The 230,686-nt window shown below is 68.9% G+C and carries 199 protein-coding genes, 2 pseudogenes and 2 riboswitches (2 of these 203 only partly in view); of the genes and pseudogenes, 87 read left to right on the top strand and 114 right to left on the bottom strand.

Features of this window, described 5'->3' with window-relative positions; all coding sequences use genetic code 11:
* Nucleotides 1–759 carry the 3' end of an acetyl/propionyl/methylcrotonyl-CoA carboxylase subunit alpha gene (locus tag BKA24_RS05165; RefSeq protein WP_184215825.1) on the top strand. It extends 1,020 nt beyond the left edge of the window, so only the last 759 of its 1,779 coding nucleotides appear in the window; its start codon lies beyond the left edge, outside the window; the stop codon is at nt 757–759.
* A gap of 41 nt (nt 760–800) precedes the next feature.
* Nucleotides 801–1,274: a hypothetical protein gene (locus BKA24_RS05160; RefSeq protein WP_184215823.1), complete on the top strand. Its 474-nt coding sequence runs from the start codon at nt 801–803 to the stop codon at nt 1,272–1,274.
* A 4-nt stretch (nt 1,275–1,278) separates the two neighbouring features.
* Here the strand turns inward: BKA24_RS05160 and BKA24_RS05155 are convergent, their stop codons facing one another.
* Nucleotides 1,279–3,075, bottom strand: a complete 1,797-nt coding sequence (locus tag BKA24_RS05155) for an FG-GAP-like repeat-containing protein (protein ID WP_184215821.1) — start codon at nt 3,073–3,075, stop codon at nt 1,279–1,281.
* 1 nt (nt 3,076) lies between these two features.
* Here BKA24_RS05155 and BKA24_RS05150 point away from each other — a divergent pair, with 1 nt between their 5' ends.
* Entirely contained in the window at nt 3,077–3,502 is a 426-nt protein-coding gene (locus BKA24_RS05150; RefSeq protein ID WP_184215818.1) for a hypothetical protein, read from the top strand.
* A gap of 37 nt (nt 3,503–3,539) precedes the next feature.
* Here BKA24_RS05150 and BKA24_RS05145 read toward each other — a convergent pair whose 3' ends face one another.
* The gene (locus BKA24_RS05145) at nt 3,540–5,000 is read right to left on the bottom strand and encodes an NAD(P)H-quinone dehydrogenase (protein WP_184215816.1); all 1,461 of its coding nucleotides are present in this window, start codon (nt 4,998–5,000) and stop codon (nt 3,540–3,542) included.
* A gap of 68 nt (nt 5,001–5,068) precedes the next feature.
* On the opposite strand from BKA24_RS05145, the gene BKA24_RS05140 reads away from it, so the two are divergent.
* Genes BKA24_RS05140 through BKA24_RS05130 form a run of 3 tightly spaced genes read left to right on the top strand, consistent with a single transcriptional unit; the run spans nt 5,069 to nt 8,159 of the window.
* Nucleotides 5,069–5,899, top strand: coding sequence for a purine-nucleoside phosphorylase (locus tag BKA24_RS05140; RefSeq protein WP_184215814.1), 831 nt, complete (start codon nt 5,069–5,071; stop codon nt 5,897–5,899).
* Nucleotides 5,896–7,566, top strand: coding sequence for a phosphohexomutase domain-containing protein (locus BKA24_RS05135; RefSeq protein ID WP_184215812.1), 1,671 nt, complete (start codon nt 5,896–5,898; stop codon nt 7,564–7,566). The genes BKA24_RS05140 and BKA24_RS05135 overlap by 4 nt, the downstream gene beginning before the upstream one ends.
* Complete coding sequence (locus BKA24_RS05130; protein ID WP_184215810.1) at nt 7,563–8,159, top strand: GNAT family N-acetyltransferase; 597 nt, start codon at nt 7,563–7,565, stop codon at nt 8,157–8,159. The genes BKA24_RS05135 and BKA24_RS05130 overlap by 4 nt, the downstream gene beginning before the upstream one ends.
* A gap of 21 nt (nt 8,160–8,180) precedes the next feature.
* On the opposite strand, the gene BKA24_RS05125 is transcribed toward BKA24_RS05130, so the two are convergent.
* Nucleotides 8,181–10,103, bottom strand: coding sequence for a BglG family transcription antiterminator (locus tag BKA24_RS05125; protein ID WP_184215808.1), 1,923 nt, complete (start codon nt 10,101–10,103; stop codon nt 8,181–8,183).
* Nucleotides 10,104–10,217: 114 nt separating this feature from the next.
* Here BKA24_RS05125 and BKA24_RS05120 point away from each other — a divergent pair, with 114 nt between their 5' ends.
* The 8 genes from BKA24_RS05120 to BKA24_RS05085 all read left to right on the top strand — a co-directional run bounded on the left by BKA24_RS05120 (nt 10,218) and on the right by BKA24_RS05085 (nt 17,203).
* The gene (locus BKA24_RS05120; protein WP_184215806.1) at nt 10,218–10,550 is read left to right on the top strand and encodes a PTS sugar transporter subunit IIB; all 333 of its coding nucleotides are present in this window, start codon (nt 10,218–10,220) and stop codon (nt 10,548–10,550) included.
* A complete protein-coding gene (locus BKA24_RS05115) occupies nt 10,547–10,822 on the top strand; it encodes an HPr family phosphocarrier protein (protein ID WP_184215804.1) in 276 nt (91 codons plus the stop codon). Before BKA24_RS05120 ends, BKA24_RS05115 begins: the two co-directional genes overlap by 4 nt.
* Before the next feature lie 7 nt (nt 10,823–10,829).
* Nucleotides 10,830–12,497 carry a phosphoenolpyruvate--protein phosphotransferase gene (gene ptsP / locus BKA24_RS05110; RefSeq protein WP_184215802.1) on the top strand — a complete coding sequence of 556 codons (1,668 nt, stop codon included), beginning with the start codon at nt 10,830–10,832 and terminating at the stop codon, nt 12,495–12,497.
* Between the two features lie 4 nt (nt 12,498–12,501).
* Nucleotides 12,502–14,067 carry a PTS mannitol transporter subunit IIBC gene (locus BKA24_RS05105; protein WP_184215800.1) on the top strand — a complete coding sequence of 522 codons (1,566 nt, stop codon included), beginning with the start codon at nt 12,502–12,504 and terminating at the stop codon, nt 14,065–14,067.
* 82 nt (nt 14,068–14,149) lie between these two features.
* Nucleotides 14,150–14,590, top strand: a complete 441-nt coding sequence (locus BKA24_RS05100) for a PTS mannitol transporter subunit IIA (protein WP_184215798.1) — start codon at nt 14,150–14,152, stop codon at nt 14,588–14,590.
* Nucleotides 14,587–15,750 (top strand): mannitol-1-phosphate 5-dehydrogenase, encoded by a 1,164-nt coding sequence (locus BKA24_RS05095; protein WP_184215796.1) that lies wholly within the window; start codon nt 14,587–14,589, stop codon nt 15,748–15,750. Before BKA24_RS05100 ends, BKA24_RS05095 begins: the two co-directional genes overlap by 4 nt.
* The gene (locus tag BKA24_RS05090; RefSeq protein WP_184215794.1) at nt 15,747–16,187 is read left to right on the top strand and encodes an alpha/beta hydrolase; all 441 of its coding nucleotides are present in this window, start codon (nt 15,747–15,749) and stop codon (nt 16,185–16,187) included. The genes BKA24_RS05095 and BKA24_RS05090 overlap by 4 nt, the downstream gene beginning before the upstream one ends.
* 212 nt (nt 16,188–16,399) lie before the next feature.
* The gene (locus tag BKA24_RS05085) at nt 16,400–17,203 is read left to right on the top strand and encodes a hypothetical protein (protein WP_343065941.1); all 804 of its coding nucleotides are present in this window, start codon (nt 16,400–16,402) and stop codon (nt 17,201–17,203) included.
* A gap of 95 nt (nt 17,204–17,298) precedes the next feature.
* Here the strand turns inward: BKA24_RS05085 and BKA24_RS05080 are convergent, their stop codons facing one another.
* From BKA24_RS05080 to BKA24_RS05045, 8 genes are all read right to left on the bottom strand, one after another.
* Nucleotides 17,299–18,414, bottom strand: coding sequence for an adenosine deaminase (locus BKA24_RS05080; RefSeq protein ID WP_184215791.1), 1,116 nt, complete (start codon nt 18,412–18,414; stop codon nt 17,299–17,301).
* Between the two features lie 19 nt (nt 18,415–18,433).
* Nucleotides 18,434–19,726, bottom strand: coding sequence for a thymidine phosphorylase (locus tag BKA24_RS05075; RefSeq protein WP_184215789.1), 1,293 nt, complete (start codon nt 19,724–19,726; stop codon nt 18,434–18,436).
* Nucleotides 19,723–20,121 (bottom strand): cytidine deaminase, encoded by a 399-nt coding sequence (locus BKA24_RS05070; RefSeq protein WP_184215787.1) that lies wholly within the window; start codon nt 20,119–20,121, stop codon nt 19,723–19,725. Before BKA24_RS05070 ends, BKA24_RS05075 begins: the two co-directional genes overlap by 4 nt.
* Before the next feature lie 2 nt (nt 20,122–20,123).
* The gene (locus BKA24_RS05065) at nt 20,124–21,410 is read right to left on the bottom strand and encodes an ABC transporter permease subunit (RefSeq protein WP_184215785.1); all 1,287 of its coding nucleotides are present in this window, start codon (nt 21,408–21,410) and stop codon (nt 20,124–20,126) included.
* Nucleotides 21,407–22,720 carry an ABC transporter permease gene (locus BKA24_RS05060; protein WP_184215783.1) on the bottom strand — a complete coding sequence of 438 codons (1,314 nt, stop codon included), beginning with the start codon at nt 22,718–22,720 and terminating at the stop codon, nt 21,407–21,409. The genes BKA24_RS05065 and BKA24_RS05060 overlap by 4 nt, the downstream gene beginning before the upstream one ends.
* Nucleotides 22,717–24,231, bottom strand: a complete 1,515-nt coding sequence (locus tag BKA24_RS05055; RefSeq protein WP_184215781.1) for an ABC transporter ATP-binding protein — start codon at nt 24,229–24,231, stop codon at nt 22,717–22,719. Before BKA24_RS05055 ends, BKA24_RS05060 begins: the two co-directional genes overlap by 4 nt.
* 105 nt (nt 24,232–24,336) lie before the next feature.
* A complete protein-coding gene (locus BKA24_RS05050) occupies nt 24,337–25,461 on the bottom strand; it encodes a BMP family lipoprotein (RefSeq protein WP_184215779.1) in 1,125 nt (374 codons plus the stop codon).
* A 163-nt stretch (nt 25,462–25,624) separates the two neighbouring features.
* Complete coding sequence (locus tag BKA24_RS05045) at nt 25,625–26,740, bottom strand: mannose-1-phosphate guanylyltransferase (protein ID WP_184215777.1); 1,116 nt, start codon at nt 26,738–26,740, stop codon at nt 25,625–25,627.
* A 254-nt stretch (nt 26,741–26,994) separates the two neighbouring features.
* Here BKA24_RS05045 and sdhC point away from each other — a divergent pair, with 254 nt between their 5' ends.
* The 8 genes from sdhC to BKA24_RS05005 are packed head-to-tail and all read left to right on the top strand — an operon-like array spanning nt 26,995 to nt 34,063.
* Nucleotides 26,995–27,429: a succinate dehydrogenase, cytochrome b556 subunit gene (gene sdhC / locus BKA24_RS05040; protein ID WP_184215775.1), complete on the top strand. Its 435-nt coding sequence runs from the start codon at nt 26,995–26,997 to the stop codon at nt 27,427–27,429.
* Complete coding sequence (locus tag BKA24_RS05035) at nt 27,429–27,893, top strand: succinate dehydrogenase hydrophobic membrane anchor subunit (protein WP_184215773.1); 465 nt, start codon at nt 27,429–27,431, stop codon at nt 27,891–27,893. The genes sdhC and BKA24_RS05035 overlap by 1 nt, the downstream gene beginning before the upstream one ends.
* 49 nt (nt 27,894–27,942) lie before the next feature.
* A complete protein-coding gene (gene sdhA, locus BKA24_RS05030) occupies nt 27,943–29,769 on the top strand; it encodes a succinate dehydrogenase flavoprotein subunit (RefSeq protein ID WP_184215772.1) in 1,827 nt (608 codons plus the stop codon).
* Nucleotides 29,769–30,536: a succinate dehydrogenase iron-sulfur subunit gene (locus BKA24_RS05025; protein WP_184215770.1), complete on the top strand. Its 768-nt coding sequence runs from the start codon at nt 29,769–29,771 to the stop codon at nt 30,534–30,536. Before sdhA ends, BKA24_RS05025 begins: the two co-directional genes overlap by 1 nt.
* 19 nt (nt 30,537–30,555) lie before the next feature.
* Nucleotides 30,556–31,719, top strand: a complete 1,164-nt coding sequence (locus tag BKA24_RS05020; protein ID WP_184215768.1) for a YhjD/YihY/BrkB family envelope integrity protein — start codon at nt 30,556–30,558, stop codon at nt 31,717–31,719.
* A 10-nt stretch (nt 31,720–31,729) separates the two neighbouring features.
* Nucleotides 31,730–32,569: an exodeoxyribonuclease III gene (locus tag BKA24_RS05015; RefSeq protein ID WP_184215766.1), complete on the top strand. Its 840-nt coding sequence runs from the start codon at nt 31,730–31,732 to the stop codon at nt 32,567–32,569.
* Between the two features lie 47 nt (nt 32,570–32,616).
* Complete coding sequence (trpS, locus tag BKA24_RS05010; RefSeq protein ID WP_184215764.1) at nt 32,617–33,621, top strand: tryptophan--tRNA ligase; 1,005 nt, start codon at nt 32,617–32,619, stop codon at nt 33,619–33,621.
* Nucleotides 33,614–34,063, top strand: a complete 450-nt coding sequence (locus BKA24_RS05005) for a hypothetical protein (RefSeq protein ID WP_184215762.1) — start codon at nt 33,614–33,616, stop codon at nt 34,061–34,063. Before trpS ends, BKA24_RS05005 begins: the two co-directional genes overlap by 8 nt.
* A 153-nt stretch (nt 34,064–34,216) precedes the next feature.
* Here BKA24_RS05005 and BKA24_RS05000 read toward each other — a convergent pair whose 3' ends face one another.
* The gene (locus BKA24_RS05000; RefSeq protein ID WP_343065940.1) at nt 34,217–35,056 is read right to left on the bottom strand and encodes a DUF559 domain-containing protein; all 840 of its coding nucleotides are present in this window, start codon (nt 35,054–35,056) and stop codon (nt 34,217–34,219) included.
* 268 nt (nt 35,057–35,324) lie between these two features.
* On the opposite strand from BKA24_RS05000, the gene BKA24_RS04995 reads away from it, so the two are divergent.
* Both BKA24_RS04995 and BKA24_RS04990 read left to right on the top strand, forming a co-directional pair.
* Nucleotides 35,325–35,882, top strand: coding sequence for a GNAT family N-acetyltransferase (locus BKA24_RS04995; protein WP_184215758.1), 558 nt, complete (start codon nt 35,325–35,327; stop codon nt 35,880–35,882).
* Nucleotides 35,883–35,925: 43 nt separating this feature from the next.
* Nucleotides 35,926–36,789 carry an Fpg/Nei family DNA glycosylase gene (locus BKA24_RS04990; RefSeq protein ID WP_184215756.1) on the top strand — a complete coding sequence of 288 codons (864 nt, stop codon included), beginning with the start codon at nt 35,926–35,928 and terminating at the stop codon, nt 36,787–36,789.
* 67 nt (nt 36,790–36,856) lie between these two features.
* On the opposite strand, the gene glpK is transcribed toward BKA24_RS04990, so the two are convergent.
* From glpK to BKA24_RS04975, 3 genes are all read right to left on the bottom strand, one after another.
* Nucleotides 36,857–38,374: a glycerol kinase GlpK gene (gene glpK / locus BKA24_RS04985; RefSeq protein WP_184215754.1), complete on the bottom strand. Its 1,518-nt coding sequence runs from the start codon at nt 38,372–38,374 to the stop codon at nt 36,857–36,859.
* Nucleotides 38,375–38,422: 48 nt separating this feature from the next.
* On the bottom strand, nt 38,423–39,175 hold the full coding sequence (locus tag BKA24_RS04980) for an MIP/aquaporin family protein (RefSeq protein ID WP_184215752.1): 753 nt from the start codon (nt 39,173–39,175) through the stop codon (nt 38,423–38,425).
* Between the two features lie 103 nt (nt 39,176–39,278).
* A complete protein-coding gene (locus BKA24_RS04975) occupies nt 39,279–41,000 on the bottom strand; it encodes a glycerol-3-phosphate dehydrogenase/oxidase (RefSeq protein WP_184215750.1) in 1,722 nt (573 codons plus the stop codon).
* A gap of 159 nt (nt 41,001–41,159) precedes the next feature.
* Here BKA24_RS04975 and BKA24_RS04970 point away from each other — a divergent pair, with 159 nt between their 5' ends.
* From BKA24_RS04970 to BKA24_RS04940, 7 genes are all read left to right on the top strand, one after another.
* Nucleotides 41,160–42,140 (top strand): sugar-binding transcriptional regulator, encoded by a 981-nt coding sequence (locus BKA24_RS04970; RefSeq protein ID WP_246367028.1) that lies wholly within the window; start codon nt 41,160–41,162, stop codon nt 42,138–42,140.
* A gap of 37 nt (nt 42,141–42,177) precedes the next feature.
* Nucleotides 42,178–42,322: riboswitch (FMN riboswitch) on the top strand.
* Between the two features lie 70 nt (nt 42,323–42,392).
* Nucleotides 42,393–43,415: a bifunctional diaminohydroxyphosphoribosylaminopyrimidine deaminase/5-amino-6-(5-phosphoribosylamino)uracil reductase RibD gene (gene ribD / locus BKA24_RS04965; protein ID WP_184215748.1), complete on the top strand. Its 1,023-nt coding sequence runs from the start codon at nt 42,393–42,395 to the stop codon at nt 43,413–43,415.
* Nucleotides 43,415–44,062, top strand: coding sequence for a riboflavin synthase (locus BKA24_RS04960; protein ID WP_184215745.1), 648 nt, complete (start codon nt 43,415–43,417; stop codon nt 44,060–44,062). The genes ribD and BKA24_RS04960 overlap by 1 nt, the downstream gene beginning before the upstream one ends.
* Nucleotides 44,059–45,339, top strand: coding sequence for a GTP cyclohydrolase II (gene ribA, locus BKA24_RS04955; RefSeq protein WP_184215743.1), 1,281 nt, complete (start codon nt 44,059–44,061; stop codon nt 45,337–45,339). Before BKA24_RS04960 ends, ribA begins: the two co-directional genes overlap by 4 nt.
* Nucleotides 45,336–45,809: a 6,7-dimethyl-8-ribityllumazine synthase gene (ribH, locus tag BKA24_RS04950; RefSeq protein WP_184215741.1), complete on the top strand. Its 474-nt coding sequence runs from the start codon at nt 45,336–45,338 to the stop codon at nt 45,807–45,809. The genes ribA and ribH overlap by 4 nt, the downstream gene beginning before the upstream one ends.
* A gap of 36 nt (nt 45,810–45,845) precedes the next feature.
* The gene (locus BKA24_RS04945) at nt 45,846–46,193 is read left to right on the top strand and encodes a Fe-S protein (protein WP_184215739.1); all 348 of its coding nucleotides are present in this window, start codon (nt 45,846–45,848) and stop codon (nt 46,191–46,193) included.
* A gap of 193 nt (nt 46,194–46,386) precedes the next feature.
* The gene (locus BKA24_RS04940; RefSeq protein WP_184215737.1) at nt 46,387–47,841 is read left to right on the top strand and encodes an MFS transporter; all 1,455 of its coding nucleotides are present in this window, start codon (nt 46,387–46,389) and stop codon (nt 47,839–47,841) included.
* Between the two features lie 80 nt (nt 47,842–47,921).
* Here BKA24_RS04940 and BKA24_RS04935 read toward each other — a convergent pair whose 3' ends face one another.
* From BKA24_RS04935 to BKA24_RS04925, 3 genes are read right to left on the bottom strand one after another with little or no spacing between them, the layout of a single operon-like run.
* Nucleotides 47,922–48,740, bottom strand: coding sequence for an ABC transporter permease (locus BKA24_RS04935; RefSeq protein ID WP_184215735.1), 819 nt, complete (start codon nt 48,738–48,740; stop codon nt 47,922–47,924).
* Nucleotides 48,737–49,618 (bottom strand): ABC transporter permease, encoded by an 882-nt coding sequence (locus tag BKA24_RS04930; protein WP_184215734.1) that lies wholly within the window; start codon nt 49,616–49,618, stop codon nt 48,737–48,739. The genes BKA24_RS04935 and BKA24_RS04930 overlap by 4 nt, the downstream gene beginning before the upstream one ends.
* Nucleotides 49,615–50,556 carry an ATP-binding cassette domain-containing protein gene (locus BKA24_RS04925; RefSeq protein WP_184215732.1) on the bottom strand — a complete coding sequence of 314 codons (942 nt, stop codon included), beginning with the start codon at nt 50,554–50,556 and terminating at the stop codon, nt 49,615–49,617. The genes BKA24_RS04930 and BKA24_RS04925 overlap by 4 nt, the downstream gene beginning before the upstream one ends.
* 55 nt (nt 50,557–50,611) lie before the next feature.
* Between BKA24_RS04925 and BKA24_RS04920 the strand changes: the two genes are divergently transcribed.
* Nucleotides 50,612–52,498, top strand: coding sequence for an ABC transporter ATP-binding protein (locus BKA24_RS04920; RefSeq protein ID WP_184215729.1), 1,887 nt, complete (start codon nt 50,612–50,614; stop codon nt 52,496–52,498).
* A 120-nt stretch (nt 52,499–52,618) separates the two neighbouring features.
* Here BKA24_RS04920 and BKA24_RS04915 read toward each other — a convergent pair whose 3' ends face one another.
* A complete protein-coding gene (locus BKA24_RS04915) occupies nt 52,619–54,499 on the bottom strand; it encodes a phosphoenolpyruvate carboxykinase (GTP) (RefSeq protein WP_184215727.1) in 1,881 nt (626 codons plus the stop codon).
* 109 nt (nt 54,500–54,608) lie between these two features.
* On the opposite strand from BKA24_RS04915, the gene BKA24_RS04910 reads away from it, so the two are divergent.
* Nucleotides 54,609–56,042: an XRE family transcriptional regulator gene (locus BKA24_RS04910; RefSeq protein ID WP_184215725.1), complete on the top strand. Its 1,434-nt coding sequence runs from the start codon at nt 54,609–54,611 to the stop codon at nt 56,040–56,042.
* 193 nt (nt 56,043–56,235) lie between these two features.
* Here the strand turns inward: BKA24_RS04910 and BKA24_RS04905 are convergent, their stop codons facing one another.
* Both BKA24_RS04905 and BKA24_RS04900 read right to left on the bottom strand, forming a co-directional pair.
* Nucleotides 56,236–57,204, bottom strand: coding sequence for a squalene cyclase (locus tag BKA24_RS04905; RefSeq protein ID WP_184215723.1), 969 nt, complete (start codon nt 57,202–57,204; stop codon nt 56,236–56,238).
* 37 nt (nt 57,205–57,241) lie between these two features.
* Nucleotides 57,242–58,042 (bottom strand): NAD(P)H-binding protein, encoded by an 801-nt coding sequence (locus BKA24_RS04900; protein ID WP_184215721.1) that lies wholly within the window; start codon nt 58,040–58,042, stop codon nt 57,242–57,244.
* A 176-nt stretch (nt 58,043–58,218) separates the two neighbouring features.
* On the opposite strand from BKA24_RS04900, the gene BKA24_RS04895 reads away from it, so the two are divergent.
* Genes BKA24_RS04895 through BKA24_RS04885 form a run of 3 tightly spaced genes read left to right on the top strand, consistent with a single transcriptional unit; the run spans nt 58,219 to nt 60,697 of the window.
* Complete coding sequence (locus BKA24_RS04895) at nt 58,219–59,085, top strand: ABC transporter substrate-binding protein (RefSeq protein ID WP_184215719.1); 867 nt, start codon at nt 58,219–58,221, stop codon at nt 59,083–59,085.
* Nucleotides 59,086–59,105: 20 nt separating this feature from the next.
* Entirely contained in the window at nt 59,106–59,951 is an 846-nt protein-coding gene (locus tag BKA24_RS04890) for an ABC transporter permease subunit (RefSeq protein WP_184215717.1), read from the top strand.
* Nucleotides 59,939–60,697, top strand: a complete 759-nt coding sequence (locus BKA24_RS04885; protein ID WP_184220439.1) for an ATP-binding cassette domain-containing protein — start codon at nt 59,939–59,941, stop codon at nt 60,695–60,697. Before BKA24_RS04890 ends, BKA24_RS04885 begins: the two co-directional genes overlap by 13 nt.
* Nucleotides 60,698–60,715: 18 nt before the next feature.
* Here the strand turns inward: BKA24_RS04885 and BKA24_RS04880 are convergent, their stop codons facing one another.
* Nucleotides 60,716–61,606: a bifunctional methylenetetrahydrofolate dehydrogenase/methenyltetrahydrofolate cyclohydrolase gene (locus BKA24_RS04880; protein WP_184215715.1), complete on the bottom strand. Its 891-nt coding sequence runs from the start codon at nt 61,604–61,606 to the stop codon at nt 60,716–60,718.
* The gene (gene glyA, locus BKA24_RS04875) at nt 61,603–62,892 is read right to left on the bottom strand and encodes a serine hydroxymethyltransferase (RefSeq protein ID WP_184215713.1); all 1,290 of its coding nucleotides are present in this window, start codon (nt 62,890–62,892) and stop codon (nt 61,603–61,605) included. The genes BKA24_RS04880 and glyA overlap by 4 nt, the downstream gene beginning before the upstream one ends.
* Nucleotides 62,893–62,930: 38 nt before the next feature.
* Nucleotides 62,931–63,014: riboswitch (ZMP/ZTP riboswitch) on the bottom strand.
* Nucleotides 63,015–63,086: 72 nt separating this feature from the next.
* Here glyA and BKA24_RS04870 point away from each other — a divergent pair.
* A complete protein-coding gene (locus tag BKA24_RS04870; RefSeq protein WP_184215711.1) occupies nt 63,087–64,583 on the top strand; it encodes a family 20 glycosylhydrolase in 1,497 nt (498 codons plus the stop codon).
* Nucleotides 64,571–65,719, top strand: a complete 1,149-nt coding sequence (locus tag BKA24_RS04865) for an amidohydrolase family protein (RefSeq protein WP_184215709.1) — start codon at nt 64,571–64,573, stop codon at nt 65,717–65,719. Before BKA24_RS04870 ends, BKA24_RS04865 begins: the two co-directional genes overlap by 13 nt.
* A gap of 27 nt (nt 65,720–65,746) precedes the next feature.
* Here BKA24_RS04865 and BKA24_RS04860 read toward each other — a convergent pair whose 3' ends face one another.
* The 5 genes from BKA24_RS04860 to BKA24_RS04840 form a co-directional block, all read right to left on the bottom strand.
* Complete coding sequence (locus tag BKA24_RS04860) at nt 65,747–66,655, bottom strand: ROK family protein (RefSeq protein ID WP_184220436.1); 909 nt, start codon at nt 66,653–66,655, stop codon at nt 65,747–65,749.
* A 2-nt stretch (nt 66,656–66,657) separates the two neighbouring features.
* Complete coding sequence (locus BKA24_RS04855) at nt 66,658–67,623, bottom strand: ABC transporter permease subunit (RefSeq protein WP_184215707.1); 966 nt, start codon at nt 67,621–67,623, stop codon at nt 66,658–66,660.
* Nucleotides 67,620–68,594, bottom strand: coding sequence for a carbohydrate ABC transporter permease (locus BKA24_RS04850; protein ID WP_184215705.1), 975 nt, complete (start codon nt 68,592–68,594; stop codon nt 67,620–67,622). Before BKA24_RS04850 ends, BKA24_RS04855 begins: the two co-directional genes overlap by 4 nt.
* Before the next feature lie 88 nt (nt 68,595–68,682).
* Nucleotides 68,683–69,948 carry a sugar ABC transporter substrate-binding protein gene (locus BKA24_RS04845; RefSeq protein WP_184215703.1) on the bottom strand — a complete coding sequence of 422 codons (1,266 nt, stop codon included), beginning with the start codon at nt 69,946–69,948 and terminating at the stop codon, nt 68,683–68,685.
* Nucleotides 69,949–70,025: 77 nt separating this feature from the next.
* A complete protein-coding gene (locus BKA24_RS04840; RefSeq protein WP_184215701.1) occupies nt 70,026–71,162 on the bottom strand; it encodes an ROK family transcriptional regulator in 1,137 nt (378 codons plus the stop codon).
* Nucleotides 71,163–71,268: 106 nt separating this feature from the next.
* Between BKA24_RS04840 and BKA24_RS04835 the strand changes: the two genes are divergently transcribed.
* Together BKA24_RS04835 and BKA24_RS04830 are read left to right on the top strand one after the other, a co-directional pair.
* On the top strand, nt 71,269–71,664 hold the full coding sequence (locus tag BKA24_RS04835; RefSeq protein ID WP_184215699.1) for a YrdB family protein: 396 nt from the start codon (nt 71,269–71,271) through the stop codon (nt 71,662–71,664).
* On the top strand, nt 71,661–73,028 hold the full coding sequence (locus tag BKA24_RS04830) for an FAD-linked oxidase C-terminal domain-containing protein (protein WP_184215696.1): 1,368 nt from the start codon (nt 71,661–71,663) through the stop codon (nt 73,026–73,028). Before BKA24_RS04835 ends, BKA24_RS04830 begins: the two co-directional genes overlap by 4 nt.
* On the opposite strand, the gene BKA24_RS04825 is transcribed toward BKA24_RS04830, so the two are convergent.
* Complete coding sequence (locus tag BKA24_RS04825) at nt 73,019–73,642, bottom strand: hypothetical protein (protein ID WP_184215694.1); 624 nt, start codon at nt 73,640–73,642, stop codon at nt 73,019–73,021. The two genes, BKA24_RS04830 and BKA24_RS04825, sit on opposite strands and share 10 nt — an antisense overlap.
* A gap of 112 nt (nt 73,643–73,754) precedes the next feature.
* The gene (locus tag BKA24_RS04820; RefSeq protein ID WP_184215692.1) at nt 73,755–74,534 is read right to left on the bottom strand and encodes a glucosamine-6-phosphate deaminase; all 780 of its coding nucleotides are present in this window, start codon (nt 74,532–74,534) and stop codon (nt 73,755–73,757) included.
* A 106-nt stretch (nt 74,535–74,640) separates the two neighbouring features.
* Between BKA24_RS04820 and BKA24_RS04815 the strand changes: the two genes are divergently transcribed.
* The gene (locus tag BKA24_RS04815; RefSeq protein ID WP_184215690.1) at nt 74,641–75,072 is read left to right on the top strand and encodes a hypothetical protein; all 432 of its coding nucleotides are present in this window, start codon (nt 74,641–74,643) and stop codon (nt 75,070–75,072) included.
* Nucleotides 75,073–75,156: 84 nt separating this feature from the next.
* Complete coding sequence (locus BKA24_RS04810; protein ID WP_184215688.1) at nt 75,157–76,578, top strand: L,D-transpeptidase; 1,422 nt, start codon at nt 75,157–75,159, stop codon at nt 76,576–76,578.
* 178 nt (nt 76,579–76,756) lie between these two features.
* Here the strand turns inward: BKA24_RS04810 and BKA24_RS04805 are convergent, their stop codons facing one another.
* Entirely contained in the window at nt 76,757–78,973 is a 2,217-nt protein-coding gene (locus BKA24_RS04805; protein ID WP_184215686.1) for an NADP-dependent isocitrate dehydrogenase, read from the bottom strand.
* Nucleotides 78,974–79,140: 167 nt separating this feature from the next.
* On the opposite strand from BKA24_RS04805, the gene BKA24_RS04800 reads away from it, so the two are divergent.
* From BKA24_RS04800 to yicI, 6 genes are all read left to right on the top strand, one after another.
* Entirely contained in the window at nt 79,141–79,593 is a 453-nt protein-coding gene (locus BKA24_RS04800) for a GNAT family N-acetyltransferase (protein WP_184215684.1), read from the top strand.
* Nucleotides 79,594–79,824: 231 nt separating this feature from the next.
* The gene (locus BKA24_RS04795; protein ID WP_184215682.1) at nt 79,825–80,835 is read left to right on the top strand and encodes a LacI family DNA-binding transcriptional regulator; all 1,011 of its coding nucleotides are present in this window, start codon (nt 79,825–79,827) and stop codon (nt 80,833–80,835) included.
* A gap of 185 nt (nt 80,836–81,020) precedes the next feature.
* Complete coding sequence (locus tag BKA24_RS04790) at nt 81,021–82,325, top strand: ABC transporter substrate-binding protein (RefSeq protein WP_184215680.1); 1,305 nt, start codon at nt 81,021–81,023, stop codon at nt 82,323–82,325.
* A 63-nt stretch (nt 82,326–82,388) separates the two neighbouring features.
* Entirely contained in the window at nt 82,389–83,354 is a 966-nt protein-coding gene (locus BKA24_RS04785) for a carbohydrate ABC transporter permease (protein ID WP_184215678.1), read from the top strand.
* Nucleotides 83,354–84,238 (top strand): carbohydrate ABC transporter permease, encoded by an 885-nt coding sequence (locus BKA24_RS04780; RefSeq protein ID WP_221417276.1) that lies wholly within the window; start codon nt 83,354–83,356, stop codon nt 84,236–84,238. Before BKA24_RS04785 ends, BKA24_RS04780 begins: the two co-directional genes overlap by 1 nt.
* Nucleotides 84,238–86,475 carry an alpha-xylosidase gene (gene yicI / locus BKA24_RS04775; RefSeq protein ID WP_184215676.1) on the top strand — a complete coding sequence of 746 codons (2,238 nt, stop codon included), beginning with the start codon at nt 84,238–84,240 and terminating at the stop codon, nt 86,473–86,475. Before BKA24_RS04780 ends, yicI begins: the two co-directional genes overlap by 1 nt.
* A 59-nt stretch (nt 86,476–86,534) precedes the next feature.
* Here the strand turns inward: yicI and BKA24_RS04770 are convergent, their stop codons facing one another.
* From BKA24_RS04770 to BKA24_RS04665, 22 genes are all read right to left on the bottom strand, one after another.
* Entirely contained in the window at nt 86,535–88,346 is a 1,812-nt protein-coding gene (locus BKA24_RS04770; RefSeq protein WP_184215674.1) for an ABC transporter transmembrane domain-containing protein, read from the bottom strand.
* Entirely contained in the window at nt 88,343–90,163 is a 1,821-nt protein-coding gene (locus BKA24_RS04765) for an ABC transporter ATP-binding protein (RefSeq protein WP_184215672.1), read from the bottom strand. The genes BKA24_RS04770 and BKA24_RS04765 overlap by 4 nt, the downstream gene beginning before the upstream one ends.
* Nucleotides 90,164–90,461: 298 nt before the next feature.
* On the bottom strand, nt 90,462–90,959 hold the full coding sequence (locus BKA24_RS04760; RefSeq protein ID WP_184215670.1) for a methylated-DNA--[protein]-cysteine S-methyltransferase: 498 nt from the start codon (nt 90,957–90,959) through the stop codon (nt 90,462–90,464).
* Nucleotides 90,956–92,461, bottom strand: a complete 1,506-nt coding sequence (locus BKA24_RS04755) for an AlkA N-terminal domain-containing protein (protein WP_184215669.1) — start codon at nt 92,459–92,461, stop codon at nt 90,956–90,958. The genes BKA24_RS04760 and BKA24_RS04755 overlap by 4 nt, the downstream gene beginning before the upstream one ends.
* 70 nt (nt 92,462–92,531) lie before the next feature.
* Complete coding sequence (locus BKA24_RS04750) at nt 92,532–93,191, bottom strand: protein TPRXL (RefSeq protein ID WP_184215667.1); 660 nt, start codon at nt 93,189–93,191, stop codon at nt 92,532–92,534.
* The gene (locus tag BKA24_RS04745; protein ID WP_184215664.1) at nt 93,188–94,009 is read right to left on the bottom strand and encodes a hypothetical protein; all 822 of its coding nucleotides are present in this window, start codon (nt 94,007–94,009) and stop codon (nt 93,188–93,190) included. The genes BKA24_RS04750 and BKA24_RS04745 overlap by 4 nt, the downstream gene beginning before the upstream one ends.
* Complete coding sequence (locus tag BKA24_RS04740) at nt 94,006–94,689, bottom strand: hypothetical protein (RefSeq protein WP_184215662.1); 684 nt, start codon at nt 94,687–94,689, stop codon at nt 94,006–94,008. The genes BKA24_RS04745 and BKA24_RS04740 overlap by 4 nt, the downstream gene beginning before the upstream one ends.
* The gene (locus BKA24_RS04735; protein ID WP_184215660.1) at nt 94,686–95,912 is read right to left on the bottom strand and encodes a hypothetical protein; all 1,227 of its coding nucleotides are present in this window, start codon (nt 95,910–95,912) and stop codon (nt 94,686–94,688) included. Before BKA24_RS04735 ends, BKA24_RS04740 begins: the two co-directional genes overlap by 4 nt.
* Nucleotides 95,913–95,926: 14 nt before the next feature.
* Nucleotides 95,927–96,265: a flagellar protein FlgN gene (locus BKA24_RS04730; RefSeq protein WP_184215658.1), complete on the bottom strand. Its 339-nt coding sequence runs from the start codon at nt 96,263–96,265 to the stop codon at nt 95,927–95,929.
* A gap of 127 nt (nt 96,266–96,392) precedes the next feature.
* Nucleotides 96,393–96,935, bottom strand: a complete 543-nt coding sequence (locus BKA24_RS04725) for a hypothetical protein (RefSeq protein ID WP_184215655.1) — start codon at nt 96,933–96,935, stop codon at nt 96,393–96,395.
* 80 nt (nt 96,936–97,015) lie between these two features.
* Nucleotides 97,016–98,704, bottom strand: a complete 1,689-nt coding sequence (locus BKA24_RS04720) for an alpha/beta hydrolase (protein ID WP_184215654.1) — start codon at nt 98,702–98,704, stop codon at nt 97,016–97,018.
* On the bottom strand, nt 98,685–99,002 hold the full coding sequence (locus BKA24_RS04715; RefSeq protein WP_184215651.1) for a hypothetical protein: 318 nt from the start codon (nt 99,000–99,002) through the stop codon (nt 98,685–98,687). Before BKA24_RS04715 ends, BKA24_RS04720 begins: the two co-directional genes overlap by 20 nt.
* Nucleotides 99,003–99,079: 77 nt before the next feature.
* Nucleotides 99,080–99,367 carry a WXG100 family type VII secretion target gene (locus tag BKA24_RS04710; RefSeq protein ID WP_184215649.1) on the bottom strand — a complete coding sequence of 96 codons (288 nt, stop codon included), beginning with the start codon at nt 99,365–99,367 and terminating at the stop codon, nt 99,080–99,082.
* 200 nt (nt 99,368–99,567) lie between these two features.
* Nucleotides 99,568–99,855, bottom strand: a complete 288-nt coding sequence (locus BKA24_RS04705) for a WXG100 family type VII secretion target (protein WP_184215649.1) — start codon at nt 99,853–99,855, stop codon at nt 99,568–99,570.
* 246 nt (nt 99,856–100,101) lie between these two features.
* A complete protein-coding gene (locus BKA24_RS04700; protein WP_184215648.1) occupies nt 100,102–100,968 on the bottom strand; it encodes a hypothetical protein in 867 nt (288 codons plus the stop codon).
* Between the two features lie 13 nt (nt 100,969–100,981).
* Nucleotides 100,982–105,505 (bottom strand): type VII secretion EssC family protein, encoded by a 4,524-nt coding sequence (locus tag BKA24_RS04695; protein WP_184215646.1) that lies wholly within the window; start codon nt 105,503–105,505, stop codon nt 100,982–100,984.
* Between the two features lie 24 nt (nt 105,506–105,529).
* Nucleotides 105,530–106,987, bottom strand: a complete 1,458-nt coding sequence (locus BKA24_RS04690; RefSeq protein ID WP_184215643.1) for an RDD family protein — start codon at nt 106,985–106,987, stop codon at nt 105,530–105,532.
* 136 nt (nt 106,988–107,123) lie between these two features.
* Entirely contained in the window at nt 107,124–108,242 is a 1,119-nt protein-coding gene (locus BKA24_RS04685) for a hypothetical protein (protein WP_184215641.1), read from the bottom strand.
* A gap of 10 nt (nt 108,243–108,252) precedes the next feature.
* Entirely contained in the window at nt 108,253–109,860 is a 1,608-nt protein-coding gene (purH, locus tag BKA24_RS04680) for a bifunctional phosphoribosylaminoimidazolecarboxamide formyltransferase/IMP cyclohydrolase (protein WP_184215639.1), read from the bottom strand.
* Between the two features lie 16 nt (nt 109,861–109,876).
* Nucleotides 109,877–110,464 (bottom strand): phosphoribosylglycinamide formyltransferase, encoded by a 588-nt coding sequence (gene purN, locus BKA24_RS04675; RefSeq protein ID WP_184215637.1) that lies wholly within the window; start codon nt 110,462–110,464, stop codon nt 109,877–109,879.
* 9 nt (nt 110,465–110,473) lie between these two features.
* Nucleotides 110,474–111,895, bottom strand: coding sequence for a cell division protein PerM (locus tag BKA24_RS04670; RefSeq protein ID WP_184215635.1), 1,422 nt, complete (start codon nt 111,893–111,895; stop codon nt 110,474–110,476).
* A 67-nt stretch (nt 111,896–111,962) separates the two neighbouring features.
* Nucleotides 111,963–112,307, bottom strand: a complete 345-nt coding sequence (locus BKA24_RS04665) for a DUF2200 domain-containing protein (protein ID WP_184215633.1) — start codon at nt 112,305–112,307, stop codon at nt 111,963–111,965.
* 89 nt (nt 112,308–112,396) lie between these two features.
* Here BKA24_RS04665 and BKA24_RS04660 point away from each other — a divergent pair, with 89 nt between their 5' ends.
* Nucleotides 112,397–113,806 carry a solute carrier family 23 protein gene (locus BKA24_RS04660; protein WP_184215631.1) on the top strand — a complete coding sequence of 470 codons (1,410 nt, stop codon included), beginning with the start codon at nt 112,397–112,399 and terminating at the stop codon, nt 113,804–113,806.
* A gap of 206 nt (nt 113,807–114,012) precedes the next feature.
* Here BKA24_RS04660 and sucD read toward each other — a convergent pair whose 3' ends face one another.
* The 4 genes from sucD to BKA24_RS15895 form a co-directional block, all read right to left on the bottom strand.
* Nucleotides 114,013–114,915: a succinate--CoA ligase subunit alpha gene (gene sucD, locus BKA24_RS04655; RefSeq protein ID WP_018188891.1), complete on the bottom strand. Its 903-nt coding sequence runs from the start codon at nt 114,913–114,915 to the stop codon at nt 114,013–114,015.
* Nucleotides 114,916–114,952: 37 nt separating this feature from the next.
* Nucleotides 114,953–116,119 (bottom strand): ADP-forming succinate--CoA ligase subunit beta, encoded by a 1,167-nt coding sequence (gene sucC, locus BKA24_RS04650; protein ID WP_184215629.1) that lies wholly within the window; start codon nt 116,117–116,119, stop codon nt 114,953–114,955.
* Between the two features lie 138 nt (nt 116,120–116,257).
* The gene (locus BKA24_RS04645) at nt 116,258–116,860 is read right to left on the bottom strand and encodes a response regulator transcription factor (RefSeq protein ID WP_184215627.1); all 603 of its coding nucleotides are present in this window, start codon (nt 116,858–116,860) and stop codon (nt 116,258–116,260) included.
* On the bottom strand, nt 116,857–118,053 hold the full coding sequence (locus tag BKA24_RS15895) for a histidine kinase (RefSeq protein ID WP_184215625.1): 1,197 nt from the start codon (nt 118,051–118,053) through the stop codon (nt 116,857–116,859). Before BKA24_RS15895 ends, BKA24_RS04645 begins: the two co-directional genes overlap by 4 nt.
* A gap of 154 nt (nt 118,054–118,207) precedes the next feature.
* Between BKA24_RS15895 and BKA24_RS04635 the strand changes: the two genes are divergently transcribed.
* Both BKA24_RS04635 and BKA24_RS04630 read left to right on the top strand, forming a co-directional pair.
* Nucleotides 118,208–118,708, top strand: a complete 501-nt coding sequence (locus BKA24_RS04635; RefSeq protein WP_184215623.1) for a small multidrug efflux protein — start codon at nt 118,208–118,210, stop codon at nt 118,706–118,708.
* 62 nt (nt 118,709–118,770) lie between these two features.
* Entirely contained in the window at nt 118,771–119,433 is a 663-nt protein-coding gene (locus BKA24_RS04630) for a TetR/AcrR family transcriptional regulator (RefSeq protein ID WP_184215621.1), read from the top strand.
* 34 nt (nt 119,434–119,467) lie between these two features.
* Here the strand turns inward: BKA24_RS04630 and BKA24_RS04625 are convergent, their stop codons facing one another.
* Entirely contained in the window at nt 119,468–120,619 is a 1,152-nt protein-coding gene (locus BKA24_RS04625; protein ID WP_184215619.1) for an aminotransferase class I/II-fold pyridoxal phosphate-dependent enzyme, read from the bottom strand.
* 85 nt (nt 120,620–120,704) lie between these two features.
* Between BKA24_RS04625 and BKA24_RS04620 the strand changes: the two genes are divergently transcribed.
* From BKA24_RS04620 to BKA24_RS04610, 3 genes are read left to right on the top strand one after another with little or no spacing between them, the layout of a single operon-like run.
* Complete coding sequence (locus tag BKA24_RS04620) at nt 120,705–121,931, top strand: acyl-CoA dehydrogenase family protein (RefSeq protein WP_184215617.1); 1,227 nt, start codon at nt 120,705–120,707, stop codon at nt 121,929–121,931.
* A gap of 43 nt (nt 121,932–121,974) precedes the next feature.
* Complete coding sequence (locus BKA24_RS04615; protein WP_343065934.1) at nt 121,975–123,018, top strand: ATP-dependent DNA ligase; 1,044 nt, start codon at nt 121,975–121,977, stop codon at nt 123,016–123,018.
* A gap of 46 nt (nt 123,019–123,064) precedes the next feature.
* Complete coding sequence (locus BKA24_RS04610; protein WP_184215615.1) at nt 123,065–124,249, top strand: AI-2E family transporter; 1,185 nt, start codon at nt 123,065–123,067, stop codon at nt 124,247–124,249.
* A gap of 8 nt (nt 124,250–124,257) precedes the next feature.
* On the opposite strand, the gene ligD is transcribed toward BKA24_RS04610, so the two are convergent.
* From ligD to BKA24_RS04580, 6 genes are all read right to left on the bottom strand, one after another.
* A complete protein-coding gene (ligD, locus tag BKA24_RS04605; RefSeq protein WP_184215613.1) occupies nt 124,258–125,271 on the bottom strand; it encodes a non-homologous end-joining DNA ligase in 1,014 nt (337 codons plus the stop codon).
* A 39-nt stretch (nt 125,272–125,310) separates the two neighbouring features.
* Nucleotides 125,311–126,399, bottom strand: a complete 1,089-nt coding sequence (locus tag BKA24_RS04600) for an SseB family protein (RefSeq protein WP_184215611.1) — start codon at nt 126,397–126,399, stop codon at nt 125,311–125,313.
* A gap of 102 nt (nt 126,400–126,501) precedes the next feature.
* Entirely contained in the window at nt 126,502–128,121 is a 1,620-nt protein-coding gene (locus tag BKA24_RS04595; protein ID WP_184215609.1) for a hypothetical protein, read from the bottom strand.
* A gap of 658 nt (nt 128,122–128,779) precedes the next feature.
* Nucleotides 128,780–131,230 carry an ATP-dependent helicase gene (locus BKA24_RS04590; protein ID WP_184215607.1) on the bottom strand — a complete coding sequence of 817 codons (2,451 nt, stop codon included), beginning with the start codon at nt 131,228–131,230 and terminating at the stop codon, nt 128,780–128,782.
* Nucleotides 131,231–131,270: 40 nt separating this feature from the next.
* The gene (locus tag BKA24_RS04585) at nt 131,271–132,443 is read right to left on the bottom strand and encodes a PP2C family protein-serine/threonine phosphatase (protein ID WP_184215605.1); all 1,173 of its coding nucleotides are present in this window, start codon (nt 132,441–132,443) and stop codon (nt 131,271–131,273) included.
* A gap of 39 nt (nt 132,444–132,482) precedes the next feature.
* On the bottom strand, nt 132,483–133,589 hold the full coding sequence (locus BKA24_RS04580; RefSeq protein ID WP_184215603.1) for an FUSC family protein: 1,107 nt from the start codon (nt 133,587–133,589) through the stop codon (nt 132,483–132,485).
* A 104-nt stretch (nt 133,590–133,693) separates the two neighbouring features.
* Here BKA24_RS04580 and BKA24_RS04575 point away from each other — a divergent pair, with 104 nt between their 5' ends.
* A complete protein-coding gene (locus BKA24_RS04575) occupies nt 133,694–135,229 on the top strand; it encodes a serine/threonine-protein kinase (protein WP_184215601.1) in 1,536 nt (511 codons plus the stop codon).
* 219 nt (nt 135,230–135,448) lie between these two features.
* Here the strand turns inward: BKA24_RS04575 and BKA24_RS04570 are convergent.
* Nucleotides 135,449–135,730: pseudogene (locus tag BKA24_RS04570) on the bottom strand (tyrosine-type recombinase/integrase); the annotation flags it as partial.
* A gap of 515 nt (nt 135,731–136,245) precedes the next feature.
* Here BKA24_RS04570 and BKA24_RS04565 point away from each other — a divergent pair.
* Complete coding sequence (locus BKA24_RS04565; protein WP_184215599.1) at nt 136,246–137,160, top strand: NINE protein; 915 nt, start codon at nt 136,246–136,248, stop codon at nt 137,158–137,160.
* Here BKA24_RS04565 and BKA24_RS04560 read toward each other — a convergent pair.
* Entirely contained in the window at nt 137,157–138,233 is a 1,077-nt protein-coding gene (locus BKA24_RS04560; protein ID WP_184215597.1) for a DUF2510 domain-containing protein, read from the bottom strand. The genes BKA24_RS04565 and BKA24_RS04560 overlap by 4 nt on opposite strands.
* 101 nt (nt 138,234–138,334) lie before the next feature.
* On the opposite strand from BKA24_RS04560, the gene BKA24_RS04555 reads away from it, so the two are divergent.
* From BKA24_RS04555 to BKA24_RS04545, 3 genes are all read left to right on the top strand, one after another.
* Nucleotides 138,335–138,595 (top strand): hypothetical protein, encoded by a 261-nt coding sequence (locus tag BKA24_RS04555; RefSeq protein WP_246367022.1) that lies wholly within the window; start codon nt 138,335–138,337, stop codon nt 138,593–138,595.
* Nucleotides 138,596–138,676: 81 nt separating this feature from the next.
* Nucleotides 138,677–139,843 (top strand): DUF262 domain-containing protein, encoded by a 1,167-nt coding sequence (locus BKA24_RS04550; protein WP_184215595.1) that lies wholly within the window; start codon nt 138,677–138,679, stop codon nt 139,841–139,843.
* A gap of 104 nt (nt 139,844–139,947) precedes the next feature.
* On the top strand, nt 139,948–141,303 hold the full coding sequence (locus tag BKA24_RS04545; protein WP_184215593.1) for an AAA family ATPase: 1,356 nt from the start codon (nt 139,948–139,950) through the stop codon (nt 141,301–141,303).
* A gap of 353 nt (nt 141,304–141,656) precedes the next feature.
* Here the strand turns inward: BKA24_RS04545 and BKA24_RS04540 are convergent, their stop codons facing one another.
* Nucleotides 141,657–141,956: a biopolymer transporter Tol gene (locus BKA24_RS04540; RefSeq protein ID WP_184215591.1), complete on the bottom strand. Its 300-nt coding sequence runs from the start codon at nt 141,954–141,956 to the stop codon at nt 141,657–141,659.
* Between the two features lie 75 nt (nt 141,957–142,031).
* Between BKA24_RS04540 and BKA24_RS04535 the strand changes: the two genes are divergently transcribed.
* Complete coding sequence (locus BKA24_RS04535) at nt 142,032–142,445, top strand: hypothetical protein (RefSeq protein WP_184215589.1); 414 nt, start codon at nt 142,032–142,034, stop codon at nt 142,443–142,445.
* Between the two features lie 60 nt (nt 142,446–142,505).
* Here BKA24_RS04535 and BKA24_RS04530 read toward each other — a convergent pair whose 3' ends face one another.
* The 5 genes from BKA24_RS04530 to BKA24_RS04510 all read right to left on the bottom strand — a co-directional run bounded on the left by BKA24_RS04530 (nt 142,506) and on the right by BKA24_RS04510 (nt 150,169).
* Complete coding sequence (locus tag BKA24_RS04530; RefSeq protein ID WP_184215587.1) at nt 142,506–145,619, bottom strand: S8 family peptidase; 3,114 nt, start codon at nt 145,617–145,619, stop codon at nt 142,506–142,508.
* A gap of 163 nt (nt 145,620–145,782) precedes the next feature.
* Entirely contained in the window at nt 145,783–146,865 is a 1,083-nt protein-coding gene (locus BKA24_RS04525; RefSeq protein WP_184215585.1) for an ABC transporter permease, read from the bottom strand.
* A complete protein-coding gene (locus BKA24_RS04520) occupies nt 146,862–147,794 on the bottom strand; it encodes an ABC transporter ATP-binding protein (protein ID WP_184215582.1) in 933 nt (310 codons plus the stop codon). The genes BKA24_RS04525 and BKA24_RS04520 overlap by 4 nt, the downstream gene beginning before the upstream one ends.
* A 10-nt stretch (nt 147,795–147,804) precedes the next feature.
* Nucleotides 147,805–149,034: an MFS transporter gene (locus tag BKA24_RS04515; protein WP_184215580.1), complete on the bottom strand. Its 1,230-nt coding sequence runs from the start codon at nt 149,032–149,034 to the stop codon at nt 147,805–147,807.
* A 127-nt stretch (nt 149,035–149,161) separates the two neighbouring features.
* Nucleotides 149,162–150,169 (bottom strand): glycerophosphodiester phosphodiesterase family protein, encoded by a 1,008-nt coding sequence (locus BKA24_RS04510; protein ID WP_184215578.1) that lies wholly within the window; start codon nt 150,167–150,169, stop codon nt 149,162–149,164.
* A 135-nt stretch (nt 150,170–150,304) separates the two neighbouring features.
* Here BKA24_RS04510 and BKA24_RS04505 point away from each other — a divergent pair, with 135 nt between their 5' ends.
* A complete protein-coding gene (locus tag BKA24_RS04505) occupies nt 150,305–151,207 on the top strand; it encodes a Bax inhibitor-1/YccA family protein (protein WP_184215576.1) in 903 nt (300 codons plus the stop codon).
* 103 nt (nt 151,208–151,310) lie between these two features.
* On the opposite strand, the gene BKA24_RS04500 is transcribed toward BKA24_RS04505, so the two are convergent.
* The 5 genes from BKA24_RS04500 to BKA24_RS04480 all read right to left on the bottom strand — a co-directional run bounded on the left by BKA24_RS04500 (nt 151,311) and on the right by BKA24_RS04480 (nt 157,281).
* Nucleotides 151,311–152,903, bottom strand: coding sequence for an ATP-binding protein (locus BKA24_RS04500; protein ID WP_184215574.1), 1,593 nt, complete (start codon nt 152,901–152,903; stop codon nt 151,311–151,313).
* Nucleotides 152,904–153,202: 299 nt separating this feature from the next.
* Nucleotides 153,203–154,783, bottom strand: coding sequence for a glutamine-hydrolyzing GMP synthase (gene guaA / locus BKA24_RS04495; RefSeq protein WP_184215572.1), 1,581 nt, complete (start codon nt 154,781–154,783; stop codon nt 153,203–153,205).
* Entirely contained in the window at nt 154,780–155,301 is a 522-nt protein-coding gene (locus tag BKA24_RS04490; RefSeq protein WP_184215570.1) for a DUF3817 domain-containing protein, read from the bottom strand. The genes guaA and BKA24_RS04490 overlap by 4 nt, the downstream gene beginning before the upstream one ends.
* 10 nt (nt 155,302–155,311) lie before the next feature.
* Nucleotides 155,312–156,160 carry an SURF1 family protein gene (locus BKA24_RS04485; protein WP_246367019.1) on the bottom strand — a complete coding sequence of 283 codons (849 nt, stop codon included), beginning with the start codon at nt 156,158–156,160 and terminating at the stop codon, nt 155,312–155,314.
* Nucleotides 156,160–157,281 carry a GuaB3 family IMP dehydrogenase-related protein gene (locus BKA24_RS04480; RefSeq protein WP_184220424.1) on the bottom strand — a complete coding sequence of 374 codons (1,122 nt, stop codon included), beginning with the start codon at nt 157,279–157,281 and terminating at the stop codon, nt 156,160–156,162. The genes BKA24_RS04485 and BKA24_RS04480 overlap by 1 nt, the downstream gene beginning before the upstream one ends.
* 275 nt (nt 157,282–157,556) lie before the next feature.
* On the opposite strand from BKA24_RS04480, the gene BKA24_RS04475 reads away from it, so the two are divergent.
* The gene (locus BKA24_RS04475) at nt 157,557–158,390 is read left to right on the top strand and encodes a type IV toxin-antitoxin system AbiEi family antitoxin domain-containing protein (protein ID WP_184215568.1); all 834 of its coding nucleotides are present in this window, start codon (nt 157,557–157,559) and stop codon (nt 158,388–158,390) included.
* A gap of 196 nt (nt 158,391–158,586) precedes the next feature.
* Here the strand turns inward: BKA24_RS04475 and guaB are convergent, their stop codons facing one another.
* Nucleotides 158,587–160,089: an IMP dehydrogenase gene (guaB, locus tag BKA24_RS04470; RefSeq protein ID WP_184215566.1), complete on the bottom strand. Its 1,503-nt coding sequence runs from the start codon at nt 160,087–160,089 to the stop codon at nt 158,587–158,589.
* Nucleotides 160,090–160,355: 266 nt separating this feature from the next.
* On the opposite strand from guaB, the gene BKA24_RS04465 reads away from it, so the two are divergent.
* The 5 genes from BKA24_RS04465 to BKA24_RS04445 all read left to right on the top strand — a co-directional run bounded on the left by BKA24_RS04465 (nt 160,356) and on the right by BKA24_RS04445 (nt 165,992).
* Nucleotides 160,356–161,669, top strand: a complete 1,314-nt coding sequence (locus BKA24_RS04465) for a branched-chain amino acid ABC transporter permease (RefSeq protein WP_343065930.1) — start codon at nt 160,356–160,358, stop codon at nt 161,667–161,669.
* Nucleotides 161,670–161,675: 6 nt separating this feature from the next.
* Complete coding sequence (locus BKA24_RS04460; RefSeq protein WP_184215564.1) at nt 161,676–162,656, top strand: branched-chain amino acid ABC transporter permease; 981 nt, start codon at nt 161,676–161,678, stop codon at nt 162,654–162,656.
* Nucleotides 162,646–163,791, top strand: coding sequence for an ABC transporter ATP-binding protein (locus tag BKA24_RS04455; RefSeq protein WP_246367016.1), 1,146 nt, complete (start codon nt 162,646–162,648; stop codon nt 163,789–163,791). Before BKA24_RS04460 ends, BKA24_RS04455 begins: the two co-directional genes overlap by 11 nt.
* Nucleotides 163,788–164,555, top strand: coding sequence for an ATP-binding cassette domain-containing protein (locus BKA24_RS04450; protein ID WP_184215562.1), 768 nt, complete (start codon nt 163,788–163,790; stop codon nt 164,553–164,555). Before BKA24_RS04455 ends, BKA24_RS04450 begins: the two co-directional genes overlap by 4 nt.
* 471 nt (nt 164,556–165,026) lie before the next feature.
* Nucleotides 165,027–165,992, top strand: coding sequence for a DUF559 domain-containing protein (locus BKA24_RS04445; RefSeq protein ID WP_184215560.1), 966 nt, complete (start codon nt 165,027–165,029; stop codon nt 165,990–165,992).
* A gap of 206 nt (nt 165,993–166,198) precedes the next feature.
* On the opposite strand, the gene BKA24_RS04440 is transcribed toward BKA24_RS04445, so the two are convergent.
* From BKA24_RS04440 to groES, 3 genes are all read right to left on the bottom strand, one after another.
* Nucleotides 166,199–167,563 (bottom strand): ABC transporter substrate-binding protein, encoded by a 1,365-nt coding sequence (locus BKA24_RS04440; protein ID WP_184215558.1) that lies wholly within the window; start codon nt 167,561–167,563, stop codon nt 166,199–166,201.
* 217 nt (nt 167,564–167,780) lie between these two features.
* Complete coding sequence (rarD, locus tag BKA24_RS04435) at nt 167,781–168,719, bottom strand: EamA family transporter RarD (RefSeq protein ID WP_184215556.1); 939 nt, start codon at nt 168,717–168,719, stop codon at nt 167,781–167,783.
* Nucleotides 168,720–168,884: 165 nt separating this feature from the next.
* Nucleotides 168,885–169,181, bottom strand: coding sequence for a co-chaperone GroES (gene groES / locus BKA24_RS04430; protein WP_184215554.1), 297 nt, complete (start codon nt 169,179–169,181; stop codon nt 168,885–168,887).
* Between the two features lie 163 nt (nt 169,182–169,344).
* Between groES and BKA24_RS04425 the strand changes: the two genes are divergently transcribed.
* Nucleotides 169,345–170,544, top strand: a complete 1,200-nt coding sequence (locus BKA24_RS04425; protein WP_184215552.1) for a THUMP-like domain-containing protein — start codon at nt 169,345–169,347, stop codon at nt 170,542–170,544.
* An 18-nt stretch (nt 170,545–170,562) separates the two neighbouring features.
* On the opposite strand, the gene BKA24_RS04420 is transcribed toward BKA24_RS04425, so the two are convergent.
* The 8 genes from BKA24_RS04420 to BKA24_RS04385 all read right to left on the bottom strand — a co-directional run bounded on the left by BKA24_RS04420 (nt 170,563) and on the right by BKA24_RS04385 (nt 176,142).
* Nucleotides 170,563–171,117, bottom strand: a complete 555-nt coding sequence (locus BKA24_RS04420; RefSeq protein ID WP_246367014.1) for a hypothetical protein — start codon at nt 171,115–171,117, stop codon at nt 170,563–170,565.
* Nucleotides 171,114–172,178, bottom strand: coding sequence for a tRNA (adenosine(37)-N6)-threonylcarbamoyltransferase complex transferase subunit TsaD (tsaD, locus tag BKA24_RS04415; protein ID WP_184215550.1), 1,065 nt, complete (start codon nt 172,176–172,178; stop codon nt 171,114–171,116). Before tsaD ends, BKA24_RS04420 begins: the two co-directional genes overlap by 4 nt.
* A gap of 1 nt (nt 172,179) precedes the next feature.
* Entirely contained in the window at nt 172,180–172,713 is a 534-nt protein-coding gene (rimI, locus tag BKA24_RS15545; RefSeq protein ID WP_184215548.1) for a ribosomal protein S18-alanine N-acetyltransferase, read from the bottom strand.
* Nucleotides 172,710–173,378, bottom strand: coding sequence for a tRNA (adenosine(37)-N6)-threonylcarbamoyltransferase complex dimerization subunit type 1 TsaB (gene tsaB / locus BKA24_RS04405; protein ID WP_184220415.1), 669 nt, complete (start codon nt 173,376–173,378; stop codon nt 172,710–172,712). Before tsaB ends, rimI begins: the two co-directional genes overlap by 4 nt.
* Before the next feature lie 66 nt (nt 173,379–173,444).
* Entirely contained in the window at nt 173,445–173,909 is a 465-nt protein-coding gene (gene tsaE / locus BKA24_RS04400) for a tRNA (adenosine(37)-N6)-threonylcarbamoyltransferase complex ATPase subunit type 1 TsaE (RefSeq protein WP_343065928.1), read from the bottom strand.
* Nucleotides 173,906–175,030, bottom strand: coding sequence for an alanine racemase (alr, locus tag BKA24_RS04395; RefSeq protein WP_184215546.1), 1,125 nt, complete (start codon nt 175,028–175,030; stop codon nt 173,906–173,908). Before alr ends, tsaE begins: the two co-directional genes overlap by 4 nt.
* A complete protein-coding gene (locus BKA24_RS04390) occupies nt 175,027–175,410 on the bottom strand; it encodes a holo-ACP synthase (RefSeq protein WP_184215544.1) in 384 nt (127 codons plus the stop codon). Before BKA24_RS04390 ends, alr begins: the two co-directional genes overlap by 4 nt.
* A gap of 78 nt (nt 175,411–175,488) precedes the next feature.
* Entirely contained in the window at nt 175,489–176,142 is a 654-nt protein-coding gene (locus BKA24_RS04385; RefSeq protein WP_343065927.1) for an arsenate reductase/protein-tyrosine-phosphatase family protein, read from the bottom strand.
* Nucleotides 176,143–176,159: 17 nt separating this feature from the next.
* Here BKA24_RS04385 and BKA24_RS04380 point away from each other — a divergent pair, with 17 nt between their 5' ends.
* Together BKA24_RS04380 and BKA24_RS15540 are read left to right on the top strand one after the other, a co-directional pair.
* Nucleotides 176,160–176,984 (top strand): CPBP family glutamic-type intramembrane protease, encoded by an 825-nt coding sequence (locus BKA24_RS04380; protein ID WP_184215541.1) that lies wholly within the window; start codon nt 176,160–176,162, stop codon nt 176,982–176,984.
* A gap of 102 nt (nt 176,985–177,086) precedes the next feature.
* Nucleotides 177,087–178,187, top strand: a complete 1,101-nt coding sequence (locus BKA24_RS15540; protein ID WP_184220909.1) for a hypothetical protein — start codon at nt 177,087–177,089, stop codon at nt 178,185–178,187.
* 55 nt (nt 178,188–178,242) lie between these two features.
* Here the strand turns inward: BKA24_RS15540 and glmS are convergent, their stop codons facing one another.
* Nucleotides 178,243–180,093, bottom strand: a complete 1,851-nt coding sequence (gene glmS, locus BKA24_RS04370; protein ID WP_184215539.1) for a glutamine--fructose-6-phosphate transaminase (isomerizing) — start codon at nt 180,091–180,093, stop codon at nt 178,243–178,245.
* Nucleotides 180,094–180,216: 123 nt separating this feature from the next.
* Here glmS and BKA24_RS04365 point away from each other — a divergent pair, with 123 nt between their 5' ends.
* A complete protein-coding gene (locus BKA24_RS04365) occupies nt 180,217–180,690 on the top strand; it encodes a CAP domain-containing protein (RefSeq protein ID WP_184215537.1) in 474 nt (157 codons plus the stop codon).
* Nucleotides 180,691–180,693: 3 nt separating this feature from the next.
* Here BKA24_RS04365 and coaA read toward each other — a convergent pair whose 3' ends face one another.
* Nucleotides 180,694–181,641 (bottom strand): type I pantothenate kinase, encoded by a 948-nt coding sequence (gene coaA / locus BKA24_RS04360; protein WP_184215535.1) that lies wholly within the window; start codon nt 181,639–181,641, stop codon nt 180,694–180,696.
* 88 nt (nt 181,642–181,729) lie between these two features.
* Here coaA and BKA24_RS04355 point away from each other — a divergent pair, with 88 nt between their 5' ends.
* The gene (locus BKA24_RS04355) at nt 181,730–183,355 is read left to right on the top strand and encodes a cellulase family glycosylhydrolase (protein ID WP_246367012.1); all 1,626 of its coding nucleotides are present in this window, start codon (nt 181,730–181,732) and stop codon (nt 183,353–183,355) included.
* A 117-nt stretch (nt 183,356–183,472) separates the two neighbouring features.
* Here BKA24_RS04355 and BKA24_RS04350 read toward each other — a convergent pair whose 3' ends face one another.
* The 6 genes from BKA24_RS04350 to BKA24_RS04325 all read right to left on the bottom strand — a co-directional run bounded on the left by BKA24_RS04350 (nt 183,473) and on the right by BKA24_RS04325 (nt 200,561).
* Nucleotides 183,473–189,391 (bottom strand): carboxypeptidase regulatory-like domain-containing protein, encoded by a 5,919-nt coding sequence (locus tag BKA24_RS04350; protein WP_184215533.1) that lies wholly within the window; start codon nt 189,389–189,391, stop codon nt 183,473–183,475.
* Nucleotides 189,392–189,825: 434 nt separating this feature from the next.
* On the bottom strand, nt 189,826–194,394 hold the full coding sequence (locus BKA24_RS04345; RefSeq protein WP_184215531.1) for a carboxypeptidase regulatory-like domain-containing protein: 4,569 nt from the start codon (nt 194,392–194,394) through the stop codon (nt 189,826–189,828).
* Nucleotides 194,395–194,886: 492 nt separating this feature from the next.
* On the bottom strand, nt 194,887–196,722 hold the full coding sequence (locus tag BKA24_RS04340; RefSeq protein ID WP_184215529.1) for a hypothetical protein: 1,836 nt from the start codon (nt 196,720–196,722) through the stop codon (nt 194,887–194,889).
* 194 nt (nt 196,723–196,916) lie between these two features.
* Nucleotides 196,917–197,087 carry a CsbD family protein gene (locus BKA24_RS04335; RefSeq protein ID WP_184215527.1) on the bottom strand — a complete coding sequence of 57 codons (171 nt, stop codon included), beginning with the start codon at nt 197,085–197,087 and terminating at the stop codon, nt 196,917–196,919.
* A 111-nt stretch (nt 197,088–197,198) separates the two neighbouring features.
* Nucleotides 197,199–199,016 carry a sensor histidine kinase gene (locus tag BKA24_RS04330; protein ID WP_184215525.1) on the bottom strand — a complete coding sequence of 606 codons (1,818 nt, stop codon included), beginning with the start codon at nt 199,014–199,016 and terminating at the stop codon, nt 197,199–197,201.
* Nucleotides 199,017–199,085: 69 nt separating this feature from the next.
* Nucleotides 199,086–200,561 carry an HNH endonuclease signature motif containing protein gene (locus BKA24_RS04325; RefSeq protein WP_184215523.1) on the bottom strand — a complete coding sequence of 492 codons (1,476 nt, stop codon included), beginning with the start codon at nt 200,559–200,561 and terminating at the stop codon, nt 199,086–199,088.
* 135 nt (nt 200,562–200,696) lie between these two features.
* Between BKA24_RS04325 and BKA24_RS04320 the strand changes: the two genes are divergently transcribed.
* Nucleotides 200,697–202,160, top strand: a complete 1,464-nt coding sequence (locus BKA24_RS04320) for a glutamate-cysteine ligase family protein (RefSeq protein WP_184215521.1) — start codon at nt 200,697–200,699, stop codon at nt 202,158–202,160.
* A gap of 36 nt (nt 202,161–202,196) precedes the next feature.
* Here the strand turns inward: BKA24_RS04320 and BKA24_RS04315 are convergent, their stop codons facing one another.
* Nucleotides 202,197–202,976 (bottom strand): hypothetical protein, encoded by a 780-nt coding sequence (locus tag BKA24_RS04315; RefSeq protein ID WP_184215518.1) that lies wholly within the window; start codon nt 202,974–202,976, stop codon nt 202,197–202,199.
* A complete protein-coding gene (locus BKA24_RS04310; protein WP_184215516.1) occupies nt 202,976–204,997 on the bottom strand; it encodes a hypothetical protein in 2,022 nt (673 codons plus the stop codon). Before BKA24_RS04310 ends, BKA24_RS04315 begins: the two co-directional genes overlap by 1 nt.
* Before the next feature lie 93 nt (nt 204,998–205,090).
* Here BKA24_RS04310 and BKA24_RS04305 point away from each other — a divergent pair, with 93 nt between their 5' ends.
* Nucleotides 205,091–205,255: a hypothetical protein gene (locus tag BKA24_RS04305; RefSeq protein ID WP_184215514.1), complete on the top strand. Its 165-nt coding sequence runs from the start codon at nt 205,091–205,093 to the stop codon at nt 205,253–205,255.
* 87 nt (nt 205,256–205,342) lie between these two features.
* A complete protein-coding gene (locus tag BKA24_RS04300) occupies nt 205,343–205,777 on the top strand; it encodes a VanZ family protein (RefSeq protein ID WP_184215512.1) in 435 nt (144 codons plus the stop codon).
* Between the two features lie 51 nt (nt 205,778–205,828).
* On the opposite strand, the gene BKA24_RS04295 is transcribed toward BKA24_RS04300, so the two are convergent.
* Nucleotides 205,829–206,356, bottom strand: a complete 528-nt coding sequence (locus BKA24_RS04295; RefSeq protein WP_184215510.1) for an alpha/beta hydrolase fold domain-containing protein — start codon at nt 206,354–206,356, stop codon at nt 205,829–205,831.
* Between the two features lie 64 nt (nt 206,357–206,420).
* On the opposite strand from BKA24_RS04295, the gene BKA24_RS04290 reads away from it, so the two are divergent.
* Entirely contained in the window at nt 206,421–206,672 is a 252-nt protein-coding gene (locus tag BKA24_RS04290; protein ID WP_184215508.1) for a hypothetical protein, read from the top strand.
* A gap of 95 nt (nt 206,673–206,767) precedes the next feature.
* On the opposite strand, the gene BKA24_RS04285 is transcribed toward BKA24_RS04290, so the two are convergent.
* From BKA24_RS04285 to BKA24_RS04255, 7 genes are all read right to left on the bottom strand, one after another.
* Entirely contained in the window at nt 206,768–208,930 is a 2,163-nt protein-coding gene (locus tag BKA24_RS04285; protein WP_184215506.1) for a right-handed parallel beta-helix repeat-containing protein, read from the bottom strand.
* A complete protein-coding gene (locus tag BKA24_RS04280) occupies nt 208,927–210,174 on the bottom strand; it encodes a glycosyltransferase (RefSeq protein ID WP_184215504.1) in 1,248 nt (415 codons plus the stop codon). Before BKA24_RS04280 ends, BKA24_RS04285 begins: the two co-directional genes overlap by 4 nt.
* A 57-nt stretch (nt 210,175–210,231) precedes the next feature.
* On the bottom strand, nt 210,232–211,299 hold the full coding sequence (locus BKA24_RS04275) for a right-handed parallel beta-helix repeat-containing protein (RefSeq protein ID WP_184215502.1): 1,068 nt from the start codon (nt 211,297–211,299) through the stop codon (nt 210,232–210,234).
* A gap of 121 nt (nt 211,300–211,420) precedes the next feature.
* The gene (gene glmM, locus BKA24_RS04270; protein WP_184215500.1) at nt 211,421–212,764 is read right to left on the bottom strand and encodes a phosphoglucosamine mutase; all 1,344 of its coding nucleotides are present in this window, start codon (nt 212,762–212,764) and stop codon (nt 211,421–211,423) included.
* Between the two features lie 7 nt (nt 212,765–212,771).
* The gene (gene rpsI / locus BKA24_RS04265) at nt 212,772–213,254 is read right to left on the bottom strand and encodes a 30S ribosomal protein S9 (RefSeq protein WP_184215498.1); all 483 of its coding nucleotides are present in this window, start codon (nt 213,252–213,254) and stop codon (nt 212,772–212,774) included.
* Nucleotides 213,255–213,283: 29 nt separating this feature from the next.
* Nucleotides 213,284–213,730 (bottom strand): 50S ribosomal protein L13, encoded by a 447-nt coding sequence (gene rplM, locus BKA24_RS04260; RefSeq protein ID WP_184215496.1) that lies wholly within the window; start codon nt 213,728–213,730, stop codon nt 213,284–213,286.
* Between the two features lie 145 nt (nt 213,731–213,875).
* Complete coding sequence (locus BKA24_RS04255) at nt 213,876–214,223, bottom strand: sensor histidine kinase (protein ID WP_184215494.1); 348 nt, start codon at nt 214,221–214,223, stop codon at nt 213,876–213,878.
* A 94-nt stretch (nt 214,224–214,317) separates the two neighbouring features.
* Here BKA24_RS04255 and BKA24_RS04250 point away from each other — a divergent pair, with 94 nt between their 5' ends.
* The 8 genes from BKA24_RS04250 (at nt 214,318) to BKA24_RS04215 (ending at nt 222,908) form a co-directional block, all read left to right on the top strand.
* The gene (locus tag BKA24_RS04250) at nt 214,318–214,644 is read left to right on the top strand and encodes a hypothetical protein (RefSeq protein WP_184215492.1); all 327 of its coding nucleotides are present in this window, start codon (nt 214,318–214,320) and stop codon (nt 214,642–214,644) included.
* A gap of 109 nt (nt 214,645–214,753) precedes the next feature.
* Nucleotides 214,754–216,352, top strand: coding sequence for an exopolysaccharide biosynthesis polyprenyl glycosylphosphotransferase (locus BKA24_RS04245; RefSeq protein WP_184215490.1), 1,599 nt, complete (start codon nt 214,754–214,756; stop codon nt 216,350–216,352).
* A 56-nt stretch (nt 216,353–216,408) separates the two neighbouring features.
* The gene (locus BKA24_RS04240) at nt 216,409–217,278 is read left to right on the top strand and encodes a glycosyltransferase family 2 protein (RefSeq protein WP_184215488.1); all 870 of its coding nucleotides are present in this window, start codon (nt 216,409–216,411) and stop codon (nt 217,276–217,278) included.
* A 65-nt stretch (nt 217,279–217,343) separates the two neighbouring features.
* Nucleotides 217,344–218,570 (top strand): glycosyltransferase family 4 protein, encoded by a 1,227-nt coding sequence (locus BKA24_RS04235; RefSeq protein ID WP_184215486.1) that lies wholly within the window; start codon nt 217,344–217,346, stop codon nt 218,568–218,570.
* Nucleotides 218,563–219,138: a DapH/DapD/GlmU-related protein gene (locus BKA24_RS15890; RefSeq protein ID WP_184215484.1), complete on the top strand. Its 576-nt coding sequence runs from the start codon at nt 218,563–218,565 to the stop codon at nt 219,136–219,138. Before BKA24_RS04235 ends, BKA24_RS15890 begins: the two co-directional genes overlap by 8 nt.
* Nucleotides 219,139–219,345: 207 nt before the next feature.
* On the top strand, nt 219,346–220,563 hold the full coding sequence (locus BKA24_RS04225) for a hypothetical protein (protein WP_184215482.1): 1,218 nt from the start codon (nt 219,346–219,348) through the stop codon (nt 220,561–220,563).
* A 29-nt stretch (nt 220,564–220,592) separates the two neighbouring features.
* Nucleotides 220,593–221,534 (top strand): glycosyltransferase family 2 protein, encoded by a 942-nt coding sequence (locus BKA24_RS04220; RefSeq protein WP_343066148.1) that lies wholly within the window; start codon nt 220,593–220,595, stop codon nt 221,532–221,534.
* Between the two features lie 99 nt (nt 221,535–221,633).
* Nucleotides 221,634–222,908, top strand: coding sequence for a polysaccharide biosynthesis protein (locus BKA24_RS04215; protein ID WP_184215478.1), 1,275 nt, complete (start codon nt 221,634–221,636; stop codon nt 222,906–222,908).
* Between the two features lie 46 nt (nt 222,909–222,954).
* On the opposite strand, the gene BKA24_RS04210 is transcribed toward BKA24_RS04215, so the two are convergent.
* A complete protein-coding gene (locus BKA24_RS04210) occupies nt 222,955–223,362 on the bottom strand; it encodes an integrase core domain-containing protein (RefSeq protein WP_184215476.1) in 408 nt (135 codons plus the stop codon).
* Nucleotides 223,363–223,419: 57 nt separating this feature from the next.
* On the opposite strand from BKA24_RS04210, the pseudogene BKA24_RS04205 reads away from it, so the two are divergent.
* Nucleotides 223,420–224,576 (top strand): annotated as a pseudogene (locus BKA24_RS04205) (IS3 family transposase).
* Between the two features lie 288 nt (nt 224,577–224,864).
* Here the strand turns inward: BKA24_RS04205 and BKA24_RS04200 are convergent.
* The 4 genes from BKA24_RS04200 to BKA24_RS15995 form a co-directional block, all read right to left on the bottom strand.
* A complete protein-coding gene (locus tag BKA24_RS04200) occupies nt 224,865–225,188 on the bottom strand; it encodes a transposase (protein ID WP_184215474.1) in 324 nt (107 codons plus the stop codon).
* 129 nt (nt 225,189–225,317) lie between these two features.
* Nucleotides 225,318–226,508 carry a glycosyltransferase gene (locus BKA24_RS04195; protein ID WP_184215472.1) on the bottom strand — a complete coding sequence of 397 codons (1,191 nt, stop codon included), beginning with the start codon at nt 226,506–226,508 and terminating at the stop codon, nt 225,318–225,320.
* Nucleotides 226,505–227,419, bottom strand: coding sequence for an aldo/keto reductase (locus tag BKA24_RS04190; protein WP_343065921.1), 915 nt, complete (start codon nt 227,417–227,419; stop codon nt 226,505–226,507). Before BKA24_RS04190 ends, BKA24_RS04195 begins: the two co-directional genes overlap by 4 nt.
* A complete protein-coding gene (locus BKA24_RS15995; protein WP_425488717.1) occupies nt 227,412–227,906 on the bottom strand; it encodes a GMC family oxidoreductase in 495 nt (164 codons plus the stop codon). Before BKA24_RS15995 ends, BKA24_RS04190 begins: the two co-directional genes overlap by 8 nt.
* Before the next feature lie 246 nt (nt 227,907–228,152).
* On the opposite strand from BKA24_RS15995, the gene BKA24_RS04180 reads away from it, so the two are divergent.
* On the top strand, nt 228,153–228,473 hold the full coding sequence (locus tag BKA24_RS04180) for a hypothetical protein (protein ID WP_184215466.1): 321 nt from the start codon (nt 228,153–228,155) through the stop codon (nt 228,471–228,473).
* Nucleotides 228,474–228,835: 362 nt separating this feature from the next.
* On the opposite strand, the gene BKA24_RS04175 is transcribed toward BKA24_RS04180, so the two are convergent.
* Both BKA24_RS04175 and BKA24_RS04170 read right to left on the bottom strand, forming a co-directional pair.
* The gene (locus BKA24_RS04175) at nt 228,836–229,681 is read right to left on the bottom strand and encodes a glycosyltransferase family 2 protein (RefSeq protein WP_184215464.1); all 846 of its coding nucleotides are present in this window, start codon (nt 229,679–229,681) and stop codon (nt 228,836–228,838) included.
* A complete protein-coding gene (locus BKA24_RS04170; RefSeq protein ID WP_246367010.1) occupies nt 229,678–230,247 on the bottom strand; it encodes an LbetaH domain-containing protein in 570 nt (189 codons plus the stop codon). Before BKA24_RS04170 ends, BKA24_RS04175 begins: the two co-directional genes overlap by 4 nt.
* A 46-nt stretch (nt 230,248–230,293) precedes the next feature.
* On the opposite strand from BKA24_RS04170, the gene BKA24_RS04165 reads away from it, so the two are divergent.
* Nucleotides 230,294–230,686, top strand: the 5' portion of a protein-coding gene (locus tag BKA24_RS04165; RefSeq protein WP_343065919.1) for a glycosyltransferase. It continues 879 nt past the right edge of the window; only the first 393 of its 1,272 coding nucleotides appear in the window; its start codon is at nt 230,294–230,296; its stop codon lies beyond the right edge, outside the window.

Raw genomic sequence — 230,686 nt, 5'->3', positions numbered from 1 at the left:
GAGTTCCGCATCAACGGCGAGGACGCCGGTCGCGGCTTCCTCCCCGCCCCCGGGAGCATCCACGTCTTCAAGACCTTCGGCGGGCCGGGCGTCCGCCTCGACTCGGGCGTCACCGCAGGCGACAGCGTCTCGGGCGCGTTCGACTCGCTCCTCGGCAAGCTCATCGTCACCGGACGCACCCGCGAGGAGGCGCTCGAGCGCTCCCGTCGCGCGCTCGACGAGTTCGAGGTCGCGGGGATGCCGACCGTCCTCCCCTTCCACCGCAAGGTCGTCCGCGATGAGGCGTTCACCGCCCCGGACGGGGTCTTCGGTGTGTTCACGCGCTGGATCGAGACGGAGTTCGACAACGACATCCCCGCGTGGGACGGCGAAGCGGGTCCGCTCAGCGAGCCCGAGTCGCGTCACACCGTGGTCGTCGAGGTCTCCGGCAAGCGACTCGAGGTAAGCCTCCCCGACCGCATCGCTCAGCCGGTCGCTGCCGGGCGTCCCGCGGCGGTCCCGCCGTCTCGCCGGTCGCACGCGACCACGGCGATGGCCGGCGCGAGCGGTGACGCCGTGGCATCCCCGATGCAGGCCACCGTCGTCAAACTCGCCGTCGAGGACGGGCAGCAGGTCGTCAAGGGAGACCTCGTCGTCGTGCTCGAGGCGATGAAGATGGAGCAGCCGATCCAGGCGCACAAGGACGGCGTCGTCGGCTCGATCGACGCGACACCGGGATCGACGGTGTCGGCAGGTCACCGCCTGCTCACGATCTCCTGAGGTCTGCTGACGGCCGACCCCCTCGCACCTATCGTGTGAGCATGAGGTTGTCGCGTGCGCTGATCGCCGCTGCCGTCGCGGGGGTGTTCACTCTCAGCGGGTGCGCAAGCGGGCCGACCGTGGATCTCGATGAGGCCAAAGAGTGGGTCGACGAGGTCGTCGCGGCCGAATCCGACGGCCCGGGTGCCGCCGGAACCGGGATGATGAAGATCGGCCCCGGCGGCGAAGCCGGTGTCCGGTTCGACGTCGAGGACGGCGTCGTTCTCGTGCGCGTGGACGTGCGCTGCTTCGGCGGCGACGACGACGACGACCTCATCGCAGACGTGACGCTCGCGGTCACCTCCGAAGACGGCGTCACCCGAAAGACCGACGCCGCCATCCCCTGCGACCGCGGCGTACACGAGATCGATGCGGATGCCGCAGCCACCACGGCCGTCGAGATTCAGGCGACGGCCAGCACGGAGACCTACCTTCACGCGACCGTGATCCAGGAGCTCGTCATCGAGCGGGAGTAGGCGCTCAGAGCGCGATGGAGCGCTGGTGCCCCTGCACCCGCCACCCCTTCTCCCAGCCGTACGCGGTCCCCGCGTGCGTCGGCGCACCGAATCGCGATCCGCTGCTCAGTGCGACCTGCACACCGTCACGCGCGAAGCCGACGACATCGGCGCGGCCGTCACCGTTGACGTCGACCACGGCCCGCGGCATCCACGCCGTCGTCCACTCGGTCGAGGAGAAGCTCGTCGTCCATCGAGCCGCCGGCGCGAACGAGGTCCCCCGATTGAGCGACACCACAGTGCCGCCGGTCCCGAATCCGACGATGTCGAGTCGGCCGTCGCCGTTCACGTCGGCCAAGGTGCGAGGGTGCCGGTCACCCCGCCAGGCGTCGGACCCCGACCGGAAAGAGGTGGTCCACCGTACCGACGCCGCGAACGTCGACCCGGTGTTCCGGGCGACCCAGACACCGGACGACCCGAACCCGACCACATCCGGACGGCCGTCCCCGGTGACGTCGACCAGGTGGCGCGGAGTGGGCTCGCGCTTCCACCCGTTGTCGAACCCGAATCCCGTCGACCAGCGGACCGGGTCAGCGAAGCCACTCCCGGTGTTCCGTGCGACGTATACGCCCTGGTTCCGGAACCCGACGAGGTCTGCGCGTCCATCCCCGTCCATATCCAGGACGTGACGCGGATGCCGCGACTCGACCCAGCCGCCGGCGGCAGCCGAGGTCCCCATGGCGGTGCTCCACTGCTCAGGTGCCGCGAACGACGACCCCGTGTTGCGTGAGACGTAGACCCCAGCACCGCCGAAGGCGACGATATCGGGACGCCTGTCGCCCGTCACGTCGGCGAGCACGCGCTGCTCGACTCCGACCCGCCAGGAGCTGCCGCTGCGGTAATGGGTCGTCCACAGCCGGGTCGTCCCATACCCCTGGCTCGAGCCGATCGCGACGTGGACGCCCGCAGAACCGAAGCCGACGGCATCAGGCCTGCCGTCGTTGTTGACGTCGATCGAATGCCGCGGCGTCGACCGCGTCCAGCTACTCCCACCGAATGAGCCGCTCGCGAGTCGCGCAGCCGTGAATGCGCGGCCACTGCCCTGCGAGGTGTAGACGCCGCTGCCGCCGAACGCGACGATATCGGGGAGCCCGTCGCTGTTGAGGTCGGTATCGTGTGCGGTCGCTTCGGAGTAATCGTCAACGCCGTTCCCGTCCGTGTCGAGGAGCGGCGACCATGTCGGGTCGGGTCCGACGCGGGACGACGCGCGCAGACAGCAGGTCACCCCGCGCGAAGTCAGTACCTTCGTTCCCGCGAGGTTGCGCCAGGCACCGTCATAGGCGCCGCTCGCGTCTTCGAGGGTGTAGTTATCGAATTGAACCCCGTTGACTGCGACGTACTTCCGCTTGCCGCTGGGTACGTCCACCGCCGAGTTGAGGATCGACAGGTGCACGTGAGGGTGAGCGCCGGGAGTGCCTCCGCACGGCAGGGTCTGTCCGGCGTAGCCGAGGCGGGTTCCCGCCTCCACCCAGGTGCCGACGAGGCTCGAGCGGGCGCTGGTGAGGTGGTAGTACTCCGACATCCATCCGCCACCGTGGTCGACGCCCAGGAACCAGCCGTCCCCGCATCGCACCCGGTAGACCATGCCTGCCGCGACGGTGAGTACGCGTTTGTCCGAGGAACTCAGCGGTGCGAAATCGACGGCACCGCGGTGGATGCCGTCGCTGTCGGCGTGCGAGCCGCTCGCACCCCAGCGCAGGCCCGGCGCATAGGGCAGACGAAAGACGGGCTGCGGTCCGTACGCCGGGACGGACAGTCGCATCGTGGACATCCCCGACGATGCCGCCTGGTCCACGACCGACGGCGAGTTCAGCGGCAGCTCCCGCGTGAGCGGCTCGGTCGGGCCGTCGGTCGCGTGGTCGTGGCCGAGGGACGGCTCGGTCGGCGTGGGCCCGGGAGTCGGTGTGATGGACGGCGTCGGTGTGATGGACGGCGTCGGTGTGACGGACGGCGTCGGCGTGACCGAATCGGGCGCCTCAGGCGTCGGGGAGGGCGTCTGCGACGGCGATGCCGTGGCGGTCGGGGACGGCGTGGCATCCGGTGTCGGCGCGACGGCCGCGACAGCCGACTGCTCCACCGGTCCGGCGCTGAGCGCGGCCACCAGCACCGCGACGAGCCCGGTCACGACGATCCTGCGACTCGCTCTGGGCACCACATTCCTCCGGTCTCCCCAGACGAGACCACCCTAACCCGGGCTGGATGCCGCGCTGACGGGGCTTGCGCGACCTACGCGAATGTGTCCTCGTCGCGACCCACCTGATGCATGGCCCGCGTGGCATCCGTGATGCTCCCCGACAGCGACGGGAAGACGGCGAACACCCGAGACAGCTGATCCACGGTGAGGCGCCGCTCCACCGCGATCGCGATCGGGTAGATCAGCTCGGAAGCGCGCGGGGCGACGATCACGCCGCCGATCACGGTGCCGGAGCCCTCGCGGGCGATGATCTTCACGAACCCGTCCTTGACGCCCATCATCTTCGCGCGGGCGTTGGCGGCGAGCGGGAGCTTGTGCACAGTGCCGTTGACGGCGCCCGACTCGATGTCGCGCTCCTGCCGCCCGACCGTCGCGATCTCGGGAGCGGTGAAGATGTTGGCCGTCACGCGGTGTCGCTCGAGCGGGATGACGGTGTCGCCGAGGGCGTGGAAAACGGCCATCCGCCCCTGCATGGATGCCACGGACGCCAGCGGCAGGAACGTGGTGCAGTCGCCGGCGGCGTAGATATTGGGCACCGACGTCCGTGCGACGCGGTTGACCTGGATGTGGCCCGAATCGGTCAGCTGGACACCGGCGTCCTCGAGCCCGATGCCCGCGGTGTTGGGGATGGAGCCGACGGCCATGAGACAGTGGCTGCCCTCGACTGTCCGACCGTCCGAGAGCGTGGCCACGACGCCGTCCGCCGTCCGCTCGACCTTCTCGGCGCGCGACTTCGACAGCACCTCCATGCCACCGCGGGTGAAGACCTTCTCGATCACCGCGGCCGCGTCCGAGTCCTCACCCGGCAGGACCTGGTCGCGACTGGAGATCAGGGTGACCCGAGACCCGAGGTTCATGTACGCACCCGCGAACTCCGCCCCCGTCACGCCGGAACCGACGACGATCAGGTGCTCGGGCAGGGTCTTCATGTTGTACAGCTGCGTCCAGGTGAGGATGCGCTCCCCGTCGGGCTTCGCGCTGTCCAGCTCACGCGGGGAGGCGCCGACCGAGACGACGAGGGTGTCCGCCTCCACTCGGTCGAAGTCGGTGCCGCCGGGACCGGTGGACACCACGACGCCGTGCGCGCCGTCGAGGCGACCATGACCGGAGATGATGCGGACCCCAGCGTCGACGAGCTGCGCACGCATGTCGTCCGACTGCTGGCGGGCGAGGGAGAGCAGCCGCTTGTTGACCGCGGCCAGGTTGATCGCGATCTCGGGCTTCAGCGGCTTGCCGCTGTCGCCCCGGGCGAACAGCTGGACGCCGAGGTCGGACGCCCCTCGGATCGCGACGGCGGCATCGGCCGTGGCGATGAGCGTCTTCGAGGGCACCACGTCGGTGATCACAGCGGACCCGCCGACACCCGCCCGCTCGACGAGGGTCACCTCCGCACCCAGCTGCGCGGCGGCGAGGGCCGCCTCGTACCCGCCGGGGCCGCCCCCGAGGATGGCGACGGTCTGGGTGGTCTCGAAGCTCACAGACATGGTCACCATTCTTCCAGCACGAGCACCGACCGCGCGGCCATCTGGCTCCGGGATGCCGACCTTCCTAAAGTGGACTCATGTCCGATCTCCGCAATCCCCTCGACGACCCCTCGACAGACCCGTTCGAGGTGGCCGCCACCGCCGCCGCCGACATCGCACGCCTGACCGGCGTGGAGCGGCACGACATCGCCCTCACGCTCGGCAGCGGGTGGGGGAAGGCGGCCGAACTCATCGGCGAGACGACGGCGACGATCGACGCCACCGAGGTCACGGGATTCAGCAAGCCGGCGCTCGCCGGACACGTCGGGTCGATCCGCAGCATCCTGACGGCGGAGGATCGCCGGGTCCTGGTCATCGGGGCCCGCACCCACTACTACGAGGGCCATGGTGCGCGCCGCGTCGTGCACAGCGTGCGCACCGCCGCAGCGACCGGCGCGACCACGATGGTGCTCACCAACGGTGCGGGCGGCATCAAGCCGACCTGGAAGCCCGGGCAACCGGTGCTGATCAGCGACCACATCAATCTCACGGGCGACTCACCCCTCGAAGGCGCCACGTTCATCGACCTCACCGACCTGTATTCGACCCGTCTGCGCGACGTCGCCCGCGGGGTCGACCCGACGCTCGACGAGGGCGTCTACTGTCAGTTCCGCGGCCCGCAGTACGAGACGCCGGCCGAGGTGCGGATGGCGAAGACCATCGGCGGCCACATCGTGGGGATGTCCACCGCCCTCGAGGCGATCGCCGCGCGCCAGGCGGGTATGGAGATCCTCGGGTTCTCCCTGATCACCAACATGGCGGCGGGCATACAGACGACCCCGCTCAGCCATCAGGAGGTCATCGACGCCGGACGCGAAGCCGAACCGGTGATCTCCGACCTCCTCGCCCGTGTGATCGGCGCCCTGTGAGCGCCCCGGCCGACGAGGGCGTCCTCGCCGCCGCAGCGGCCTGGCTCGCGCAGGACCCCGACGAGTCGACCCGGACCGAGCTGGCCGAGCTCCTCGACCGCGCCCGCTCCGGCGACGCCGTCGCCGTGGCCGAACTGCACGACCGGTTCGACACCCGGCTGGCTTTCGGCACTGCGGGTCTTCGCGGCGCCCTCGGTGCCGGGTCGAACCGCATGAACCGCGTCCTCGTCGGACAGGCTGCGGCCGGGTTCGCCGCCTACCTCAGGGCAGCGACTCCCGGAGGGACGCCCTCGGTGGTGATCGGCTACGACGGCCGACGCAACTCCGACGTGTTCGCCCGTGACAGCGCGGAGATCTTCGCCGGCGCTGGCCTCCGCGCGATCCTCCTCCCCCGACTGCTGCCCACTCCGGTCCTCGCCTTCGCGGTGCGGCACTTCGGCGCCTCGGCGGGCGTCATGGTCACGGCATCCCACAACCCGCCCGATGACAACGGATACAAGGTGTACCTCGGCGGAGCCGATGAGGGCTCCCAGATCGTGTCTCCCGCCGACGCCGAGATCGCGGCCCACATCCTCGCCGTCGCCGAAGCGGCAGACCTCGGTGCCGTCCCCCGGTCGGACGACTACGAGATCGCCGATGAGTCCGTCGTCGACGCCTACGTCGCCGCCACCGCACTCGTCGCCCCGGCACCGGCGGGCGCTGCCGGCATGCCGTGGGTGTACACCGCGATGCACGGCGTCGGCTACGAGACCCTCCAGCGGATCCTCGAAACGGCCGGCTACCCCCTGCCCACGGTCGTGGCCGAGCAGATCGAACCGGACGGCCGGTTCCCGACCGTGGCCTTCCCGAACCCCGAGGAACCGGGCGCGATGGATCTTTCCTACGCGACCGCGCGACGGGTGGGGGCGGAATTCATCCTCGCGAACGATCCCGACGCCGATCGTCTGGCCGTCGCGATCCCGGATGCCGCGGCGCCCGAGGGGTGGCGGCGGCTCACCGGCAACGAGGTCGGCCTCCTCCTCGGCTGGCGCGCGGCGCGGACGGCGCGCGGCGGCGCACTCGCGTGCTCGCTCGTCTCGTCGCCGGGGCTCCAGACCGTCGCGGAACACTACGGACTCGACTTCCACGCGACCCTGACGGGCTTCAAGTGGATCTCCCGCGCACCCGGGCTCGTCTTCGGTTTCGAGGAGGCACTCGGCTACCTCGTGAACCCCGAGACGGTCCGGGACAAGGACGGCATCTCCGCGGCGGTCGCCATCCTGGGTCTCATCGCCGAGGCGCGGGAGTCGGGCGAGACCCTCGCCGATCTCCTCGCCCGATTCAGCGAGACGTTCGGGTTCTTCGCGAGCGGCCAGGTCTCGATCCGCGTCGACGACGTATCGATCATCGGCCGCATCATGGCGACGCTCCGCGCGGCTCCGCCCACCCGGGTCGGCGATGTCGCCGTGGACCGCATCGACGATCTGCTCGCCGCCGCTCCCGGCGAACCGTCGGGCGACGTGCTCCGCCTGTGGCTCGCCGACGGATCGCGGGTGATCGTGCGCCCGAGCGGCACGGAGCCCAAACTGAAGGCGTACCTCGACGTGCGCGGTGACTCCGCTACGGATGCCGCGGCACGCCTGGCCGCGCTCGACGCCGGCGCGCGCGTCCTCGTCACCGCCCCATGACCCTCGCGAAGGCCCGCCGCGTGCTGCTCACCGACACGATCGTCCTCGAGAACTCCCACGTCCGGCTCGAGCCGCTGGCGAACGCGCATGCCGCCGATCTCGCCGACGCACGCGAGGGCCTGGACTATGCCTGGTACACCGCGATCCCGGCATCCGTTCCAGAGGAGATCGAGCGCCGTCTCGCCGAGCACCGCGCCGGCCGCATGAATCCGTGGGCGGTGGTCGCGGACGGTCGCGCCGTCGGCATGACGACGTTCTGCAACATCGACCAGGCCAACCGCCACGTCGAGATCGGATACACGTGGCTGGCGCCCGCCGTGCAGCGCACCGGGGTGAACACCGCAGCGAAGCGCCTGCTGCTCGAGCACGCGTTCGAGGCGTGCGACGCGATCGCGGTCGAGTTCCGCACGTCGTGGCACAACCGCCAGTCGCAGGCCGCGATCGAGCGTTTGGGCGCCCGGCGCGACGGCGTCCTGCGGAACGACCGCATCAGTTCCGATGGCACGCTCCGCGACACCGTCGTGTATTCAATCCTCCCCCACGAGTGGCCTGGAGTCCGGAACGGACTTGACGCGGCGCTGCGCCGCCGCTGAGGCCGATCGCGCGGCGCGGGCTCAGCCGTCGACGACCGCCACGAGCTCGTCCAGGAACGCCGCGAACGTCGTTCCCCGCCGCACGATCCGCTGGACGCTGTCGCGCTCGCTGAACACCTCGACGAGCTGCTCGAAGACCGTCTGGAACGCCTCCCGGTCGGACTCGGAGAAGGCGACCATCGCGACGACCTGGACCCGCCCCTCGCCCCAGCGCACCGACGGATCAGCGAGCCCGACGGCAATCGCGGTGCGGGTCGCCGTCATTCCGAGGGCGTGCGGGACGGCGAGCGCGTCGGTGAACGCGGTCGACGACATCTCCTCGCGGACGAGGGTCCGTTCGACGTAGTCCTCGCCGATCACCCCCTGTCGCACGAGGAGCTCCCCCAGCTGACGGATCGTGGAATGCTCGTCCGACCCCGGATCGAGCCTCGCGACGAACGCGTCCGCGGAGAAGTAGCGCTCGAGCTCGGCCCGGAGCCCCGCGAGGCGACGTGCCCGCCGGGCGCGGGAGGCGGCCGTCTGCACGCGTTCGACGTCGTTCTCGGTCAGGAACGGCTGGATACGGACGATGCGATCGGCCGGCGCCGGTGGGTCGATCGTCGTCAGGACGAGGTCGGTGTCGATCGCCGGCCAGTCCGGGTCGGCTCTCGTCTCCACCGCTACCACCTCGATCTCGCGCCCGAGTGCGCGGTCGATGCTCGCGTGGAGGAGCTCGTGCATCTCGTAGTAGCCGGGGCAGACGAGTGTCGCCGTGAGCAGCCGACCGGCTCTGCGGGAGCGTTCCAGGCGGCCGCCGACGTGCATCGCGATGTAGGCGATCTCATCCTCGTACAGCGGCGCCCCGATCAGCTCCCGCAGCTGCTCGGCGATGTACACGGCGACCTCGAAGATCATCGGGTAGCTGGACTTCAGCGAGCGGGTGAGAGCGTTGCGCGACCACGCCTGCTCTTGCGCCCGGTGTCGCAGGTTCTGGACGTGGAGCGCGAGACGGAGCACGAAATCGTCGTGATCGATGTCGACGAGGAACTCGGATGCCGCGCGGCCGACGACCGTTCGCACAGCGCCCTCGACGTCGTCGTCGAGACGATCGCGGATGACGGCATCGGGTTCGGCTGCCCCGGGGGCGACGACCCGTGTCTGCACGAGGGCTGCCAGGTGGTCTCGGTCTCCCGCGCCGAGTCGCACGCCCAGGTGGGCGGCGGCTTGGCGCTCGACGAGGTCTCCGATCCGTGACCGGGTGTCGGAGGCGTCGGCGGGCGCATCGTCGAGCCGATGACCCCGGCTCGCCCGGTCGGCCGTGATCGCGATGTGCATCATCACGTCGCCGATCCCGAACTCGTTGACGAGGTAGCCGAGCTCGCCGAGGCCGGCGACGAGGTCGGCCTTGAAGGCGACGAGCGCCGTCGTGTCGAAGGTCTTCTCGCCCAGGACGCGACGGAGCGTGCGGATGTCGAAGGACCCCTGTTCCATCTCCTCGTGCGCGAGCCGGCTCAGCAGACGGCGCTGCGCCGTCTCGGTTCCCGACAGGCGCACGCGCGCCGCCGATCGCTCGAGGGTGAGCTGCGTGCCGCCCAGCAGAGCGCGGACCCGACCGAGGTCGCCGTCCAGGGTCGCCTCGCTGACGTGGAAGCGCTGAGCGGTCTCGTACACGTCGATCCCGTCGTCGGCATCGAGGATCTCGCGCACGAGCCGGTGGAGGCGTTCACGGGGGGTCTCGTCGGCCGAGGCGGCCTGGAGGGCGCCGGGCGCGCCAGGACCCACCCGATAACCGGAGGGACCGGACTCCACGGCATCCCCGCCCGGCACGCGCGCATTCAGCGCGGCGACATACGAACGGATGCTGCGCGGGGTCACGCCGACCAGATCGGCGAGCTCGCCCGCGGTGCGCCAGACCGGGTCGCGCGACAGCAGCGCGATGACGCGGTCCTGTCTCGTCCGGCTCATGGAATCCAGTCTTCCACGGGCACGGACGGGGGTTTCCTCCCCTGCGGAAGAAGGACTGGTTGTCCCGTTCCTGGGAGCCGGATGAGAATGGCACGGAGACAAGGAGGCGGATCGATGAAGATCCTCGTCGTCTGCGGCGCTGGCGCGTCGAGCACGTTCGTCGCCCAACGGGTGCGCACTGCCGCACAGCGGGAGTCACGGGACGTGGTCGTCATGGCAGGGACTCCCGGCATGGTTGCCGCGGAGGTCGGCACGGGCGACGTGGTGCTGGTCGGTCCGCATCTGGGTCTCGCACTCGCCGGAGTGCAGCACGACGCCGCCGCCCGAGGCGCCCACGCCGTACTGATGCCGGACGACATCTTCGACGACCGGGACGGTTCCCGGGCCCTCTCCCTTGCGGACGAGGCCGTCACCCCCGCTGCCACGACGCAAAGGTCCCCCCGATGAGCTCCCAGGCCACCCGCACCGTCAGGATCGGATCGTCGAACGGTCTCCACGCCCGCCCCGCGAAGCTCTTCGCTCAGGCGGCGAAGGAATCCGGCGCTGCCGTGACCGTGGCGAAGGGTTCCGGCGCCGCGGTCAACGCCGCGAGCATCCTGAGCGTGATCTCCCTCGGCGCCGAGCACGGGGACTACGTCACCCTCACCGCAGAGGGCGACAACGCCGAGCACGTCCTCGACGCACTGACCGAGCTTCTGACCACCGACCACGACGCCTGAGGGATACATGACTGAGCTTCGAGGAGTAGGAATCGGCCTGGGCATCGCCCACGGCCCCATCGCGCGGATGGCCGAGCCGCTGCCGGCACCGGAGGACGTGCCCAGCACGCTCGGCGCCGACGAGGAGACGACCCGCGTGAAAGAGGCGATCGCCGCCGTCGCCCGCGAGCTGGAACAGCGCGGCGAGACCGCCGGCGGCGCCGCGCAGGAAGTGCTCGAGGCGCAGGCCATGATGGCCGAGGACCCGGCGCTCGAGCACGAGATGGCCTCGCGACTGGCCGCCGGCAAGACCGGCGAGTTCGCCGTCCACGACGCGTTCGCGTCGTTCCGTGACTCCCTGGCCGCCATGGGCGGATACCTCGGCGAGCGCGCAGCGGATCTCGACGACGTCGCCCAGCGCGTCATCGCCCGTCTGCGCGGTGTCGCGGCGCCCGGCGTTCCCGACCCCGGCCACCCGTTCGTCCTGGTCGCGAAGGATCTCGCTCCCGCCGACACCGCGCTCCTCGACCTCGACAAGGTGCTCGCACTGGTCACCACGGAGGGCGGACCCACCTCGCACACGGCGATCCTCGCCCGCGAGAAGTCCATCGTCGCCGTGGTCGGCGTGACCGCGGCATCCGGCCTCACCGACGGCGACGCCGTCATCGTCGACGCCGCCGCCGGCATCGTCACGACCGAGCCGACCGCCGACGAGGTCGCGCAGGCCGAGCGCCGCGAGGCCGACCGCGCTGCCGCCGCCGACGCGCCCATCACCCCCGGGGCTCTTGCGGACGGCACCGCCGTCCCGCTGCTGGCCAACCTCGGCAAGCCCGCCGACGCCGCGAAGGCCGTCGAGCTCGGAGCGGAGGGCGTCGGCCTGTTCCGCACCGAGTTCCTGTTCCTGAGCTCGTCGCAGGCGCCCACGGTCGAGGAGCAGACGACGGCGTACACCGAACTGCTTGCCGCCTTCCCCGGCAAGAAGGTCGTGGTCCGGGCGCTGGATGCCGGTGCCGACAAGCCGCTCGCGTTCCTCAACGACGCTCACGAGGAAAACCCCGCGCTGGGCCTCCGCGGCCTCCGCGCCCTCCGCGCCAGCGAGGACATCCTCCGCGAGCAGCTCACCGCGCTCGCCAATGCGGATGCCGCGACCGACGCCGACCTCTGGGTCATGGCACCCATGGTCTCGACCGTCGAGGAGACCGAGTACTTCGTGACGATCGCGAAGGAGTACGGCATCAAGACCGCCGGCGTCATGGTCGAGGTCCCCTCCTCGGCCCTGCTGGCCGACAAGGTGCTCGCGCACGCCGACTTCGCCTCGATCGGCACGAACGACCTGACCCAGTACACGCTCGCCGCCGACCGCCTGCTCGGTTCGGTCGCCTCGTTCCAGGACCCGTGGCACCCCGCGGTCCTGCAGCTGGTGAAGGCGACCGCCGACGGCGGCGCCCGCAACAGCAAGCCGGTCGGCATCTGCGGTGAGGCCGCAGCCGACCCGCTGCTGGCCGTCGTGCTCATCGGCCTCGGCGCCACCACCCTCTCCATGGCCCCGACGGCGCTGGCCGACGTCCGGGCGACCCTGCTGAACCACAGCCTCGACGACGCCCAGCGCATCGCCGAAGCAGCCCTCGCCGCATCCGATGCGGCATCCGCCCGCGCCGCAGCACAAGACGCTGCGGCACACCCGAAGGAGAACTGATCACATGACAACGACGTCTGCACCCGCCCGAGGAGGTGCCCGCGTCGCCGTTCAGCGATTCGGCACGTTCCTCTCCGGCATGGTCATGCCGAACATCGCGGCGTTCATCGCCTGGGGTCTCATCACCGCCCTGTTCATCGACACCGGATGGGTCGGCCAGAACGGCCCCGTCGAAGCGTGGCGCTGGGCCGACTCCCGCATGCTCGGCGGCGGCGAGACCGCCGACGGCACCCTCTGGGTCGGTCTCGTCGGCCCGATCATCACGTACCTGCTCCCCTCCCTCATCGCATACACCGGCGGCCGCATGGTCCACGGTGTCCGTGGCGGCGTCGTCGGCGCCGTCGCCGCGATGGGCGTCATCGTCGGCGCGAACGGAACGATCATGTTCCTCGGCGCGATGATCATCGGTCCGCTCGCCGCCCTCGCGCTGAAGTACGTGGAGAAGCTCTGGGAGGGCAAGATCCGCGCCGGGTTCGAGATGCTGGTCGACAACTTCAGCGCCGGGTTCGTCGGCTTCTTCGCCGCCCTCGCCGCGTTCTTCTGGCTCGCGCCGATCATGAAGGCCGTCACGAACGCCCTCGGTGGCGCGGTCGGGTTCCTCATCGACAACGGCCTGCTGCCACTCGCGAGCATCCTCGTCGAGCCGGCGAAGGTGCTGTTCCTCAACAACGCCATCAACCACGGCGTGTTCACGCCGCTCGGCAGCCAGCAGTCGCTCGAGACCGGTCGCAGCCTGCTGTTCCTCGTCGAGGCGAACCCCGGCCCCGGTGCCGGTCTCCTGCTCGCGATCACGTTCTTCGGTGTGGGTGCCGCACGTGCCACCGCGCCCGGTGCGCTGATCATCCAGTTCCTGGGTGGCATCCACGAGGTGTACTTCCCGTACGTGCTCGCCAAGCCGGCCCTGATCCTCGCCCTCATCGCCGGTGGCGCGTCGGGCGTCGCGACGAACGCGATCTTCCAGTCCGGCCTCGTCGCCGCGGCATCCCCCGGATCGATCTTCGCGGTGCTCATCCAGACCGCCCCGGGCAGCCACCTCGGCGTCATCCTGTCGGTCATCATCTCGGCCGGTGTCACCTTCGCCGTCGCTGCTGTCATCCTCCTGGCCGGTCGCAAGCGCGACCTCGCCCGCGAGGAAGCCGGCCAGAGCGGCTTCGCCGACGCGATCGCCCGCAACGAGGCGAACAAGGGCAAGGCGTCCGCCGCGACCAGCGTGCTCGGCGGTGCCGGCACGGCTGCCGCTGCGGCATCCACCGAGGGCGCCGTCGCGACCGACGCGAAGGAGATCCGCTCGATCGTCTTCGCCTGCGACGCCGGCATGGGATCCTCCGCGATGGGCGCCAGCGTCCTGCGCAACAAGATCAAGAAGGCAGGCATCGAGGACGTCACGGTCGTCAACAAGGCGATCGCGAACCTCGACGGCACCGCCGACCTGGTCATCACCCAGCAGCAGTTGACCGACCGCGCGAAGCGGCAGAACCCGGACGCCGTGCACATCTCGGTCGACAACTTCATGAACTCGCCGAAGTACGACGAGGTCGTGGAGATGGTGCGCCGCCAGCACGACAACTGATGCGGACCGCTGCGGGGTCGGAGACAATGGTCCCGGCCCCGCAGCCCGTTTTCTCACACGCACGACACGGAAGAAGGACACCATGGCTCGCGAAGTTCTCACCCTCGGTCAGATCCGCATCCACTCCGGCTCAGTGAGCCAAGAGCAGGCGATGAAGGAGGCCGCCGACATCCTCGAGGCGTCGGGAGCCGTCACCAGCGCCTACTTCGACGCGATGCAGCAGCGCGAGGTCGCGGTGTCCACCTACATGGGCAACGAGCTCGCCATCCCCCACGGCACCAACGAGACGAAGGATGCGATCCTCGACTCGGCCCTGTCCTTCGTCCGCTACGACGGCGGCGTCGACTGGGGCGGCGAGCCGGTCACGTTCGTCGTCGGCATCGCCGGCAAGGGCGACGAGCACCTCGAGATCCTGTCGCAGATCGCCCTCCTCTTCTCCGAGGACGAGGAAGTCGCGAAGCTCAAGGCCGCGCAGACCCCCGAAGACCTCTACCGCCTGCTCGCGACGGTGAACGAGGCATGAAAGCCGTTCACTTCGGCGCCGGCAACATCGGGCGCGGCTTCGTCGGCCTTCTGCTGCACGAGGGCGGATACGACCTCGTCTTCTCCGACGTCGCCCCCACCCTCGTCGACACCATCAACGGAGTCTCCGAGTACACCGTCCACGAAGTGGGGGCCGGTGGCTCCGACAAGGTGGTCACGGGCTTCCGCGCCATCAACAGCCAGGCCGACCCCGACGGCGTCGCCGACGAGATCGCCGGCGCCGACGTCGTGACGACCGCCGTCGGTCCCACAATCCTCCCCTTCGTCGCACCGCACATCCTCGAAGGGCTCACCCGCCGCGGCGCCGACGCGAAGCCGCTTCAGGTGATGGCGTGCGAGAACGCGATCGGCGCGACCGACACGCTGCGCGGCGAGATCGAGAAGCTCGCCGGCGACGCGTGGGGTGACCTCTCCGCTCGCGCCGTGTTCGCCAACACCGCTGTCGACCGCATCGTCCCCGGGCAGCCCGCCGGTGCCGGCGTCGACGTGACGGTCGAGCCGTTCTTCGAATGGGCCATCGAGCAGGGCCCCTTCGGCGACGACCGACCGAATATCCCCGGCGCGCACTTCGTCGACGACCTCGCCCCGTACATCGAACGCAAGCTCTTCACGGTCAACACCGGTCACGCGGCCACCGCCTATCTCGGTTACGTCGCCGGGATCACCCGCATCTCCGACGCACTCGCCGACACCGGCATCCGCGCGAAGGTCGAGCAGGCGCTTGAAGAGACGTCCGGGCTACTGACGGCCGTGCACGGCCTCGACGCCGCCGAGCTTGCCGAGTACCGGTCCACGATCCTCGACCGCTTCTCGAACGATGCACTCCCCGACACGGTGCAGCGGGTGGGTCGCCAGCCGCTTCGCAAACTCTCCCGCCATGAGCGCTTCATCGGCCCGGCTGCCGGCGCGGCCGAGCGAGGGCTTCCGGTGGAAGGTCTCGTCGGCGCGATCGCGGCCGCGCTGCGGTTCGAGGACGCTGCGGACCCGCAGGCGGTCGAGTTGCAGGAGCGGATCCGGACGGACGATGCCGCGGCCTTCACGGCATCCGTCACCGGGCTCGACGCATCGCACCCGCTCTTCGCGCGCGTGCAGGAGGCGGTCGCCCAGCGGCAGACCGACCTCGGCGTGTATCGCGCGTGACCGCCGAGCGGAGGCGGCCTCGGTCGCGCGCCCGCCGTGTCGTCTCGCTCGCGGTCCTGACGGTGGTCGGGCTGCTGGTCGCCGCCGTCGTCGGGATCGTCATCTGGAGTCAGGTCGGTGTGATGGATGCCGAGGCGGGCGCGTGGGACGAGGTTCGTCAGGACGACCGCATCGCCACATCCGACACGGGCGGCAACGTCGTGCTGCCGGTGCTCAGCATCTCAGGCTCCGAGGACGGCCTGTCGACCCCTGAGAAGATCCGCGATGCCGCGCCGCTCCTGCCCTCCGAAGCACAGTTCGTCGAGGTGGCCGGTGCCGCGCACGCCTCGTTCGGGGACTACGGCCCCCAGGCCGGCGACGGCACACCCTCGATCGAGGACGCCGACATGACGGCCGAGATCACGGCATCCGTCGCGGGGCTCCTCCCCCGCCTCTAGCGCGCCGGTGGGCGGCAGCAACTCCTCAGATCTGGTCGTCAGGACGCCGACAGGGCGCAACGCGCGAGCTGAGACACCGCTTCTGAGGAGTTGCTGCGCGGTGACGACCACGACCCGGCGCCGGCTTCTCCACACGACTGCAAGCGAACCGCAACTCCCCCGTCATCCCACTTTGAACGACGAGCCGTCGCCCGGGCACGGATGCTCTCCGTGTGAACGCTCACGAATGGATGACCGCCGAGCAGCTGGGTCTCAGTCGGGCTCGGCTCGAGTCGGCCGTCAGCCGCGGCAGCATTGTGCGCGTCCGGCGCGGGCGATACGTCCTGGGATCCGCTGATCCGGCGCTCCTCGCCGCCGCTCGGCTGGGATGCCAGCTGGACTGCGTGTCCCTTCTTCGACTGCTGGGCGTGTTCGTGCTCACCTCCGCACGGCTGCACATCCATGCGCCAGTCGGGTCGAGTCGACTCCCCCGCCCACCGGACGACGTCGTCCGTCATTGGCGGTCGAGCGACACCTCGTCACGGAGCCTTGTGGTGAACCCCGTCGAGGCGCTCGCGCAGGCCTGTCGATGTCAGGAACCGAGGTCGGCGATCGCCACTCTCGACAGCGCCCTTCACCTCGGGATCCTCGATGAGGCGGGCCTCGATGCCGTCTTCCGGCGCCTGCCACGACGTTTCGGCCACCTCCGTCGGTTGCTCGACGGCCGCTCGGAGTCCGGCGCGGAGAGCCTCATGCGCCTCGTGCTCCGCACCCTCGACTGCACGATCGAGGTCCAGGTGCCGATCGATGGGGTCGGAAGGGTCGACTTCGTCGTCGACGGCTGGCTGATCGTCGAATGCGACAGCCGCGCTCATCATGAAGGCTGGGATCAGCAGCGCCGCGGCAGACGTCGCGACCTGGCCGCAGCAGCGCAGGGCTACACGACGGTGCGTCCGCTCGCCGAGGACATCTTCCACCGTCGCGACGAGGTGCGTCAGTTCCTGGCGGGCACCCTCTCGCACGGGCCCCGGCGCTAACTCCTCAAGGTCAGCCGGTTCGCTCTGGGGAGGCCAGGAAGCAAGCCGGTGCCGAGATGTAACTGAGGAGTTGGCGCAGCGCCGAGCCCGCCGCGTCAGCCGGCGAAGCCCTCGGCGATCAGCTCGATGAGCTCCTCGCGCTCCTCGACCGTCAGGAACGCGGCGGCCGCCGCGTTCAGCTGGAACGCCTCGAGGTCGTCCAGCGTGTACTCGAAGGTGTCCGCCAACAGGCTCAGCTCCCGCGTCAGAGACGTGCGGCTCATCGTCCGGTTGTCGACGTTCACGGTCACCGCGAAGCCGAGCTGGTACAGCAGGTCGAACGGGTGGTCCTCGAGCTTCGTGCCCCACGCGGCCACGGCGCCGGTCTGCAGGTTCGACGAGGGCGACAGCTCGAGCGGGATCTCGCGGTCGCGCACCCACCGCGCCAGGCTGCCGAAGCGCACCTGCACCTCGTCGCCCTTCTCCTCGATGACGTCGAGGTCTTCCGCGATGCGGACGCCGTGCCCCAACCGGAGCGCGCGACCGTCGATGAGCGCGGAGCGAATCGAGTCGAGCCCGGCCGCCTCCCCCGCGTGGACGGTGACGGGGAAGAACTCCGAAGCCAGATACTCGAACGCCTCCCGGTGCTTCGACGCGGGGAATCCGTCCTCGGCGCCGGCGATGTCGAATCCGACGGCACCGCGACCACGGTGGGCGATGGCGAGCTTCGCGATCTCGAGCGACCGGTCGGCATGACGCATCGCGGTGATCAGCTGGCCGACGCGGATGTCGTGGCCGCCGGCCTCAGCGGCATCCTCACCCTCTTCGATACCCTCCTGCACGGCGTCGACGACCTCATCGAGGCTGAGCCCGCCTGCGAGGTGCTGCTCGGGCGCCCAGCGCACCTCGCCGTAGATCACGCCGTCTGCGGCGAGATCCTCGACGAATTCGCGGGCCACGCGACGGAGCCCGTCGCGGGTCTGCATGACGGCGATCGTCAGGTCGAACGTCTTGAGGTATTCGACGAGCGAGCCGGAGTCGGCCTGGTCCTCGAACCAGTCGGCGAGGTCGTCCGCCGCCGCGGCGGGGACCTCGATCCCGGCCTCCTCGGCGAGCTCGATGATCGTCTGCGGGCGCAGCGCGCCGTCGAGGTGGTCGTGCAGCGACACCTTGGGCAGCGAGCGGATCGAGACGCCCTGGAGCTTCGCGTCGCCGTGCTGATCGATAGCCATGTGGGGTTCCCTCGGTTGGTCAGGCGGTGATGCGCTCGAGGACGAGCGGGGTGGATGCCGGTGCCTCGGCGCCGATCTCCCAGGCACCCTCGAGCGCCTCCGCGGCCCGGGCGAACCGGTTCTCATCGTCGGCGAGAAGGGTGAACAGGGGCTGTCCGGCGGAGACGATGTCGCCCGGCTTCACGTGCAGGTCGATTCCTGCCGCGTGGATGACGGGGTCCTGGGCGCGGGCACGCCCGGCGCCGAGTCGCCAGGCGGCGACGCCGAAGGGCAGCGCTTCGAGGCGGGTGACGACACCGGCGGCGTCCGCGGTGACGGTGTGCGTCTCGCGCGGGGTCGGCAGCGCCGCATGGGGGTCGCCGTCTTGCGCGGCGATCATCCGTCGCCACGAATCCATCGCGCGACCGTCCCGGAGTGCTTCTTCGACGTCTGCGTCGGGCTGGCCGGCCAGAGCGAGCATCTCGCGTGCGAGTGCGACGGTCAGTTCGACGACGTCGGCGGGGCCACCGCCGGCGAGCACCTCCACCGATTCGCGCACCTCGTTCGCGTTGCCGATGGCGAGGCCGAGCGGCGTGATCATGTCGGTGAGCAGCGCAGTGGTCGCAACGCCGGAGTCGGTGCCGAGGGCGACCATCGTGCGCGCGAGCTCACGCGCCTTGTCGACATCACGCATGAAGGCGCCAGACCCGAACTTCACGTCGAGAACGAGCGAGTCGGTGCCCTCGGCGATCTTCTTCGACATGATGCTCGATGCGATGAGCGGGATCGCCTCGACGGTTCCCGTCACGTCGCGGAGCGCGTAGAGCCGCTTGTCGGCCGGGGCGAGGCCGGAACCTGCGGCGCAGATGACGGCGCCGACGTCGCGCATCTGCGCGATCATCTCGTCGTTGGAGAGGGCGGCCCGCCACCCGGGGATGGCTTCGAGCTTGTCGAGGGTGCCGCCGGTGTGGCCGAGCCCACGACCGGAGAGCTGCGGCACGGCGACGCCGAAGGACGCCACGAGGGGCGCCAACGGGAGGGTGATCTTGTCGCCCACGCCGCCGGTGGAGTGCTTGTCGACGGTGGGCTTGCCGAGGCCGGCGAAGCTCATCCGCTCACCGGATGCGATCATCGCGTCGGTCATCACACGGATCTCGTCGCGGGACATGCCGTTGAGCAGCACCGCCATCGCGAAGGCCGCCATCTGCGAGTCGGCCACGTACTCGCGCGTGTAGGCGTCGATCATCCAGCGGAGCGCGTCCTCGGCGACCGCGCCCCCGTCGCGCTTGGTGCGGATGACGTCGACGGCGTCGAACGGCTCTACGGCGGTCATCGGGCAGCCTCCAGGTCGCGCGGCCCGAAGGCGTCGGGCAGCACCTCGTCGATCGTGCGGATGCCGGAGACGGTCTCCAGCAGCATCCCCGGCAGGGCGAACTCGTTCAGGAGCTGGCGGCAGCGACCGCACGGCATGATCGTCTCACCGTCGTTGTTGACGCACACGAAGGCGACGAGCTCTCCCCCGCCGGTCATGTGCAGGTTTCCCACCAGCCCGCACTCGGCGCACAGGCCCACGCCGTAGGAGGCGTTCTCCACGTTGCATCCGGTCACGATGCGGCCGTCGCTGACGAGCGCGGCGGCGCCCACGCGGTATCGCGAATATGGCGCGTAGGCCTTCTCCATGGCGTCGACGGCTGCGGCTCGCAGCTCGTCCCAGTCGATGTCGGTCACGGTCATCCCTTGATGTACGGCTTGCCGGAGGCGGCGGGCCCGCGGATCTGACCGGCGAAGCCGGCCACCGCGAGGATCGTCACCACATACGGCAGCATGAGCATGAATTCGCTGGGGATCGGCGTCTTCAGGACCGTGAGGAGGTTCTGAAGGTTCGTCGCGAACCCGAACAGCAGCGCGGCGAGGGCCGCGCGGATGGGGTCCCAGCGTCCGAAGATGACGGCCGCGAGGGCGATGAAGCCGAGGCCGGCGGTCATCTCCTTGCCGAACTGCGGGACGGAGACCAGGGTGAAGTACGCCCCGCCGATTCCGGCGATCGCGCCGGCGAGCGACACGTTCCAGAAGCGGAGACGGTTGACGTTGATGCCCACCGTGTCCGCCGCCTGCGGGTGCTCACCGACGGCGCGCAGGCGCAGGCCCCACCGGGTGCGATAGAGCCCCCACGCCACCACGGCGACGGTGACGAACATGAGGTAGACGATGAAGGTCTGGTTGAACAGCACCGGTCCGATGATCGGGATCTCACTGAGGAGCGGGATCTCGAGTCGCGTGAAGCGGATGGGCGAGTTCAGCTCGTTCTCGTTCGGGACGAGGAGCGCGCCGTAGAGGAATCCGGTGAGGCCGGTCACGAGCACGTTCAGCACGACACCGACGATGACCTGCTCGACGAGGTACTTGATCGCGAATGCCGCGAGCACGAAGGCGACCAGCACCCCGCCGATCATCGCGCCGATGAGGCCGACGAAGGGGTTGCCGGTGATGCTCGACAGGAGCGCCGCCGAGAACGCGCCGAGCAGCAGCTGCCCCTCGATCGCGACGTTGACGACACCGACCCGCTCACCGATGACCCCACCGAGGGCACCGAAGACCAGGGGCACGGACAGCGAGATCGCACCGGCGAGCAGACCGGTCACGGGCACTCGGCCGCCGGCCGCCGCCCACACGAGGAACGCGAACACGGCGAGCACGCTGAACACGACGGGCAGCCACAGCTGCACACGGCGGTACGACCAGGCGTCCCAGAACGCCCAGGCGGCCAGTGCCGCCACGAACAGCAGCACGATCCACGAGGTCGGGCCGGTGGGGATGCCCACGTCGGGCAGCGCGATGGAGGATGCCGGGTCGCCGAGGCGGAAGGTGCTCGTGCCCGAGCGCGGCGCGGTGAGGAACAGCAGCGCAAGGAGCGCCGTCATCGCGACGAGCACGATCGGCAGCTTGAGGCGCCGCTGCTTGACGGTCGCGAGGTGGATCGTCCCGTCGGACGTGGTTGTCGGGGCGAGGGAGCTCACGCGGTCACCGCCTTCTTCGCGGCCTTGGCTCGGGCCTTGGCCGCCTTCTCGGCGTCCGTCTTCGGCAGGAAGAACACGGTGCGCAGCAGCGGCGGGGCCGCGATGAAGAGCACGATGAGCGACTGCACCACGAGGACGATGTCGACCGGGATTCCCTGCGCCTGCATCGCGAACGAGCCCGCTTTGAGGGCGCCGAACAGGATGCCGGCGGCGAAGACGCCCCATGGACGGCTGCGGCCCAGGAGAGCGACGGTGATCGCGTCGAAGCCGATGCCGGCGTCGATCGTTCCGCTGAAGCCGGTGGTCACCGATCCCTGGATCTGGTTCATCGCTGCGAGGCCGGCGAGGCCGCCCGCGAACAGCATCGCGTAGATGTAGATGCGCTCGACGCTGATGCCGGCGGCGCGCGCGGCGTGCGGGTTCTCCCCCACCGCGCGCATTCGAAGGCCCAGGCTGGAGCGCTCGATCACCCACCAGATGAGCAGGGTGGCGAGGACCACGATGATGAACCCCCAGTCGAGCAGGGGGAACTGCGGGCCGAGGAGCTGCGGGAACTGCGCGGACTCGGGGGTCGCGGCCGAGATCGGCTGATTCGTGCCGGGCTTCTGCAGCAGGCCTGGTGTCCGGATCATCCACACCAGCAGGTAGTACGCGATGTAGTTGAGCATGATCGTGAGGATCACCTCGTGTGCGCCCGTGCGCGCCTTGAGGAGCCCGACGATTCCGCCCCAGAGGGCTCCTCCCAGGATGCCGGCTGCCAGGGTGAGCGGCAGGTGGAGCGCCATCGGCAGGTCGACGTTGAAGGTGACGAGCGCGGCGAATCCGGCGGCGACGAGCATCTGGCCGCGGGCGCCGATGTTGAACAGGCCCGCACGGAAGGCGAGGGCGACACCGAGGCCGGCAGCGATCAGCGGAGCCGCGAACCCGAGGGAGTTCGTGAGCGGGCGGATCTGCGTCAGGAAGTCGGCGGCGTTCGGGTTGAACACCGCGCCGCGGAACAATGCGGCGTATCCCCCGACGACCGAGTTCCAGATGGCGACGAGGGTGTCGGTGGGACGGGCGAAGAAGTAGCCGGCGGCAGCCTGCACGTCGTCGTTCGTGGCGGCGATGAGCACGCCGCCCGCGAGGAGGGCGAGGACGATGGCCAGCGCCGTCGTCACCGCGCTCCCGCGCAGCAGTTCCTTGATGAACACGTTGGTGCGGGGCGCGGCGGGCACCTCGCCACCGGTGAGGGGGCCGGACGCGTGCGGCAGCTGCTCGCTGGGCAGGCTGCGCGCGGTGTCGTCTGCCCCGGGTGTCGTTCCGCTCATGCGGCAACCTCCGGGTCGGTCGCGCCGGCCATCATGAGGCCGAGCGTGTCGCGGGGTGTGTCGGCGGGGACGATTCCGACGATCGCACCGCGGTACATGACCGCGATCCGATCGGCGAGGGCCGTCACCTCGTCGAGCTCGGTCGAGACGACGACGACGGGCACGCCGGCATCCCGTGTCTCGATGATCCGCTTGTGGATGAATTCGATGGAGCCGACGTCGACGCCGCGGGTGGGCTGGGCGGCGATGAACAGCCGCAGTTCACGGCTCATCTCCCGCGCGATGACGACCTTCTGCTGGTTTCCGCCCGACAGGGTGCCGGCCGGCGTGTCCGGACCCTGGGTGCGGATGTCGTACTCGCGGATCCGCTCCCGCGCGAACTCGTCGAGCACGTTGCGTCGGATGGTCCCCACGCTCACGAAGGCGGGGTCTGCCGAGCGGTCGAGGATCAGGTTCTCGGCGACCGAGAAGGAGCCGACGAGGCCGTCTTCCTTCCGGTCCTCGGGCACGAATCCGACGCCCTCGTCGAGGATCGCACGAACGCTCTTGCCGACGAGCTCCACCCCGTTGAGACGGATGGAGCCCTCGGTGCGACCGGCGAGGCCGACCATCGCGTCGACGATCTCGGTCTGGCCGTTGCCCTGCACGCCCGCGATCGCGAGCACCTCGCCGGGGCGCACGTCGAAACTCACGTCGTTCACGACGACGTGACCCGACGGGGTGAGCACCCGCAGATCGCGCACCTCGAGTCCGCCGCTCTGCGGCGAGGCCGGGGTCTTCTGCACGGTGAGTTCGACGGCACGGCCCACCATGAGGGAGGCGAGCTCGGCGTTCGTGGCCGTGGGCGAGGCCTCGCCGACGACCTTGCCGAGGCGGATGACGGTGATGCGGTCCGCGACCTCGCGGACCTCCCGGAGCTTGTGGGTGATGAAGACGATCGCGGTGCCCTCGTCCTTGAGCTGGCGCATGATGGCCATCAGCTCGTCGGTCTCCTGCGGGGTGAGGACGGCGGTCGGCTCGTCGAAGACGAGGACCTTGGCGTCCCGGGAGAGGGCCTTGATGATCTCGACGCGCTGCTGCACGCCGACGGGGAGGTCGCCCACGAGCGCGTCGGGGTCGATCTCGAAGCCGAACCGGTCCGCGACGTCGCGGACGTGCCGACGGGCTGCGGCGAGGTCGAGGCGGCCGAGCCCCTTGGTCTCCTCGTTGCCGAGCATGACGTTCTCGGCGACGGTGAAGACGGGGATGAGCATGAAGTGCTGGTGCACCATGCCGATTCCGGATGCCATAGCGTCGCCGGGCCCCCGGAAGTGCTGGACGGCGTCGTCCAGGAGGATCTCTCCCTCGTCGGCCTGGTACAGGCCGTAGAGGACGTTCATCAACGTCGACTTGCCGGCACCGTTCTCGCCGAGCAGAGCGTGGATCTCACCAGGCTGCACGACGAGGTCGATGCTGTCGTTCGCGACGAGGCTTCCGAATCTTTTTGTGATTCCCCGGAGCTCGAGCTTCATAGTTGAACCTTATCTTCGACCGCCCATGGACAGGGAGGGCGGAACGGACCGCACACGGCGATCGGGGCGAGCAGCACACGCTGCCCGCCCCGATCGTGAGTGGGATTACTGCTTGGGCGAGTTCTTCGACTCGACCGTGATGTCACCCGCGATGATGGCGTCCTGGAGAGCGGTGAGCTCGTCCGCGAGGCCCTCGGGGAGCTCGGACTCGAAGGCGCCGAAGCCGGAGAGCTTGACGCCCTCGTTCTCGAGCGTTCCGATGTAGGGCGCGACCTCGAACTCGCCGCCGGCGGCCTCGACGGTGGCGTCGTGGACGGCGACGTCGATGGCCTTCATGATCGACACCAGCGTGATGTCGGCGACGGAGTCGTCCTTGGCAGCGAGGTCGGAGTCGACACCGAGCATCTTCACGTCGGAGCCGCCGTCGGCGATCGCCGCTGCAGCGCTCTCGTAGATCGGGCCGCCCACGGGGAGGATGACGTCGACACCCTGGTCGAGCACGCTCTGAGCGGTCTGCTTCGCCGTGTCGTTGGCGGCGAAGCCACCGGTGAAGGCGCCCTCCTGGCCTGCGACATCCCAGCCGAAGAGCTCGACCGAAGCGCCCTTGTCCTCGTTGTACTTGTCGACGCCGAGCGCGTAGCCGTCCATGAAGACCGCGACGGACGGGATCTGCATGCCGCCGAAGGTGCCGACCTTGTTCACGCCGGTCTCCGCAGACCATGCCGCCGCGGCGTAGCCGCCGAGGTAGGCCGCTTCCGCCGTGTTGAACACGAGCGGCTTGATGTTGGGCGCGTCGGTGGTGCCGTCGAAGTCGTTGTCGGCGAGGTCGTCGATGATCGCGTAGTCGATCTCGGGGTTCGCGTTGGCGGACTCGACCGTCGCGGCCGACAAGTTGAAGCCGACCGAGACGATGAACGTGCAGCCCTCGGAGACGAGCTGCTCGAGGTTCGGCGCGTAGTCGTTCGGGGTGGTCGACTCGAGCTCGATGCCCTCCACGCCCAGCTCCTCGAGGGCGGAGTCCATGCCTTCCTTGGCGGACTGGTTGAACGACTTGTCGTTCCAGCCGCCCTCGTCGGAGATCAGGCAGGGCTTGAAGCCGTCGACGACGTCCACGTCGGGTGCGGCGTCAGTCGGAGCAGCCTGGGGCGCGGTGCCGCAGCCGGCGAGCGCGACGAGCAGCGCGGCGGCGCCGGCGACGCCGAGGAGCTTGTTGGTGGTCGAGATGGTCAATGCAGCCTCCACATTGATGTGCCCCGCGGATCTCGCGGGGGCATTGTGAAAAGTTACCTCCCGTTACGCCCCCCGCGTAGCCCCAGCGCACGGCGCGCGGCCAATGGTTACAAAGCCGCAATGTAGGCGACACGCGCGGGCGCATGGCACGCCCCGCGGAGGGTCAGAGCACGTCGCCGCGACCGGTCACCTTCAGCGCATCGACGACGCTCTTCACGCGCTGAGCGTGCTCCGCCGTCGTGACCAGGAGCGCGTCGTCGGTGTCGACGACGACGATGTCCTTGACCCCGATGATGCTGATGACGCGGCTGGTCTGCGACACGACGATCCCGCTCGCCGCGTCGGAGAGGACACGGGCGTTCTCTCCGAGGATCGCGAGGTCGTTGCCTCGGGCGTTCGAGTTGAGCTTGGCGAGGCTCGCGAAATCACCGACGTCGTCCCAGTCGAAGTGGCCGGGAACGACGGCGAGTTTGCCCTTCTCGGCCGCGGGTTCAGCGACGACGTAGTCGATGGCGATCTTCTCGAGCCGCGGCCAGATGCGGTCGACGGCGGGGCCGCGCCGCTCACGGTCGTCCCAGGCCTCGGCGAGTTCGAGCAGCCCGGCGTGCAGGGCGGGGTTGTTGGCCTCGATCTCGGCGAGCAGGACGTCGGCGCGGGCGATGAACATGCCGGCGTTCCAGAGGTAGGAGCGGTCGGCCACGTACTCCTTGGCCGTCTCGAGGTCGGGCTTCTCGACGAAGCGCTCGACGAGCGAGGCGTCACGGGCACCGTCGACGATGAGCTCGCCGCCGCGCTTGATGTACCCGAAGCCGACCGCGGGCTCGGTCGGCGCGATCCCGATCGTGACGATGTACCCCTCGCGGGCAACCTCGACGGCGTCACGCACCGCGAACTCGAACACCCGCGTGCCGCGGATGACGTGGTCAGCCGCGAACGATCCGATGATCACGTCGGGATGCCGCCGGTGCAGGATGGCCGCGGCAAGGCCGATGGCCGCGGCGGAATCGCGCGGCTCGGACTCGAGGATCACGTTCTTGTCGGCGATGCCGGGGAGCTGGTCCTCGACGGCGGCGCGATGCGCCCGACCGGTGACGACGGCGATCCGGTCGGGACCGGTGAGCGCCTCCAGACGGTTCCAGGTCTCCCGCAGGAGCGAGTGACCCGCGCCGGTCAGGTCGTGGAGGAACTTCGGGGCGTCGGCGCGCGAGAGCGGCCAGAGACGGGAACCGACCCCGCCTGCGGGGATGACGGCGTAGAAGTCCGGGATGTCGTCGACCATGGTCGAACCCTACCGGGGACGTGTGTCGGGGACGTCTCGCGGGCGGGTCGGGGCGGCGCGGTCGGCGGTGTGTCGGCGGCGGCTCCCGTTCACCGACCCGGCCCCCTCCGTTGTAAGGGTGACCTTCGTCGCCCACCCCCTGATCCGGCCATAGGATGGAGGGTGCGCCCGCGTGCGACGAGGGCGACATTCCCCGGGATGCCGCAGTCTTCGCCGCACCGAGAGCGTCCAATCTCACCCAAGGGAGGACGACCGTGTCTGCACCAGCACGCGTCACACCGTCGGTAGCTGAGACCACGTCCAAAACCCCGCGCGGAACGCTGTACCGCGGCAACGAGGGTATGTGGTCGTGGGTGCTGCACCGCATCACCGGCGTCGCCATCTTCTTCTTCCTGCTCGTCCACGTGCTCGACACGGCACTGATCCGTGTCGCGCCCGACGCATACGACGCGGTGATCGGCACGTACAAGAATCCGATCATGGGCATCGGCGAGGTCGCCCTCGTCGGCGCGATCGTCTACCACGCGTTCAATGGGCTCCGCATCATCGCCGTCGACCTGTGGCCGTGGGCAACCCGCCACCAGCGCCAGCTGTGGTGGGGCGTCCTCGCCGTGTGGGCGGTCACCCTCATCGGGTTCTCGGCCCGTCACCTTCCGAACGTCTTCTCTCACATGGGAGGTGGCCGCTGATGACCGCCGACACCCTCGTCCCGCCGCGCACCCCGCAGGGCAAGGCCTCCATCCGCAAGAAGGGTCCGAACCTCGAGAAGTGGGGTTGGGTCTTCATGCGCGTCTCTGGCGTGCTGCTCATCGTGCTGATCTTCGGCCACCTCTTCTCCAACCTCATGGTCGGCGACGGCATCTCGGGCCTCGATTTCGCCTTCGTCGCCGGCAAGCTGGCCAACCCGCTGTGGCAGTGGTGGGACGTCGCCATGCTGTGGCTCGCGTTCATCCACGGCACCAACGGCATGCGCACCATCGTGAACGACTACGTCAGCAACGCGAAGGTCCGACGGATCCTCGTCGTCGCCCTCTGGGCGGTCGCCGCGTTCATGATCCTGCTCGGCACGCTCGTCGTCTTCACCTTCGACCCCTGCATCCCCAACCTCAGCGACGCCAGCATCCTCTCCGAGGCCTGCAAGGCACAGGGCTGAGCCGGTCACGCCCCGGCACGCACACGGACAGAACAGAGGCAATCCCCACGTGAGCACGCAGACTGCGGACACCGTCGTCAAGGACGGCGTCCATTACCACCAGTTCGACATCGTCATCGTCGGCGCCGGCGGCGCGGGCATGCGCGCTGCGATCGAGGCCGGCCCCGGCGCGAAGACGGCCGTCATCACCAAGCTCTACCCCACCCGCAGCCACACCGGTGCGGCGCAGGGCGGCATGGCGGCGGCGCTCGCCAACGTCGAAGAGGACTCCTGGGAGTGGCACACTTTCGACACCGTCAAGGGCGGCGACTACCTCGTCGACCAGGACGCGGCGGAGATCCTCGCGAAGGAAGCCATCGACGCGGTCATCGACCTCGAGAACATGGGCCTCCCCTTCAACCGCACCCCGGACGGCAAGATCGACCAGCGTCGCTTCGGCGGCCACACGGCCGACCACGGCAAGAGCCCGGTGCGCCGCGCCTGCTACGCCGCAGACCGCACCGGCCACATGATCCTGCAGACGCTCTTCCAGAACTGCGTCAAGCTCGGCATCAACTTCTTCAACGAGTTCTACGCCCTCGACCTCATCACGGTGAAGGACGCGCTCGGTCAGACGCAGATCGCCGGCGTCGTCGCGTACGAGCTCGCCACCGGCGACCTGCACGTCTTCCACTCGAAGGCCGTCATCTTCGCCACGGGCGGATTCGGCAAGATCTTCAAGACGACCTCCAACGCGCACACCCTCACCGGCGACGGCGTCGGCATCGTGTGGCGCAAGGGACTGCCGCTGGAGGACATCGAGTTCTTCCAGTTCCACCCGACAGGCCTGGCGGGCCTCGGCATCCTTCTCACCGAAGGCGCCCGCGGCGAGGGTGCGATCCTCCGCAACGCCTCGGGCGAGCGGTTCATGGAGCGCTACGCCCCCACCATCAAGGACCTCGCCCCGCGCGACATCGTCGCCCGCTGCATGGTGAAAGAGGTGCTCGAAGGTCGCGGCGCCGGTCCCAACAAGGACTACGTCTACCTCGACTGCACCCACCTGGGCGCGGAGGTCCTCGAGACCAAGCTCCCCGACATCACCGAGTTCGCCCGCACCTACCTCGGCGTCGACCCGGTCGTCGAGCCGGTGCCGGTCATGCCGACCGCGCACTACGCGATGGGCGGCATCCCGACCAACAACAACGGTGAAGTCCTCGCCGACAACACCACGGTCGTCCCCGGGCTGTACGCCGCCGGCGAATGCGCCTGCGTGTCCGTGCACGGCGCCAACCGCCTCGGCACCAACTCGCTGCTCGACATCAACGTCTTCGGCAAGCGCTCGGGTCGCCAGGCCGTCGAGTACGTGAAGACCGCCGACTTCGTGCCGCTTCCCGAAGACCCGGCGAAGGAGGTCCGAGACATGATCGAAGGACTCCGCAACAACGCCGGCACCGAGCGGATCTCCACCCTCCGCAAGAAGCTCCAGGACGAGATGGACGCGAACGCCCAGGTGTTCCGCACCGAGGAGACCCTGACCAACGTCATGGGGACCATCAACGACCTGCGCGAGCGCTACAAGAACGTCCACGTCGACGACAAGGGCAAGCGGTACAACACCGACCTCCTCGAGGCCGTCGAACTCGGCTTCCTGCTCGACATCGCCGAGATCGTCGCCTACGCCGCACGCAACCGCAAGGAGAGCCGCGGCGGCCACATGCGCGAGGACTACCCCGACCGCGACGACGAGAAGTACATGCAGCACACGATGGCCTACCTCACGGGCGACCCGCACTCGGCGAACCCCGAGGACCACATCCGTCTGGACTGGAAGCCCGTCGTGTTCACCAAGAACGACAAGGGCGAGTTCAACTACCCGCCGATGGAGAGGAAGTACTGATGACCCTCGTCGCCCCCGACGCACCTGCCGCTCCGCAGGAGTCGAACGACTCCGGCATCCAGTCGTACCTGGTCACCTTCATCATCCGTCGCTTCGACCCCGAGACCGACACCGAGCCGCGGTGGGTCGACTACGACGTGGAGATGTACCCGACCGACCGTGTGCTCGACGCGCTGCACCGCATCAAGTGGGACGTCGACGGCACGCTGAGCTTCCGCCGCTCGTGCGCGCACGGCATCTGCGGCTCCGACGCGATGCGCATCAATGGCCGCAACCGCCTCGCCTGCAAGACGCTGATCAAGGACCTCGACATCTCGAAGCCGATCTACGTCGAGGCGATCAAGGGCCTGCCGCTGGAGAAGGACCTCATCGTCGACATGGACCCGTTCTTCGAGTCCTTCCGCGACGTGCAGCCGTTCCTCCAGGCGAACTCCACCCCCGAGCCGGGCAAGGAGCGCATCCAGTCGATCACCGACCGCGCCGTCTACGACGACACCACCAAGTGCATCCTGTGCGCGGCGTGCACGTCCTCGTGCCCCGTGTTCTGGACCGACGGCCAGTACTTCGGCCCCGCCGCGATCGTCAACGCGCACCGCTTCATCTTCGACTCGCGCGACGACGCCGGCGACGTGCGCCTCGACATCCTCAACGACAAAGAGGGCGTCTGGCGCTGCCGCACGACCTTCAACTGCACCGAGGCGTGCCCCCGCGGCATCGAGATCACCAAGGCCATCGCCGAGGTGAAGCAGGCGGTCCTGCGCGGCTGACCCCCGATAGCCTCGAGGCGTGACCTCGGACGACCAGACGCCTCCCCTGCGCGAGCGGTGGGAGGCGTCTCGTCTGCGCGAGCGCCTCGACCAGCCCATCGAGCGTGCCGGCGCGGTCACCCGACGGACCCTCCGCTGGTTCCCGGTGCGGGTCTGGCGTCACTTCCTGCGGCACAACGGCTTCCTGCTGGCGGCATCCATCAGCTACCAGTCCCTGTTCGCGCTTTTCGCGACGCTGTACTCGGCGTTCGCCGTGGTCGGCCTGTGGCTCGGCGGGTCGCAGGCGGCGATCGACGGCCTCATCCGGGTCGTCAACTCCTACATCCCGGGCTTCATCGGTGAGGCGGGGCCCGTGGATCCCGACGATGTGGCGTCGATCGCCCGCGACAGCGGCAGCCTGCTCGCCGTCACCGGAACGATCGCCCTCGGTGTCGCCGTGTGGACCGCCATCGGGTTCGTCACCTTCACCCGACGGGCCGTCCGCGACATCTTCGGGCTGCCGTTCGACACCCGTAGCTTCGTGCTGCTGAAACTCGGCGACCTCGTCGCGGCGATCCTGTTCGGCGCCGCGCTCGTCCTCGGCGCCGGCCTGGGGCTGGTCGCCGGCGGTGTTCTGACGCAGGCGTTGCGGTGGCTGGAGGTCGACGTGCCCTCATCGGCCGCCGAACTCGCCAGCCGGATCGGGTCGGTCGTCGTCAGCGTCGCGCTCAACTCCGCCGCTCTGACGCTGCTGATCCGCTTCCTCACCGGGACTTCGCTGCCGTGGCGCTCCATCATCCCCGGGGCGACCGCCGGCGGCGCGGCGCTCGCGCTCCTGCAGCTGGGCTTCGGTTTTCTCGCCGCCTACTCCCCCACCAACCCCCTGCTCGCCACCTTCTCCGTCGTCGTCGGTCTGCTGCTGTGGCTGCGTCTGGCCGGGATCGTGATGCTCGTCGCGGCATCCTGGATCGGGGTCGCGGCTCGGGATGCCGACATCCCCCTCGCGCCCCCGACCGCCGAGCAGCAGCGCGCTGCCGAGCGCGAAGCGCTACGGGTGGTCGTCGAGGCGGGCGTGCGCGAGGCCCGGTCGGCGCTCGCCCGCGCGCGCTGGTGGGAACGCCCCGGCGCGCGCCGGGACCTGCGCCGCGCCGAGGACCTGCTCGCGCAGACCCGCGGCACGACCGGTGTCGGCGGCCCCGCTTAGGCTGAAAGGCGTGCCTCGAACCGTCCGCATCGCCTCCGTCAACGTCAACGGCATCCGCGCCGCCGCCCGGAAGGGCATGCACGGCTGGCTCGAAACGGCGGAGGTCGACATCCTCACGCTGCAGGAGGTGCGGGCCGAGGCATCCGATCTCGCCGCCGCCCTGCCCGGCTGGCACGTCGTGAACGACGAAGCCCTCGCGAAGGGGCGCGCCGGCGTCGCCATCGCCGCCCGCGAGCCGCTGGACGTCTGGCGCATCGAGCTCGGCGACGACACACTCGACTCGAAGGGGCGCTGGGTCGAGGCCGACGTCGAGGTCGAGGGCGAGACCCTCACCGTCGTCAGCGCTTACGTCTTCACGGGTGAGGCGGGTACCGAGAAGCAGGCCGCGAAATACGCGTTCCTCGACGCGATGGAAGAGCGGATGCCGCACCTCGGCGACCTCGCGCTCATCACCGGCGACCTCAACGTCGGCCATCGCGAGCTCGACATCCGCAATTGGAAGGGCAACGTCAAGAAGGCCGGGTTCCTGCCCCGCGAGCGGGCGTACTTCGATCGGTTCACCGCGCCCGCGGGCGAGACCGTCACCACCGTGGACGGCGAGAGCGGTCGCGGCCTCGGCTGGGTCGACGTCGGGCGCTCGTTCGCCGGAGAGATCGACGGGCCGTACACGTGGTGGTCGAACCGCGGCAAGGCGTTCGACAACGACACCGGCTGGCGCATCGACTACCACCTCGCGACCGCCGAACTCGCCACCCGCGCGACCGATTACCACGTCGTCCGGGCGCCCTCCTGGGACACGCGCTGGAGCGACCACGCGCCCGTCGTGGCCGACTACACGCTCGGCGGCTGAAGCCGGCGGCGAGGGGCGCGGCATCCGTTCGCGCGTAGGATCGTAGGGTGAGCAAACCCCGCCTGTACTCCGGAATGCAGCCCTCCGCCGACTCCCTCCAGATCGGCAACTACATCGGGGCGCTCATGCAGTGGCGGGACCTGCAGGAGTCGTACGAGGCGTTCTTCTCGGTCGTGGATCTGCACGCCCTCACCCAGCCGAACGACCCCGCCGAACTGCGCGAGAAGACCCGGCGGACGGCGGCGCAGTACATCGCCGCGGGCATCGAGCCGTCCAAGTCCACGCTGTACGTGCAGTCGCACGTGCGCGCGCACGCCGAGCTCGCCTGGGTTCTGTCGACCGTCACCGGCTTCGGCGAGGCGAACCGGATGACCCAGTTCAAGGACAAGTCGGCCCGCTACGGCACCGACGCCACGAACGTCGGTCTGTTCACGTATCCGATCCTCATGGCCGCCGACATCCTGCTGTACCAGACCGACATCGTGCCCGTCGGCGACGACCAGAAGCAGCACGTCGAACTGACCCGCACGCTGGCGGAGCGCTTCAACGGACGCTACGGCGAGGCGTTCCGCGTGCCGATGCCGGTGATCCAGAAGGACACCGCCCGCATCTACGACCTGCAGAACCCGACGTCCAAGATGTCGAAGTCCGCCGAATCGGATGCCGGTGTGCTCTGGCTCCTGGACGACCCGTCGAAGTCGGCGAAGAAGGTCATGCGCGCCGTCACGGACTCGGAGGGTGTCGTCCGGTACGACCGCGAGGCCAAGCCCGGGGTGTCGAACCTGCTCGTGATCTACGCCGCCCTGACGGGGCGGCAGATCCCCTCGATCGAGGACGAGTACGCCGGCCGCGGCTACGGCGACTTCAAGAAGGGCCTCGCCGAGGTCGTGGTGTCGGAGTTCGGTCCCGTGCGCGAGCGGGCGCTCGAACTGCTCGACGACCCGGCGGAGCTCGACCGGGTGCTCGCCGCCAACGCGGCGCGCGCCGACGAGGTCGCCGACCGCACCCTCAACGACGTGTACGACAAGCTCGGACTGCTGCGACGTGTCTGAGGAACCGAGGCTCAGCCCCGCGCCGGAGATCGTCGCCGCGATCGACGCGGCGGCCGGCCCGTCCATGGCCGCGCCCGACGACCGCGCCGCGCAGGAACGCCTGTGGCGGGCGGTGTTCGCGCTCGAGAAGTGGATCTTCATCGCCCGCGGCACCGACCAGGAGCCCACGCCGTTCGCCGCCTCGACCGAGCAGGGTCCGGCGATCTTCGCCTTCTCGACACCGGAGCGTGCACAGGCCGCTGCGGCGGGCTTCGGCATCCCGCCCGAGGAGACCGGCAGGCTGCTGGCCGTGCCGTTGCCGGATGCCGCCGGATGGGTGGCCTCCTACGCCGAAGCCGGCGTCGCCTCGATGGTATTCGACGCCCCCGCGATCGGCGCCATGGCCCCGCTGGCGAACCTGGCCGCGATGGCCGTCTGGATCCAGCAGCACCCCGAGGGCTGACGCCGGGGGCGCTCTGCCTCGACGAGCGTTCCGTATTCAGTCTCGTCGCCGCGCGCCGCTGCGTCCTTCCGCCGATCGGCGGCGGCGGGTGGCCCCAAGCCAGCCGCCCGGACTGAATTCGGAACGCCGGGCGTCCCCCCGCCTGCGAGGCTGTCAGGAGGTCGGCCGACGGCTCGATCCCAGCACGCCTCGCAGTGCGGCGATCACGAGGTCGGGACGGTAGAGGATCTCGTCCGCGGTGAGCCGCAGCACGCTGTATCCGAGCGCAGCAAGCTGTCGGTCGCGCCGCAGGTCCATGCGTCGCTGCTCCCACGAGGCATGGAACTCACGGCTGTCGCATTCGACGACCAACCAACCGTCGACGAGCAGGTCTACTCGACCGACTCCTGCGATCGTCACCTGAGGCTCGACGGAGTGGCCGAGGCTTCGCACCATCAGACGAACGAGCGTCTCTGTGCCCGATTCGGCCCGACCGTCGAGCAGCGGTCGGAGAGAAAGGAACCTCTGGGGCAACGCGGCGAAGACATCACCGAGGTCGGCAGCGCAGATGAAGCGGAGATGAAGCGCACTGTCGAGTGTGGCTACGGCGTGACGAGGGCTCTGGCATCGGACGGCGCTGAGCAGCGCGTCCCGCACATGCACGGCGCCGGATGCCGGTGGCTCGACGAATCGCCGCCAATGCAGGACCACGCTGCGCCGCTCCGGCGATTCGAGCCGCCGACTGCTGATCCCCCGCATCCGGCTGTCGCCACGTTCCATGTGCACGTGGACCTGAGAGCTGTCGAAGACGAACACCCCGAGGGCTGCCAGCAAGGACGTGCATCCCAGTCGTCCACCGACGCGCGCGGCAACACGCAGAGCCACGGGCGCTTCGCCGGCCACGTAATGACCCCTCCGAGTCCGGATGAGCCGGCCGCTCGCGAGCGCGACGCGGATGTCTCGGGCGGACAGCCCCGCGGCTCGCAGGTCGGCAGTCGTCCACACGTCGAACACCCCGCCACTGTCCGGCATCCTTCTCCGGGGCGGGACGAGACGGTGGCGCGGTGTGGATGGCGAGCTGATTCGACGGGCCAGGGAGGAAAGGTTGGCGGCGCCGCGTTCCGTATTCAGTCCCATCGGCGACCGAAGGCGCGAGCTGTGCCGCGTCGTCGGCGCTCGGTGAAGAGTCGCGCTGCCTGCGGACTGATTACGGAACGGGGGCCAGCCTCTGCGCGGGACGCGGAGATCCGGAGGACGGCACGTGCGTGGATAGGGTCGGAGGATGGAACCGGTGACCCTGCGGACGGAGCGTCTCGAACTGTCGGTGCCGACCGACGCCGACGTCGACGCGATCACGGCAGCGGCGCAGGACCCGGAGGTGCCGCGGTGGACGACGCTCCCTGCGCCGTACGAGCGTCGCGACGCCGAGGAGTTCATCGCCAAGGCGGCCGCCTGGTGGGACGAGGAGAGCGAGCTCACCTGGGGCATCCGCACCGAGGGCCGCTGGATCGGCATGATCGGGCTGCACCGGTTCGAGAGGCAGGGGTCCGCCGAGATCGGGTTCTGGATGGATGCCGCGGCCCGCGGCCACGGCTACCTCACCGAGGCGGCGACCGCCGTGATCGACGCGGGCTTCGCCGAACCGCTCCGGCTCGCGCGCATCCAGTGGCGCGCGATCGTCGGCAACGTCCCGTCGGCGCGCGTCGCTCAGAAGCTCGGCTTCCGGTACGAGGGCCTCCTCCGGCAGGGTCTGAACGACCCCCGCGGACGCCACGACGGCTGGATCGCAGGGCTCCTGCCGACCGACGACCGCACCCCGGTGCCCTGGCCGGTGATCTGACAACCCCCTCACCGCCGTCGGACCGGGGTGGCAGGATGACCGCATGCCTGAGATGCCCGAGGTGCAGGGACTGGTCGACTTCCTCCGCGAGCGCGCGACGGGACTGACCGTCACGAAGGTGTCGGTCGCGAACATCGCCGCGCTGAAGACGTACGACCCCCCGATCGACGCGATGACGGGCGCGACGGTGACGGGGGCGCAGCGGCACGGCAAGTTCGTCGACCTCGAGACGGATGCCGGTGCCCACCTCATCTTCCACCTCGCGAAGGCGGGCTGGCTGCGCTGGTACGACCAACTGCCGTCGACGATCATCCGCCCGGGCAAGACCCCGATCGCGCTCCGTGTCGCGTTCGACGACGGGTCGGGGTTCGATCTCACCGAGGCAGGGACGAAGAAGTCACTCGCGTATTACGCTGCCCGATCCCCCGCCGACGTCCCCGGCATCGCCAGGCTCGGGCCTGATCCGCTCGACGCCGCGTTCACACGCGACACCCTCGCGGCACTCCTCGCCGGGCGGCGCACGCAGATCAAGGGCGTGCTGCGCGACCAGTCCATCGTGGCGGGCATCGGCAACGCCTACTCCGACGAAATCCTCCACGCGGCGAAGATGTCGCCGTACGCCCTCGCCGCCACGCTGAGCGACGAGGACGTCGATCGGCTCTACGCCGCGACCCGTGACACGCTGACGGAGGCCGTGACCGCGGCATCCGGAAAGCCGCCCGCAGACCTCAAGGACGCGAAGCGACGCGGCATGGCTGTCCATGGCAGACGCGGGCAGGCGTGCCCCGTGTGCGGCGACGAAGTGCGCTCGGTCTTCTTCGCCGACAACAGCCTCGAGTACTGCGCAACGTGTCAGACGGGTGGCAAGGTGCTCGCTGATCGCCGGTTGTCGCGACTGCTCAAGTAGCGGCGGACGCTGCGACGCCCCACCGCCGGTCGAAACCGGGCGGCGGGGCGTTCGCTCGCGGGTGGGCTCAGTTGACGTCGTCGTCGACCCAGTCGAACGACTTGGTGACGGCCTTCTTCCACAGCCGCAGCTGACGCTCGCGCTCAGCGACGTCGTCGCTGGGCTCCCAGCGAGCGTCCTCCTGCCAGTTGGCGCGCAACTCATCGAGGTCAGACCAGAAGCCGACGGCGAGACCGGCAGCGTACGCGGCGCCGAGTGCCGTCGTCTCCGCGACGACCGGGCGGACGACGGGCACACCGAGCATGTCGGCCTGGAACTGCATGAGCGTGTCGTTGGCCGTCATGCCGCCGTCGACCTTGAGCTCTTCGAGGTCGACGCCGGAGTCCGCGTTGACGGCGTCGAGAACCTCACGCGTCTGGAACGCGGTCGCCTCGAGCGCGGCGCGGGCGATGTGCCCGCGGTTCGCGAACCGGGTGAGGCCGACGATCGCGCCGCGCGCCTCGGGGCGCCAGTACGGCGCGAACAGCCCCGAGAACGCGGGAACGACGTAGACGCCGCCGTTGTCTTCGACGGATGCCGCGAGCTTCTCAACCTCGGGCGCCGATGAGATCAAGCCGACCTGGTCGCGCAACCACTGGATGAGCGATCCGGTCACGGCGATCGATCCTTCCAGTGCGTACCGAGCGGGCTGGTCGCCGAGCTTGTAGCCGACGGTCGTCAGCAGTCCGTTGCGGGAGTGAACGATCTCTTCACCGGTCTGGAAGATCAGGAAGTTGCCGGTGCCGTAGGTGTTCTTGCTCTCGCCCTTCTCGAACGCGGCCTGGCCGAATGTCGCGGCCTGCTGATCGCCGAGGATGCCAGCGATAGGGGTCTCGCGCAGCAGCGACGAGTCCTCCGCGGTGCCGTACACCTCGGACGAGGAGCGGATCTCGGGCATCATCGACAGCGGCACGCCGAAGTCCGCGAGGATGTCCTCACGCCACTGCAGTGTCTCGAGGTCCATGAAGAGGGTGCGCGATGCGTTGGTCACGTCGGTGACGTGGACGCCGCCGTCGGTGCCGCCGGTCAGGTTCCACAACACCCAGGTGTCGGTGGTGCCGAAGATGAGGTCGCCGGCTTCCGCGCGCTCGCGGGCGCCGTCGACGTTCTCGAGGATCCAAGCGATCTTCGTGCCCGAGAAATAGGTCGCCAGCGGCAGCCCGACGATGCCCTTGTACCGCTCGGTGCCGAGGCCCTCGGTGGCGAGCCGGTCGACGATTGCCTGCGTGCGAGTGTCCTGCCAGACGATCGCGTTGTACACGGGCTGGCCGGTGCGCTTGTCCCAGACGACAGCCGTCTCGCGCTGATTGGTGATGCCGACGGCGGCGATGTCGTGGCGGGTGAGATCGGCCTTGGCGAGCGCGATGCCGATCACTTCCTGGACGTTGCGCCAGATCTCGAGGGCGTCGTGCTCGACCCAGCCGGCGCGCGGCAGGATCTGCTCGTGCTCCTTCTGGCCGGTGGCGATGATCGAGCCGCCGTGGTCGAAGATGATCGCGCGGCTGGATGTGGTGCCCTGATCGATTGCGATGATGTAGTCAGCCATGGGACTTCCTTGTCTTTCGTGAGTGGTTGAGAGCGCGGATGCTGGTGGTCAGACCATCGAGAGCAGTGCGGGTGCCGCGACGGCGGCGATGGCGCCACCGATAAGAGGACCGACGACGGGAACCCATGCGTACGACCAGTCGCTCGAGCCCTTGCCCTTGATCGGGAGCACCGCGTGCGCGATACGCGGACCGAGGTCACGGGCAGGGTTGATGGCGTAACCGGTGGGGCCACCGAGCGAGGCGCCGATACCGACCACGAGCAGTGCGACCGGCAGCGCGGTGAGCGGGCCGAGGCCGCCGGGGGTGCCGACCTGGATGTCGCCGTAGTCGGCGAACGCGAAGATCGTGAAGACGAGGACGAACGTCCCGATGATCTCGGTGACGAGGTTCCAGCCGTACGAGCGGATCGCCGGGCCCGTGGAGAACACGCCGAGCTTGGTGGCCGCGTCGGCCTCACCGTCGAAGTGCTGCTTGTAGGTGAGCCAGCAGAGCACGGCACCGAGGAAGGCGCCCACGAACTGACCCGCCACGGCGACGAAAAACAGGGTCACCTCGAGGTCGCCGGCAAGCAGCAGCCCGAGCGACACGGCGGGGTTGAGCTGCGCTCCCGAGTAGGCGGAGCCGAGCACACCGATGAACACCGCCAGACCCCAGCCCCAGTTGATCATCAGCGTGCCGCCGCCGAAGCCCTTGGACTTCGCGAGGAGCACATTGGCGACCACACCGCAGCCGAGCAGGGTCAGCAGCCCAGTGCCGACCGTCTCGGAGACGAAGTAGAGCCACAAGTTGATGTCGTTCATGTGTCGTCATTGACCTTTCGATACATGCTCGATGACGACCGTCGTCATCGACTCGTTGGTGCCCGGTGCATGTGCGTGCTTCGACGCCGGGCGCGCCGAAGTGTCAGACCAGCGCGGCGTGCCGGTCCTCGTCGACCGCGATCCGGTGATGCTCGCGGAGCACGCGGACGGCCTCATCGACCTGGGCCGCCTGCGCGTCGTCGTCCCAGCCGAGCGCGTCTGCGGCGGCGGCGGCGAGCTGACGGAGGCCGTCGATCGTCGCGCCGCCGACGAAGGCGACGGAGGTGCGCCGCAGCAGCACGTCGGTGAGCGTCACGACGTCCTCGGTGCGGGCGAGGTGGGCGATCTCCTCGGCGAAGTAGCCGGGCACGGCGGCCAGCTCCTCGGCGCCCTCCGGGACGGCGGCGAGCACGTCGCCTGCGCGCGTGCCGTAGCGCTCCAGCATCCGGTCGGCCAGTGCAGCGGTGTGCACGCCCCGGTGCTGCTCGATCCACCGGGCGCGGTCACGGGGTGTGCGCGGGTAGTCGGCGCCGCCGCCGATCGCGAGATCGGCGGTGGAGACGGTGCGGGCGCGGCCGAGCAGCGCGAGGGTGTCGGAGGCGACGTGCTCGGCGACCGCGCGGAAGGTGGTCCACTTGCCGCCGACGAGGCTGAGCACGGGCGTGCCCGCGGCGTCGCCGCGCTCGATGCGGTAGTCGCGGGAGACGAAGCCCGGCGCCATGTCGTCGTGGCGCGGCAGCGGGCGGATGCCGGAGAACGTGTAGCGGATCTGCGCGCGATCGACGGTGATGTCGGGGAAGACATGACCGATGAGGTCGAAGAAGTAGTCGATCTCGTCGTCGGTGCACACCGTGCGCTCGCGCGGGTCGGCGTCGATGTCGGTGGTGCCGACCATGACACGGCCCTTGAGCGGGTAGATGAGCACGATGCGGCCGTCGGAGTGCTCGAAGAAGATCTCGTTGCCGCCGGTGGCGGCCAGGAGATCGTCGTTCTCGAGCACGATGTGCGAGCCCTTGGTGCCGCCCATGAAGGTGGTCGGCTGGCCGAGCGCGTCGTTCGTGAGGTCGGTCCAGGGGCCGCTGGTGTTGACGATGACGTCTGCCGTGAAGCCGAAGCGCTCGCCCGTGGTCTCATCCAGCAGGGTGACCTGGTCTCCGTCGACGCCGTCGACGGAGAGGTAGTTGGCGGGGCGGGCCTGCTCGCCGCCGGCACGGACGCCGTCGAAGAGCACGTCGAGCGCGAGGCGCTCCGGGTCGTGCATCGAGGCGTCGTAGTAGCTCGCGGTGTAGGCGACGTCCTTGTTCATCTGCGGGAAGGCCTGGAGCGAGCGCTTGGCGCGGCGGAAGACGTGGCGCGGCACCGAGCCGCCATCGCGCGAGAAGGTGTCGTAGATCATGAGGCCGACCTTGATCAGCAGCGCCCCGCGCTCGTTGGGCTTGCCGGTGCCGTGCGTGAACAGCAAGCGGAAGGGCGCCGTGAGGATGCCGGAGAAGGTCTTGAAGATCGGGATGGTGGTCTCGAGCGGACGGACGTAGTGCGGCGCCGTGCGCAGCAGCGCGTTGCGCTCGGTGACGGCCTCCTGCACGAGTCGGAACTCGCCATTCTCGAGGTATCGCACACCGCCGTGGACCATGTGGCTCGATGCCGACGACGCGCCGGAGACGTAGTCGCCGCGCTCGACGAGGGCCACGTCGACGCCCTGCAGCGCGAGGTCTCGGAAGGTGGCGATGCCGTTGATGCCGCCGCCGATCACGAGCACCTGGGCATGCGGACGTGCGCGCAATGCCTCGACCTGCGGACGGGTGTGCTGCTGCCGTGTGCTCATGGTGACGAGGGTCCTTCCTTGGAACGTGCGCCCATGCTCACGCGCGAACGCACGCATGCGCAACCCGCTTGCACATATGTGCACGATTCGACGAGAATCGGTGCGAAAACCACAGCGGCGACGTCGCGCCGCCCACCCGGACTGAACGGATGCGTACGCATGGACAAAGCCGCCGAGGCGCTGCGAGCCGCACAGCTCTACTACGTGCAGGGCGCCGGCATGGCCGCGATCGCCGACGAGATGCGCATCTCACGCTCCTCCGTGTCGCGGCTGCTCGCGTATGCGCGCGACAGCGGGCTCGTCGAGATCACCGTCCATTCACCGCAGGAGGACCGCGACCAGGTGGCCGGCCGCATCGCCCACACCTACGGCGTGCGCGTGCACATCGTCCCGACGCCGAGTCACGTCAACGCCGCCGAGCGCCTGGACCGCACGGCGCGGAGCGCTGCCCGGCTGGTGGCGCTCCACACCGAAACCAACACGGTGATCGGGATCGCGTGGGGCGCGACACTCTCGGCGGTGTCACGGCACCTGCCGAAGAAGCCACTCCACGGCACCCGTGTCGTGCAGCTGAACGGGGCCGCGAACGAATCGACGTCGGGCGTGCCGTACTCATCCAGCATCCTGCAAGCGTTCGCCGAAGCGTTCGGCGCGACTACCGACCTCTTCCCGGTGCCCGCACTGTTCGACGACCCGCAGACCAAGCGCGCGATGTGGCGCGAGCGAGCCGTGCGATCCGTGCTGGACGTGCAAGCACGCGCAAGCGTCATCATTTTCGGGCTCGGCTCGCCCCGCGCCGAAGTGCCCTCACACGTCTACTCCGGCGAGTACCTGTCACCGCGCGACCTGGCGGAGCTCAGCACACACGGCGTCGTGGGCGACTGCGCCACAGTGTTCTTCCGCGCCGACGGCTCCACCGACGACATCCCGCTCAACGAGCGTTCGAGCGGTCCCTCGTTCGACACGCTGCGTGCGGCCGCGCACCGCATCTGCGTGATCTCGAGCGGCTCGAAGCTCGCGGCGCTCCGCGGCGCCCTCGCGGCCGATCTCATCACCGATCTCGTCATCGAGGAGTCCGCCGCACGGATGCTGGTGCGCTCAGCAGCCGGCGCTGCGCCCGGTACCGATCCGTGGGAATGAAACCACGATCCGCCGGTTGACTACACTCGAGAGCAAGAAACGTGCTCCGGGGTCGGTGTGAATCCGAACCGGCGGTGACAGTCCGCGAGCGGCCTCCTCTGGGAGGTCGTTGACCCGGTGGAAATCCGGGACCGACGGTGATGCGACGAGAGTCGCGAGTCCGGATGGGAGGCAGCACGAGAGGCCCGCGGCGACGCCGCGAGCCCTTCGACACCTGCATCCTGCCCCGGAGACCCCGATGTGAGGATCCGGATGAGTGTCATCGACGCCGAGCGCGACGCGATGCGTCGCGCGTTCGAGCTCGCCCTGGGCGGTCCGCGCGGCGAGAACCCGCAGGTGGGCGCGGTGCTCCTTTCGGCCACCGGCGAAGTCCTCGCGGAGGGCTGGCACCGCGGCGCCGGAACCGCGCACGCGGAGGTCGACGCACTGTCGAAGCTCCCGGCCGGGGCCGCTCGCGGCGCGACCGCGGTCGTGACCCTCGAGCCCTGCAACCACACCGGCCGGACCGGACCGTGCGCCGTGGCGCTTATCGAGGCCGGCATCGCCCGCGTCGTCTACGCGGTCGCCGACCCCGGCGATGCCTCCTCCGGGGGCGGTGAGCGCCTGCGCGCGGCGGGCGTCGACGTCGTCGGAGGCGTTCTCGAGGAAGACGGCATCCGCCTACTGGAGTCATGGCTGACCGTGCAGCGCCTCCAGCGGCCCCATGTGACCGTGAAGTGGGCGCAGTCACTCGACGGACGCGCCGCGGCATCCGACGGCACGAGTCAGTGGATCACTGGACCCGAAGCGCGAGCGGACGTGCACCTCCGTCGTGCGGATGCGGACGCGATCATCGCCGGCACCGGCACGGTGCTGGCGGACGACCCCGCCCTGACCGCCCGTCGCCCTGACGGCACGCTGTACGAGCACCAGCCCCGCCCCGTGGTGCTCGGCACGCGCGCGGTCCCCCAGGAGGCCGCACTCCGGCGGCATCCTCGTCCGTTCATGCAGGACGAGGGCGAGGACCTGCCCGACCTGCTCGACCGACTCCGCCAGCTCGGCGCGCATCGGGTCTTCGTCGAGGGCGGACCGACGATCGCGAGCGCGTTCCTGCGCGCCGGCCTCGTCGACGAGGTGCTCGTGTACCTCGCCCCCACCCTCCTCGGCGGAGACCGACTGGCCGTCGGCGACCTCGGCATCCCCACCATCTCCGCGCAACGCCGACTCGACGTGCGCGCCATCGAACGACTCGGCGACGACCTCCTCGTCGTCGCGACCCCGAAGGAGGCCCCCTGATGTTCACCGGGATCATCGAAGAGCAGGGAACGATCACCGCCGTCGACCCCTCCGGGGATGGCGTGCGCCTCACCGTCCGCGCGCCCCTCGCCGTCTCGGACGCCGCGCGGGGTGACTCGATCTCCATCAGCGGTGTGTGCCTGACCGTCACCGACCAGACCGCTGACGGCTTCACGGCCGATGTCATGAGGCAGACCCTCGACATGTCGACGCTCGGCACCCTCGGGGTCGACTCTCGAGTCAACGTCGAGCGTGCCCTCGCCGCGCACACGCGCCTCGGCGGACACATCGTGCAGGGACACGTCGACGGCACGGGCGAGGTCCTCGAGGTCCGCCCCGGCGAGCAGTGGCGCGTCATCCGCGTCTCGCTGCCGGGCCACCTCGCCCCGCTCGTCGTCGACAAGGGGTCCATCACGGTCCAGGGCGTCTCGCTCACCGTCTCGGACGTGTCCGAGCCCGACGCCGCGTCGCACTGGTTCGAGATCTCCCTCATCCCCGAGACGCTCGAGGTGACCACCCTCGGCACGCTCGCCCCCGGCGACCGCGTCAACCTCGAAACCGACATCCTGGCGCGGCACGTACAGCGCCTGCTCCGATTCGCCTCACCCGACGGCATCCCGTCCGCAGAAGAAGGAGGCTCCCGATGAGCCTTTCCCCCATCCCCGACGCGCTCGCGGCCCTCAAGGAAGGTCGGCCGATCCTGGTCGCCGACGACGAGAACCGCGAGAACGAGGGTGACATCATCCTGTCCGCGCAGCTCGCCTCGCCGGAGTGGCTGGCATGGACCATCCGCTGGTCGAGCGGATTCCTGTGCGCGCCGATGCCCGCCGACTGGGCGGATCGCCTCGACCTCCCGCCGATGGTGGAGGTCAATCAGGACAGCAGGGGCACGGCGTACACCGTCAGCGTCGACGCCGCGGACGGCGTGACGACGGGCATCAGCGCCTCCGACCGCGCGCGCACCGTGAACGTGCTCGCCGACCCCGACTCCACCCCCGCGTCGCTCATCCGGCCGGGACACGTCCTGCCGCTCCGGGCCGTCGACGGCGGTGTGCGCGAGCGCGCCGGACACACCGAAGCCGCCGTCGAGCTCATGCAGCTGGCCGGGCTCGCGCCGGTCGGCGTCATCGGCGAGGTCGTCGCCGACGACGGCAGCATGATGCGGATGCCAGGTCTGCTGGAGATGGGCGAGCGGGAGGGCATCCCGGTGATCACGATCGAGCAGCTCATCGCGTACCTCGACGGCGCAGAGGGCAGCAGCACCGCGGCGCACGGCGAGCACTCCTCCAGGCGGCGCGTCAGCCTTCGCGCCGAGGCGAACGTGCCCACCTCCCACGGCGAGTTCCGCTTCCTGGCGTACAAAGACCGCATCACGGGCACCGACCACATCGCGGTCGTCTCGGGCGACCTCACGGAGGACGCACCGCTCGTCCGCGTCCACTCGGAGTGCCTCACGGGCGAGGCGTTCGGATCCCTCAAGTGCGAGTGCGGTCCGCAGCTGGAGGCCGCCCTCGACGTCATCGAGCAGGACGGCGGGATCGTCATCTACATGCGCGGCCACGAGGGCCGGGGTATCGGGCTGATCAACAAGCTCCGGGCCTACAGCCTCCAGGAGCGCGGGATGGACACCGTCGACGCGAATCTCGCCCTCGGGCTCCCCGCGGACGCCCGCGACTACGCCGCCGCCGCCGGCATCCTCCAGGATCTCGGCGTGCGTCAGATCCGTCTCCTCACCAACAACACCGACAAGGTCGCGCAGCTGAAGAACCTGGGACTGTCGATCGTCGAGCAGGTGCCACTGCTCGTGGGCGTCGGCGCGAACAACCACCAGTACCTGGCGACGAAGGCCGAGCGCATGGGCCACATCATCGACGCCGACGACCTGCGCGACGCGCTCGCGCACAGCGAGGAGCACACAGCATGAGCGGTCACGGAGCACCGAAGACGGAGCGGGTCGACGGCACGGGACTGGAGATCGTGGTCGTCGCCGGACAGTGGCACGACGTCATCACGGATGGCCTCATCGCCGGCGCCGCGCGCGTGCTCGACGCCTCCGGCGCGTCATGGCGGCTCGTGCGCGTCGCCGGGTCGTTCGAGCTTCCCGTCGTGGCCAAGGCCGCATTGGACGCGGGGGCGGATGCGGCCGTGGCCCTCGGCGTCATCATCCGCGGCGGGACCCCGCACTTCGACTTCGTGTCGGCGGCGGCGACCGACGGGCTCACGCGGGTCGCGTTGGATACGGGCAAGCCGGTCGGGTTCGGGGTCCTGACCCTGGACGACGAGCAGCAGGGCATCGACCGTGCCGGCCTCGCGGGGTCGAAGGAGGACAAGGGCGCCGAGGCGGCGGATGCCGCGCTCCGCACCGCTCTCACCCTCCGCGACCTCCGCGGCTGAACCGCGGCATCCGCGACCTTCAGGTAGCCTGATGGCATGGAGATCCTGCGCAGCATCGTCATCGTCATCCACCTCGTGGGCTTCGCCACGCTCTTCGGAGCCTGGCTCGTCGAGGCACTCGGCAAGAAGCGGGTCACCCGGCTGATGCACTGGGGCCTCGCCATCGCCCTCGTCGCGGGGCTGGCGCTGTCCGCGCCGTGGGGTCTCACCCACGACCTCAACTACATGAAGATCGGCATCAAGCTCGTGATCCTCGTGATCATCGGCGGCCTCCTCGGGGCCGGCGCCGCGCGCGAGCGGAAGAGCGGCAGCGTCCCCGCCGGGATCTTCTGGCCGATCGGGATCCTCACCCTCACCAACGCCGCCCTCGCCGTCATCTGGTGACGGCCGCTCCGGGCGTCTACGGGGCGCCCGGAGCCCCTCCTGTCGCTGGGAGTAGACTGTGAGAGCGCGCCGGCCACTCCGCCGGCGCTTTCGGTTTCCCGCGCAGTACGTCCCCGACACCACCCCCGTCCCGGACGCACCGCCGCCGTCGCGTCCCACGAGGACCCTTCCGCTCTCCCCGAAGGTCTCCTGCATGTCCTCTGCTTCTGCAGCCCCGGCGGCTCCCGCCGCCCCCGCCAATCCCCGCTCCCGCGTCATCACCGCGAGCCTCGTCGGCACGACGATCGAGTTCTACGACTTCTACGTCTACGCGACCGCCGCCGTCCTCGTCTTCCCGATCCTCTTCTTCCCGAGCGACAACGAGACCGCCTCCCTCCTCTCGTCGTTCGCGGTCTTCGGTGCCGCCATGGTCGCGCGCCCCATCGGCGCCGTCATCTTCGGCCACTTCGGCGACAAGTTCGGCCGCAAGGCCACGCTCGTGGCATCCCTGCTCACGATGGGTATCGCGACGATCCTCATCGGCTGCCTGCCGACCTTCAACGACATCGGCGCGTGGGCAGCCCTCCTGCTCCTGATCCTTCGCCTCTTCCAGGGCTTCGCCCTCGGCGGCGAGTGGTCGGGCGCTGCGCTCGTGGCCACCGAGAACGCCCCGAAGGGCAAGCGCGCCTGGTACGGCACGTTCCCGCAGCTGGGTGCGCCCATCGGGTTCATCATCGCGAACACGGTCTTCCTGCTGATCTACTTCGCGCTGCCGCACCCCGAAGGCGCGGGCCTGCGCTCCGAGGAGTTCCTCGCGTGGGGCTGGCGCGTGCCGTTCCTGTTCTCGGCCGTCATGGTCATCGTCGGTCTGTGGGTGCGCCTGAAGCTCGTCGAGTCGTCGACGTTCTCGCGCGCTGAGAAGAGCGGCTCGCTGTCGAAGTTCCCGCTGGGAACCGTCTTCCGCCGTCACTGGTGGCAGATGATCCTCGGCACGTTCATCATGCTCGCGACCTACGTGCTCTTCTACCTGATGACGAGCTTCACGCTCTCGTACGGCACGAAGGCCACCCACGAAGGCGCCGAGGCGGCAGCCGCCGCCGGCGGACCTGCCTATGACGCCGCCACCTACGTCCCCGGTCTCGGATTCGGCTACACCGACTTCGTCATCATGCAGATCATCGGCGTCGTCTTCTTCGGCATCTTCACCCTTCTGTCCGGCCCCGTCGCCGACGCCATCGGTCGCCGCAAGCTCCTCATGTGGGTGACGGGCGCGATCGTCGTTTTCGGTCTCCTGTTCAACGTGTTCCTGCTGCCGCAGGCCGACCCGAAGTTCTCGGGCGCTCTGGTGCAGGCATTCCTCATCCTCGGGTTCCTCCTCATGGGGTCGACCTTCGGACCGATGGGCGCCCTGCTGCCCGAGTTGTTCCCGACGAACGTCCGCTACACCGGCTCGGCCGTGTCGTACAACGTGTCGTCGATCCTCGGAGCGGCCCTTGCCCCGATCGTCGCCGTCGCCCTCTGGGCCGCCGCCGACGGTTCGCCGTGGCTGGTGGGCGTCTACCTCTCGGTGATGGGTCTTCTCACCTTCCTCGCGCTCTGGCTCTCGAAGGAGACGAAGGACGTCGAGTACGAGGAGAACCTCGGCGAGATGCAGTTCAAGAAGATCTGACGATCGCACGCACGCGGATGCCGCGTTCCGCCGTTTCGGCAGGGCGCGGCATCCGTCGTTTCGGGTGAGCTCCGTCGCGGTCAGTCGAGGAACAGCGCGCGCAGGCGCTTGGTCGTGAAGACCAGCCCGACAGCGATCATCACGACGTAGTACAGGACGTGCCACAGCATGCCGATGTGCAGGATGCCGGTGGTCAGCCCCCGGATGAGCTCGACTCCGTGCCACAGCGGCAGCGCCATGACGACCGACTGCACCCACTCCGGGTAGACGGAGATCGGGTAGAACGTCGCCGAGAAGAGGAACATCGGCAGGAGGACGAAATTGATCCAGTCCATGTGCTGGAACGTCTTCATATAGCTCGTGATCGCCATGCCGAGGCTCGCGAACCCGAAGGCGATGAGAAGCACCGCGGGGATCGCGAGGATCGCCGTCCACGACAGGTTCAGCCCGAGCACCTGCATGACGATCATGAAACCGGTCGCGTACAGCAGTCCGCGCAGGAGCGCGTACAGGATCTCTCCGAGGGCGACGTCAAGCGGCCCGAGCGAGGTCGCGAGCATGCCTTCGTAGAGCTTGCCGTAGTTGAGCTTGAAGAAGACGTTCCAGGTGGAGTCGTAGATGGCGCCGTTCATCGCCGACACGGCCAGCAGCGCCGGGGCGATGAACGCCATGTACGGCACCTCCGTGCCCTGGGAGGTCTGCACCTCGCCGATCAGCGCGCCGAGCCCGAGCCCCATCGACAGCAGGTAGAACACCGGCTCGAAGAACCCCGACAGGACGACGACCCAGCTCGACGACCGCGCGGCGAGGAAGCCGCGCTGGACGACGGCGCCGGGGTTGCCGGCCCAGAGCGCCCGCACGCCCCCGCGGCGAGCGGTGTCGACGGTCGTGGCGCTCACTTCGCGAGCCTCTCGACGAAGATCCGGCGCCCCCACAGGTAGCCGAGCCCCGACAGCACGACCAGGTAGGCGAGGTGGACCGCGATCATGACGGGCGGGACCGCGGCGCCGTAGGTCGCGAGGCGGCCGAGCTCCGCACCGTGCCACAGGGGCGAGATCCATCCGATCCACTGCAGCCATCCGGGCAGGGTGTCGAGCGGGTAGAACGTGCCCGAGAAGAGGAACATCGGCATGAACACGAAGCGCTGCACGAGCGCGAACTGGCCCTTGTCGTCCTCGATCGACCCGGCGTACGCCATGAGCGGGATTCCGAACGCGATCCCTGCGAGGATGCCGGCGGGAACGGCCAGCCACCCGGTCTCGGGGTTCGGGACGGTCGTCCAGCCGATGCCGAGTGCTCCCAGCAGCCAGATGAAGAGGTAGTACGCCGCGACGGCGAACGCCATTCGCGCGGTCGCGCCGATGATGACGCCGTGGGCGATCTGCGGGCTCGACAGGGCCGAGGCGTTGAAACCGTAGAAGTAGCGGCGCCACTTGAAGCCGGCCATCACGGGGTAGGTCATCTCCTCGGAGGCGACCGACAGGGCCGCCGTGACGAGGAGGGCCGGAGCCACGAAGGTGAGGTAGTCGACCTCCATGCCGCGATCGAGGATCGGCGCCTGGATCAAGGCGGCCAGGCCCGCCGCGAGTCCCAGCAGGTAGAGGACGGGCTGGCCGAGCGCGCCCACGACGATCGTCCACCCGTACGCGCGCATCGCGCGGATCATGTGCTCGGTGACGTACCAGCTGCCGAAGCGACGAGGCTTCCTGCCCCACTCCATCGCCTCGGCGCGCAGCTCATCGAGCGAGGGCTGCGCGGACTGCGCCGTGTCGCTCATTCGATCAGCGACCGTCCGGTCAGCCGGAGGAACACATCCTCCAGGCTCGAACGCCGCACGAGGCTGGTCATCGGCTGCAGGCCCGAGGCGGTCACCCGCTCGAGCGCCGCCTCGCCATCGTGCGCGTAGACGAGAATCCGGTCGGGCAGCACCTCGATCCGGTCGCCGATCCCCTGCAGCTGCGCGGCCGCAGCGGCGTTGCGATCGGAGCCGAAGCGCACCTCGAGCACCTCGCGGCTGGAGTGCTCTCGGATGAGGGAGGCAGGGCTCCCCTCCGCCATGATGCGTCCCTTGTCGACGACGATCAGGCGGTCGCACAGCTGTTCCGCCTCGTCCATGTAGTGCGTCGTCAGCACGAGGGTGGTGCCCCGCTCCTTGAGACGGAACAAGCGATCCCAGAGGACGTGACGCGCCTGCGGGTCGAGTCCGGTGGTCGGCTCGTCGAGCAGCAGGATGCGCGGATCGTTGATCAGGCCGCGGGCGATCGTCAGGCGACGCTTCATCCCTCCCGAGAGCTGGTCGACCTTGTTGTTCGCCTTGTCCTCGAGCTGCGCGAAGGCGAGGAGCTCGTCGGCCTTCGCGGCGCAGACCTTGCCCGGCAGACCGAAGTAACGGCCGTAGATGTAGAGGTTCTCGCGGGCGTTGAGCTCGCCGTCGAGGTTGTCCTGCTGCGGCACGACGCCCAGTCGTGACCGGATCTCGGGGCCGTATCGGTCGGGGTCGAGGCCGAGGATCGACAGGTCGCCGCTCGTCCGCGTCGACACGGCGCCGATCATCTTCATCGTGGTCGACTTGCCGGCGCCGTTCGGCCCCAGGAGGCCGAAGGACTCCCCCGGCGCCACCTCGAACGACAGCCCGTCGACGGCGAGGAAGTCGGGCTTCCCCTTGGCGGTGTAGGCCTTGACGAGGTTGTCGGCGCGGATCACGGCTTCTGGCACCGGACCACCCTACTGACTGCGACGGACATCGCCTCGCACAGAGGAAGATGGAGGGATGTCGACGCCTCGTCGCGGCCTGCGCCGCTCACCGAAGAACGACGGCCCCCGGGCCAGCCTGCGCCAGCTCGTCCCCTTCCTCCTTGAGCACAAGCGCGTCCTGGTCGTGGTCGCCGTGCTCAGCGTGCTCGAGGCGGCGGCGACCCTCGTGCAACCGCTCCTCGTCGGCGACGTCATCGGACGCGTGCAGGCGGGCGAGGCTCTCGGCATCCTGATCTGGATTCTCGTCGGACTCGTCGTGCTGTCCTCCCTCGTCGGCGGATTCCAGCACTACCTGCTGCAGCGCACCGGAACGGCGGTCGTCTACTCGAGCCGGCGCCGGCTCATCGCGAAGCTGCTGCACCTGCCGGTGAAGGAGTACGACGCGCGGCGCACGGGCGATCTCGTCTCGCGCGTGGGAACGGACACGACACTCCTCTACGCCGTCCTCACGCAGGGCTTCGCAGACTCCCTCGGCAATGCACTCATCTTCGTCGGCGCGATCGTCGCGATGCTCGTCATCGACCCCGTCCTGCTGCTCCTGATCGTGGTCGTCATCGGCGCCTCGGCCGCCGTCGTCGGAGTCCTCAGCGGACGCATCCGTCGGGCGACGACGGAACAGCAGGAGAAGGTCGGCGCACTCGCGTCCGGCGTCGAGAGGGCGATCGGGTCGATCCGCACGATCCGCGCCGCGGGCGCGGAGGCACGCGAACGCGACACCATCTCGGCCACCGCGGGAGAAGCGTACGAAGCGGGCGTCAAGGTCGCGAAAGCGTCGGCCGTCGTCGTGCCCGTCGCCGGGATCGCGCTGCAGGTCTCGCTCCTGGTCGTCCTCGGCGTCGGCGGATTCCGGGTGGCGTCGGGGGCGATCGACGTGGCCCAGCTCGTCGTCTTCGTGATGTTCCTCTTCTTCCTCATCCAGCCGCTCGCCTCGTTCTTCGGCGCGATCACCTCGGTGAACCAGGCGCTGGGCGCGCTCGGCCGCATCCAGGAGGTCCTCGACCTCGACGATGAGACCGCGCGGGATGCCGAGCTCGCGGCATCCGTCCCCTCGACGGCGACACAGGATGCCGCGGCGATCGAGTTCCGCGACGTGCACTTCTCCTACCCGGAGGCCGTCGTCGCGGCGCGCCGGACCGCGCAGGACGAAGCGCTGAAAACGCTCGCCGACGCGCACGCGCCGATGCCGGCGGACGCCGACGACGAGCCCGAGGCGGATGCCGGGGGCACGGTGCTGCGCGGCGTCTCCTTCCGTGTGCCGCGCGGCTCCCGTGTGGCGCTCGTCGGACCCTCCGGCGCCGGCAAGTCGACGACGCTCTCACTGATCGAGCGCTTCTACGATCCGTCGTCGGGAGCGGTGCTGGTCGACGGCGTCGACGCGCGGGCGCTGGACCGGCTCGCCCTGCGAGCCCGGCTCGGCTACGTCGAGCAGGACGCGCCGACGCTCGCCGGCACGATCGCCGACAACCTGCGCCTGGCCTCGCCGGGGGCCACCGACGAGGAGTGCGAGCGCGTGCTCGACGCGGTGAACCTCACCGAGGTGCTCCGGCGGAGTCCGCTGGGTCTCGACGCGCAGGTCGGCGAAGCCGGGGTCATGCTCTCCGGCGGCGAGCGCCAGCGGCTCGCGATCGCCCGGGCGCTCCTCGCCGCGCCGCCGATCCTGCTGCTCGACGAATCCACGTCGTCGCTCGACGGCCTCAACGAGCAACGCATGCGGGAGGCGATCGACGCCGTGGCATCCGGCCGCACCCTCGTCGTCATCGCGCACCGACTGTCGACCGTGGTCGACAGCGATCTGATCGTCGTCCTCGACCACGGCCGCGTCGTGGGGCAGGGCACCCACGACGAGCTGATCCGCGACGTGCCGCTGTACCGCGACCTGGCGGCCCGTCAGCTCCTCGCCTGACTCTGGGTGCACGGCGGCACCGGGGCACCCGGGCACCGCAGCACCGCGACCCGACGCAATCTGCGGCTCCCGGCATCCGGGAACGACAACCTGCGTCGGGTCGGCGGTCGATCCGGGAGGTCAGACCTCGGCGCGGTGCAGGCGGTAGCGCAGCGCCGCGAGCTCGGAGTAGAGGGCCGGGGGCACCTTGCCGCCGAAGGTCCGGTAGAACTCCTCCGTGAGGTCGGCCTCGACCAGCCAGGATGCCGCGTCCACCGCGAACAGCTCCTCGAGGTCGTCCTGCGGGACGTCGATCCCATCGAGGTTGAGGTCGCTCGTCCTCGGCAGTCGGCCCACGGGACTGTCGACCGCCCCGACGGAGCCGTCGACGCGGCGGATGATCCAGTCGATGACGCGCGCGTTGTCGCCGAATCCCGGCCACAGGAAGCGCCCGTCCGCTCCCTTCCGGAACCAGTTCACCTGGAAGACGCGCGGCGCGCGGTCGAACCGGAGGCTCTGCCCGACCTTCAGCCAGTGAGCGAAGTAGTCGGCCATGTTGTATCCGCAGAAGGGCAGCATCGCGAACGGGTCGCGCCGCAGTTCGCCGACGGTCCCCTCCGCCGCGGCGGTGCGCTCGGACGAGATGTTCGACCCCATGAACACGCCGTGCGTCCAGTCGGTCGCCTCCACGACGAGCGGGACGTTCGTCGCCCGGCGACCGCCGAACAGGATCGCGTCGAGCGGCACACCCTCGGGAGCCTCCCAGTCCTCAGCGATCTGAGGGCACTGCCCCGCGCTCACGGTGAAGCGCGAATTGGGGTGCGCGGCGGGCCGTCCCGACGCCGGCGTCCACGGGTTCCCCTCCCAATCGGTGAGGTCTGCGGGAGCCTCATCGGTGAGGCCCTCCCACCAGACGTCGCCATCAGGACGCAGCGCGACGTTCGTGAAAATCGTGTTGCCCCACAGCGTCTCGACGGCGGTGACATTCGTGGACTCGCCCGTGCCCGGGGCGACACCGAAGAACCCTGCCTCGGGGTTGATCGCCCAGAGCCGACCGTCCTCGCCCGGGCGCAGCCAGGCGATGTCGTCGCCCAGCGTCTCCACGCGCCAGCCGGGGATGGTCGGTCGCAGCATCGCCAGGTTCGTCTTCCCGCAGGCCGAGGGGAAGGCCGCCGCCACGTGGTACCTCTTCCCCTCCGGGTCGATGACGCGGATGAGGAGCATGTGCTCGGCGAGCCAGCCCTCGTCCCGACCGATGACCGACGCGATGCGCAGCGCGAAGCACTTCTTCGCGAGGATCGCGTTGCCGCCGTAGCCCGACCCGAACGACCACACCTCGAGGGTGTCGGGGAAGTGGACGATGTACTTCTCGTCGTTGCAGGGCCACGCGGCATCCTTCTCCCCCGGTGCCAGAGGAGCCCCGACGGAGTGGACGGTCTTGACCCACGGCTTGCCGTCCGCGATCTGCTGCAGCACCGACGCTCCCACGCGGGTCATGATCCCGATCGACGCGACCGCGTAGGCGCTGTCGGTGATCTGCACGCCGATGTGCGACAGCGGGCCGCCGACGGCCCCCATCGAGAACGGCACGACGTACATCGTGCGCCCACGCATGCTGCCCTCGAAGAGCGGGTCGATCGTCGCGCGGATCTCCGCCGGGGCGACCCAATTGTTGGTGGGGCCGGCGTCCTCCTCGCGCTCCGAGGCGATGTAGGTACGCGCCTCGGTGCGGGCGACGTCGCTCGGGTGCGACCGGGCCAGGTAGGACCCGGGACGCCACTCCGGGTTCAGCTTGATGAGCTTGCCCTCGTCGACCTGCTGCCGCAGCAGCGCCTCGTTCTCGGCCTGCGAGCCGTCGACCCAGTGGATGCGGTCAGGCTGCGTGCGCTGTGCGATCTCGTCGACCCATGCGACGAGTGCGTCGATGGCGTCCCCCGTGAGGGCGGGACGTATGCCGCCGCGCGTGGCGGTCGGGGTCGTCCCCGTGGCAGTGGGGCGGGTGAACAGGTCTGCGATGGCCATCCGGCGCTCCTTCGGTGGTGGGCGTGCTTCCACGATCCCCCGGATGCGACGACTCTTTCACGAGGATGCCGCGTCAAGAATCGAGAATCTTTCCTCTATGCTCAAGATCATGGCGACCGCGCTTCAGCTCTCCACCCTCGGCCACCGGATCCGGCACCACCGACTCGCGCACGGCTACACGCTCGACGAGCTCGGCGCGGTGGTCGGCGTCGCGGGCAGTCAGCTCAGCCTCATCGAGAACGGCAAGCGCGAACCGAAGCTGTCCCTCCTCCAGGCGATCGCCCTCGCCACCGGCACCGATGTGTCCGACCTGCTCTCCGCAGAGCCCCCCAACCGCCGGGCGGCGCTCGAGCTCGAGCTCGAGCGCGCGCAGCACAGCCCCGTGTTCCGGCGGCTCGGCGTGCCTCCGGTCAAGGTCACCAAGACGATGACCGACGAGACGATCGAGGGGGTGCTCGCCCTCCACCGCGAGCTCCAGCGGCGTGAACGCGAAGCCATTGCGACGCCGGAGGAGGCGCGACGCGCCAACACCGAGCTCCGACTGCGCATGCGGGAGCAGGGGAACTACCTGCCGGAGATCGAGAAGCTCGCGGAGAAGCAGCTGAAGGCCGCCGGGCACAGCAGCGGTGCCCTCACCCACCGCACGGTGAGCATCATGGCCGAGCAGCTGGGCTTCGAGCTCATCTACGCGAGCGACCTGCCGCACTCGGCCCGCTCCGTCACCGACCTCGAGAACGGGCGCATCTACCTGCCGCCCGCCTCGATCCCCGGCGGGCATGGGCTCCGGTCGATGGCGCTGCAGGCGATGGCGCACCGCCTGCTCGGTCACACCCCACCCACCGACTACGCCGACTTCCTCCAGCAGCGGCTGGAGATCAACTACTACGCCGCGTGCTGCCTCATGCCCGAGACCGCCTCGGTGGCCTTCCTCGCGCAAGCCAAAAAGGACCGCAATCTCGCCGTGGAGGACTTCCGCGACGCGTTCGGGGTGACCCACGAAGCGGCCGGGATGCGGCTCACCAATCTGATGACCGAGCATCTCGGCATCCGTCTGCATTTCCTGCGCGTGGACGGCAGCGGGGCGATCAGCCGCGTCTACGAGAACGACGACCTCCCCCTGCCGATGGACGTGACCGGATCGGTCGAAGGCCAGATGGTCTGCCGGCGCTTCGCGGCCCGCTCCGCGTTCGCAGAGCAGAACCGCACCACCGAGCACTACCAGTACACCGACACCCCCAGTGGGACCTTCTGGTGCTCGAGCCAGACCGGCACCACCAGCGCCGGGGAGTTCTCCATCACCGTGGGCGTTCCCTTCGACGACGCCCGATGGTTCCGGGGACGCGAGACCCAGAAGCGGGCGACTTCGACCTGCCCCGACGAGGCATGCTGCCGCCGCCCCGACGCCGACCTGACCCGCCGCTGGGAGGGCAAGGCCTGGCCCAGCGCTCGCGTGCACATGCAGATGTTCTCGCCGCTGCCTCGCGGGATGTTCCCCGGTGTCGACGATGGCGAGGTCTACGCATTCCTCGACCGGCACGCGTGAGCGCCGAGCGGAAGCGGGGTCAGCCGGACACGAAGGCGGCGTAGGCGTCGAGTGCCGCGGCGGCCTCCGCGGCGGCCGACGCAGATTGTCGCAATCGCGGCCGAAGACGCGCGGATCGCGTCGGGTCGGAGGGCCAGGGCTCAGGCGCGCGGCTGCCGGCCAGCCGGACCGGGCGGACCGCGCTCACGGGGCGTCAGCGCGCGGCATCCCACCACTGCAGGACGCGGAGGGCGAGGAACGTCAGCCAGGGCGACGGGTGACCCTCCGGCACGTCGATGTCGAACCACCGACGGCCCTCGAGGGGGCGGCCCTGATGCCAACTGCCGTCCGGATGCCGCGCCGCACGGACCATCGCGATCGCGTCGGCGAGCCGTGGGTCCGGGCCGGTGCGATCGAGCAGGGAGGCGTCGCGGAAGTGATCGAGCGCGGCGAGTGCGCTGTAGCGATGCCGGTTGGGGTAGACGAACTCGGTCACGAACGGGGCGACCTGCTTCCCCGTCGAGAGCCGATACGCCAGTCGCCGTTCGAGCAGGTACTCCTCGCCGCGGTGCCTGCTCGCGCGGAGCGACGTATCGCCGGTGAACGTCTCGTACGCGAGCATGCCGCGGAGGGCGTTCAGCGTGGAGTGGAACGACGCCCGCACCGAATCACCTTCCTCTGCCTCGCAGTTCCAGCCGCCGTCGGCGAGCTGGTGCTCGGGGAACCACCGTGCGAGGGCCGAGACGTCCGCGCCGAGCCAGGCTCCCGTCCCGAGGGTGAACGCGTTGATGCAGACGTCCACTTCGCCACCCCAGTAGGGCAGGTCGTCGTACTCCCAGCGACTGTTGCGATCGAGCTTCTCCGCCGTCCCGGCGAGGACGGATGCCGGAACGCCCCACTCCCGCAGATCCTTGAGCGTCCATGTCGTCGCCGTCCACGGCTGGCCGGGCATCTCGGACTCCGGGCTGCCGAAGAACCCCGCCGGGAAGTACGCGCCACCCTCCCACTGCCCGTCCTCGCCCTGCTGCGCGATGAGGGCGGCGCCGTTCCCCTCCGTCGCCACGCGCCGGCGCGTCTGTTCCCAGACCTCCGCCGGTTCGCCGGCGAGATCGCGTTCGACCTGCCAGCGAAGGGAGGGGTCGGAGTCGAGCATCCAGGTGAGCAGGTCGGCGCTGACGGTCATGCCGACATTGTGGCGCGCTCCCCCGACACCCACCAGGTCATCGCATCGCGGCGACGATCTCTCCGTACCCGTCGCGGAAGGTGGGATACGTCAGGGTTTCCAGGAGCGCGTGGAGCCGGTCACCGGCGAGCACCGTGCCGGCGCGCTCCCCGCGTTCGCTCCGAGGCGGAACCGGCACGCCCAGCCGCGCGGCGAGGAAGGAGACGACCTCGCCGAGGGTCGCCGGCTGGGTGTCGGTCGCGTGGATCAGGCGCGGCGGATCGTCGGCCGTGACGAGGGCGACGATGGCCCGGACGACGTCGGTCTCATGGATGCGGTTGGTGCGGCGGTCGTGGTCGACCGGGGTGCCCGCGAGCACCTGCCGGATGAGACGATCACGGCCGGGCCCGTAGATGCCGGCCGGTCGCAGGATGGTCGCGTCGAAGAGCTCCGCCGCTCGCGCCTCGCCGTCGACGAGCTGCTGCGCCCGCTCGCCGCGAGGTCGCGGCGCGTCCTGCTCGGTGAGCGGACGGCCGTCCGTGTAGCCCTCCAGCACGCGGGTCGACGACACGAAGACGCAACGACGCGGTGTCGCCGGCAGCGCCCGGGCGATGTTCGCCACGGCATCCGGGAGGAAGTCGGGTGTCTCGCCGGGAGGCAGGGTGAAGACGACCGCGTCGACGTCCGGCAACGGGACCTCGAGGGGCCGGGCGACGTCGGCTTGGATATGCGGCCCCGCGGCCTCTGCCGCCGGCGACCGCCGCAGGGTGACGACCTCGCCGCCGCTCGCGCTCAGCGCCGACGCGACGCGCGTGCCGATACGACCCGAGCCGACCAGGAGGGTGCGTCGGGGTGTCATCCCGCCATCCTGCCAGTCTCAAGGCCGCCGTCTCCGATGACGGCCGTGTAACAAAGCGACCCGACGGAGCCCCGGGGGCGGGCCGGCGCGCGAGAATGATCGACGGAGCCCGGCGACCACGAACCCGGCCCCACCCGACCCCGTCCCGAGCACCCTCGGCTGTCCCCGGAGGCACCATGTCCCGTCTCGTCCTGCGTTCCGCCGCCGTCGCGTCCGCCGCCGCGCTCGCCCTCCTGGTCGCCGGCTGCGCCACCTCCGGATCCGATGACGCCCCCGCGCCCGGCGCATCCGCCGATGCGGCCCCGTCCCCCGAGGACTACGTCACGCCCGGCACGTTCACGATCGCGACCGGCGAGACGGCGTACGAGCCCTACGTGATCGACGACGACCCCGCCTCCGGCGAGGGCTTCGAGGCGGCGGTCGCCTACGCCGTGGCCGACAAGCTGGGCTTCGCCGAAGACGAGGTGGAGTGGGTGCGGACGAGCTTCGAGTCGGCGATCGCCCCGGGGCCGAAGAGCTTCGACATCAACATCCAGCAGTACACGATCACCGACGAGCGCAAGCAGGGCGTCGACTTCTCGTCGCCCTACTACGCCGCCAGCCAGTCGATCGTCGCCGTCAAGGGCGGCGCCGCCGACGGCGTCGACGATCTCGACGGTCTGAAGGATCTCACCATCGGCGCGATGGCGAACTCGACGAGCGCCCTCACCCTCGAGGCACTCGACGCCGGTATCGAGCCCAAGCTGTACAACTCGAACGAGGACGCCACGGCGGCTCTCGGGGCCGGTCAGATCGACGCCGTCGTCCTCGACACCCCGACCGCGTACGTCGCCGTCAACTTCTACATCGACGACTCCTTCTTCGTGGGTGAGCTGCCCAAGGCCGGGATCGAGGACGAGTGGGGTCTGCTGCTGGCGAAGGATTCGCCCCTGACGGATGCCGTGAGCGCGGCCGTCGACGAGCTGCGCGAGGACGGCACGCTCGCCGCTCTCGAGGAGGAGTGGCTGTCGGGTCTGACCGAGGGCGTGACGCAGCTGAAGTGACGGCGCGCTAGCGTCGATCCGTGACCACGCACACTCCGAGCACGCTCGAGCGCGAACGGCGCGCCTACCGGCGCGGCCGGGAGCGCCGGTCGGTGCTGATCGCAATCGCCTCGACCCTCGCCTTCGCGGCGATCGTCTGGGTGACGATCGTGAACACCGAGGGCTGGGCGAACGTCCAGCAGAGCTTCTTCGACCCGGCGGTCGCCGCCGAAGCCCTTCCGAAGGTCTGGGACGGCTTCCTGCTGAACCTGCAGGTCCTCGCGATCTCTGTGTTCACCGTCGGCGCCGCCGCACTCGTGCTGGCCCTGCTGCGCACCCTTCGCGGACCGGTGTTCTTCCCCGTCCGCATGCTCGCCGCCGGGTACACCGACCTCTTCCGCGGTCTGCCGTTCATCATCGTGCTCTACCTCATCGGGTTCGGCCTCCCGACGATCCTGAACGAGCGCATCAACGAGGTCGTGCTCGGCGTGCTCGCGATCACCCTCACCTACTCGGCGTACGTCGCCGAGGTGATCCGCGCGGGCATCGAGTCGGTGCACCCCTCGCAGCGGCTCGCGGCTCGCGCGCTCGGCCTGAACCACGTGCAGACGCTCCGCCGCGTCGTGCTCCCGCAGGCGCTGCGCAAGATGACCCCCGCGCTGATGAACGACTTCATCTCGATGCAGAAGGACGTCGGGCTCATCTCGATCCTCGCCGCCTTCGACGCCATCGCCCGCGCCCGGGGCGTCGTCGCGACGACCTACAACTTCACCCCCTACGTCGTGGCCGGCATCCTCTTCGTGCTCCTCGCGATCCCCACGATCCGCCTGACCGATTGGTACACCGCCCGCCTTCGCGAACGCGAGCAGACGGGATCGATCCTGTGAGCACGTCTCCCTCCCCCGCCGTCCTCCGCGCCACCGGCATCCGCAAGTCCTTCGGGGACCGCGAGGTCTTGGGCGGTGTCGACCTGTCGCTCGCGCCACACGAGGTCGTCGCCCTCATCGGTGCGAGCGGCTCGGGCAAGTCGACGCTGCTGCGCTGCCTCGGCCTGCTCGACCCCATCGACGACGGTCAGATCTTCCTCGGCGACGAAGACATCTCCGACCCGCGCGTCGACGGCAATCGCGTCCGCGCACGCCTGGGCGCGGTGTTCCAGAGCTTCAACCTCTTCCCGCACCTGTCCGTGCTCGACAACGTCACGCTCGCGTCACGGGTCGTGCACCGGATGCCGCGTCGCGACGCCGAGGCCCGCGCCGTCGACCTGCTGGCCCGAGTCGGACTCGCCGACAAGGCGAAGGACCACCCCGACCGGCTCTCGGGAGGTCAGCAGCAGCGGGTCGCGATCGCGCGCGCGATCGCGACCGACCCCGAGGTGCTGCTGCTCGACGAGATCACCTCAGCCCTCGACCCGGAGCTCGTCGGCGAGGTGCTGGAACTCGTGCGCGACCTAGCGAGCGAAGGTGCGACGATCCTCATGGCGACGCACGAGATGGCGTTCGCCCGCGACGTCGCCGACCGGGTGGTGTTCCTCGATGCCGGGACGATCGTGGAGGAGGGGCCGCCGTCGGCCGTGCTGCGGCATCCTCGCGAGGAGCGCACGCGCGCCTTCCTCGCCCGATTCACCGCCTGACGCGCGCGACGCGGCGGCTCAGGCCCGCAGGCCCGCCTGGCGCTCGGCGACCTCGACCACGTTGGTCATGAGGAGCGCCACCGTCATCGGGCCGACGCCGCCGGGGTTGGGCGACACCCAGCCGGCGACCTCCACGACGTCCGGGTGGACGTCACCGTAGACGCGACTCTTGCCGGTCTCAGGATCGTCCTCACGGGTCACGCCGACGTCGAGGACGGCGGCTCCCGGCTTCACGTGCTCGGGCCGCACGATGTGCTTCACGCCCGCCGCCGCGACGATGACGTCGGCCTCGCGCAGGTGCGCGCCGAGGTCGGTCGTGCCGGTGTGGGTGAGGGTGACGGTCGCGTTGTACTCGCGGCGGGTGAGCAGCAGGCCGATCGAGCGGCCGATCGTGACGCCGCGGCCCACGACGACCACGTGCTTGCCATTCAGGTCGTAGCCGTTGCGGAGCAGCAGCTCGATCACGCCGCGCGGTGTGCACGGCAGCGGCGACGAGATCGGCGTGTTGACGTTCAGCACCAGGCGACCGAGGTTCGTCGGGTGGAGGCCGTCGGCATCCTTCTCCGGATCGATCCGCTCGAGGATGCGGTCGGTGTCGAGGTGCTTCGGCAGCGGAAGCTGCACGATGTACCCGTGGCACGTCGGGTCGGCGTTGAGCTCGTCGATCAGCGCCTCGACCTGCTCCTGCGTGGCGTCTGCGGGGAGCTCCCGCTGGATCGAGTTCATCCCGATCGCTTCGGACTGCCGGTGCTTCATTCCGACGTAGAGCTGGGATGCCGGGTCGGCACCGACGAGCACCGTGGCGATGCCCGGAGTGACGCCGTGCTCCTTCAGGACGGCGACCCGCTCGGCGAGCTCCGTCTTGATGGCGGCCGAGGCGGCCTTGCCGTCGAGGACCTGCGCGGTCACTGCTGCAGGCCCGGGTACAGCGGGAACGCGTCGGCCAGCGCCGCGACGCGTGCGCGGAGCGCCTCGAGGTCGGCGCTCGGCTTTTCAGGAGAGTGCTGCAGCGCGAGGGCGATGACGTCAGCGACCTCGGTGAACTCGGCATCGCCGAAGCCGCGGGTCGCGAGCGCCGGCGTTCCGATGCGCAGACCCGAGGTGACCATCGGCGGGCGCGGGTCGTTCGGGACCGCGTTGCGGTTGACCGTGATCCGGATCTCGTGCAGCAGGTCTTCGGCCTGCTTGCCGTCGATCGCGGCGTCACGCAGGTCGACGAGGACGAGGTGCACGTCCGTTCCGCCCGAGCGCACCGAGATGCCGGCATCCTTCACGTCCTGCTGCGACAGCCGGTCGGCGAGGATCGCCGCGCCCGACACGGTGCGCTGCTGGCGCTCCTTGAAGGCGTCGGATGCCGCGAGCTTGAACGCGGTCGCCTTCGCGGCGATCACGTGCATGAGCGGCCCGCCCTGCTGGCCCGGGAAGACCGCCGTGTTGATCTTCTTCGCGATGTCGGCGTCGTTGGTGAGGATGAAGCCCGAGCGGGGGCCGCCGATGGTCTTGTGCACCGTCGAGCTGACGACGTGCGCGTGGGGCACGGGCGAGGGGTGCAGCCCCGCGGCGACGAGACCGGCGAAGTGGGCCATGTCGACCCAGAGGAGAGCGCCGACCTCGTCGGCGATCGCGCGGAAGGCGGCGAAGTCGAGCTGACGGGGGTAGGCCGACCAGCCGGCGATGATCACCTTCGGCTTGTGCTCGAGGGCGAGGCGGCGGACCTCGTCCATGTCGACCAGAGAGGTCTCGGCGTCCACGCCGTACGCGACGATGTCGTAGAGGCGGCCCGAGAAGTTGATCTTCATGCCGTGGGTGAGGTGACCGCCGTGGTCGAGGGACAGCCCGAGGAGCGTGTCGCCGGGGCGGGCGATCGCGTGGAGCACGGCGGCATTGGCCGAGGCACCGGAGTGGGGCTGGACGTTGGCGAACTCCGACCCGAACAGTGCCTTGGCGCGCTCGATTGCGAGCTCTTCGGCGACGTCGACGACCTCGCAGCCGCCGTAGTACCGGCGACCCGGGTAGCCCTCGGCGTACTTGTTGGTGAGGACGGAGCCCTGCGACTGCAGCACCGAGACGGGGACGAAGTTCTCGGAGGCGATCATCTCGAGGAATCCGCGCTGACGGTCGAGCTCGCGCTCGAGCACATCGGCGATCTCGGGATCGACCTCGGAGAGAGGGGCGTTGAACAGCGAATCGGTCATGACGATCTCCTGACGACGGCTTTCGGGATGAGGAATCTCGCATCGGCCCAGGCGCGCGGTCGAATGCCGTGTCAATCGCTCCCCGGTGGTGACCCACCTCAACGCCAGTCGCGACACTGCGAGCATATCGGAAGGCCCGCTGATACGCTGGCGGGATCGGTTTTGTTAGGAAGCCTTACAGATCGGCGGCTCCGGTGCCCACACTCCCCCTGGTCCCCCTTCCCCGCCGTGTCGCGCCCACCGAGGCCGCATCGCCCTTCCCGATCACGTCCGCCACGACCGTCAGCGGTGACACGGATGCCGCAGGCACCCTCGCCGCGCTGCTGCGCACCCGCACCGGCCTCGAGCTCGCCGCGACCGACGACGGCGACATCGTCCTCTCGGTCGGCGGCGGAGGCGAGCCCGAGTCCTACCGCCTCCGCGTCGGCGCCGACGGCATCCGGATCGACGGAGCCGACGCCGCCGGCCTCTTCTACGGCATCCACACCCTCGTCCAGCTGATCCACGGCACCGATGCCGGGTGGATCGTCCCGGCAGTGGAGATCGAGGACGCCCCTCGCTTCGCCTACCGCGGCGTCATGCTCGACGTCGCGAGACACTTCCACGACGTCGACACCGTCCGCGCCTACATCGACCGGGCGGCGGCCCTGAAGTTCAACCACCTCCATCTGCACCTCTCCGACGATCAGGGCTGGCGGCTGGAGATCCGGTCCCGGCCGGAGCTGACCCGCGCGGCGTCGGCCACCTCCGTCGGCGGCGGCCCGGGCGGCTACTACACGCAGGACGACTACCGCGCGATCGTCGCGTACGCGGCATCCCGCCACATGACCGTCGTCCCCGAGCTCGACATGCCCGGTCACACCCACGCCGTGGGCGTCGCCCACCCCGAGCTCGCCGAAAACCCCGTCCTGGATGCCGTGGTTTCCAGCGGCGGCCCGGCCCCCCGGGCCGGCGAGCCCTATACGGGGATCGACGTGGGCTTCTCTTCGCTGCGGATCGGCGAGGACGCCACCTACGACTTCGTCGCCGACGTGTTCGGCGAACTCGCCGAGCTGACCCCGGGCCCTTACCTCCACTTCGGCGGCGACGAAGCGCTCGGCACCTCCCCGGAGGACTTCGCGACGTTCGTCGCGCGGGCATCCGAGATCGTGCGCCGCACGGGCAAGACCCCCGTCGCCTGGCACGAGGCGGGTGCTGCGCCGGGCCTCGCGCGGGGCACGATCGGACAGTACTGGAGCTTCGTCACCCCGGTGGACGGCGCCGACGAACGCGCCCGAGCGTTCACGCGAGGCGGCGGCCGGCTGATCCTCTCGCCGGCCGACGCGATCTACCTCGACATGAAGCCGCACGAGGACTTCCCGCTCGGCCTCACCTGGGCGCGGGGCGCGACGAGTGTCGAGCGCGCCTACCGGTGGGAGCCGAGCGCCGTCGTCGACGGTCTCGCCGAGGAGGACATCCTCGGCGTGGAGGCGCCCCTGTGGACGGAGACGGTCGCGACGCTGGAGGACATCGACGCGTTGGCCTTCCCGCGGATCGCCGCCGCCGCGGAAGCCGCCTGGTCGCCGGCGACGTCTGACGCGGGGGATCGCACCTGGGAGTCCTTCCGCGTGCGAACAGGCGGGCTCGGCCCCCTCTGGACGACGCTCGGCATCCGCTTCCCCGCCTCGCCGGAGATCCCGTGGACGACCTGACTCGCATCATCCACTCCGTGCGGCTCGTCGACGACGGCGCCTCGACCGAAGACGCCTGGGTACGCATCGCGGGCGGACGCGTGGCGGCATCCGGCACCGGCGGAAGCTGGCGCGATCAGGGCGCCGACGAGGTCATCGATGCCGTCGAGGTCGCCGGCGACGGCGCCGTCCTCACCCCCGGGTTCGTGGACATCCACGGGCACGGCGGCGGCGGATTCGCCTACGACGACGGGGCCGACGCGATCCGCGCCGCCCGCGCCGTGCATCTCGGCCACGGCACGACACGCGCGGTGGTGTCCCTCGTCACCGCCCGCCTCGACCTGCTCGCGCGACGCGCGGCGACGGTCGCCGCGGTCGCGCGCACCGATGCCGGCGTGCTCGGCATCCACCTGGAGGGGCCTTTCCTCGACCCGGGCCACCGCGGCGCCCACGACCCGGCCCTCCTCGTCCCACCGAGCCCCGATGCCCTCGACCGCCTCGTCGAGGCGTGCGGCGGCGCCCTCACCCAGATCACGCTGGCGCCCGAACTCCCCGGCGGCCTCGCCGCCGTCGAGCGGCTCGCCCGCGCGGGCGTGACCGTCGCAATCGGGCACACCGCGGCCGACGCGGAGACCGCGCGCCGCGCGTTCGATGCCGGCGCGCGGATCCTCACCCACGCGTTCAACGCGATGCCGGGGCTCCATCACCGGGCGCCGGGGCCTGTCGGCGCCGCGACGGGCGACCCCCGGGTCACGCTCGAGGTCATCGCCGACGGCATCCACCTGCACCCCGACGTCATCCGCATCGCCTTCGCCGCCGCGCCCGGGCGGATCGCCCTCGTGACCGACGCCATGGCGGCCGCCGGCGCGGCCGAGGGCGACTATCTGCTGGGCGCCCTCGCCGTCCGTGTGGAGGGCGGCACCGCGCGCCTGGCCGACGGCACGATCGCCGGTTCCACACTCACGCAGGATGCCGCGCTCCGCCTCACCGTCGCGGCCGGGATCCCCCTCCCCGCGGCGGTCGCGGCGCTCACGCGCACCCCGGCGCAGGCCATCGGACGCCCCGAGTTCGGCTCGCTCGCCGTCGGGGCGGTCGCCGACGCGGTGCTGCTGGATGCCGCGCTGACGGTGCGCCGCGTCTGGAGCGGCACGGCCTGAGCGGCCCCGACTCGGACGCCCGCCGCTTCAGACGCCCGCCGCGACGCGGCCCGGAGCGGGCACCGCGAGCAGCGCGGCCCCGACAGCTCCGACCGGGTCGCCGTCCGGCACGGCCACGACCCGGCGCGCCAAGTCGAGCGAGGTGAGGAACGTCGAACCGGATGCCGCCTGCCGCAGCGCCGCACGCACGGGGGCGTGCAGTCGCTCGCCCAGGTGCGACACCCCGCCGCCGAGCACGACGACGTCGACGTCGGCGGTGAGGACGAGCAGCTGCGCGGCAGCGGCAACCCCCCAGACGACGTCGCTCCGGATCGCCTCGGCCTCGGGGTCGCCGGCGTCGGCCGCATCGAAGACGGCGGCGACGGGCAGGTCGGCCGGGCGCCGCCATCGCGCCGCGACGTTCGCACCGCCCGCCAGCGCCTCGATGCAGCCGCGCTGACCGCACGGGCAGAGCGGCCCCGCGGGATCGACGCTGACATGCCCGATCTCCCCGGCCGCCCCGCGCGCGCCGCGCCACGGCATCCCGCCCACGACGATCCCGGCGGCCACCCCCGTCCCGAGGTTCAGGTACGCGAGGGCGCCCGCGTCCGGCATCCGTGCCGCGGCTCCCACCGCCGCGGCCCGCACGTCGTTGTCGACGGTGGGACGGATGCCGGTGCGCCGGGCGACCGCCGCGGCGAGATCGAGCTGCTCGATGCCGAGGTTCAGGGCGTGACGGACGACACCGCCGGCGGGCGCGATCTGCCCGGGAACGCCGATGCCGACGGCATCCGGCTGTGCACCGCCGGCGACCGCGGCGATCGCGGCGACGATGCCGTCGACCACCGCGTCGGCACCCCACCCGGTGGGCCGGCGTTCGCTCGCGAGGACGCGGCTCTCCCCGTCCACCGCGACGGCGAGGATCTTCGTGCCGCCGACGTCGAGTCCGATCCGCACGCTCATCCCTTCACCGCGCCGGCCACGAGCCCGCCCGACATCCGCCCCTGGACGATGAGGAAGAAGATCACGACCGGGATGGAGATGAGGGTGGATGCCGCCATGACGGCGCCCCAGTTGGTGGCCTCGGTGGCGGACTGGAAGGAGAGCAGCCACGGCGGGAGCGTCAGGTTGTAGCCCTTCATCAGGAGGAGGGCCATCGTGAACTCGTTCCAAGACTGGATGAACGCGAAGATCCCGGTGGCGACCAGGCCCGGTGCGAGGAGGGGGAAGGTGACCCGCCAGAACGCCTGCGACCGGGTGCAGCCGTCGATCATGGCGGCCTCCTCGAGGTCGACGGGGACACCTGCGACGAACCCGCGGAGGGTCCAGATGGTGAAGGGGATGACGGCGGCGACGTAGACGATCCCGAGCCCGAGGAGGGTGTTCATGAGGCGCCAGTCGTCGACCATCCCGTAGATGGTGAACATCATCGCCTCGCCGGGGATCATCTGGACGATGAGGACGGCGACGATGAAGGAGCGCCGCCCGCGGAATCGGATGCGCGAGACCGCGATGGAGGCGAGGAAGGCGAAGAGCAGGGTCGCGACGAGCACACCGACCGTCACGAGCGTCGAGCTCAGCAGACCGTGGGTGAAGTCGGTCTGACCGGGAGCCGCCTCGCGCGTCCACGCGGTCTGGAAGTTCCGCAGCGTGAAATCGAGCGGCAGGAAGCTGGGGGTGCGGCTGATGATGCTCTCGCCGCGGGTGAACGACATGTTCAGCATCCAGTAGACGGGGAAGACCGAGCACACGAAGACGATGAGCGCCGCCAGATTCAGGGCGGCGCGGGTCGCGAGCCGGCCGCGCGGGGGGCGCCGGGCGGCGAGCGACCTCGGGCGTGGCGTCTTCGCGTCGCCGACGGGGCCGGCGATCTCGTCGACGCCCACCGTCGCGAGCTGGGTGGCCGGGGTGACCTGGGTGCTCACAGCTCCTCCTCCTTGAGGGTGGTGCGGACGTATCCCCACGACAGTGCGAGGAGCAGGATGACCATCAGCACGCCGATGGCGCTCGTGACGCCGAACTCCCCCACCCCCTGCCGGAAGATGTAGGTGCCGAGCACGTTGGTCTCGGACACGAGGCCGCCGCGCTGCTGCAGCGTGTAGACCTGGGTGAAGATCCGCAGATTCCAGATGACCTGCAGCACGACGACGACGGTGAAGACGTTGCGCAGGTAGGGGAAGACGACCAGGCGGAAGCGCTGGAGTCCGGTGGCGCCGTCGAGGGATGCCGCTTCCAGGACCTCTCCGGGCACCTGGCCGAGCGCGGCGTAAAGGGTGAACGCCGCGAACGGGACGCCCTGCCAGACGACGATGATCGTCAGCACCAGGAAGAACGACCACGGGTTCAGCAGCCAGGAGTGGTTCGTGAACTCGGTGGAGCCGGTCACGGTGTTCAGCGCCCAGTTGACGAGGCCGTACTGGGTGTCGAAGATCCACCCCCAGACGGTCGTGGCGGCCAGCGGCGGCATCGCCCATGCCAGGAGGAGCCCGATCGAGACGAGGACGCGCCATCCCCGCGAGAGACGGGTCATGAGGACGGCGACGAGAGAACCGAGACCGACGATCAGCACGGTCATCACGATCATGAGGCCGAGGCTGCGCCCGAGCACGGCCGGGAAGTCGGACTGGGTGAAGACGGCGATGTAGTTCTCGAACCCGACGACGCCCGGCAACGTGCCCTGGATCTTGTTGCGGATCGAGTAGTCGGTGAAGGACTGCACGACCATGAGCACGGCCGGGTAGCCCACCATCACGCCCAGGATCACGAGCGAGGGGGCGAGCAGGGTCAGGGCGGAGGCGGCATCCCTCCGACGCCGGGAACGGTCGCGCGCGTTCTCGGCGAGCGCGTCGCGCGGGGGGCGTGCGCGGCGGGGTGGTGCGGTCGGGGCGCCGGTCATCGCCGCCTCCTCTCGATCGGGTCGGGTGGGTCACTCCGAGCGGTGCCGGTGCGGATGCCGCGAAGCGTCCGCACCGGCACGCAGGGTGTCACTTGTTGAGGATCGCCTCGATCTGGCCATCGAGCTCGGTCGCGATCGCGGTGACGTCGCCGCCCTGGGCGATCTTCACGAGCGCGTCCTTGATGACGCCCGAGGACTCCACCTCAGCCCAGTTCGGGCTGGCGGGGACGGCCTTCGAGGAGGCGGCGGCCTTCGCGGCTTCCGCGGTGATCTCGTCGTCGGGGAGGTACTGCGCGAACGAGGCGAGCGCGGGGATCAGGCCGTTCTCGGCGAGGATCTTCTGGTAGCCCTCCGAGAGGATGATCGACAGCGCAGCCTGCGCCTTGTCCTGCGCGTCCGACTTCGCCGCGACGGCGATGTTCGACCCGCCCGCGAAGACGGGTGCGACCTCGCCTGCGGAGGTGCCCGGAAGCGCGAAGGCCTTGAGGTCCTTCCCTGCCTCGTCGGGGCAGCCGGGGGCCGTCTCGGCGTCGGCGGGGGCGAGGATCGACCACTTCACCCACGCGGGTGCGGAGAGGAAGCCGATCTCGCCCGCGCAGAACGGGACCTGCGGATCTGCTTCGTCGCCGTCGGCGGGGGCGATCGTCGCGTTCTCGTAGACCTCCTGGAGCATCTCGAGTCCGGCGATGCCGCCCTCGCTCGAGAACCCGCCCGTCCACTGGTCGCCGTCGAGCGTCGCGATCTCGCCGCCGTTCGCCCACACGTAGGGAAGAGCGTTGTACCAGTCCTTCCCCGGCGCGTAGATGCCGGACTTGCTGTCCGTCGTCGCGTCCACGCCCGCCTGGACGTACTCCTCGAGCGTGGTGGGAACGGCGCCGTCGTAAGTGGCCGGCGAGTAGAAGACGACGCGCGAGCCGGCGTAGTACGGCGCCGCGTACAGGGTGCCGTCCTCGGAGCCGAGCTCCACGAAGCTCTGCAGGAGGTCGTCGCCGCCGAGGTCCTCCTGAAGTCCGGAGATGTCGGAGAACAGACCCTGCGCGATGAAGCCGGGCGCCTGCGTGTTGCCCACCTCGACGAGGTCGGGCGCGTCGTTCGACGACAGCGCGGCCACGTAGTTGTCGGCGGTGTCGGCCCAGGTCTTCTCTTCGATCGTGAGCGTCCAGCCCTCGTTCTCATCCTCGAAGGTCTTCTTGAGGTAGTCGCGGGCGTCCTGCGGGGTGTCGGTGCCGACCAGCCACACGGTCAGATCGCCGGTCTCGGCGCTCTCCGCGGCGGGAGTCCCCCCACCGGAGCATCCGGCGAGGACCAGGGCGGAGGCGCCGAGGAGCGACAGTGCTCCGAGGGTCTTCTTCATAGCGGTTCCTTCATTCTCTTGATGACGACGGGCCGGGCGGACCGTCCGGGTGATGCGGGTGGAGCGGTGGAGCGGTGTCAGGACACCCCGAGGCGGCCGGACAGGACCATGACGGCCGCACCGCGCAGGACGATGTCCTCGCTGTGCTCCGTCATCCGCACCTGCAGCTCGTCATGGAACGTGGCGAGCGTGCGGGTGCGCACCGTCTCGGCGGCGGACCGTGCCAGGACGCCGTCGAGCAGGTCGGTGGGGCCGGAGAGCGCGATCTCCGACAGGTCGAGCGCGCCGACGATCGGAGCGAGCGCGATGCCGAGCCGTTCGCCGGCGTCGCGCAAGACGCCCGTGGGATCGTCGCTCGCCGCGACGCGCGCGGTGAGAGCGGGAACGGCGAGCCACGCTTCCAGGCAGCCGATCTTGCCGCACGCGCAGGCCGGACCGCCGTCGGTCCCGACGGTGACGTGACCGATCTCCCCGGCGGCGAACCGCGCGCCGGCGAGCGGCTGCCCGCCGGTGAGCAGGCCCGCACCGACACCGCGTCCGATGCGCACGAGGATCACGTCGTCGCCGGCTCCGCCGAAGGTGTGCTCGGCGAGGACGGCGGCGTTCGCGTCGTTGGCGACGAGGACCGGGAGGTCGAGCGCATCGGTCAGGATGCCGGCGAGGTCGAGGTCCGACCAGCCGAAGCCGGGGGCGGCGAGGACGACACCGCGGTCGTCCACGACGCCGGGGGTGCCGACGCCGAGCCCCAGGACGGGAGCGTGCGCGTCGGCCACGACAGCGCGGGCGAGCTCGATGATCGCCGGAAGGAGGTCGTCGGCGGCGCTCGGGACGGCGACCTCGTGACGGGCGACGATCTCGCCGTCGAGGGTGAGCGCGGCGCCCACGAACCGGTCTGTGCCCGAGAGGTCGAGACCGGCGATGCGGTGTCCGTCGCGCGCGAGGTCGACGAGGATCGCCGGCTTGCCCGGGCCCGACGCCTCGCGCACGCCGCGTTCGACGATGTAGCCATCATCGATGAGGGCGGCGACCAGGTCGGAGATGGTGACCCGCGTCAAACCGGTCTCGCGTGAGAGGTCGGCGCGACTCATCGCGCCGTCGGAGAAGAGCGCCTGGAGGACGAGGGCGCGGTTGTGGGCGCGTGCATGCTCGGGAAGGATCTTTCCCGTCGTTCCGCGGACGCGGGCGGGTCGGGGAACTCGAGAGGCGGCGGGCATGTTTGTTAGTAGACCTTACGAACTCGATCGCCACAAGGGTTCCGCTCCAGTTTGCAAGCAGTCTTAACAAACTCGTTACACTCCCGCCCCGCCGTAGGATCGAGGCATGACAGACCTCCCCACGGTGCGCCCCGAGAAGCCCGCGGAACCCCTCCCCGCAGGAACCCGCGAGCCGCTGTCCGCGATTGACGTCCTGAGCTTCCTCTCGGCACTGTTCGCCGTCGGCACCCTCGCCTTCTGGGGATTCACCGCCTGGGACGCGCCGTGGAACATCGTGGTGGGCATCGCCGCGCCCCTCGGCGCGCTCGTCCTGTGGGGACTCGTCGTCTCCCCCCGCGCCGTGCTGCGCGTGCACCCCTTCATCCGCGGACTCGTCGAACTGCTCATCGCCCTCTCGGCGACGATCGCGTGGTGGAGTGCCGGTCAGGCGTGGATCGGCCTCGGATACGGCGTCGTCGCCGTCATCATCGGCGTCATCGCGGGGCGTAAGCGCCTGTCGTGAGCGACGTCCTCGGCCTCCTCCGCGCAGAGCTCGGCGAGCGCGTCGACACCGATCCCGGCAGCCTCGACGAGGCCCGCGCAGACAAATCCGGCCACCGGTCCCCCGAGCGGGGCATCGCGGTGGTCCACGCGGCATCCGTCGCCGATGTCCAGGCCACGATGCGCATCGCGCATCGCACCGGGACCCCCGTCGTGGTGCGCGGTGCCGGTACCGGTCTCGCAGGCGGCGCGAATACCGGACGGGGCGAGATCGCACTCTCGCTGCGGAGCATGGACCGCATCGTCGAGGTGCGCGCCGACGACCTGCTGGCCGTGGTCGAACCCGGGATCCTCAACGCGGCGCTCAACGAGCGCCTTGCCGCGCACGGGCTCTGGTGGGCACCCGACCCTGCGAGCCGGGACATCTCCACGGTGGGCGGCAACATCGCGACAGGCGCGGGAGGCCTCCTCTGCGCGAAGTACGGCGTGGTCCGTGACGCCGTCCTCGGCCTCGACGTGGTGCTCGCCGACGGCCGCCTCATCTCGGTCGGTCACCGGAGCGTCAAGGGCGTCACCGGCTACGACCTGACAGCCCTCATGATCGGATCGGAGGGCACGCTGGGCGTCGTCGTCGGTGCGACGCTGAAGCTCCGCCGACTCGTCCCGGGCACGACGCGCACCCTGACCGCCACCTTCCCCGATGTGCGCGCGGCGGCGGTGGCGTCTGCGGCCGTGACCGCGTCGGGAGCACAGCCGGCGATCATGGAGCTGATGGACGCGGAGAGCCTCGCCGCCTCGCACGCCCTCCTGGGCCTGCCATCCCCGCTGACGGGTGCCGCGCAACTCACCGTGCAGACCGATGGGATCGCCGCCGCCGACGAACAGGCCGCCATCGCCGCAGTCCTCACCGCCGCCGGCGGCGCTGTCCGACTCGCGACGGACGACGCCGAGGCCGCCCAGCTGTGGCAGGTGCGCCGGTCCATGCATCCCGCGATGGAGCGCCTCGGGACCACCCTCATCGAGGACGTCTCCGTGCCGCGCAGCGCGCTCCCGGCGATGTTCGACGAGATCGCCCGGATCGAAACGGAGTTCGGCGTGACGATCCCCACGGTGTGCCATGCAGGCGACGGCAACCTCCATCCCAACTTCGTGTTCGAGGGCGCGGTCGTCCCCGGTCACATCTGGGATGCCGCCGACGCCCTCTTCCGCGCGGCGCTCGCCCTCGGCGGGACGCTCACCGGCGAGCACGGCATCGGCGTCCTGAAGAGCAGGTGGCTCGCCGATGAGCTCGGCGCCGACCAGGATGCGCTGCAGCGCGGCATCAAGGCGGTGTTCGACCCCACCGGCATCCTGAATCCGGGGAAGGTCTTCGCCTCTCAGCCCTGAGGGAGCGCGCGCACCGTCGACACCCGCCGCCGCGGGGCGGCGGGCGACGTCGTGACGGAGAGGACGATCGAGACCACCCCGACCAGCGCCGGGATCGTCGCGGGGAGGACGCCTGCGCCGCCGGCGGCGTTGCTCGATACGACGGGGACCACGAGAGCGAAGAACGCGGCGAGCCCGAGGCCGAGGGTCACGGCGGCGAGCGGGATCCAGCTCCACGGCGCGGGGATGACGCCCACCCGCACGATGTAGACCGCCGCGGCGAAGGCGAGGACGTACGCGACGACGCCTCCCGCGGCCGCAGTCAGCGCCGCCTCGATGCCACTCCCGTACCCGCGGGGCCCTGCCCACCACGCGGCCTGGAAGACGCTCAGAGCGCCGAGTCCCAGCAGGAGCGCGACCCCCGCCGGTCGACCGGCCACAGCGCTCTCGCCTGCGCGCAGACCGAAGGCGTACACGAGACAGGCCGACAGCGTGCACAGCGCAGCACCGAGGCCTGCCAGCGGCGCGCCGGCGTCACCGTCCGAGGCGATGCCGAACCCGGCGAGAGAGAAGCCCGTCTGCGCGACGAGCAGCACCCCGCCCACCAGCCACGACCACACCGTTGTGCGCTGCATGGCCACACCCTAGGAGAGCGGACGCGCCCACCGCGAGAGCGGCGACCTTCGGTGAGGGAACTCTCACGAAACGCGGTCGGAAGCCCCGAGGGGGTCAGATCCTCGGCGCCCCTCAGATGCCCTGCCAGGCGGGCTTGTTGGCGTAGGCATAGCGGTAGTAGTCGCCGTTCTCGAGTCGCGATGCGGCCGCGTCGTCGACGATGACGGTCACGTGGGGATGGAGCTGGATCGCCGACCCGGGGAGAGACGAGGTCACCGGCCCTTCCACCGCGCGGGCGACGGCGTCGGCCTTGCCTGCACCGAAGGCGAGCAGGACGAGGTGCCGGGCCTCGAGGATGGTCCCGAGACCCTGCGTGATGCAGTGCATCGGCACGTCGTCGATGGAAGCGAAGAAGCGCGCGTTGTCGCGGCGGGTCTGCTCGACCAGGGTCTTCACCCGGGTCCGCGACGCGAACGAGGATCCCGGTTCGTTGAAGCCGATGTGGCCCGACGTGCCGATCCCGAGGATCTGCAGATCGATGCCGCCCGCGTCGGCGATGGCGCGCTCGTAGTCCTCCCCCGCGTGCTCGATGGTCGCGAGGTCGCCGTTTGGCGTCTGCACCCGAGCAGCGTCGAGGCCGAGCGGCTCGACGACCTCGCGGGTGATGACGGCCCGATAGCTCTCGGGATGGGCGGGGTCGATGCCGACGTACTCGTCGAGGGCGAAGCCGCGCACCTGCGACACGTCCAGCCCTGCGAGCCGGTCGCGGAGGGCGTCGTAGACGGGCAGCGGCGTCGAGCCGGTCGCCAGTCCCAGCACCGTGTCGGGGCGATGGATGATGAGTCGCGCGATCTCATCGGCGGCCAATGCGCCCGCCTCCGCAGGGGACTCGACGATGACGACCTCGGCCATGACAGCACTCCTCCCGCCGCGGCGGCGCCGCGCGCCTGGCCAGTGTACGGCTCCGGTTCAGGTCGACCCGTGACACCCTGGAAGGCCCCGCATCCAGGAGCTCACCGTGTCGCCGTCCCCTCGCCTCCCCGGCATCCGCCCCGCCCTCGTCGCCCTCGCGCTGACCGTCGCCCTCACCGGATGCTCGGCGTCGTCGGACGACGCGGAGGGGTCGCAGCCGATCGCGGAGGCCTGCGCCGGCGTGAGCACGCGCGTCGACGCGGCGATGACCGCCTTCGCCGACGTGGATGCCGCGGATCCGGCGGCGGCGGCCGACGCGCTGGCCGCGGTCGTCGATGGGCTCGGCGACGCCTCGCGCTCGATCGACAACGCCGAGCTCGAGAAGACGGTGACGAAGCTGCATGACGGCTTCGCGACCCTGAGCGATGCGGTGGACGCTGCGGCCTCCGGCGACATCACCGGCGTCGCAGGCCTCGCGACGGCCACGGAGGACATCCGGGCGGCGGGGGCCGAGTTCGCCCGACTGTGCAGCGACTGAGGCGACTTCCCAGGCCGGTCGCGTACCATTTCGAGTGCGCGACGGATCACCCGAACGCGTCTGGACGCTACTCGGGGGAGAACGATGTCCGAAGTGATCACGCGGCAGGGTGCCGATGACCAGCCCGCAGCCGACGCACCTGATGTCCGTTGGGCACCGGCCGAGCCCGCGCCGCGCCGTCGCCACCTGGGCTTGAAGATCGGCATTCCCGTCGCGGTCGTCACCGCCGGTGCCGTCGCCGCGTCGCTCGTCCTGATCGCGCCCGGCACCGCTGTCGCCGGCGCGTCCGTCGGTTTCCAGACGCCCGGCATGGCCGCCGACAGCATTTCCTCGCATCTGGCGGGTCTGACGATCTCCCTCGGCGATGGTGGACCGACCGTCACCGGCGCCGACCTCGGCGCCTCGGTCGATTCCGCGGCCCTCGCCGACGCGGCGTTCGGCCAGAGCCCGATGTGGAACGTGGGCGCGTGGTTCTCCCAGCTGCCCGGCGGCACCGTCACGCTCGACGAGGGCAAGGCCACCGCCGCCCTCCGGGACGCGCTTCCCGAGCTCTACTCGGAGCCGACGGCTGCCGCCGTCTCGTTCGACGGCGGCGCCTACACGGTGACCCCCGCCGCCGACGGCAGCGGCATCGACCTCGCGGCCGTGCAGACCGCGATCGACGCGGCTCTCGCCGAGGGTGAGTCCGCCGTGACGGTCCCCGCCGAGGCGGTCGCGGTGCCCTCCGCCACCACGACCGAGATGGCCGAAGCCACCGTCGCCACGCTCGCCGACATGATCGACACCGCGGGCTTCTACGCCGGCGAGGAGCGGGTCGTGCCCGTCTCGGCCGAGCGCCTCGCGTCGTGGCTCACCATCGGCACCGACGAGTCGGGCGCCTTCACGATCACCGCCGACGCGGCCGCCATCCAGACGACCGTCGACGGGCTCGCCGACAAGGTGAACCAGGACCCCGTCACCGCCGAGATCCTCACCAGCGAGGCCGGCACCGAGCTCGTCACCGTCGTCGAGGGGCAGGACGGACGCGTTCTCGGCGACACCGCCGGCGTCGCCCGCGACTACGCCGACCAGCTGGCCACCGGCGATGCGGCCTATGCGCTGCCGATCGACGTCACGCCGCGCGAGACGGTCACGACGACCCGCCTGGCCGAAGTCGACCTCGGCGAGCAGCGCCTCTACCTGAAGGAGAACGGCAAGGTCATCGACACCTGGCTCATCTCCAGCGGTCGCGACGGCGCCGTGACCTTCCCCGGTCGCTACTCGATCGGCTGGCGGACCCCGCTCCAGGACATGACGGGCACCTCGCGCGACACCGGCACGAAGTACACCCAGCCCGACGTGCCCTGGGTCATGTACTTCAACGGCAACCAAGCGTTCCACGGCGCCTACTGGCACAACAACTTCGGCAACCAGATGAGCGCCGGGTGCGTCAACATGCCGCCGAATCTGGCCAAGAAGCTCTACGACTGGCTGCCCAACGGCGCCGACGTCTGGATCCACGCCTGACGCGCTGATCCCTCCTACGGCGAAGGCCGGATGCCACGCGGCATCCGGCCTTCATCGTGTCCGAGTCGATCCCCTCCCCTGACCGCGAGACAGCAGTGGGAGCCCGAGACGTTGGTCTGATGTCAACGTTTCGGGCCGTGGCTGCTGTCTCGCGGACTGCGAAGGGCGGGAGGGACGGTCAGATCCCGTTGACGATCGCGTTCAGGGTCTGCGAGGGGCGCATCACGGCTTCGACGAGCTTCGCGTCGGGGCGGTAGTAGCCGCCGATCTCGGCGGGCGAACCCTGCACGGCGAGCAGCTCCGCGACGATCGTGTCCTCGTTCGAGGCGAGCGCCTCGGCGACCGGCGCGAACGCCGCCGCCAGCTCGGCGTCCGCGGTCTGGCCGGCCAGCTCCTGCGCCCAGTAGGTGGCGAGGTAGAAGTGGCTGCCGCGGTTGTCGATCGTCCCGAGGGCGCGCCCCGGCGACTTGTCGTTCTCGAGGAACGTGCCCGTGGCGGCATCCAGCGTGTCAGCCAGGACCTTCGCCTTGGCGTTGCCGGTGACCTCAGCGAGGTGCTCGAAGGATGCCGCGAGTGCGAAGAACTCGCCGAGCGAGTCCCACCGCAGGTAGTTCTCTGAGGTGAGCTGCTGCACGTGCTTCGGCGCGGAACCGCCCGCGCCGGTCTCGAACAGTCCGCCGCCGGCGAGCAGCGGAACGATCGAGAGCATCTTGGCGCTCGTGCCGACCTCGAGGATCGGGAAGAGGTCGGTGAGGTAGTCGCGCAGCACGTTGCCGGTGACGGAGATCGTGTCCTCACCCTTGCGGATGCGGTCGAGCGAGTACTGCGTCGCCTCGGCGGGCGCGAGGATCTCGATCGTGAGTCCGTCGGTGTCGTGATCGGCGAGGTACGCGTGCACCTTCTCGATGAGCTGCGCGTCGTGCGCGCGGTTCGCGTCGAGCCAGAACACGGCAGGCGAACCGGTCGCGCGTGCGCGCGTGACGGCGAGCTTCACCCAGTCGCGGATCGCGACGTCCTTGGTCTGCGTCGCGCGCCAGATGTCGCCGGCGGCCACCGTGTGCTCGATGAGCACGGTGCCGGCCTGGTCGACGATCTGCACCGTGCCGGGGGAAGCGATCTCGAACGTCTTGTCGTGGCTGCCGTACTCCTCGGCGGCCTGCGCCATGAGGCCCACGTTCGGGACGGTGCCGATCGTGGCGGGGTCGAGCGGGCCGTGCGCGATGACGTCCTCGATCACCGTCTGGTAGACGCCGGCGTACGACGAGTCGGGGATCACCGCGATGGTGTCGGCTTCGCCGCCGTCTGCGCCCCACAGCTTGCCGCCGTTGCGGACGAGGGCCGGCATCGACGCGTCGACGATGACATCGGAGGGCACGTGCAGGTTGGTGATGCCCTTGTCGCTGTTGACGTACGAGAGGCGGGGACCGCTCTGCAGTGCGGCATCGAAGGCGGCGGCGATCTCGGCGCCGCCCGCGACCGACCCGAGGCCGGCGAGGATCGAGCCGAGGCCGTCGTTCGGCGTGAGGCCTGCGGCGGCGAGCGCGGCGCCGTGCTGCGCGAAGACGTCGGCGAAGAAGGCCTTCACGACGTGGCCGAAGATGATCGGGTCGGAGACCTTCATCATCGTCGCCTTGAGGTGCACGGAGTACAGCACGTCATCGGCCTTCGCGGCGTCGATCGTCTCGGCCAGGAAGGCGTCGAGGGCTGCGGCCGAGAGGAACGTGGCATCCACGATCTCGCCGGGAAGCACCTTCAGGCCGCTCTTGAGGGTCGACACCGTGCCGTCCTCGGCCACGTGCTGGATCGTGAGGACGTCGTCGGCGGCGAGGACGGTCGAGCGCTCGTTGCTCTTGAAGTCGTCGTGCCCCATGGTCGCGACGCGGGTCTTCGACCCCTCGGCGAACGGCTTGTTGCGGTGCGGGTGCTTCCGCGCGTAGTTCTTCACCGACAGGGGCGCGCGCCGGTCGCTGTTGCCCTCACGGAGGACCGGGTTCACGGCGGAGCCCTTGATGCGGTCGTACCGCGCGCGGACGTCTTTCTCCTCGACCGTGGTCGCCTCGTCCGGGTAGTTCGGGATGTCGTAACCCTGCGACTGGAGTTCGGCGATGGCGGCCTTCAGCTGGGGGATGGATGCCGAGATGTTCGGCAGCTTGATGATGTTCGCCTCGGGCAGGGTGGCGAGGCCGCCGAGCTCGGCGAGGGCGTCGCCGACCTGCTGCTCGGGCGTGAGCTCCTGTGGGAATGCCGCGAGGATGCGACCGCCGAGCGAGATGTCGCGGGTCTCGATCTCGATCCCCGCCTGGCTGGCGACGGCCGTGACGATGGGAAGGAACGAGGCGGTGGCGAGCGCCGGGGCCTCGTCGGTGTGGGTGTAGATGATGGTCGACTCGGACACGTCTCGTCTCTCCGTTTGAACGTCGGGGGAATCCCGTTCAGACTATCGCACCACCCTGAAGTCTCTCGATGTCGAGATACTTCTTCGGGTACCCGGCGCGGACGGGTCGAATCGGTCCTTCGCGAAATGACGTGCGCCCCCGTCGCCGCGCCGGGTACCCTGGCGGCATGACGGAGCTGCGATTGGTCGAACTGTCCGCGAACACGATCGTGGCGGTCAACACGATGTCTCTGAAGCCGGGGCAGGAGCAGTTCCTCGCTCCGACGAGCTACGCGGTCGCTGGCGCCGTCGTCAATCCGGCGACAGCGTGGCAGCGCGTCGTCCTCGACGGCGACGAGGTCGTCGGGTTCGTCAGCGCGAATTTCGATGAGGATGCCGCGCAGGAGCACTTCCGCTCCGTCCTGTGGCGCATCAACGTCGACGCCGACGATCAGGGCCGCGGTGTAGGCCGATTCGCCGTCGCGCGGCTCCTCGATGAAGCACGCGACCGTGGCTTCGACCACGTCAACGTCATCTACGAAGCGGGCGACGGCGGACCCGAGGCCTTCTTCCGGCGTGTCGGATTCACGCCCGTGGACGAGACGGAGTACGGCGAGGTCGTCGCCGAGCTGCGCCTCTGAGCCGACCCGCACCCGTCCTCGAACTCCCGACGGCGACACGATGCCCTGGCGTCGTGCCGCCGTCGTTCGTTCTCGCCGCGCCTGTTCGTTCCGTCGCGTATGAGAGCGCTCTCGGATTTGTTGATCTCGACGACAAAAGTCTTGCGCTGAGGACGTGATGATGCATATGCTCACCGTCGAAGCGCTTCGAGATCGAGTTCGGAGACGCGCACATTCGATGGAGAAGGTGTCATGGCACGGATCGACGAGGTGGCGGCGGCGGCCGGCGTGTCGATCAGCACCGTCTCGTACGCACTCAGCGGCAAGCGCGCCATCTCCCCCGACACCCGCCGTCGCGTCCTCGACGCGGCCGCGACCCTGGGTTACCAGCCTCACGCGGGTGCGCGGGCGCTCGCGGGCCGACGAACGCAGATCTTCGCCCTCACCGAGCCGCTGCGGGCCGACACGCACGCACCCACCCACATGGCGTTCGTCCTCGCGGCATCGATCGCTGCCCGCCGTCGCGATTACGACCTCCTTCTCCTCACCGACGAGCAGGCCTCGGCCGGGATGCAGCGGGTCGCCGCCAGCGATCTGGTCGACGCGGTCCTCGTCCTCGACGTCGCCCCCGACGACGCGCGGGTCGAGATCGCGCGGTCGCTGCGGATCCCGACGGTGTTCATCGGCATCCCCGACGATCACGAAGGCCTCGACTGCGTCGACCTCGATTTCGAGGGCGCGGCTGCACTCGCCGTCGACACCCTGGCGGACGCGGGCGTCACGACGATGGCGCTGATCGGTCAGACCGACGTCGCGTACGAGGCATCCAACTTCCCGCCGCGCCTGCGATCGGCGGCGCTGGCTCGCGCCGAGGCGCGGGGCTCGACACTCCGCTTCGCCACGAGCGGTGTCACGACGACCGACCCTTCGAGCGTCCGGGCGGCCACCGCCGCAGCCCTCGACGCCGGCGTCACCGGCATCCTGATCCACGCCGCCGAAGACGCGCACGATGCCGTTCTGTCCGTCCTCGCCGAACGCGACCTCGAGATCGGGCGGGACATCTCGCTCATCTCCGTCGCCACCGTCTTCGACACCTCACGGCTGTCGTCTCCCGTCGACACCATCCCGCTCGTGCCCTCGGCATCGTGCGATGTGGCCGTCGAGCTCGCCATCGCGCGGCTGGAAGAACCCGGCCGCGCCCCGGTGATGCACCTCATCTCACCCGACTACCGATCCGTCGGCTCCGTCGCCCGCCCGGGGTGACCGCCGCGGCGGACGCGCCGGACGCCTCCGCCTCCCTCCCGCTCGGCCCAGGACCGAGCGGCCTGTTCTTATCCGCATCATCGAAGCGCTTCGACACCTCGCGTGAAGAGGCGTCGAAGCGCCCCGGACGCACCACCACCCGAAACACCACGACCGTCCTGGTCACCACGAAAGGAGTGCCGACGATGGCACGCATGACACGACGGACCGCGGCCCTCGCCGCGGTCGCCACCCTCTCCGTCGCAGGGCTCGCCCTGAGCGGCTGCGCCGGCGGAGACACCTCCGGAGGCGACGGCGACACCCTGCGCCTGTGGCACTACGAGGGAGCCGACAGCGCAATGGGCAAGGCCTGGGCCGAAGCGATCAAGGTCTTCGAAGAGGAGACCGGCGCCACCGTCGAGTTCGAGGAGAAGTCCTTCGAGCAGATCCAGAAGACAGCGAGCCAGGTGCTCGACACCGATGCCGCCCCCGACCTGATGGAGTTCAACAAGGGCAACGCGACGGCAGGCTTCCTCGCCAGCACCGGACTCATCGCCGACATCTCCGACGCCGTCGACGAGTACGGGTGGGACGACAAGCTCGCTCCGTCACTGCAGACCACGGCGAAGTACACCGAGGACGGCGTCATGGGTGGCGACACCTGGTACGGCATCCCGAACTACGGCGAATTCGTCGGCGTCTACTACAACCTCGACGCCTTCGAGGAGGCCGGCCTCGAGATCCCGACCACCTACGACGAGTTCGTCGACGTTCTCGACGCGTTCGTCGAGCAGGGCGTCACCCCGCTCGCCGAGGCGGGAGCGGAGTACCCCCTCGGGCAGCTCTGGTACCAGCTCGCCCTGTCGCAGGCCGACCGCTCGTTCGTCGACGATTACCAGCTGTACGAGAACCCCGTCGACTGGAGTGGCCCCGAGGTCACCTACGCGACCGAGACCCTCGCGGACTACGTGGACAAGGGCTACATCGCGAAGGACGTCTCGTCTGTGAAGGCGGAGGATGCCGGCGTCTCCTTCATCAACGGCACCTCCCCGATCTTCGTGTCGGGCTCGTGGTGGTACGGACGCTTCGTCGCCGAGGCGACCGACTTCGAATGGACGATGGGCGCGTTCCCGGAATCCACGCTCTCCCTCGGATCGTCGGGCAACCTGTGGGTCGTCCCGGCGAACGCCGCCAACGCGGAACTCGCCTACGAGTTCATCGACATCACCATGCGCCCTGAGATCCAGGCGATCATCGGCAACAACGGCGGCGTGCCAGTCGCGGCCGACGCCGCCGACATCACCGACGAGAAGAGCGCGGCGCTGATCGAGACCTTCAACGGGATCCTCGACGACGACGGTCTCTCCTTCTACCCGGACTGGCCCGCCCCCGGCTTCTACGACGTCCTCGTCCAGGAGCTGCAGGGCCTCGTGACGGGTGCGCAGGATGCCGCGGCCACCGCGACCAACCTCGGCGAGCAGTACGACGAGGGCACCGCGGACTACCGCTGACCCCACCGCACATCCGATCGGAGGGGCGGCGCGACGCCGCCCCTCCCCCACTCTGGAGTCCCTATGAGCGCTACCGCCACGCGCACTCTGCGCACGGCTCTCCCCCCGGAGGAGCCCTCGATCCCGCAGTGCGGAACGAGCCGGGCCGGCTACTGGCTGTACCTGCTGCCGGGTTTCGTGCTGCTGCTGGTCATCGTCGTCATCCCCCTGGTGTGGAACCTGTTCCTCACCTTCACCGACTGGCGGGGTGTCGGCAGCCCCGAGATCGTCGGGGCGGAGAACTGGATCGCCATCCTCGGCGACGACGACTTCTGGACGTCGTTCGCGAACTCGGTGTGGATGGTGCTCGCCATGGTCGTCGTCCCGACGATCATCGGCCTCTTCGTCGCCGCGGCGCTCTTCGACGTCATCGGGCGAAAGTTCGGCGGCCGCGTCGCGAGCTTCCTGCGTGCCACCTACTACCTGCCCCAGATCCTCCCCGTCGCCGTCGCCGGCATCGTGATCGGCTGGATCGTCCGGCCCGGCGGAGACGGCGCCCTCAACCAGATCCTCGGCTCGTTCGGCATCGGACCGGTCGACTGGCTCGGGCAGATGCCGTCCGCCCTCATCGTCCTCATGGTCGTCCTCGTGTGGGTGCAGATCGGCTACCCCGTCGTCGTCTTCATGGCGGCGCTGCAGCGCGTCGACCCCGAGCTCTACGAGGCTGCCGAGCTCGACGGCGCGAACTGGGGCCAGCGGTTCACCGCCATCACGATGAGCATCATCCGGCCCGAGATCTTCGTCGTCACCCTGACGTGCACGATCGCGGCGCTGAAGGTGTTCGGCCCCGTGTACGTGATCACGAGGGGCGGCCCTGCAGGCGCGACCCTCGTCCCCGCGTACTACGCGTACCAGGAGTTCTTCACGAAGCGGAACGTGGGTTACGGCGCGACCATCGCCACCGTCCTCACGATCGTCGTAGTGATCGTCTCGATCGTCTTCGTCCGCGTGCAGAACACGCTCGAGCGCAAGGAAAGGGCGGGACTGTGATGGCCACCGCGATGATCCCCCCGGCATCCGCCCGCAAGACCCGCCCCCGCGGCGGCATGACACGACGGCGCGGACGCGACTGGGTCGTGATCGGCCTCGTCGCCCTCGGCGCGCTCGCCATCGTGGCGCCGTTCTACCTCGTGCTCGTCAACTCCTTCAAGTCGCCGGTCGACTACGCGACCTCCGGACCCCTCGCGCTCCCCCAGGCGTTGGACTTCACCGGCATCGGGAAGTTCTGGGAGCGGGTGAACTTCCCCGAGAAGGTCTGGAACTCCGTCTTCATCTCCGGGATCGTGGCGGTCCTGGCCGTTTTGATCTCGATGCTCAACGCGTTCGCGATCGGCATCGGGCGTGTGAAGGGCCGCACGTCGATCGTGCTGCTCTTCCTCCTCGCGAACCTGCTGCCGCAGGAGGCGCTGCTCTACCCGCTGTACTACATGTTCAAATCGGTGGGCCTGTACGACAGCGTCTGGGCGGTGATCATCATCTTCGTCGTCATCCAGGCGGCCTTCGGCACCTATCTCCTGTCGTCGGTGTACGGCACCTTCCCCAAGGAAGTGCTCGAAGCGGCATCCCTCGACGGGGCCAGCAGGTGGCAGATCCTCTGGCGGGTGGTGTTCCCCATCAGCCGTCCGACCCTGTCGGTGCTGCTCATCTTCTTCTTCATCTGGACGTGGAACGAGTTCCTCATCCCTCTGACTTTCCTCGCCTCCAACGCGAACCAGACCGTGCCCGTCGCGATCAGCGTGCTGCAGGGCGACCGCCTCATGGATGTGACCACCACCAGCGCGTCCGCGCTGCTGGGCATCATCCCGACCCTCATCTTCTTCCTCATCTTCCAGCGCACCCTCACGCGCGGCATCACCGCAGGAGCAGTCAAGTAATGAAGTTCACCGATGGTTTCTGGCAGCTGCGTCCCGGCGTCAGCCCGCTGTACGCCCAGGAGGCGTACGACCTCGATACCGGCATCCACCCCACCGACGGGGAGAGCGTCGTCGTCTCGGCGACGACCGCCGTGATCGCCACGCGCGGCGACACCCTCAACCGCGCCCTCCTCACCGTCACCCTCTCCTCCCCGCTCGAAGGGGTGGTCCGGGTCCGCATCGAACGCCACGCCGGCTCCCGTCGCCACAGCGGATTCGAGCTGCCCGGCGCCGTCGCGGGAGGAGCCGGGCACGCGACGGCGTCCTCCGACACGGCAGAGCTGCGCACCGGCTCCCTCGTGGCACGGGTGCGCCACGGGGCCCCGTGGTCCCTCGATTTCGAAGTCGACGGCACACGGATCACCGGCAGCGGATTCCGCGCTCCCGCGTGGCTCGGGGTCGATCCGGACGCGCAGGTGGATGCCGGGGTCGTCGGCGACCGCGTGAGCGGAATGGACCTGCCCGTGGCATCCGCCTACGTCCGCGAGCAGCTGGACCTCGGCGTCGGGGAGCTCGTCTACGGGCTCGGCGAGCGCTTCGGCCCGCTGGTCAAGAACGGCCAGAGCGTCGAGATCTGGAACGCCGACGGTGGCACCTCGAGCGAGCAGGCATACAAAAATATCCCGTTCTACCTCACCAGCCGCGGCTACGGCGTGCTCGTGAACGACCCGGGTCACGTGTCGTTCGAGGTCGGGTCCGAAGCGGTCGAGCGGGTGCAGTTCTCCGCGTCGGGCGAGGCCCTGGAGTACTTCGTCTTCGCAGGCCCCACCCCGAAGGACGTGCTCTCGCGCTACACGGCGCTCACGGGGCGCCCGCCCGTCGTCCCGGCCTGGTCGTACGGGCTCTGGCTGTCGACGTCGTTCACGACCGACTACGACGAGGCGACGGTGACCTCGTTCATCGACGAGATGGCACGGCGCGAGCTGCCCGTGTCGGTCTTCCACTTCGACTGCTTCTGGATGCGCGAGTTCAACTGGTGCGACTTCGAGTGGGATCCCCGGGTCTTCCCCGACCCCGACGGCATGCTCGAGCGCCTGCACGCGAAAGACCTGCGGGTGAGCGTCTGGATCAACCCCTACATCGGCCAGCGCTCCGCCCTGTTCGCCGAGGCCGCCGAAGCCGGCTTCCTCGTCCGGCGCCCCGACGGCACCATCTGGCAGTGGGACAAGTGGCAGGCGGGCATGGGACTCGTCGACTTCACCAACCCCGATGCGACCGCCTGGTACCAGGGCAAGCTACGCGCCCTGGTCGACCAGGGCGTCGACTGCTTCAAGACCGACTTCGGCGAGCGGATCCCGGTCGACGTCGAGTGGGCCGACGGCTCCGACCCCGAACGCATGCACAACCTGTACACGCAGCTCTACAACGCGGCCGTCCACGACGTCCTCGTGAGCGAGCGCGGCGAGGGCGAGGCCGTGCTCTTCGCCCGCTCCGCCACGACCGGCGGACAGCGGATGCCGGTGCACTGGGGCGGCGACAACACCTCAACGTTCCCATCGATGGCCGAGACCCTCCGCGGCGGGCTGTCCCTCGCCTTCAGCGGCTTCGCGCACTGGAGCCACGACATCGGCGGATTCGAAGGCACGCCCGACCCGACCGTCTTCAAACGCTGGACCGCGTTCGGGCTCCTCAGCACGCACAGCCGCTTCCACGGGTCGAGCTCGTACCGCGTGCCGTGGAACTTCGACGAGGAGGCGGTCGAGGTCACCCGCCGCTTCACCCACCTGAAGATGCGGCTGATGCCCTACCTGTTCCAGCTCGGTGTGGATGCCGCCGCCACCGGCATCCCCGTCTTCCGACCGATGCAACTGGAGTTCCCCGAGGACCCCACCGTAGGGCACCTGGACCGACAGTTCATGCTCGGCGGCGACCTGCTCGTCGCACCCGTGCTGTCGGCCGACGGCGAGGTCGAGTTCTATCTGCCGGAGGGCACGTGGACCCATCTGCTGAGCGGCGAGCAGGTCGAGGGCGGCCGCTGGCGCCGGGAGCGCCACGACGTCTTCTCCCTGCCGCTGTACGCGCGTGCGGGTGCCGTCATCCCCTGGGGAGCCCGCACGGACCGCCCCGACTACGACTACCTCGACGGGCTTCAGCTGCGCGTGTTCGCCGGCGGAACGGGGCAGCGCGACGTCGCCGTCACCACGCCCGACGGACGCCGCGAGGTCTTCACCGTCTCGCTCGACGAGGTCACCGGCTGAAACGAGCGGATGCCGCGGCCCGGGCTGTCACCCAGGGCCGCGGCATCCGCTCTTGGTCTTCAGACCAGCGACTCCCGCCAGGCGCTGTGCAGCTGCGCGAACTTGCCGGTGCCGGCGATGAGGGCGGCGGGGGTGTCGTCCTCGATGATCCGGCCGTGCTCCATCACGAGCACACGGTCGGCGATCGCCACCGTCGACAACCGGTGCGCGATGATGATCGCGGTGCGGTCGGCCAGCAGGGTCCCGAGGGCCTCCTGGATCTGCCGTTCGCTCGGGATGTCGAGCGACGCCGTCGCCTCGTCGAGGATCAGCACCGCCGGGTCGGCGAGGAAAGCCCGCGCGAACGAGATCAGCTGACGCTGCCCCGCCGACACGCGGCCACCACGCTTGTTCACGTCCGTCGCATACCCGTCGGGCAGTCGCTCGATGAAGGCGTGGGCGCCGACGGCGCGAGCGGCCGCCTGGATCTCGTCGAGGGTCGCGTCGGGCTTTCCGAGGGCGATGTTGTCCGCGACGGTGCCGCTGAAGAGGTAGGCCTCCTGCGTGACCATCACGATCGCCCGGCGGAGATCCTTCGGGTGCAGCTGCCGCAGGTCCACCCCGTCGAGGGTGAGGCGGCCCCGGGTGGGGTCGTAGAACCGTGCGATCAGCTTCGCGAGCGTCGACTTGCCCGCGCCGGTGGTGCCGACGAGCGCGATCGTCTGCCCCGCCGGGATGTCGAGAGCGAAGTCGGGCAGGATCGTCCGGTCGTCGGAGTACCCGAACGTGACGTCCTCGAACCGGAGGTGTCCGCGCGCCTCCCACAGATCGACCGGCTTCGCGGGGTCGGGAACGGTGGGCGACTCCTCGAGCACGCCCGACACCTTCTCGAGCGCAGCCGTCGCCGACTGGTACGAGTTGAGAAAGAAGGCCACCTCCTGCATCGGTGCGAAGAAGTTCCGCACGTACAGGACCGCCGAGAGCAGGAAGCCGAGTTCGAGCGCGCCGCTGGTGACGCGGAATCCGCCCCAGAAGACGACGAGCGCCAGCGACACCGACGCGAGCGCCATCATCCCGGGCTCGAAGGTGCCGAACAGGCGGATCGACCGCATGTTCACGTCGCGGTAGTCGCTGGAGAGGCCGCCGAACTCGCGATCGTTGGCCGGCTCCTTGCGGAACGCCTTGACGGCGCGGATGCCGGTCATCGATTCGACGAACTTGACGATCACCTTCGCGCTGATGACGCGGGACTCCCGGTAGACGACCTGCGAGCGGAGGTAGAACCAGCGCATGAGGAAGTAAAGCGGGATGCCCATCGCGGCGAGGATGAGGCCGGACTGCCAGTCGAGCAGCAGCAGGGCGACGAGGGTGAACCCGCCGTACAGCAGACCCGAGACGAGCTCGTTGAGCCCGCCGTCGAGCAGCTCGCGGATCGTGTCCAGGTCGCTGGTCTGACGCGAGATGATCCGGCCCGACGTGTACGACTCGTGGAACTCGAGGCTCAGCCGCTGCGTGTGCAGGAAGATCCGCTTGCGGAGGTCGAGCATCACCGCCTGCGTCAGTCGCGCCGCGACGACGGCGTACCAGCCGATGAGCGCGGCGCCGCCGACAGCGGTGATGAGGAAGATGATCACGACGAGGATCGTCGGCATCCAGTCCGCTTCGGCACGCACCGCGGGCAGCGCGTTCGCGATGCCCCAGCCGACGAGGGCGGGCCCCGCGACGCGGAGCGCGGTGGAGATGACGAGGACGATCGCGGCGAGCACCAGCTGCAGGCGCAGCGGGGTGACCAGCGAACCGAGCAGGCGAAGCGAGCGGCGCCGGATCTCACGGCTCTCGGCGCGGGTGTAGTCGGAGCGGTCTTCGCCGCTGGTCCCGGTGACGGTGCTCACAGGGACACCTCCCTCTCGTGCTGACGTTCCTGCTCGTCCTCGAGGCTCGAGATGACGTGCCGGTAGTGCTCGCTGCTGCGCAGGAGCTCGGAGTGCGTGCCGACCGCGGTGATCCGCCCCTCCTGGAGGAGCGCGACCCGGTCGGCCAGCATGACCGTCGACGGTCGGTGGGCGACGACGAGCGCCGTCGTCTCGGCGAGGACTTCGCGGAGGGCATCCTCGACGAGCGCCTCGGTGTCGACGTCGAGGGCGGACAGCGGGTCGTCGAGGACGAGGACCGCGGGCCGGGCGGCGACCGCGCGCGCGAGCGCGAGACGCTGACGCTGACCGCCGGAGAGGCTGAGGCCCTCTTCGCCGATGATCGTGTCCACGCCGTTCGGGAGGTCGTCGACGAACGACGCCTGCGCCACGTCGAGCGCCTCGCGCATCACGCGCTCGGCTTCGGCGCTTCCGCGCTCGAGGTCTTCGCGGCCCAGTAGCACGTTCTCGCGGACGGACTGCGAGAACAGCGTCGCGTCTTCGAAGGCCATGCCGACGTGGCGGCGCAGTTCGCTGAGCGTCAGGTCGCGCACGTCGACACCGTCGAGGGTCACACGACCACCCGTCACGTCGTACAGACGTCCCGGCAGGGTCGTCAGGGTGGTCTTCCCCGACCCCGTCAGCCCTACGAGGGCCATGGTCTCCCCCGGCCGGAGCGACAGGTCGATCCCGTCGAGGAGGTCGCGCTCCGCGCTCCCGGCATCCTGATACCGGAACCGCGCGCCCTCGAAGACGAGCTCGCCACGCGGGCGGTCGATCGTGGTGGGGTTCTCGGGGTCGACGATGGTGTTCTCCTCGTCGAAGACCTCGAAGATGCGGTCGGTCGCGGTGCGCGCGTCGACGAGGAAGGAGAACAGGAAGCCGATCGACTCGACCGGCCACCGCAGGATGGTCGCCATCGCGAAGAACGCGATGAGTGCACCCTGGTCGATCTCGCCGGATGCCGCGAGGTAGATCCCCGCGCCCAGGCACAGCGCGAAGGCGATGTCGGGCAGCAGCACGAGCCAGAACCAGATCCATCCCACGGCCCGGGCCTTGTTGATCTCGGTCTGGCGGAGCGTCTCGGCCTGGCGGGTGAACTTCTTCAGGGCGTGCGAGCCGCGTCCGAAGGCCTTCAGCACGCGGATGCCGTGGACGGATTCCTCGACCGCGGTGGCGAGGTCACCGGCCTGGTCCTGGCTCTGGCGCGAGAGGGCGCCGTATCGGTTCTCGAAGATGTAGCCCGCGACCCACAGCGGCGCCGACACCACGACGAAGATCGTGCCGAGCAGCCAGTGCCACCGGAAGAGGATGATCGAGCCGACCACGATCGTGATGACGTTGACGACGAGCAGGACGACGCCGAAGGCGAGCCACCGGCGGATGAGGCTGATGTCCTGCATCATGCGGCTGAGCAGCTGCCCCGACTGCCACCGGTCGTGGAAGGCGACGGGGAGTCGCTGCAGCCGCGAGTAGAAGTCGGTGCGGAGCTCGTATTCGACGGCGGTCGCCGGGGCGAGGACGAACCACCGGCGCGCCCACACCATGAGCGCTTCGAGGAGGCCGAGCAGCAGCACGACGGCCGCGCCGACGGCGATGAGGCCGGGCTCGCCGGAGGCGATGGGGCCGTCCGTGCCCACGATCTGTTCAAGGACGAGAGGGATGCCGAGGCCGAGCAGGCTCGCCAGCAGCGCGCTGGCGGCGCCGAGGCCGAGTCGCGGCAGAACGGGGCGCGCGAAGGGGATGAGGCGCGCGAGAGAGCGGGCGGTGGACAGACGGGGAGGCGTCGAAGAAGTCATGTTCCTGCAGAGGTGAGAGAGGATGCCGGGGCGGCGAGGCGCGCCACAGGGCGCAGACGATCAGGGCCGAATCGGCCCGTCGAGGGAGAACATCGGGAGGCGCGGAGAACTTCCGCGCGGAGTCATCCCTGTCGGGCGGGGCGTCCGGCGGCGAGGAAGGCGACGGACTTCGTGTAGACGATCTCCGGGAACATGGCTTCCTCCTCGATAGGGCCGGTCGTGGCGCCCGCATCGTGCGCGGGAGCCCTCCAGGATATCGCTGAGTATTCGCTGAAAGCAAGCGCTTTCTGGCGCCGGGTCAGATCGCCTCGCGTGCGAGCAGGCTCTCCTTCACGGAGAGTCCCCACGCGAATCCGCCGAGCGCTCCCCCGGTGCGCAGCACCCGGTGGCAGGGCACGAACAGCGCGGGTGCGTTCTTCGCGCAGATGGATGCCGCGGCGCGGACGGCCGACGGGGATCCGAGGACCGCGGCGAATCCGGCGTAGGTGAGCGGGCGCCCGGGTTCGATGGTGCGGAGCGCCTGCCAGCCGGCCAGCTGCATCGCGGTCCCGTGCTGGCGGACGCGGACGGCGTCGATGGCGGCGAGCTCGCCGGCGTAGTACGCGGTGACGGCTTCGGTGGCCGCGGTGATGACGGGTGCCGCAGGAGCTACCGGGACGGGGCGGTCCGCGGGGCGCAGTCGGTTCACGATCTCTTGCGGGTCCGCCGTCCATCCGGAGGCGAGCACGACGCCGTCGTCTTCGAGGATCGTGAACGGGCCGTCGGCGGTCTCGACGGTCTGCAGGAGGACGGTCATCGGGTTGCCTTTCCAGAGGGGAGGGTCTCAGCCGGGTGACGCCAGGCCTGCGTCACGGGTGCGGCGTACCAGAGGTGGGCCATGAGGTAGCTTCGCCAGGGCGCCGTCCGAGTGGCCCATGCGGTGAGGCCGGCGGCGTCGGACGGGATCCCTGCGGCGGCGGCGCCCGCGCGCGCGGCGACATCGCCGGGCAGCAGGATGTCGGGGTCGCCGAGCACCCGCATCCGTACATAGTCGGCGGTCCACGGGCCGATGCCGGGGAGGGCCAGGAGTGAGGCGCGCTGCTCGGAGGAGTCGTCCCCCGGACCGAGTCGCAGCTCTCCTGTGGAAAGAGCGGTCGCCGCCCCCACGATGGCGCGCACGCGCGCGGCCGGTCCCCGCAGCACCTCGGCGCCGTGCTCGGCGATCGCGTGCGGGGTGGGGAACAGCGCCATCGGCCCGCGGGACGTCTCTACGGGCTCCCCGAGTTCGGCGACCAGCCGCCCCATCACGGTGCGCGCCGCGGCGACACTGATCTGCTGTCCGATCATGGCGCGGATGAGCATCTCTCCCGCGTCGACGGCGGCGGGCAGGCGCACCCCGGGGACGGCGGCCACCAGGGGACGGACCTCCGGGTGCCGGGAGAGCGCCTCGTCGACGGCTTCCGGGTCGGCATCCAGATCGAAGAGTCGGCGCACGCGGGAGATCAGCGCGGAAAGATCTCGCAGCGAGGCGAGCTCGACGTGAAGCCGCAGGCGTCCGGCGGAAGCAAGGCTGACCTCGAACCACGCAGGGCCGCCCGGCAGAAGAAGCACGCGAGAGAACCGATCGGGCTCCCCGATCTCGGCGCCCGGTACGGCGTGAGCTCTCATCCAGCCGAAGAGGCCCGTCGCGTCGAAAGGCTCGCGGAACGGGAGGAAGAGCTCGATCCGACCCGGCGGACGCGCGCCGGCGGTCCGCCGGGCGCGCAACTGGGTCGGCGTGAGCGCGAAGACCTCGGCCATCGTCTCGTTGAACTGGCGCACGCTGGCGAATCCCGCGGCGAATGCGACATCGGCGACGGGCAGGTCGGTGTCGACGAGGAGGGTGCGCGCGGTGTGCGCGCGGTGCGCGCGCGCGAGGGCGAGGGGGCCTGCTCCCAGCTCGCCGGCGAGGAGTCGCGTGAGGTGCCGTGTCGAGTATCCGAGCTGCGCGGCGAGCCCCGTCACGCCGTCACGATCGACGACGCCGTCGGCGATGAGGCGCATGGCGCGCCCGGCGACGTCCCCACGGAGGTTCCATTCCGGCGACCCCGGGGTGGCTTCGGGCAGGCATCTCTTGCAGGCGCGGAAGCCGGCCTCGTGCGCGGCGGCACTGGTGGGGTAAAACGTGACGTTGGCCGGCTTCGGAGTGCGCGCCGGGCAGCTGGGCCGGCAGTAGATCCCCGTCGTGCGGACGGCGGTGACGAATTGACCGTCGAAGCGCGCGTCCCTCGCGTCGATCGCGCGATAACGCTCATCGAAGGTGGCGGCGTTCGAGGTCATGCGTCCAGCCTGGCACGACCCTCCCCCACCGGCTGGCGGAAATCGGACGCGGCGGTGAGCCGCGTCCGGGTCACACCGTCGCCGGTTCCACGCTCCACGACAGCGACGATACGCATGCGTCCAGCAGCGCCTTGACGAGCACGTTGGGCCGGTCGTCGGCGGGAGCGTCGTCGGGTCGGATCACGGATGCCGTGAGCTGCAGCCCGCGGCGGCGGCCCGTCCCGGGGATCGGCGTGAGGTAGACGACCTGGGTGACGCGCACCGGCGCGTCCTCGAACACCTGGCGGGTCTCGCGCTCGAACCGCAGGAAACGCTTGTCTCCGAGGAGCGGAGTCGCCCCCTCCTGGCGGATCAGCGCCTGCACGAGGGAGTCGAGCGTGTCGCCCGGTGTCGTCGGCGTGCGCAGGGATGCCACGAGCGAGGCGGGCAGCGCGAGCGCGGTGTCGTCGCCGGTCGCCGGGGCGAAGAACGCGATGACATCGGCATCCGCCATCTGGGCGAACGCGTCCGCGAGCAGAGGTCGGATCCGCGCGAAGAGGTCGGGCCGGTGGGCGTCCAGCAGGCGCCGGCGGACGTCGCGCGTCATCTCCTCCTGCGTCTGCTCCGACGCCTCACGGCGGACCCATCCGGTCGGGAGGGCGAGGGCGAACGCAGGGTCGGCTCGGACGCCGAGCTGCTCGCGCAGGCTGATGCGCTCGGGGGTGGACTGCAGGCCGTGGGGATCGGTCATCGCGTGCCTCCGGAGGGAGAGTCATCGAGCAGGAAGAGGGTGCCGAGGTCGTGCCCGAGGGCGCGTTCGAGGGTCGCTTCGTCGAGGATGCCGCGACTGTGCAAAATCTCGAGGGCGTTGTCGCGGTCGGAGAGGATCGCCGCGCGCTCCGCGGCGGGAAGCGCGGCGATCGCCGCGCCCGCCGCGCTCACGGCGTCGACCGCGGGGGGCGCGGCCGGCTCATCGGCGACCGCCTCGGGCGCGCGCACCCGGAAGCGCGCGAACATCGCGATCGCCGACACCAGCGAGATGACGAACGACGCGATGACGGCGGGGTACCAGGGCTCCCACCCGGTGAAGTCGTCGTAGGCCGCGCTGTTCGGCATGGCGAACAGACCGAAGCCCGAGAAGATGACGGCGACGACGACGATCCCGGTGACAAGGGCGTCCCAGCGCGCGCCGCGCACGATCCACAGGACGAGCACGACGAGCTGGGTCAGCGCCGCGATGATGAACAGCACACCTGCGAGGGGCACCGAGTTCTCGGCATCCATGCGGAAGAAGTTGAATCGGTCGCCGCCCAGGGCCGCCACCGCACCGACGGGCGCGACGATCCCGATGATCGCGATGACCGCCGTCAGCCAGACGAGCGCCCGGCCGGACGCCGAGGGCGCGGGCCGCGACGCGCGCTCCGCGGCGGAGGAACCATCCACTCCGAACCAGCGGTAGATCTCCGGATGCCGCTGGAAGGCGATCGACTCGAGGCGGCCGAACCGGACGTCTGCGGCGAGGGAGTGGTCCTCGGCCCACTCCTGGGCACTGGCGTGGAGGAAGCTCATCGTGTCGGCACGCTATCAGCCCAGTCGGCGTCGGACCGAGCGGCGAGCATTCCCTCGGGAGCGACCCCGCGGACCGGCGTGCCGTCGGGGCCGAGGAACTCGAGCGTGTGCACGAAGGCGTGGAACTGGCCGATCAGCATGGCATGCAGTTCGGGAAGGGTCGGCTCGAGCCGGACGAGGACGACGGCCTCTGCCGAAGCGAAGAGGATGTCGGTGCCGATGAGGGTGATCCCGGTGACGGGGTCGGGCAACTCCCGCACCAGGAGCACACCGTCCCCCAGCTGCTCGGTGGGGTACAGGTCGCCCTCTCGCACCGCGTCGGGAAGCGCCGCCGGCCGGGCGCCGAACGAGGCGCTGACCTGCGCGACGAGCGGTGCGGGCACAGGCCACAGCTCGAACGCGAGCGCCGCCTCGTCGGGGCGGGCATCGAGCGCCGCACCCAGGAGAGCGGCGACCGGCTCTGCCCACTCGTCCCGCCAGTGCTCGGCCCACGCCGTGCGGATTTCGGCCAGCTGCGCCTGCACCCACGCGTCGCGGTCGTCGACCTCGGCGGGCAGGAGGAGCCACCCGGGGACCTCACTGTGTCCCGTGAGCCGCCACATGCCGGCGGCCCAGCCCTGCGGCATCCGCTCGTCGTCGTTCTCGCTGGTCGCGGGCGGAACCTCGGCGATGTCGGTCACAGGACGGCTCCGACCCACGGGAACAGCGAACTCGGCTTCCGGCCGGGATTGCCCGTCCAGGTAGCGATCTTGTCGCCGATTCCCCACGCGCCCGACGCCATCATGTACGTCCCCTCCCAGGCCGCCGACAGCACGGTCGAGTTGCACCATCCGTTCGCCGAGCCGGCGACCGACTCTGCCAGATTCGTGAGCTGGGTCGTGTTCTTGCCGAACATGAAGCGCGTCATCGCATCGGCGAAACCGACGGGGTTGTTCATCGTGTAGAGCCCGCGGCCCGCGTTCAGGAGCCCTCGGATGCCACCGCCGCTGAGCGTCATGACGCTCGAGAGCGAGCGCAGCTGGCCCGCCGCCGCCGACCAGGCCGAGGGCCGGAAGGCGGTGACCATCTCGGCGCCGAACGAGAGCAGACCGGGCTTGCCCTGGAACAGCAGGCCGATCTTGCCGATCGGGATCACGCCGATGAGAGCGATGATCAGCTTCTCCGCACCGGCATCCTGTCGGAGCACCTGATAAGCCGTAAGCAGGAGTGTCGCGACGCCGACCACCGCGCCGATGAGGGCGAAGATCGGGCCGCCGATGATGATGCCCGCGATGGCCACGACGATCGCGACAACGCTCAGCACCTGGAGCACGACGGCGACGACGCCGTCGAGGTCGTCCCAGAAGCCGTCCTCGATCGATCCGTCGAGCACCTCGCCGATGCCGTCCACGGCGGCGTCGAACGCGTCCTCCCAGGTGTCGTACTCGCGATCGAACGCGCGGGCCTCCACGAGCCAGTCGTCGTACAGCTCGCGCTTCTGCTGGTCGTCCTCAGCCTGCTGCTCGGCGACTTCCTCGACGAGCGGGGCCGGCCCGAACCGTTCGAAACGCTGTCCGGGAGCCGACGCGTAGCGGGTCCACGCCTCCTGTGCGTTGTCGACGGCCGTTCGGATGCGCGGCTTGCAATCCTCGACGGCCTGGCCGTACGCGAGGATGACGGGCCCCGTCGGCTCGTACATACGCCCGGCTCGGCGGAGCTCCTGATGCGTGTCGCCCACGATCTCGCGGATCTTCTCGATCGCCTTGCCGCGCTGGTCGTCGCCCTCGCTGACGAGCTGCTCGAGCACATCGGCGCTGGAGATCATCTGGCGACCGATCGACTCGATGCGACGTCCGCGCCGCTTGATCGTGGACGCCTCTCCCTCGAGGGTCTTGATGGTGCGTCCTGCCGGTGACTGTTCCATGGTCTCCCCCGTTGTCAGACCGCGCTCGGGCGGGTCGCATCGGTCGTGCCCGACGCGTCGATGTCCATCTCGGCTGCCGTCTCTGCGTCCCAGTCCTTGAATCCGTCGAGGACGCCCTGCACGTGCTCCTGGATCTTCGTGATGTCGCGCACAAGATCGCCGCGGCGGTCGTTCCAGCGACCCTCGAAGTCGCTCACCTTGTCAGAGAGAGCACCCTTGCCGTACGGCTTGCCGATCGCGTCGGCCAGTTCATCGGCGAGGTCGCCCGCATCCTCGAGCTCGGTGATGATGTTCTTGAGCCTGGTGCTGGTGCGATCCAGCGTCGAGAAGTTGATCCATACGGCATCGGTCATCGCGACTCTCCCCCGTCGGGCTGCTCTGTCCGCAGCGTCTGATGCGTTGTCTGAGGACACGCTATCGACGGCCGACGCGCATGGCGATGGAGAGTACTCCCCTCTTGACAGGGGCCGCCGCGATCTGTCAGGGAGCGGGCGCGAACTGCGGGTCGCCCGGGGCGATCCCGAAGAACAGGGGGTCGGAGGGAGACTCCTCGCTCGGGAGATATCCTTCCGCCAGCCGCGCATCGCCGAACAGCGCCTTGCCCAGCTCGCGGGCGTCGCCGTGCTGACATGCCGTGGTGGCCTTGACGAGAACGTTGCCGTTGTCGACGAAGGTCACAACCAGCAGAGAGAACACACCCTGCTGACGCACGATGACGTCTCCCGAGCCCTCCCCCTCCGCGCCCAGCTCCATCCCCTCCACGGTGAAACCCGCATCGTCGAGGTGAGCGGCAACCTTCTCTCGGAGACCGTCCACAGACGCGGGATCGATCGTGGTCGACCGCGTCAGATCGAACTTCCAGCCGTCGTCGCAGCCCGACGATGACGGAACCATTCCGTACTCCGCACTCCCACCGACCACCCAAGGCCCCTCGTCGATGATCGCGAGCACGAGATTGGTCTGCTCGCGGTAGTCGAAGTACACCGCTTCGGCTCGCTCACGCACGTCTGCCGTCGGCTCCATGTCGGGTTCCCCTCCACATCCGGTCAGCAGAGCAAGCATCGTCGCCGCGCCGAGAAGGGCCACCGCCGTCCGTTTCGCTTTCACTGCAGCACCTCACCGTTCGCCACGATGTTGGCAATATTACGGAACGACTCAGAGTCCCGTGCCAGGTAGCCGTTGTCCTGCTCCCACCATCCCCAGATCGAATTGCCGCCGTCGTGTGAGGCGTGCCCCGGGGTCGACAGCACCGATTCATCGCCGCCACCCAGAGCCGGCGCCGTCCCGCCGTCACTCTCGAACGTCGTCGCGCCGGGGATGTCTGCGGGATCTGTACCGTGACCGAAGGAACTGACCTCTCCGTACCGGGCGACGAAATCCCACGGTGCCCGCGTGGCGTATATCTCGGTGCCCGTGTAGTCCATCTGCGCATCTCCGGTCCAGCCCGCGTGATACCCATCCGGCACACCCGCAGAGCCGACTGCGATCAACCGATCGACACCGAGCTCCTCCGGGGAGCCACCCACAGCCAGGAACGCGGTCGTACTGCCGTAAGAGTGGCCGATGACCGAGGTGGTGATCTGCGACGACACTTCGGCATCCAGCCCGCGGAGGGTCGCCGCGAGGCGCGCCGCCCCCTCGGTGGCACTCCCCATGGTGTGCTCTGTCGCCAGATTCGGCGAGTCGTATCCGTACCACGCGATGCTCACGGAGCCCGTTGGCTGGGCGCCATAGGCCTCGGCGTAGTCGTTGAGGTCGCGGGCGCTCTGTCCCCAATCCTCGAGATCACCGAGGCCCGAGAACATCCCCCCGACGAGCACGTTCACGTTCGTCACGCCCGCGAACGGGTCGATCACCTGACCTCGTTCGTCTCGGCGCACGTCGTAGACCACCGCTGCCGTCGCCTGCGGCTGCTCGAAGGGGTGGAACATCAAGAGCTCCCCGTCGTTCCAGTCCAGCTCGATCCCCAGCTGCTCGAACTGGCTGTCGAGGGGGTCTCCATAGGGGCCGGCCGCGATCGTCTCGTCGTAGACGGCGCGGTTGGCCTCGAATCTCGTGGCATACGGCACGCCCTCGAGGTTGCCGACGAACTCCGGCCGCCGGGAGGTCACGTCGTCGCGCTGCGCGTCGGTCAGGCCCGCCCAGATCTCGGCGACCTCGGCGGGCGAGTCCGCGTTCGCCAGGGCATCGATCGCCGCACGCATCGCGGTCGATCCCCCGGCCGACTCGACATTCACGATCGCCGCGAGCGCCTGGCCGTACGCGTCGTCCCAGAAGCCGTACGCGGCTTCCCACGCCGCCCACAGGTCCGCGAGCGCCCTCCGACGGGCGGCGAGATCTTCCTCGGCAATCTCGACGGCGGATGCCGCCTGCGCGGTCTGTGCATCGGAGGCGTCCGACGACAGCGCGCCCTCCCGGGTCTGCGCGGTCGCGGCAGCCGACTCCGCGTCGCCGACGGCGCGATGAGCCGCTTCGATCTCCGGCACGAGATCGTTGGCGGCGCGGGCGTGCTGAGCGACGGCCTCCCCGTAGCCGCGCACCGCCACGGAGATCCGCCGGAGCATGCCGACGGTCGGCCGGATGCGGTGGGCGATCTCTCCGGCATCCGCCGTCGCATCGCGGATCGCGGCGCCGCGCCCCTCGAGCCCGCCCTCGATGTTGCCGAGCACGAGGCGGGCATCTCCGGCGTGCTCGAGCACGTTCACGATCGCGCCGTGCAGCGCCTCGATCGAGCCCGAATCGAAGTCGATGTGCTCGAGGAGGTAACCGCGGTCAGGAGAGGTCAGCGACATAGTCCGCATCCCATCCGTCGCCGAGCGATGCATCGAGCGACGCGAAGGAGTCGACGATGGCGCGGAGCTGTTCGCCCAGCAGCAGCCCGTCGTCGGTCTCGGTGCGCGCGCGCACCAGCGCCGCGCCGATCGCGTTCTCGAGCATGACACGCAGCAGTGTGCGCCCGCACGGGTCGCCCACGCCGGTGTCACGCCGCCAGGTGTCCTCGATGTGCGCGCGGTATCCCCCCAGCGCGCCGTCGAGGATCAACGCGGCCTGCTCGAGCTGTGCCCGGTCGATGTCGACGTCACGTGCCACAGCGGTCCCCCTCTACGGCGAATGGGCCGGGGCCGATGCAGCCCCGGCCCATTCGACGGTCAGATCCTCGACGCGGTTCAACCGCCGGCGAGCTGCTGGTCCAGGTCCTGGATCGCGCGCATCATGCCCAGCAGAGCTTCGGACATGTCGTTGATGCCGTCGACGGCACTCTTCAGACCCGTCGTCAGCTCCCCGTAGCCCTCACCGAACTTGCCCGACGCGTGCTGCGTCTTGAAGTCATCACCCAGAAGAGTGTCGACCTGCGACTTCAGCGTGTCCAGCTGACCCTGAATGTCATCACGAGCCTGCGACAGCGACGACGCAACCTGCTCCATCTCTCCATAAGACGCACCGAAATCGGCCATCGTCCACACCTCCAGTAATCGGAAACCCGACCCACCCCGGGCCGATGAGAACAGTCAACCCGACCCCACCCCATCCGCCAATGGGGAGACCTCCCCACTTGACGCTCGCTGGTCGGATGCCGTATATGCCCCCTACCGCGGAGACACGAAGAAGGGGCCGGCCTGACGGCCGACCCCTTCTCGGAGCAATCCAGCGGAACTCAGCCGCCGGCGAGCTGCTGGTCCAGGTCCTGGATCGCGCGCATCATGCCCAGTAGCGCCTCGGACATGTCGTTGATGCCGTCGACGGCACTCTTCAGACCCGTCGTCAGCTCCCCGTAGCCCTCACCGAACTTGCCCGACGCGTGCTGCGTCTTGAAGTCATCACCCAGAAGAGTGTCGACCTGCGACTTCAGCGTGTCCAGCTGACCCTGAATGTCATCACGAGCCTGCGACAGCGACGACGCAACCTGCTCCATCTCTCCATAAGACGCACCGAAATCGGCCATCGTCCACACCTCCAGTAATCGGAAACCCGACCCACCCCGGGCCGATGAGAACAGTCAACCCGACCCCACCCCATCCGCCAATGGGGAGACCTCCCCACTTCTCGGACCGCTGTCCCCACCCGTGTCAGGCGGAAGCGCTCACCGGAGCCCAGTCCAGGCTGAGAGCCATCGCGTCGTACAGTGCGCGAGCGGCAGCGCGGGCGGGGGCGTCGATGGGGACTCCTCCCCCACTCCACGCCGACCCGGTCACCGTCGGTCGGCGACGTCGATCTCGCCATCGAAATGGGCCCAGACGAGCCACGGCACCGGGCCGAGTCGCCGACCCTGCGCGCGGGTCTCGTCGGAGACGTCCGCGGCGCTGAGCGCCGCATTCCATCGCGATGACAGGGCGGCGGCGTCTGCGGCATCCGGACGGAAAGCGGCCAGCCGCACTGCTTCCTTCCGGAGCGCCTGATCGTCGCGGCTGCGGTCGGCGCGCGCGTCGGCGCCGCGCGCGGGGCTGGTCGCGCTGCCGCGCCGGCGGGCGAAGATCACCGCCAGGGCGACCAGTTCGACCAGCAGGATGCCCCCGGCCACGAACCACAATCCCAGCTGCTCCTGCGTGAAGGGCACGCCGCGGGATGCCGTGCCGACGATCATCCGGTATCCGATGAGCAGCGCGAGGACGACGGCGACGATCACCGTCATCACCATCCCCACGTATGCGGGGTAGGGCGAGGCCCGCCGTGCGAGGAGCCCGACGACCACCAGCAGCACGGCGGCGATCGGCGTCGCGACGATGACGAGCGGCAGCGCGATCTCGATGTCGACGACGACGCCGCGAACGGGCGGCAGGAACATCGACGCCGCCGTCACGACCGCCAGCAGCGCAAAGGTGAGCACGGTGCCCCAGACACGGTCGTGGGAGCCTGTTCCGAGGTCCGAACGGCGCGGGACAGGGATCGCGTCGCGCGGCCCGGATACGAAGTCGCGGCGCTCCCGCGACAGGCGCATCACGGCGGGGAGCAGGCGATTGGAAAGCCCGCGGTCCGCGGCGATGGCTTCGGGAGCGGCACGCGCGACCGCGATGATCTCCTCGTCGCTGCCCACCAGCTGAACGGTACGGGTGCTCATGCAGAACCTCCCCTCACGACCGTGCGGGGACGGGGAGTGCAGCCCCCTCCACGAGCGGCACCTGGACGGTGACCGCGCGCCCGGCCTGCACGAAGATGCCTCGTCCGGCGGGGAAGTCGGAGCGCTTGACCTTCGGGAACGGCACCTTGAACACGGCATCGCCGTCGAATGCGTCGGGCTTGAGGATGATGCCCTTGCGGCCGCCCTTGAAGTCGCCGATGAGGCCGAAGCCGCTGGTGACCTGATTGACGTCCACGTCGCCGACCAGCAGGTGGTCGCTGCGGTTGATCGCCTGGAACAGCGCCTTCATCGGGCGCTCGGCCGGCGAATCGGCGAACTGCGGCACATCCTCGATGACGATCATGAGGCGCTGACCGAGAGACTCGTCGGCGACGAGCTCGGCGAGCTCGGTCGCGAGCTCCTTCGCGTCGTCGGGAGTCGTCGCCGTGCGCATCCACGGAGCGAACTCCTTCAGCTGCGAACGCCGACCGCCGAAGTGGAAGAGCTTCACGTCGGGGTCGAATCTGGTCATCGCGAGGATCATCGACTTGAGGGTCGTCGTCTTGCCCGACTGCGGCGGTCCTGCGACCACGAAGCTGCCGACCGGATCGAAGTCGCGCGCCGCGAGGGTGTCCTCGGCCACACCCAGAACGGGGAACTCGCCGATGCGATCGGGGAGGTCGCCCGCGTCGAGGCGGGTCGGGAGGGACCCGATCTCGGGCACCTCGCGCGCCCCGCGGGCACGGAGCTCGTCGGCGAGCTGCTGGAGGAGTTTCGTCTGCTCGGCGACGTTGGGGGTGCCGCCGAGGACCGCGATCTGCATCTCGAGCCCATCGACGATCGCACGCCCGGGTTCGGACCGCTCGTCGAGCACGTCCTTGGGAGCGTTGAGGAGCGAGTAGGCGTTCGCGTCGGACAACCGCAGGATGACGCGCCGCGAGACGTTGGAGCTGACGGCGGTGGGCACCGAGCCCGAGCGGTCGGCCGTCGCCACGACGTGGACGCCGAGCGGGCGACCCTCGCCGAGGATCCGCATGAAGGCCTGATAGAACGGCATCCGCGCCGTCGTCGACTCCCAGTCCGCACGGAACTGGGGCAGGCCGTCCAGGAGCAGGATGATGCGCGCCTCGTCGCGTCCGGTCAACTCGCGGTATTCGGCGATGCTGGCGGCGTTCGCCGCACTGAACCGCTTGCCGCGGTCGTCGAGCACGGCGCCGAGAGAGCGCATGATGCGCTGCACTCGCTCGCTGTCGTCGCCCGGGATGATCGAGCCGACGTGCGGCAGCGCCTCGAGGCTCTTGAGCGATCCCGATCCGAAGTCCAGACCGTAGACCTCGACGTTCTCGGTGCGTCGTCCCATCGCGGCCGAGATGGCGATCGTGCGCAGGACGGTGGACTTGCCCGACCCGCTCGTTCCGTACACGAGGAGCGATCCATCGCGGTCCGGTTCGAAGTAGACCGGCTCCTGCAGCTGACGCTCGGGGATGTCGGCTTTGCCGAGGAGGATCGCGCCGGCGGCGCCACCCGCCAGCTCACGGATGTCGACGGTCGTCGGCAGGTCGTCGAGCCACGGACGACGCGGCGCCGGGATGCGCGCCTGCTTCGCGGCCTCGATGAGCGTCGCCACGATCCGCTTCTGGTCGTTGGGACCGGGATCGGCGTCGTGGGAGTCGCTCTCCCCCGCATCGTCGAGCTCCCACTTCTGGATCGAACCGAAGCGCAGCTCGGCGACCGACACGTCGGCGGCCACGACCTCGTCGGAGCTCCACCCACCCGCGTAGGCGGACTGGAACGGGACCAACCGCCCCGGGCCCGTCTTCGCGATACCGCGCCCGGGGATCGAGGGCGGGAAGCTCGCCGCGACCGGATCGTCGACGACGTCTTTCGAGTCGGATTCGTCAGCCATGCGCAGCGCGACCCGGAGGTTGGTGTTGGCGCGGAGGTTGTCCTTGATGACACCGGCGGGACGCTGCGTGGCCATGATCAGGTGGATGCCGAGGGAGCGGCCGCGCTGGGCGATGTCGACGACGCCGTCGACGAACTCGGGCACCTCGCCGGCGAGCGCCGCGAACTCGTCGATGACGAGGACGAGGGCGGGCGGGGTGTCGGGGTCGCGGCGCTTCTCGAGCTCGAGCAAGTCTTTCGCCTTCTTGCGGTTGAAGAGGTGCTCGCGGTGGTGGAGCTCGGCGCGCAGGCTCGTGAGGGCCCGCCGGACGAGATGAGGGCTGAGGTCGGTGACGAGGCCAACGGTGTGCGGGAGCTCGACACAGTCCGCGAAGGCAGATCCGCCCTTGTAGTCGACGAACAGGAAGGTGACGCGGTCGGGGCTGTGGGCGGCGGCCATGCCGAGGACCCATGCCTGCAGGAACTCGGACTTTCCGGCACCGGTGGTGCCGCCGACGAGGGCGTGCGGTCCCTGCGTGCGCAGGTCGAGGGTCATGGCGTCTGTCGCGCCCTGGCCGACGATCGCGCGGAGGTTGCCGGCCTTCTTCAGCCGCGGCAGGGTGGCACCGGAGCGGTCGATGATCGTGTTGTTCTCACGCCAGCGCTCCACCGCGAACCCGGCGTCGGATGCCGTCTCGTTGCCGACGAGGGACAGGAACATCACCGAGTTGGGGATGTCGGACGAGTCCTCGATGACGGTGCTGGAGTCGACGACGGGCGCGAGCCGCTTCGCGAGGACGGTCATGAGCTCGTTCGAGACGCCTTCGACCTGCGCGTCGGTGTAGTCGACGCCGCTGCGGACGACGCCGACGCGCGCCTTGTCGAGTCCGGCGCTCACGTCGACGAAGCTGCGGCAGACGGCAGGCAGGGCTTCGACGACGGGCGCGACGAAGAGTCCGTAGACGCCGACGTCGGCGCCGCGCTCGAGCACCTGCGTGAGCCGCGCGCGATCGACCGGTGCATCGGCCGTCACGATGACGACGACGGCGGTCTGACCGGGGAACGTGGCATCCTCCGCCGCGCGACGGACATCGGTGCCGTAACGCATCGTGTCCCAGTCGTTGTCGTAGGGCAGCCGAGGCGCGCTCGACGCTTTCGAACGGCGCATGACGAGCTCTTCGAGTCCCGACAGGAGAGCGGTGCCGGTGGAGGCGGAGTCGGACAGCGGCATGTCGCGGAACGGGCTCCGCTCGCTCGAGGTGTGCGGGAGCCAGGTCAGCCAGTCGAGCTGCTTGGCCCAGTCGGGCTCGGTGAGAGCCACGGCGACGAGCTCGTTGGGCGAGTGGAGGCCGAACAGCTGGGTGCAGATGCCCCGCAGCGCATCGGCGGCTTCCCGCTCGGGCCCGGCGACGCCGATGACCCCGACGCTCTGCAACGACTCGAGAACCGGGACGCCGTCGATCATCCTGTACCGGTCGCGGAGGCGATCGACGCGCTCGACGTACTCGGGCAGCGCGTCGGGGTTGTCGGCGCGCTTGACCGAGGTGCGCGACGGCGCCTCGCACGTGCCCAGGCGGACGGCGAGGAAGTTCCAGTGCTCGGGACGGCGCGTCCAGAGCATCCCCCCGAGGCGCATCGCCTCCTCGAACACGCTCGCGACCGGCGGCACCTCGGCGTTGCGTACCTCACGCTCGCGCGGGCGCTCGCGGTAGAGGGTCTCCTCGAGCTCCTCGAAGGTGCGCTCGAAGACCTCTGCCTCCTTCTTCACCCGCTGGCCGATCTGGGTCTTCTGCGAGATGAAGTTGCCGAAGAGCATCATCGGCGTCATGAAGATGATGAACAGGGATCGCGGGTTGTTCGTGATCGAGAACATCGCGACGCCGAGGATGACGGGGGCGACGAGCATCGGCCACGGGAAGATGCGGGATGCCGGTTCCTTCGGCATCCGTGGTTCTTCCAGCTCCTCACCGACGTAGCGGGGCTCCACGCGCGGGCTGCGGTTGAACAGCAGCGCGCCGCCGCGCTCGAGGACGGGGTCCTGCTCGACGGGGGCGAAGTCGGGGACCAGCTGCACGACGATCTCGGTGTCGCCGAGAACGAAGCGCTGACCGGGGATGACGCGAAGGCGGGGCACGAGTCCGCCGTCGACCACGATGCCGTTGGCGGAGTTGAGGTCGACCAGCTCGATGCTGCCGGAGCCGACCTCGATGCGGGCGTGCCGCTTGGAGACGAGCGGATCCTCGATGACGATGTCGCTGCCGGCGACGCGCCCGATCGTGAAGTGCCCCTTGGGAAGCGGGATCTCCCGACCCGTGAGGGGGCCGCCGACGATGTGGAGCACCGCGGCGGCTGGGCCTCCCCCGCCGCGGGTGGCGACGTAGTCGGGCCCCAGGTTCACGACGGTGGCGAGGAATCCGGATCCGACGGGCGCGTCGCTGATGAGCATCGACGGGTCGAGCATGACGTGGTCGTTCGAGGTCGGCGGGGCGACGGTCAGCGTGAGCACGTCGGCGGGCGTCGCCAGCACCTCGCGGGCGGGGTCCGTCTCGACGATGCGGCGCGCGACGTCCTGCACCGTCGCGGTGGTGTCGGAGGTGACGACGACGTCGGTCGTCCGCGCATCGCGACGCTGGAGGGTGAGTTTCAGTCTCATCGGAGTGTCCTCGTCGTGCGCGGATCAGGCGATGCTGATGGTCGCGTGTCGGTCGCCGAAGCGAAGCGTGTCACCGGAGCGCAGCGGCATGGCCACTCCGGGAGTGAGTTCGGATTCGGCGCCGCCGCGGAGCACCGCGCTGCCGTTGGTGGATCCCAGGTCGACCGCGACGAGCGAGCCGTCCCGCCAGCGGAGGGCCACGTGGGTCTTGGAGACCGACATGGTCGTGTCGGGGACGGCGATGGGCGCCGCGGCGGCATCTTCGCCCGTTGTACGGGGCGACCGTCCGATCACCGCTCCCTCGGTCCCGAGCGTGACTGTCTCGCCGGTGTCGATGACGAGGGATGCCGCGACCGGGGCGGGCGCGCTCCGGAGAGACGCCTCGCGCTCCCCCTCCATGAGACTCGGCGGAGACCACGTCTCCCCCTGCGGAAGCAGGGTCTCCGATGCGACCGAGAAGGTCTCGGAGACCGGGTGTCCCGCGGGGACGGGCGCCGAGGCAGACGCGGCGGAGGGGGCCGCCGCGGGAGGCGGGGACGCCGGCAGCACCGAAGCGGCCGGCTCGGGCGCGGGACGAGCGGGCTCGACGGGCACGACCGGTGCCTGCGGGCCCCGACTGGGCAGCGGCGCCGGCTGGGCGTACGGGTCGGCGGGTCCGGCGAAGGGCGACGCCTGGATGGGCGCGGGCGGACCCGCGTACTCCACGTCTCCGGCGGACGCCGCGCCGGTTCGCTCGCGGGGTGCCCCCACGACACCGCCGCGGTTGCGTGCGACAGGGATGTAGACGTCGAAGGTGGGCGCCGAGACGGGGGTGGCAAGGGACGGCAGCGAGGCCTTCTCGTCCTTGAGGTCGGTCGCGACCGTCTTGCGCGCGATGCGCATGCGTTTGGCGTCGTAGGGGTTCAGCCCCTTCTTGATGTCGACGATCCACATGGCGGCGGCGAGGTCGGGCCACCCGCGGCGTCGGCGCTGCGGGTCGAACAGGGGCGAGAGGGCGATCACGAGGAGGGGACCGATCAGCGGGAGCAGGAAGCTCGCGCTGAGCACCAGGTAGCGGACCACGGCGCCGCGCCAGAACTTCGGTCGCTCGAGGGTCGCGACGTTCACGGCGCGGAGCCCGGTGAGCGCCTTGCCGAGGGTGACGCCGCGGCGCCCCAGCAGCACGAGCTGCACGATGATGAAGACGGTCGTCAGCGCGTATGGCACCCCCGCGAAGACGATGATCCACACGGCATCGCCGCGACCGAAGAGGTCGTCGATCGGGGTAGCGGACCCGGCGAGCGAGATCAGGGCGGGCAGCGCGCCGATCAGCAGCGGAAGCTGGAGGATCGTCACGAACAGCACTTCGGCGAACGTGGCGAGCACGCGCCGTCCGATCGGCGCCGAGACGAGCCCCAGCGCAGCGGCGTACTCGGGCCGCGGACGGCCACGCTCATCGAGCCCCTCGACGGCACGCGGGCCGTCCTCGATCTCCCAGATCACCGAACCTCCTCGGGATGTTCCGCCTCGACCCTAGCCGGTCCCCCACCCGGTGCCCCGGTCAGAACTCCCCCTTGACGTCCCCTGCGCGACGTGCCGCATCGCCGCGAGGGCGGCGATCTATGGGACCGCAGGAGCGTCAGCGACTCAGGTCGCCGATCGACCACGTGAGCGTCGTCCGCTCGCCAGTGCTATGGGCCCGACGGTCCGAGACCCAGGACAGCGGCACGACGTGGAGGGCGAGAGCGAGGTCGCCGGTGTGCGCGTCGCCGGTCGTGACGAGGACGACTCCTGCGGATCCGATGCCCCACCACACAGCGGATACCGCACCGGCGGCGCGCAGCGACGTCGCGTACGCGGCGAGCGTGTCGGACCCGCGCAGCGTGAGGTCGACGGGGATCTGCGCGCCGTGATGATGTTCGAACGCCCCGCGGATGCGACCGGCGAACCGGGCGATGCGCCGACGGTCTTCGCCCGGATCGCGACCCTGTGCGGCCCCGTCGCCACCCTGCGCCGCGAGCGGGATGATTCTGACCGGTCCGCGGTCGAGGACGACGACGCCCTGCCCGAGCGCCCGTCCGTCGAGGATCGCCGTCGCCGCTTCGAAGGTGCCGCGGTCATCGAAAGGCACACGCCATGCCACCCCCGGGTCGGCCGGCCGCCCCTGCGCGATGCAGCGATCGAGGAAAGCGCGCGAGGTGTCGAGCGTGTCGATTCCGAACCGCTCTTCGTCGGTCGGGACGGATGCCGCCACGACAGCAGCCCAGTCACCGAAGCCCGGCACGGGGACGCGGAGCGCGGCATCCTCCGCATCGACGATCTCGACCGTCGTCTCGTCCCCGAGGGGCGATGACAGCGTGACCTGCCGCACGCCGTCGACGGCGAAGGTCTGCTCCACCGTGATCACGTGGGCGAACGGCACCCGCCCGCCGGGATCGCCGTCCGGGTAGAACACGTCGATCGAGTCCCGGCATACCAGCGCGTCACCGAGGGTCTCCCATGTGACCTGCCGGAGCGGGGTCCGGCGGGGCGTGTACCAGGTGAGCGAGAACCGATGCGTGTCGGCGAAGGGGAAGGTGTTCGCCGCGACGCTCATGCTCCAGGGAGTCGCGTCCCCGCCGGGAAGCACCGTCAGCAGTCGCCCGTCGGCGAAGCGCTCTCGAGCCTCGTCGAGCCCGTAATACGGATCGTCACCGAGCGCTTCGAGCCGGTGGATCTCGAACTTCTTCGGATAACGGTTCTCGTGGTCGACGGTCACGTCGGTTGCGTCAGTGGAAGAAGTGACGCTCGCCCGTGAAGTACATCGTCACGCCCGCGGCCTGCGCAGCGTCGATGACCTCCTGGTCGCGCACCGATCCGCCGGGCTGGATGATCGTTGTGATCCCGGCGTCCAGGAGCACCTGGGGACCGTCGGCGAACGGGAAGAACGCGTCGGACGCGGCGACCGATCCGGCTGCGCGGTCGCCCGCCCGCTCCACCGCGAGACGGCAGGAGTCGACGCGATTGACCTGCCCCATGCCGATGCCGACCGTGGCGGAGTTCTTGGCCAGCACGATGGCGTTCGACTTCACGGCACGGCAGCTCTTCCACGCGAACGACAGGTTCTCGAGCTGGTCGTCTGCGGGCCGCTCACCCGAGACGAGCTGCCAGCTGTCCACGAGCGATTCGATCTCGTTCGGGAACCGGTCGGCGTCCTGGAGCAGCAGGCCGCCCGAGACGAGGCGCACGTCCATGGGCTCCTGGCGCCAGTCGTCGGGAAGCTGCAGCACGCGCAGGTTCTTCTTGAGCTTGAACACCTCGAGGGCTTCGGGCTCGAAGGCCGGGGCGACGATGACCTCGGTGAAGATGTCGCGGAGGTTCTCGGCCATCTTGAGCGTGACGGTCCGGTTCGCGGCGATTACGCCGCCGAACGCCGACACCGGGTCGCACTCGTGGGCGCGAAGGTGGGCAGATGCGATCGGGTCGAGCGCCTGGGGCGCGCCGATCGCGATGCCGCAGGGGTTCGCGTGCTTGATGATCGCGACAGCGGGCTTGACGAGGTCGAAGGCCGCTCGCAGCGCGGCATCCGCGTCGACGTAGTTGTTGTAGGACATCTCCTTGCCCTGGAGCTGCGTCGCCTGGGCGATGCCGTGGCCGCCGATGCGGCTGTAGATCGCGGCCCGCTGGTGCGAGTTCTCGCCGTAGCGGAGAGTCGCGAGGCGCTCGGCTTTGATCGTGAGGTGCTGCGGCAGATCGCCCTCGGCGTCGAGCGTCTCCTCGGCGAACCAGGTCGCGACGGCGCGGTCGTACGCCGCGGTGTGTGCGAACGCACGGGCGGCGAGCTCGCGACGCTGCACCAGGGTCGTTCCGCCCTGGCCGAGGGCGTCGACGATCGCCGGGTAGGACTCGGGCGATACGGCGATGGCGACGTTCGCGTAGTTCTTCGCCGAGGCACGGACCATCGCCGGCCCGCCGATGTCGATCTGCTCGACGACGGCGTCACCCTGGGCACCCGAGGCGACCGTCTCGACGAACGGGTAGAGGTTCACAACCACGAGTTCGAAGGGGAGGATGCCGAGATCGCCGAGCTGGGTCTCGTGGTCCTCGAGGCGCAGGTCGGCGAGCAGACCTGCGTGGACGCTCGGATGCAGGGTCTTCACCCGGCCGCCGAGCGACTCGGGGAAACCGGTGATCTCCGCCACGTCCTTCACGGCGATGCCTGCGTCGCGCAGGAGCGCCGCTGAGCCGCCCGTGGACACGATCTCCACGCCGCCGGCGACGAGCGCCTGAGCGAGCTCGAGGAGGCCCGTCTTGTCGCTCACCGAGACGAGGGCGCGGCGCACCGGCACGACGTCGCGGGGACGGTAGAGGGCGGGGTCGATCTGCGGTCCGGCCATGAGGGTCTCCTCCGGGTCAGGCGGTGGCGGTGAGGTCGAGGTCGCCGGTGGCGACGCGGCGCACCACGTCGATCAGCAGGCGTCGCTCGACGGGCTTGATGCGGTCGTGAAGGGTGTGCTCGGTGTCGCCGGGCAGCACGGGCACGCGCTCCTGCGCGAGGATCGGCCCCGTGTCGACCCCGCTGTCGACGACGATGACGCTCGCCCCGGTCTCGGACACCCCCGCAGCGAGGGCGTCGCGCACACCGTGCGCTCCGGGGAACTCGGGAAGGTAGGCCGGGTGGGTGTTGAGGAGGCGGGGCGCCCAGGCGTCGACCACCGCAGCGGGCAGCAGACGCATCAGTCCGCTCAGCACCACGAGGTCGGGCTCCCACACGTCGAGGTGGGCGAGCAGCTCCTCACCCCACGCCTCGCGGCTGTCGAACTCCTGGTACGGGACCATGAAGGTCGGGATGCCGTAGTGCTCGGCGTGCGCGAAACCGTCGGCCTGCCGGTCTGCTCCCACGACGATCACGCGGGCGGGGAACTCGGGGTCGCTGACGGCGTCGAGCAGGGCGCGCAGATTGGAACCCGTGCCCGAGATGAGGACGGCGACCGTGAGCACCGGCTCAGTCTAGCGGGGCGACGCTCCGGGCCCGTCCGGGTCTCCGGCGCCCTCGGCATCCCGACCGGACAGGTCGAACGGCCGCTCGAACGCCTCAGTCTCCTCGTCAGCGAGGTCCACGTGCTCGCGCTCGTCCACCGCCGGTGGCGACGCGGCCTCGCGCTCCTCCGACGACGCGAAGCCCAGGTAGTCGAGGCGGTCGGTCTCCTGAGCGTCCGCGACGGCCCCGGCAGCGATCGCGGGCTCGCCCCGGGGAGCGAAGAGCGTGATGGCCGCGCCGATCGCGATCTCGAGGCCCACCGCGAGCGCGACGCCCGCCGGCGAAGGCCCCACGTCGGTCAAGCGGTCGGGGCCCAGGGCCCCGTGCGCGGCCCACACCAGGATCGCCGCGCCGACTGCCGATCCCACCGCCGCCGTCGCGAGCGCGGTCACGCGCGGGCGGAGCGGCTCTGCGGAGCCGACGGGCAGCATCCCGCGCATCATCCAGCCCGCAAAGGCGCCGACGGCGACCACCAGCAGGGCGAGCAGCAGCATCCACGTCGAGGTGGTCTCGGGGACGACGCCCAGTACGGGGATGCCGGGGATCACGCCGAGACTCGTCCCCGCCGGGGATACCGCGGTGCCCGCTCCCACGGCGAAGCCGGGGCCCGCGACGAACGACCCGAACCACACCACCAGGGTGGGCAGGTAGACGAGCGCCCCGAGGGAGAGCACGACAACACCCAGCAGGTCGGCGTGCGAGGCCTGGGTGAGCGCGACGATCTCGCCGCCGCGGATGACGAACATCACCGCCAGGAGCAGTGCGCCGAGCCCGACGAAGCCGGCCAGGCTCACGGCGAGACCGCGCGCACCGGCATCCACCCCGTCCTGGATCTCGTCGCTGAACCGTTCCGAGATCGCATCGACCAGACCGTCGTCCCCCTCGTCCCACGCCCGGACCACCGCTCCGAGGAGCGCCGGGAGGACGAAGACCAGGGTGGGCGAGGCGATCGCGGCGACCAGGTCGACCTCGGTCACCGGCGTGGCGGTGGTGAGGGCGATCACGGTCGACAGCGCGGCGACCACGAGTGTTCCCGAGCCGACACCGGTCAGCCAGGCACCCGCCCCCGCGGCGCGCCCCCCGGATCGGTAGGCGAATGCCGCGGTGAAGACCGCGAGCGCGAGAGGGGCCAGCGAAACCGAGAAGCTCGCCGCATCCTCCGACAACCCGGTCAGCACCAGGAAGTCCGTCGGCAGCGAAATCGTCACCGGGACGAAGTGGCCCAGCTGCCAGATCGTGCCGCTCGCCGGCCACAGCGCCGCCCAGTCCGCCTCTCCCCCGATCCCGAAGACCCAGACGAGGGTCACCGGAGCGAGCACGATGGCGAGGCCGACGGCGACGACGATCAGGGCGTCGAAGGCGGAGAGCAGGGAGACGAGCAGGCGGTTCATGCCGAACCGACCCTACCGGCGCGCGAGCCGCCAGCCCGGCGGCCACTCCGACGAGCCGGGCGGCACCTCAGTCGCGAAGCACCTTCGCCAACGCCTTGCCCCGCGCCAACTCGTCCACGAGCTTGTCGAGGTAGCGGATCTTCTGCATGAGCGGGTCCTCGATGTCCTCCACGCGCACGCCGCAGATGACTCCCGTGATTCGCTCGGCTGCGGGGTTCAGGCGCGCGGCGGCGAAGAACTCCTCGATGGTCGCGTCCGTCTCGACCTGCGCCCGGAGCTGCGCGTCGTCGAACCCGGTGAGCCACCGGATCACCTCGTCGAGCTCCGCACGGGTGCGCCCCTTGCGCTCCACCTTCGTGATGTACAGGGGGTACACCGCCGAGAACGCCGTGCCGAAGATCCGATGCGCCATGCCGCGAGGGTACCGCGCACTCCGGCGGTGCCGGGAGGGCACCGCGATCGGCAGCGCACGCATCGCGGCATCCCCGGTAATCTTCCAGAGTGAACAGCACCACCCGAACCGCCCCCGCAGCCCCCACGGGAGCACTCGCCCGCCTCGACCGCTTCTTCGAGATCACCGGCCGCGGGTCGACCCTCGGCACCGAGGTGCGCGGCGGCGTCGTCACCTTCGTGACGATGGCCTACATCGTCATCCTCAACCCGGCGATCCTCTCGACGCCCGACGTCGACGGCGTGACCCTCGCGAACTCGGCCGTCGCGACGGCGACCGCGCTGACCGCCGGCGTGATGACCATCCTCTTCGGCCTCGTCACGCGGCTCCCCTTCGCGTTCGCGGCCGGACTCGGCATCAACGCGTTCGTCGCGTTCTCGATCGTCGGCCAGGTCACGTGGGGCGAGGCCATGGCCCTCGTCGTCATCAACGGCCTGATCATCCTCCTGCTCGCCGCGACGGGACTCCGGAAGCTGATCTTCGACGCCGTGCCGGTGCAGCTCAAGCTCGCCATCACGGTCGGCATCGGCCTGTTCATCGCCTTCATCGGGTTCGTGAACGCGGGCTTCGTGAACCCCGCCGAAGGCACGCCCCTCGAGCTCGGCGTCGGCGGCTCGATCACCTCCCCCTCGACCCTCCTGTTCATCGCGACGCTCCTCATCGGCGGCGTCCTGATGGCACTCCGTGTGAAGGGCGCGATCCTCATCGCCCTCGTCGCCGGCACGGCCTTGGCGGCGATCGTGAACCTCTTCACCCCGATCGCCGACTTCGGGCTCGCCGCGGGCGTCTTCGCAGCACCGGACCTGAGCCTCGTGGGCGCCGTGGACTTCGGCTTCGACCTCGGCCGCGTCGGCATCGTCGCCCTGATCATGTTCGTCTTCACGCTGGTGTTCACGAACTTCTTCGACGCCATGGGCACGATGACGGGCCTCGCACGCGAAGCCGGCCTCGCCGACGAGCGCGGCAACTTCCCCCGCATCAAGTCGGCGCTCATCGTCGAGGGCGTCGGCGCCGTCGTCGGCGGTGGCACATCGTCGTCGTCCGCGACCGTCTTCGTCGAGTCGGGTTCCGGCATCGGCGAGGGTGCGCGCACGGGTCTCGCGAACGTCGTCACCGGTGCGCTCTTCCTGCTCGCGATGTTCATCACCCCGGTCACGGGTCTCGTGCCGGGCTTCGTCGCGGCTGCAGCGCTGGTCCTCGTCGGTGCGCTCATGCTCACGCAGATCAAGAACATCGACCTGTCGGACTTCAACGTCCTGCTGCCGGTGTTCCTGACGGCGACGGTCATGCCGCTGACCTACTCGATCGCGAACGGCATCGGCGCCGGCTTCATCAGCTGGGTCGTCCTGAACGCCTTCTCCGGCCGCGCGAAGCAGGTGCACTGGCTCCTGTGGGTCGTCGCCGCCGGCTTCGTCGTCTACTTCGCCCGCGGCCCGCTCGAGACGCTCCTCGGCGCCTGACCTGCGGCATCCGCTGTCGCGTCCCTCACTGACCGCGAAACAGCAGGCACAGCCCGAGACGTTGGTCGTAAACCGATGTCTCGGGCCGCCACTGCTGTCTCGCGGACGGGACTGGGTGTGAATGCGATGGCGCCGAGAGGCACGTCACAGAACGCGAAGAGGGCCGGATGCCGCGTGGCATCCGACCCTCTTCTTGGTTCGTCGCGTCAGAGCGCTTCGATGATGGCCCGCATCAGGTCGGCGGTCTCGGACGGGGTCTTCCCGACCTTGACGCCGGCGGCCTCGAGGGCCTCCTTCTTCGCCTGCGCGGTGCCCGCCGAGCCCGAGACGATGGCGCCGGCGTGGCCCATCGTCTTGCCCTCGGGGGCGGTGAAGCCGGCGACGTAGCCGACGACCGGCTTCGTGACGTGCGCCTTGATGTAGTCGGCCGCGCGCTCCTCGGCGTCGCCGCCGATCTCGCCGATCATGACGATGGCCTTGGTCTCGGGGTCGGCCTCGAACGCCTCGAGGGCGTCGATGTGCGTTGTGCCGATGACCGGGTCGCCGCCGATGCCGATGGCCGTCGAGAATCCGAGGTCGCGGAGCTCGAACATCATCTGGTAGGTCAGCGTGCCCGACTTCGAGACGAGGCCGATCGGTCCCTTGCCCGTGATGTTCGCGGGCGTGATGCCCACGAGCGCCTCGCCGGGCGTGATGATGCCGGGGCAGTTCGGACCGATGATGCGGGTCTTGTTGCCCTTGCTCTTCGCGTAGGCCCACGCCTCGGCGGTGTCGCCGACGGGAACGCCCTCGGTGATGACGACGAGCAGCGGGATCTCGGCGTCGATCGCCTCGATCATCGCGTCCTTCGTGAAGGCGGGCGGCACGAACGCGATGGAGACGTCGGCGCCGGTCTTCTCGATCGCCTCGGCGACCGAGCCGAAGACGGGGAGTTCGACCTCGCCCTCGTGCGGCTTCTCGTGCGTGACGGTCGTGCCGGCCTTGCGGGCGTTGACGCCGCCGACGACGTTCGTCCCGGCCTTCAGCATGAGAGCGGTGTGCTTGGTGCCCTCACCGCCGGTGATGCCCTGGACGATGACCTTGGAGTCCTTGTTGAGGTAGATAGACATGTCGTTGGTCCCTGTATCTCAGTAGTCTCGGCGCGTCTCAGGCGTTCGCCAGCTCGGCGGCCTTGTCGGCGCCCTCGTCCATGCCGGCGGCGAGCGTGACGAGCGGGTGGTTCGCCTCCGCGAGGATGGCACGACCCTCCTCGACCTGGTTGCCGTCCAGACGGACGACGAGCGGCTTGGTGGCCGCGTCACCCAGGATCTCGAGGGCCTTCACGATGCCCTCGGCGACAGCGACGCAGGAGGTGATGCCACCGAAGACGTTGACGAAGACGCTCTTGACCTGCTCGTCGCCGAGGATGACATCGAGGCCCGACGCCATGACCTGGGCGTTCGCGCCGCCGCCGATGTCGAGGAAGTTGGCGGGCGTGACGCCACCGTGGTTCTCGCCGGCGTACGCGACGACGTCGAGGGTCGACATGACCAGGCCCGCGCCGTTGCCGATGATGCCGACCTGACCGTCGAGCTTGACGTAGTTCAGACCGGACGCCTTGGCTTTGGCCTCGAGCGGGTCTGCGGCGCCCTTGTCCTCGAGCGCTTCGTGCTCGGGGTGGCGCACCTCGCTGGCGTTCTCATCGAGCGAGACCTTGCCGTCGAGGGCGACGATGTCGCCGGCGCCCGTGCGGACGAGCGGGTTCACCTCGACGAGGGTCGCGCCCTCGCCCTTGTAGACGTCGTAGAGCTTGACGAACACGTCCGAGACCTTCTCGACGAGGTCCTCGGGGAAGTTCGCGGCCTTCGCGATCTCGACGGCCTTGGCCTTGTCGATGCCCTGCAGCGGGTCGACCTCGATGCGCGCGAGCGCCTCGGGGCGCTCGACGGCGAGCTCCTCGATCTCCATGCCGCCCTCGACCGAGCAGAGGCTCAGGTAGGAGCGGTTCGAGCGATCGAGCAGCACCGAGAAGTAGAACTCCTCCGCGATGTCGGCGCCCTGGGCGACCATCACGCGCTGGACGACGTGGCCCTTGATGTCGAGGCCGAGGATCGCCTCGGCAGCGGCGTAGGCCTCGTCGGGGGTCTTGGCGACCTTGACGCCGCCGGCCTTGCCGCGACCTCCGGTCTTGACCTGAGCCTTGACGACGACCACGCCGCCGATCTTCTCGGCAGCTGCCTTCGCCTCCTCAGGGGTGTCGGCGATGATGCCGGCGAGCACCGGCACCTCGTACTTCTCGAACAGGTCTCGTGCCTGGTACTCGTAAAGGTCCACTGCAATCCTTCGCTGGGCGACGGTGGGGGTGAGGGGCGTGAAGAATCTCGATGTCGAGAGATCGCCCGGTCGAAAAGCCTACTACCCGCGCCTTAGCGGTCGGTGCCCCGCCCCCGCCGGAAGCGGGTGCCGAGTCCGTCAGATCCAGCCGCGTTCGCGTGCCGTGATCGTCGCCTGCTGGCGCGTGGCGAGGCCCAGTTTGCCGAGGACCGACGAGACGTGGTTGCGGACGGTGCCGGGTGAGAGGTGAAGGGATGCCGCGATCTCGGCGATCGTCTCGCCCCGGGCTCCCGCGCGCAGCACGTCGAGCTCGCGATCCGTCAGCGGGCTCCGTTCGTCGCTGAGCGCGTCCGCCGCGATCTCGGGGTCGACGTAGCGGCGACCGGCGGCGACGTCGCGGATGACGGCGGCGACGTCCTCGGCGCGACGCGACTTCGGGATGAAGCCGTCGACGCCGGCGCTCAACGCCCGCCGGAGCACACCGGGCCGCGCGTGCCGGGTCACGACCACGCAGCGCGCGGGGATGCGCTGGCGGATGCGCGACGCCGCCTCGACGCCGTCGATCCCCGGCATCTCCAGATCGAGCAGGCACACGTCGGGACGGAGCTCGAGTGCGCGTTCGACGGCGCTCTCGCCGTCGCCGCACTCCGCGACGATCTCGATATCGTCCTCGAGCGCGAGGAGAGCGGCGAGCGCCGTGCGGATCATGTCCTCGTCGTCGGCGATCAGGACGCGGATCATCGTGTGCCTCCCCCGGCGGGAACGGTGACGAGCACGTCGAAGCGCTCGTCATCGCGGGTATGGGTGACGTGCCCGCCGACCGCACCGATCCGGTGGGCGATCCCTGCGAGACCCGCTCCCGCGCCGACGGCGGAGCCCGGTCCGGGGTCATTGGCCACGCTCAGCACCCAGATGTCTCCGTCCCGCCGCAATCCGAGCCGCGCCCACTGGCCGCCGCCGTGCTTGAGGACGTTCGTCGTGCACTCGCGCACCACGGGCCCGAGGACGTCGGCGGGTGCGTCCGCCGCATCGGGTGCGACGTCGAGTTCGACGTCGAGCCCGGCCGCCCGCAGGAGGTCCGCGGCGTTGGCGAGCTCGTCGGGCAGCGGCACGCCGCGGAACCGGCCCGCAAGGGCACGGGTGCCCTCTCGGGCCTCGTCGACGGAGTTCCGAGCCAGCCGGATCTGGTCGGCGGCGGCATCCGGGTCACGGGCGATCATCCGCTCGGCCAGCTCGAGCTGCAGGGCGATGACCTGCAGATGGTGTCCCTGCAGGTCGTGCAGGTCACTGGCCAGACGCAGGCGTTCCTGCACGGCAGCCAGTCGCGCCTCGGTGCGGCGCGCGCTGTCGAGCTGCAGGACGACGTCCCACGACCACAGGGAGAGCGCCTGCGTCGCCGGCAGCATGATCGCGAAGAAGGCGAGGAGGAAGGCGTCACTACCGGGGGTGGGGCGCGCCAGCTCGAGGAACCACAGGACGACCAGGCCCGCCTCGAGCAGCACCACCCCACGCCAGCGGATGCCGGGTCCCCAACGGACGACGCAGAGGGTGGCGCCCACGAGGGAGGCGCCCAGCAGTGCGGACTCGGCGACGGCGCCCAGGATCATCGAGGACACGACTCCGGCGATCACCGGAACGGAGAGGAATCGCCGACGCCAGGAAGGCCGGTCCGCGTCGTCGAGGTCGCCGTCTCGGCGGTATCGCACCAACAGGACCACGGTGGCGGCGACGATGACCGCGGACAGGAGCGGGAAGCCGATCAGCGTGACCGGCGCGCGCCACCCACCTCGGGCGAAGAGGACGACGACACCCCACACGAAGAGCGTGCCGACCAGGAAGAAGGCCATCGACGTCGCGATGTACCAGCCGGTCGCCGCGACGCCGCGGGCGAGGGACGCCGCACTCCGCGAGGGCGTGGAATCGGGGCTGCTCACAACGGCCACAGTACGGCCATGACGAATGTCACCCCTCAGTCGGTGGAACCTCCCCCGCACAGGTGACACCCCGACACTGCCGGCGGGGGCCTGCCGGCGATGGGATGGGAACACGGCGATACGAGATCCGGTCGCCGCCTCCCGAGAGGACACCATGTCGAACCCCGTCTCCGATCTCGTCGCCGGCTTCCAGGACCTGGTCGCGCAGATGCCCGACTTCGTGCAGCCGCTGATCGTCGCCCTCGCGGGCGCCGTCCCCTTCATCGAGGGTGAGGGCGCTGCCGCGATCGGGATCATCGGCGGCATCCACCCGGTTGTCGCGGCCATCGCCGCCGCCATCGGGAACTTCCTCTGCGTCGCCGTCGTGGTCCTGGTCACGGCACGGGTGCGTACGGCCGTGACGACGCGTGCCGGTGCCGGCGAGAAGCCGACCTCCGCGCGCTCGCAGAAGTTCCAGGCCGCGTACCACCGGTACGGCACGCCGGGCGTGAGCCTGCTCGGCCCGCTGCTGCTGCCGACCCAGTTCACCGCGGCCGCCCTCAAGGGAACCGGCGTCCCGACGCGGACGGTGCTGTTCTGGCAGGGCGCCGCGATCGTTCTCTGGACGACGCTCGTGACCCTCATCATCACCGGTGTGATCGCCGCCGCGCTCTGAGCGCGGCGGGGTCGCCCGGGCATAACGACACCGGAGTCACCGGCGACAGTAGGCTCTCCTGCATGGTCGATGACGCTCGTTCGGCAGGCAGCACGGTGGTCGCCGCCGCGCTCGCTCTGTTCGCGGAGAACGGCTACGAGCAAACGTCCGTTGAACAGATCGCCCAGTCCGCCGGTGTCTCGCGGTCGACCTTCTTCCGTCAGTTCGGCGGAAAGGACGATGTCGTCTTCGCCGACCACGAGGTGCTCCTGGCCCAGCTGCGCGAGTACCTCGGCACCGCGCACGAGAACCCCTGGGCGGCGGTGTGCGAGGCCTCGGTGCAGGTCTTCCGCCACTTCGCGGCCGACCCCGACCTCGCGCGCCGGCGATACGCCGTGGTGCGCGAGGTTCCGTCACTGCGGGACCGCGAGATCGTCACGGTGTTCCGGTACGAGCGGCTCTTCGACGAGTACCTGCGTCAGGCGCTCCCGGGCCTCGACCCGATCGACGCGGTGGCGTTCGCCGCGATGGTGACCGCCGTCCACAACCACGTCCTGCGCCGCCTGCTGCGCGGAACGAAGCGGGTGTCCGCCTCGGTGCTCTCCGAGGCCTACGACGATCTCATGCACCGATTCGGCGTTCACCCCGAGGGTGAGCCCGCCGCCGACGATGACGTCGTGGTCGCGACGTTCCCCCGTCGCATGCCCGCCGCCGAGGTCGCCCGGCGACTCGGCTCGCTCCGCTGACGCCCGCCCGACCCCCGGACCGCCCGCGGACGCATCAGGGGGCGGGGAGCCGCTCCAGCCCGGCGAGGAGGTCATCGCGGGTCGCGGCGACGCACACGCGGATCCATCCTTCGCCCGAGGCTCCGAACGCCGACCCGGGTGCGACGGCGACCCTCTCTTCGCGGAGGAACGCGAGCGCCCATTCTGCGACATCTCCGCCCGACACGTGTCGCACATCGATCCAGAGGTAGAAGGCGCCATCGGGCGCGCGATATCGGATGCCGCGCGCGTCGAGGAGCGCGGTGGCCGCATCGAGGTTCTCGCGGTAGTGCCGCGCGGCGACGTCGACGTGGGTCTGGTCTCCGCTGAGCGCCGCGATCGCGGCGTGCTGCGAGGGCAGGTCGACGCACGAGATCATCGCCTCCTGCGCCGTGCGCAGGGCGAGGTCCCACTCGGGGGGCGCGACGAGGAATCCGACTCTGATCCCCGTCATCGCATAGGTCTTCGACAGCGAGAACGCCCCGACGACGCGCCGCCCACCGGTGGCGAGCGTGTCGAGCGCCGTGAGGCTCACGTGCGGCCGGTCCCAGGTGAACTCGGAGTAGACCTCGTCGCTGATGACCCACAGATCGTGTCGCTCCGCGAAGGCGAGCAGCTCGCGGGCCCGAGTGTCGTCCAGCACGGTGCCGAGCGGGTTCGACGGCGAGTTCACGATGATCGCGCGCGTGCGGGGCGTGACGAGCCCGTCGAGACGGTCGACCTCGGGGAGGAACGCCGCCTCCTCGCGGAGGGCGTACGGCACCGGCACCGCGGAGAGCATGCGGGGGCTCATCGAGAAGGTCGTGTAGCCGGGGTCGGGGACGAGCACCTCGTCCCCCGGCCCGAGGATCAGTCCGAGGGCCTGGTGCAGCGCCTGCGTCGCCCCGATCGTGACCCAGATCCGGGCGGGGTCGATCTCGGCGCCGTGCGCAGTCGCGAAGCGATGCGCGAACGCATTCCGCAGGGGCGGGATGCCGCTGTTGGCGGTGTAGTCGGTGAGGTCCGCGTCCCACGCGGCGACGGCGGCTTCGGCGATGTGCGGCGCGACGGCGACGTCGGGCTCCCCCACCGCGAGGAAGATGACGTCCTCCAGCTCGAGCGCGGCCTCGAACAGACGTCGGATGCCGCTGGGGGGAACGGCCGCCACGTGCGGGCTGAGATCTGGCACGGAATCAGGCTACGACCATCGACGACCTGGTACTGCGTCCCAGCCTCAGCGACACCGGATGCCACAACGGGCGTATCCTCTCAGCATGAGCAACGACCTTCCAGGCGAAGCCGTCACGCGATACGACATCCTCGGACCGCTGGGCACCGACTACTACGCCGTGTTCGCCGACATCCCGGCATCCGATCGCGAGGTCTGGGAACGAGCCCGGGCGTTCACCGTCGAGGTCGGCGATCGGATGCGCGCGGCGTGGGATGCCGCGGAGTACCCGATGGACGTCGCGGCCCGGTTCGGAGAGCTCGACCTTCTCAACGACGGCGTCGAGCACCCGCGGCTGACGTACTTCTCCCCGCTCGCGGCGGGACTGGTCAACATGGAGATCTCGCGCGGCGACGGCTCGCTGGGCACCGTCCTCGCCGTGCAGGGCGGGCTCGCCCTGCGCACCCTGGCACTGTTCGGCAGTCCCGCCCAGCAGGATCGCTGGCTGACCGCGGTCGCCCGCAACGAGGTTCCGGCCGCCTTCGCCCTCACCGAGCCCGATCACGGCTCCGATTCGGTCTCACTCGAGACGAGTGCCCGGCGCGACGGTGACGGGTGGGTGCTCCGCGGCGCGAAGAAGTGGATCGGCAACGGCGCCGCCGGAGGGATCACGTTCGTCTGGGCACGCATCGATGAGCCCGACACCGACCACCACGGCGCCGTGCGGTGCTTCCTCGTCGAACAGGATGCCGCCGGGTACACCGGCACCGTGATCACGGGCAAGGCGTCGCTGCGCGGCATCCACCAGGCCCACATCGCCCTGGACGACGTGCGGGTCGGCGATGACGCCCTGCTGCCGGGGGCGAAGAGCTTCAAGGACGCGTCGACCGTGCTGTACGCGACGCGGTCGGGCGTCGCATGGTCCGCCCTCGGGCACGCCACGGCCTGCTACGAGGCCGCGCTCCAGTACGCCCAGCAGCGGATGCAGTTCGGCAAGCCGCTCGCGAAGTTCCAAATGGTCCAGGAGCGCCTCGCTCACATGCTGGAGGACCTGACGGCGATGCAGCTCTACTGCAGGCGACTGGCCGATCTCGAAACCGCGGGCGGGCTGCGACCCACGCAGGCCTCGCTGGCGAAGTTCCACAACACGCGGGCTGCGCGTCGCGTCGCCGCGATCGCGCGAGACCTGCTCGGCGGCAACGGCATCCTGCTCGAGAACGGTGTGATGCAGCACATGGCCGACATCGAGGCGATCCACACCTACGAGGGAACCGAGAGCGTGCAGGCGCTGCTGCTGGGCCGGGACATCACCGGGATGAGCGCGTTCGCCTGAGCCGGCCCTTCCGCCGCGCACCGGCGGGCCGCAGGATGGAGCCGTGACCTACGAGATCCCCGCGCCCATGCTCGCCAAGTCGGTGCCGGCCGTTCCCGACCCCGCACGGACGCCGGGCGGCCTGAGCTTCGAACCGAAGTGGGACGGCTTCCGCGCGCTGATCTCGTGGGACGGCGAGACCGTGGAGATCGGCTCACGCGGCGCGAAACCCCTGACCAGGTACTTCCCCGAGCTCGTCGACGCCGTCTCGCGCCTGGTCCCGGAGCCCTGCCTCCTCGACGGCGAGATCGTCGTGGCCGACGGTGAGGCCGGTGCCCAGCGACTCCAGTGGGAGATCCTGTCGCAGCGGATCCACCCCGCCGCTTCTCGCGTGACCATGCTCAGTGAGACCCACCCGGCGATGTTCGTCGCGTTCGACCTGCTCGCCCGCGGCGACCGCGACCTCCAGGCTGTGCCCTTCCACGAACGTCGCGCCGAGCTCGAGGACCTGTTGCGCGATGTGCCGCATCCGGTGCATCTCACGCGCACCACGACGGATGCCGCCCTGGCGACGAGGTGGCTCGAGGAGTTCGAGGGCGCCGGGCTCGACGGTGTCGTCGCCAAACCCCTCGACCAGCCGTACGCGCCGGGCAAGCGCACGATGTTCAAGATCAAGCACGCACGCTCGGCCGATGTCGTGGCCGTCGGATACCGGGTCCACAAGAGCGGACAGGGCGTCGGCTCGCTGCTGGTAGGGCTCTACGACGACGAGGGCCTGCTCCGACAGGTCGGCGGCGTCTCCGCATGGAGCGACAAGCGCCGTCGGGAGCTGGTCGACGAGCTGGCTCCGCTCGTCGAGAGGGACGAGGACGGCGAGGCCGTCACCGGGGAATCCGATCGCTCCCGGTTCACCGCGTCGAAGGACACGACGTTCGTGCGGCTTCGCCCCGAGCGCGTGCTCGAGGTCCGCTACGACCAGCTCGAGGGCTCGCGGTTCCGCCACACCGTGCAGTTCGAGCGGTGGCGGCCCGACCGCGATGCCCGGTCGTGCTCGTTCGACCAGCTCGACACCGTCGCGGCGTACGACCTGGGTGACGTCCTGGACTGAGGTCAACCCCCAGGGGCGGGTTCGGGCTCTCGTCTAGGGTCTCAGCATGGGTCTGTTCCATTCCTCCCCCCGGTCCGTGCGCCTCGACGACAGCAGGCCGTTGCGGACCGCGGCGAGCGGCAAGCCCGCGAGCATGTGGTCGGACGGGTTCGGCACCCTCGCTACCCGCTCGCTCCAGGCGATCATCGTCGTCGGCGTGGCCGCCGTCCTGATCCTCGGGATGCTGCAGCTCACCGTCGTCGTGATCCCGGTGCTGCTCGCGCTGATCCTCGCGTCCGCCGCGGCACCCGTCATGACGTGGATGCGGCGACACGGCATCCCGGCGGTGTACGCGACACTCCTCACCCTTCTGGCCGTCGTCGTCCTGCTCGGCGGCGTCGGCTGGCTCGTCGTGTGGGCCGTCCGCGACCAGTGGGACAAGCTGTCGACGCAGGCTCAGCAAGGTTTCCAGAGTCTGATGGCGTGGGTGGAGACGCTGCCGATCGACATCGATCAGAGCCAGATCGACGAGTGGATCGCCTCGGCGACCGACTTCCTCACCAGTGCGCAGTTCGGTTCGGGGGCCCTCGCCGGCGTGAGCGCGGTCGCCAACTTCGTAACCGGACTCGTCCTCATGATCGTGACGCTGTTCTTCTTCTTGAAGGACGGGCCGACCCTCTGGGAGTTCCTCATCCGGCCGTTCCGCGGGAATGACTACGACCGCGCGGTGCGCGTGGGGCGGAAGACCGTGAACACGTTCGGCGCCTACCTCCGCGGCACCGCGGCGGTCGCGGCCGTCGACGCGATCGGGATCACCGCCGGCCTGCTCATCCTGCAGATTCCGCTGGCCATCCCCCTCGGTGTCCTGGTCTTCCTCCTGGCGTTCATCCCGATCGTGGGGGCCACGCTCGCCGGCATCCTCGCCGCGCTCGTGGCGCTTGTCACCCACGGCTGGGTCATCGCGCTGATCGTGGTCGGGATCGTCGTCGTCGTGAACCAGCTGGAGGGCAACTTCCTGCAGCCGGTGCTCATGGGCAGGTCGATGAAGCTGCACGCCTTCGCCGTGCTCATCGCGCTCACCGTCGGCACGGTGCTCGGCGGCATCGTGGGCGCGATCCTCGCGGTCCCACTGACGGCCGCCGCCTGGGGGATCATCCAGGTGTGGGACGGGCCCGAGACCCCCGCGCGCTGGGCTCGGCGCAAGCCTCGCGCCGAGGAGCGCGTCGACAGCGTCACCGCCGTCGCCCGCTGACCGCGCCGTCAGTCCTTCTTCGCGCGCGAAGGCTGCACGCGCGGCGGTTCACCCGGCATCTTCGGGAACTCCGGCGGAAACGGCAGCTCCCCGAGACCGTCATCGAGGTCGCGCTGCCACCACTCCAGCAGGGTGTCGATGCGACCGGGCGCAGCCTGCAGACGCTCCCACGGGTCACCGATCTCGGCGAGGCGCTGCGGCACCGTCCGGACCGTGAAGGCGGCCGGATCGACCCCCGCCTCCAGCTCGTCCCAGGTGATCGGTGTCGCGACAGTGGCCCCCGGGAGCGCGCGAGGGCTGTACGCGCCGGCCATCGTCCGGTCGCGGTTCGCCTGGTTGAAGTCGATGAAGATGCGCTGCCCGCGCTCTTCCTTCCACCACTTCGTGGTCACTCTGTCGGGCATCCGGCGCTCCAGCTCGCGACCGGCGGCGATGACCGCGTGTCGCACGTCGAGGAACTCATGGGTCGGCTCGATCGGGCAGAAGACGTGCAGGCCTCGATTGCCGCTGGTCTTCAGCCACGCCTCCAGCCCCGCCTCACGCAGGACGTCACGGAGCGCGGGCGCCACGGCCGCGGCATCGGCGAAATCGGTTCCGGGCTGCGGATCGAGGTCTATGCGCAACTCGACCGGGTTGTCGGTATCGGCCGCGAGTGAGGCCCACGGGTGGAACACGACGGTGTTCATCTGCACCGCCCAGACGATCGCGGCCGCCTCGTTCAGCACGACCTGCGGGTGACGGCGGCCACTGTTGTACGTGCAGATCACCTGGTCGACGTAGTCGGGGGTGCCCTTGGGCGGGTTCTTCGAGAAGAAGCTCTCCCCGTCCACCGTTTCGGGGAAGCGCTCCAGCGACACCGGACGTGCACCGTTGGCGCGGAGGAAAGGCTCCGCCACCGCGATCACGTACTCAGCGAGCTCCCGCTTGGTCACACCGACGGCGGGGAACACGACCCGCCCGGGGCTGGAGAGCGAGATCTCCCGCCCTCCGGGGATCTCGAGGGTCACGCGTTCGGAGGCCATGCGCCCACCCTAGGCCGGGCAGGCGACCCCGCGACAGGATCAGCTCGAACGGGAAGCGTCCCCGCCGTCGGATGCCGCGGCGGCGAGCACCGGGGCGAGCTGCGCGCGGTCAAGGCGGATCCACGGGCCCGCGGCATCCACCAGCACGCCGGTCAGACCGGGATCGCTTGCCAGGGCCGACCCGAGCTGGGCGGCCGTGATCGGGAGGGGACGGTCATCGCGGCGGAGCGCCAGCACTTCGAGCGGGTGCGAGAAGACCTGCAGGTAGCGGCTTCCGTCCGCGGCCCGAGCCTCGGCGATGCCGAGACTCTCGCCCTCGCCCCGTGCACCGGCCGCGATGAACACCGGCTTGTTCCCGAGAGCTTCGACGACGTAGCGCGCCGTCGCGTCGCTGCGCGTGTCGGCGAGCAGGTTCTTGATCGTGAAGTCGGGGTCCGCCTGCTCGAGCGTGCGGGTGATCAGCGCCGTGGTCAGCACGATTCGGCGTCCGGGGCCCGCATGGTCGAGGATCAGCCCGTCGTACCCGGCGTCCACCGCGTTCTTCAGCACGGCCTGCGCGGGCTGCCCGAGGATCGACGTGTTCGTGTCGGGGTCAGCGCCGACGCCCGCCTGGATACCGGCGGCTCCCGTGTAGGCGAGCAGGAACTTCTTGTCGCCGAGCGTCGAGATCGCCAGCCGCAGCGGGGCTCCCTCGTTCAGCTGGGCGCGCGCGTCGCCGAGGATGCGGAGGTAGAGCGTGCCCTGCAGCGTCTGACGCATGACGCCGAGGATCGCCGCGTTGTCGGGCTGTTCCGGCAGAGCGGCGAGCGCCTGCATCACGAGGGTGTTGTCGGGCATGCCCTTCCGGCCCTCGGTGCGGGCCGGCGCCTCCGCCGGAACGCGAGGGAGCGGCGGCGCGGAGGGCGGGATGTCCGCCGCTGGGCGAGTGGCCTGCCGGGCGGGCTGGCCGTACGTCGACACCGAGATCGGCACGTGCGGCACAGGCTCTGCGGACTCGGCATCCGCTTCCTCTGCCGCGACCGTTGCGGACACGTCACTCTGGAGCCCGTCCACCACGGGGTCGGCGTCGACCGGAACCTCGGCCGGCTCGTCGGGCTGCGGCTTCGGGCGACGGGAGAACAGTGCCATGCCCTCAGCGTACGTGGCTCTCGGGTTGGAGGATGAGTCTCAGGACAGCGAAATCCCGAGACGGTCAGCTTCCGGACATCACGGCTGAGTGACCTCGGGCGCTCAGCTCCTGGTGACTTTCGACGATGCCCTGGAAGTCCTGACGACGGTCGCATATCCGGGCTTCGTCCCCGTGACGGTCACGGTGATTCGTGCACCGATAGCACTGGAAGGGATGATCAGCGTCGACTTCTTGGCTCCCGGGATCACCTTCCCATTCGCGTGCCACTGATATGCCAAACGTGCTCCCGGCGTCCACCCGGTCGCCTTCGCCACGATCTTCCTCCCCGCTACCGGAGTTCCGCTGAGCGCCGGAGCGGCCGACGCCAACACTCGGGCGCTCGCCCGCGAGAAGGAAGACGCTGTCGCGAAGCCGTCAGTCCGTCCGGTCACCCGAACGGAGAGGCGTTCTCCGACCAACGATTTGCTGATCCTCAACGTCTTCTGGCGGGCGCCCCGGATCGGCTCGAGGCCACCGTTTCGGTACCACTGATAGGTGTACTGCGTGTCGGGCATCCATCGCGCGAATTCGGCCCGGACGACACCGCCTGGTGTGAGCGCGCCTTTCACGCTCGGCGTTGTCGATCGCCCCATCTTCCCGAGCGACAACGAGGTCTTGGTGATCGTTCCGAAGCCGGGCACGGTAGCCGTCACGCGCGCGGTGATGTGCCTCCCGAAATCTCCCGCCCTCACGGTGTAGAAGTCGCGCACAGCTCCGCGAATGACCACCCCGTCGCGTAGCCACCGGTACGACAGGGTGGTTCCTTTGCGCCAGCCTGAGCTGTCGGCGCCGAGGATACCGCCGACCGTCGGGTCGCCGAACAACTCCGTTTCCGGAATGAAGGCGATCCGTTTCGTCGTCGCTGACACGGTTGCTGACCCGTATCCAGCTCTCGACCCGGTGACCTCTACCCGGACTGCCTTGTCCCGGATCCACGACTCACCCGTCCAGAACGTCCGCCCATCCTCGCCCGCGACCTGCTCGTCGCCGACGTACCACTGATAGCTGAAAGTGGTGCCGGCCGACCAGGATCCTGGCTTGGCCGTGAGAAGGGAACCGTACGAGTGTGGACCACTGATACTGACGGTTCCGACGCGCATCACCCTCGGCGTCATCGGTGATGTGGCCGTCTGATCCGTCCGCCCGGTCATCGTGCCGACGACACGGACGGCGAGTCTGCAGTCTGCCTGCGCAGCCGTGGGAGTGAACGAAGCGCCGCGCGCACCCGCGATCGCGGCTCCGTCCGCGAGCCACTGGTAGGACAGCGACGTGCCGGTCACCCAATCGCCGGGATCCAGTGTGAGGGTGCTGCCGACGGCGGGGGCACCCACGACCGTCGGGGATCCGGGAGAGAGCACGACACCGGCGCTCGTACTGGTGACGTGGGATCCCGATGCGCCGGAAGATCCTGATACCACGTACCGAATGTCCTGTCCGCGCATCTCCGGCGTGATGAGAACCGTGTCTGTCAGCGACACGGTCTTCGCCCCCACAACCCACGAGGCAGAGATGCGTGCGCCATCGGTCCATTCACCCGGGCTCCCCGTGAGGGTCGCACCGACGACCGCCTCACCGCTGATCGTCGGAGTTCCCACGCGGAGAACGGTCTTCCGGGAGTACGTGGAGTGCTCGACGACGCGTGGATATTCGGGTGCCGTTGCTGTGACCTTCGCCGAGAGCACCTTGCCTTCCGCCGCGGCAGGGATGACGAGCGTCGGGTCGTGTTCATCGGGGATCGCGACCCCGTCAAGCCGCCATTCGACCATCGTCTGAAGCGCTGCGGTCCATGTCGAGGTATCGACGTGGACGGTCGCTCCGACTCGGAGCGCGCCCTTGATCGCCGGAGCGAAATGCCACGCGACGCGAAGGCTGAGTGCGGACTCTCGTCGTTCGACTGCGCCATCGACGGACGTACCTACGACGACGACGCGGAACCGCGAGCCCTCGTCGGTCTCGCGGTCAGGCGAGTAGAAATGGTTCGACGAGGTTTCGACGAGCTGATCTTCCCGGTACCACTCGTAGGCGAGATCGGTGCCCGTCGGCCATGTCCCCGGCGAAACGTACAGGGTCATGCCGTTGGAGGCCTGTTGGACCGTCGGCATCGGGATGGGCGACGATTCCTCCGCTCGCGCATCGAGCGGCTGCAGGATGAGCGCGAGTACGACGAGGGCGACCGCTACCGCGTGCCACCGATTCCACATACTTCCGACCACGACTCCGCGCGCCATCGACCTGCGATCCCCATCCGCGCGATCAATCGCGACGACCTGTGCCGGTCCCCACGACCGGCGCCAGCCCATCTTCGCACGGAGCCAGCGATTCCGGTCGAGGCGCCCTCCCTCAGAGCTTCGTGATCGGTGCGACCTTGATGAGGAGCTTCTTCGGGCCGGCGGTGTCGAACCGAACGTGCGCGACGCGCTTGGCGCCCTCGCCGGTGACCATGTCCACCTTGCCCGCGCCGAAGTCATCGTGGCGGATCCGGTCGCCGGCGGCGAGTTCGAGGTCGCCGTTGTCGCGGATCTTCGCCGGGATGCGGTTCGCGAACTTCTCGATCGATCCCGCGGGCCGATCGCGGGGCGGGAGCGGCACGAGATCGTCGCCGTACCTGCCCGAGCCTCCGAAGCGGGAGCCACCGCCGGATCCTCCGCGGCGCGCGTTCAAGGCCCGCGACTGCGTGCCGCCGCGCGAGTTGACGTCGCCCGGCGACTGCCGCCAGTCGATCAATCCGTGCGGGATCTCCTGGAGGAAACGACTCGGCATGGCCGCCGTCACCTCGCCGAACTGCGCCCGAGTCATGGCGAGTGAGAGATAGAGCCGCTTGCGTGCACGCGTGAGGGCGACATAGAAAAGGCGACGCTCCTCCTGCGGGCCACCGGGCTCGCCTGCCGAGATGCGGTGCGGGATGAGGTCTTCCTCCACGCCGGTCACGAAGACCGCGTCGTACTCGAGGCCCTTCGCGGTGTGCATCGTCATGAGCGACACCGAACCGGTCGCATCGTCGAGGTCATCGGCATCCGACACGAGGGTCACCTCGGTGAGGAAATCGAGCAGTGTGCCTTCCGGGTTGTTCCGAGCGAACTCGCGCGTCACCGCGACGAGCTCATCGAGGTTCTCGACGCGCGCCTCGTCCTGCGGGTCTTTCGACATCCGGAGTGCGTCGGCGTAACCGGACTTGTTCAGCAGGACGTTCAGGCCCTCGGTGACGGAGGTCGACGGCGCGATCTCACCCGACGCGGGAAGCATGATCTCGGCCGCTTCGGCGAGGACGGCATCCAGGTGGGCGCTCGCCTGCTGGATCTTCGGCCCCACCCCCAGCGCGGAGGCGTTGGCGAGCGCGTCACGGAAGGTGATGCCCTCCTCCGCCGCGTATCGAGCGATGGCCGTCTCGGTCACGTCGCCGATGCCCCGACGGGGCTTGTTCAAGATGCGGCGCACCGCCATCTCGTCGGCGGGATTGGCGACCGCGACGAGGTACGCGAGCGCATCTTTGATCTCGGCACGCTCATAGAACTTCGTGCCGCCCATGATCTTGTACGGCACGGCGGCCCGGATGAAGATCTCCTCGAGCGCTCGCGACTGGGAGTTCGTCCGGTAGAACACCGCCATCTGCGCGTAGTCGACGCCCTTCCGACGGAGGGCGTCGACTTCGTCTGCGACGAACTGCGCCTCGTCGTGTTGGGAGTAGCCGGTGAACCCGATGATCGGGTCGCCGTCGCCGACGTCGGTCCAGAGCTTCTTGTCCTTGCGGTCGAAGTTGTGGCCGATGACGGCGTTCGCCGCCGAGAGGATGTTCTGGGTCGATCGGTAGTTCTGCTCCAGCAGCACGACCTTCGCTCCGGGGAAGTCGCGCTCGAACTCGCTGATGTTGCGGATGTCCGCGCCGCGGAAGGCGTAGATCGACTGGTCGGAGTCGCCGACGACGGTCAGCGACGCCCCCTCGGTCTCGGGCGCCTCGTCGGGCTCGAAGATCATGATCCCGCCGCTGGAGAACGCCTCGCCCGCCTTGCCGACGACGGGCCTCGTGAGCTCGTGGATGAGGGCGTACTGGGCGTGGTTGGTGTCCTGATACTCGTCGACGAGGATGTGCCGAAATCTCTTCCGGTAGACGTCGGCGACATGGGGGAAGGCCCGGAACAGGTAGACGGTCTGAGCGATGAGGTCGTCGAAGTCGAAGGCGTTCGCCTTCTGCAGAGCCCGCTGGTAGTCACCGAAGATGTCGACGAACACCCGCTCGGCGGGATCGCTCATGTTCGCCTGCCGGGCGTACGACTCCGCGTCGGCGAGCTCGTTCTTCAGCTTGGAGATGCGGCCCTGCACGGCGGCGGGGGTGAACCCGAACGCGTCGCCCTCGTGCTGCTTGACCAGCCGCTTGATGAGTGCACGCGAGTCGCCCGAGTCATAGATGGTGAAGCTCTTCGTGAAGCCGAACTGGTCGGCCTCGCGGCGCAGGATGCGCACGCACGCGGAGTGGAACGTAGAGATCCACATGCCCTGCGCGCTGTCGCCGATGAGGTGGCGGACCCGCTCGCGCATCTCGCCCGCCGCCTTGTTGGTGAAGGTGATCGCGAGGATCTGACTCGGATACGCCTCACGGGTGCGTAGCAGCGAGGCGATCCGTCGGGTCAGCACGCTCGTCTTGCCCGACCCCGCGCCCGCCACGATGAGCAGCGCCGGTCCGCGGTGGGTGACCGCGTCGCGCTGAGGGTCGTTCAGTCCCTGGAGAAGGTCTTCATCGGGGCGACCGCCGGTGTGCGAGGAGCCCAGGACGACGGGAGTGATGGGGTCGGTCATGGCGCCGACAAGTCTACGTTCGCCCGCAGACACCGGCCGCTCAGGCGTCGCGCAACACCACCATCAGCGTGACGTCGTCGGGAGCCTTCCGGTCCCGAGCCAATCGGATGCCCTCCGCGACGGCGCCGGCGGGCCCCCCGTCGCGCAGTGCACGCGTCACCTGCCCCGACGGATCCTCCGAATCGAGGACGTCGAGGATGCCGTCGCTGCACACGAGCAACGCGTCGCCGCGGCCGAGAGTGACCTGCCCCTCCGCGCGAGGCTCGTCGACGCCCATCCCCAGCGGCAGGCCCGTCGACCGGAGCGGCTCCCAGCTGCCGTCGACCCGGACGACGAAGGCGAGCGAGTGCCCGGCATCCACGAAGCGGACGACACCGGTCGACGCCTCCACCTCCGCGACGAACGCCGTGACGAACATGTTCAGCTCGCCGAGGTCGGCGGAGATCTGCTCGTCGAGTTCCTCGACGGCCGCCAGCATCGGACGCTCCGGCGCGGTGCGCAGCGAGGCGCGCGCGGCCGCCGCGATGAGGCCGGCTCCGATCCCCTTGCCCATGACGTCGGCGAGCGCAATCCGCACTCCGCCGTCGTGCAGGTACCAGTCGTAGATGTCGCCCATCACTTCACCGGATGCCGCGGCATCGGCGGCGAAGGTGTAGCCGGGCAGCCGGGGAGCTGCCTGCGGGAGCAACGCACGCTGCACCGCGGTCGCGCGGTCGTACTCGTGCTCGCGGGCGATCTCGGTCTGGACCCACAGCGCCATCTCGCGCAGGAGCTCCTCCTGATCGGCGTCGAGACGACGCGGCTTCGTGTCGATGATGCAGAGGGTGCCGATCTGCTCACCGCCCGGGGCCTCCAGCGGCTGCCCGGCGTAGAAGCGGAGGTGGGGGTCACCGGTGACGAACGGACTGCTGAGGAAGTCCTCGTCGATCGCGGCGTCCTCGACGACGAGAAGGTCGGCGCTGGCGACGGCCGCCCCGCAGAACGACCCTTCCCGGGGCGCTTCGCGCTCCCCGCCGAACCCCTGCTCCGAGAGCCGCCACTGCCTGTCGTTGTCGAGCAGCGTCACGCTGACCATCGGCACGTCGAACAGCTGCTGCGCGAGACGCGTGACGCGGTCGACACGCTCGTCTCGCGGCTGGTCGAGGATGTCGAGGGCTTCGATCGCCCGCTGCCGTGCGACCTCGCGTTCCGGTTCCATCTGTCGCAGCGCCATACTCCGACCCTGCAACGGAAGCGCACATTTTCGCAACCGTCACGGCGTCAGGGCGTCGTAGACCCGTCGGGAGATGTCGGTGATCCGGCCGAGCGTGGCGGCGAGCCAGAGTCCGGGCTGATCGTGTGGGTCGGCGGCCTCCTCGGCGGCCGGGAGCGAGCCGCCGTAGGCGTCGATCGCCGTCCAGGCTGCGTCGATGCGCTGCTCGACCTCGCTGTCTCCGGGCGGGGTCGACACCAGCTCCGCCACGCGCCGCATCGCGTCGGCCAGGAGGACGCTGTCGCCGTGCCGCCCGTCGAGCGAGTCGACCTGCGCGAGCACGTCGAGCAGGTCTCGCGTGAGGTACGTCGTCCGCTCCAGTCCCCACCATCGCTGCGCGTTCTCATCGTGGATGCCGCCCACTCCTCGTGCCCGGACGTTGGCCCGCTCAGAACGCGAGGCCTCGTCGACGTCGGAGGCGACCGCGACCGACATCTCGGCGAGTTCCTCGGCGTCGGAGCGCAGGGCGCTGGGGTCGGGCGCGGCATCCTCCACCGCGTCGGCGGCACGGTCGAGGGCGGTGGTGACGGCGGCGCGGAGGTCGGATAGCCGGTCACGCGCGGACCGCAGGTACAGCGGAGGCACGAGCAGGTAGTTGGCGATGATGCCCACGACGACCCCGAAGGCCATTGTCAGGAGGTACGAGGTGGAGAAGCCGTCCGCGTCGTGGCCGCCGAGGAGCAGGACGAACAGTCCGGCGAGCGCGATCCAGTCCCGGCCGACACCGAGGGCGCGGATGCCGCCGAGAGCCACGCCTGCGGCGACGACCACGGCGACCGCGACGATCCCGGGGGCGCCTGCACCGACGATCGCGAGGCCGCCGAAGCCGACGGCGATGCCGCAGGCCAGGCCGACGAGCGCCTGCACGCCCGCGCGCGCCGAGTCGGCGACGGTCGGATACATGCTCACGAGCACGCCGAGCGGGGCGTAGTAGGAGTATTCGGCGTCGGCGTACGGCACCCACGGGGCGACATACCACGCGACCGCGGCGGCGATCGCCGTCTTGAGCGCAAGGATGAGCCGACGTGGCGCGAAGACGTCGCCGCCGGCCCGCCTGACCGAGAGCGCCACCTGCGCCGCGGTCTGGCGCGGAGTCGTGCGAGGCATGCCGCCACGCTACGCGTCGCGGTGGGAAAGGTTGAGGGGCTTGCACTCCGTGCCGCTTTCGTCAACCCACACGGAGGTATTCGTCGCCACGGATACTGTCGGCAATGCCGCACACCCGAGCGGCGCGGGAGGACGACGTGAGCGTACCGGACGAGGCCGTGACGGCTGCGCTTCTCGACGGCCGCTACCAGCTCGGCGAGTGCGTCGGCCAGGGTGGCATGGCACGCGTCTTCCGCGCCGAGGACGTCCTGCTCGGCCGCACGGTCGCGATCAAGATGATGCGGACGGATGCCGACGAGCTCGCCATCCCGCCGCGAGCGCGGACCGAGGTGGCCCTCCTCGCCTCGCTCAATCACCCGTCCCTTGTGACCTTGTACGACGCGAGCATCGTTCCCGGTCGTCCGGAGTACCTCGTGATGGAGTTCGTCGAGGGCCGCTCACTCGCGCACGCTTTGCACGAGTCCCCGCTGGATGCCGCCGAGGTCGCCGGGATCGCCGGGGAACTGGCATCCGCTCTCCATGTCGTGCATACCGCGGGGATCGTGCACCGCGACGTCAAGCCTTCGAACGTGCTCCTCGCCCCTACAGCGGTGCCGGGTCGAAGATTTTGGGCGAAGCTCGCCGATTTCGGCGTCGCCTACCTTGCCGACAGCACCCGTCTCACCTCACCCGGGATGGTGATGGGCACCGCCGCCTACCTCGCGCCGGAGCAGGTGCGCGGCGAAGCGGCCGGCGGTCCGGCCGACGTGTACGCCCTCGGACTGCTCCTGCTCGAAGCCCTCACCGGTCAGCGTGCCTTCCCTGAAGCGTCGGGCATCGGACAGGTGATGGCGCGCTTGGTGGAAACGCCGTCGATCCCCGACTGGGTGGGTCCGGAGTGGTCCACACTGCTGTCCGCGATGATCGCCCGCGAACCGTTCGCCCGCCCGACTGCGCTTGAGGTCGCGCACGCGGCCCGCGCCCTGCCAATCGATCTGGTGAGGCCGACCGGCGCCTCCGCAACGACGACCACGGCGCGCACGGCGAGTGCGACCGTCGCGGCGCAGCCCGACGATCGTGCCGCCCGAGCCGCCGCGCGCGACGAGACGACGCAGGCGGTCGAAGCGGTGGCCCCGGTCGCCCCGCTCGCAACGACCCGGCCGCGGACGCGTCGACGACGGTCCCGGGCGTGGTGGGTCGCAGGAGCGGCCGCCGCGGCAGCCGCGGCGCTCGTCCTGGCGGGTCAGCTCTGGGCGGGCGGGTTGTCCGGCGGGAACACCGCCGATCCGTCGCTTCCCGCGGTGACCGATCCGACACCCTCGATCGCCGTCGACGAGGTCGCGGACGACGACGCCCCGGTCGATCAGACCCTCGTCGATGACGATGCCCCGGCCGACGACAGCGACACGTCGGATCGCGTCGATGAGAAGGCGGCGAAGGCGACGGAGAAGGCCGAGAAGGACGCTGAGCAGGCAGCCGAGAAGGCCGAAAAGGAAGCGCAGAAGGCCGCCGAGAACGCCGCGAAAGAAGCCGAGACGGCGGCGAAGGATGCCGCCGACACTCCCGCCAACAACGTCTCGAAGCGGTCCGAACAGGCCGCGAAGAACGCGAACGAGAACTCGACGAAGAAGGGACCCGGCAAGAAGGACGCCGGCGACTGACCCGCGCATCCGTGGCATCCGACTTCCGGCGACACATGACGACATCCCCGGTCACAGCGAAGACGCGGACGTGACCCCCGGGTTAGCGTGATGACATCGCGGCGATCCGGGAGGGTTCCGGGCATCGGGTCATACCGATTGTGCAGCGGGTTCGACTCCCGCCGTCGCGTCTAGCCTCAAAGGACCGCGATCCCAGTCATAGCAAGGGATCGCGGTAGCTCAATCAACGCCGAGAGGCGCCCGTGGACGCGATTTGGACACAATCGCGGTCGTACGAGCCTGGTCGAGGGCGGCCGAAACGACATCGTCATCGAAGAGGTCTGCGTACACGTCGAGCGTCATGGCTGCGGACGCGTGGCCGAGCATCCGCTGGACCACCTTCACGTTCGCTCCCGACGCGATCGCGAGCGACGCCGCGGTGTGCCTCAAATCGTGCACCGTCATCCGTGGCAAGCCCGCATTTGCGAGCGCACGCATGAACCACGAACGCGATGTGCCGGAAGAACCTGGCCGCTGCATACACTCGTCACCTTCGCAAGTCAAAGCCGCGCGGCGACGTCGCACAGAATGTCAATGACGTCGGCATGCTGGTCGTCGTTGACGATGGCACGGGAGAGTCGGAACTCACCAGTTAGGCCGCTGAGCGAAGCCGGGAACGTCAGGCTGGACAGCGTTCAGCAAGAGTCGATACCCGCCGAACGCTCGCGGCGGAGGCTTCGAAGCATGAGATTTCTAGGCGCTTCGCCTAGATGACACAATTGGGCTACACGTCTTCAAGGAGGTCCGCCGGTATGGCTTCCACACCTCCGCCGCCTCACGGATCGCAGTCACCGCCTCCTCCGCCGTTCCAGACGCCGAGGAGTGCTCAACCCCCGCCCCCGCAGCCACCGCAGCCCCCTCCCCCGCAGACGTATGGGCGCGTTTCACCGCCTCCTCCATCCTCTTGGGGTGGTGCGCCGCCCGCTATTGCTCGGCGCGTGGGAGGTCAATCCGCCCCCGAGGGCGACAAGAGTTACGTGGCGACAGTCGTCCTGTCCTACCTGTTCGGCATGTTCGGCGCCGACCGCTTCTATCTGGGTAAGACCCGGTCAGCGCTCGTGAAGCTGTTCACGCTCGGAGGCTTCGGGTACTGGTGGCTCATCGATCTGCTGATCACATTGTTCGGTGGCCAGCGCGACTCCTGGGGACTGCGGCTGCGTGGGTACGAACGGCACAAGAAGACGGTGTGGATTGCGCTGGGAGCGTTGTTCGCGGTTTCGTTCGTCGCCGGCCTCATCGCCCTCGTTGCGACCGCGTCGGTCGGTGAATCCGGACCTACGCCGTTCGGTTGGGTTCTCCTCTCGACGGTCGCCGCTGCGGCCGTGATCGGCGGAGTAGTCGTGCTGGTCCGTCGTCGCGCCGCGCGAGTACCATCCAACTCAGCCCGCCGCCCCAGCTCGGTGCCCCCGAGCATCTGGTCGTTCCTCGAAAGGTTCGCCGTCCTCCGCGCCGAGTACGTCACCCGCTCGGCGGACGGTGATGACATTGCTGGTTCTGTGGTTCAACTACTCGACTCGCTGACATCGAACACGTCAGAGCTGTTCATCCGTCTGGCGGCGAAGTCCGAGAAGTCGCAACGAGACCGCGCCCGCCGCGAATACGAGGATAAGCTCGGAAAGCTCACCGCAGCACTCGAGGACGACTACCTCTTGGACATCCTGGCGAGCCCGCGCTTGTGGGACGATCCGGAGCAACGCATCAGCGACGTGCGCACCGCGATTGCCGCCGTCGATGCTCAACTCCTCGCCAACGTGCGCCAGGTGAACGCGCGAAAGGGTATCGTCTTCACCGTCGCGATTGACGGTCTGATCGGCCCACGCAAGGCAATGGATGACTGGCAGCGCGATTTCGATCGCGCAGCACCCGACGGCGATTCATCGCCGACGTCTTAGACCCAGTTCTGCCCGTCCCACCAGCGGGCTTTCCCGGAGCCATCGTCGAACATACCGGGAGCGGCCGAAGTATTCGTCGTGCCGCGAACGGCGAGCCGCTCCGCCACGTAGTCGTCGGTCCATTCCGAACCATTCCACCACCGCTCCTGCCCGGAGCCATCGTCGTACCACCCGGCCTGCGCTGCTTCCAACGCCGCATGCGCAAAGCCAGGATCCGCTTCAAGTGCAACGTTCAGCTGATCCGAGAACTGCTGAGGTGTAAGGGATGCCAGGTGTTGTTGCCACCCAAGCAGCTCGTCTCCGGCATCCTCGATGCGCACCCTCGATAGAAGACGCCACTGCTGTTCACTGATCGCTCGGGCGATCAGCATGGCACGCATTCGCTCCTGCCATTCGACGCTGCTCATCGAGATCCGCGGTAGGTCATTGGGGACGTCCATCGCCTTCGAGGTCGACTCTGTGAAGCCCTGGCCGCTCGCGTGAGAAGTCCCCGAGGTGAGCGCACGTGATGGCTGGAAGTGCTGCGTCCACGCGATGCCGTCCCACCATCGTTGACGACCGGAGCCATCGTCATACCAGCCGGCAGGTGCGCTCTCGCTACTCGGGGCGGCCTGGAAGTGCTCGGTCCAGTCGGAGCCGTCCCACCAACGCAGGCGCCCATCGTCTAGCTCATACCAGCCTGGCGGGGCCACGAGGGGCTCCGCTCGCGACAGTGGGCGGCGGTCGTCGCGTCGACGACGCCTCTTCTCCTTGACGGAGCCCGCGACTGAAAGTGCACCGATCGTCAACCCGATGAGAGCCAGCCCTGCGAGCGCGCCGCCGAGGCTAACCGTGTCGGACTCAGCCTGGAGTTGCTCGTTCTCCGCGCTTACGTATGACGGAGCAACGACTTCGTCGATCTCATCGTTGTCGCGGGGATGCAGGTCGTATGCCAACGCTGAGAGGCTTCCATCGTCGCGCCGTGCCCCACCGGTAGCGAGGTCGTCTGGCGTGATTGGAGCCCCATCCCTACCGACACGTGGCACCTTCCCGATGACCTCGATGAAGTCCGCATGGTCGTCACGCTTTGCCATACGTCCACTCCCCTATCCGTGTGTCACGAGGTTATCCGACGCGCTCGCACCGAGCTGCGGCTACGTCCCCGACCGCGGAAGGGCGGATCATCCCGCCCTGGATGGCGCAAGCCGTCACGAAGCGAGGGATGAAGGGTGAGCGCTGGGAGGTCATCGAGATCCTCTACGGCACCGCCGCGCTGGCGGACCTCCCGCCCGTGAAGCTCATCGCCCTGGAGCTGAATGTTCCCGAGCGCACCGCATCGGATTGGGTTCAGAAGGCGCGGGCGGCGGGCTGGCTTGTGGGAATGACGTCGAATGTGGGTCGGCCTGCCGGTGCCACCGCCGAACCTACAGTCGTCGATGAAGCGGAGCGCCGGTAAGAGACTTGGATCGCTTCGCTCTCGGCGACCTCATGTCGATAGGCTCGCGCTTACAGCCAGACGAGACGCAGAGGAGCGGACTTGCGGTTCCTGTCCCAAGACCCAGATATCGAAACGATTGTTCGCCGGATTGAGGACGGAGAATATGATCTCCAGCCCGATTTTCAGCGCGGCGAAGTGTGGACGCTCCAGAAGAAGCGCCGTTTGGTGGACTCAATCCTCCGCGGCTGGCATGTCCCCCCCGTTCACCTAGTCGTTGGCGAAGACGGCCGGAGTGATGTTCTCGACGGGCAGCAGCGCCTGACAGCAATCCGCGACTTTGTAAGGGGCCACTTTACGATCGACGGCAAGATCGATCCGGTCGACGCTTCGATTCGCGAGCTTAACGGGCTCCGATACGCCCAACTGCCTGAGGTAATCGCCAGGCGATTCCGGAAGTTCACCATCCGTGTATTCGAGCTCGTGGACTACACCCCCGACGAGCCGCATGAGCTGTTCTTTCGGCTGAATCAGCCAACGAGTCTGACGGAAGCAGAAAAGCGAAATGCATTCGTTGGTGACGCGAGGAATCAAGTTCGCGAGCTCGTCGATTGGTCGACACTTGAAGGACTGCTTACTGATCGCGTTGGCTTCTCCAACGCCCGGATGGCCTACGACGACATGCTCGCGCGCGTACTAGTGACGATCGAAGCTAGAAGCCTCGATGCGAAAGTAACTTCATCCCTAGTTACAGCCCGATATCGCTCCGGAGAGCGATTTGCAGACCGCGACGTGGCCGTCCTTCGCGAGTCAATGAATCTTGTCCTCGGCACGCTCGGTCGCGGCCCTGGAACCTCTGACGGTATCCGGCCAAACAAGGCCACTCTGCATACGTGGTTATGCATGGGAGCGCAACTCGCGCTAACGGATCAGGGTATGGAGAGCTCCAGCGCTTTCGTGAAGGCCATGCGGTACTTGGAACTCGCCCGGTGGAACCGGTCATCGGCTGATCGCCTACCGGGCCAGGAAGAAGTCTCCCTATTTCAGGACCGGAGCACCGCTCGTGTCGCCGACGTCTCCTCCGTTGTGTTGCGCGACCTGATCGGCTGGATGTTCATGGCGCGACTGGACGTGGATGGAAGAGTGCGCGGCCCGAAGCACTCGGCCGCTGCGCAAGCTTGGGACCGAGTCGACCACGAGTCGGACGTTGAGGAGTCCCTGTTGACATACGCAAACCGTTTCAATTGGGGCGGTTTGGGATGGGCCTGAGGCACGCAGAACTCGTCGCCGCGGTTGATCGCGTCGGTGCACGCGCTTTCAGCACCTATCTCAGAAATGTGCGTCTTCGGCTGGCGATGCCTGGACCGTCAGTCATGGACCTCTGCATCGAGCTCGCTGCGGGCATTGGTGTCATCACGGGTGGCAACGGGGCCGGCAAGACCACACTTCTAAGAGGTCTGCAAACTCTGGAGGATCCGGAACAAGCTGCTTGGCCGGATCGACTCATCCAAGTGGAGGCGACGGGCGAATCGGCCGGTTCGAGTTGGAAGGTGACGCTTGATCGAGTCGCCGGAGACCCGCCGATAGCAGTGTCTACCGATGGAGAGACACCCCAAGTTGTGTTTCTCGACCCCGCAGAGGACTCTCAGCGCAGTCGACGCTATTTCGAGGTAGACCAGAACGCAGCTGACCTTCTCGCCGGAACTGACCCGGCACCCTTCGATGATGCGTGGCTCGATCACGCTTCCCGAATCCTGCGGCGGGACTACAACCTCATTGAGGTGTTTGAAGTCGAAGGAGCGGACGGCGACGGTGTCATCCCCTGGTTTCGCATCGCCGCGGCAGGCATCGAATACGACACCTTAAGTGCGGGCCGGGGGGAACTGTCGGCCATCTATCTCCTCTGGAGACTGTCGCGCGTGTCTTCCCCCACCGTAGTGATCATCGATGAGCCCGAGGCGTGGCTCGCGTCGTTCTCTCAAGCGCGACTGAAGGAAACCTTCGCGTTCTTGAGCACCGAGATCGGTCTTCAGTTCATACTGACGACTCACTCGCCGGAGCTGTATCTGGGCCTACCCGCTTCGAGAGTCACCGTGCTCGAGGCAATTCCTGTTCCCGCGGCCTACGGGCCAATGCCTTCGTCGAAGGCCGCCCACTCACTCGGCGCTCCTGTCCGACCGACGCTTGCGCTTCTAACGGAAGATGCGGTTGCCGCTGCGCTGACCGAGTCGATCATCCGGTCCCGGGATCCATTTCTTCTAGAAGCAGTAGAGATCTTTCACGCCCAGAATGGCGAGTCGGCGCTTGCGCAGGTACAGCGGGAGTTCATAGACGGAGACACACGCAAACGACGCCTCAACATGCACATCGTGCTAGATGGTGATCAGCGCCAGCTCAACGCCGGGAAACGTGTCAAGAAGGACCTGCGCACGTACCTGCCAGGCGACATCGCACCTGACGCAATCCTTAAACAGATCGTTAGCGCCGCGATCTCTACGATGACTGACTCCGACCTACGTCAGCAGGGCATCGTTGATCCCACACAGTTCCGAATGGCCATCAGCGCGGCCGCCGGCTCGGACCACCACGACTGGTTCATCGAGGTCGCGAGGGGCTTCTCCAACTATTCTGCGACGTGCGACGTCTTGGTTAGGCTCTGCTCAGATAATCAGGGATTCGTTGCTGACGCGGAGTCGCTGGTTGGATCGGTGCGAGGGGCCCTGCGCTAACCCCCGCCCGCGCGCTCGAATCATCTCGCCTGCATCGTTGACCTTCCCCCAGCACTTTTGCGAAGTCGACGTCTCACTCGATCGCCTTGGCCTTCGTCCGCTCTAGTTCCCGCTGATAGGCGGTCCCGATGTGATGACGAGGAAGCGCCCTCCCCGCGGGCACCATGTGGACACAAGCCGCGCAGATCCAGACCGGTTCCGCTGACCGGAACCAACCGACGCGAGAATCGAGCACAGCTCGTACTCAGTTGTTTTTCCGCGGCAAGACGCCGCAGCCCCCGAAATTCCGTGCGTCTTAGGCAGCGCCGAAATCCGCGCAACCGCGGGTTCGACTCCCGCCGTCGCGTCGACAGTCAGTTCTCGAGCTCGCGCAGCGCCGCTTCGGCCCGCGCCAGGCGGTCGGCCTCGGCCTCGTCCCACCAGTACGGCCCACGCTCGCCGAGTCCGTGCTTCGCAAGTCCCACCCGTCGGCGCGCATCGGCGACGGCCTGATCATCCCCGGCTCGACGAGCGGATGCCACGGCGGAGCGTGCGCGGCCCAGGTGAGAGGTGAGCGCATCGACGATCTCTCCCGGGAGGGACGGATCGGTGCGGCGCCAGCGTCGACCGTCGATGACGAGCCAGCGCTCGCCGTCCTGGTCCTCCTCGCTCATCCGCTCAGTATCCCCCGCGTCGGACGCCCTCGCGACGGTGACCCGATCGGCGTAGCGTCGGGCGTGGAGGTACCCATGCGTGCGACACCTGCCGCCCTCGCGGCATCCCTCATTCTGAGCGCACTCGCTCTCACGTCCTGTGCAACCGGAGACACCACCATGCCCGACCGGAATCCCGGCGCATCCCGTCCCCCCTTCCAGACCTCGAGCCCCGAGCCGATCGCACCGACCGGGGCGCCCGCCGAGGTGCCGACGACGAAGTGGGAGGCACTCGTCGCAGACCTCGCGGCGCTCGGCGTGACCGGCGAGCCCGAGTTGGTGTCGGCGGAATCGGTCACGTTCGCGGACGGGTCGCTGGGCTGCGGCAAGCCGGGCCAGTCCTACACGCAGGCCGTCGTGGACGGGATGCGCGTCGTGGTGCGCGTGGGGTCGAAGACCTTCGACTACCGGTTCGGAGAGGGCGACCGCCCGAAGCTCTGCGAGCGCTGAGGCCCGCAGCACGACGAAGGGGCGGTGCGCTGACGCGCACCGCCCCTTCGCGATCTGGTCCTACTTCACCGATACCAGCAGCGCCTCTTTGGCACCGGAGGCGTTGTCGGGAACCACGATCATGGCCCCGAGCGGCTTCTGCGCGGCGAAGGCCGACGCATCGGTCCGGACGGTCACCTTGGTGCTCTTGCCCTTGGAGACGACCTCGTACTGACCGTTGCTGATCGCAGGATCGGTCGGGTCGTACGTGGCCTTTCCGGCGATCGAGTCGGTGCCGTCGGTCGTACCGCTGAAGGACTGCACGGTGTAGTCGAACGCACCGTCGATGCCGAGGTCCTCGAGGTAGAACGGCAGCAGGATGGTGCTGCTGTCGGTCGGGGCCTGGGCGAGGAACCCGCTCGGGTACAGCGCGCCGGTGGCGACCTCCTGGAGGAACACCTCGGTGACGCCGTCGACACTTCCGGTGCGCACGGCACCGGAGTCGTACGAGAAGACGACCCAGTCGGGCTCGCCGTCGCGGTCGGTGTCGATCACGACGTCGAACTCGTTGCCGGCCGCGTTCGACCAGCGCGAGTGCGTGTTGACGGCGAACACCCCGAGGGCGTCTCCGGCGGCCGTGGTGAACGACTGCACACCGGCGGCGCGCAGGTCGTACCCGGTGTCGGCGATCGCCTTCGGCGCGTCCTTCTTGTCCGTCAGACCCAGCGTGTACACGTCGGCGGCGGCGTCGATGGCACCCTTGCGGTTGCTGAGGGTCAGCGTCCGGTCGGCGTCGGTGACCTTGCCGCGCGAGGCGAGGGAGCCCGAGACGGTGACGTCGCTGTTGGAGCGGGGCACCATCAGGTACGGAACACGCAGCTTCGAGCCCTTGGCCGTGAAGACCACGTCACCCGAGATCTCGTGGAACGCGTACTGGTCGTCACCGAGCGACGACGGGATCGAGGAGGCTTTCGCCGACACCTTCACCCGGACCTTCGCGGTCGAGCCCGCCTTGACGGTGACCTTCTTCGAGCTGACCGTCACCTTCGCCTTCAGCGACTGCGCCGAGGGTGCGGTCGAGACGGTGTAGGTGACCGCCTTGCGGCTGTCGTTGCGGAGGGTGACCGTCTTCTCGCCGCCGAGCGACGACGTCGACTCGGCGAAGCCGAAGCTCAGCGCCGCTTCGCGGATCCAGCCGTCCTTCGTCTGGAACCGGTCGCCGGTGGCCGTCACCTGGGTGGCGACCGCCTGCTTCGTGTCGACGAGACCGACACCGCCGAGGGTCGGGTTGATGCCCGCGACCTTCTCCGGGTCGGCGGTCGAGACCAGCGAGGCCGAGACCTGCTCGGCGCTCCAGCGCGGGTGGGCCTGCACCGACAGCGCCGCGACACCGGCGACGTGGGGCGCGGCCATCGACGTGCCAGACATGATGGCGGGCGAGGAGCCGGTGCCGACCGCAGCCGAGGCGATCGACACGCCGGGAGCTGCGACATCGGGGCTGATCGAGCTGTCACCGCTGCGGGGGCCGGCCGAGGTGAACGAGGCGTAGCCGCGGAACGACGGGTTCGCGATCTGCGCGTCGGCGAAGGTGGCCGATGCTCCGGTGGTGAACGCCGGGCCGTCGGACTGGCGCACGCCGAGGAACGGGATCGTGACCTCGTACGGTGTGCCGTCGTCGGGATTGTCGAAGATGGCGCCCTCGTACGGGGGCAGGTCGTTCGTGTTGTTCACCATGAGCACCGCGGCCGCTCCCGCCTGCTGGCCGAAGATCGGCTTGGCGGCGCGGGCGCAGGTGCCTCGCTCGACGACGGCGAGCTGGTTGCCGCCTTCGACGATTCCGACGCGCGTGTAGTCGGATGCCGCGCACCCGAGCGCTTCGTTGGCCGTCGTGGCGGGGTCGTTCATCAGCCGGACGACGCTGAGCGCGCCCAGGTCGGCGACCGATTCGCCGTTGGCGTTGATCGCCTCGACGGTCTTGCCGCCGACGCTGATCGTCGCGCCCGGGAAGGACTCGGAGCTGTCGACCGCGGACACCGCGATGACGCCGTCGCCCGAGCCGGGCGAACCGGTCAGGTACGGGTTGTGGCCGGAGTTGCCGGCGGATGCCACGACGACGACGCCCGCGCCGACGGCGTTGGCTGCGGCGACCGCGCTGGGGTCGTCGCCTCGTCCGAACGACGAGCCGAGCGACATGTTGATGACGTCCATGCCGTTGTCTACGGCCCAGTCGATGGCCTGCACGGTGACGTCGGTCGAGCCGTCGCAGCCGAAGACACGGACCGCGTAGAGGTCGGCCTCGGGGGCGACGCCCGGTCCGACCTTGAAGTCGACCGACGGAGTCGTCGAGTCGTAAGGGCCGTCGTATGTGGAGCCGTCGGGCAGGACGCCCGAACCACCGGTGGTGCCGGCGACGTGCGAGCCGTGACCCTGGCAGTCGAGCGGGTTCGCGTCGGGCTTGGGGATGAGCGCGTCGCCCGTGCCGCCGGCGTCGTAGGCGTCGCCGACGAGGTCGATACCGCCCTTGATGCGCGGGGCGCTTGGGCCGTACAGGGCGGGGTCGGCCGGCGCGGTCGACGTCGCCGAGGCGGCTTCGAACGCCTCGACGGTGCCTGGCCCGCCGAAGGCGGAGTGGGTGTAGTCGATGCCGGTGTCGAGAATCGCGACCTTGACGTTCGCGCCGGTGTAGCCGGTGTCCTCCCAGACCGACGGGACGCCGAGGTAGGGCACGGAGACGGCGTTGTCGAGTTCGTGCGTGACGACCTGGTGGACGCCGATGACGCCCGGGAGGGCGGCGACCTCGTCGACCTGCGTGGCCGGCAGCGACACCTGGATGCCGTTGTACGCCGACTGCATCTGAGCGCGGATCTTGCCACCGCGTTCGGCGATCTGACCGCGGATGGCGTCCTGCGCCTTCTTGAGGTCCTTCTTGACGGTGGAGCGCTCGGTCTTCGTGAGCGTGCGGCCTTCCTCGGCCTGCACGACGGCGACCGGGTCGCCTTCCATCTCGACGACCACGGTGATCCGTCGGTCGGGGTCGATGGCCCCGGCGGTGATCGCGCTGTCGATCTTGCCGGTCGAGCCGGTCTGTTCGAATCGCGACAACGGTGAGGTGTCCGTGTCCGTCGCGGCGAATGCCGCGGTCGTGGGCAGCGACAGGGCGAGGACGCCCGCGACTGCCAGTATGCGTCGGTGCAAGAGGAACCGCCTTCCTTCTGGGAGGGTCACGGCGGGGCTTGACGATCCGCCGGGATGCGGTGGTCGAACGCCGAGACTGATAGGAGGCTATGCATCGCCTGACGATCCCCCAAGCATCGATCGGGCAGATGAGAAGATCCTCACCTGCCCGACCGCGACGTGCTCAGGCGATCCGGGTCCCGGGCGGCAGCGCTCGGGCGGGTGTCCGGGTCCGGGCTCCCGCCCACGCCAGGAGCGCCGCGGTGAGCGCGATCTGAAGCCCGAGGCCGACGAACCAGCTCGGGGTCGAGCCCGCCACGACCTCCTCCCCGGTGGGGTAGTCCTCTTCGACGTACGGCTCGCACTCGCTCCAGCTCGTCTCGAGGTCGGGCGCGTTCTGCAGCGAGCGGAGGCCCACCTTCGCGTACCCGAAGAGATCGAGCGGCTGACCATCACGGTCGAAGTCGACGGGCGTCGCGTCGGCGAGGATGACGAAGGGGTTGGGTGCGAGCATCCACCAGACGGTGTCGTAGCGCGGAATGCGGTACGAGTCGCTCTGCCACTCCTCGCAGACCATGTCCTCGGGGTCGTTGTAGCAGGAGTCGACGCCGTCGACGCACTCGGGCTCACCCGACACGGGATCGTAGACCGCCGACTGGTACCGGCTCACCTGCTCGGAGGTGATGCTCGCCCCCACCAGGCCGAAGCCCACGAAGGTGCCGATCGCGAGCGCCGCGACGACGAGGTAGGTGGTCGCGACCGAGAAGAGCGGACGGGCGAGGATGCCGCTGAACGCGGTCCCGAGCCCGGCGACGACCCCGGTCTCCACGATCAGGACGAGTGCCGAGACGAGCACCGTGAACGGGTTCACCCCGCCCGCGAGGGAGGCGATGAGAAGGAACGGGATCGCGACGACGGCGAACGCCAACCCGGTGATCCAGGCGGCCAGGAACTTACCGAGGAGGATCTCGGCCGTGGTCGCCTGGGTGACCTGGACGGGCGCCAGGGTCGCGGCATCCCGGTCGCCGTTGATGGTGTTGCCGCTGAGCGTCGGGGAGACGAGGACGACGAGCAGCAGCGTGATGAACACGACCGTCGAGTAGACACCGGGGCCGGATGCCTCCTGCCCGGAGAAGGCAAGGAAGGCGAGCACTGTCGCGCCGAGCAGGAAGAGCGCGAAGACGCCGAGCAGGACGTACCAGGACACCGTCCGGATGCGCTGGGTCAGGTCGAGCTGTGCGACCGTCCAGAGACGCGTGAGGCTCATCGGGCACCTCCTTCGAGGTCGAGGAAGGTGTGTTCGAGCAGGCCCGTCGCCGCCGAGAACTCCGCGACGGGGAGTCCCCCGCCGATCAGCGCGGCGAGGCCGCGCGCGGCATCCGCGTCGGTCGCGAACGACACGAGCAGATCACGCCGGTCGATCGGCAGGGTCGCGACGTCGAGGTCGAGCGCCTGCGCGACCGGGAGCGCAGCGGCGGTCGCGTCGCGGTCGGCGAGGCGGATGCGCCATGTCCGCGCCCGATTCGCGGCCTGCGCCACCCGGTCGGCACGAACCGTCTCTCCGCGCAGGAGGAAGACGGCGTCGTCCACGACCTCTTCGAGCTCGGAGAGGATGTGGCTGGAGATCAGGACGGTCCGTCCTTCGGCGGCGAGTCGGCGCAGGAGGACCCGCAGGTCGATGCGCGCCTGCGGATCGAGGCCCGACGCCGGCTCGTCCAAGAGCAGCACCTTCGGATCGTGGACCAGCGCGCGGGCGAGCCCGAGCCGCTGCTTCTGACCCCGGGACAGCACCTTCGCCGGCGCGTCCGCGAGATCCTCGAGACCGACGGTGCCCAGCAGCACGGCGGCGCGCTCCCCCGCCGTCGCCTTCGTCAGACCCGAGAGGCGGCCGGTCATCACGATCGTCTCGCGCGCGGTCAGCGACGGCCACGCGCCGAGGCTGTCCGGCATCCACCCCAGCAGGGCGCGTGCCGCAGCAGGCTCCGCGATGGGATCGACGTCGGCGATGCGGATCGTGCCGGCGTCGGGAGCCAGCAGCGAGGCCAGCATCAGCAGCAGCGTGGTCTTGCCCGACCCGTTGGGTCCGACGAGCCCGGTGACGGCACCCTCAGGTGCCTGGAATGTGACGTCGCGGACGGCGTGGACCTGTCCGAAGGATCGCCGCACCCCCTCCGCGACGATGCCCGATGTTGTCATGACGCTCACCCTAGGGGGCGAGCGCGACCACCCGCGGAACGTCGTGGCGAACGCGCAGGTTGGCGACACCTGCCACCAGCAGCAGCACCGCCGCGAGGACGGGTGTCCACAGCGCGGCAGAGGCACCGGCCGTCTCGGCGAGGAGACCGACGAGCATGCTTCCGAACGCCTGACCCACCACGACTCCCGATCCGAGGATCGTCATCACGGTCGCCTCCCGTCCGAGCGGTGCGCGGGCGGCGGCGAGCGCGTACAGGGTCGCGAGGGTGGGGCCGATGCCGCACCCGGCGAGCGCGAGCGCCCATCCCATGGAGAGGGCGCCGGTGGCACCGGCTGCGAGGAGGGCGCCGATGACGAGGAGCACGGTGAACCCGATCCACCGCCACGGCAGGGTGAACCGGCGTGGGAAGAGCCCGACGCTCAGGGCGAGGATCGCCGATCCGATCCCCATGATCCCGTAGAGGATGCCGGTCTGCTCGGGGAACCCGCCCTCTTCGGCGAACGCGGTGAGGGAGGTGAGCATCGCACCGAAGAAGAGGCCGGTGGCGAGCGTGCCGGCCGCGGCCAGCACGATGCCCGGACGGAACACCGCCCGGACGGGTTCTCGCGCCTGCCGGCTCTCGGCGTACGCGGCGGTGCGAGCGGTGGGGTGCAGGGCGAATCCCGCGACGAAGACAACCGTGAGGGCGGCAGCGGCGAGGACCGGCGCGGCGGGATCTCCGGCGATCGCGATGACCCCGACGAGCACGGGGCCGAACACGAAGACGACCTCGTCGACCGCGGACTCGTAGCCCATCACCGACTCCTGGACGCGGTCGCGGTCGGTCACGCGGAGGCGGCCCACGGCGGCGACCATGCGGGCGCGCGACATCGGCGAGACCTGCGGTGCGGTCGCACCGGCGAGCGCCGAGACGGCGAGGAGGAGTCCGTCGGGGGTGTCACCGTAGGCGACGACGACGAGGGCGACGAGGACGCTCGCCTGCACGACGGTCGCGAGCAGGAGGACGGGGCGCTGTCCGTAGCGGTCGGCGGCGGCGCCGATGAGCGGCCCGGTGGCGATGGTCCCGAGACCCACCATCGCCGAGGTGAGTCCGCCGACAGCGAGCGAACCGCGTGCGTCGACCACCATGGTGAGCACGCCGACGACGATCATCGCGTACGGAAGCCTCGCGATCAGAGCGATCGCGAAGTACCAGACTCCGACCGCGCGCACGAGCGCGGTCATCGAGTGGCGTGACATGGGACCTCCGGAGAGAAGGGGCGTCGTGCCGCCTTGACTCGCATCGGGGATCAGGTAGTTACACGGGGTGCGGGAGGCACCGTTGATTACTCTACCGCGGCATCCTCCGCACCTCCCGGGAGGACCGTCAGCGACGGAAGAAGTCGACGCCGAGGTCGGGGTGATCGACGAAGACGCCGTCGAGCGCGGCATCGGCGATAGCCGTCCACTCCGCCTCCCAGTCGCCGAACGCCGCTTTGTCGCGCCCCCGCCGGAACGGGCGCGCGAGGAAGGCGTTCTCGGGGCGGCACGTCCACGTGTAGACCTCGAGCCCGCGCTCCTGGGCGGCCGCGACCACCGGCGAGGTGCCGGCGACCCGTCCGCCCTTCTCCGCGAGCACGATCTTCTTGTCGAGGCTGATCCCGTCCACCTCGGCCGCGAGACGGTCGAGGCCGACCGGGGTGAGCTGAGCGGCGTAGGTCGGCGACGTCGCTCCGTGGCGGGCGGCGAGGTCGAAGGGGCGGCCCGCCGCCTCGAGGAGATAGACGAAGCGGGCCCGGATGCCGCGGTCTCGGAGCTGCGTCAGTGCGGTCTGCTCGAACGATTCCACGATGAGGGGAAGCTGGCCGGCATCCCACCCCGCCGCGGCCAGCTCGGCGGCCAGCAGAGAGGCGACGTCGTATCCGATTCCGCCGAAGTACGTGGCGTGCTTGATCTCGAGGACCACGCCGATCTCGCGCCCCTGATCGAGACCCGCGCGCCGGACGAGATCCAGCAGGTCGGAGAACCGGAGGATCGGCTGGGTGTCGTCGAAGGAGGCACTGCGGGGGCGCAGCTGCGGCAAGCGCTCGCGGCAGCGGAGCGTTGCCAGTTCGTTCCAGGTGAAGTCCTCGGTGAACCAGCCGGTGAGGTCGCGCCCGTCGATCGTCTTGGTCGTGCGGCGATCTGCGAACTCGGGACGGGCGGCGACATCGGTCGTTGTGCTGATCTCGTTCTCGTGGCGCACGACGGCGACGCCGTCGGCGGTGAACACGACGTCGGGCTCGACTGCGTCGACGCCCATCTCGAGCGCGAGGTCGTAGGACGAGCGGCTGTGCTCGGGGCGGTAGCCGGGAGCACCCCGGTGGCCGATCACGAGCGGGCTGCGACGGGGCATACGACCAGGCTACCCAGGCAGATGCGGCCCGTTCATAGGGGTCTCACAGGGCGAGGCCCCACCCCCGGAAATCCGGTCCGATACGCTGGATCGACAGCATCGCGCTGTGCCTCGATCTTTGGAGTGAGACACATCATGGCAGCGTCCGGCAATTTCGCCTTCAACAATCCGGTGTTCCAGGAGGATCAGCGCCGTCCCGGCCTGACCCCACCGGCCCAGCAGACCGCGTACTCGACGGCCTCGCACCAGGCTGCCGACGTCGCGGCGAACGCGCAGCTGGAGGGCATGTACGCCGCTCCTGCTGCGGGCTCGTCGCAGACCGGCCGCATGACCGTCGAGGACACCGTCGTCAAGACGGCAGGCCTGTTCGGCATCCTTCTCGTCACGGCCCTCGTGGGCTGGTTCTGGACCCTCGGCGGCACGCTCGACGCGACCGCGCCCAACGGTCTCACGATCATGCCGTGGATCATCGGCGCGCTCGTCGGCTTCGTCCTCGCACTCGTGATCAGCTTCACCTCGCGCAAGAAGGTCCGCCCCGCGCTCATCTGGGCGTACGCCGCAGCGGAAGGCCTCTTCGTCGGCGGCATCTCGGCCTACTTCGAGGTGATGTGGCCCGGCATCGTCCTACAGGCGACGATCGCGACCCTCGCCGTGGTCGGCGTCACGCTGGCCCTCTTCGCGAACGGCAAGGTGCGTGTCAGCAAGCGCGCGAACAAGATCTTCCTCATCGCCATGGTCAGCTACCTGGTGTTCGGCCTCATCAACCTCGTCCTCATGTGGACGGGCGTGACGCAGGGCGCCTTCGGCCTCTACTCGGCGAAGGTCTTCGGCATTCCCCTGGGTCTGATTATCGGCGTGCTGGTCGTCCTCATGGCGGCGTACTCGCTCGTGCAGGACTTCGACCTCGTCCAGCAGGGCGCCCGCAATGGGGCTCCCCGCGCGTTCGCCTGGGTTGGCGCCTTCGGCATCATGGTGACCGTCGTCTGGCTGTACGTCGAGATCCTGCGCATGATCGCGATCCTGCGCGGCAGCGACTGACCTCGTTCGCCGTTCACGAAGGCCGTCCGGTTCGCCGGGCGGCCTTCGTCGTTCGCGGGAGTCTGACCGGCGTCCGGTCAGCCGACCGTCCGCCGGTGGACGGTCACTGCACCGGCACCCGCAGCGTCGCGACCGTCCCGTCGGGGTCTCCCGCGTCGAGGGTGACCGCGCCGCCGTACGCTTCGGCGAGGGATGCCGCGATGGACAGGCCGATGCCCGTCCCCGGGACCGCGTGGTCACGCGCATACGGGGTCCGGTAGAACCGGTCGAAGGCCTGCAGCCGCTCCCCCGCGCTCATCCCGACCCCGCGATCGACGACCGAGATCACGGCATCCGTGCCGTCGGCGCGCGCCGAGACGACGACCGCCGGCCCGCCTTCCGGGGTGAATTCGACCGCGTTGCGCACAAGCTCCTCGACGATCGAGAAGAGATCGCGGACGGCGATCTGCGCAGACAGGTCGGGCAGCGTCTCCACGACGATCTGGATGCCGCGCTCCTCCGCCCGAGCGGTCACTTCGCGCACCGCGTGCTTGACAACAGCCCCGACGTGGGCGACGCCCGACCGCGATTCGACGTCGAGCGAGGAATGACCGGCGGCGATCAGGCGCTCGACGAGGCGGAGCAGTCGCTCGGCCGAACGCTCCACGGCGGTCCAGCGGTCCTGGTCGCCGTCCTCGCGCATGAGTGCGATGTCGGCGTGGCCGAGGATCACCGTCAGCGGGGTCCGGAACTCATGACCGACGGTGCTGAGGAACCGATCGCGCACCTCGACCGCGTGAATGAGGTCGGTGACGTCCTGCGCGACGGCGACGATGCCGATCTCCTCGCCGTCGTGGATGACCGGACGGACGATGAGCTGCAGAACCCGCCGCGGATCCTCCCCGAACTGGAGAACGCGCGGGGCGGCGAACACACCGGCGCGTACCGCGTCGACGAAGTCGGGACCGATCCGCATCGGGGTGACGCCGTCGGCGGCGAAGACAGCACGCAGCGGTGTCTCCTGCGCAAGTGCCCCGATGTCGGCGCGACCGGTGATCTCCGCCGCCATGGCGTTGAGGAGCACCGGGTGACCCTCGGTGTCGTACACGGCGACGGCATCGTCGGTGGTGTCGAGGAGCGCCTGCAGCACGGCCCCGTCGCGGCCGGAGGACTGAAGCGCGTGGGAGAGCCTGCTGGAGACGCTGTCCGCGTGCGAGCGCACGCTGGTGAGGTCGCGGGCGATGATCCTGATGGTCAGGGCGATGAGTGCCATCGTGAGTGGGAGCGCCCCGAGTGCGACCCAGTCGGCCAGGGTCTTCTCCCCGTCCGTGCGCATGAGCGTGGTCAGCGGCAGGAGCACGGTGAGCACGACACCTGTCACGACCGTGCCGATCTGGAACGCGAAGGCGAGCCAGCCCAGCGGGAAGATGACCAGGAGCCCCGCGGTCGGGAGCACGTCGAACCCGGCGTCGCGGATCGGGATGCACGCGACGATGTCGACGAGCGGGATGACGGCCAGCCACCCGGTGTTCTTCGTAGGTCGGACGCGCCAGATGAACGCCATGAACACGGCGTTGAGAAGGATCACCCCGGCCCCGATCATGACGAGAGGGGTCAGTCTCGACAGGTCGATGACGGCGAGGGTGCCGAGGATCATCAGCGTCGAGAACGCGAGGAGGAACTGGGCGAACGGCTGCGTGCGGGGTCGCTTGAGCACACGCGCCTCCTCACCTCGGGTGGTGTCGGACGCCTCACCGTCCTTGGCCGCCACTCTCGCCGCCCGGACACCGGCGTGTCAAGCATCCACCGGAATGCACCCGCCCGGTGCACACGCACGGCGCCCCTTCGAGATCGTGACACTGTGCTTCGCGCGCTGAGCTGCTGCTTCAGGTGGCACGACACGCCGCTACGCGCCTGCCGAACCGACGAGAACTGCCACCTGAACGGGCGCACGACCCACCCAGAACGACGGATGCCGCGCCCACAAGGGCCGCGGCATCCGTCAAACAGGGAGCGTCACTCCCACTCGATGGTCCCCGGGGGCTTGCTCGTCACGTCGAGGACGACGCGGTTGACGTCGCGCACCTCGTTGGTGATGCGGTTGCTGATCTTCGACAGCACGTCGTAGGGCAGGCGCGTCCAGTCGGCGGTCATCGCGTCCTCCGAGGACACCGGACGCAGCACGATCGGGTGTCCGTAGGTGCGGCCGTCACCCTGCACGCCCACCGAGCGGACGTCGGCGAGGAGGACGACGGGGCACTGCCAGATCTCGCCGTCGAGGCCCGCCTTCGTCAGCTCCGCGCGGGCGATGGCGTCGGCGTCACGCAGGATCTCGAGACGGTCAGCGGTGACCTCACCCACGATGCGGATTCCGAGGCCGGGCCCCGGAAAGGGCTGCCGCCCGACGATCGCCTCGGGCAGGCCGAGCTCGCGTCCGATCGCGCGGACCTCGTCCTTGAAGAGGGCCCGCAGCGGCTCGACGAGCTCGAACTGCAGGTCCTCGGGCAGACCGCCGACGTTGTGGTGGCTCTTGATGTTCGCGGTCCCCGTGCCGCCGCCGGACTCGACCACGTCGGGGTACAGCGTGCCTTGGACGAGGAACCCGATCGGGTCGCCTTCGGCCGCGGCTTCGGCGATGAGGTCCTGCTGCACCTTCTCGAAGGCGCGGATGAACTCGCGGCCGATGATCTTGCGCTTCTGCTCGGGGTCGCTGACGCCGGCGAGCGCGTTCAGGAACGTCTCGCGCGCGTCGACTGTGATGAGACGGACGCCGGTGGATGCCACGTAGTCGTTCTCGACCTGTTCGCGCTCGCCCTTGCGAAGGAGGCCGTGGTCGATGAACACGGCGGTGAGCTGGTCGCCGACGGCCTTGTGGACGAGCGCCGTAGAGACGGCGGAGTCGACGCCGCCCGAGAGCGCCGAGATCACACGACCGGTGCCGATCTGCGCGCGGATCTTCTCGACCTGCTCGGCGATGACGTTGTCGCTGTTCCAGTCCGAGGCGAGTCCGGCCGCCTTGTGCAGGAAGTTTTCGAGCACGTGCTGGCCGTGGTCGGAGTGCTTGACCTCGGGATGCCACTGCACGCCATAGAACTTGCGGACGTCGTCCGCGAACGCGGCGACCGGGGTCGCGGCCGTGCGGGCGAGCACCTCGAAGCCGGCCGGAGCCGCCGAGACCTGGTCGCCGTGGCTCATCCAGACGTTCTGCTCGACGGGCTGGTCGCCGAGGAGCACGTTGTCGGTGACGATGGTGGCATCCGTCGCACCGTATTCGCGCAGGCCCGTGTTCGCGACCTCGCCACCGAGGGTCTTGGCCATGAACTGGAAGCCGTAGCAGATGCCGAGGGTCGGCACGCCGAGGTCGAAGACGCCCGCGTCGAGCTGAGGCGCACCCTCCTCGTATACCGACGACGGTCCGCCGGAGAGGATGATGCCGACCGGGTTCCGCTCGGCGATCTCGGCGGCGGTGGCGGTGTGCGGCACGAGCTCGCTGTACACACCCGCCTCACGCACGCGGCGGGCGATCAGCTGGGCGTACTGGGCGCCGAAGTCGACGACCAGGACGGGACGCTGCGAGGTTTCGGTCTGCTCAGTCACCGGGTCTCCGTGGGGGTGGGGGCGGGGAGGGATGCCGCGGTCTCTTCACGCGTGGCGAGGTAGGCCTTCACCTCACGGGCGACGCGGATCTCCATGAAGAAGGACAGGAGCGGCACGACGCCGCCGAGGGCGAGGAGGATGAAGCGCGGGAAGCCCCAGCGCATCAGGCTCCACAGGCGGAAGCACGCGAAGAGGTACACGACGTAGAACCAGCCGTGGATGATGAGGATCGCGAGTGAGATGTTCACGCCGTCGCCGAGCGAGGTCATCTCGCACGCGTTCGTGGCGGGGAGGAACAGCGACCACCATTCGCAGTCCGCGCCGGCGATGACGCCCGCGAACCAGAGGAACCCGCCCGATCCCCCGGCGAACAGCTCGAGGTGCAGCGGGGTGTACTTGAGGATCATCTCCGCCAGGAGCAGCAGCAGGCCGACTCCGGTGATGACCGACGCGATCTGGTAGAACTTCAGGGCGCCGCGGATCGCCGGGAAAGAGGCGAGTTTGGGCTGGACGGGCATGGCTTCCAGTCTACGGGCGCGCGGGCTCGGGCTCGTCGCCGCCGGTCAGCTCCTCGACCTCTTTCTCCCACGCGTCTCGGGTCAGCCGATACCACATGTAGACGGCGAAGCCGGCGAACACCGCCCATTCGATCGCGTAGAAGATGTTCAGCCAGTTCACCGACGACAGCTCGCTCGGCGCCGGCGAGTGGATCTCCCCCAGCCCGCCGAGCGGCTCCGACGAGGTCAGGTACGGCCGGTAGACGTCGATCCCAGCGGCATCCGTCCACCCGGACAGCAGCGCGGGCGGGGACATGCGTGTGAGCTCCTGCGGGTCGCCATCTGACGGCGGCGGCAGCGCCCCCTCGTCGGAGATCAGGCGCCCGGTGAGCGTGACGTCCTGCGGTGCCTCTTGATCGAGAGCGGATGCCGCGGCGTCCGCCTCCGCACGCGAGCCCGTGAAACCGACGGCCACAGCCAGCGACGTCGGATCGGTGACGCCCGCCGTCGATGGGTCGACGCGGAACTGCCCCGCGACCCAGAACCCCGGCTCCTCCTGGTCGAAGCGGGACGAGATGACCCGGAAGTCGCCGGGGACGAACGACCCGGTGACCTCGACCTGCTGGCCGACGAGCGGCTCGGCCAGGTAGTCGCCGGGAGCCACCACCTCACCGAGCGGCCGCAGCTCTTCGGTCATCCCCGCCGGTGGCGGGTCGGTGTCGATGGCGTTGCCGAGCTGCCACTGACCGAGCCACGCGAAGATGCCCGCGACCGCCAGCGCCACGGCGAGCATGCCGATCCAGAAGGGTCGGAGCATCACCTCCCGCAGCGTCGGGGGGAAGACGTCGGGGACGCCGTCGACGAGGCGGGGCTGGGTCATCAGCGAGACGAGGCGTACGGCGCGACGACGACCTCGACGCGCTGGAACTCCTTGAGGTCGGAGTACCCGGTCGTGGCCATCGACTTGCGGAGCGCGCCGATCAGGTTCGCGGTGCCGTCGGCGACCGGGGCCGGCCCGTAGAGGATCTCCTCGAGCGGAGCGACCTGGCCCGTCTCGACGCGGGTGCCTCGCGGGAGCTTCGGGTGGTGCGCCTCGGGTCCCCAGTGGAAACCGCGGCCGGGAGCGTCGGTCGCGCGAGCGAGCGCGACGCCGAGCATGACGGCATCCGCCCCCATGGCGAGCGCCTTGACCATGTCACCCGAGGTGCCCACTCCGCCGTCGGCGATGACGTGGACGTACCGGCCGCCCGACTCGTCAAGGTAGTCGCGACGCGCACCGGCGACGTCGGCGACGGCGGTCGCCATCGGGGCGTGGAGACCGAGGGTGGCGCGGGTGGTGGATGCCGCTCCCCCGCCGAACCCGACGAGGACACCCGCCGCGCCCGTGCGCATGAGGTGGAGCGCCGCGGTGTACGTGGAGGCGCCGCCCACGATGACGGGGACATCGAGGTCGTAGATGAACTTCTTGAGGTTCAGCGGCTCGGTCTCGCTCGAGACGTGCTCGGCCGAGACGGTCGTGCCGCGGATGACGAAGAGGTCGACGCCGGCGGCGACGACGGTCTCGTAGAGGTCCTGCGTGCGCTGCGGTGTGAGGGCGCCCGCCACGGTGACACCGGCGGCGCGGACCTCGGCGAGACGGTCGCGCACGAGCTCCGGCTTGATCGGTGCGGAGTACAGCTCCTGCATGCGACGGGTCGCGCCGTCGTGGGGCAGGGCGGCGATCTCGGCGAGGAGGGGCTCGGGGTCGTCGTAGCGGGTCCAGAGGCCCTCGAGGTCGAGCACGCCGAGGCCGCCGAGCTGGCCGAGCATGATGGCGGTGCGCGGACTCATGACCGAGTCCATCGGGGCGCCGAGCACCGGGATGCCGAAGCTGTACGCGTCGATCGTCCACGCCGTCGAGACATCCTCGGGGTTGCGCGTGCGCCGGGAGGGCACGACCGCGATGTCGTCGAACGTGTAGGCCCGGCGGGCGCGCTTGGCGCGACCGAGCTCGATTTCCATGCTCACGCCCCCAGCCTACCGGTGGGCTCCCGCGCCGCGCCCGGGGGTCCCGCGCGACGGGCACGGCGTGCCGCGTGGCGGGCACCGGCGTGCCGGAGGTGATCGGCGCCCGGGAGGGCCGCTGCGCGGCATCCATCCTCCCGAGCGCAGTTCTCCTCCCCTCAGCAGGCGGCCGCCGCGACGACGACTTCTCCACGGGCGCCGTTCGCGCGGAAGACACCCCAATGTGCCGGGAGCGACGCCGCCCGCCGCCCGGCGGGCGCGACCCTCGGGGAATGGACGAACGCACCCTCTGCCTCGAGATTCGTCGCCGCGGTGGTGTTGCGCGCACCACGAGTCTCATCGACGCCGGAGCGAGCCGCCATCGGATCGAAGCCGCCGTGCGGCGCGGGCTCGCGGTGCGCCTCCGCCGCGGATGGGTGGCCGTCCCCGACGCTGACCCCGATGTCGTCGCCGCGGCACGCGCGGGCGTCGTCCTCACGTGTGTCACGGCGGCCGAGCGACACGGGCTGTGGGTGATGCGCGACGACTCGCGGCATGTCGCAGCACCCGCGCACGCGGGCCACGTCGCGGTCTCGGGTGCCGTCGTCCATTGGGCGGCGCCGCCCACGCCGCGTCACCCCGACGCGCTCGTTGATTCGGTGGAGAACACGCTCGTCGCCGTCGCGCGCTGCCAGCCTCGCGAACTCGCGCTCGCAGTGTGGGAATCGGCGCTCCGGCTCGGCAAGACCGATCGCGAGCTCATGAGCTCCCTTGCGCTGCCTCCCTCCGCCCGCGAGGTGTGCGAGGCGGCATCCCTCTTCTCGGACTCCGGACTCGAAACGCTCCTCCCGCGCCGACTCCGCTGGTTGCGGATGTCGATGCGGCAACAGGTCTGGTTGCTCGGGCGCCCCGTCGACCTGTTGATCGGTGATCGACTCGTCATCCAGATCGACGGCGGCCATCATGTCGGTGCGCAGCGTGCCGCGGACATCGAGCATGACGCGCGTCTGATGCTGCACGGGTACCACGTCATCCGGGTCACCTACGCGCAGGTGATGGAGATGTGGCCGTCGGTGCAAGACCTCATCACCGGCGCGATCGCGAGAGGACTCCACCGCGCTCGCTGAGCGGGCACGGCCAGCGTTCAGGCGCGGCCAGCGCCCGGGCGGCACCCGGGAGGAGATCTGCACTCGGGAGGGCCGATTTCGCCACACGACCCTCCCGGGCGCGGATCACCTCCGCGGGGCAGGCCGCGACGGCGAGCAGCGACGCTCGCGGTCAGCAGACGTCGAGCGGATGCCGCGCCGCGGCCGCCGCCGCGGCTCAGCGCTTGTAGTTGGGCGCCTCGACGACGATCTGGACGTCGTGCGGGTGGGACTCCTTGAGCCCGGCGGACGTGATGCGGACGAACTTGCCGCGCGCCTTCAGTTCCTCGACCGTGCGGGCGCCGACGTAGAACATCGACTGACGCAGGCCGCCGACGAGCTGGTACGCGACGGCCGACACGGGTCCGCGGTACGCGACCTGACCCTCGATGCCCTCGGGGATCAGCTTGTCGTCGCTGGGCACGTCGGCCTGGAAGTAGCGATCCTTCGAGTACGAGGTCTTCTTGCCGCGGGTCTGCAGCGCGCCGAGGGAACCCATCCCGCGGTAGAGCTTGAACTGCTTGCCGCCCTGGAAGACAACCTCACCCGGGGACTCGTCGGTTCCGGCGAGGAGCGATCCGAGCATGACGGTGTCGGCACCGGCGACGAGCGCCTTGGCGATGTCGCCGGAGTACTGCAGTCCGCCGTCGGCGATGATCGGCACGCCCGCCTCGCGGGCGGCGAGCGATGCCTCGTAGATCGCGGTGACCTGCGGCACGCCGACGCCGGCGACGACGCGCGTCGTGCAGATCGAGCCGGGACCGACGCCGACCTTCACGGCATCCACACCCGCGTCGATGAGCGCCTGGGCGCCCTCGCGGGTCGCGACGTTGCCGCCGATGACGTCGATGTGGGCGAACGACTCGTCGGCCTTGATGCGGCGGACCATGTCGATGACACCGGCCGACTGCCCGTTCGCGGTGTCGACGACGATCACGTCGACGCCGGCGTCACGGAGGGCTTCGGCACGCTCCCATGCGTCGCCGAAGAAGCCGATGGCCGCACCGACGCGCAGGCGGCCCTGATCGTCCTTCGTCGCGAGCGGGTACTTCTCGCTCTTGTCGAAGTCCTTGATCGTGATGAGACCGGCGAGCTTTCCGTCCTCGTCGAGGAGCGGCAGCTTCTCGACGCGGTGGTGGGCGAAGAGGGCGATGACGTCGTTCGCGCCGATGCCGACGGGAGCGGTGATGAGCCCCTCGCTCGTCATGACGTCGCGGACCTTGGTGGTCTGGCGCTCGAAGCCCGAGACGAAGCGCATGTCACGGTTGGTGACGATGCCGACGAGCTTTCCGTCGGCGTCGACGACGGGAAGGCCCGAGATGCGGTACTGGCCGCAGAGGGTGTCGACCTCTTCGATGGTCGCGTCGGGGGTCGTGGTGATCGGGTCGGTGATCATCCCCGACTCGCTGCGCTTGACCCGGTCGACCATGGCGGCCTGGTCGGCGATGGAGAGGTTGCGGTGGATGATGCCGATGCCGCCTTCGCGGGCGATCGCGATCGCGAGGCGCGACTCGGTGACGGTGTCCATCGCGGCGGAGAGAAGAGGAGTCGCGACGGTGATCCGGCGCGTGACCCGGGAGGAGGTGTCGGCTTCCGACGGGATGACGTCGGTGTGGCCGGGCAGCAGCAGGACGTCGTCGTACGTCAGTCCTACGAATCCGAACGGGTCGTTGTGCTCCATGTGCTCTCCTGCGTCGCGGCGGCCGTGGTTTCTCTGGTCGTCCAGGGGTGTACGAATTCTAAGGCGCGGGAGGGTCCATTCATTCCGGATGCCGCGACCCGGCATCCGTGGGACCGATGCCATATCGATACCGAATCGCCCGAATCGGCCGCGCGTCGATGGTTGCGACAGGGAAACACACCGGCAACAATCGCTGGATACGGTCGTGTGGCGCCGCGGGCACCCGTACCTCAGCGCGCTGACCATGCTTCAACCAGGAGGTGTCGGTGACGACCACCCGCTCTTCGCGCGCCCACAAACGCTGGCGACGCGCGTTCATGGCATTGCTCGCCGGAGTGTTCTCCGGTGTGATGCTGCTCGGCCTCGCGAACCCCGCGGTCGCCCAGACCGAAGAAGACCTGCCATTCACGGTCAACGTCAACGTCCGCACCGGCGGTGAGGGCGTCGAAGGCGTCACCGTCGCGGTGTCGGGTCGTGGCTTCGAAGGCGAGGGCCAGACCGACGAGAACGGTCGTGTGGCGCTCGGCGTGCCCGACAAGGACGGGGCATGGACGGTGACCGTCGATGCGGAATCGCTCCCGGAAGGAACCGAAGCCCCCGAGGGCTTCGAGTTCTCCCGCGACGTGACGTTCGGTGCCGGCAGCTCGGTCGCCGCGAACTTCACGCTCGAGGCGGCCGAACGCGCGACGACGTCGTTCTGGGACCAGTTCGCCTCTCGTGCCGTGAACGGCCTCAACTTCGGTCTCATGCTCGCGCTAGCCGCGATCGGCGCCTCGCTCGTGTTCGGCACGACGGGGCTGTCGAACTTCGCGCACGGTGAGATGGTGACCTTCGGCGCGCTGGCGGCATTCCTGTTCGCTGTGGGCCTCGACCTCCCGATCTGGGTGGCGATCCCCTTGGCGGTGGTCGTCTCGGCGATGTTCGGCTTCGGAATGGATGCCGGATTGTGGCGCCCCTTGCGGCGCAAGGGTCTCGGCACCGTCCAGCTGATGATCGTCTCGATCGGCCTCTCGCTGGCGCTGCGCTACATCTTCCAGATGTTCATCGGCGGTGGCACGGAGAACCTGCCGGGAGCAGCGACCTCGACGATCCCCGGGCTCGGCCCGATCCGCCTGTCGATCACCGACGTGGTGAGCATGGGCGTCTCGATCGTCGTGATCATCGCGTTCGCGTGGTGGCTGATGCGCACCCGCATCGGACGGGCGACCCGCGCCGTGTCGGACAACCCGTCGCTGGCGGCCGCCAGCGGCATCGACGTCGACGCGGTGGTCCGCATCGTCTGGATCATGGCGGCGGCCCTCGCCGGCCTGTCCGGCGTGCTGTGGGCCTACTTCCGCCCCGGCATCAAGTGGGACATGGGAACGAGCATCCTGCTGCTGATCTTCGCCGCGATCACCCTCGGCGGCCTGGGCACGGCGTTCGGCGCCCTGCTCGGCTCGATCATCGTCGGTCTGCTCGTCGAGGTCTCCACGCTGTGGATCCCCTCGGACCTCAAGTACGTCGGCGCCCTGGTCGTGCTGATCGTGATCCTTCTGTTCCGTCCGCAGGGCCTCCTGGGACGCCGAGAGCGAATCGGATAGCGGCTGATGAACATCCTGCAGATCCTCAACAACACGGCGGCGCAGATCCTGTCGCCGACCACGCTCGGCTTCGTGCTCGCGGCGATCGGTCTCTCGGTGCACTTCGGTTTCGCCGGCCTTCTGAACATGGGTGTCGCCGGCTTCATGGCCATCGGCGCCTACGGCTTCGCGATCTCGACGCTCACGTTCGCCCTCCCCTGGCCGGTCGCGGTCCTCGTCGGCCTGGTCGGCGCGGTGCTGTTCTCCATCGTCATGGGCATCCCGACCCTGCGCCTGCGCGGCGACTACCTCGCGATCGTCACGATCGCGGCCGCGGAGGTCGTGCGTCTGCTGTTCCTGACCTCGACGTTCCGAGAGACCACCGGCTCCGCCGACGGCCTCTCGGGCTTCCAGGCCGGTTTCCGCGCAAGCAACCCGCTCCCTCCGGGACGGTACGGCTGGGGTCCCTGGACCTACCAGTCCGACCAGTGGTGGGTCATCATCATCGGCATCATCACGATCGCGATCGTCGTGCTCTTCGTGTGGCTGCTCATGAGCAGCCCGTGGGGGCGCGTGATCCGCGGCATCCGTGAAGACGAGGATGCCGTGCGCTCGCTCGGCAAGAACGTGTTCGCCTTCAAGATGCAGGCGCTCATCGTCGGTGGCGTGATCATCGCCGCCGGTGGCATCGTGACCGCGATGGGCACGAACGTGAACCCGAACGTGTACGTCACCTCGCAGACGTTCTACGTGTGGACGGCGCTGCTGCTCGGCGGCGCGGCGACCATCTTCGGCCCCGTGCTCGGCGCGGTGCTGTTCTGGGTGGTGCGCGCGTTCCTGTCCAACCTGCTCCCGGCGCTCGTGAAGATCGGCTGGCTGCCCTTCCTCACCGCAGAGCAGAGCCAGATGCTCGTGTTCGTCCTCGTGGGCGTCGCGCTGATGCTGCTGGTGATCTTCCGCCCGCAGGGCATCCTCGGCAACAAGAAGGAGCTGACCTTTGTCCGCTGACGTTGCACCCCCCACTCCGCGCCCGAAGTCGACGGGACTCCACAAGGGCGAGATCCGCCCCGGTGTGGAGAAGGTCGACCCGATCATCGTCGCCGACGGTGTGAAGCGCGTGTTCGGCGGCCTCACCGCCGTCGACGTCGACCACCTCGAGATCCCGCGGAACGCCATCACGGCGCTCATCGGGCCCAACGGTGCCGGCAAGACGACGCTGTTCAATCTGCTCACCGGCTTCGACAAGCCGAACGAGGGCGACTGGTCGTTCGACGGCCAGAACCTGGCCGGCATCCCCGCGTTCAAGACGGCCCGCATGGGTCAGGTGCGCACGTTCCAGCTGACGAAGTCGCTGGGTCTGCTCACGGTGCTCGAGAACATGAAGCTCGGTGCGCCCGGTCAGGGCGGCGAGACGATCTGGCGCGGCATCCTCCCCTTCCTCTGGAAGCGGCAGGAAGCGCAGATCGAGGAAAAGGCCCGCGGCCTGCTCGAGCGGTTCAAGCTCGACGCCAAGGAGAAGGACTTCGCCGCTTCGCTCTCGGGCGGTCAGCGCAAGCTCCTCGAGATGGCGCGTGCGCTGATGAGCGACCCGACGCTGGTGATGCTCGACGAGCCGATGGCCGGTGTCAACCCGGCCCTGACGCAGTCGCTGCTCGACCACATCCTCGACCTGAAGGACCTCGGCATGACGGTGCTCTTCGTCGAGCACGACATGCACATGGTCCGCCACATCGCGGACTGGGTCGTCGTGATGGCCGAGGGCAAGGTCGTCGCCGAGGGTCCGCCCGACACGGTGATGAAGGAGCAGGCCGTGATCGACGCCTACCTCGGCGCGCACCAGGACGTCGACCTCGGCGTCGTGACCGGCCGCTACGAGGGCGAGCTGACCGCCGAGGGCGAAGGGCTCGCGGCGCAGGCGCACGAGCTGCAGGAGGCCGTCGAAGCGGATGCCGCGACGCCGGCCTCCGACGAGACATCGGCGCCCGAGGTGCCGGCGTCCGACGCCTCGCAGCCTGGGATCGCGACGGACGCCGCCGCGCCCGTGAGCCGTCGGAGCGCAGCGGCCGAGCGCGCGGCGGCATCCGCCCCGGCGGAGCCGACGGACGCGCCCGACAGCACCCACAGCACGGAGGAGAACAAGTGAGCGACACCGCCGCCGCACCCGCAGGCAGCACTGCCACCGCGCCGGTGCAGAACGTCGTCGAACTGCGTGACGTGCACGCCGGGTACCTGCCGGGGGTGAACATCCTCAACGGCGCGAACCTCACCGCCGCCAAGGGCGAGCTGATCGGCATCATCGGGCCCAACGGCGCCGGCAAGTCGACGATGCTGAAGGCGATCTTCGGGCAGGTGAAGATTCGCTCGGGCGCCGTCGTGCTCAACGGCGACGACATCACCGGGCTCCGCGCCAACAAGCTCGTGCAGAAGGGCGTGGGGTTCGTCCCGCAGACGAACAACGTGTTCCCGAGCCTGTCGATCGCCGAGAACCTGCAGATGGGCGCCTACCAGCGTCCGAAGGTGGTCGAGGAGCGCGTCGAGTTCGTGACGTCGATCTTCCCCGACCTCGCCAAGCGCCTGCAGCAGCGTGCCGGATCGCTGTCGGGCGGTGAGCGCCAGATGGTGGCGATGGGTCGCGCGCTCATGATGGACCCGCACGTGCTGCTGCTCGACGAGCCCTCCGCCGGCCTCTCGCCGTCGCGCCAGGACGAGGCGTTCCTGCGCGTTTCGGAGATCAACAAGGCCGGCGTGACGACGATCATGGTCGAGCAGAACGCGCGGCGCTGCCTGCAGATCTGCGACCGCGGCTACGTCCTCGACCAGGGACGCGACGCGTACACCGGCACCGGCCGCGAGCTGCTGAACGACCCGAAGGTCATCGGGCTGTACCTCGGCACGCTCGGCACCTGAGATTGCACACGACGAAGCCCCCGGCCGTGTGGCCGGGGGCTTCGTCGTGTGTGGGGTGTGGGGCTCGGGTGGTGCTGGCGGGGCTTCAGGGTGCTGGCGCTGCCGCCGCTGGCGGGGCTTCAGGTGGCAGGACACGCCGTTACGTGGCATCCGTAGCGACAAAAGCTGCCACCTGAACGCGACTGCGCCGTACGCCTGCCCCGTTCAGGCGGCAGGCTCTGCTGGCGCTCCAGGTGGCAGGACACCCCGCTTCGTGGCAACCGTAGCGACAAGAACTGCCACCTGAACGCGAGCGCGCCTCACGCCCTCCCGGTTCAGGTGGCCCGACACGCCGCTACGTGGCATCCGTAGCGACGAGAACTGCCCCCTGAGCGCGATGAGCGCCTTCTCCCCCGACGCGCATTGGCACGGACTGTCCCCTTCGGTGCAGCGCCTGGTCAGCGGATGTCGCAGAGCGCGGATCATGAGCGGATGCCGCGCTCCCCTGCCCCGCTCCCGCCTGGGCTCTGCCCGCCGTTCGCGTGCGCCGACGCGCTCGACGCCGGCGTGCGGCCGCGTCGCCTCCGCGCGGATGACCTCACGGCGCCGTTCCGGGGGATGCGCGCACCGGCGTCGGCAGCATGCGCGCCACCGGACAGTGCGTACCCGCTCGACGACGCCCGCCGCACGGAGGCGTGGCGTCGCGCTCGCCAGTACGCGTGCGTGATCGAGCCGCACGCGTTCTTCTGCGGCGCGACCGCGGCGGCGCTGTGGGGGCACCCGATCCGCGACCTGCGCGACCTGGACGTGGCGGTTCACGCACCGGCGCGCGCGCCTCGCCGGCGCGGCATCCGCGGTCGGAAGGCTCTCCCTGCACTCGCCGACGTCGTCGCCCTCGACGGACTCCCCGTGACGACACCGGCGACCACGTGGGCGATGCTCGGCGGCGAGCTCGACATTCGACAACTCGTCCGCCTCGGCGACGCGTTCGTTCGCATCCCTCGGGACAGCCACGGCCACCCCCGGCCGGACGCGCAGCTGACGACCATCGAGGCGCTCGTCCGAGCTGCGGATGCCGGCAGGCGCGCGGGCGCACCGAAGCTTCGTGCCGCGCTCGCAGCGATCCGAGTCGGCGCGATGTCGCCCCTTGAGACCGACCTGCGGCTGGCGCTGGTCGATGCACACCTCCCCGAGCCCGAGCTCGATGTCGAGATCCGAGACAGCCGCGGTCGCCTCGTCGCGATCGCGGACTGCGCCTATCCCGAGCGACGGATCGTCATCGAGGCCGAGGGCGATCATCACCGGACGGATGCCGCGCAGTGGGCGCGCGACATCGAGCGCGCGGCCGCCCTGACAGCGCTGGGGTGGGACGTCGTGCGGGCCACATCGGCGCACGTCCGGGGGCGGGATCGCCGCGTCGTGCGGATGGTGCGCGCTGCGCTCGCGCGACGCGCCTGAGGTCCACGCGCCCCGCTCAGGTGGCGGGACACGCCGCTACGCGGCATCCACAGCGACAAGAACTGCCACCTGAAGGAAAGGGCTGCCCCTGGCGCAGAGGTGCCACCTCAAGCCCAGGGGATGCCACGACGCCGAGCACAACCCGCCACACACCACAGCGGCCCCGGTCCGAAGACCGGGGCCGCTGCGTCGACCCTGAGGCTGGATCAGCCCACGTTCAGGAAGTCGTACGTGTTCTCCGCGTTGTACTGGAAGACACCGATGGAGGCTTCCGTGGGGTCGCCCACCTCGTTGAAGGTGACCGGACCCGAGACGCCGTCGTAGTCGGCGACGTCTCCGGCGTTGATGATGTCGGCGCACTCGGCAAAGGTGGTGCACTTCGTGCCCTCACCCGAACCGCCCGACACCTGCTGGAGGTGCGCTGCCACATCCGGGCCCTCGGCCGAGCCGGCCTCGAGGGCGGCCAGAGCGAGGAGGATGACGGCGTCGTACGACTCCGGCGCGTAGGTGAAGTCGGCGAGCTCGGCGTCACCGGACTCGACCACGAACGCGTTCAGGTCTTCGCGGAAGGCGGCGATGCTGTCGGGGTCGACCGCGGGGTAGGTTCCCTTGGCGCCTTCGAGCGTTCCGGCTTCGAACTCGTCACCGAAGTTGGCGAGGTTGCCGTCCACGAAGTACAGGCTCTCCGCCGGAACCTCGGCCGAGATCAGCTCGGGGATGATCGTCTTGACCTCTTCGAACGTGATCAGGGCGATCGCGTCGGGGTCGGCGGCCAGAACGTCCTCGACCTGAGCCGAGAAGTTCGTGTCACCGGTGTTGTAGAGGGATGCCGCGACGACCTCGCCACCGGCGGCCTCGAAGGCCGTCTTGGTGAAGCAGGCCAGGCCCGTGCCGTACGAGTCGTTCAGCACGATCATGCCGAGCGTCTCGGCGCCGTCACCGGCGATCAGGTTGCCGAGGACCTCACCCTGCAGGGTGTCGGAGGGGGCGGTGCGCCAGTAGAGGCCGTTGTCCTCGTAGCCGGTGAAGGCTGCGGAGGTGTTGGCCGGCGAGAACTGGATCGCGTTGGCGGCGATGACCTGGTCGATGAACTGCAGCGACGTGCCCGACGAGGCGGCGCCGATGATGGCCGTCGCGCCCTCGCCCAGCAGACGCGGGATCTCGGTCTCGTAGGCCTTGTTGTCGGTGTCGCCCGAGTCGCCCTGGACGAGGTTGATCGTGACGCCCTTGTTGGCCTCGTTGACCTCGGCGGCCGCGAACTCGGTGCCCGCGATCTCGGGCGGGCCGAGGAAGGCGAGGTTACCGGTGACGGGCAGCGCCGTTCCGATCGTGTACTCGAGGTCGGTGGCGGGACCCTCGGAGGTCGAGTTGAGCTCGGGGGTGTACGACGCCGGTTCTGCCTCGTTGCAGTCGACCGGGAACTCGAAGCCCGACGACTCCCCTTCGGGAGCATCCGAACCTTCCGGCGTGCTGGTGTTGCCGGCACAGCCGGCGAGGACGAGCGCGCTTGCTCCGACCAGGGCGATGCCGCCCATGACCTTCGCGGCGCGCGTACGGGAGAGAACGCTCATTGTGCTCCTTGCTGTGGTGACACGGGTCGGATCGGGACCGGCCCGGTGTTGAACAACCTAGCGGGCGGCTCGTCTCGTGAATGTTGCCGTTCGTTAACGATGTGTAACGACATGGGCGCGCTCCCACTGGGCGTCTCCGAATCCGCGAGAAGTCGCGGATTCCGGGCGGCTCGCCGCGCCAGATGACGAGATCTCACCGGCGTGTCGTGCGCGGAGTTCAGACGGGGTCGGAGACGCCTGCGGCCAGCGCGCTCCGCTGACGGCGCGAGTGGACGACCGAGTCGACGGTGAAGATCGCGATCGCCGTCCACACGAGGGCGAAGCCCGCCCAACGTTCGGCGGGCATCGGCTCGCCGAGGATGAGCACGCCCGTGAGGAACTGCATGATCGGGGCGATGAACTGGAGGATGCCGACGACGGTCAGCGTCGTCCGTCGCGCACCGGCCGCGAAGAACAGCAGCGGGACGCCGGTGATGACACCTGCGAGCAGCAGCAGGAAGGTGTGCCCGCCACTGACCTGGCCCATCGTGAGTCCCGTGGTCGTGGCGACGACGATCAGCTGGATGATGGCGATGGGGATCAGCCACAGCGATTCGAGGGTGAGCCCACTGAGTGCGTCGACCGCGGGGCCGATCTTCTTCTTGACGAGACCGTAGGTCGCGAAGCTCGCGGCGAGCGTCAGTGCGATCCACGGCACGGTGCCGACGGCGACGATGATCACGACGACCGCGGCAGCGGCGATGCCGATGGCGACCCACTGCGCGATGCGGAGACGCTCGTGGAGGACGATCACGCCGAGCAGGACGGTCGCGATGGGGTTGATGAAGTAGCCGAGGCTCGTCTCGACGACGTGCCCGGTGAGCGTTCCGATGAGGAATGCCTGCCAGTTCACGTAGATGAGGACGCCGGCCACGACGGTCCAGATCACGAGGCGGCGGTTGCGCAGCAGCGCGAGAAGGCGTCCCCAGGTGCGCGTCACCGCGAGGAGCACGGCGCAGAAGACCAGCGCGAGCAGGATCCGCCATGCGACGACCTCCCACGGGCTCGTCGGCGCGAGGGTGACGAAGTAGATGGGCATGAAGCCCCACAGCAGGTAGGCCGCGAGAACGTAGATGCCACCGAGGGACTGTTCGCGGGCTGCCTGATCGGGTGTCACGGGAAAAAGCCTACGACGGTCGTGACATGAGCGGATGCCACGGCGGAGGCGGCTTCCTGCCGTTCACCGTCGGGATCCCGCCACGCCGGAGGCGAGCACCTGCCGGGAACAGCAGAAGGGCCCGGGTGCCAGTGGCATCCGGGCCCTTCGAAAGGGTGCTGTGCGTCAGCGGACGACGACCGCCAGGACGTCGCGAGCCGACAGGACGAGGAACTCGTCACCGCCGAACTTGACCTCGGTGCCGCCGTACTTGCTGTACAGGACGCGGTCGCCGACGGCGACGTCGAGCGGAACGCGGTTGCCGTTGTCGTCGATGCGGCCGGGGCCGACGGCCACGACCTCGCCCTCCTGGGGCTTCTCCTTGGCGGTGTCGGGGATGACCAGGCCACTCGCGGTGGTCTGCTCGGCCTCGACCTGCTTGATGACGATGCGGTCCTCGAGCGGCTTGATGGAAACCGACACGGTCTACCTCTTTCTAGCTGGTGGGGTCTGGGAAGACTCAATCAGCACTCCCTTACCGAGAGTGCTAATGGCAAGTCTAGGGGGCGGTTGGCACTCACGCAACGCGAGTGCCAACCGTCGTCGCGTTCGTTTCGGTCTGTGACCGGCCGCCTAGGCTGGCGGGATGGAACAGGCCGAGCTGACCGCCCTGCTCACCGCGCAGGGACTGCGCATGGTCGACGAGATCGGACCCCTGGCAACGACCGGCGAGGTTGCCGCCGCGGTGTCGCGGCTGCGCGGCGCGGGGCACTCCCCAGACCTGGTGGCGGCTGTCGTCGGGCAGGCCCACCTCCGTACGCGCGCCGCCGCGAAGTTCGGCCCGTTCGCCGACCGGATGCTGTTCACCCGGGCAGGTCTCGAGCAGGCGACGCGCCTGGAGATCGCGGCGCGCCACGCGGCGCGCTTCCGCGATGCGGGACTGACTCGCGTGGCCGACCTCGGGTGCGGCATCGGCGGCGACGCCCTCGGCTTCGCCGGCATCGGCCTCGACGTCGTGGCGGTCGACGCCGATGAGACGACGGCGGCTCTCGCGGCGTACAACCTGGCGCCGTTCGGCGAGGCCGCGACCGTGCGCCACGGCCTCGCCGAGGATGTCGACCTTGCGGGCGTCGACGCCGTGTGGCTCGACCCGGCTCGTCGCACTGCGGGGCACTCCGAGACCTCGCGCACCCGCCCCGAGGACTGGTCGCCGTCGCTGGACTGGGTGTTCGATCTCGCGGCACGGATGCCGGTGGGCGTGAAGCTCGGCCCGGGCCTGGACCGCGGGTTGATCCCCGACGACGTCGAGGCGCAGTGGATCAGCGTGGACGGATCGACGATCGAGCTCGTGCTGTGGTCGGGCGCGCTGCGCCGCGACGGTGTGCGCCGCTCGGCGCTCGTGGTCCGGACCGGCGCGGCTCACGAGATCACCGCGGCATCCGACGCCGACGACGAACCGGTGCGGGAGCTGGGGGCGTTCGTCCACGAGCCGGAGGGCGCCGTGATCCGCGCCCGCCTCATCGGCGATGTGGCCCGCGAGCTGCAGGCGGGCATGCTCGGCGAGGGAATCGCCTACCTCACGTCGGATGCCGCGCTGACGAGCCCGTTCGTGCAGTCGTTCCGCGTCCGCGAGGCGATGCCGCTGAAGGTGCCGACGATCAACGCGGCGCTGCGATGGAACGGCATCGGGACGCTCGAGATCAAGAAGCGCGGCGTCGACGTGGATCCCGCGCAGTTCCGCCGCAAGCTGACGCTCAAGGGCGACGCGTCCGCGACCCTCATCCTCACCCGCGTGGGCGAGGGCAAGGCGGCGCAGCGGCTGGCGCTGCTGGTCGATCGGGTCTGAACCGCGCGGCATCCGCTCTCAGGCGAAGAGCGCGCCCTGACTGTGCGCCCACCACAGCCACCCCGCGCTGAAGACGAGCGACGCCACGCTCAGCGCCAACGCCCAGACGGCGGTCTCGCGGCTTTCCCAGGGGCGGCGGAGCGCAAGGATCGCGAGCACGAGGCCGATCAGGCCGACGGGGAATCCCCATCCGACGAAGAACGACAGGGTGAGGCCGAGGATGCCGAAGAGCAGCCCCCAGCCGGCGCTGCGCGGCAGGGTGGGCGGCGGGTGGATCCAGTGCACCTGCGGGTCGGACGCCTCCGCCGGATCGGGGTGCACCTCGAGGGGCGGCGCCACCGGGAGCGGCTGCGTCATCTCGCGCTGGAAGCCGCCGCGGTGCTCGCCCGGGAGGGCGGCCGTCACAGGCGCGCGGGCGACGTCATCCGACGGCGGTTCGATCGCGGCGGGCACGATCGTGCGACCGGATGCCGCGCCCGGGACGGCCGCGGGGTGCTCGCTCCGGGTCGCGGCGGTGGAGTCGGCGTCGGTCGCCGACGCCTCGCCGCTGCCCGCCATCTCGCGCTCGCTCATCGCGCGGCCGCGACCTGGATCTCGGTGACGGGGAGCGTCGAGTCGGCGCCGAAGGCGAGGGTCGACGCGGGTCGCCCGGTGCGGACGAGCTCCGCGGCGAGCGCGGCGATCATCGCGCCGTTGTCGGTGCAGAGGGACAGCGGCGGGATGCGCACGGCGACGCCTGCTGCCTCGGCACGCTGGAGCGCCACCTCACGCAGCCGGCGGTTGGCGATGACGCCGCCGCCGAGGAGCAGGCGGGGAACGCCGTGGCGGGCACACGCATCGAGGGCCTTGGTGACGAGCACGTCGACGACGGCTTCGCGGAAGGATGCCGCGACGTCGGACACCGAGACGGGCTCGCCCGCGGCCTCGCGCTGCTCCACCCATCGCGCGACGGCGGTCTTCAGCCCCGAGAACGAGAAGTCGTAGCGGTGCTCGGCCATGTCGGAGGCCCGGGACAGGCCGCGTGGGAACCGGATCGCGGTCGGGTCGCCGTCGGCGGCCGCTTTGTCGATCTCGGGACCGCCCGGGTAGGGCAGCCCGAGGATACGGGCGATCTTGTCGAACGCCTCCCCCGCGGCGTCGTCCATCGTCTCGCCGAGGAGCTCAACGTCGGACACGAGGTCGCGCACGAGCAGCAGCGAGGTGTGTCCGCCGCTGACGAGGAGTGCGACCGTCGGGTATTCGACCTCGTCACCGGTGAGGATGTCGGCGGCGATGTGGCCGACGAGGTGGTTGACGGCGTAGAGGGGCTTGTCGAGGCTGACGGCGAGGGCTTTCGCGGCGCCCACTCCCACCATCAGCGCACCCGCGAGACCGGGACCGCTGGTGACCGCGACGGCGTCGAGGTCGGCGAGGGAGACCTCCGCTTCGGCGAGCGCCGCTTTGATCGCCGGCTGGAGTGCTTCGAGGTGCGCGCGGGCGGCGACTTCGGGCACGACGCCGCCGTAGCGGGCGTGCTCGTCCATCGAGCTGGCGATCGTGTTACTGAGGAGGGTGCGGCCGCGGACGATGCCGATGCCCGTCTCGTCGCAGCTGGTCTCGATGCCGAGAACGAGGGGTTCGCGAGTGGATGCCACGTCAGCACCATCCCTTCGCGGCGGACCCGGCGTCCGCGCCGGCGCTCGCACCGCTGTGAGCTCCGCCGACGCCGTGCGCGTCGGCCCAGGCGGCGAGGTCGAGCTTCATGACGATCGCGTCGACGTCGTCGGGCTGGTAGTACCGGGGGCGGCGACCGATCTGGGCGAATCCCTCCGAGGCGTAGAGCGCCGTCGCGTTGGGGTTGTCGTCGCGCACCTCGAGGAAGACGGACCGGGCGCCCCGACTGCGAGCGGTCGCGAGCAGCTCGCGCAGGAGCGCGCGTCCGCGGCCCCGACCACGCGCCTCGGCGGCGACGGCGATCGTCTGGATGTCGGCGTCGGGCGCGCCGGCGACCGCCCGTACGCCACCGTAGCCGAGCAGGCGCCCGGCCTCGGCGTCGACGACGTAGCGCCCGTGGGGCGAGGCGATCTCGTCGCGCAGCATCGGCTCGCTCCACGCGTCGGTGGGGAACGTCTCGCGCTCGAGCCGCATGATCGCGGCCAGGTCGTCGGGTGCGGCGGTGCGCAGGGTCATGATCCGACCTTCTTGCGGGGAGCGGGCGGCGTGACGTCGGGTGCACGCAGGTAGAGCGGCTCGTCGAGCTGGGCGACACGATCCGCGGCGAGCGAGCGCGCTGCGACGAGCGCGACCATCGCCGCCGGGATGACGGTCACGTCGCGGCGCTCCGCGGCGAAGCCCGCGAGGGTCTGATCGATCTCGTCGCGTTTCACGAGGGCAGGGCCGGCGACACGGACCGGCAGACCGTCGTCGTCGACGCCCTCGTAGACGGTGTAGGCGAACTCCCGGCGGCGCGCGTCGGTGACGACGGCGAAGCGGGGCAGGTCGGCGAACGGATCGGCCAGCATCGCGGCGAGCGCGGCCGCGTCGTGGCTGGCGACGGGGACGACGGGGATGCCGCGGCCCAGGGCGAACGCGCGCGCGGCGGCGATGCCGACTCGAAGCCCTGTGAACGGGCCCGGGCCCATGCCTGCGGCGACCGCCGTGAGGGCGACCGGCTGTGGCGCCGAGGTCTGGCCGATGGGGCCGCGCGCGGCATCCGTCAGCACCGTCTGCAGCAGCGAGCCGATGATCTCGGCGTGACCGAGGGGATCAGAGCTCGCCGCCTCGGCGTGCACCGCACCGTCGGCGTCGGCGATCGCGACCGCGGTGCCGAGGGAGGTGTCGATGCCGAGAATCACATCGTCCAGGGTATCGGGCACGGATGCCGCCGGCTCAGCACCCCACCGGGCCTATGCCAGCAGGGGTCAGGGGCGGCGGCTGACCGTGACGACGCGCGGGTCGTCGTCCTCGAGATCGACGGTGTCGGCGACGCCGCGTTCTATCTCGATCTCCCACCACGAGTCGAGGAGCCCGTCGACCATGTCGCGCCCCCACTCGACGATCGTGACGGAGCGGTCGAGGTCGAGCCCCAGGTCGTCGAGTTCGGCGGGCGAACCGAGCCGGTAGGCGTCGACGTGCACGAGGGGCGGCCCGTCGACCTCGGACGGATGGGTGCGCGCGATCACGAACGTCGGGCTCTGCACCGGTCCTCGCACAGCGAGCCCTGCGCCGATCCCCCGGGTGAGGGTGGTCTTGCCGGCGCCGAGCGGTCCCGTGAGGACGACGAGATCGCCGGCGCGGAGCGCTCCGCCGAGGTCGCGGCCGAGCTGCTCCATTTCGCTCGCCGTGGCGATCTCGCGACGACCTTCGAAGGCGGCGATCCCGCTCACGAGCGCGTCTCCCGCCGCGGGACGCGCGGGCCGATTCGGGTGACGATCTCGTAGTTGATGGTGCCGGCGGCATCCGCCCACTCCCCGGCCGACGGCGCGCCCCGTTCGGGGTCGCCGAACAGAACCGCCTCGTCGCCGACGTCGACCTGAGCGTCGCCGACGTCGACGACGAACTGGTCCATCGCGATGCGCCCGGCGACCCGGTACGTGCGTCCGCCGATGCGCACGGGGCCGCCGGCGGAGGCAGCGCGCGGCACGCCGTCGGCGTAGCCGATGGAGATGAGGGCGAGTGTCGACTCCGATGCGGTGCGGTGCAGGTAGCCGTAGGAGACGCCCTGCCCCGCCGGCACCCGGCGGACCGCGGCCACCGCGGCCCGTAGCGTCATCGCGGGACGGAGTCCGAGGTCGGCCGAGGAGCGATCGGCGAAAGGCGAGAGCCCGTAGATCGCGATGCCGAGGCGGACGCAGTTCAGCCGCGCGTCGGGCATGTCGATCGCGGCATGCGACGCCGCGATGTGGCGGAGCCGGGGCCGCAGACCCGTGGCTTCTGCTCCCGCCTGGGCCACCGTGAAGCGGGACAGCGCCGCGCGGTCCTCGGCGGGCGAGGTGTTCGAGAGGTGGCTGAACATGCCGATGACCTCGATGACGCCCTGTGCCTCGAACCGGGCGGCCTCGGCGAAGACGGTGCCGTAGTCGGCGGGGGCGATGCCATTGCGACCGAGACCTGTCTCGACCTTGAGGTGGACGCGGACCGGGCGATCGGCCGTGCCCGCCGCAGCCGCGGCCCGGAGCTGCTGGAGACTCGAGATGCCGAGCTCGACGCCGGCGGCCGCCGCCTCGACGAACGATTCTCCCGGCGCGTGCAGCCAGGCCAGGAGCGGAGCATCGATGCCGGCGACCCGGAGCGCGAGCGCCTCGCCGATGTCGGCGACGGCGATGCGGTCGGCTCCACCGGCAAGGGCCGCGCGCGCCGAGCGCTCGGCGCCGTGACCGTATCCGTCGGCTTTGACGACGGCGATCACCTCGGTGCCGGTCATGGCGCGGAGGTGGCGGACGTTGTGCTCGATCGCCGAGACGTCGATGACCGCCTCACGGGCGAGTCCGTCGGGCATCCGGGTCATGCGAGGGCTCCCGGTGCGGCGGAGGCCGGGATGGACTCGGCGATCACGTACGCGGTCGCGAGCCCGGCGTCGTGGGAGAGGGAGAGGTGCAGGGCGGTGATGCCGCGTTCAGCGACCGTGGTCGCCGTCTCACCCGACAGCGCGAAGATCGGGCGTCCCGACGCTTCCGCACCGATCTCGATGTCGGTCCAGTGCACGCCGTCCGACCCGCCGAGGGCCTTGATGAGCGCTTCCTTCGCGGCGTAGCGCGCGGCCATCGAGTGCGGCTTGAGCGCCTGTTCAGCGGTGGTGAACAGGCGCCCGAGGAGCTTCGGCGTGCGGGCGATCGAGGCCTCGAAACGCGGGATGTCGACGAGGTCGACACCGATACCCACGATCATCGCGCCTCCGTTCCGCCGCGTCTGGCGGCATCCCTTCAGCCTATCGCCGTGCCCCGGGGCGCAGCCTGCAGGCGGCCATCAGCCGACGGCGAGCCGCACGACGCGTTCGACGGCGGCGAGGCTCGGCAGAAGCTCCGCGGCCGATCGGGCGTAGGTCTCCCGTGAGCGCCCGTACGGGTCGACGACGTCGTCGTCGACGGGATTGGCGGGGGGCAGCACGAGCCCGCGCTGACCGGCGATGACGGCGAGCGCGCCGCGCAGCCGCTCCCGCGGGTCGGCACCGGTGGCGCCTGCCCGGACCGCGTCGTCGGACGTCGCGGCGGCCAGTCGCTCGAACTCGCGCGCGGTGAAGGTGGCGCGCAGCTTGCCCGGGGCGAGTTCGACGATGGCGCGCCGGTGATCGCGGTCCATGGCGAGGATGAGGTCGGGGTCCATCAGCAGCGCTTCGGTGAGGTACCGGGCGCGGTGCGCGTTCGAGGTGTCGCCCAGCACGCCGGCGGCGAGGGCCAGTTCGGCGGCTTCGGGTGGCATCCGATCGCCGTTCCGGGCACGCGTGCCGGCGCTGGTCGCTTCGACGCCGATGTCGGCGAGTCGCGACGCGAGCACCTGCGCGGCCAGCGGTGAGCGGCAGATGTTTCCGGTGCAGACCGTGAGGATCTGGATCACGAGGGTCCTTCCGAGTCGGATGCCGGGACTCCCCAGGCGGCAGCTCGACGTGGTGCGGGCGGGCACCGGGTACCGTAGGCCCCGTGCAGGAACAGCTTAGCGACGGCCCGGACGCGCCCGACTCCTCGTCTGCCGCTCCCGCGACCGCGGTGGTGCCTGCGCCGACCCCGGATGATGCGTCCCCGCGTCGCCGACGCCGGTCCCGTCGCACCGACTGGCGCCTCGGCGGGACCGCCGTTCGCCGGTGGGACGGCATCGTGTTGGCGATCGCGCTCATGGGCGTGGGGGTTGGAGTCTTTGCGAGCACGCTCATCTCGGCGACGTGGCAGTCGCCGTGGTCGGGTCTGGTCTCGCAGATCGTGCTGTGGGTGGGGATGACCTTCCCGATCGCGTACGCCTTCCGCCGCGGCCGCCCCGCGGGGTTGCTGGCCTTCCGTCCCGTCGACGTCCTCTACGCGGTCACGCTCGGCGTGTTTCTGCGCATCCTGCAGGGGTGGATCACGGATGCCGGGTCGCAGCCGATCCCTTCGATCGCCACGCTCGACGGGTCGCTGTCTCCGACCTGGCTGCTCACCGATGCCGTGCCGGCGGGGCTCATCGCGCCGACGGTGGAGGAGTTCTTCTTCCGCGGCGTCATCCTCGTCGCCGTGTACTCGATGCTGCGGCGGCCCGCGGGGTCGTTCGCGGCGGGGCTGGCGGCGGTGCTGGTTTCGACGGCGACCTTCGTTCTGCTGCATGCCGTGGACGGCTCGCTGCCGCTGAACGAGGCCCTCCCGCTCGGCGCGGTCGGGCTCACCTGCGCGCTGCTCGTGATGCTGACCGGCCGCATCTGGGGCGCGGTCCTGGTGCACGTCGTCTACAACGCGACGATGCTCGCGCTCGTCGCCGCCGGCACCCTCCTGCGCTGACCGTCCCCCGCCTGGCCTTCCGCTGCGGACCCGCCTGTCGGCGACCGCGCGCGCCGCGCCCGTGTGTCGCTACCATGGCGAAAAGGGCTGACGGGGGGTCAGATGTCCGGCACGGCGGGGGACACGTGGGCGGCGGTGTTCGCCGCGCTTCCGGCCGTCCCCGTGCCGTGGATCGCCGCCGGAGCCGTGACAGTGTTCGCGGCCGGCCTTATCGTGGGGGTGGTGCTGCAGCGCCGGTCGCCCGACCGGCACGCTGCGGGCACCGCTGAGCTCCTTCCCGCCTCACCCGACGTGGCGGACGGCGATCCCGTCAGCACGGATGCCGCCACCACCGAGCCCGGTTCCGACGATGCACCGACGCCGGAACCTCGCCCCGCCGAAGTCCCGACTGTCGGCACCGATGCTCCGCCCTCACCCGAAGAGGTCGACACGATGACATCGCCGCGCGCCGAGTTCGCCGAGCCAGACGATTCCACCCCCGCACACACGCCGGACGACCGGGTGTCCCACGAGGACGCGTCTCTGCTGTGGCCCGATGCGCACCTGCTCGCCGAGCCACCCCCCGACTACACGCCGCTCGAGATCCCCGCCATCTGGGAACCCGACCCGTCCGCGCCGATCTGGGCGCAGCAGCCGCAGGACTTCGACCCGGCGCAGGAGGGACCTCCGTGGCATCCGCCCGTCAATGCCGCCGGTGAGCCCGTCGCGCCGCGTCAGCCTGCCGCGCCGCAACGCCGTCTCGCGGCGCCACCGCATCCCGCCGCACCGCAGTATCGTGGCGCGCCACCGCGGCAGCGGCCACCGCAGCATCAACAGCCGCCACAGCAGCCCCCGGCGACGCCGTACGGTGTTCCCACTCCGCAGCAGCCGCACCTTCCTCCGCAGCATCCCGCCGGCGGGCCGCCGGCCGGTTACGTGATCTCCGTCCCCGAGCTCGGTTCGACGACCGGCAACTCTCCGACGGGCAACATCCCCACGGGCCGACGCCCGCAGGGTCCGGTTGCGCCGCGGAGCTTCCGCGACCTGCGGACCGGTCCGCTCGAGGGTCGCGAGTTCGCGACCATGCGCGAGTTCGCGGTCGCTGCGGTGCTCGAGGCCGGGTACGCGGAGGCCGACGTCGCCCGCTTGTTCCGCTTCGCGCCCTGGCAGCTGCGCGCCTGGGTCGAAGAGGCCCGCGGGCCGCGCCGCGGCCCCGCTCGCTGACGGCGAGCCGCCGCCCACGGCATGGAGTCGACCGCGCACGCGCGACCGATCGCGCCTATTCGACGGTGACCGACTTGGCGAGGTTGCGCGGCTGGTCGACGTCGAGGCCCTTCGCGGTGGCGAGGCCCATCGCGAAGATGTGCAGCGGCACGACGGCCAGGAGCGGCTCGAAGAGGGGCCCGGCGAGCGGGATGCGCAGCACCTCGTCGGCGAAGGGCAGCACGGCCGCGTCGCCCTCTTCGGCGACCGCGATGACGCGGGCGCCGCGGGCGCGGATCTCCTGGATGTTCGAGACGACCTTCTTGTGCAGCTCCCCCGAACCACGCGGCGACGGCACGATCACGAAGACCGCCTGTCCCGGCTCGACCAGGGCGATCGGGCCGTGCTTGAGCTCGCCGGCGGCGAAGCCCTCGGCGTGGATGTAGGAGATCTCCTTGAGCTTGAGCGCACCCTCGAGTGCGATCGGGTAGCCGACGTGGCGGCCGAGGAAGAGCACGGACTGGGTGTCGCCCATCCACCGCGCGAACTGCTCGATGTGCGGCTGTTCCTTCTCGAGCACACGCGAGATCTTCGCGGGCACGGCCTCGAGCTCGCGCACCGCTTCTGCTGACGCGGCGTCGGTGAGCACCCCGCGGATGCGTCCGACGTGCAGGGCCAGCAGGTAGAGCGCGGTGATCTGCGCGACGAACGCCTTCGTCGAGGCCACGGCGACCTCGGGTCCGGCGTGCGTGTAGACGATCGCGTCGGACTCGCGCGGGATCGTCGCACCCTGGGTGTTGCAGATCGAGAGCGTCTTGGCGCCCTTCTCGCGGGCGTACTTGACGGCCATGAGCGTGTCCATGGTCTCGCCCGACTGCGAGATCGAGACGACGAGGGTGTCGGGGCCGATCACGGGGTCGCGGTAGCGGAACTCGTGAGCCAGCTCGACGTCGACGGGAACGCGCGTCCACTGCTCGAGCGCGTACTTGCCGACCATTCCGGCGTAGGCGGCGGTGCCGCAGGCGATCACGATGATGCGGTTGACCCCGGCGAACAGGTCGTCGAGACCGTCGAGCTCGGGGATCGTGACGGCGCCGTCGTGCAGGCGTCCGCGGAGCGTGTTGGCGACGGCTTCGGGCTCCTCTGAGACCTCCTTGGCCATGAACGACGACCAGCCGCCCTTCTCTGCCGCCGCGGCATCCCAGACGACCTCGAACGGCTCGACCTCGACGGTCTCACCGGCGAAGTTCGTGACCTCGACGCCGCCGGGGGTGATCGCGACGATCTCGTCCTGGCCGATCGCGAGGGCGTTTCGGGTGTGCTCGACGAACGCGGCGACGTCGGAGCCGAGGAAGTTCTCACCCTCGCCGAGCCCGATCACCAAGGGCGAGTTGCGACGTGCGCCGACGACGAGACCGGGCTGGTCGCGGTGCATCGCGAGGAGCGTGAAGGCGCCCTCGAGGCGGGAGACGACGGCACGGAAGGCGGTGGTCAGGTCGCGGGATGCCGCGTATTCGCGGCCCAGCAGGACGGCGGCGACCTCGGTGTCGGTCTCGCTGCGGAAGGTGTACCCCTCGGCGAGGAGCTCGTCCTTCAGTTCGGCGAAGTTCTCGATGATGCCGTTGTGGATGACGGCGAGCTTGTCGTCGTCGGCGAGGTGGGGGTGGGCGTTCTCGTCGGTGGGTCCGCCGTGGGTGGCCCAGCGGGTGTGGCCGATGCCGGTGGTGCCGTCGGCGAGGGGGGATGCCGCGAGGTCGTCACGCAGCACCTGGAGCTTGCCGGCACGCTTGCGCATGCCGAGGGCGCCGTCACCGTCGATGACGGCGACGCCGGCGGAGTCGTATCCGCGGTACTCGAGGCGGGCGAGGCCCGAGAGGAGGATGGCCTGGCTGTCGCGAGGCCCCACGTATCCGACGATTCCACACATGGGGTCAATGCTAGGTCCGGCCGGCTGGGACTCCGCCCCGCGGCCGCGCGCCGGGCGCGTCGGGGGCTCTCCCAGGTGCGTCGTGTATCCAAGAGGACTGCCTACGCACCCAGGGAGCCCCTCATGTCACGCCCGATCGCCGGTTTCGCCGCGGCCCTCACCGCTGCACTCGTCCTGACCCTCGCGCCCGCCACCGCGGCGAGCGCCGCCGTGAGCACCTCGTGCACGTCGGCGACGCAGGCCGCTGTGCAGAAGCGGATCCTCACCGACGTCAACGCCGCTCGGAAGAGTGCCGGCAAGAAGGCGCTGAAGGCGAGCTCGAGCATGCATAAGGTCGCGGTTGCGTGGTCGGCGAAGCAGGCGGCATCCGGAACGATGAAGCACAACCCGAACTACGCGAGCCAGATCCCGAAGGGCTGGACTGCGGCGGCCGAGAACGTCGCGTACGGGTACACCCCGCAGAAGGTCACCCCCGCATGGCTGAAGTCGACCGGGCACCGGAAGAACATCCTCGGCGGGTACACCCACATCGGCATCGGCGTCGCCTGCTCGAAGGCCGGCCAGCCGTACTACACGCAGGTGTTCGGCAAGTACTGAGCCTCAGAGCTTGCGCAGGCGCACCGTCTCGACGGTGTGGTTCGCGGCCTTGCGCAGCACCAGCTTCGCGCGGTGCTTGGTGGGTTCCACGTTCTCGCGCAGGTTCGGCAGGTTGATGTCGTTCCAGAAGCCGAGGGCGCGCTGAACCGCTTCGTCGTCGGAGATGTCGGCGAAGACCTTGAAGAACGAGTTCGGATTCGAGAACGCCGCCTCGCGGAGGGCGAGGAAGCGGTCGACGTACCACTGGGTGATGTGCTCGATCTCGGCATCCACATAGATGGAGAAGTCGAACAGCTCGCTCACGGCGATGTCGTGCGGGTTGGGGGCGGATGCCAGGACGTTGAGCCCTTCGACGATGATGACGTCGGGGCGGCGCACCGTCACGTGCGCGTCAGGGATGATGTCGTACCGCATGTGCGAGTAGTACGGGGCGCGGACTTCGGGCGCCCCCGACTTCACCGCAACGAGGAAGTCGACCAGGGCGCGGCGGTCGTACGACTCCGGGAAGCCCTTGCGGTCCATGATGCCGCGGCGTTCGAGCTCGGCGTTGGGGTAGAGGAAGCCATCGGTGGTGACGAGTTCGACGCGGGGCGTTCCGGGCCACCGGCTCATCAGCTCGCGCAGCAGGCGGGCGACGGTGGACTTGCCGACCGCGACGGATCCGGCCACGGCGACGATGAAGGGGGTGGTCGCGTCGGGTTCGCCGACGAAGTCGGCCGTGTCGGCGCCGAGGCGCTTGGTGGCGCTGGCGTAGAGCGACAGCAGTCGGCTCAGCGGGAGGTACACCTCGCGCACTTCGCGGATGTCGAGGCGGTCGCCGATGCCTCGCAGCTGAATGACCTCGGTCTCCGTGAGGGGCTGCTCCATGCCGGAGGCCATGCGCGCCCACTCCGCACGGTCGATCTCGCGGTAGAGCGAGTCGACGGGCGTCAGCGTCTCGTCGGGGGACATTGCCGCAACTCTAGCGGGGCGGCGGGGTCGTTCTGTCGCACGCTCGCGCGTATACGCGTGCGCGCGCGTGCCGTACCCTTGTGAGTCGATGTTCTCGCGGCGTCCGGCCGCGATCGACGGGGGAATCTACGACATGTGGCGACGACTGCTGGCGGGCTTTGCGGCCCTGCTGCTCGCGGTGACCGTCAGCGTGGTCGCCTCCCCCGCGCCCGCCGCCGAAGCGGCCGCCCCCGCCTGGTTGAAGACCAAAGGCTCGAAGATCGTGTCGGCCACGACCGGCGCGACCTTCACGATCAAGGCGACGTCGTGGTTCGGCATGGAGACCGACACCTGCGCCCCGCACGGCTTGTGGTCGATCACTGTCGACCAGGGCATGGCGCAGATCGCCGGCATGGGCTTCAACACGATCCGCCTGCCGTTCTCCAACGAGTGCCTCGCAAAGCGCACGTCGAACTCGATCAACACCGCGATCAACCCGACGCTCGCGGGCAAGTCGCCGCTCCAGGTGATGGATGCCGTTGTCGCGAGCGCCCGCAAGTACGGCATCCGGATCATCCTCGACCGCCACCGTCCCGATTCGGCGGCGCAGTCCGAGCTCTGGTACACGAAGCAGTACCCGGAGGCCCGCTGGATCGCGGATTGGAAGAAGCTCGCGAAGCGCTACCAGAAGAATGCGACGGTCATCGGGGTCGACCTGCACAACGAGCCGCGAGGGAAGGCGTGCTGGGGCTGCGGCGAGCGCGCCCGCGATTGGCGTGCCGCGGCGACGCGTGCCGGGAACGCGATCCACAAGGTGAACGCGCGTCTGCTGATCATCGTCGAGGGCGTCCAGTACGAGCAGGACGGCTCGGTCACGTGGTGGGGCGGCGGCCTGCGCGGTGTCGCGAAGAAGCCGGTGTCGCTCACGGTGAAGAACCGGGTCGTGTACTCGCCGCACGAGTACCCGCTCTCGGTCGCATACCAGCCGTGGTTCTCCGCGAAGAACTATCCGAACAACCTCACCGCCATCTGGGAGCGCAACTGGGGGTACATCGCCACGAAGAACATCGCTCCGGTGTTCATCGGCGAGTTCGGCACCAAGCTCGAGACGTCGAGCGACAAGAAGTGGCTCGCGAAGCTCACGTCGTACATCAAGACGAAGCGGATGAGCTGGGCGTACTGGTCGTTCAACCCGAACAGCGGTGACACCGGCGGCCTGCTGAAGGACGACTGGTACACGCGCCAGAAGGCGAAGCTCACCGCGCTGAAGCCGATCCTCACGCCGAAGAAGGTCGCGTATCCCCCGGCGCCGAAGCCGACGACACCGCCGCAGCCCACCCCGACCCCGCAGCCGTCGTCGAGCGCGCAGCCGTCGCCCGATCCCTCGGTCGGGAAGTCCTCGTCATCGTCGTCGAATGGCACGTCAGCGACGATGACCATCACCTCGGCGTGGCCGGGTGCGTATCAGGTGGGTCTCACCGTGAAGGCGCCGGCGAAGGCTGCGACGAAATCATGGCGCGCGTCGTGGGTGTCTCCTGGTGCCACGTCGATCGACAGCGCGTGGGGCATGGACTGCACGCTCACGAATGCCGCGAAGACGACGGCGAAGGTGACTTGCGCCGGAAAGAACTGGGGTCTCGACAACCTGACTCCCGGCGGGCGCGTCGATGTCGGCGTGATCGTGAAAGCTCCGAAGGGTCCGAACCCGCCGAAGCTGTCGCTCGCCGCGAGCTGACCCGCACGGTCGCTCCATCGAGTCGCTCAGCTGGTACGCGCCGACGGCGTGAAGCGGCACGTGCGCTGACCCCCTGACACCGGAGATGGGGGCGTCTGCGGTGTCAGGGGATCTCGGTCAGCGCTTGATGGAACCTGTTGCCGCCGAAGTCTTCGCAGCCGAGGCGTAGCCGGACTTCTTGCCGGTGACCTTGACCGTGATCTTCTTGCCTGCCAGCGACTTCGGGATCTTGTACGTGACCTTGGTCGCCTTCGAGATCGCCTTGCCGTTCGCGTACCACTGGTACGCGAACGTCGTCTTGCTCGTCCAGGTGCCGGGCTTCGCCGTGAGCGTCGAGCCGACCTTGGCCGTGCCGCTGATCTTCGGCGTCGCCGTCTTCAACACCGCGGCGGTCGCCTTCGACGTCTTGGACGTCGTCGTGTAGCCGGTGAGCGACCCGGTGACGCGGACGGTGATGGTCTTGTTGGCGGCACCGGAGGTGACCTTGTAGGTGGACTTCGTCGCACCCGAGATCGCCTTCCCACCGGCGAGCCACTGGTAGGCGAGTTTCGTCCCCTTCGTCCACGTTCCGGGTTTGGCCGTGAGTGTGGAGCCGATGACCGGGGTTCCGCTGATCGTCGGGGTCGGGGCGGTCAGCGCCTGCAGCGGCACGGCGGCCGTCGCAGCGGAGGTCTTCGACGCCGAGGCGTACCCGTCGAGCGAACCCGACACGGTGACCGTGATCGTCTTACCGACCGAGGATGCCGGGACGGTGAACGTCGCGGACGTCGCACCCGCCACCGCGGTGCCGGCAACCGACCACTGATACTTCAGCGTCGTGCCTGTAGTCCACGTGCCCGGTTTTGCGGTCAGCGTTGAACCGACCTTTACGGTGCCCGAAATCGTCGGGGTCGGGGCGGTAAGGGCCTGCAGCGGCACAGCCGCCGTCGCAGCCGACGTCTTCGACACCGAGGCGTATCCCGCGAGCGACCCCGTCACGGTGACGGTGATCGTCTTCCCCACCGCGGATGCCGGAACGACGAACGTCGCCGACGTCGCACCCGACACCGTAGCATCCGCAACCGACCATTCGTAGGTCAGCACCGCGCCCTCTGTCCATGTACCCGGCGTTGCCGTCAGCGTCGAGCCGACCTCGACCGTGCCCGAGATCGTCGGGGTCGGTGCGGTGAGCACCTGCAGCGGCACAGCCGCCGTCGCAGCCGACGTCTTCGACACTGAGGCGTATCCCGCCAGCGACCCCGTCACGGTGACGGTGATCGTCTTGCCCACGGCGGATGCCGGGACCGTGAACGTCGCAGACGTCGCACCCGACACCGCAGTGCCGGCAACCGACCACTGATAGGTCAGCGCCGTACCCTCTGTCCACGTGCCCGGCTTTGCCGTCAAGGTCGAGCCGACCTCAACCGTGCCGCTGATCGTCGGCGTCGGCGCCGTCAGCACCTGCAGCGGCACAGCCGCCGTCGCAGCCGACGTCTTCGACACCGAGGCGTACCCCGCCAGCGAACCCGACACCGTGACCGTGATCGTCTTACCGACCGCCGATGCCGGGATCGTGAACGTCGCGCTCGTGGCACCAGCCACCGACGATCCACCGACCGACCACTGGTAGGTCAGCGCCGTACCCTCTGTCCACGTGCCCGGCTTTGCCGTCAACGTCGATCCAACCGCAACCGTCCCCGAGATCGTCGGAACGGGTGCAGTCAGCACGCCACCTGCGACCGCTTCGGAGTACTCCGTCCAACGCGTCACCGAGGCGTAGCCCGCGAGTGCGCCGGTGACCGACGCCGAGATGCGCTTCCCGGCGTGCGCCGAGGTCGGCACGAATGTGAGCGCCGTGGCACCGACAATCTCGTCATCGTCGGCGTACCAGCGATACTGCAGCGTTGCGCCGCTCTGCCAGGTGCCGGGGCGCAGGGTGAGCGTCGCACCAACCTGCGGGGTGCCGGCAATCGTCGGCGTCGCGGACGCGAGCGGTGCAGCCAGCTGCGCATCAACACCTGTGCGCGACGCTCCCGCAGTGAGCGCGAACGAGTTCGCGGTCTCCAGGTTGGGCTGGTCGTCCCACCACTCCCAGACGTGCTCAGTCACATACCCGCTGAACTGCAGCGTGTACGTGCCGGCTGGCAGGCCGTTGATCAAGTAGCTCCCCGTCTCGTCGAGCGAAGCGGACCCCGCGAAAACCCAGCGGTCGCCTTCGCGACGGTAGGCCTCAACCCAGCCGTCCTCAAGCGTCCCTCCGCCATCGCGAAGCAACGTGCCAGATATGGCGGCACCAACCGCAAGCGCGGCGTCCACGCCCGCGAGCGATGCGCCGCTCGCGAGCGTGATGGCGGTCGATGTGGCATCCGTCGCAGCGTCGTCCCACCACTCGGAGACATAGTTCTGCAGGTACTCGCCCGAGAAGCTCACAAGGTAGGTGCCCGCGGGCAATCCGGCGAGGACGTAACTGCCGTCTGCGGCAGTCTCGGTGTTACTGACGTACTGCAGCAACCCATCGACCCGCGCGTACACCTCTACGAAGGCGTCTTCGATCGGGTTGCCGGCGGCGTTGGTCACCGTGCCCGAGATCGTCGCACCGGTGACGAGGCTCGCGTTGAGGACTCGAGTCGCGCCACCCGTCAGCGGCACCACGGTCGCGGTTTCGCGGGTTCCGGCGTTCTCCCACCACTCGCTGACGAGGTTCACGCCGTAGTCTGCACGGAACTGCACGAGGTAGTCATCCGCTGCAAGACCCGTGACCGTCCAGGTGCCGTCGTCGGCGGTCCACGTGGACCGGTACCGATCGTCGCTCTCGACGCTGACCCTCCCCAGAATAGGGACGCCACCGGGACCGGTGAGCGTGCCGCTGAGCGTCGCGCCGGCGACGAGGCGAATGTCGCGGCCGGTTACCGACTCGATCGCACCGACCGTGATGGTGGCGGCGTCATCGGATGTCGGCGCGCCACCCGACCACGCCGACACGAGATTGACGTCCGAGTCGGGGACGAACTCCATCGAGTAGGTCCCGGCTGTGAGGCCACCGAACAGGTAGCGGCCTTCGGCATCGGTTCGCACCTCCGCCACCCACGACGGAAAGCGCTCGTCCTGGCGGTACAGCTGCACCGCGACGTTGTCGGCCACACCGGGTCCGGTCACCCTACCGGCGATCGACGCCCCCTTCGCCAGGCGCGCATCGAGCCCGGTGACGGCTTCACCACGGGCGAGGGCGATCGGCGTCGCGTCATCGCGCGTTGCGGCATCCGACCACCACTCGGAGATCAGGCTGGCTTCAGCCGGCGCGGTGAACGAGAGGGTGTACTCCCCCGATGCCAGCCCCCTGAACGTCCACGCACCGGTGTCGTCGGTGGTCGTCGTCTCGCTCTCGGTCCAACCCTCCGGCGCGTCCCAGGTCGCCCTGACCGTCGCACCGGCAACGCCCGCGCCGGTCGGGTCGAGCACGCGACCGCTCAACGAGGCGCCGGGCGCGAGCGTTGCGTCGACGTCGGTCACGCGCGATCCCGGCGAGACCTCGATCCGCTCCGCGTCGGCCTCGGACTCGGCGTCGTCCCACCATTCGGGGGCGAGGCCGCGGCCGCCCTCGTCGGTGAACCGCAGGGTGTACGTGCCGGCCGGGACCGACGTGAACGCGTAGGTGCCGCTCTCGTCGCTCCATCGGCTCTGCGTCCGCTGCCATTCGCCGGAACGCCACTCGTACAGTCGGACGTACGCGTCCGCGATGGGGCCATCTGCATCCGAGACGACACCCTCGATGCGCCCGCCCTGCGCGAGCCGCATGTCAACGCCCGTCTTCGCCGCGCCGGCAGTGAGCGGCACCTTGGTCGCGGTCTCGAAGGAAGTGGCATCCGTCCACCACTCACCGATGTGGTCAGTCGCGGAAGATTCCGCGTAGACGGCGTAGGAACCAGGCGGAAGGCCGGTAAGCGTGTACCGACCATCGGCGTCGGTCTCGGCCGATGCGACCGTGTCATACCAGTCTCCGCCGGAGATCGATGCGCTCACCGACGCGCCTTCGATCGGCGTACCTCCCGGACCGGTCACGACACCCGAGATGGATGCCGCTGCGACGACGCGGACCGCAAGTCCCGTGCGGGTTCCTTCCGCGGCGAGCGTGAACGTCTCGGCCGTGTGCGAGAAGCTCTCGCCGTCCCACCACTGCGTCGCGTACGCCGCATCCTCGGGTTGGATCCGCAGGGTGTAGTCACCAGCTGCGAGACCTGCCGCCGAGAACGCACCGGTTTCGTCCGTGGAAAGCCACCGCACCGAGTTCTGGTACGTGCCGTCATCGTCGGTGACGACACGGTAGAGGGTGACGGATGCCGCGACAGGCGCGCCCGCGGCGGTCTTGACGGTGCCCGCGATCGATGCACCGCGGCGGAGCGCGGCGTCGTAGCCGGTGAGCGTCGCGCCCGCATGCACGGAGAAGGTGGCGGCATCCGTTTCACTGCTCGCGTCGTCCCACCACTCCTGCAGGAGGTTGACGTCGTCATCAGGGGTAAACCGCAGGGTGTACGTACCGGGCTCGAGGCCGGTGAGGACGTACGTGCCGTCTTCAGCGGTCCACGCAGACGCGACCGATTCCCACCAGGGTGACTCGCTGTCCGCATCGCGCTCGACCAGGGCCGAGACGCGCACGTTCGCTGCCGCGGTGCCCGATTGGTTCGTCACGGTGCCGGCGATGCTCGCGCCGCGAGGGAGGGCGATGTCGATGCCGGTGACGGTGTCGGTCGATGCGAGGTCGATGCTCGTCGCATCCTCACGGGTGGTTGCACCGTCCCACCAGCGGGTGAGCAGGCGCCCGTCGTACGGCTGCGCGACGACGCGGTACTCCCCAGCGGGCAACCCGCCGATTCGGTAGGTGCCATCCTCCGACCACGTGGATGCCGCGTGCTCCCAGGACTCGCCATCGTGGACGTACACGGAGATGTCCGACTCGGCAGACATACCTGCGGGCGCGGTGACCGTGCCGCTCAGGGAGGCGCCGGGGACGAGCGAGACGACGAGGCCGTCGTGCGTCTCAACACCTTCCACGACGATGCGCGTGGCATCCGCTTTGCGGGCGGCACCGTCCCACCACTCGGTCTGCAGCCCGATCGCGGCGTCCGTCGACGTCCGCAGCGTGTACTCGCCAGGCTCGAGCCGCGCGAACCGGAACGCGCCGGCGCTGTCGGTCGAGCGGCGGTCAACCTGGTCCCACCAGCCCTCCCATTCCGCGTCCCAGCGGTACAGGTCGACGGATGCGTCAGGGACCGGTGCGCCATGGTCGTCGGTGACGGTGCCCGCGATGACCGCGGAGCGGGTGAACTGCAAGGTGACGTCGCTGACGGTGGCGCCCGGAGCAACGTCGAGAGGCTCTGCATCCGATCGGTTCGCCGCACCGCCCGACCAAACGTCGAAGTAGTCGCTGTCCCACGCGGCGGAGGCACCGACCACGTACGTCCCGGCGTAGAGGTCCGTGAACGTGAACACTCCGGATTCGGACGTGTACGTGCCCCAGCTGTCCCACTCGTCATCGCCGACGTACAGTGCCACGTACACATCCGCGACCGGGTTGCCGTCGGGGTCGAGGACGACACCCGAGATACTCCCGGTGCTGTCCGACGCCATGACGCGAGCGTCGGGTCCGGCACGCGTCGGCGCGTCATCGATGCTCGGGTCCGTCGTCGGCGCCACGTCTTCTGCGGGATCGGCGATCTCCGTTTCGGACGGTGTCGGGGCGGGCAACGGTGCGACCTCTTCCGCCACACTCTCGCTCGGGGTCGGCGCCGGCTCCGGCGCGGCTTCCTCGCCCTCGCCCGGCGCAGCATCCTCGACCTCGACCTCGCCCGGCGCGGACACCTCGACCTCAGCCTCGTCACCCGCCTCGGCATCCATCACGACAGTGCCGTCGGTGTCGACGGTCATCGACACGGACGTGTCCGACGTGTCGGGAGTCGCGGCGACGGCGGCCTGCGGTGCGAGCACCATGCCGGCGGCGGCAATTGCCCAGATCGTGGTGGTCGCGATCCATCGCGACAAGACGGTGCGACGTGCGCGCATCGAAGCCTCCCCAGCATCGGGCTCTCCGCCCGAATGTTCGCGGGCGCAAGCGCCCGCTCATCCCCCGAGCCCCCACCCCAGGGGGCTCTGAGACTGAGCATGGCAGACGCAACGCGTCCAGCGCCACTCCGCGGTCACACGGCACCGCGACCGCCGTTGACCGCGCGTCAACGGATTCAACGCAAGGTTGCGCCGAACGGCGGACGATGACCATCACCTCGCAACCTGACTCCCGGCGGGCGCGTCGATGTCGGCGTGATCGTGAAGGCCCCGAAGGGTCCGAACCCGCCGAAGCTGTCGCTCGCCGCGAGCTGAGCCCGGACAGTTCCGACATCGAGTCGCTCAGCTGGAGTGCGCCGACGGTGTGACGCGGCCTCCTGTGCTGACCCCCTGACACCGGAGATGGGGGCTTCTGCGGTGTCAGGGGATCTCGGTCAGCGCTTGATGGAACCTGTTGCCGCCGAAGTCTTCGCCGCCGAGGCGTAGCCGGACTTCTTTCCGGTGACCTTGACCGTGATCTTCTTGCCGGCCAGCGACTTCGGGATCTTGTAGGTGACCTTCGTCGCCTTCGAGATCGCCTTGCCGTTCGCATACCACTGGTACGCGAAGGTCGTCTTGCTCGTCCAGGTGCCGGGCTTCGCGGTGAGCGTTGATCCGACCTTGGCCGTGCCGCTGATCTTCGGCGTCGCCGTCTTCAACACGGCGGCGGTCGCCTTCGACGTCTTCGACGCCGTGGTGTATCCGGTGAGCGATCCGGTGACGCGGACCGTGATGGTCTTGTCGGCCACACCCGAGGTGACCTTGTAGGTCGACTTCGTCGCACCCGAGATCGCCTTGCCCTTCGCGAACCACTGGTACGCGAGCTTCGTTCCCTTCGTCCACGTCCCCGCCTTCGCGGTGAGCGTGGAGCCGATGACCGGCGTTCCGCTGATCGTCGGGGTCGGGGCGGTCAGCGTGCCGTTGGCTATGGGTCCGCGCTCAGTCGTGAACCAGTTGACGGTCCCGTAGCCTGCAAGCGAGCCGGTGACCTCGCCGGCGATCCACTTGCCGGCGGAGGTTCCGGCGGGAGTGTAGGTGGCTGAGGTGGCGCCCGGGACGAGCTCGCCGTTCACCCACCAGCGATAGGTGAGCGCCGCACCCTTCTGCCACGTCCCGGGGGTGATCTTGAGAGGCGAACCGACTTTCAGAGTGCCGGTGAGCGAGGGACGAGACGCGGCGATCGGCGTGGCGAGGGTGGCGTCGAAGCCGGTGTGCGCCTTCCCCGCCGTGACCGTGAAGGTCGTAGCCGTCGCCTCGGTGATCTTGTCCTTCCACCACTCGGAGGTATACGACGGCACGCCGCCCTGGAATTTGAGCGTGTACGTGCCGGCACCGAGCCCGGCGATGGAATACGAGCCGTTTTCCTCCACGTACCCGTAGCCGACCTGCTCCCATCCGCTGCTCAGTTTCCGCAGCGCGGAAACGGACGCCCAGCCGAGGCTCGTACCCGCAGGCGCGGTCACCGTGCCGGAGATGGTCGCGCCCGTGGAGAGCTTCGCGTCGACCTTCGTCTTGGCGGTCGCACCAGTCAGGCTGATCGTGTCGGCGGCGGCGCGAGTGGGCTTGTCGTTCCACCACTCCCGCACCAGGTTCTGACCGTCCGGCCCGTCGAAGCGGACCGCGTACGTCCCAGGCAGCAGACCCTCGATCAGGTAGCGACCCTGTGCATCGGTGACCGTGTCCTTCCCGTACGTCCATCCGTCGGCGGTCTTCCGGTACGTCATCACGCGTGCCGTCTTCAACGGTCCGGACGCGGAGGTCACCGTGCCCGAGAGGGAGGCGCCCTTCGCGAGTTTGGCGTTCACCGTCGAGATGGTCGCGCCGGCGGCGACCTTGATCGGGGCGGCTTTCGCACGATCGAGCGTGTCGTTCCACCACTCGCCGATCAGCGGGCTCTCCCAGGCCGTCTCGAACGACACCAGGTACGTCCCTGCAGGCAGGCCGCGCGCCGCCCACTTTCCGTCGGTGCCGGTCTGAGCTGCGCTCAAGCGCGTCCACTTGCCGTCGGACGTCTCGAGGTTGATCCACACGTCTCGAACGGGTTTGCCGTCGGGACCGGTTACGATTCCGGAAAGCGTCGCGCCCTTAGCGAGGGTCGCGTCGATGCCGGTGCGCGCAGTGGCTCCGGTGATGGCGATCGCGGTGGCGTCGGCGCTCCGGGTCACGTTGTTCCACCACTCGGGAACGAGGTTGTCGGAGGAGTCGGTGGTGAAGGAGACGACGTAGTTGCCGGGCTCGAGACCGCCGAAGGTGTATCGACCGGTGCCGTCAGTCAGGGTGCTGCCGCGGTAGTCGAGGAACCCGTCGGCGGTCTTGGCGCTCACCTCGACCTGAACGCCCGCGACGACGCCCGAAGCTGAGCGGACGGTCCCGCTGATCGATCCACCGACGGCGAGCGCAGCGTCGATGCCGGTGACCGCGGCCCCGGCCTCGACGACGATCGACGTTGCGTCGCTGTATTCGCGGGCGTCATCCCACCACTCGTCGATGAGGGAGGTGGATGCCGGCGCGTCGAAGTACACGCGGTAGGTGCCGGGCGTGAGGCCGTTGACCGCCCAGCTCCCGTCATCCGCGGTGATGACGGAGCGGCTGGATTCGCCTCCGTCGTATTCGCTGACCCACACCTCGATGTCGGCGATCGGCGCATCGTCGGTGCCGGTCACCCGGCCGGTGATGGATCCGCCGGTGGAGAGGACCGCGTCGATGTCGGTGATGGCATCGCCGCGATCGACGTCGATCGCCGTGGCGTCGTCATTCTGCGCGACGTCGTTCCAATATTCGCTCAGGAGGTTGCCGCCCTCAGGTGCGCGGAACTGAACGGTGTAGGTCCCACGCTCGAGCCCGCGGAAGGCGTAACGACCGTCATCGTCGGCCTCACCCCACTCGATGCTGTCCCAGTACGAACTGTCGTTCTCGACGTCCACGGACCACCGGTACAGGGTGACCTGGGCCAACGAGACGGGAGCGCCCTCGTCGTCAGTGATGCGGCCGGAGATGCTGGCGCCGGTCGACAGCGTGAAGTCGACCTTCGTCCGAGCCGCCCCTGCGGCCAGGGTAATTCGGTCGGCGGTCTCGAACGTGGGCTTGTCTGACCACCATTCGCCCAGCGCGTCGGAGTCCCATGGCTTCGGGACCTCGACGGCGTACGTCCCCGCGGGCAGTCGCCCGACGGTGTAGGTGCCGTCTTCGCGGGTGGAGCCCGATACGATCTGCTCGCGTCCTTCCGGCGTCACGAGATAGACGTTGACGCTCGCCCATTCGAGCGGGTTCCCTTCGGCGTCGAGAACGGTGCCCGAGATCGAGGCCGCCGCACTCAGCCGCGCGGTGACGCCGGTTCGGGTCGCCCCACTGGCGAGGGTGATGATGTCCGCGTTGCGTTCCAGAGCCTCGTCATCCCACCACTCCGTCGCGTACCCGTCTTCATCGGAGGAAAACTGCAGTTTGTAGTCGCCGGCGGGGAGGCCGACGACCTTGTACGCACCGGTGTTGTCGGTGCTGACGATGTCCACCCAGTTGTTGTATGACCAGTCGTCTTCGGTGACCACCTTGTAGACGTCGACAGACCCGCTGATGGCAGCGCCACCGGCGGTGAGGATCCGTCCCGTGATCTGCGAGCCGCTCTGCAGCTTCACTGACAGGTTGGTGACCGTGCCGCCCGCGCCGACCTCGATCGGCGTCGCATCCGACTGCGTCTGCGAACCACCCCAGTACTGCGGAACGAGGTTGACGCCCGTGGGTGCGCGGAAACGAAGCGTGTACGTTCCGGCGGGCAGCGACCGCACGGTGAACGTGCCGTCCGCCGCCGTAGTGACCTGCTTCTCCCAGTCCCACCACTCTTGCTCAGGGATGTAGCGGTAGACCTCGACACTCGCGTTCGCGACGGGAGCGTTCTTGGTGTCGGTCACCTTGCCGGAGAGCCGCGCTCCCAGCGCGACCTTCATGTGGATGTCCGTCGCCGAGTCACCGTCGCCCAGCACGATCGGTTCGGCAGCGTCCGGGGTCGCCGCATCGCGCCACCACTCGCCGATCAGGTTCTGTTCGTCGAGGGGCGTCACTTCGACGGCGTAGGTGCCGCCGGGCAGCCCAACGAAGTCGAATGCACCGCTCGCGCCCGACGAAACGGAATCGACCCACTCCCAGCGGGGACCGTCAGAGCTCTCTCGCCACTCGTAGACGCGGACGTCCGCGCCGGCCACGGCCGCGCCCTTGTCCGTCTTCACCGTTCCGGAGATGCGGGCGCCGGCGGTGAGGGTCACGTCGATGCCACTGCGGTGCGCACCGTCGGCGAGTTCGATTGTCTCGGCATCCGCCTGCCCGGTCACGCCGCCGAACCAGGTGCGCTGAAGGTTGACGCCGTCGGGAGCGATGACGAGGACCGTGTACGAGCCCGGCTCCAGCCAATCGATGCGGTAGCTGCCGTCGTCCTCGGTGTAGGCGGAGGTGTAGTACCCGTCATTCTCGCTGCCGGGGTACAGCAACACTTCTGCGCCCTCGATGGGGGCGCCGCTGGTGTCGGTGACGGTGCCGGAGATTCCTGTCTCGCCCGCGACCTGCGGTCCGGCGCGCTGAGGTGCGTCGTCGCCACGCGGCTCCTCGACCACCACGACCTCGTCCGGCGTGGCGTCGTCTTCGTTCGCGGGCGGTGTCGACGGCGACTCCGGCGCGTCGACCGACGGAGCAGAGGGGTCCTCGTCGGAGGCCACCGGGTCGCCGTCTCCCTCACCGGGCACGGTCTCCTCGATGGTCGCGTCGGGCGCGGCGCTGTTGTCGATGTCCGCGGCGCCTGTCGTCGCGTCGACGACGACGCTGCCGTCCTCCCCGACGGTGACCGTCTGCGCGGAGACGTCCGGCGTCGGCGTTTCGGCCACGGCGGCCTGCGGCGCCAGGACGGCGCCGGTCACTGCGACCGACCAGATGGCGAGCGCGGCGAGACCGCGCAAGTAGACAGATCGACGTGCACGCATCATGCGCTCCCCCAGTTTTCGGGCGCCGACGCCCGAGTCCCCATGGCTCCGTCCCCAGGAGCCTTCGATGAGCATGGCAGACGCAACGCCTCGAGCGCCACTCCGCGGTCACACGCCGCCGCGACGGCCGTTGACCGCGCGTCAACAGATTTAACGCAACGTTGCCGCGAACGCCTTCTGCGAGCCCGCGGGGAGCGCTACTGTGTCCGCAGATCCCCGGCATCGACGCCACCTGGGAGGGGATCTCAGCGCCAGAGCCCGGCGCTGACTCGTGGGGAGATCACCATGGCCGCTCGTTCGTCGCGCACGCGTTCACGTCGCAGTCCGGTTCCGAAGGCGCCCGGCGTGCGCTGGTGGGCATACGCCCTCGTAGGGGTGGTGGCGATCGCCGTCGCCGCGCTCTGCATCGCCGCCCTGACGCATGAGTTCGAGCCGGCGGCATCCCTGCTCACGCACTGATCGAGCGGATGCCGCGCCGCGCGCGTCGCGCCGCTATCCGGCGTGCGAGTGCGGTGAGGCCTTGCGGAACAGTCCCGAGCCACGGCGTGGGGCGAGGGTACGCACGGGTGCGGTGAGGCCGGTCGACAGCGGAACCGGCACTTCGAGGACGACTTCGTCGCCGCGCTGGAAGATGCGTGCGCCGTCGCCGAGCGCGCCGATGCCGCGCGAGGCGGAGCCGGGTTCGAGCGGGGCCTTCTCGATGACGCCGATCGACCAGGTGCGCACGAGCAGTGCCCCGTCTTCGACGCCGATCGAGAGCCACACCTCTTTCGCCTCGGAGTGCTTCACCGCGTTGACGAAGCCTTCGTTGATGACGGTGGCCACGCGCCGCGAGATGGCGGGGTCTCCGAGCTCGACGGCGGCAGCCTCGGAGATCTCGCTCGAGACGTCGAGGACGGAGCTCCAGGTGGCGACGAGTTCCGAAACGTCCTCGTGGTTGGACTGCACGAGTCCCTCGCGGCCGAGCGAGTCGGTCTCGGCCTCGAACCACAGGACGGACTCGAATGCCTCGTCGAGTTCTGATCGGAACGTGTCGATCTGCTCGTCGCTGAGCTCCCACTCGTCGGCATAGGCGGCGAGCAGCACACAGCGTCCCTGCACGCGCCCGTGCAGGACGTGCGCGGCGTTGCGGAGCGGACGCCGCGCTTCGGCGGTCTTTGTCGTGAGGGTGCGCGCGACGAGGGCGAGCACCGCTTCGAGGCGACGTGAGGTGATCGCCGCGCGCGCGATGGCATCGGTGCAGGCGGCGAGCGCAACGGCGACGAGGGGCAGGGAGATGATCGGGACGAGTTTCGAGGGGTCATCCCCCGGCACGAGCACGTGCGCGAGCACCGTCATGAGCACCCCGGCCACGAACCAGGTCGCGAGGATCGCGGCGCCTCGCGCACTGGCGCTGCGGCCCCGGCCGAGGAGCCGACTGACGATGTCGGCGGCGAGGGTGATGGGCAGGCCGACCAGCAGCGCGGCGAGCGCGGTGTCGAAGCCGCCCATACCGTGGGCGTACGGGAGGGCGCCGGCGAGGAAGACGATGCCGACAAGCAGGTACGGCGGCGGCCGGAGCATGGTGAGCGCCGAGACCTCAACCGTGTCTTCTGCGGGCGGGGGCTGTTCGGCATCCACGAGCCGGAGGTTGAGCTGCGCGCGCTCTTCGAGTCGGTGGCTGGCCGCGCGGACCGTCTCGGAGTACTCGCGGACGGCGGCGAAGTCGATCGTGCCGGCGAGCATCTTTTCGCGTTCGATGCGCAGGTCGCCGATCATCTCCTCGAGCACGGCGCGGTTGTCGTTCTCGAACCGGGCGAGTCGCTGGCGGCCGTGGGTGAGAGTGGCGACGGCCTGGCCCAGGCGGGCGCGGGTGCCGCGGGTGAGCTCGATGGAGCGCACGGTCATCGCGATGATCGACAGGCCGGCGACCCAGACGACGACGTTCGAGACGACGCGGCTCGGCCAGTCGTCGATGATCGGGGTGACGCCGAAGAAGACGACGAACAGCACTTCGTTGATGAACGGCCGCACGATCGCGGCGACCACCACGGCCGAGAGCACCACGAAGGCGCGACCGCGGCGGGTGCGCAGTCGCCGTTCGGCGGATGCCGCGGGGAGCAAGGCGATCGCGAGCAGCGCCCAGCCGAGGAAGCCGACCAGCAGCACGCCGAAGTAGTCGCCGCCTTCGTCGAAGTGTTGGAACGGGGCCATCACCGTCATGGCGATGAGGAGCGAAACGAGCAGCGACGAGCGCGTGAAGAAGGCACCGCTGGTGACGGCGTCCCACCAGACGTGCGCGCCGACACGGATGCGCCGCTTCGCGAGAGCTGATCCTCGCTGTGACATCACGATCTCCCCAGAGCCGTTGCGCCGAGATCGGTTCGGGCCGGTCCCGGGTTCCAGTCTAGCTCCGACACGCCCGGAATCCTCGGCGGGGGGCTATGCGTTTGACTGGAGCGCTGCAGGTGCGGGCTGAGCGCCCTGCGATGACAGCGAAACGCCCCGGTTCCGGGGAACCGAGGCGTTCGTCTGGAGGCGGCTTACTTGAACGCGTCCTTCACGTTCTCGCCGGCCTTGCGGAGGTTGGCTTCCGTCTGGTCGCCCTGGCCTTCCGCTTCGAGGCGCTCGTTGTCGGTCGCCTTGCCGGTGCCCTCCTTGGCCTTGCCGGTGAGGTCCTGTGCGGCGTTCTTGATCTTGTCGTCGAGTCCCATGGTTCTGGTCCTTCCGTCGATCGGTCCGGATGCCGGTGCGCTCCGGATGACGTCCACGCTATGAAGACGACCCGATTCCGACCAAGGGGTAGCGGAACGGCCGGTTGTGCGTTAGTCGTTCGGCGCGGCCGAGCTGTCCCGCGCGATGTGCGCCTCGAAGACCACAAGGTCATCCTCCTGGACGATCCGGGTACCGCCGGCGCGTGATCCGAAGCCCTGCACCCGCCCGGCCGCGAGCCTGCCCGCAGACGACACCCGCGTCAGAACACCCTCTGCGCTCGCAGTGATCTCGACAACGGCATCCCTTGCGGCGGAGTGCTTCACCGCATTCAGAAGGGCTTCGTTGACCGCTTCGGTCGCCTGGTGCATGACGTCGGGTGCGGCGAGCGCGGCGCGAGCGTCGTCGCTGATGCGCGTGGTGACGGCGATGACGCTCTCCCACGCGCGGAGCATGCGCTCGAGCTCGCCAGCCGTGTCGACCGAGCCGGTGTCGACGGCGTCGGCGGCGCGGGTGAGGTCCCCGAACGCGCGGTCGGTGCCCTCGCGGAAGGTGTTGAGCTCGTCGCGGGTGGGTGCGCGCTCGTCTGCCCGCGCCGCGAGGATGACGCACCTGCCCTGCACGTCGCCGTGGAGCACGCCCGCCGCGCGGTGCAGCGGACCGAGTGCGCGGGCGGTCGTCGAGGCGAGCGCGCGCACGATCGAGGTGAGCACCGCGGTCGCGCGCATCTCTTCGGCGCGGGCGCGCTGGGCGGCGTCGACGCTCAGGCTGACGATGACCGCGAGCACCGGCAGGGTGACCACCGGCAGCAGACCGAGCACGCCGATGTCGGGCAGGAGTGTCGTCGCAAGGGCCATGACAGCCCACCCGACGGCGATCCAGACGATCAGGAACCGGATGCCGCGGGCGCGTCCCTGCGGCCCCCGGTCGAGCACCCGCACGACGCTGCCCGCGGCGAGGTCGAGCGCGCACGTCGCAACGATGGCGATGAGCCCGACCGTGGTGCCGCCGGCGGCGACGCCGAACGGGAGCGCAGCGATGACGTAGATCAGGCCGACGCTGAGCCACGGGGTGGGGACGAGGCGGGTGAGCAGCGGCGGCGTGGGCAGGCCGACGGCGTCGCCATCGATTCGTTCGTCGCCGCGGGGCGCTGCGAGGTCGCTCTGGGAGAGCCGCTCGAGGCGGTGACTGGCGGCGCGCACGCGTTCGGAGTACGCGCGGACGGTGTCGAACGTGACGGTGCCCGCCAGCAGCGCATCGCGCCGGGCGCGGAGGTCGGAGACGATGTCGCCGAGCAGCGTGTCGGTCGTGGCGACGAAGGCGCGAGTCCGCTGGACGCCGACCCGCATACGGCCGAGTGCGTCGGTGAGACGGTCGACGGTCACGCGCCGATTTCGTACCTGGCTGGTGATGACGGCGACGAGCGAGAGCGCGGCGTAGGCGGTGAGCAGGTTGGTGACGATGCGAGGTCCGGGCGCGCCGATGGTGGGGATGCCGATGAGGGCGAGGCTCGCGAGGTCGTTGACGAACGATCGTGATGCGGCGACGACCGCGATCGAGCCGAGCACGACGACCGCGCGGGCGGGTCGGGAGGTGAGCCGGCGCTCGAGGACGGCGACGAGCGCGAGCGCGGCGGCGAGCGGCATCCAGCCGAGGGCGGCGATGACGACGGAGACGGCGTAGTTGGCGGCGGAGGGTTCGCCGATGGTGGGGACACTCAGGAGTGCGGCGACGAGGAGCGAGACGAGGGCGCTCCACCGGGTGAGGAACTGTCCGCTGCAGACGGCGTCCCACCAGGATCTGGCCGCCCACCCGAGCCGCGTCGATCCATGTCGCGTCGATCCGAGCCGCGCTGCAACGAGCCGCGCTGCACCGCCCGCGCGCGACGAAACAGCGCGCGACGACGCGATGCGCTCCCCCAGGACCGGCATGCGCCCGAGCCTAGCGCCCGCCAGCGGCTGCGCGTCGGAAACGCCGGGCGACGCAACGGGGCGCAACGACTAGGCGACGGAGCGCCAGCCGACGCGATCGGGTGGTGGGTCCCAGCGCCACCGAAGCGGTGACTTCGATCGCAGCGGGACCGGCTCGCGCCCGCTTCCCGGCGGCCCGTGCAGGGCGAACCCGGTCGGGCCGCTCCCCCGAATCGACCATCCGCCGTTGTGGAGCAGAAGATGATGGAAACGGCACAGCAGCACCCCGACGTCGCTGTCGGTCGCGCCACCCTCCGACCACGGGACGGAGTGGTGCGCTTCGCAGTACGACGGTGGACGCTCGCACCCCGGCCACATGCAGCCGCCATCTCGCACGGCGAGCGCTACCCGCTGCGCCCGTGTGAACAATCGCTCTTCTCGTCCGACGGACAGGGGGTTCCCGCACCCGTCGACCGTCACCTCCACGCGTCCGCCGATACACGTCGCACGGTCGACGACCGATCCAGGCACCGCTGTGCCGCCGTCTTCCACGACACCGGACGATACGAGTCTCCCGAGGGCGTCCCGCGTTCCACCGGCGGTCACCACGACCCGCACCCCCGGCTCGCGTGCGCCGAAGACCTGCTTCGCGTCGGTGAGCGCACCGGCGCGGACAAGGTCCATGAGCAGGTCGTAAGACAGCTGTTCGTTGGTCCTCTGGTCGTCGATCAGGGCCGCGGCATCCGCTCGTTCGGCGTCGGTCATGAAGCGCGGGCCACCCCGCCGGGGCCGCAGCGCGGCGTCGAAGACCCCACGCACCCAGGGCGCCATCTCGTCGTCGAACACGATCGTTCCGCGCTGCTGCCCGTCACCGTCGGCCCACATACGGAACGACCGCCGTTCGAATCTGCGCGCGAACCGCTCTTCGGCACCCGCGGGGTCAAGCATGTCGCGCAGTGTTCGCGCCTGCTCCCCGAGTTGCTCGACCGACCATCCGGCGGCTTCGTCGACGAGTCTTCGTCCGGCTTCGCACCATGCGGTCAGGAGTTCTTCGGCCGGCTCGCCCAGCCCGGCGATGATCGCGTGGGACTGCGCCGGCGTGATCCGCCCGGCGAGCAGCGCCGCATCGACCGGTGCATGCCACGCGACTTCCGCGCCGCTCGCCTCCGCCGCGCGGCCATCAGCGTCCGCATTCGCGCCACTCGAACCCGCCAGCCCCTCCGCCGCCTCGAGAAGCGCCTCGCCCACTCGCACGGCACGGGCCGCCTCACCGCGCCCCACGCCTGTCGTCGCGCGGATCAGTTCGACGGGAGTCCGATGCCCCACCGCGGTGGATAGTCCCTCCACGCCGCGCTCACGCCCCGACCTCCGGGCGGCGACACCGGCGAGCACGGCCTGCAGCGTGCCGACATCGCGCGCGAGGCTGCCGACCGAGTCGATGAGCTCGATCACCGCGGCATCCGTCAGACCGAGAGCGGATGCCGGGAGTTCAGACCGGGCGACGTCGAGCTCGGCGAAGCTCGAAAGCCCCTCCACCCGGCCGCGGAGCTCGGTCAAAATTCCCATAGTCATACCCTGCCATCGCCCTCCGACATTCGCTGAAAGTTTCCACAGCTGAGCCCCACCACGGGACACCACCCAGACCGACCGCCCCTGTCAACCACCCCCGGCCCGTCGGAACCCCCGGCATACGCTGGCGGCATGGGAGAAGAGATCGACGCGCAGGAGTTCACCGGCGCCGACCGCACGCGGCATCGCGAGAAGATCCGGCGCAACCTCGACGTCTTCGAGCGGATGCTGGGCGAGGCGAGGTTCGACACCGACGACCCGATGACGGGTCTCGAGCTCGAGCTGAACCTCATCGACGAGGTCGGCGACCCGGCCATGCGCAACGAAGAGGTGCTGCGGGCGATCGCCGATCCGACGTTCGTGACTGAGCTCGGCCGCTTCAACGTGGAGATCAACGTCCCGCCGGCGAAGCTTCGCGAGGGCGGCCTCACGACGTTCGAGAACGACCTGCGACAGCGCCTGAATGACGCTGAGACCCGGGCCGAGACCCAGGGCGCCCACCTGGTGATGATCGGCATCCTGCCCACGCTCGCCGAGCAGCACCTGAGCCGCAGCACGCTGAGTGCGGACTCGCGCTACGAGCTGCTCAACGAGCAAGTGCTCGACGCCCGGGGCGAAGACATCGCGATCTCGATCGCGGGGCCGGAGCGGCTCGAGACGACGACGGATTCGATCGTGCCCGAGGCGGCGTGCACGAGCACGCAGTTCCATGTGCAGACCTCGCCGGCGCAGTTCGCGGCGTATTGGAACGCGTCGCAGGCGATCGCGGGTGCGCAGCTCGCGGCAGCGGCGAACTCGCCGTATCTTCTGGGCCGGGAGCTGTGGCGGGAGTCACGCATCCCGCTCTTCGAGCAGGCGACCGACACCCGCAGCGAGGAGCTGAAGGTGCAGGGCGTACGTCCGCGCGTATGGTTCGGCGAGCGGTGGATCACGTCGGTGTTCGACCTGTTCGAGGAGAACGTGCGCTACTTCCCCGCGCTGCTGCCGATCGTCGACGACGAGGACCCGCTCGAGGTGCTCGAATCCGGTGGCATCCCGTCGCTGGCGGAGTTGAAGCTGCACAATGGCACCGTGTACCGGTGGAATCGTCCGGTGTACGACATCGCCGACGGGATGCCGCACCTCCGTGTGGAGAACCGCATCCTCGCGGCCGGCCCGACGGTGGCCGACACGGTCGCGAACGCCGCGTTCTACTTCGGTCTGGTGCGGGCGCTGGCGGAGGACGAGCGACCGGTGTGGTCGCGGATGCCGTTCGCGACAGCGCGCGAGAACTTCCAGGCCGCGGCGCGTCAGGGCATCGATGCGCGGCTGGGCTGGCCGGGTGTGGGGCAGGTTTCTGCGACCGAGCTGATCCGGGAGCACCTGCTCCCCCTCGCCTCAGAGGGTCTGGATGCGTGGGGAGTGGATGCCGCGGAGCGCGATCGCTACCTGGGGATCATCGACGGGCGCTGCGCGGCCCGCACGAACGGCGCGGAGTGGTTCGCTCGCAAGATGCACGCACGCGACGGGATGGAGCGGTTCGACGCGCTGCGCGCGACGCTGCTCGAGTACCGCGAGGCGATGCACACGAACGAGCCGGTGCACACCTGGCAGTAGCACGGATGCCGCACCTCGACGACGGGCTGCCGCGCCTCAGGGCTTGAGCGCGTCGACCCCGGGCACGTCCCACCGCAGCGGAGTGATGGTGAGCTCGTCAGTGCCGTCGGACCCGATCATCCCGCTGACGGTGAAGTCGGCACTCTCACCCGTGAACATCCGGTCACTGAGGGTGGTCACCGTCCATCCCGGCTGTTCTTCCAGCCATGCGCGATACGAAGACACGTTACTGACGCCATCGAACCCGAGATCGAAAGTCGGCGGCTCGGGTGCGGAACCGTCCGCGAGGACGGTGTAGATAGTGCCCGCGAACGCGTAGCCCGTTCCGTCGGGCCCCAACGGCATCGACTCGCGCCAGCCGGCAGGCAAATCTCCGGCGGTCCCGCTGACGGTCGATCCCGAGCTCAACCGGATCTCGGTGTCGCCGGACGCAGTCGAGAAGTCGGCGTGCGTGGTGACGGGCACGTCGGGCAGCGACGCGATCCATGCGGCCGCCTCGGGCTCGTGACTCCCCTCGACGAGCACCGTCGCTTCACGGAGCACCCCGTCCACACCGATCGCCACCCGCGTCGAACGCACCGTGAGACCGCTGAGCGGGGGCATGTCGTCCATCCAGCTCGCGGGGAGCTCCCATCCGATTGGCGCGGCCGACGCGGTCGGCGATGCCTCGGTGCTCGGCGTGCTCGCCACGGCGCCTGACCCCGCCGGGTCGGGCACGACCTCGATCTCGTCTTTTGGAGCCGGCGTGGCAGCGCAACCCGAGAAGAGCAGCGCAGCGATCATCAGCGTGGACAGTGTGGAGCGTGGGAACCGCATCATGAGCCTTTCACTGCCAAAAGGTCGGCCTGACGGAACCAGGCGAACGTGCCGTATCCCTGGTAGATGAACACCCGGTCGAACGCCGAGTCGTCATCGGCCGGCGGGAGTCCCACGTCGCTCCCGGGAATGTCGTCCGGCGTTGCGACTCCGGCGGGGCAGTAGACCACGTTCGCGCCCGACCCGGGGTCGCCGGATTCGATCCCCGCGAAGCATTCCCCCATCATCCGGTCGAAATCGAGCGTGCTCGTGCCCCAGTCGGTCTGCGAGGTGCCGGGTTCGAGCTCGATGCATGGCGCCGTGACGCCGCACCAGGTGTCGGCGACGTCCTCCCAGCTCGCGACAGGCGCCGCGGTCGTCGTGACGTTGGCGAACCATGCGGGCAGTTCGCTGAGTTCTTCGCTACCGACATCCGCGATGTAGTCACTGACGGTCTGCACTGCCGCGAACAACGCGAGCCACTTTAGCTTGCCGATGACCTTTCGCGCCTTCTCCGCACCGCCCGCGACGAACGCGTCGGCTGTCTTGGCCGCCTTGGCCGCGTCGGCGGCCTTGACGTCGTCGGCCAGGTCGACCGCGCCCGACGACGGCACCTCCGTCGAACGCGCCACCTCGAGCGCCGCGTTCTGCAGGCTGTCCGAGTCGAGCGTTTCGACACACGTCGAGACGCTGCCGACCAGTTCGGCCCATTGCGTACCAGCTTCCCACTGGGAGAAGTCGCAATCGCGGGCGAGGAAGAAGACACCCAACGCACCGGCGAACATGTCCTCGGGATCCAACTCTTCCAGCGCTGCTCCGAGAAAACCGGAAAGTAGCACCTGCGGAAACGCGGCGAGCGGATACTCGACGACACGGTCGGACGCGGTCAGCTCGTGCGATGCTCGGACTGTCGACTCGTCGACGGTGAACGAGAACGTCTGTCCGGGCAGGATGAAGGCGCCCGGATTCAACAGCAGGTCGACGTTGCCCGCGATCGCCGAGTACGCCGCCCCGATCAGCACAGACGCCGAAGGATCGAGCGCGTCCATTCCTGCCGAGCTCGCGACGATGCCGTCGGCAAGCGTGACGGGAAACCCGTAGGAGCGGTTGGCTGCCGCGCGGACCTGCAGCATCGACGGGTCATCGGGGTCGGGCCCCACGCACAGGAGCACGGCGGCGTTTCCGCCTTCGATGCCGAGTCCGACGATCATCGCGTTGTCGGACAGCAGAGTATCCGCCACCCACGGAACCGCGCCGTCCGTGTCGGGCTGGCACGTAGGAGCGTCAACTCCGGTACCGAGGAGGTCGCGTTCTGCCCGCATAAGCCACTGCGAGCCGAGGGTGAAGTCTTCGCCCCACTCAGCGATGGCACGGTCCCACTCCTCGCCGGCGGCATCGACGACGTCAACGACGGCAGCACCGGCGTCTCCGATCGCTTCACCCACCGCGTCGACCGCGGTGTCCAGCCCACCGACCACGGCGGTCCAGATCTGGGTGGCGGGGTCGAACGGCATGTTGGTGGGCACGGCACGCGATCGCAGCGACGCGGTCGTCACGGTCGGCGCGATTCCCCCTCCATCAGCCGAGCCATAGGCGGGGAGCTCAGCGACGATCGTGCGCCCGTCAGCGTCGAGTCGGGTGGCGACCGGCATCCACTCGTCGATGGTGATGTCCAGGTATGCGAAGGTCACGAAGACACCGTCGGGAACGGACTCGGGCAACTCGAGGTCGAGTCTGACAGCGCCGGGTCGCACGTCGTCGTTGGCGATGACGAACGGCGGCATCGCGAGGTATCGGTGAGGCGACAGTTCGGTGAGGGCTGCCATCTGCGCATCGTCGACGTTGACAGGTTGCAGATCGACGGGCTCGCCGTCGATGGACGATGTGATGGACACCGCCGCCGGACGATCGCCCTGTCCCGACACAGACGCGATCGCGGCCACGACGACGAGCGCGGCCACCGCGATGGACGCGGTGAGGCCGATGACGAGGGCGCGGCGCCGCCGAAGAGGTGCGGGGGAATCGGGAACGGTGGTGCTCACACCTTCACCCTGGATGCCGTCAGCGCCACATCCGGACACAAGGCGAATATCCGGACGATCTCGTACGCCAGACCCCGCCACCGTCGCCGGGGAATGCCACCGCGGCAGCAGCGCAGCTGGTCAACGCACGACAGCTCGCGTCCGTGGCGAAGCGACCGCGACGTCCGCGTAACCCTTCTTGGCCCCGTCACCTTCACCGAGGTCTGCGCGCCCCGCATCGACGAGGTGACCTTCAGCGTCGTCTTCGTCGCGCCTTGATCACCTTGCTAATGAATAGCGCCCAGCCGCCCCGGTATACACTGGGCGTTCACCGTCGCAGCGTGGCCCCCGTCATCGAGGAGCGCCATGCCGTCCCCCACCGAGATCGCACCACGACCGCCCGACCCGAGGGCACGCGCGGACCGGATGCCGCAGCTCCTGCTGCTCGCGTATCTCGTCGCCCTCGCGCTGACGGCGTTCTGGCCGACACCGGTCGATGCAGGGCTCGCCCCGTTGCTCGAGACGGTCACCCGTCACTTCCCGGTCGTGACACATGCGCGGGTGGAGTTCGCTGCGAACATCGCGCTCTTCTTGCCGATCGGCGTTCTGCTGCCGCTGATGATGCCCCGCACGCTGGTGCTGCCGGTGGCGCTGGTGGCGACCGTCGCGATCGAGTCGACGCAGGCACTGCTGCTCGATGCCCGCGTGCCGAGCGTGCTCGACATCATCGCGAACACGACCGGCGCCTGTCTCGGCCTGCTGATCCTCGAGGCGTTCCGCGCACGACGCCGTCGCACCTGACGACGACCCGACACAGCCGCGACCCACTTCCGATCGCGTCGGCGCAGGCGTCTACGCCAGCCGTTCCGCCAGGAATTGGGCGAGGTCTTCGATCATCGCCGCCTCGACGTGCGGTGTCGCGGTCACGTGCGTCATCGCGTAGGTGCGGTGCTCCGCGAGCCCTCCCCCGGCACGGACGGCGCGGCAGAACCGGTCCGCGCCGAAGGCGACCTCGTCGTGCGCCGCAACCGCGACGAAGACCGGGGGTACTCCCGCGACGACGGGTGCCACCGCGAGAGACGCCCAAGGGCTCGCCGGCGCGATCGTCGTCCCGAGATATCCGGCGAGCTGCGCCTGACGCTGCTGCCAGGACTGCGCATCGGCTCGCACGGCATCGGGGATCTCGGAGAGCAGGAGCGACGGCACCACGAGGGCGAGTGCTGCGAGTCCGGGCTCGGTGGAACGAACTGCCGCGTCCACCTGTGCCGCGAGGACAGCGATGTTCCCCCCTGACGAGGTGCCGGCCAGCGCGATGTTCGCGAACGCCGGCAAGCCGGCGACCCCGGACCGCACTGCCGCGAGGACGGTCAGCGCTGACACTGCGCCGACCGAGGATCGTGCTGCTCGCCGCGGTGGCGGCCGCGATCCTCACTGCCGGCACCGCGTGCGCGCCGACAACCGACATCGCGTCCACCCCGGCCCCAAGCACCAGCACCCCGCCCCCAACCACCGGCACGCCACTCCCGAGCATCCCGCCGCCGACCACCCTGACCCCAGAGCCCACACCCCGACCACTGCCGAACTCGTGGACCGCTGCGTCGAGATCGCGAGCGGCACGGGCAACGCCATTCGGGAGCAGCTCGTCGACGATTTCGAGCAGTGGGCCGACCGCACCCTCCCCGAGACGGCCCCCTGACCTCCGAACGAGGCGAGCGGATGCTACGTCGTGCCCGAAAGTCCGCTCAGAGCGAGCTTCTGGCCAGCCTGGAGGGCTCGCGAGTTGAGAGATCTTCAGCGTCTTGGCGCAGGACGCCCCTGTCCAGCGGGACTGGACGGCCCTTCGGCACCTCCATAGTCCTCGGTCACCCATTGCTGCAATCGCCAGATCGGGATCCTGAAAAGTCGCGCGATGTGAGGAAGCGGGTAACCGGATTCGAGTACCGCCGCCACCGCGAACTGTCGCATGGTTGCAAAGTCCCGCCCTGCAAGCGTCCCCGCGCGCAGGTCGTTCAGCGTACGCGGCGCTCGAAGTCGGCCCTGATTCGAAGTCGGTAGAGCCGGAGGACGCACGGTGGGTATGTCGACGGATGCCGCGTGCCTCGCGTCGGCGACCCCCGGAAGCCGCGACTCCGGTTGTCTTCGATCGGGCACGGAGGGCGCGCGGTCGTCGCCCGCGCCTGCGGACACCTCGTGAGCGGCCGCGCGCCGAACTGCCTCCGCTGGCGTCACCATACCCCTGGTGTCATACTCGTCGATGCGGTCCTGTGCGTAGGCGATCATTGCGTTCTCGAGCATCCGCTGCAGTTCGCGCTGGTGGCGCTTGTACCGCAGGAAGAAGGGGAACCCGATAAGGGGAACCAAAAGAACGAGGAGCCAGAGCCACACCATCGGGTGATGATGCAGCCACGTCACAATGTCGGATTGGAACCGCCACGCCGATTGATCGCTCGAGACGTTGGTCGCATGACTGGTGTCATCCGTGAAGACAGGATCCTGGCCGGATCCGCTCATAGTGTTTGCGCGGAGTGACGCCTCAGAGTCCTCGAGCACCTCGACGATGTGCCCGCTTTGAATTGCCAGTTCACTTCCCGAGATCTCGACGGTCGAGGAGACGGATCGGACCGCCGTGCCGAGACCCTCGATCTCGCTGTCAGTCACCGTCACACCGGTCGGCACATCCGTCACGACGAAACCCAGTGACGCGTCGGAATGCAGCGTCGAACGATCAACGGCAATATCGGATGCGGGCCCAACAACCCGCATGGCGATCGAATCCTCCGCGACGTCACTCCCGAGCAGGTGTACGCCGTCCGCTCCTCGCGCGAGCACACCGCCATCCTCGTTGCCATTAAGCGTCAGCGACCGCAACGTGTAGCTGGTCGAACGCGTCGTCGCATGTCCAGCAGCGTTGGCACCGTCCGCGAGCGCCGAGCCATCGATCATGACTCCGTACCCGCCCGACCCGCGCACCGCGACACGCTCGATAGTGATGTCCCCCGACGCGCGATCAATCTTCACACCGCTCGCCCTCGCGTCGACGATGCTTCCGCCTGAGATGGCCACGCCGTGCGAGCGGTTCGAGAGCACAATCCCTTCCATCGCAGAATTAGAGATCGCAACGTTGGTCAGCGTGCTCTCGATTACCCCCTCGGCGTAGACGCCATAGTGAGAATCAGTGTGAACCGTGCGCGTGAGCCGAACTTTGACGGCCCCGGGCTCTGTACCGGTGATGGCAACACCACCGGTGCGGCCGCTCCAGAACCCGAGGGCAGCGAATGTCACGTCCTCCGCTGACAGGACACCGTCACGTACGCGAATGTATGCGCGACCGTCGTCAACGTCGGCATCGGGCGACGACGTAAGATCGTCCCACGAACTGATGATCATCCCGGCGTCCTGTCGGCCACGGAGTGTCAACGAGCCACCCCACGTCACGATGCTGGCGAACCCATCGGAACCACTTCTCAACCGCAGCGTCGCTCCGGGGAGGCGGAGCGCGAGATGCGCCCCTCCTCTAACGACGACGTGGCGGCGAAGCTCGTACGTCGACGAGTCGATCTTTGCCAGTGCACCCCTGTCCATGAGGTCGCCTGCACCATACGGCGATCGACGCGGGCCGAGCACGACGGTGTCGAGGCCGGCCCGCGTAGCGGGGTCGTCGGCTGCGAATCGGGTCAGTTCGACCAGTCGCTGGTCTTCACTGCGCACGAGTTCGGCGGCAGCACCTGCGGTTGACGCAGAGGATGCGGGAGACGGCGAGTAGGTCGCTGTCGGTGTCGTCGTCGGGCGAGCGTCTTCCTGCCACGGCGCACGGCCCGCACGCGTCAGAAAGGTGCCCACCACAATCGCGCCGACCAAAGCGCCGATCAGGACGACGACGACCCCCCGCCCGAGTAGCCGACGCTTGGATCCGACATCGCCCCGCTCCTCCGCGGTGAGTTCCGCGTCACTCATGCGCCCGCGGTTGTCGAATCGGCCATTCCATCTTGCGCGACGCGGTCGAGACTCGCTTCAGATTGCCCTTCGCCGCCCTGCTGGCCCGCGGAACGAGTGAGCCACCCCTGCTTGTTCATCGTGAACAGCGCGTAGGTCTTGATCGGTAGCGCGATGAAGATGATTATGCCGGCGACGAGCGGGAGGATCGCGAGGTCTTCCGGGCGCCGCCAGAGATGTGAGAACCCTCGGATGCCACGACCGACGATGACCCAGCCGACCGCGACCGCGAGCGAGAGCGCGGCATGCTCACTGCGAACCGCGAGCACGACGTAGGCGAGTGCGACGAACATCGTGAACGGTGTCAGCAAGATCTGCATGACGGTGAGCTGCGAGATGACCGGCAGCCTGAAGAGCCATCCGCTTCCGATGGCTGTGAGGTAACACCGATAGGAGTTGCGACTCCAGCGCACACGTTGCTTCACGAAAGCGCGAAACGTCCCGGGGAACATCGACAGCGCACGCGCGCTGTCTTGATGCGCGACTTTGTAGCCCTGCGAGAGCACGAGCCATGTCATCCGCCCGTCGTCGCCAGCGACACACTCGCGGCCGAAGAACATCTCGCGCTCGAGCTTTTCAACCTGCGGCACGATCACCGATGTTCGATACGCCGCTGTTCGCCCTGACGCGCAGATGATGCCGCCGAAGCGGCCCATCGCTGGCGCATAGTCGTAGTAGCGCAGATCGATAATCCAGTCCGCGACACGTCGCCACACGCTCGATCGGGGTCGGTACACATTCTGACGAGTGCTCACCGCCCCGACAGCCGGATCAACAAACGGCATCTGCACCGCGTCGAGCATGCCATCCTCCCACGCGGTATCTGAGTCGACGAAGAGGACAAGCTCCGTGTCGACCATACGCATGCCGCAACCCAGCGCAGAGCGCTTCCCCCGGTGTTTGAACATCACCACCGTGATGTCAGCCTGCCCGAGCGCCTCGATGCGCTCTTGCGCCTCGAGGTCAGCGACATCGAGCACGACGATGATGCGGCTTGGGCGTTGCGCGTGCCACGTTGCCAAACACCGCAGCAAGACATCCGGATCCTCGTGGTACGAGGGGACCACCACCGTGGTCGTCGTACGGAAGTCGTTCTCAGTCGGACGGGCAGTTGCTGAGAGCACCTTTCGGAACGCCCAGAATCCCCACGAGATGATCCCAAGTACGCCGAACGGCATCAGCCAACTCAACTCCGTCGGCGTCATTCCCCACCCCACACGATCCCCAGGCGCGCTCCCCAGCGCACTTCCCTGCTGGTCAGCTTAGGGGAACGGGCACGATGGGCATGACCGTCGAAGTGACGAGCAGGTGACGTTGCTCAACACGGAATCTCCGCTCATCGTCGCGTTGTCGCAGCCCACGGTGTTGGCGCCTTCACGAGCCTTCCCAACGATTTCGACGCTGACCTGACCGGCTCCCGCGTCAAAGACGTTGGCTGAAATGGTGTTGCGCACCCCCCACCCCTCGAGGATCTCGTGCACTTGCATGCCGAGTTGTTCGTGGTGCGTGACCGTGTTCTCCGCAATAGTCCACTCATTGCCCTTGATGTCAATGACCGAATCGACGCCGGGGTCCGACGAAAGGCTCAGCATGTTTCCGATGATGGACCCCCCGGTCGTGCCCTCCTTGACATCAATGGCCTCGGCGCTGACATCCGAAATGGCATTGCCTTCGATGCGGTTTCGATCGCTCGCGTCCGGCGCACAGTCCGTGTAGCGGCACCAGTTCGACTCCGCTGATCCGACATACACGCCTTCGCCGAACTCCGGGTCCGTCAGCCCCGTGTTCGAAACGACCGAGTCGAGGACGGCATTGTCCGAGCTGTTCGACCGCAAGTGGATTCCCTCTTGCCCGACCTCGTCAACGACCACGTTCACAATCTCGTTGTGGTGGGCAGCGTCGAGAACGATCCCCTTTGCTACGGCCGTCACCTCGACGCCCTGTATGCGCCAAAAGGAGGCGGCATTGAGATGGAGTCCATATCCTTCCGCGACGTCGCCGCCATCGATGCGACTTCCGTCCGCACCGCACAGCGTGATCGGCGCTCCCTCCGCACCAGATGCTGCAATGGTGAACGTGCCAACGTACGTGATTGGTTGCAGAGCAAGCGTGTCGCCTGGCCGGGCTTGGTCGAGCGCAGCCTGGAGCTCGGCGGCGGTCGCGCCGACGGGGGTGACCTGCTCGCCGCAGACTCCGTATGATCGCGGTGCGTCCCCCGCTTGCGAGCAGCCGGTAAGCAGAAGCAACCCGGCGAGCAACGCTCCCGCGCATCCGCGCCGTACGGCACGCGATCGGAACGCAAGCACCCCGGGAGACGGGATCGTGAGCATCAGGGCCTCCCCGAGCGAAAGCGCAACGAACGGATCAACGCACAAAGTCAGCCGAGCCCGCGAGACGGCGTGCGCTCAGACTAGCGGTGCTCCGAGTGAAGGTGCGCCGCAGCGCGAACCTTCACCCCCTTACAACCCCCGCCAGCCGCTCCGCGACCGCCTGAGCAACATCCGAGGTGGATGCCTCGACCATGACGCGCACGAGCTCCTCGGTCCCCGAGGGCCGCAACAGCACGCGCCCCGAATCGCCCAACTCCAAAGAAGCAGCGTCAGCAGCAGCGACAACATCCGCGTCCGTCGCCCGCGACCGCTCAACCCCGCGAACGTTGATGAGCACCTGCGGAAACACGGTCATCACCGAAGCCAGCTCGGCCAGCGACTTTCCGGTGCGCGCCATCTCAGCCGCGAGGTGCAGGCCCGTGAGCACGCCGTCGCCGGTGGTAGCGAATTCGCTCATGATGACGTGGCCGCTCTGTTCGCCGCCGAGCGAGTACCGGCCGGCGTTCATGCGCTCGAGCACATAGCGGTCGCCGACACCCGTCGTCTCCACCGAGATCCCGTGGGCTGCCATGGCACGGTGCAGCCCGAGGTTGCTCATGACGGTGGCGACGAGGGTGTCGTCGCGGAGCAGTCCACGGTTCTTCATCGACACGGCGAGGATCGCCATGATCTGGTCGCCGTCGATGATGCGGCCGTCGGCGTCGACGGCGAGGCAGCGGTCGGCGTCGCCGTCGTGGGCGATGCCGAGGTCGGCGCCGACGCGTACGACTTCGGCTTGCAGCACGTCGAGGTGGGTGGAGCCGATGCCGTCGTTGATGTTGAGGCCATCGGGGTCGGCGCCGATGACGGTGACTTTGGCGCCGGCGTCGCGGAACGTCTCGGGTGAAACGCCCGACGCCGCGCCGTTGGCGCAGTCGAGCACGACGTGGATGCCGTGGAGCCGCTGCCGCAGCGATGCGAGCAGGTGCACGACGTAGCGGTCCTCTGCGTCGGCGAAGCGGCGGATGCGCCCGACGGCGCCGCCGGTGGGCAGGAGCTTTGGCCCGGCCATGGCTTCTTCGATGCGTCGCTCGACCTCGTCGGGGAGCTTGACGCCACCGCGGGCGAAGATCTTGATGCCGTTGTCGGCGGCGGGGTTGTGGGAGGCGGAGATCATGACGCCGAAGTCGGCGTCGACGTCGCCGACAAGGAACGCTGCGGCGGGCGTCGGCAGTACGCCGGCGTCGAGCACGTCGACGCCGGAGGAGGCGAGGCCGGCGCTGACGGCGGCCGCGAGGAAGTGTCCCGAGATGCGGGGGTCGCGCGCGACGACGGCGGTGAGGCGTCGGCCGGCGGCTTTTCGTGCGTTCGCGATACGACCCTGGCCCAGGACGACGGCGGTCGCCTGGGCCAGGGTGAGCGCGAGATCGGCGGTGAGGGGGCCGTTTGCGAGGCCCCGCACACCGTCCGTCCCGAACAGTGCCATCGAAGGATTAACGCTTCGAGTACTGAGGAGCCTTACGCGCCTTCTTGAGACCAGCCTTCTTGCGCTCCTTGACGCGGGCGTCGCGCGACAGGAAGCCGGCCTTCTTGAGGGTGGGGCGGTTGTTCTCGGCGTCGATCTCGTTGAGCGCGCGGGCGATGCCCAGGCGCAGCGCACCGGCCTGGCCCGAGGGGCCACCGCCCGAGATGCGCGCGATGACGTCGTAGCCACCGGCAAGGTTGAGCACCGTGAACGGGTCGTTGATGAGCTGCTGGTGCAGCTTGTTGGGGAAGTAGTCCTCGATGGTGCGACCGTTCACCGTGATGGTGCCGGAGCCGGGGACGAGGCGCACGCGGGCGATGGCCTGCTTGCGGCGACCGACGGCGGCACCGGGAACGGAGAGCACGGGGCGGGGGGCCGCGGCTGCTTCGGTCTCGGGGGTCTCGGTGGTGTAGTTCTCGGGGGTCTCGAGGGAGTCAGCGATCTTCGCCATTAGATAGTCCTTAGTTCTCTCGGCGGCGCTTACTGGGCGACCTGGTCGAAGACGTATGTGGTGGGCTGCTGGGCCGCGTGCGGGTGCTCGGCACCCGTGTAGACCTTCAGCTTCGACAGCTGCTGGCGACCCAGGCTGTTCTTGGGGAGCATGCCGCGGATGGCCTTCTCGACGGCGCGAGCCGGGTTCTTCTCGAGCAGCTCGGAGTAGGTGACAGCCTTGAGGCCGCCCGGGTAGCCGGAGTGGCGGTAGGCCTTCTTCTGCTCGAGCTTCTGGCCGGTGAGGGCCACCTTGTCGGCGTTGATGACGATGACGAAGTCACCGGTGTCGACGTGGTTGGCGAAGGTGGGCTTGTGCTTGCCGCGCAGGAGCGTGGCAGCGTGCGAGGCGAGGCGGCCGAGGACGACGTCGGTTGCGTCGATGACCAGCCACTGACGGGTGATCTCACCAGTCTTGGGGGTGTAAGTGCGCGTCACAGTAGTGCTGCTTTCATAGATTCGAACGGAGGAGTTCGTGAATCCCGCTCCGGGGTGGTTCGTTCGGGATGCCGATCGAACACGCCAGTGGAGGGCTCACGTTCGCGGTACCCAGCCAGCAGGGCGCAGGCACCAAAGATCAAGACTACGCGATCGGATGCCGCTTCGCCAAACTGTCGACGTCGATGGCGGCGCGGAAGACGACGTCACCGTCGACCTGCGTGATCCGCGCGCCGAGTTCGTGCGTTCCGAGACCGCTCCGCATGACCGCGGGCAGGTGTCCGGGCGACGTGACCGTGACCTGAATGAGGCTCCCGCTCGCGCTGATATCGACGGTAGCTTCACGTGCAGCGGAGTGCTTGACGGCATTGATGAGCGCTTCGTTGACGGCATCCGCGACGTGTCTGGCGACGTCGGGATCCTCAAGGAGTGGCCGCGCCTCGTCGCCGATCGATGTCGAGACGACGATGACGTGTTCCCACCCCAGCAGCATTCGGTCGAGCGCGGAACCGATCAGTCCTTCCTCGTCCGCGACACCAGGGTCGGCGAGGATGCTGTCGAAGATGCGCTCCGTACGAAGCCGGAAGGTGTCGAGTTCGACGGGCGTCGGTTCCCGTTCATCCGCGCGTGCGGCGAGGATCCTCGCCGACGAGATCGGCCGCCTCCGCCGGCATCAGATCATCGCGCTCGCGTACGCCGACACGTCGCGGCGCGAGGCCGCGGGGCGGGATGCCGAGACGCTCGCGGCCATCGACGCCATCGCGAGCCGTGTCGCGTCCGTCGAGAAGCAGCTGACCGACCTGCGCGCTCTCACCCAGCGCATCGCTGACGCGCTGGGCGTGATCACCCCGATCGGAGACATCTCGGTCTCGCAGGTGACGAAGAACCGCATCGGCCTCGACGACCAACGCTGACTGAGTCCCCCGAAAAGGGGACCCCACATTCACCTCCCGTCACGTTCCCGACACATACCGCTGATAGCATCTTTGGTGGGGGAGCCTCGAGTTTGCGAAAGGACGGTCTGTGACGTCGAACCTGCAAAAGGTCGACGCGACAAAGACGTCGCTGCGAATTCCAGATAGCTCATCAACGCACAGCGCCGAAAGCTCGGAGAAGCCGAGCGACAGTCGGCTCACCGCGCCCGCCAGGGTCATCGCGAGCGCCTCCACCGGGTCGATCCCGACTCCGCGCCCACAAGACCGATGGCGTCAGCGCTACGCACGCCGCATCTGGTTCACCGACCTCCTCGCCCTCATCTGGGTGATCTACGGCACACAGATCTACTGGTTCGGTCTCGGCAACGCAGAGATCGCAATGCGCGAGGATCACCGTCTCAGCGACCTCTCCTACTGGTTCTTCTCCGCCCTGCTCATCGTCGCGTGGATGTGGGTGCTCAGCCTCATCGACTCCCGCAGCGATCGGGTCATCGGCAGCGGCAACACCGAGTACCTCCGCATCGTCGACGCGAGTGTGCGCCTCTTTGGCATCATCGCGATCTTCGCCTTCCTCCTGCGTGTTGACGTCGCCCGCGGATTCTTGCTCATCAGCCTGCCCGTCGGCGTGCTCGTTCTCATCCTCGAGCGCTGGCTTTGGCGTCAGTGGCTCATCTCCAAGCGGCAGTCGGGTCAGTACTCGGCGCGCGTGCTGCTAGTTGGCTCAGAATCGAGCGTCGCTCATCTCGCGCGCGAGCTGCAGCGCACACCCAGCGCCGGGTACCGCGTCGTCGGCGCGTGTGTACCCTCTGGCAAGATCGCCTCGACGATCGAGGGCACCGACATCCCGATCATGGGCAACGTCAACGCCGTCGACCGCGCCATCCTCGCGACGGGCGCTGACACCGTCGCCGTGACGAGCACCGACGAGTTGCCGCCCGACAAGGTCAAGCAGATCTCGTGGGGACTCGAGGCCGGCAAGCAGCACCTCGTGCTCGCGCCCAGCATCATCGACATCGCCGGCCCGCGCATTCACACGCGCCCGGTGGCGGGCCTCCCCCTCATCCACGTAGAGACCCCGCGCTTCAACCGGGGTCAGCGTGTCGCGAAGCGCACGATGGATCTCACCGCCTCCATCCTCATCAGTCCAGTTCTCGCGTTCCTCGCAATCAGTGTGCGGCTATCGAGCGAGGGCCCGGTCTTCTTCCGCCAGACACGTGTCGGCCTCGGCGGCAAAGAGTTCTCCATGATCAAGTTCCGCTCGATGGTTGTGAATGCCGAAGAGTTGCTCGCCGAACTCGAAAAGCAGCAACGGGATGCCGGCAACGAAGTGCTCTTCAAGATGAAGAACGACCCGCGTGTGACTCCGATCGGCGGCATCATGCGAAAGTTCAGCCTCGACGAGTTGCACCAGCTCTTCAATGTGATCGGCGGTTCAATGTCGCTGGTCGGGCCGAGGCCACCGTTGCCTAAAGAGGTCGAACGATACGCTGATCACGTGCATCGGCGCTTCCTTGTCAAGCCAGGAATCACAGGGCTTTGGCAGGTCAGCGGTCGTTCAACTCTCTCGTGGGAGGCCTCAGTTCGTCTGGACCTTTCTTACGTTGAGAACTGGTCGGTCGTCGGCGACGTCGCGATTCTTGCGAAAACCGCAAAAGCCGCCCTCGCACCCGGGGAGACGGCACATTGAAGCGAAAAGCTCGAAGCAGCAGCGCGAGATTAGCACGCGGCCAGACAGGAAGCACATTGTTCGAGACCAAGTGTGGCATTGTGACTGTTTCTGTTCTCATGGCGGTCCACAATCGGCGATCGACGACCGAAGAGTGTCTGAGTCGCTTGCTACACCAATCCGGCATTAACGATCACTTCAGGTTAAGTATCTTCATTGTCGACGACGGCAGCACCGACGGTACTGGGGCCATGCTCAACAACATGGCACAGGACCATCCTCTGCAGGTTATCGAGGGCGACGGCGGACTGTTCTGGGCACGCGCGATGGCGAAAGCTCATGAGCACGCAGTCTCCGCTGACCCGGACTTCTTGCTGTGGCTGAACGATGATCTCCAGCTGAGTGATACGGCAGTGCTCGACGCGCTGGCTGCTGCAAGGCAGTCTCCTGCGTCGATCATCGTAGGTGCAACGTTGTCATCCTCCGGTGACCAGGTCACTTACACTGGGTCGCGGCTTTCGTCTTCTCGCCCCACTAGCTTGCGACCAGTTTTGCCAAGCGGGACACCAGAGCAGGTCGACGCGTTCAACGGCAACTTCGTGCTTGTTCCGCGGGCCGCATACCGTTGCCTCGGCTCGATTGACACCGCATTCGAGCACGGCTATGGAGACATCGATTACGGCCTTCGAGCGAAGAAGGCAGGGATCCCCACGTTGCTCTTATCCGGTCCCGTAGGCACGTGCGATGCGAATTCCCATGCGGGTACCTGGCGGGACCAGCGGATGTCGCGCCGCGATCGGTTGCGACTTCTATTTGGACGAAAAGGCGTACCGGCGAGATCACACTGGAGGTTCAATCTGCGCCATGGGGGCGCTCGTGGACCCATGTACTTCTTTTCGACCTATCTCAGAGCCGGTGCGCTAATTCTTCTCGGTCGCCCGACATAGGCAATCGCAACCGGCCAAACAGTGAGGGACGATCCATCATCACTACACCGTCGAAGGTACGAACTATGCGGACAGTCGTCGCCCATGGGACCGGCAATCAGAACGTCCGCGAGCTTCTTGAGGAACTCACGGATGCTCAGATTCTGCGTCTGTTCTGCACCAGCACAGGGCTAACGCGACCAGTCGCGTCCGCTGCCTCCATCTCCCGGCTGGCGAATAGGCGCGTATTCGCAATGCTTTCGCGTGATCAGCTGTCTACCGCACCGAGCCGAGAGCTCGTACGCCAGGCCATCAAGAAAATTCCGCTAGACGCGCTGAGTCGACAGACCGACACTGGAAAGGCGCTTGGGGCGCAGTGGGTTGCTGCCAGCACTGACAAGCTCGCGGCGCGCCGGCTGCGGGCGGATGATGATGTCGCCTATGGGTATCTCGGCCAAAGTACGTCCCTGTTTCGGCGAGCGACGCGTCTAGGCGTGGCCACCGCTCTCGAGGCTCATCACGTCACCGTTAGGACGGCACTCCGGCTACTGGAGAACGAGAGGCACATCCATCCAGAATGGCTACCTTTGATCGACACTTCGACGTTAGCGAAGCACCGAGAATCAGGCGTCGAGGAAATCCGTCTCGCGGACGTGATCATTAGTCCGAGTTCCCAGGTGACAGAGAGCATCCGCGAGGTGGATCCGCACGCCCGTGTCAGACAGATTCCGTACGGTTCGCCAACGACAAGTACGTCACACGACCCGATCTCCTGGGATGGGAAGGAGCCACTTCGCGCCCTCTTTGTCGGAAGAATGCAGCCCTCGAAGGGCATCGCCTACGTCGCCGCCCTTCAACATCATTTCGGTAGCCGGCTGCGGCTTCGTCTCGTCGGTCACAGACCGAGGCTCGATCTGCCTGTGATGAGGCGTCTCATTTCGTCGGCAGAATACGTGGGCGCTGTGGATAGATCGATGGTGTTCGATCTCATGCGAGACAGCCACATATTGGTACTGCCCAGCCTGTTCGAAGGTCGATCGTTGGCTGTGCTAGAAGCACTTGGCCACGGCCTGCCCGCTATCGTCACTGCGGGCACTGGGACCGACGACGTCGTTGCTCACGGCGGCGGGATCGTCGTCGAAACCGGTAGCGAGGAGTCGCTCATTAAAGCCGTTGAATCGGTCCTCAATAATCCACCTCGAATCGAGGAGATGAGTACTCAAGCGCTTCACACGGCACAGGGGAACAGCTGGGCGAACTTTCGTACAGGCGTTCGCGAAACTTTAGAAGGATTGGTGCGAACTCATGACTAGAAGTGACGTCGGAGTCCGTTTGCGCAAGGCGATTGGATCCATAAAGCTCGCTCGGCGTGTACGCCGGTCTGTCGCACCCTCCGTCCGCACGGGCTCAGACTTCGTGATTGGGGTTGGGTCTCGGGTCTGGGCCCCTCGATCTCTTGCGATCGGAAATGACGTAAGTGTGGGGAGCAATGTACGCATCGAAGTCGATGGTCGAATCGGAGATTCTCTCTTCATTGCAAACGGCGCCGCAATCGTTGGGGCACGTGATCACGACATGCATCAGACGGGCGTTTCGATTCGGGAGGCACGATGGGTGGGAGATTTCGCCGACTCTCTGAGTGATCCCGTCAGCATTGGGTCCGACGTGTGGATAGGATTTGGCGCCATTGTCCTATCGGGTGTGAGGATTGGTGATAGCGCGATAATCGCGGCGGGAGCGATCGTGACGAAGGACGTCGAACCCAACACGATCGTGGCGGGTTGTCCAGCGCGCCCGATTGGCGAGCGATTTTCGCCTGAGGACTTTTCTTCGCACTGGGATCAGCTGCGCGCTCAAGGACTCCGAAGGATGGAGGACTGACCCGCAATGCGAAATGTCGTCACAGCGCGCGCTGAAACAGTGAGCAGCGTCCAGTCAGGCAGCGACGCAAATCGCTCAGTGGCCGTTGTCATCTTCACATACGTCTTGCTTTGGGGACTTGAGGGCGCTGCACGAAAATGGCTTCCGGGCGCCGATCAGTTGTTCTACCTTCTGCGGGATGGGCTACTGCTAATCTCAATCGCCTGGGTGGCATTCGTCGTGAAGCGACCTAGACGCCGATCGCGATGGGTCGTGGTGTTCTGGCTAGCAACTCTGTTGCTAGTCGCCCTGGGCGCACTGTCAGTTCTTGCCGAGACGAATACCGTCGTTGGCGCTGCGCTCGGAGCAAGGGCTTATCTTGCTCCTGTACTCCTGGTGCTGTTCATTTCCCAGTTCGGTACTGCCGACTCAATTTCGACTATTCGCCGGGCAATCTTCTTACTGGTAATGGTCAATCTTCCGGTGGTCACCGTACAGGTGCTGAGCCCGGTGGGCGCCGCAATCAACCTGCAAGTCGGTGGCGACGAGTCGATCTTTGTGAACGGAGGCACAACGGTGCGCGCCAGCGGAACATTTTCCGCTCCGGCTGGGCTGTTGACCTTCGTAGGACTCGGAGTAGCAGTCGCCCTAGGGGGTCTGGGCAGCAAAAGCGAGCGGAGCCGCAGCGTGGTCTCACTTCTCGGCCTGCTATTCATCGCGGTGCTTTCGGGATCACGTGGTGCGATTCTCCAATCATTGATCGTCCTCGGAGTGTTTCTGCTGATTAGTTTGATTCGCGGATCAATGAGCTCGACTCTCCGGGCCTTTGGGATCGTCGCGGCCGCCTGCGCGGTGATAGCGGCGTCCGCTATCGCCTTTCCGACGGTTATCGATTCCTTCAGACAACGATTTATTGACGCCTCTCAATCGGAAGACACGTCCGGGCGAATTCTGAACGACGCGTTCGGGTTTCTGACCGCACCTTTCGTCCTGATTGGCGACGGACCTGGTTCGCATCAGATCGCCGCCGTCACCGTTACGGGAGGACAATGGATCGAGGTCGAAACTCTGCGGTGGACTGCGGAACTTGGAGTCATTGGATTCGCGCTCGCAATCTTCAAGCTCGGCGTTGCGCTATGGGCCATCGCCTATTTGGTTACACGCGCAGCTGCCGCCTCGATGCAGACTGTGCCACTTGTCACGCTGCTTGCCTACACGGCGACCGCAGGGTCCCTCACACAACAGCCCTCCGTACAAGGCGGAGTCGCAATACTGATCGCTGCGACCTGGCTATCCATCAAGCTGGACGCGCGTAATTCTCTCATCCACGGTACTTACGCGGACGGTGAACAGCATGCGATGGAGCAATCAGCCAAGACCGTCGCGTCTCGCCGAGCTGGCATTCGGCGTCTGGCGGAGAGGAGCGCAACTTGGCCGTCTCGGTAATCATTCCTACCTTCAACCAAGCACGGTTCGTGGGTGCAGCGATTCAATCTGCACTCGGACAGTCACTCCCCGTGTCAGAAATACTCGTCGTCGACGACGCCAGCACTGATGAAACCGCTTCCGTACTGGGTGAGTGGGAGTCCAAGGATGCGCGAGTTCGAGTACACAGACAATCCTCGAATCAGGGCATCGCTCGAAACGTTGATTGGGCGATGCGTAACGCCACCGGTGATTTAATCGTCAGGCTTGACTCCGATGACGAGCTGGACGCACGCGCGATTGAAAGACTCTCGGACGCACTGATGGCGTACCCTGCTGCGGGCTACGCACACGGCGCTATTGTCGAGGTGGACGCAGACGACAACTTCCGACGTCTACGCTCGTTGGCTCGAGGGCCTTATCACGAGAGCGAGGCGGCACTTCGCGCTACTCTTCGCGGCTATCGTGTAGCCGCCAACCTCATCATGTTTCGTCGCAACGCCCTTCAGCGCGCAGGGTACATCTCGTCGAATCGCAACTTTGCCGAGGATTACTACCTCTCAGTTCGAATTGCTGATGTCGGTTTCGGCAACGTTTACATCCCTGATGTCGTCGGTCGCTATCGCGTTTGGACCGACGATGGAGGCGTGCGCGCCTCGCGGAAGGTTGAAGAGATCGAGGGTCTGATTGAGGTGTTCGACAACGCGATCGGGCCAGCCTTCAGAAAACGCGAGTGGGGACAAGGCGGTGTAGCCCGTGCTCGGTCGCGACTAGCTTCAAACCACGCGGCAGCCATCGACCGGATCGATGATTCCGGCGAACGGGAAGTACTTCAAGAAGCGCTGTTAAGGCTCTCGTCTTCAGCGAGAGTGCGGCTGACACTCGCCGCACGGCGAAGAGGAGTTGGCCACGCGCTAGACCGGCTCAAGTCCTTCAACCGTCGGGGTCGCGACTCCGTCAAGTCGGCTCTTCGCCGCGCCCGGATCATCTAATGATGCTGACACGGAGAGCCTCGCGAACCTGCGGAGCTCCTGGGGCCCCGAGCCCTTCAGCTCACCACGCGAACATGCGCCGCCATGTATAGGCGCTTCATGACCTGGGCAGGCCGCCTTGGGATCGTTGGTCTTGGCCAGATCTCTATGCAGCTCATAGGGCTATGTGCGGGCATCCTTGTGGCTCGCCTGCTATCTGTCGATCAGTACGCCTACTACGCGCTGGCGATCGCCTTCCTCACTTCGATCAACGTCACGAGCGAATCAGGTCTGAGCTCGCAAGTTGTAGCAATTGCGAGCAGGCGCATGCCCGACCGTACAGGCTTTGGCGGATTGTTCGCGCTAGCGAATCGTTACAGACGTCGCATTGCGCTTGCCTTCACTGCGGCTGGTGCGCCCACGCTCTACATTTTGCTCACGCTGAACGGTGCTGACATCGCGACTGCAGCGTCCCTCGTCGCGGTCGTGGTGCTCACCATCTTCAGCGCGATATCGGTGACGCTTGCGAGTTCGTCTCTGTCGCTGTTCTACCGGTTTGGACCAATACAGGCGGCCGGCATTGCGGCGTCCGTCGGACGGCTCGCTGGTAGCGCCCTCTTGATAGCCCTCAGCACAGTGGGCGCGCTAGTCCCGCTCATGGCCAATTGGCTTTCCACTCTCGGACAATCCGTAGCTCTTCGAAGATCTCTCTCTCGCGAGGTTGACCTGAACGACAAGCGCCAAAGAGGTGACGATGCGCTGGAGCTCCGGCGTGCGATCGCGCGGTTGCTCCCTGTCAATCTGATTCTCGTCATACAGTCCCAAGGGGTCGCCCTCTTTCTCGGTGTTGTGGGGGCGACCGTAGTGTTGGCCCAGGTGACTGCTGTGTCCCGTTACACCCTTGTCTTCGGCTTCGTGAGCACGATACTCGTCTCGGCGCTTGCGCCCGGTTTCGCACGCTACCGCCGGTCTGCGTCCCGTACCCTCGCGCTCTATGGCGCCCTTGTCGGTTGCGCGACAGCAGTTCTAGCGGCTGCACTAGCTGTGATGCAGATCGCGGCTCCTTTTCTCCTAGGTCTCCTGGGCGACAGCTACCAAGGACTCCAGGCTGAGTACGCGATCCTTAACTTGGGGGGCGCCGTCGGCGCGGTGGGAGCAGCTGCGACTGGGTTCAACTTGGCGCGCGGTTGGATTCGGGGCGCGTGGCTCATGATCCCGGCCACCATCGTCTGGGCAGTTCTTGCGTTTACTCTTGCTGATGTGACAACGGCGATCGGAGCGTCGATTCTGATCGCAACCTCCTACCTGCCGACCCTTGCCACCGCGACGCTCCAAGCGACACTAGGCCTGCGGCGAATGGGTCCTGGCAACGATGCGGCACAGATGAAGAGTTGAGCCGGGGTGACTCGCCCCGGCGTGTCCGGAGAGCGTTTTGCTGGTGTCAGCCGGCTTTTCCGACCGGTTCGTTGCGAGCGTAGTCGAGTTGCTCGGCCTCGAGGGGTGTGAGGTCGTCGATGGAGCGGTGGGTGCGCTGCGTGTTGAACCACAGCGCCCAGGACGCGGTTGCCGCCTCGACCTGGTCGATGTCGCGCCAGGGCCCGTCGTGGTGGATGAGTTCGGACTTGTAGAGTCCGATCTGCGATTCCGCGAGGGAGTTGTCGTAGGCGTCGCCGACGGACCCGACCGAGGGGTCGATGCCTTCGTCGACGAGCCGGTCCGTGAAGGCAATCGAGGTGTAGACGCTGCCGGCGTCGGTGTGGTGCGTGAGTCCGGCGAACCCGGTGACGCCTTCGCGGCGGCGGGTGAACGGGCGTGAGGAACGAACCGGTGACAACTTGACCTGCCCCACGGAAAGGGTTCCAGTTTCGGTGGCTAACTGGTGGCCTGATCCGGAAGGCTCATCCTCATGCCCCGTCCCTATCCGCCGGAGTTTCGTGCTCGTGCCGTCGCGCTCGTGCGTGCCGGCAAACAGGCCAAGCAGACCGCCGTGGAACTCGGCATCCACCCTGTCACGCTCTCGAACTGGATCCGCCAGGACGACATCGACAACGGCCGCCGGCCCGGTGTCCCGTCGTCGGAGTCGGCGGAGCTGCGCGCAGCGAAACGCCGCATCCGTGAACTCGAGACCGAGCTGCTGATCGTTCGGCAAGCGGCGAAGTTCCTCGACGAGGAGCGTCCCCGCCCAAAAGGCTCTTCCCGGTGATCGACCGCCTCGCCGACGCCGGGATCCCGATCGACCGTTGCTGCCGCGTCCTCGGGGTCGCGAGGCAGCACTACTACCGCGTCAAGCGGAAACCGATGACCCAGTCCGAGTTGCGCCGGCAATGGCTGACCGGACTGATCAGGGAGGTGCACGTCACCTCTCGCGGGACCTACGGATACCGTCGCGTCCACGCCGAGCTGACCATGGCGATGGGCGTCACCGTCAGCGACAAGACCGTGTGCAAGCTTATGCACCAAGCCGGAATCTACGGACTGCCCGGGCCGATCCGCACCAAGCGGCTCCGTGGTGTCGTCACAGCCGACGATCTCGTGAACCGGAAGTTCGCCCGGCCTCGTCCGAACGAGCTCTGGGTCACGGACATCACGCAACACCGCACGCGAGAAGGCTGGGTCTACTGCGCCGCCGTTCTCGACGCCTATAGTCGCCGCATCATCGGCTGGTCGATCGACTCCAAGCAGGACACCACGCTCGTCATCAACGCACTCGACATGGCCATCCGGAATCGTCGTCCGGAGCCCGGAGGGATCGTCCACGCGGACCACGGAACGCAATTCACCTCCTGGCTCTTCGGGGAGAAGATCCGCTCCGCCGGGCTGCTGCCCTCGTTCGGATCGGTCGGCGACGGGCTCGACAACGCGATGATGGAAAGCTTCTGGTCATCGATGCAAATCGAACTGCTGAACCGGAAGAAGTGGAAGACGAGGGTCGAGCTCGCCAACGCGATCTTCGAGTACATCGAGATCTTCCATAACCGTCAGCGCCGCCACTCCGCCCTCGGCTACCGCACACCCATCGAATACGAGACGCTCGACATCAATGACATCCCCGCCGCAGGTTAGCCACCCGGACTGGAACCGAATCCGTGGGGCAGGTCAAGATGTCAACCAAACTCGGGGCAGACCCCTTCCGGGCCCCGAGCACCTTCCGGTGCGTCTGCCACGTGGTCAGGATGATCGGCTTCCACCTCTCGTCCGACACGATCCGCGGTGACGGACCGCGATCTCTCGCGTCGTAGTAGGTCGATGGGGCGATCTTCACGCCGTGCTGGGTGAGCACGGCGCAGATCGACTCGACACCCCATCGGAGCCCTCCGTCGGCGCGGTCCTTGTGCGCGTCGATGAAGCCGACTATCGCTTGTGTGGCCGGTCGAGTTCGGCCGCGAAGAAGGCCGAGGCCGCCTTTAAGATCTCGTTCGCCCGCCGCAGTTCCGCGTTCTCCCGCTTTAGTCGCTTGATCTCCACCGCGGCGTCGGTCGTGACTCCGGGCCGGTCGCCCGCGTCGACCTGCTGCCTGCGGATCCAGGTGCGGATCGTTTCCGGCGACCCGATCCCGAGCATCTGCGCGACAGCGGTCATCGCGGCGTACTCGCTCGGATAGTCACCCCGTACCTCGGCGACCATACGGACAGCGCGCTCACGAAGCTCGCGCGGATACTTGCTGGGACGTCCCATGAGACAGATCCTTCCAAGGAATCATGTCTCCGGACATGCCGGGGCGAGTCAGGGCGTGTCGCAGGTGCCGCTGGCCGACGGCGGGATGCGAGTCAATCCTCCGTAATCACCAAGAAAGCGGTGCGCGAGTCAGACCGTACGGCTCCGCCGTCGCGGCCGCGGAGTTTCGGTTGGCCCGAGGGGCAATTCTGCCTCGATTGACCTGGCCAGCGGTTCCCAGGTGAGTTCCCGGGCTGCATACTCCGCAGCTCGAATCCCGCCGCTCCGTACTGTAGACGGCTCGGCAGCCAGCGTGGTCAACGTCGCCGCGAGGTCACCTACACCGTCGAGCACAGTTCCACCTCCCGCACGATTCACGTGGGTAGCGGCCGCGACGTTTGTCGTGACGACTGCGTAGCACCCGCTCAGCATGGCCTCCGCGACGGTGAGTGCGAAATTCTCATTATCGGACGGGAGGACAAAGACGCCTGATTGAGAGTACAGCCACGACCTCTCGTGCGCGTCGACCCGGCCCGTGAATAGCACTTGGTCCGCAATATCCAAGTGACGAGCCTTCTCGCTCAGCTCAGCGACCGTAAGCTCATCGTCCGGACCTGCGATGATGAGACGCGACCCAGTTCGACCTATCCCGCTGGTAGCCCAAGCATCGAGTAGGACTTCCGGCCGCTTCTTCCTCGCTAGCCGCCCCAGGAACAGGTAGACCGACTCGCGGGGCGTTCGTTCCAGCCACTCCTCGACTGAACGCATGGGCCTCTCCTGAGCCAAGGTTGCGCCGAGGGGAGCGACCCGCGCCTGTTCGGTACGCACGACATCGGCTGCGTGCTGGGCCTCTGATTCCGAGGCAAACTGCACATAGCTCGCATTGCGCAGCATGCGACTTCCGATTAGCCATCCGTAGATGACTTTCTGGACACGCGATTGGGCTCTCTGGTACGGTTCGAGCCCACCGTGGGGCTGAATTCCGTACGGGACCCCCCATCTACGCGCCGCGATATATGCGGCGGCGTGTGGGATCAGGTATTGGCCGTGCATATGGACGAGGTCCGCACTCCTCACCTCGCAAACTATTGCGCGAAGTAGGCCCCAGCTATTTTGGAGGCGACGCGGGGCACTTGCTTTGTAGGCTGCGATTTGTGCGCCGCCGTGTACAAGTTGTTCGATCTCGTCATCGGAGAGTTGGGGTCCCGATCCGTTGAGCCGGGACGTGAGGAGAAGTGCGTCAACTCCGCGAGCGTTGAGCTGCTTGTTCAGCTCAACGCTCCCTGTCGATGGACCTCCGTACTTGGTAGCTATGACTGAGATCACCTGGACGATCTTCATGCGATTGCCCCAGCCACATCGAACAAATCGGCTTCGACGGTTCGCCAGTCAACGGATGTTGATTCGCTCCAGATGGGAACCTCGCGCGTGAACGCAGCAAGATGAGACACCGATGTCGTGCCCACGAGGACGCGAGCCTGCGGATATCGCCTGATCGCCGCCGCCACGAGAAGGCCGGTGACCGCATAGTCGTCGGTGTCTGAACGGAGATTCCAGCGATCAAGCACGGCAGCGCGGTCCGCAGATAGTGCACCAAACCGCGTTCGGAGTGTCGAGACCGCGGCGTAGAGCACGTCCGCCTGGACGTCAAGGTGCGCGTCTGTCAATGGAAGTTGCATGACCGGCGATCCGTCGACGACCGTCGAAGGGTACGACTGGAGAAGACTGTGCGAACCCGAAATGCCGATGGACTTGATCGGCAGGTCGGTAGCGCGCAACTGCTCCCAGAGTGCAGTCCACTCGTCGCTCCATTCGATCTCGTGCGAGAGATAAGTCTCTACAGAGTCCAAGCGAAGCGCCGCGAGACTCAAGTCAAGGTTGGCCCTGAACTCGTCGAGGGCCGGCGCATCGGTGGAACGCACTCCGCCGCTTGTTTGGCGAAACGCGTGCCGAACTCCGGGGACTGCCCTTGCAACCCATCGCGCAGGCTGCTGAAGTCTGCGGATCATCGATCCAGCCTGCGTCACGTCACGGCCGAACTTCGTCGCCACTTGTAGGTCCGTGGCCCCGCGTCCCACGAGTTTCCCGATCTCGGCCTCGGCTGTACCAAAGCCGTATATCGGCGCAACGTCGAAATAACGGAACCCCTGCTCGTATGCAGCGTCCAGGAGTCGTTCGCGACGACCCGCATTGGGCTCACGCATGACCGTAGCCATCCCAAGGCCCAGCCGGTTCTGTACAAGATCAGTCAATTTGTTGCACCATTCGGTCGGCCAGCGCTAGCGCGGTGAAAGTTGGGTTCGCAACACCACCCGAGGGAAACACTGATGCGCCAGCGACCCAGGCCCCATCCAAGTCGTGGATCTGGCAGTCCGAGTCGACGACCGAGTCCCGTGCTTCACGACCCATCCGAGCTCCGCCCATCATGTGCTTCGTATCCACGAACTCGTGACTATCGATTGGAGTAGCGGAAACGACACCGCAGTCGGCATTGAGTATTCGCTCAGTCGCGAGCACGCCCACTCTCTTGATTGAAGCTCGCTCCGCGTCACTGATGTCCCATACAACGTCTAGGTGGCCGTCGTTTGGGTCGGGTCGCCAGGTGATTGAACGAGAGACGCGCGGCGGTTGCTCGACGTCAACCCGCAGGTACGGTGTCGCAAACTGTGGAAGGACACGTTGCCCGCTCACCAGAGCCCTCGCGGTTGCGTCTGCGACTTGCGTGAGCTCTCGAGGCATCCGACGTATGCCCTCGCCAGTTACCCTCGCGCGACCGAGCTGTCGAAGCGACGCCTGCTGTACGTCAAACTCCCAATGAGCGTAGGCAGGCAAGACCGACTCTCGACGGACTAGCGCAGGAGTGGTGACGAGTTTAAGTGTGGTTCGCACTCCGCCCCGACGCCTGTGCGCGAAAGCACGGCGATACAGGTTCCAGTCTGAAACCTGAAAGCGCGCGACTCGAGCCGATACGTGGTCCATGAATCCGTGACCTACGTGTTCGTTTGCACCCGCACCCAAGGACTTCGACAGCACGCGAACATTTCCGAGCGTGCCGGCCGCGACGACAACTCGGTCGACGACATCAACGAACCGCTGGTGCGACGAGAGGTCACGATAGTGGATGCGAAACTGCGTTCCGTGGGGCTCGAATCGATCCACAATCGCACCGCGCCTTTGCGCAACCGTCGCGAGATGTCGCGAGAGCGACGAGTTCCTTGTGAAGTCGCGTTGCCTCTTGGGCATCCACGTCGATCTGCGTACCGTGAAGTTTTCGTCGGATCGCAGGACCTCCTCGTCACCACTTAGACCCTCGTGGATTATGCCGTGGATCGGGGGAAGGCCAAGGTTAGTGCGCACCGCCTCATAGTGGGGCAGCAGTTCATCGTATCGGAGCGGCCACGAGGACCCCGTGAGGCCTTCGAACTCCCAAGCCTCCCAGGGCAGTAACTGGCCACCCCAAATCTTGCTCGTCCCCCCCCATGCAGACAACCACGCGTCCGTACTTCCGGCGTGAGAGCCGAGCGACCGATTCGATCCGAGAAGAAGATCTGGGGCAGCGCTGCGTGCGTTGGCCTCATAAACAGTGACCGCTGAAGAAGCAGCCAGTCGGGCCGCGACATACAGTGCAACGGTGCCTCCGCCGATCACCGCGATCGATAAGGCTTTGCTCACGAAACGTGTACCGTTCCGCGAGAAAGTTCTCGAGTCTTGACTCCGATTTGCCAGTAGTACGTCGCGAGTGCTGTGGCGTAGTCGAACCCGGCGCGGCCGTCGAGGAAGCCGGCCCGCGCGATATAGGCGTAGCCGAAGAAGAGCGCGGGCTTGAACGGTACCGCGTCGAAGAACTTGCCTTTCAGCGTGCGCTTGCTGGCGATATCCTTCCGCAGTTCCTCGTTCATACGCAGGTGCGCTTCCCAATCGGAGTAGCGGTTGTGTCGCGCGAACCAGCTCGAAACGGGGTCTCGGTCATCGTGAACGATGCGGTTTCCCAACTTGCCTATGGGAGCCAGCACCTCGGGCTGGTAGTGACCCTCAACCTCCCGAATGCCCGGGGCACCCAAGTCGTCGATAACGGGAAATCTTGCCCGTTCGACGTGCAGCAATGACCGCTTCGTGACAACGTGACCGTAACGAAGATACTTTCCCGCGAACCGGTAGAGCAGGTTGATGTCATAAGCCCCCTCCGCCGCGCTCTCGAGCACAGGCTGGAGCTCTGCGAGTTCCTTGACGAGAGACCCAGAGGGAAACTCGTCAGCATCAAGAAGGAGGACCCACTTATTCTTCGTGCCGGCGTTCTCGAGCGCCCACTGCTTCTTCTTGGGGTACTGACCGTTCCAGGCGAAGTCGACGACGCGTGCGCCATGCGACGTCGCGATTTCTACGGTGCGATCATCGCTCAGAGAGTCGACGACGATGACGTCATCGAAGTGCTTCAGCCGCTCCAGCGTGTTGCCGAGTCCTGCTTCTTCGTTCTTGGTGAGCACGATCACTGAGATCGTCGAGATACGTGTCATGCGGCTGCTCCTGCGAATCGGTCGGCGACGAACGCGGCCGGGTTTCCGCCCCACACCTCGGCGGCGGGAATCTCGTTGCCGTCAAGGAGTGTGAGCGGGCGGACGAGCGCTGAGCGGCCCACACGCGTTCCGCCGAGCACCACACAGCGCGAGGTGATCCAGGCGCCGGCCTCGACGTGAATCGGGCGGGTGATGAGCGCCATGTCACTTCGATGAGCGTGCGAACCCGTCGTCAAGAAGGTCTCCTGTGAGATGACGACGTCGTTGGCGATGTGAATGTGGTCTTGATTATGGAACCACACTCCCTCGCCGATCCACGAACGGTCGCCGATGTGCAGCTTCCACGGGAACTTCACCCGCGTGCGCGGGCGGAAGACCACACCGTCGCCGATCTCCGCGCCGAACGCCCTCAGCACCCGCACCCGGAGGCCGGAACTGATCTGCCACGGGTTGATCACGAACAGCAGCTCGCACACTGCCCAGAGGTAGACGACCCACGCCGGGCGATCCCAGGCCGCTCGCTCGCCGGGGGCTTTCGAGAGGTCGATCACCGGGATATCAGACATCGTCCACCTTCTGAAACCAGACCGAAACCGTCGCGCGGCTAGGGTCATGAACATGTCGCGTCCCGCCCCCGCAGTCACTGTACTGGGAGTCAACTACCCTCCCGAGCCGACCGGGATCTCCCCCTACACCGGTGCGATGATGCGCGGCCTGACGAGGCGAGGATACCGGACTCACGTGGTCACGACGCATCCTCATTATCCGGAGTGGCGTGTGTCGCCAGGTTACGGGCAGTGGTCGCGGAGCGAACATCTCGACGGCGCCGACGTGCTGCGCCTTCGTCATTACGTGCCGCGCAAGCCCAGCGGCATCCGTCGTCTGCTCTCCGAACTCAGCTTCGGAGCGAGGCTCCTCGCGGCACCGCTCCGGCAGCCCGACGCCGTCATCGCCGTCTCCCCCGCCCTCTTCTCGTCAGCACTGGCGGCCCTCCGCCTCAAGATC

It is taken from the genome of Microbacterium marinum, assembly GCF_014204835.1.
Taxonomy (GTDB): Bacteria; Actinomycetota; Actinomycetes; order Actinomycetales; family Microbacteriaceae; genus Microbacterium; species Microbacterium marinum.
This window is presented reverse-complemented; position numbering and strand designations above follow the sequence as displayed.

Coding starts and splice junctions, on each gene's coding strand:
- BKA24_RS04975 (WP_184215750.1), bottom strand. CDS start 41,000: ATGAGCACACGGCAGCAGCACACCCGTCCGCAGGTCGAGGCATTGCGC.
- BKA24_RS04835 (WP_184215699.1), top strand. CDS start 71,269: ATGACAGACCTCCCCACGGTGCGCCCCGAGAAGCCCGCGGAACCCCTC.
- BKA24_RS04280 (WP_184215504.1), bottom strand. CDS start 210,174: ATGACGCCGACGGAGTTGAGTTGGCTGATGCCGTTCGGCGTACTTGGG.
- BKA24_RS04200 (WP_184215474.1), bottom strand. CDS start 225,188: ATGGGACGTCCCAGCAAGTATCCGCGCGAGCTTCGTGAGCGCGCTGTC.
- BKA24_RS04480 (WP_184220424.1), bottom strand. CDS start 157,281: ATGGAAATCGAGCTCGGTCGCGCCAAGCGCGCCCGCCGGGCCTACACG.
- ribD (WP_184215748.1), top strand. CDS start 42,393: ATGAGTGTCATCGACGCCGAGCGCGACGCGATGCGTCGCGCGTTCGAG.
- BKA24_RS04340 (WP_184215529.1), bottom strand. CDS start 196,722: ATGTCACAGCGAGGATCAGCTCTCGCGAAGCGGCGCATCCGTGTCGGC.
- BKA24_RS04345 (WP_184215531.1), bottom strand. CDS start 194,394: ATGCGTGCACGTCGATCTGTCTACTTGCGCGGTCTCGCCGCGCTCGCC.
- BKA24_RS04635 (WP_184215623.1), top strand. CDS start 118,208: ATGTCGAACCCCGTCTCCGATCTCGTCGCCGGCTTCCAGGACCTGGTC.
- BKA24_RS04940 (WP_184215737.1), top strand. CDS start 46,387: ATGTCCTCTGCTTCTGCAGCCCCGGCGGCTCCCGCCGCCCCCGCCAAT.
- BKA24_RS04620 (WP_184215617.1), top strand. CDS start 120,705: ATGAGCAACGACCTTCCAGGCGAAGCCGTCACGCGATACGACATCCTC.
- BKA24_RS05125 (WP_184215808.1), bottom strand. CDS start 10,103: ATGAGCCGGACGAGACAGGACCGCGTCATCGCGCTGCTGTCGCGCGAC.
- BKA24_RS04945 (WP_184215739.1), top strand. CDS start 45,846: ATGGAGATCCTGCGCAGCATCGTCATCGTCATCCACCTCGTGGGCTTC.
- BKA24_RS04285 (WP_184215506.1), bottom strand. CDS start 208,930: ATGAGTGACGCGGAACTCACCGCGGAGGAGCGGGGCGATGTCGGATCC.
- glmS (WP_184215539.1), bottom strand. CDS start 180,093: ATGTGTGGAATCGTCGGATACGTGGGGCCTCGCGACAGCCAGGCCATC.
- ptsP (WP_184215802.1), top strand. CDS start 10,830: ATGACTGAGCTTCGAGGAGTAGGAATCGGCCTGGGCATCGCCCACGGC.
- BKA24_RS04825 (WP_184215694.1), bottom strand. CDS start 73,642: ATGCAGCGCACAACGGTGTGGTCGTGGCTGGTGGGCGGGGTGCTGCTC.
- BKA24_RS04610 (WP_184215615.1), top strand. CDS start 123,065: ATGGGTCTGTTCCATTCCTCCCCCCGGTCCGTGCGCCTCGACGACAGC.
- BKA24_RS04540 (WP_184215591.1), bottom strand. CDS start 141,956: ATGAGCGAGGAGGACCAGGACGGCGAGCGCTGGCTCGTCATCGACGGT.
- BKA24_RS04905 (WP_184215723.1), bottom strand. CDS start 57,204: ATGACCGTCAGCGCCGACCTGCTCACCTGGATGCTCGACTCCGACCCC.
- BKA24_RS04980 (WP_184215752.1), bottom strand. CDS start 39,175: ATGAACGACATCAACTTGTGGCTCTACTTCGTCTCCGAGACGGTCGGC.
- BKA24_RS04720 (WP_184215654.1), bottom strand. CDS start 98,704: ATGTCGCTGACCTCTCCTGACCGCGGTTACCTCCTCGAGCACATCGAC.
- BKA24_RS04780 (WP_221417276.1), top strand. CDS start 83,354: ATGGCCACCGCGATGATCCCCCCGGCATCCGCCCGCAAGACCCGCCCC.
- yicI (WP_184215676.1), top strand. CDS start 84,238: ATGAAGTTCACCGATGGTTTCTGGCAGCTGCGTCCCGGCGTCAGCCCG.
- BKA24_RS04515 (WP_184215580.1), bottom strand. CDS start 149,034: ATGTCACGCCACTCGATGACCGCGCTCGTGCGCGCGGTCGGAGTCTGG.
- BKA24_RS04350 (WP_184215533.1), bottom strand. CDS start 189,391: ATGCGCGCACGTCGCACCGTCTTGTCGCGATGGATCGCGACCACCACG.
- sucD (WP_018188891.1), bottom strand. CDS start 114,915: ATGTCTATCTACCTCAACAAGGACTCCAAGGTCATCGTCCAGGGCATC.
- BKA24_RS04330 (WP_184215525.1), bottom strand. CDS start 199,016: ATGCCGGTCCTGGGGGAGCGCATCGCGTCGTCGCGCGCTGTTTCGTCG.
- BKA24_RS05115 (WP_184215804.1), top strand. CDS start 10,547: ATGAGCTCCCAGGCCACCCGCACCGTCAGGATCGGATCGTCGAACGGT.
- BKA24_RS04445 (WP_184215560.1), top strand. CDS start 165,027: ATGCCGCGCTCCCCTGCCCCGCTCCCGCCTGGGCTCTGCCCGCCGTTC.
- ribA (WP_184215743.1), top strand. CDS start 44,059: ATGAGCCTTTCCCCCATCCCCGACGCGCTCGCGGCCCTCAAGGAAGGT.
- BKA24_RS04930 (WP_184215734.1), bottom strand. CDS start 49,618: ATGAGCGACACGGCGCAGTCCGCGCAGCCCTCGCTCGATGAGCTGCGC.
- BKA24_RS04175 (WP_184215464.1), bottom strand. CDS start 229,681: ATGACACGTATCTCGACGATCTCAGTGATCGTGCTCACCAAGAACGAA.
- BKA24_RS04755 (WP_184215669.1), bottom strand. CDS start 92,461: ATGACCTCGAACGCCGCCACCTTCGATGAGCGTTATCGCGCGATCGAC.
- purH (WP_184215639.1), bottom strand. CDS start 109,860: ATGGCCGGACCGCAGATCGACCCCGCCCTCTACCGTCCCCGCGACGTC.
- BKA24_RS04195 (WP_184215472.1), bottom strand. CDS start 226,508: ATGAAGATCGTCCAGGTGATCTCAGTCATAGCTACCAAGTACGGAGGT.
- BKA24_RS04555 (WP_246367022.1), top strand. CDS start 138,335: ATGGCGCAAGCCGTCACGAAGCGAGGGATGAAGGGTGAGCGCTGGGAG.
- BKA24_RS05130 (WP_184215810.1), top strand. CDS start 7,563: ATGACCCTCGCGAAGGCCCGCCGCGTGCTGCTCACCGACACGATCGTC.
- BKA24_RS04845 (WP_184215703.1), bottom strand. CDS start 69,948: ATGAAGAAGACCCTCGGAGCACTGTCGCTCCTCGGCGCCTCCGCCCTG.
- BKA24_RS04585 (WP_184215605.1), bottom strand. CDS start 132,443: ATGGCGCTGCGACAGATGGAACCGGAACGCGAGGTCGCACGGCAGCGG.
- BKA24_RS04425 (WP_184215552.1), top strand. CDS start 169,345: ATGGAACAGGCCGAGCTGACCGCCCTGCTCACCGCGCAGGGACTGCGC.
- BKA24_RS04485 (WP_246367019.1), bottom strand. CDS start 156,160: ATGACCCAGCCCCGCCTCGTCGACGGCGTCCCCGACGTCTTCCCCCCG.
- BKA24_RS15890 (WP_184215484.1), top strand. CDS start 218,563: ATGACTAGAAGTGACGTCGGAGTCCGTTTGCGCAAGGCGATTGGATCC.
- BKA24_RS04600 (WP_184215611.1), bottom strand. CDS start 126,399: ATGGCACTGTTCTCCCGTCGCCCGAAGCCGCAGCCCGACGAGCCGGCC.
- BKA24_RS05080 (WP_184215791.1), bottom strand. CDS start 18,414: ATGGCTATCGATCAGCACGGCGACGCGAAGCTCCAGGGCGTCTCGATC.
- BKA24_RS04525 (WP_184215585.1), bottom strand. CDS start 146,865: ATGAGCCTCACGCGTCTCTGGACGGTCGCACAGCTCGACCTGACCCAG.
- BKA24_RS04235 (WP_184215486.1), top strand. CDS start 217,344: ATGCGGACAGTCGTCGCCCATGGGACCGGCAATCAGAACGTCCGCGAG.
- BKA24_RS04275 (WP_184215502.1), bottom strand. CDS start 211,299: ATGCTCACGATCCCGTCTCCCGGGGTGCTTGCGTTCCGATCGCGTGCC.
- BKA24_RS04895 (WP_184215719.1), top strand. CDS start 58,219: ATGTCCCGTCTCGTCCTGCGTTCCGCCGCCGTCGCGTCCGCCGCCGCG.
- BKA24_RS05140 (WP_184215814.1), top strand. CDS start 5,069: ATGTCCGATCTCCGCAATCCCCTCGACGACCCCTCGACAGACCCGTTC.
- BKA24_RS04730 (WP_184215658.1), bottom strand. CDS start 96,265: ATGACCGATGCCGTATGGATCAACTTCTCGACGCTGGATCGCACCAGC.
- BKA24_RS05100 (WP_184215798.1), top strand. CDS start 14,150: ATGGCTCGCGAAGTTCTCACCCTCGGTCAGATCCGCATCCACTCCGGC.
- BKA24_RS05045 (WP_184215777.1), bottom strand. CDS start 26,740: ATGGTCGACGACATCCCGGACTTCTACGCCGTCATCCCCGCAGGCGGG.
- BKA24_RS05160 (WP_184215823.1), top strand. CDS start 801: ATGAGGTTGTCGCGTGCGCTGATCGCCGCTGCCGTCGCGGGGGTGTTC.
- BKA24_RS04255 (WP_184215494.1), bottom strand. CDS start 214,223: ATGCTGCTGGGGTGGGAACACGTCATCGTCGTCTCGACATCGATCGGC.
- BKA24_RS04575 (WP_184215601.1), top strand. CDS start 133,694: ATGCCGCACACCCGAGCGGCGCGGGAGGACGACGTGAGCGTACCGGAC.
- BKA24_RS05155 (WP_184215821.1), bottom strand. CDS start 3,075: ATGCGACTGTCCGTCCCGGCGTACGGACCGCAGCCCGTCTTTCGTCTG.
- BKA24_RS04990 (WP_184215756.1), top strand. CDS start 35,926: ATGCCTGAGATGCCCGAGGTGCAGGGACTGGTCGACTTCCTCCGCGAG.
- BKA24_RS04630 (WP_184215621.1), top strand. CDS start 118,771: ATGGTCGATGACGCTCGTTCGGCAGGCAGCACGGTGGTCGCCGCCGCG.
- BKA24_RS05075 (WP_184215789.1), bottom strand. CDS start 19,726: ATGACCGCCGTAGAGCCGTTCGACGCCGTCGACGTCATCCGCACCAAG.
- BKA24_RS04520 (WP_184215582.1), bottom strand. CDS start 147,794: ATGACAACATCGGGCATCGTCGCGGAGGGGGTGCGGCGATCCTTCGGA.
- BKA24_RS05035 (WP_184215773.1), top strand. CDS start 27,429: ATGACCGCCGACACCCTCGTCCCGCCGCGCACCCCGCAGGGCAAGGCC.
- rpsI (WP_184215498.1), bottom strand. CDS start 213,254: ATGGCGAAGATCGCTGACTCCCTCGAGACCCCCGAGAACTACACCACC.
- ligD (WP_184215613.1), bottom strand. CDS start 125,271: ATGGCCTCCGAACGCGTGACCCTCGAGATCCCCGGAGGGCGGGAGATC.
- BKA24_RS05025 (WP_184215770.1), top strand. CDS start 29,769: ATGACCCTCGTCGCCCCCGACGCACCTGCCGCTCCGCAGGAGTCGAAC.
- BKA24_RS04745 (WP_184215664.1), bottom strand. CDS start 94,009: ATGAGCTTCCTCCACGCCAGTGCCCAGGAGTGGGCCGAGGACCACTCC.
- BKA24_RS04795 (WP_184215682.1), top strand. CDS start 79,825: ATGGCACGGATCGACGAGGTGGCGGCGGCGGCCGGCGTGTCGATCAGC.
- BKA24_RS04700 (WP_184215648.1), bottom strand. CDS start 100,968: ATGAGCACCCGTACCGTTCAGCTGGTGGGCAGCGACGAGGAGATCATC.
- alr (WP_184215546.1), bottom strand. CDS start 175,030: ATGACCCGGATGCCCGACGGACTCGCCCGTGAGGCGGTCATCGACGTC.
- BKA24_RS04785 (WP_184215678.1), top strand. CDS start 82,389: ATGAGCGCTACCGCCACGCGCACTCTGCGCACGGCTCTCCCCCCGGAG.
- BKA24_RS04840 (WP_184215701.1), bottom strand. CDS start 71,162: ATGCCCGCCGCCTCTCGAGTTCCCCGACCCGCCCGCGTCCGCGGAACG.
- BKA24_RS15540 (WP_184220909.1), top strand. CDS start 177,087: ATGTCCGGCACGGCGGGGGACACGTGGGCGGCGGTGTTCGCCGCGCTT.
- BKA24_RS04475 (WP_184215568.1), top strand. CDS start 157,557: ATGGACGAACGCACCCTCTGCCTCGAGATTCGTCGCCGCGGTGGTGTT.
- BKA24_RS04420 (WP_246367014.1), bottom strand. CDS start 171,117: ATGAGCGAGCGCGAGATGGCGGGCAGCGGCGAGGCGTCGGCGACCGAC.
- BKA24_RS04725 (WP_184215655.1), bottom strand. CDS start 96,935: ATGGAGCCGACGGCAGACGTGCGTGAGCGAGCCGAAGCGGTGTACTTC.
- BKA24_RS04315 (WP_184215518.1), bottom strand. CDS start 202,976: ATGCGGTTCCCACGCTCCACACTGTCCACGCTGATGATCGCTGCGCTG.
- BKA24_RS05145 (WP_184215816.1), bottom strand. CDS start 5,000: ATGGTGACCATGTCTGTGAGCTTCGAGACCACCCAGACCGTCGCCATC.
- BKA24_RS04920 (WP_184215729.1), top strand. CDS start 50,612: ATGTCGACGCCTCGTCGCGGCCTGCGCCGCTCACCGAAGAACGACGGC.
- BKA24_RS04750 (WP_184215667.1), bottom strand. CDS start 93,191: ATGACCGATCCCCACGGCCTGCAGTCCACCCCCGAGCGCATCAGCCTG.
- BKA24_RS05060 (WP_184215783.1), bottom strand. CDS start 22,720: ATGAGCGGAACGACACCCGGGGCAGACGACACCGCGCGCAGCCTGCCC.
- BKA24_RS04305 (WP_184215514.1), top strand. CDS start 205,091: ATGCCACCGCGGCAGCAGCGCAGCTGGTCAACGCACGACAGCTCGCGT.
- BKA24_RS04760 (WP_184215670.1), bottom strand. CDS start 90,959: ATGACCGTCCTCCTGCAGACCGTCGAGACCGCCGACGGCCCGTTCACG.
- ribH (WP_184215741.1), top strand. CDS start 45,336: ATGAGCGGTCACGGAGCACCGAAGACGGAGCGGGTCGACGGCACGGGA.
- BKA24_RS04670 (WP_184215635.1), bottom strand. CDS start 111,895: ATGAACCGCCTGCTCGTCTCCCTGCTCTCCGCCTTCGACGCCCTGATC.
- BKA24_RS04810 (WP_184215688.1), top strand. CDS start 75,157: ATGTCCGAAGTGATCACGCGGCAGGGTGCCGATGACCAGCCCGCAGCC.
- BKA24_RS04695 (WP_184215646.1), bottom strand. CDS start 105,505: ATGAGACTGAAACTCACCCTCCAGCGTCGCGATGCGCGGACGACCGAC.
- BKA24_RS04505 (WP_184215576.1), top strand. CDS start 150,305: ATGGCAGCGTCCGGCAATTTCGCCTTCAACAATCCGGTGTTCCAGGAG.
- guaB (WP_184215566.1), bottom strand. CDS start 160,089: ATGGAGCACAACGACCCGTTCGGATTCGTAGGACTGACGTACGACGAC.
- BKA24_RS04460 (WP_184215564.1), top strand. CDS start 161,676: ATGAACATCCTGCAGATCCTCAACAACACGGCGGCGCAGATCCTGTCG.
- BKA24_RS04300 (WP_184215512.1), top strand. CDS start 205,343: ATGCCGTCCCCCACCGAGATCGCACCACGACCGCCCGACCCGAGGGCA.
- BKA24_RS04960 (WP_184215745.1), top strand. CDS start 43,415: ATGTTCACCGGGATCATCGAAGAGCAGGGAACGATCACCGCCGTCGAC.
- rimI (WP_184215548.1), bottom strand. CDS start 172,713: ATGACCCTGCGCACCGCCGCACCCGACGACCTGGCCGCGATCATGCGG.
- BKA24_RS04215 (WP_184215478.1), top strand. CDS start 221,634: ATGACCTGGGCAGGCCGCCTTGGGATCGTTGGTCTTGGCCAGATCTCT.
- coaA (WP_184215535.1), bottom strand. CDS start 181,641: ATGTCCCCCGACGAGACGCTGACGCCCGTCGACTCGCTCTACCGCGAG.
- BKA24_RS04510 (WP_184215578.1), bottom strand. CDS start 150,169: ATGCCCCGTCGCAGCCCGCTCGTGATCGGCCACCGGGGTGCTCCCGGC.
- BKA24_RS04440 (WP_184215558.1), bottom strand. CDS start 167,563: ATGAGCGTTCTCTCCCGTACGCGCGCCGCGAAGGTCATGGGCGGCATC.
- BKA24_RS04705 (WP_184215649.1), bottom strand. CDS start 99,855: ATGGCCGATTTCGGTGCGTCTTATGGAGAGATGGAGCAGGTTGCGTCG.
- BKA24_RS04915 (WP_184215727.1), bottom strand. CDS start 54,499: ATGGCCATCGCAGACCTGTTCACCCGCCCCACTGCCACGGGGACGACC.
- BKA24_RS04910 (WP_184215725.1), top strand. CDS start 54,609: ATGGCGACCGCGCTTCAGCTCTCCACCCTCGGCCACCGGATCCGGCAC.
- BKA24_RS04560 (WP_184215597.1), bottom strand. CDS start 138,233: ATGGCAAAGCGTGACGACCATGCGGACTTCATCGAGGTCATCGGGAAG.
- BKA24_RS05055 (WP_184215781.1), bottom strand. CDS start 24,231: ATGAAGCTCGAGCTCCGGGGAATCACAAAAAGATTCGGAAGCCTCGTC.
- BKA24_RS05120 (WP_184215806.1), top strand. CDS start 10,218: ATGAAGATCCTCGTCGTCTGCGGCGCTGGCGCGTCGAGCACGTTCGTC.
- BKA24_RS04535 (WP_184215589.1), top strand. CDS start 142,032: ATGCGTGCGACACCTGCCGCCCTCGCGGCATCCCTCATTCTGAGCGCA.
- BKA24_RS05105 (WP_184215800.1), top strand. CDS start 12,502: ATGACAACGACGTCTGCACCCGCCCGAGGAGGTGCCCGCGTCGCCGTT.
- BKA24_RS04710 (WP_184215649.1), bottom strand. CDS start 99,367: ATGGCCGATTTCGGTGCGTCTTATGGAGAGATGGAGCAGGTTGCGTCG.
- BKA24_RS04355 (WP_246367012.1), top strand. CDS start 181,730: ATGTTCTCGCGGCGTCCGGCCGCGATCGACGGGGGAATCTACGACATG.
- BKA24_RS04545 (WP_184215593.1), top strand. CDS start 139,948: ATGGACCTCTGCATCGAGCTCGCTGCGGGCATTGGTGTCATCACGGGT.
- BKA24_RS04325 (WP_184215523.1), bottom strand. CDS start 200,561: ATGGGAATTTTGACCGAGCTCCGCGGCCGGGTGGAGGGGCTTTCGAGC.
- BKA24_RS04665 (WP_184215633.1), bottom strand. CDS start 112,307: ATGGCGCATCGGATCTTCGGCACGGCGTTCTCGGCGGTGTACCCCCTG.
- BKA24_RS04995 (WP_184215758.1), top strand. CDS start 35,325: ATGGAACCGGTGACCCTGCGGACGGAGCGTCTCGAACTGTCGGTGCCG.
- BKA24_RS04580 (WP_184215603.1), bottom strand. CDS start 133,589: ATGCCTCGCACGACTCCGCGCCAGACCGCGGCGCAGGTGGCGCTCTCG.
- BKA24_RS04790 (WP_184215680.1), top strand. CDS start 81,021: ATGGCACGCATGACACGACGGACCGCGGCCCTCGCCGCGGTCGCCACC.
- BKA24_RS04365 (WP_184215537.1), top strand. CDS start 180,217: ATGTCACGCCCGATCGCCGGTTTCGCCGCGGCCCTCACCGCTGCACTC.
- glmM (WP_184215500.1), bottom strand. CDS start 212,764: ATGGCACTGTTCGGGACGGACGGTGTGCGGGGCCTCGCAAACGGCCCC.
- BKA24_RS04335 (WP_184215527.1), bottom strand. CDS start 197,087: ATGGGACTCGACGACAAGATCAAGAACGCCGCACAGGACCTCACCGGC.
- BKA24_RS04900 (WP_184215721.1), bottom strand. CDS start 58,042: ATGACACCCCGACGCACCCTCCTGGTCGGCTCGGGTCGTATCGGCACG.
- BKA24_RS05095 (WP_184215796.1), top strand. CDS start 14,587: ATGAAAGCCGTTCACTTCGGCGCCGGCAACATCGGGCGCGGCTTCGTC.
- BKA24_RS04590 (WP_184215607.1), bottom strand. CDS start 131,230: ATGACCGACCCCATCACTCCCGTCGTCCTGGGCTCCTCGCACACCGGC.
- BKA24_RS04645 (WP_184215627.1), bottom strand. CDS start 116,860: ATGATCCGCGTCCTGATCGCCGACGACGAGGACATGATCCGCACGGCG.
- BKA24_RS04765 (WP_184215672.1), bottom strand. CDS start 90,163: ATGACTTCTTCGACGCCTCCCCGTCTGTCCACCGCCCGCTCTCTCGCG.
- BKA24_RS04735 (WP_184215660.1), bottom strand. CDS start 95,912: ATGGAACAGTCACCGGCAGGACGCACCATCAAGACCCTCGAGGGAGAG.
- BKA24_RS04390 (WP_184215544.1), bottom strand. CDS start 175,410: ATGATCGTGGGTATCGGTGTCGACCTCGTCGACATCCCGCGTTTCGAG.
- BKA24_RS15995 (WP_425488717.1), bottom strand. CDS start 227,906: ATGCCTCGAGAGCTCACGCAAGTCGCAGACGCAACCGCGAGGGCTCTG.
- BKA24_RS04170 (WP_246367010.1), bottom strand. CDS start 230,247: ATGTCTGATATCCCGGTGATCGACCTCTCGAAAGCCCCCGGCGAGCGA.
- BKA24_RS04320 (WP_184215521.1), top strand. CDS start 200,697: ATGGGAGAAGAGATCGACGCGCAGGAGTTCACCGGCGCCGACCGCACG.
- BKA24_RS04490 (WP_184215570.1), bottom strand. CDS start 155,301: ATGCCCGTCCAGCCCAAACTCGCCTCTTTCCCGGCGATCCGCGGCGCC.
- BKA24_RS04970 (WP_246367028.1), top strand. CDS start 41,160: ATGGACAAAGCCGCCGAGGCGCTGCGAGCCGCACAGCTCTACTACGTG.
- glyA (WP_184215713.1), bottom strand. CDS start 62,892: ATGACCGATTCGCTGTTCAACGCCCCTCTCTCCGAGGTCGATCCCGAG.
- BKA24_RS04820 (WP_184215692.1), bottom strand. CDS start 74,534: ATGGCCGAGGTCGTCATCGTCGAGTCCCCTGCGGAGGCGGGCGCATTG.
- BKA24_RS04850 (WP_184215705.1), bottom strand. CDS start 68,594: ATGACCGGCGCCCCGACCGCACCACCCCGCCGCGCACGCCCCCCGCGC.
- glpK (WP_184215754.1), bottom strand. CDS start 38,374: ATGGCTGACTACATCATCGCAATCGATCAGGGCACCACATCCAGCCGC.
- BKA24_RS04800 (WP_184215684.1), top strand. CDS start 79,141: ATGACGGAGCTGCGATTGGTCGAACTGTCCGCGAACACGATCGTGGCG.